This is a genomic window from Roseateles asaccharophilus (assembly GCF_031458115.1).
GTDB classification, from domain to species: domain Bacteria; phylum Pseudomonadota; class Gammaproteobacteria; order Burkholderiales; family Burkholderiaceae_C; genus Pelomonas; species Pelomonas asaccharophilus_A.
Genome location: NZ_JAVDXV010000004.1, coordinates 274,140 through 481,939, shown reverse-complemented (window position 1 = coordinate 481,939; position 207,800 = coordinate 274,140). Strand labels below are relative to the sequence as shown.

Sequence of the window (207,800 nt, the reverse complement as noted above, 5' to 3'; positions counted from 1 at the left end):
CCCCATAAGTGTTCACGTGTCCGCCTCCTTCTAAGCGGACAGATGTTCACTACCGAGGCACGGTCAGATCAACATGTGTTCCCTGGCTGCTTACGGACCTCATGCGCTGCAATGCAGTCCTTCCCACACCATCAGACCCGCGCCCGCCGCACCTCCTTCAGCTGCGACGCCATGCAGAACCACAGCGCCGCCCACCCCGCCCCAAACGCCCAGCCGGCCAGCACGTCGCTGGCCCAGTGCACGCCCAGCATCACGCGGGTGACGCCGATCAGCACGGCCATGAAGGCGGCGATGGCGACGACGAAGGCGCGCAGGTGCAGGCCGTCGTGGCGCTGCGCCACCAGCACGCCCACGGTCAGGTAGAACACCGCCGACATGCTGGCGTGGCCGCTGGGGAAGCTCAGACCCTCCTGCACCAGCGCCGCGAACTCGGGGTCGGGCCTGGCGCGTCCGAAGCCGGCCTTGAGCGCGGTGACGGCCAGCGCACCGGTGCTCATCGCGACGCTGACGGCCACGGCCCGCGCCGGCCGGCCCACGCAGGCCAGGTAGATGGCGGCCAGCACGGTGAACAGCGTCAGCACCGGCGTGCTGCCCAGGCTGCTGAACTCGCGCATGACGGCTTCCACCAGCGGGTGCGCGGCGCGCCACTGCTGGGCCTGGAGCAGCGCGGCCTGGTCCCAGTGGCGCGTGTCGTCCTCGCGCATCTCGCCGGCCAGCGCCGCAAACAGGCTCAGCGCCAGCATCGCAAACGCGAACACCAGCCAGCGGCGCAGCCGGGGTGAAGGGTTGCGCAGGTTCATGGCTCGCGGCCCAGCAAGGCCTTGGCCGCGTCAACGCGCAGCGCCAGCGGCGCGGTTTCGTCGTTCAGCACGCGTTGCAGGAACTGGCGCGGGTTCACGTCGGTGCCGGCGTCTGGGCGCGGCGCGGCCGCCGGGGCCAGGGCTTGCATCGCCGCCTCGAACGCCGCGGGCTTGATGGGTGCCAATCGCGCCAGCAGGTCGGCCTGGCCGTCGGCGCCGGGCGGGATGTCCAGCCAGGGCGTGTCGGCGAACACCGGTGCGAGGTCCGGCGCGACGAAGGCGGACCAGTTGCCCGTCGCGGCGTCCTGCGCGGGAATGGCCGGCACGGTGGCCAGCGCGCGCACACGCGCCGGCGCGATGCCGGGCAGATAGCGCGCTTGCAGCCGCGCGAGAAAGTCCGCCGCGCGCGCGGCGCTGACCGGCTGCTGCAGCGAGAACCACAGCTGCAGCCCGTCCGTGCCGGACACGGCGATGCCAGGCGCCGGCAGCTGCAGGTCCGCCTGCACGCCGCGCCAGAGCTGGCCCAGTGTGTCCCAGTCGGCCGGGCGGGCCAGCTCCAGCAGCAGCGCGCGCACGCGGTCGCCCTCCTGCGTGGTGGATGGCGGCGGGTACAGGCGCTGCAACTCGGCTTGAAGGCGGTTCATGGCGCGAATCTAACCGCTACGCCTGCCACACCCCATAGCCCTTCTCGCGCAACGCAATGCCCAGTTCGACTTCCATGTCGCGCGCGGCCTCGTAGGGCATGGGGTTGTAGACCTCATACAGCTCCGGCAGCAGCCGCTCGCCGTACTTCAGCACGAAGCGGTTGGCCTGCACGCCGGCCATGTGGCGGTCGAAGCGCAGGTCGGGGTCCAGCCCGGTCATGCCGACGTAGACGCAGGGCTTGGTGATGTCGTGATCGGGGTTGGCGTGGCGGAACGCCGGCTCGTTCCACACCTGCTGCGACAGCAGCACCACGTAGACGTGGTGGTGGTGCGGGCGCGGGCGACGCGGCATGGCGGGCTCGTCAGGGCTTCGCGTCGACGCGCAGCACCGGGTACAGGTTCAGCCGCTCATCCCAGCTGGGCGCGCGTCGGTAGAAGAACTCCAGCCGGGCCTTGGGGTCGGCCGCGAACTTGGCGTCGTCGCGCAGCCGGGCGGCGAAGGCCTCGCGCAGCGCCGAACTGGCGGCCAGCTGCTCGCGGGCGACCTGCTCGGCCACATAGGCCTCCATGTATTCCTTGGGCTCGAACGCGGTCGCGAAGCGGCCCCAGGTGGCCATGGAGTCGGGCGCGTCGGGCTCCAGCAGGTGCATGGCCACGGCGGCCAGCGGCTGCGCGATGGGCACGAACAGGCTGCCGGCCGGCAGCTCACGCGTCTCGGCGGCCCAGCGGCCGGTCAGCGTGACGCGCTGGCGGCCCTCGGTGGTGGCGGCGTCGCGCGTGACGCCGTCAGCCCGCCAGGCCTGCGCCGGCAGCGACGCGTGGCCCTGCTTCAGCCGCTCGAAGCGTACGCCGTGCTGGGCTAGTTTTTCGGCCACCCAGCCGGCGTGTTCCGTCGGCACCAGATAGCCGGCGCCTGGCGCGGCGCGGACGACGTCGGGCAGCACGCGGTCGCGCAGCGGCACGCGCCAGATCTCGGGCCGGGTTTCGTCGTAGCGCGTCATCAGCGCGCCGGAGATGTCGCTCGCCGTGCGGGTGTAGGCGTAGCCGCGGAATTCGATGGTGCGCGCCTCGTCGCTGGCGCGCCAGGTCAGCGCCAGCTCGGTCAGCGGGCGGGCATCGGCGGCTTGGGCGGCGCGCAGCCAGTCGCGGCCGTGGCGGGCCACCTGGTCCAGCACGGCGTCCACGGTCTGGCGGGTCAGGCGCACGCGGTGCGGGTAGGGGCGCCAGCTGTGCGTCTCCACCAGCATCGCGAAGCGGTTGCGCAGCCGGAAATAGCCCTGCGAGAAGCGCGGCGTCGACACGCTGTCCTTGAAGCCGCTGGCCGGGTTGTCTTCCTCGATGAAGGACGGGTAGAACGGCAGCGGCAGCGCGCCCTGGGCGGCCAGCGCGTCGATGACGCCGTCGCGCCAGGCGCGGCCGGCCGCGCGCAGCGGCGCGTCGCCCGAGTGCAGCGGCTCCACCATGATGGCGATGTCGTGCTCGAACTGCGCGCCGTTGGTGGCGTGCAGGTCCACGGTGACCAGCGGGTCCCAGTCGCGCACCAGGCCCAGCATGGCCTGCATCTCGGGCGCGTCGGCCTTCAGGTAGTCGCGGTTCAGGTTGAGGTTCTGCGCGGTGGTGCGCCAGCCCATCTGCTCCGGGCCGCGCTGGTTGGGGCGGTGCCAGGGGCCGAAGCGCTCGTGGCCGTCCACGTTGAACACGGGCACGAACACCAGCACCTGCTTCTGCAGCGCGCCCGTCTTGGCGAGCTGCTCGCGCAGCGCGAGGAAGCCGGCGTCCTTGCCGTCGATCTCGCCGGCATGGATGCCGCCCTGCACCAGCGTGACCGGCAGGCCCGCGCGGCGCGCGGCCGCGGGCGTCAGCGCGCCGGACTGGCTGGCCACCAGCGCCCACATCGGCCGGCCCTGCGGCGTGGTACCGAATCGCGTGCAGCGCACATGGCGCGGATGGGCGCGGGCAAAGTCGCGGCACAGCCGCCCCACCTCTTCGTAACGGCCCGTCTGCACGAAGCCGCTGCGTTCGGCGTGCGTGGTCAGCGGCGCGGCGGTGGCGGTGGTGAATGCCAGGGATGCCAGCAACGGGAAGAGCAGGGATCTGAGCATGCAGGGCGCGGGTTCGACGAGAGGCCGCGATTATTCAATCGCAATGCGGCCCGCCCCGGGGCCTCACCCAAACCTGGTATCGGGAAGCTGCAGCAGGCTGCGTGGATGCAAGCGCGTGGACGGCCAGCCGGTGGGCGGCGGGTGGACCGAGTCGAGATGCGCGCCGCGCGCGGCGGCCAGGCCGTCGCGGTGGGCCAGCTCGACGAAGGCCTGGGTTGCCTCGCGTGTCAGTGCGTGTGCATACAGAAAGCCCTGGCCGACGTCGCAACCCAGCTCGGTCAGCACCTGCTGCTGGGCCTCGGTCTCTATGCCCTCGGCCACCGTACGCAGGCCCAGCGCGCGGGCCAGATCGTGCACGGCGGACACGATGGCGCGTGCCGTCGGCCCGGCGCGCGGGTGGTCCAGGTCGGCGATGAAGGCGCGGTCGATCTTCAGCTGGTCCAGCGGCAGGCGGCGCAGATAGGCCAGCGACGAGAAGCCGGTGCCGAAGTCGTCCAGCGCGATGTGCACGCCCACGGTGCGCAGCCGCGCCAGCAGGTCGATGGCGTGCTGGCTGTCCTGCAGCAGCGCCGATTCGGTCAGCTCGATCTCGAGCCGGTCGGCGGCCAGGCCGCTGTGCTGCAGCGCCTCCAGCACATGCTGCTCCATGGGGCTGCGCTCGAACTGCAGCGCCGACACGTTGACCGCCACACGCAGCGTGCCGGGCCAGCGGGCGGCGTCGCGGCAGGCGGTCTGCAACGCCCAGGCACCCATCGCGACGATGAGGCCGCTGTGCTCGGCCAGCGGGATGAACACGGCCGGCGGCACGAGGCCGCGCGTCGGGTGGCGCCAGCGCATCAGCGCTTCGAAGCCCAGCACCCGCCCGCGGGCCAGGTCGATCTGCGGCTGGTAGTGCATCTCCAGCTGGCCGGCATCCAGCGCCAGGCGCAGGTCGGCCAGCAGCGCCACGCGGTCTTGCGCTTCGTGCTGCAGCGTCGGCTCGTACAGCACCAGCCGGTCGCGCCCGGCGGCCTTGGCAGCGAACAGCGCCAGGTCGGCCGCGCGCAGCAGCGGGTCGGGCGCCTGCGCATGGCGGGGCGCGAGGGCGGCGCCTATGCTGGCGCGCACGTCGACCTCGTGGTTGCCCAGCGTCACCGGCACGCGCAGCGCCGTGCGCAACTGTTTGCCCAGGCGCTGCAAGGCCTCGGGGCTGAGCTCGCCGCGCAGCAGCAGCGCGAACTCGTCGGCGCCCAGTCGCGCGACCAGGTCGCCATTGCCGCGCCGCGCGGCCAGGCTGTCGCGCAGGCGTTCGCCGACTGCGGCCAGCAGCTGGTCACCGGCCGCGTGGCCCAGGCTGTCGTTGACCTGCTTGAAGCAGTCCAGGTCCAGCAGCAGCACCGTGCACGGCGACGCCGCATCGCCTTGGAGGTGTGCCGCCAGCTGGCGGTGGAACTGGTGGCGGTTGGCCAGGCCGGTGACGGTGTCCTGGTTGCTGATGCGCTGCAGTTCGCGTTCGCGATCGCGCACGACCGTGACGTCGCTGCCCACACCGCGCCAGCCGGCCCGGCCCGCCAGCCGCCGTGCGCTCAGCGACCACCAGACGTCGGTGCCGTGCAGGCGCAGCCGCAGGTCGTGGTCGCGCAGCGGCGCGCTGCCCATCAGCGCGCTGCCCAGCCGCCCGAGGCGCTCGCGGGCATCTTCGTCATGCTCGGGCAGTAGCCGCGCCAGCAGGCCCAGCAGCGGCTGTCCGGCCAGTGCCTCGGCCGGCTGGCCGAGGTGGTCGGCCAGGCGCTGCGACACATGGCGCAGCCGGCCGCCGCGGTCGATCTCCCACAACCAGTCGCTGGCCTGGTGCTCGAAGTCGTGCAGAAGCAGCGACACGGTCATGCGGTCGCGCGCGGCGGCGTGATGCGCCAGCCGGCCTTGCAGGAACAGGCGTGCGTTGAACAGCGCCGTCAGGCACAGCAGCGCGCCATACGCAGGCAGCAGCGGCAGCAGCCCGTCCATCCAGGTCACCGGCAGCCAGGCGATGCCCAGCGCCAGCGTCGTGCAGACGCCCAGCACCCAGGCGATGGCGGCCACCGGCAGCAGCGCGAACATCCAGGCCGCGCAGGTGATGGCGCCGGCCATGCCGGCCACCAGCGGCGGCTGCAGGTGGGGCGGCACGTGCAGCGCGGCCAGCAGCACCAGCGCGGCGTCCAGCACGCCGCAGGCCAGCAACGCCAGCGCCAGCAGCAGGCTGGCCCGAGCCAGGCGTCGCGGTGCGCGCGGCCGGCGGCGCTCGCGCCGCCACAACAGGCAGGTGCTGCCGTTCAGTGCGATCAGGCCCAGCAGCGTGGCGGCGAGCCAGGCGGGATCGGCGCGCCAGCCGCCGGCGGCCAGCAGCAGCACGGCGGCAATGGCCGTCGCCACGGCCGCCGCGGGCAGCTGCCTGACGACGGCGCGCCACTGGTCGGCGCGCAGGCGCTCACGGGCATCGGCATCCTCGCCCGGCACGTGCCAGGCGATCGCGAGCAACTCACCCAGGCCCGCCAGTGGCGGCCGTATGGAAGGGGGCGAAGGCTCGACCATGGCGAGCCATCCTAGGGCCGCTCACGCCGCGCGCGGTGTGAGGCAATCCCGTAGTGTGAACAGGCCCGCGCCGATCAGCGCTCGGCGGTGTTCTCGCGCAGCATGCGCTGCATCAGCACGAAGAAGCGGTCATAGAACTCACCGGCGGGAATGGTCTCGGACGCGACCTTCACCAGCGAGTCCTCGGTGGACGACAGCGGCACGGAGATGGAGCCCAGCGCGCTGACGCCCAGGCTGGCAGCCTGCGCGTTCTTCTTCAGCACATAGCGGTCCTGCTGCGCGCTGACATAGGCGGTGGCGACCTGGTTCTTGGGGCCGTCGCCCACGCAGACGACGTTGAAGCCGATCTCCACATGCACCTCGCCCTCGGGTTGGAAGCGCTTGGCGCCCTGCACCAAGCCGTTGCCGGCCTTGCTGATGACGTAGCCTTGGCTCAGCAGCGCGCGGCGGGCGGCCTCGCAGGTGTCGTCCACCGGGGCGTCGAACAGGCGGGAGAAGGTTTCCTCGGCGGCGAAGCTCTCGCCCTGGTAGACCTTCTTGGACTTGTCGGACGCCTTGGGCAGGCCGCCGCAGCCGGCCAGCAGGGCGCCGAGCAGCAACGGCAGGAACAGCGAACAGAAACGTGGCATGGGCGGCATTATTCAGTGCCATGACAAAGCGGCCCGCCGGCAACGGTCATGCCTGCGTTGGCGATGACAGGGGCGACCCGGACAGAATGGCGCCATGAAGCGACGCCTGATGCTGAACCTTCCCCTGCTGGCCGCCGCGTCGGAGGCGGGTGCCGAGACTGCCATCGGCGGCCACGGCATGGCCGTGTTCGGCGGGCGCGAGGGCTTGTACGCCTCGCACCTGCCGATGTTCCACGCGCCGCATGACAGCCAGGTCGTGCTGCGGCTGCACCTGGCCGACGCCACCGCCGACCGCGCGCTGCGCGACGAGCTGGCCACCCGTCCGCGGCTGTGGACGCTGGACCCCGAGCCTTTTGACCTGCTGCGCCTCGCGCCCGGCCATGCGCAGCCGCTGCGCGAGTTCAAGGCGCGCTTCTTCGAGGGCCATTTCGAGCGCGGCGGCAAGCCACAGCCCGGCGAGCAGCGCGTGGTGGTGGACGAGGTGCTGCTGTTCCGCCGACTCAAGGCCGCGCCGCGCGAGGCGGGCAAAGGCCGCTACCGGCTGGTGGGCAAGGGCAGCGAGTGGTTTGCGTTCAAGACCATCGACCGCCGGCCGGACTTTGATCACATCGTGCGGCTGGACACGCCGCTGGTGCGCAGCGAGGTGGACGTGGCGTTGCAAGGTCTCACCCGCCCTGACGCGGCCGTGCAGCAGGCTTTCAAGGCCAGGGGCCTGACCGAGATCTATTTCGAAACCGAAGACCTGCGCTGACCGGGAGTTTGCACGCCGCTGGCAGTGATGCATCGCTCATTTGTCGATGCACGCTTGACAGGCGTGCTACTCTGTCCGACATAGATTCGCACAAGACCGTTTTCTCAAGGTCTTTTCTGCAGCCCCGCAGGCCACCCCCTGGCCTCTCTTGCGAGCGGCTCGCTTCAGCAACTCCCCCGGTGAGTGTTCTTGAGTGTTTCTGTCTCTGCACGGCGTGCGCCATGCGGAGGGTTTTCTCCATCTCTAATTTCCAAGGAAACATCATGACTACGCAATCCGGCACCGTGAAGTGGTTCGACGACGGCAAGGGCTTCGGGTTCATCACGCCTGACAACGGCGGCAAGGACCTGTTCGCCCATCACAGCGAAGTGCAGAACAGCGGCGGCTTCCGAACACTGGCTGAAGGCGCCAAGGTTGAATTCGAGGTCACGCAAGGTGCCAAGGGCCCCCAGGCGTCGAAGATCCGCACGCTTTGAGCGTGCAACTGCGGCGCTCGTCGAGCGCCATCGGGCCGGCACCCGCCGGCCCATTCAACAGAAGAAGAACAACATGCTCAACAACAAGAAACTCATCAAGCTCGGGAGATTCCTGATCTCCCCGATGGTTCAGGAAAGATGCGACGGCGGCTTTGACGCTCTCGTCTCCATCCGATCCGGCCGCGGTACAGCCAGCGTGGACCGCATCATGCGGTTCTCTCCCAAGTTCAGCCGTACGGACGCCGCGTTGCGCTACGCCACAACCCAAGGCGTGGCCTGGGTTCGTTGCCAGTGATGCCGCGAGGGTTACCCACCGCGCCGCAGGGCAGTCAAGTACATTGAGTTCATTCGGGGCACGCTGCAAGTGACACCGCCCCACGCTGATTTGCTTGAAGCGCCACCGGCGGAAGCGTCGCCCCTGACGGGACAAGTCCTTGAGAGGAGTTGCCCCTTGTCATTCCCATCCAACTCACCCGCCCCCGAAGAGGTCTCGCCGACTGAAGCGGGGTCGGCGCACGGCGATGTACCTCCCACGCCGGTTTCCGCCGAGCACGCTGAACTGCAGCGCCAGGGAGCCAAGGCGGCCGCGCGAGGCGAGGCGCAGGCGTCGAACCCGATGCTTGAAACGATCAACCAGCCTGTCGCCACGGGAGAGACCGAACGAGTCTGGTCGGATCGCCGCGATGCCTGGGACCGCGGTCACGACGCCCAGCAACGACCGGCGGTCTCGCGGGCGCGCCTGCCTGACGGCATCGCAGCCAACGAGCGCGATCAGGATGAGGCACTGTTCGGCGTCACCCGCGTGCTGACCTTCGCTGGCGCCAAGGGTCTGACATCGGCCAGTGGCTTTTTCTTCGAACGGGACAGCCGGCTCTTCCTCGTCACGAGCCGTCATGTACTGTTTGATGCGCCGACGGGGCACGCGCCCGACCGGATAGAAATCAAACTCCATACCGATGCGCGGAATCTGACCAAGTTGGCCACGCTGTCGATCTTGCTGCATCGTGGCGGCCTGACGGTGTGGAGCCAGGCGCGCGATAGCGTGGGAGAGGTCGATGTCGCGATTCTGGAGCTCGACCGGACCGCGTTGCCGGTGGATTGCGTCGTGCGACCCTTCGGGCCCCAGCACCTTCCGGTTGGATTCGACCTGTTCGTGGTGGGCGACCGACTGGCCATCCCAGGTTTTCCGCTCGGCTTCTTCGACACCGTGCATCACTTGCCCGTGGTGCGGCAAGCCAGTGTTGCCTCCTGGTATGGCGTGCGGTTCCAGGGCCAAGGCTACTTTCTCACCGATGCACGCATGCACCGCGGCAGCAGCGGCGCCCCGGTACTCGCGCGAGTCGAGCCCGCCTCTGCGGGTCGACCGCGCTGGTGCTTGCTGGGTGTGCATTCCAGCCGCATGGACATGGCCTCGCGCGATGCGGTGCTCGACGAATCCCTGGGTTTGAACTGTGCCTGGTATGCCGACGTGCTGCTCCTCCTGACCTCCGGCGCGAGCCAAAACCACCCATGACACAACCTCTACTCCAGGCCGCCGATCTGCGCGGTGCTGCGCGCCTCACCACCGATGCCGTGGCCGGCTTGGCCAGCCTCGTGGAGGCCATGCATGCGCGCATCGCCACGCTGCCCCGAATCCCTGGCCTGGGCGACGCGACGGACGTGGACGAACGCACACAGGGCGTCACGGGCCTTGTCTACAAAACCGTGCGCGGCGTGACCCACCTGACGGGCGGCACGCTCGACGCCTTGCTCGGCTGGCTGGCGCCGGCGCTGGCAGCCCCTGATCCGCACCAAGCGCCCCGCCCCGAGCGCGAGGCCATCCTTGCGGCGCTCAACGGCGTACTGGGCGACCACCTCGCGACGACAGGCAACCCGCTTGCGATTGCGATGCAGTTCCGGCGCGCAGGCCGGCCACTGCCGCTGGAGCGTCATGCGATTCGCTCGCGTCTCGGCGCCGCGACGCCCAAACTGCTGGTGCTGCTGCATGGGCTGTGCATGAACGACCTCCAGTGGCACCGAGAAGAGCATGACCACGGCGAGGCGCTCGCTCGGGAGTTGGGTTACACGCCGGTCTATCTGCACTACAACAGCGGTCTGAGCGTATCGACCAATGGTCGCATCCTGGGGCACCTGATGGAGGGGCTGTACAGCGTCTGGCCCGTGCCCATTGAGCGTCTGACGATGATCGGCCACAGCATGGGCGGGTTGGTGGCCCGCAGCGCCATCCACCATGGCGCGCAGATGCAGCGAGGCGGTCTTCGCTGGCCGGGTCGCGTGGACGACCTGATTTGCCTGGGCACGCCGCACCATGGCGCGCCGCTGGAACGCATGGGCCACGGACTGGACTTGTTGCTTGGCGCCGCGCCGTACGCCGCGCCGCTTGCTCGCCTGGGCAAGGTCCGCAGCGCGGGTATCAACGACCTTCGGCTGGGCAGCATCGTGAGAGGGTCTGCCGCGGCAGATGACACGCGTGGTGCAGACCACGTCGCCTTGCCGGGCGGCACCCGTTGCTTTGCCATTGCCGCCAGCCTCGGCCCCGCCTCTGGCAGCCTGAAAGCGCGAGCCTTCGGGGACGGCCTGGTACCTGTCGCCAGCGCGCTGGGCCAGCACGGCAACCCAGACCTCCGCCTGGGATTCGCACCGGAGCGCCAGGCGGTCGTGCACGAGACGGGCCACCTCGATTTGTTGTCGAGTACCGAGGTCGCGGCGCTGATGACGGGGTGGCTGAGGTGAGGATCTTGCTCCTGTGATGGCAATGAGCGGCGCAACGCGCTCCAGATGGCCAGGCGGGTGATTGGAGCAGCGCGATCATCTCGTGTGATCTGCGCGTGGAGAGGGTTCGATACATTCACTTCCAGCTCGACACTTCGTTATCAACCACCTTTCGCGCGAGGAGCCCCATGGACAAACCCAGCGTCACCCTGATCCAGCGTCAGGGCTACCAGTTCGAACATCACTACGCACCCAGCATCCCGGTGCTGTTGTCCGACGAACCCGCGCCCATGGGTACCGGCCAGGGCCCCGACCCGGTCGAGCTGCTGGCGTCGGCGGTGGGCAACTGCCTCAGCGCGTCGTTGTGGTTCGCCAGCCAGAAATACAAGGACGATCCGTCGCCGCTGCGCACCGAGGTCAAGGCGACCGTGGGCCGCAACGAGCGCAACCGCAACCGCGTGCAAGGCCTGGCGGTGGATCTGCACCTGGGCAAGCCCGCCGCTGAGCTGGGCCACATCCAGCGCGTGCTGGACACCTTCGAGGACTTCTGCACCGTCACGCAGAGCGTGGCGCCCGCCATTCCGGTGACGCTGCGGGTGCTGGACAGCACCGGCGCCGTGCTGAAAGGCTAAGCGGGCATTTCGAGGCCAAGCTCTTTCAGGATCGCCTCGCGCAGCTGATCCATCTCGGGGCTGATGAGCCGCCGCGGATGCGGCATGTCCAGCTCGAAGCGGGCCTGGATGCGCGTGGGTCGGGGCGACAGCACGAAGATGTGATCGGCCATGTAGAGGGCTTCGTCCACGTCGTGGGTGATGAGCAGCACCGTGTGCTTCTCCTCGGCCAGGATGCGCAGCAACTCATTGCGCATGCGCAGGTTCATCAGCGCGTCCAGCGCGGAGAAGGGCTCGTCCAGGTACAGGATCTCGGGCTTCACGATGAAGGCCCGCGCCAGCTCCACGCGCTTGAGCATGCCGCCCGACAGTTCGTGCGGGTAGGCGTTCTCGAAGCCCTTCAGGCCCACCATCGCGGCGTAGTGGTCGGCCAGCGCGGCGTCGCCGGCCTTCTCGCCGGTCAGGCCGAACATCAGGTTCTGCTGCACGGTCAGCCACGGGAACACCGAGCCGTACTGCGAGATGACGATGCCCTGCGGGCTGGGGCCCGGGTGCGGCCGGCCGTCGATGAGCAGCTGGCCACCGTCGGGCTTCTCGAAGCCCGCCAGGATGTTCATCAGCGTGGACTTGCCGCAGCCCGACGGGCCGACGATGGCGACGAACTGGCCTTCGCCGACTTCGAAGTCCACGCCGGCTATGACGGGAAGCAGCCCGCCCTTGGCGGCCCTGAAACCCTTGGTCAGGCCCTTGACGCAAATCTTGGGCTTCATTTCAGCGGACATAACGCCACCTGACAGTCTTCAGTTTTTCGAGCAGGCGCGTGATGCCGTCCAGCATCAGGCCGATCATGCCGATGAGGATCATGGCCGCGATGACGAGGTCGTAGCGGTTGCCGGCGTTGCGCGAGTCCATGATGAGATAGCCCAGGCCCGAGCGCAGCGCGATCATCTCCGCTGCGACGACCACCAGCCAGGCCACGCCGATGCCGATTCGCATGCCGATGATGATCTCGGGCAGCACGGCCGGGATGACGACGCGGCGGAACAGCGTGCCGCGCGACACGCCGAAGTTGGCGGCGGCGCGCAGGTAGCGGCGGTCGATGGTGTGCACGCCCGACGTGGTCTGCACGATGAGCGGGAACACCGAGGCCATGAAGATCAGAAAGATGGGCGAGGCCTCGCCCACGCCGAACCACAGGATGGCCAGCGGGATCCACGCGATGGGCGAGATGGGCCGCAGCATCTGGAAGATGGGGTTGAAGGTGCGGTAGGCGCCGCTCACCCAGCCCATCCACAGGCCCAGCGGGATGCCGATGAGCATCGCGGCGCCGAAGCCCATGCCTACGCGGTACAGCGACGCGGTGATGTGCTCCCACAGCGTGCCGTCCTCGGCCAACTCCAGCGTGCCGGTGACGACCTGCCACGGGGTCGGGAAGATGGGGCTTTCGGTGTGGTCGACGATCCACCACCAGACCGCGATGACGGCGGCGATGACGGCCAGGGGCGGCAGGATCTTGCCGATGCGGGAGTTCAAGAGGCGGTCTCCGTTTTGGGTTGTTTCTTCCAGTGCTGCCAGCGCCACTGCAGCCGTTGCCAACCCGGCTCGGGCGTCGGCGCGACGACGACGGCCATCTGGCCGCTGGCGTGGGCACTGCACGCGAAGCTGTAGGTCGACGCCACCTCGAACGGCAGCCTGAAGCTCTGACCCGGCATGATGAGCACGGGCCCGAACTGTTGCGGCACCTCGTCCTTGTTGCGCAGCAAGAGCTGGTCGTTGAGGCCCAGCGTCAGGTGGATGGTGTCGGGCAGGATCTCCTCCCTGCTGCCGGCCATGCGGCGCTTGAAGGTGCCGGGCGGGATCTCGAACAACTCGTCTCGCGTGGGAAGCTCCAGGGGGGCGAACGCGGCCCAGCCTGCGGGAGCCAGCAGCGCCACCGGCAGAAGCCAGAGCAGACGCTTCACTTCTGAGCCAGAAGCAAGCGGAGGTCGTGCACGAAGTCCTTGGCCTCGTGGCCGTAGGGCATCATGGCCTTGAGCCTGCCAGCGCGGTCGATGAGCCAGACCGAGGTGGAATGGTTCATGCCATACGCGTTGGGCTGCTTGGACGCGATCTTCTCGGCGACGACGCCATAGCGCTTGCGCATCGCCTCCAGCCGGGCCGGCGTGTCGGTGCCGCCCACGAAGGTCGTGTCGAAGGCGCGCAGGTAGGCGCTGATGCGGTTCAGGTCGTCACGCTCGGGGTCCACCGTCACGTAGATGACCTGCACGTCCGTGGCCGCCGCGCCGAGGTCCTTGCGCGCCTGGGCGAGCGTCGCCAGCGTCGTGGGGCAGACCTCGGGGCACAGCGTGAAGCCGAACACCAGCATGACGACCTTGCCCTTGAACCGGGCGAGGTTCAGCTCCGCGCCGTCGCTGCCCTTCAGCGAGAACTCCGGCGCCGCCTGGGCGGGTTCGAAGACGCCGGCCTTCAGGCGCGGCGCGTTGGCGAGTGCGGAGGCGGGCAGGGCCGCCAGCAACAAGTAGCGACGTTTCATATCCGTGATCCAGGCCGCTTGCTTCGGGCCGAGCGCCGGGCCGCTCCCAAGCCGGCCCGTCTGGCGATGTGCTTGCCGGTCAATCCGGCAGGCATCGCCGTCCCCTCGGGGGACCGACTGGAGCTGCCCGCGTTCAGCGGCGCAGGGCTGGGCGAGGGGCTCACAGTCATAGCGGCATGGGCGCGGCCTTGGCGGCCTTCACGAAACTCTCGTCCACATACTTCTCATAGGCCACCGGCGTCTTCAGCGTGCCGGCTTCCATGGAGAGCTTCATCAGCTCGTCGAACTCGGCGCGGATCATGCGCAGGTCGCCATAGGTCACGCGGTCCGTCGGGTTCTCCATCACGAAGCGCAGGATGTTGGGGTCCTGGTTGAAGTACTTGCGGCCCGCGGCGATCTGGATGGCCTTTTCGCGGTTGGCCTGCTGCTGGTCCAGCCAGTTGCCGGCGCCCTGGATGTGGTTGACCAGGTCCTGCACCAGCGGCCGGTTCTCCTTGATGAGTTCCTCGCGCACGGTCAGCACGCAGCAGATGTAGTTGCGCCATTCGTCGCGCGTCATGCGCAGCGGCCGGGCGTAGCCGGCGCGCTGGGCGGCGGCGCCGAAGGGCTCGCCGGTGCAGTAGCCGTCCACGGCCTTGGCGTAGAGTGCCGCCGGCATGTCGGGCGGCGGCATCTCGACGATCTGGATGTCCTTGGGCGTCATGCCCTCCTGCGTCAGCATCTTGCGCAGGAACAGGAAGTCCACCGCGAAGCGGCTGGGGATGGCGATGCGCTTGCCCGTCAGGTCCTTGAACTTCTTGTAGGGCGAGTCGGTGCGCACCATGATGACGGCGCCCGAGCGGTGACCCAGCGAGACGATCTTGACCGGGATCTTCTTGTCCGCCAGATCCATGACCAGCGGCGCCAGCATGTAGGCGGCCTGGATGCCGCCGGTCATCAGCGACTCCTTGATCTCCGGCCAGCCGTTGTACTTGCTGTACTCGAAGCGGAAGGCGTCGCTGCCGGCCGCCTTGTTGCTGTTGGCGCGGGCCATGCAGGCCACGGGCAGCGTCAGGTTGCAGGTGACCGGCAGGCCGCCGACGATGAGCGGCTTGGGCGCGGCCAGCGCCGCGGTGGCGGGCAGCAGCACCGCGGCCGCCAGACCTTGCAGGACGTGGCGGCGGTCGAGGCCGGCTGGCGAGGATGGGGGGAATTCGGGAGTCATGACGGGCTGATGCGCCAATTTGCCCGCTTCCCGCAGGCTGTCCATCCGGATTCACCGAATTGTGCCTATGTACCTACGCGTCACCGCCGGGCGCCCGGGCAAGAAAAAACGCCGGCTGGCGCCGGCGTTTGCGAGGGGGGCGCGAGGCCGATCTCAGGGGTACAGGCCACGCTCCTCGCGCGCCTGCAGCACCCGCGTGCAAGCCACCGTGAAGGCCGCGGTGCGCAGCGGGATCTTGTGCTGCTCGCCCGTTTCCCAGATGTGCTTGAACGCGCCGATCATGATTTTGTCCAGGCGCACATTGATCTCGTCCTCGGTCCAGAAGAACGAGCTGAAGTCCTGCACCCACTCGAAGTAGGAGACGGTCACGCCGCCGGCGTTGGCGATGACGTCCGGCACCACGGTGATGCCGCGGTCGGCCAGCACGGCCTCGCCGTCAGGCGTCGTCGGGCCATTGGCGCCTTCCAGCACCAGGCGGGTCTGCAGCGACTGGGCGCGCTCGGCGGTGATCTGGCCTTCCAGCGCGGCGGGGATCAGCACGTCGCTCTTGACGTTCCAGAAGTCCTCGTTGGCGATCATGTCGCCGCCCTTGAAGCCGGCCACGCCGCGCGTCTGCGCCACGTGGTCCAGCAGGTTGGTCATGTCGAAGCCGTTGCTGTTGACGAGGGTGCCCGTGTGGTCCTGCACGGCGACGATCTTGGCGCCGTTGGCGGCGAACAGCTTGGCGGCGATGGAGCCGACGTTGCCGAAGCCCTGCACGGCGATGCGGGCGCCGTCCATTTCCATGTTCAGGCGGCGCATGGCTTCGCGGCCGACGACGAACACGCCGCGGCCGGTGGCGGCCACGCGGCCCAGCGAGCCACCCAGCGGGATGGGCTTGCCGGTGACGACGCCGGTCGCCGTGGCGCCGGTGTTCATCGAGTAGGTGTCCATCATCCAGGCCATGATCTGGCCGTTGGTGTTGACGTCAGGCGCCGGGATGTCCTGGTTGGGGCCGATGATGATGCCGATCTCGCTGGTGTACCGGCGCGTAACTTTCTCCAGCTCCTTCAGCGACAGCATGGCCGGATCCAGCCGGATGCCGCCCTTGGCGCCGCCATAGGGCAGGTTGACCGCGGCGTTCTTGACCGTCATCCAGGCCGACAGCGCCATCACTTCTTCCAGCGTCACGTCCGGGTGGTAACGCACACCACCCTTGCCGGGGCCGCGCGTCAGGCTGTGCTGGACGCGATAGCCCTCGAAGTGGGCGATGGTGCCGTTGTCCATCTCGATGGGGATGTCCACGATCAGCGCCCGCTTGGGGCGGCGCAGCGTCTCGACCCAGCGGCGCAGGTGGCCCAGATAGGGTTCGACGGCGTCGATCTGCGACAGATAGGTGCCCCACGGACTGTTGCGCGTGGGCGAGACGAAGGACAGGTTGGGCATGAAACGCTCCGTAATTTTTTAGTGGGCGAACGGTAGCGCGAAGCCGGGGTTCGTCGCTACAACTTGTCTAGCCAAGTGGGTATGCGCTTATGCAAGCCGTGCATGGCTTTGAGGATTCGTGAGGGATTTCACTGCGGCCTGCTCGTTCGGGCAACAAAAAACCCGGCCTGGGCCGGGGTGGGTGTGGAGCGCTACTTCTTATGGGGTGGCCAGCGCCCGCTTGAAGTCCGCATCGTCGAACAGCTTGCCGGTCAGCGTCTTGTAGAGCGCGCCGTACTGGTTGATGGCAGCCGGCAGCGCGATGGCGCCGACGAAGGACGAATCCCAGGACGACTCGGCAACGATCTCCTTGTCGAACAGCGTGCTGCCGGCGCGCTTGACCTGGATGCGGGCGGCCAACCGGCCCTTGCCGGTGCCTATGGCGGCGTCCACCATGCTGTCGGTCAGCTGGCCTTCGATGACGAAGTTGGACTTCGCGTCCAGCAGGCCCGCGGCAGTCAGCTCGGTGGCGATCTCGTCGCGCAGCTGGCCCGCGAAGCTGCCCTCTCGGCCCCGATCGGCCCGTGGATCGCTTGTCCGCGGTTGCTGCGGAGGGCGACTCTGGCCGGCGCGGACTATAGGTACGTGCCCGGGCGTCGCTTGCCCGCACTATCCCGGGTTTGAGGGCGAACGTGACGAATACCATCGCCCGGTGACCTCCCTCGACCTCGCCCTCCTCTATCTCGTCGCTGCGGTGCTGGGCGTCGTCGCTTGCCGCTCGCTGAAGCTGCCGCCCATGCTGGGCTATCTGGTGGTGGGCGTGGTCATAGGTCCCAATGCGCTGGCGGTGGCGCAGGACTCGGCCAGCATCAGCTATCTGGCCGAGTTCGGCGTCGTGTTCCTGATGTTCTCCATCGGGCTGGACTTCAACCTGCCCAAGCTGCGCGCGCTGAAGACGGCCGTGTTCGGCATCGGCATGGCGCAGGTGGCCATCACGGTGGCCGGCGCCATCGTCGGCAACGCGCTGCTGATCTACGCCTTCGCGATGCTGGGCCGCGCCTGGGAGATGCAGTGGCAGGGCGCGCTGGTGCTGGGCGCCGCGATGGCCATGAGCTCCACCGCCATCGTCGTCAAGCTGATGGCCGAGCGGCTGGAGGTGGAGAGCCCGCACGGCAAGCTGGTCATGGGCGTGCTGCTGTTCCAGGATCTGGCCGTGGTGCCGTTGCTGGTGCTGATCCCGGCGCTGAACAGCGGCGCCGAGGAGATGGCCAATGCGCTGGCCATCGCGGCCGCGAAGGCGACTGTCGTGCTGGGGCTGTTGCTGTACGGTGGCCAGAAGGCCATGCGCTGGTGGCTGACGCTGGTGGCGCGGCGCAAGAGCGAGGAGCTGTTCATGCTGAACCTGCTGCTCGTCACGCTGGGCCTGGCCTGGCTGACCGAGCACGCGGGGCTGAGCCTGGCGCTGGGCGCGTTCGTGGCCGGCATGCTGATCTCGGAGACCGAGTACCGCCATCAGGTGGAGACCGACATCCGGCCCTTCCACGACGTGCTGCTGGGCCTGTTCTTCATCACCATCGGCATGAAGCTGGACTGGCGGCCGCTGGTGGACCACTGGTGGCTGGTCATCCTGCTGACGGCACTGCCGGTGGTGGCCAAGTTCGTGCTGACGGCGGGCCTGGTGCGGCTGTTCCGCCAGCCGCCCGGCGTGGCGCTGCGCACGGGCCTGTACTTGGCGCAGGCCGGCGAGTTTGGCTTCGTGCTGCTGACGCTGGGCGCGCAGCACAACCTGGTCGCCCCGCAATGGGTCAGCCCGGTGCTGGCGAGCATGGTGCTGTCCATGCTGGCCACGCCCATCCTCATCATGTACAGCAACCGCATCGTCATGAAGCTGTCCAGCAGCGACTGGCTGATGCAGTCGGTGCAGCTGACCACCATCGCGAAGAAGAGCATCAAGGCCGAGGCCCACGTCATCATCTGCGGCTACGGCCGCTCGGGCCAGAACCTGGCGCGGCTGCTGGAGGGCGAGCACATCCCCTACATGGCGCTGGACCTGGACCCCGACCGCGTGCGCCAGGCCGCCGCGGCCGGGCAGAGCGTCGTGTTCGGCGACGCGGCCAAGGTGCAGAGCCTGATGGCGGCCGGCCTCGCGCGCGCCAGCGCGGTGGTGGTCAGCTATCACGACACGCCGTCGGCGCTGAAGATCCTGGATCTCGTGCGCGCGCATGCGCCCAAGGTGCCGGTGATCGTGCGCACCATCGACGACAGCGATCTGGAGAGGCTCAAGACGGCCGGCGCCACCGAGGTCGTGCCCGAGGCCATCGAGGGCTCGCTGATGCTGGCCTCGCATGCGCTGGCGCTGGTGGGCGTGCCCATGCGCCGCGTCATCCGCATCACGCGCGATGCGCGGGACCAGCGCTACGGCCTGCTGCGCGGCTATTTCCACGGCGCGGACGACGACACCAGCGACGATGCCGAGCAGGAGCGGCTGCGCTCCGTCACGCTGCCCAGCGCTTCGGCGCTGGACGGGCAGGCGGTCAGCGAGCTGCTGCTGGCGCAACAGGGCCTGGGGCTGGTGTCGCTGCGCCGCGCCAACGGCGCCGTGCTGGTGCCCGACGACGCCACGCGCGTGGCGGCGGGCGACACGCTGGTGCTGTCCGGCACGCCGGAGGCGCTGGCGCTGGCCGAAGAGAGGTTGATGCGTTAGCCGGGCATGGCCGGCCGCTCCGCCCGCACGCGGTTGCGGCCCTCGCTCTTGGCGAGATAGAGGGCCTCGTCGGCCCGGCCCACCAGGCTGGACAGGCTGTCGCCCGGGCGGTACTCGGCGCAACCGCCGCTCAGCGTCACGCGCAGCGGGCCGGTCGCGGTGGGGAAGGGCGTGTCCGCGACGATGCCGCGCAGCCGCTCGGCGAACTCCAGCGCCGCCTGCGGCCCGCCGTGCAGCAGCGCGATGAACTCCTCGCCGCCCCAGCGCCCCCCCAGGTCGGACTTGCGCAGCACCGCGCGCAGCCGCCGCGCCAGCTCCACCAGCACCTCGTCGCCCACGTTGTGGCCGTGCTGGTCGTTGACGCGCTTGAAGTGGTCCACATCCACCAGCAGCAGCGTCAGCGCGCCGCCGTGCCGCTCGGCCGTGTCCATGGCGCGCTGCGCCTCGGCGCTGAAGCAGCGCCGGTTGGCGATGCCGGTCAGCGCGTCCTCCTGGGCCAGGCGGTTCAGCTCGCGCTCGGCCTGGCGCCATTCCGTGATGTAGTGCTGGATGGACACCACCACTGGCTGCCCGTCCACGTCGAAGCAGCGCCGCTTGAACACGACGCGGAAGCACTCCTCGCCGGTCACCGGGAGCACGCTCTGCTCCTCCTTGACGATCTCCTCGCCCCGCAGCACCTGCTGGTCTTCCAGCAGCGAGGTCTCGCCGACGCCGGCGCGCGGTGCCAGGTCCATCGCATTGAGCCCGATCAGCTCCTCGCGGCTCATGCCGCGCAGCCGCACCGCGGTGGCGTTGACCATCACGAGGCGGCTCTGCGCGTCCTTGATGTAGATGGCGTCGGGCAGCAGGTCGATGAGGTCCTGCACGAACTGTTCGGTGCGCAGACGCAGCTGCACCTCGCGCTCCAGCGCCTGCTTGTGGCCGCGCTCGGCCACGCGCCATTCGGTGATGTGGTGGTCGATGCCGACGACCACGGGCTTGCCGTCCAGGTAGACGCCGCGGCGTTTGCTGATGATGCGGAACACTTCCTCGCCGGTGTGGTGGCGCTGGGTGTGCTCCTCCTTGCGCAGCTCGGCGCCGGCCAGGATGCGCTCGTCTTCTTCCAGCGACAGCGCGCGGTTGGCGGTGTCCTCGGCCCGCCCCACCAGCTGGCCGGCCAGCACGTCGGCCTTGCTCATGCCGTGGTAGCGGGCGAAGGCCTCGTTGACCATCACGTAGCGGCCGCCCTGCTGCTTGACGTAGGTCGGGTCGGGGATGGCGTCGATGAGGACCTGGGCGAACTCCCGCGAGCGCTCCGCCGCGGCGGTGCGGCGCCGTTCGGTACGAGTCAGGCTGTTCAGCGTCGGCGCGAAGGCCGCCAGGCCCACGACCAGCGCCGTGGCGCCGGCGGGCGCATCCAGCAGCACGCAGGCGCCGGCCACCAGCATGGCGGGCAGGGCCAGCAGCAGCGAGCGCACGAGTGCGGCAGGCGTCACGTCAGGTCGGTCATGGCACGAAGAGATCGGCCAGCCTATCAGGCTCAACGCGCCAGGTCTGCAATGGATTGCCGGCTGGTCAATTGAGGCAGCAGGCGGCGTGAACCTTCCACGCTCAGGTGGCCGGCATCGCGGTAGAACGCCAGGCCGTCGGTGTCCACCGTGCGACAGATGCCGGCCTCGCACAACGACGCATCCAACCACAGCACCGGCACGCCGGCCTCGCGCTCGAAGCGTTTCAGCAGCTTCGCCACGCGCTGCGGCAGCGGCGGTGCGTCGGCCAGCACGATGCGGCAGTCGGCCGGTGCGCCCAGCGTGAACTGGCCCTGCTGGCGGCGTGCTAGGCAGGCGCCGGCGTCGAAGGGGCCCCTGGGCGGCGCCGACACCCACACCAGCCGACGGCCCTGCGCGCGCAGCGCCTGTGCCAGCCGCGTGGCCGCTGCCACCAGTTCGTCCTCGGCTTGCGCAGCCGGAACCTCCCGCTCCTGGTTGCCGTCCAGCCGCAGCAGGCGGCCGCCGGGAAGTCCCAGGTATTGCTCCAGCAGGCTGGACACCAGCACCACCTCCGGCGCCGTGGGCGTGGCCAGGCCCTCCAGTACCGAGCGGTTGAAGCGCTCGCACTGCCGCGCCCAGTCGCGCGTGAAGCTCGCGCCGGCCGGTGCGTCGGGATTCCACGGCACCAGGCCCGGCAGCGGGCCGCAGGACGACTCGGTGATCTGCACCAGGCCCGGCGCCATCGCGGCAAGACCCGGCACCAGGTGCATCGCGTACGAATCGCCCCACACGGCCCAGCGTGGCAGCGCCGCATTGCGGCATTCGGGCTTGTCGACCCAGCGCTCCCATTGGTCGCAGCTGACGGAGAAGCCGTGGTTGGGGCGGCGCGCATCCGTGCCGGCGGGCTGCGAGGGCGCCAGCAGCGGCAATGCGGCCAGCAGCGCCGTCATGGCCAGCACCGCACCCCAGCCACGCGCCCCTTGCGGCAGCGGCCAGCGCCGCGTCGGCTGCTCAACCCCGCGCCACAGCAGCCAGGCCAGCGGCAGCGCCAGCGCGCCGGCGATGAGCCGGGCCTGCGCCAAGCCCGGGGCGTGGGGCAGGCCCACCCAGGCGTTGTTGACGAAGGCGATCAGCGGCCAGTGCACCAGGTACAGCGAGTACGAGATGTCGCCCAGCCACACGACGGGTGCCAGCGCGCGCGGTGCCTGCGCGCGGCCGCGGCTGAGCAGCAGGGCCGCTGTCGCCAGCGCGACCAGCAGCGCATTGGCGCCCGGATGGCCCAGGCCGCCCCAGGCTGGCAGCGGTGCGGCAGGCAGCGTGACCAGCAGCAGCGCTGCAGGCAGCCGGGCCGCGGCCGGCGCGCTCCAGCCGGCCGCATGCGCCCAGGCCGCGAGCGAGCCTATGCCCAGCTCCCAGGCGCGGCTGGGCAGCAGGTAGAAGGCCGCGCTGGCGTCCACGCGTTGCAGCGCCAGGCCCAGCAGCAGGCTGGCCACTGTGAGCAGCGCCAGCACCCCAAGGCCGCGCCGGCCGGTACCGATGAGCATCAGCAGAGCCGGCAGCAGCAGGTAGTACTGCTCCTCCAGCGACAGCGACCAGAAATGCAGCAGCGGCTTCAGCTCGGCCGCCACGTCGAAGTAGCCGCTCTGCATCCACAGCACCGCGTTGCTGACGAAGCCCAACGCGCCCCAGTGCTGGCGGGCCAGGTCGGCGCGCTCCAGCGGCGCCAGCCACCACGGCGCGGCCAGCAGCGTCAGCGCCAGCACGACGTAGGCGGCCGGCAGCAGGCGGCGCGCACGCCGTGCATAGAACTGCGCCACGCTGAAGCGCCCTGCGCGCAGCCCGGCCAGCACCTGGCCCGTGATGAGGAATCCCGAGATGACGAAGAACAGGTCCACGCCCAGGTAGCCGCCGGGCAGCAGCCCCGGCGCGGCATGCTGCAGCAGCACGGCGGCAACGGCGAGGCCGCGCAGGGCCTGGATGTCCCAGCGGTAGGTGGGGTCGGCGGTCGTTGACATGGCCGGCATTGTTGCGGCCGCCCGCACCCCCGCAGTTCTGATGCCTGGGTGACAAGCGCGCGGCGTCGGCTGGGCCACACTGGCAGCCGTCCCACAGGAGCCGCGCATGAACTTCGACTACAGCCCCAAGGTCACGCAGATGCGTGAGCGCCTGCTTGCGTTCTTCGAGGCGCACATCTACCCGAACGAGCTGCGCTACCTGCAGGAGGTCGAGGCCAACCGCCGCGCCGGCAATCCCTGGCTGCCGACCAAGGTCATCGAGGAGCTGAAACCCAAGGCCCGCGCGGCCGGGCTGTGGAACCTGTTCCTGCCCAAGTCCAGCCGGGCACCGGAGGGGCTGAGCAACCTCGAGTACGCGCCGCTGTGCGAAATCATGGGCCGCGTGTTCTGGGCGCCCGAGGTCTTCAACTGCTCGGCGCCGGACACCGGCAACATGGAGACGCTGGAGCGTTATGCCAGCGAGGCGCTGAAGGACAAGTGGCTGGAGCCGCTGCTGGCCGGAGAGATCCGCTCGGCCTTCCTGATGACGGAGCCGGCCGTGGCCTCCAGCGACGCGACCAACATCGAGTGCCGCATCGAGCGTGATGGCGATGACTACGTCATCAATGGTCGCAAGTGGTGGAGCAGCGGCGCGGGCGACCCGCGCTGCGCCGTCTACATCGTCATGGGCAAGACCGACGCCGAAGCGGGCCGCCACGAGCAGCAGTCCATGATCGTCGTGCCGGCCGACGCGCCCGGCATCACCGTGCTGCGCCCGCTGACCGTGTTCGGCTACGACGACGCGCCGCACGGCCACATGGAGGTGGAGCTGAAGAACGTGCGCGTGCCGGCCGCCAACATCCTGCTGGGCGAGGGCCGCGGCTTCGAGATCGCGCAGGGCCGCCTCGGTCCGGGCCGCATCCACCACTGCATGCGCAGCATCGGCGCCGCCGAGCGCGCGCTGGAACTGATGTGCGAACGCGCGATCGCGCGCACCGCGTTCGGCAAGACGATTGCGCAGCAGACCGTCACGCAGGAGCGCATCGCCGAGGCGCGCTGCAGCATCGAGCAGGCGCGCCTGCTGACGCTGAAGGCCGCCTACATGATGGATACCGTAGGCAACAAGGTGGCCAAGGCCGAGATCGCGATGATCAAGATCGTCGCGCCCAACATGGCGCTGCGGGTCATCGACTGGGCCATCCAGGTGTTCGGCGGCATGGGCGTGTCCGGCGACACGCCGCTGGCCATGATGTGGGCCCACCAGCGCACGCTGCGCCTGGCCGACGGCCCGGACGAGGTGCACCGCAACTCGCTGGCCAAGCTGGAGCTGGCGCGGCACATGAAGCTGCCGGCCGACAAGGTGAGCATGCCGGTGACGCGCGGCGGCTGACGCCGGCGTGCGGGCGCGCCGCGAGAATGCGGCGATGCTCACGATCCCTCCCCTGCGCCGCCGCGCGGCCCTGGCGCTGCTGGCGGGGCTGTCGGCGTGCGGCGACCCGGCCTCGCGCAGCCCCGACCGCACCGATGCCGCCTGGCACCGCGCCGATCTGGACCGGCTGCTGTCGAGCTGGCTTGCGCACGCGCCGCGTCTCGACGGTGGCTTCCAGCTGCGGTTCAACCGCGCCTGGCAGGTCATGCCCGAGGCCGAACTGGAGCTGACCGGCCAGGCCCGCCTGGTGTTTGCTTTCGCGGCCGGCCATGAGATCACGCAGGATGCCCGCTATCTCGCCGCCGCCCGACGCGGCGCGGACTTCCTGCTGGCGCATTTCGTCGACCCGGTGCATGGCGGCTTCTTCCACACGGTCACGCCCGAGGGCCGCCCGCGCGCGACCTTCAAGATCGCCTACGGCCACGCCTTCGCGCTGCTGGCGCTGGCGCAGCTCTACCGCACCGGCAAGGACGCGCGCCACCGTGACGCCGCGCTGCGCGCCTGGAGCGCCATCCAGACCGGCTTCTTCGACGGCCAGGGCGGCCTGTTCAACGAATGTGCGGCCGATTTCAAGCCCACCCGCGGCGTGCGTACGCAGAACCCGGTCATGCACATGTTCGAGGCCTTGCTGGCCCTGCACCAGGCCACTGGCGACGCGGGCGTGCAGGCCGGCGCACGGCGGCTGGGCGACTTCGTGGTCTACAAGCTGCTGCAGGGCCAGCCGGAGTCCGCCGGCGGCGGCGCCTGCATCCCCGAGTGGTTCGACGATGCCTGGCGGCCGCTGCCCACCCGCGCCGCCGGCGGCTACATCGACCTGGGCCACCAGTTCGAATGGAGCCATCTGCTGAACACGGGCGCGGTCATCTCGCCCGTCTATGGCCAGGTGGCCGAGCGCGTGCTGGCCTATGCGCTGGCCGCCGGCTACGACGACAACGATGGCGGCTGTGGCAGGCGGGCCTTCCCCGACGGCGGGCGCGTCGACATGGGCAAGGGCTGGTGGCAGCAGGCCGAGTGCCTGCATGCGCTGGTGGTCACGGCGCGCGCCACGGGTCGCAACGACCTGTGGCGGCGCTACGAGCAGACGCTGGACCTTGTGCGGGACCAGCTCGTCGATGCCGAACGAGGCAGCTGGCAGGCCGCCGATGCGCTGCCGTGCAAGCGTGGCGGCTGCAAGGACGAGCAGCCCGACCCGTACCACATGGTGTCGCTGCACCGCACGGCGCTGCAGCCGCGCGGCGCGTGACACGCGTCAGGTCTTCGCGGCAGCCAGTACGAAGTCCGGGTGGATCTGCCGCAGCCCGTGGCTGGCGAAGCGGATGCTGACCGATTCGGCGCTGCAGTCCTGCACCTCGCCCCAGCCGAAGCGGCGCACGCGCACGCGCTGGCCCGGCTCGTAGGCCCGCTGAGCGGTGGGCTGCATGTCGCTGGCATCCTCGGCGGCCTGCTCGGCTTTCAGCAGCGCGTCGAAGCGCGCGCAGCTGTCGCAATGGCCGCAGCGCGTGGCGCCGCCGTCCAGTGACTCGCCGAAGTGGGCCAGCACGCTGGCCCAGCGGCAGCCGCCGGCCTTGGCGTAGAGCACCATCGCCGCGAGGCTGTCGCGCTCGCTTTGCTGGCGCTGCTGCACGGCGGTGGCGGCGGCGTCGATGACTGCCTCGGGCTCGCGCTTCGTTGAAGGCCTCAAGCCGGCGGCCTCGCTGCCACGCACGGCGCGCACGGTGCGCAGCGCCGCAAGCACCTGGTCCAGCCGCCGTTGTGGCAGCCGGGCCATCTCGGCCAGCGTGGCCGGCAGCCAGCCGCCCTGCGGCGTGTGGCTGACCAGCGCGCGCCAGACGGTACCCAGTTCCTCGCGGCTGGGCACGCTGCCGCCGGTGAAGAACTGCTGCAGCGCGCGGTCACCCTCGCGGAACAGCAGCACGCAGTCGGCCGGCTCGCCGTCGCGGCCCGCGCGGCCGCATTCCTGCACATAGGCCTCGATGGACGCCGGCATCTGCGCATGCAGCACCAGCCGGATGTCGGGCTTGTCTATGCCCATGCCGAAGGCGTTGGTCGCGACCATCACGCGGGTCTGGTCGCGCATGAAGGCTTCCTGCGCCGCTTCGCGTTCCGCCTTGTGCAGCTTGCCGTGGTACAGGCCGGCAGCGATGCCCGCCTCGACCAGCTGGCGTTGCAGTGCCGTGGCCTCGCGCACGGTGGCGCAGTAGACGATGGCGCTGCCGCCTTCCAGCGTCTGCAGGTGTTGAACGATCAGCTCGCGCCTTGCAGCTTCCGTCTGCGGCAGCTCCACGGCCAGGCGCAGGTTGTCGCGGTAGACGCCGTGGCACAGCACGCCGTCGCGCGGGATGTCCAGCGCGTCGCGGATCTCGCGCTGCACCGGGCCCGGCGCCGTGGCCGTCAGCGCCAGCACGGGCGGGCGGCCCAGCGCGCGGCGGGCGTCGCGCAGCGCGCTGAACGCGGGTCGGAAGTCGTGGCCCCACTGCGCGATGCAGTGCGCCTCGTCCACCACCAGCAGGCCCACGCGCTGCTCCTGCAGCAGGCCCAGCGTTCGTGCGTCGGCCAGGCGCTCGGGCGTCGTGAACACCACGCGCACCGCGCCGCGCTGCAGCAGCGCCTCGTTGGCCAGGCGCCGGTTGGCGTCCAGCGCGGAGTTCAGCGCCACGGCCGGGACGCCCAATGCGTTCAGCGCGTCGCACTGATCCTTCATCAGTGCAATCAGCGGCGAGATGACGACGGTCAGCGCATCGCTGAGCACGGCGGGCAGCTGGTAGCACAGCGACTTGCCGGCCCCGGTGGGCATGACGGCCAGCGTGTTCTCGCCCTGCAGCACGCGAGCGATGACCTCGGCCTGGCCCGGCCGCAATGAGCGCAGGCCGAACACGCGTTTCAGAGTCGTGCGCAGCTTGGCTGGCGTGACAGGCTCGCGCGGCGGCAGCTTCTCGGGCACGGGCTTAGGTGTGGGGCCGGGCGCGTCTTCGCGCGGGCCGGTCGCCACGCGCGCCGGCGCGGTCATCACGGCGGCGGTCATTCGGCCACCTTGCGGCGGCAGCCCAGCACGCGGGTCACGTGGTTCAGCACCTCGGGCGCCCAGCCCATGCCGATGTGGCTGGCGTTGACCTCGATGTCGCGCGCCAGCGGCCAGCAGCGGCCGTGCGTGCAGGCCTCCCACGACACGACGCCGTCGCGGCGGCTGTACAGCGAGATCGTCGGCACCGGCGGCGGCTCGGCCAGGCGCTCGCGCAGCGCGACCTCGGCGGGCGCCGGCTTGCCGTTGAGCAGGCGGAACAGCCAGCCCACATGCGTGTCGTCCACGCCGCCGTTGAACGGCGTGCCGATGGTGATGACGTGGTGCACGCGGTCATGCCAGCGCTTGGCCAGCTCGCGGGCGTAGAAGCCGCCCAGGCTCCAGCCCACGAGGCTGACGTCGCGCGCCGGCGCCACGCGGTCATGCAGCGAGTCGGCCAGGCGGTCCAGCCAGGCGTCCACGTCGCCGCGCGGGCCGATGTTCATTCCCTGGCCCCAGTCCAGTGCGCGAAAGCCCGAGCGCTCCAGATGGCGGCGCAGCGGCCATAGCGTCAGGCCGTCGGTGCCCAGGCCGGGGAACAGCACCACCGTGTGGCCGGCGCCGGTCTGCGTGGGTGCCTGACGCGCATGCTTCAGTGCGGCCCAGGCCTCCAGCGTGGCGCGAACCGGCTCGGAGGCCAGCAGCGACAGCGCCGGGCGGCGTCGGGGCGTGACGAGGGATTCGGCCGGCACAGAGGCCGGCAGGGCACCGGGCTTGGGCGACAGGGGCAACGAGGTTGTCGTCATGGTGGGAAGCGGCGGCGCCGGTGGATGGTTTGTGGCTCGATGCTGGCGTGGCCTGCGCAAACGCGGTGCCAGCGCGATGGCTGAGGCCTTGTAGGACAGCGGGTGAAGACGGCGGCTTCCTACGAGCTGGGCTGGCCCTTGGCGCCACACTGCGGCCACGATGGACGCGATGCTGAAGCCCTATCTCACGGCGCTGCTGGTGCTGGGCGTGCTCGACGGCTTGTGGCTGGGCTGGCTGATGCGCGGCTTCTACCGCCGACACATCGGGCAGCAGATGGCCGAGCGTCTGCGCTGGCGGCCGGCGCTGCTGTTCTATTTGAGCTATCCGGCGGCGCTGATCGTGCTGGCCTTGCTGCCCGCCGGCCAGCCGCCGGCGCTGCAGGTCGCGCGTGCGGCGCTGGTGGGCCTGGTGGCCTACGGCGTCTATGACTTGACCAACCGCGCGACGCTGCGCCACTGGCCGCCGAAGCTCGCGCTCGTCGATGTGGCTTGGGGTACGTTCGCGAGCACCGCCGCCGGCGCCGCGGCGGTGTGGGTGGCACAAGGCGTCGGTTGACAGCCGACAATGCGGCCATGGCCAAGACCGCACCCCGACTCAGCCCCGAAGAGACCAAGCGCGTCATCGCCACCGCCTGGGACGACAAGCCGCCGTTCCGCAAGGTGCTCATCGAGCATGGCATCGGCCATGGCGAGTTGGTGGCGCTGCTCAAACGCGAGCTGACGCCGGCGGCCTACAAGTTGTGGGTGTCGCGCACCAAGGCCGCCAAGGCGCCGGTGTCCAAGGGCACCTGGCCACACGGACGCTGATGGGAGGCGGTCACGCGCCGCCGCCCATGCCCGCATAGCGCCGCAGCGCGCCCGACACCGAGAGCAGCAGCACGCCGCCAGCGAAGCTGATGGCCGTCACCACCAGGTACAGCGACAGCCCGGTGGGTTCCAGCCAGCCGTAAAGCTGGCCGGCCAGCAAGCCGGCGGTGGCCTTGGCCAGCATCCAGGCGCCCATCAGCGTGGAGCCCCAGCCGGCGGGCCCGTAGCGCGACACCACGGCCAGGCCTATGGGCACGACCAGCAGTTCCGCCACCGTCTGCACGCCGATGACGCCCACCATCATCCAGGCCGGCACGACCTCGCCCTGGGCGGCCAGGCCCTGCAAGGCCTGCAGCAGCAGGAAGCTCACGCCGAGGATCAGCATGCCGAGGCCCTGCACGCGGAACTCCGGCCAGTCCAGCCGCGCCAGCAGCCGCGCCGACGGTGGCGCGAGCAGGATGACCAGCACCGGGTTCACGGCGAGGAACTGCGCGGCGGTCAGCTCCAGGCCGAGGAATTGCGGCGAGACGTGGTCGCGCACGAACAGCGTCATGACGCCTGCCGCCTGCTCGTAGCCCAGGTAGAAGCAGATGGCTACGACCGACATCAGCAGGATGACCTGGATGCGGCGTCGCGCCGACGCATCAGTCCATGCCGCACGCGCAGGCTCCGGCGCGGGCGGCGGCACCGGAGGCAGCCAGCGCCAGCCGGCCATGAACACCACCACGCCGATGGCCATGCCCACCGCGGCGGCCATGAAGCCATATCCCCAGCCGTGCCGCTGGGCCAGATATCCGCCGATCAATGCTGACAACGCCGCCCCTATATTGATTCCCATATAGAAGACCGTATAACCACTCTGGCGGCGGGCGTCGTTCGGGGTATAGAGCGCGCCCACCATGGCCGTCGTGGTGGGTTTGAAAAGGCCAGTGCCCACCGCCAACAAACCCAATGCCAAACCAATGGGCTGGTCCAGCCCCAGCGCGATATGCCCGGCCATCATCAGCGCCATGCCCAGCACGACGGCGCGGCGCTGCCCCAGGAACCGGTCGGCCAGCCAGCCACCGAAGATGGCGCAGAAAAACGCCGAGCCGGTATACATGCCATATACCGAAAGCGCATCGGCTCGCGAATATTGCAGGGCCTCCACGAGATACAGCACCAGCAGCGAGCGCACCCCGTAGAAGCTGAATCGCTCCCACATTTCAGAACCCGCCAAGACAAACAGGCCGGCCGGCTGGGATTGAGTTTTAGGTGGGTTGGGCAAGGCCTCGGCTGACATGGTTTGTAGTGCGTCGCGCTCAATTTACGACAGGGGGCGTGGGAGCAGCATCTGAACCTGCCGGAGGTCGTGTGACATCTCAGTGGATACCCGTGGTAACGATGCGAAAAGCAGCATCACCAATTCCAAAAATGTGATTAGTCCGGAATCAGTGAGCCCCCTAGCATCATTTCAAACCCCAGCTCCACCCGGCCCCTACGAGGCCGGGACGGCTGTCAGGTTGGCCGCTCCCCCTCATAACGATCCCGGAGACAACATGAACACACCAGCCCTGGTGCCGCAGCGTGCGGGCGCCAAAACCTCTCGTTTCGCCCTCAGCCTGACGGCCGCCGCCGCGCTTGCCGCCCTGTCCACCCCTGCCGTGGCGCAAGAAGCCGCCAAGGGTGAGGCGCAATTGGAAACCGTGGTGGTCACCGGCGTCAGGGCCTCGCTGACCAAGAGCCTGGCCAACAAGCGCACCAACGACCAGGTGGTCGAATCGGTGGTGGCCGAGGACATCGGCAAGCTGCCTGACAACAACGTCGTCGAGGCGCTGCAGCGCGTGACCGGCATTCAGGTCACCAACCGGGCCGGTGGCGAGGTCGGCACCATCTCCATCCGCGGCCTGCCCGACATCGCGACGACCTGGAACGGCCGCAACATCTTCACCGCGTCCGGCACGCAGGTGGCGCTGCAGGACATCCCGTCAACGCTGGTTCGCCAGATCGACGTTTACAAGACGCGTGACGCGAGCCAGCTGGAGAACGGCATTGCCGGCCAGATCGACGTCAAGTCGCTGCGCCCCTTCGACTTCAAGGGCGCGAAGCTGTCGCTGCTGGCCCGCGGCACCTATCTGGACCCCGCCGAGAAGTGGAACCCGCAGCTGAGCGCGCTTGCCAGCAACCGCTGGAAGACCGACCTCGGCGACATCGGCGCGTTGGTCAACCTGTCCATGGTCAAGACGGACTACCGCAACGAAAGCGTGACGCCGGGCGCCATGGTGCCGTTCACCAGCCCCAATGCTTCCGAGCAGCCGGCCGGCTACACCCCGCTGCAGCGCATCTTCGACAACAACGTCTGGACGCCTGGCACCTACACCGGCCTGCCGCAGAAGGCCGGCTCGACGCTGAACTTCAACGGTACGCAGCGCCCCTACTACCTGGCGCGCGATGCCGTGTTCCAGAGCGATGTGGCAGGCCAACGTGAGCGCCCCGCCGCCAATGTGGCCCTGCAGTGGCAGCCGAACGATGATGCCGTCTACACGTTCGAGGCGATGTACAACGGCTACCGCGACAAGTCGTTCAACCGGCTGCTGTTCACCTTCGTGGACTGGTGGGGCAATCTCGGCGCCAACCCCGCTGGGACGATCACGACATTCCCGGGCACCAACGTCATCAAGACGCGCACCGTGAATGACGTCTACAGCTTCAACAGCGGCGACTACACCACGTCGGCGACCGATTCCTACATCTACGCGCTGAACGGCAAGTGGAACATCGGCGACCGCCTGCGGCTGGACGGCGACATCTCGTACCAGACCAGCAAGTACCACTCGGAATTCACCGCCACCCGCATCGATCGCGTGTCGCCGTCGGTCACCGTCGACTTCCATTCGGGCGGCGGCAACATGGCGTTCAAGTTCAACAACAACGCCGACCTTGTGGACCCCACCAAGTGGAACGTGGCGCAGTTCTACGACAACGCCAACCGCAACGAAGGCAGCGCGGCCACCGCCACCCTGAACGGCACCTATGAAGCCGACTGGGGTCCGGTGAAGACGCTGAACTTCGGCTTGCGCTTCGACAGCCGCAAGGCCTCGGAGGCCAACCGCACGCAGTCGGCGTTCCTGGGGCGCAACCTGGCGTCGCTGGGCGCGGCCTACTACCACGTCAACTCGAACTTCGGCACCGACATCTCGGACGTGCCGCGCACCTGGATCGAGCCGAACGCCTACTACATCCGCGACAACATCGATGCGTGGCGCAAGCTCTACAACTCGGTCGACGCGAACTTCCTGACCACCGACAAACTGTTCCTGCAGAAGACCTTCGACGTCAAGGAAGACACCACCAACCTGTTCGTGATGGCGGACTCCGAGCACCAGCTGTTCGGCCGCCCTCTGCGCGCCAATTTCGGCGTGCGTTACGTGCAGGTCGACACCAGCATGACCGCCTACAGCGTCAACGCCACCACCAAGGTGGTGACGCCGACGAACGGTGAAAAGACGGCCAGGAAGTTCCTGCCCAGCCTGACGCTGCGCTACGAGCCGGTCAAGGATGTGCTGCTGCGCTTCAACTACGGTGAAACGCTGCGTCGCCCGGGCTTTGGCGACCTGAACCCGGTGCTGCAGCTCAGCGACGACGTGTCCCGCGTCGGCTACGGCGGCGGCAGCGGCGGCAATCCCGGCCTCGAGCCGACCCGCTCCAAGAACCTGGACCTGACGGGCGAGTGGTACTTCCAGAAGGACAGCGCGCTGTACGGCACCGTGTTCCAGCGCAAGATCGAGGGCCTGGTGGTGCCGCTGCGTCGCCGCATCCACGTCGACCCGGCCAACGATCCGTTCCGCAACTCGACTTCGGGCGGCGACCACACCAATGGCTATGACTACGTCATCAGCTCGCCGGTCAACGCGTCCAACGGCAAGATCAGCGGCCTCGAACTGGGCGCCATCTACTTTCCGAAGGGCCTGCCGGGTCTGCTGGACGGCCTGGGCTTCCAGGGCAGCGTCACGCGGCTGACCTCGTCGCAGAACGTACCGACCGCCGACAGCGCGGGCAACATCGTGTCCCAGCTGGAGTCGCCGTTCTTCGGCGTGTCCAAGCTGTCGTGGAACGCCACGCTGGCCTATGAGAAAGGCCCCGTCGGCGCACGCCTGTCCTACGTTCGTCGTGCTGCCTTCCTGGCAGCCAATGAAGCCGCGCTGTTCGCCAACCCGATCGGCATCTGGCGTCACCCGGAAAAGAGCGTGGACTTCCAGCTGACCTACAACCTGAACGACCGCATGGCCTTCGACATCAGCGGCGTCAACCTCACCAACGAGATGCAGCAGCAGTACTACAAGTTCGGCGACGCGGGCAGCCCCGAGCTGACCAACTTCGGGACGGTGCAGACCGGACGCTCCGTCTCGGTCGGCTTCCGCTGGAAGCTCTGATCCTGCGAGGCTGAAACTCTTCCTCGTTGCGGGCGTTGCACGGGCCTCCCGGGCAACGCCCTTTTTTTGTTCCCTGCTGTACTTCCATGTCCGATCTGCTTGAGCCGCTGATCCGCCAGCGCGCCGACCCCCACATCTCCGCCCAAGCCGACGCCTTGTACTACTTCACCGCGTCGGTGCCGCAGTACGACCGCATCGAGTTGCGCCGCGCGACCAGCATCGACGGCCTGGCCAACGCGCCGGCGTTCGTCGCCTGGCGCAAGCCCGACACAGGCCCTTGGTCCGAGTTGATCTGGGCGCCGGAGCTGCACTTCAACCAGGGCGCCTGGTATGTCTACTTCGCGGCAGCCCACACTCGCGCGCTCGACCATCTGGGCATGTTTCAGCACCGCATGTACGCCATCCGGAACACGTCGGTCGACCCGTTCACCGGCGATTGGGAGTTCCTCGGCCAGGTCGATTCCGGCATCGACAGCTTCTGCCTGGATGCCACCACCTTCACGCACCAGGGCCAGCTGTACTACCTGTGGGCGCAGAAGGACCCGGCCATTGCCGGCAACTCCAATCTCTACATCGCGCCGATGAGCACGCCCTGGCAGCTGGCCGGTGCGCCGGTCATGCTCAGCAAGCCGGAGTTCGACTGGGAGTGCCGCGGCTTCCTGGTCAACGAGGGGCCGTCGGTGCTGCAGCGCCACGGCAAGGTTTTCATCAGCTACTCCGCCAGCGCGACGGACGAGAACTACGCGATGGGCCTGCTGTGGGCGGATGAGAACGCCGACCTGCTGAACCCGGCCAGCTGGCACAAGTCGCCCGAGCCGGTGATGCGCAGTTGCGCCGAAGACAGCGTCTTCGGCCCCGGCCACAACAGCTTCACCGAAGGCCGCTCGCCCGACGAGGTGCTGCTGGTCTATCACGCGCGCACCTACACCGAGATCGAGGGTGACCCGCTGTGGAACCCTGACCGCCACACCTTCGTGAAGCCCATGCGCTGGAGCGCTGAGGGCATGCCGCTGTTCGGCCGGCCTTCACGGCTCGATTGATATCAATTTCTATATCGGTACACAGCGGAATTTGATTGGATTGCAATTCCCCCGCCGCCTAGCATCTTTGTAAAGCGGGCCTTCCTGCGCGCTGTCGAACGACTCCGAGACAAGACATGACGACTGAGGACAAGAAGAGCAAGGTCAAGCTGCGTTCCGCCGAGTGGTTCGGCACCCAGGACAAGAACGGTTTCATGTACCGCTCCTGGATGAAGAACCAAGGGATTCCGGACCATGAGTTCCAGGGCAAGCCCATCATCGGCATCTGCAACACCTGGAGCGAGCTGACGCCGTGCAACGCGCACTTTCGCAAGCTCGCCGAGCATGTGAAGAAGGGCATCCTGGAAGCGGGCGGCTGGCCTGTCGAGTTCCCGGTGTTCTCCAGCGGCGAGAGCAACCTGCGCCCCACCGCCATGCTGACGCGCAACCTCGCCAGCATGGACGTGGAAGAGTCCATCCGCGGCAATCCGGTCGATGCCGTCGTGCTGCTGGTCGGCTGCGACAAGACCACGCCCGCGCTGCTGATGGGCGCGGCCAGTGTGGACGTGCCGGCCATCGTCGTCACCGGCGGGCCGATGCTGAACGGCAAGCTCAACGGCAAGAACATCGGTTCGGGCACGGCCGTATGGCAGCTGCACGAGCAGGTCAAGGCCGGCGAGATCAAGATGCACGACTTCCTGGCCGCCGAGGCCGGCCACTCGCGCTCCGCCGGCACCTGCAACACCATGGGCACGGCAAGCACGATGGCCTGCATGGCCGAGTCGCTGGGCACGTCCCTGCCGCACAACGCCGCCATCCCCGCCGTCGACGCGCGCCGCTATGTGTTGGCCCACCTGTCCGGCATGCGCATCGTCGACATGGTGTGGGAAGACCTGCGCCTGTCCAAGGTGCTGACCAAGGAGGCGTTCGAGAACGCCATCCGCGTCAACGCGGCCATCGGCGGCTCCACCAACGCCGTCATCCACCTGAAGGCCATCGCCGGCCGCATGGGCGTTGACCTGGAGCTGGAAGACTGGACCCGCATCGGCCGCGGCACGCCCACCGTCGTGGACCTGCTGCCCTCGGGCCGCTTCCTGATGGAAGAGTTCTATTACGCCGGCGGCCTGCCGGGCGTCATCCGCCGCCTGGGCGAGGCCAACCTGCTGCCCAACCCGGCCGCGCTGACCGTCAACGGCAAGAGCCTGTGGGAGAACTGCAATGACGCGCCGATCTATGACGACGAAGTTATCCGCCCGCTGGACAAGCCGCTGATCGAGGATGGCGGCATCTGCATCCTGCGCGGCAACCTCGCGCCGCGCGGCGCCGTGCTGAAGCCCTCGGCCGCCACGCCCGAGCTGATGAAGCACCGCGGCCGCGCGGTCGTGTTCGAGAACTTCGACGACTACAAGGCCCGCATCGGCGACCCCGATCTGGACGTGGACGCCAGCTGCATCCTCGTCATGAAGAACTGCGGCCCCAAGGGCTACCCGGGCATGGCCGAGGTGGGCAACATGGGTCTGCCGCCCAAGATCCTGGCCACCGGCGTGAAGGACATGGTGCGTATATCGGATGCGCGCATGAGCGGCACCGCCTACGGCACCGTCGTGCTGCATGTGGCGCCCGAAGCGCGCGCCGGCGGCCCGCTGGCCGTTGTGCAGGAAGGCGACTTCATCGAGCTGGACTGTGCCGCCGGCCGTCTGCACCTGGACGTGTCGGAGGAGGAACTTCAGCGCCGCCTCGACGCCTGGGCCGCCGCGCAGACCGTGGACCCGGCCGACGCCACCGGCTACCGCAGCCTCTACGTGAAGCATGTGCTGCAGGCCGACGAGGGCTGCGACTTTGACTTCCTGCGCGGCTGCCGCGGCTCTGCCGTGCCGCGCCACTCGCATTGAGCTGAATACCAAAGGCAACCACAGAGGCACAGAGACACAGAGGAAAGCCTTCCTTTTGTTCTCTGTGTCTCTGTGCCTCTGTGGTTGCATTTCCTGCATTGGAAAACTGACATGAGCAACACTATCCAAGGAACAGCCCTCATCGGCGGCGAAGCCGTGCGCGGCAACGGCGCGGCCTTCCAGGGTTTCGACCCCGCCAAGAACGAAGCGCTGGGCCCCGACTTCCACTCGGTGGACGTCGCCCAGGTGAACCAGGCCTGCGAGCTGGCCAACGTCGCGTTCGACGCCTTCCGCTCGACGACCGACCACGAGCGAGCCGATTTCCTGGAGCAGATCGCCGCGCAGATCCTGGCGCTGGGCGACGACCTCATCGTCCGCGCCATGGCCGAGAGCGGCCTGCCGCGCGCCCGCCTGGAAGGCGAACGTGGCCGCACGATGAACCAGCTGAAGCTGTTCGCCGAGCTGCTGCGCGAAGGCAGCTGGCAGGACGCCCGCATCGACACCGCCCTGCCCGCGCGCACGCCGCCGCGGCCCGACCTGCGCCTGCGCTTCATCGGCGTCGGCCCCGTCGCCGTGTTCGGCGCCAGCAACTTCCCGCTGGCCTTCTCGGTCGCCGGTGGCGACACCGCCGCCGCGCTGGCCGCCGGCTGCCCCGTGGTCGTCAAGGGCCACCCCGCCCACCCCGGCACGTCCGAGCTGGTCGGCCGCGCCATCGTCGAAGCGGTCAAGCTGTCCAAGCTGCCGGCTGGTGTGTTCGCGCTGCTGCCGGGCAACGGCATCGATGTGGGCGTGGCCCTCGTGAAGCACCCTGCCATCCAGGCCGTGGGCTTCACCGGCTCGCGCGCCGGTGGCCTGGCGCTGATGGCTGTCGCCGCCGCGCGCCCGCAGCCCATCCCGGTCTATGCCGAGATGAGCAGCATCAACCCCACCATCCTGCTGCCCGGCGCGCTGGCCAAGCGCGGCGCCGACATCGCCACCGGTTTCGCCGGCTCGCTGACCATGGGCGTGGGCCAGTTCTGCACCAACCCCGGCCTGGTGCTGGGCATTGAAGGCGCCGACTTCGATCGCTTCGCGACGGCCGCCGCCGAGGCGCTGAAGCCCGTGCCCGCGGCGACCATGCTGACTCCCGGCATCGCCGGCGCCTACCAGCGCGGCGAGGCCTCTCTGGCTTCGCAGGCTGCTGTCGAGCCGTTGCTGCGCGGCGAATCCACCGCGTGCAAAGGCGCGCCCAGCCTGTTCAAGACCACCGGCGCGGCCTTCCTGGCCAACCATGCGATGTCCGCCGAGATCTTCGGCCCCACGTCGCTGCTGGTGGCCTGCAAGGACGAGGCCGAGCTGCTGGCCGTCATCGAGGGCCTGGAAGGCCAGCTGACCGCCACGCTGCAATTGCAGGACGACGACGAGGCCGACCTCGCCATCGCCCGTGCGCTGCTGCCTGCGCTGGAGCGCAAGGTGGGCCGCATCCTGGCCAACGGCTTCCCGACCGGCGTCGAGGTATCGACGGCCATGGTGCACGGCGGCCCATTCCCGGCCACCAGCGACGGCCGCAGCAGCTCCGTCGGCACGGCGGCCATCCAGCGCTTCCTGCGCCCGGTCAGCTATCAGAACCTGCCGCGTGCACTGCTGCCGGCCGTGCTTCGCGAGCCCAACGAGCGCGGCGTCTGGCGCCGCCGCGACGGCGCGCTGACGCGCAACTGATGAAGCCTCGTGCGCCTCGGCGCACGAGCACGGATCACAAAGGCCCGGCCACAGGGTCTGTCGGAAATTTCCCGAACCGCGACATACAGGAGACTAAGTACATGAAAAAGCAACTGCTGGCCCTTGTGGCCACGCTAGTGGTGGGCGCTGGCGTGCACGCTGCCGACATCAAGGTCGTCGTCAGCGCCGACCAGCCCGGCCCGGTCATCCACCGCAACATCTATGGCCAGTTCGCCGAACACCTGGGCACCGGCATCTACGAAGGCATGTGGGTGGGTCCCGAGTCCAAGATCCCCAACGTGCGTGGCTGGCGCAAGGACGTCGTCGCGGCACTGAAGGACCTGAAGGTGCCGCTGGTGCGCTGGCCCGGCGGCTGCTTCGCCGACGAGTATCACTGGCGCGACGGCATCGGCCCGCGCAACAAGCGACCGGTCAAGGTCAACACCCACTGGGGTGGCGTTCCCGAGAACAACGCCGTCGGCACGCACGAGTTCTTCGACCTGGTCGAGCAGCTCGGCGCCGAGGCCTACGTGAACGCCAACATGGGCACCGGCACGCCGCAGGAAGCGGCCGAATGGCTGGAATACATGACCGGCGAGGGCAATGCCACCATCGTCGAGCAGCGCCGCAAGAACGGCCGCGACAAGCCCTTCCGCGTCCACTACTACGCGCTGGGCAACGAGACCTGGGGCTGCGGCGGCAACATGCGCCCCGAGTACTACGCCGACCTGTACCGCCACTGGGCCACCTTCCTGAAGACGCCGGCGCACAATCGTCCCAAGTTCATCGCCAGCGGTGGCAACGACAAGGACACGACGTGGACCGACGTGCTGAGCAAGCAGGTCAAGCACAACATCGACGCCATCGCCCACCACGCCTACACCTTCCCCAGCGGCAAGTGGGAAGGCAAGGGCTCGGCTGCCGGCTTCCCGGAGAGCGAATGGGTGTCCATGCTGTCGCAGGTCAAGAAGATCGACGACGTGCTGGCCGCCAGCAAGGTCATCCTCGACAAGAACGACCCGCAGAAGAAGATCGCGCTGTACTTCGACGAGTGGGGCAGCTGGTACGACCCCGAGCCCGGCAGCAACCCCGGCTTCCTGGTCCAGCGCAACACACTGCGTGACGCGCTGCTGGCAGCACTGCACTTCAATGTGTTCCACAGCCATGCGGAACGCGTGCAGATGAGCAACGTGGCCCAGATGGTCAACGTGCTGCAAGCCATGATCCTCACCAGCAAGGACAAGCTGGTGCTGACGCCGACGTATCACGCGTTCAAGCTCTACATCCCTTTCCAGGACGCGACCTCGCTGCCCATCAAGGTCGAGAACAACCCGACCTACAAGGTCGACAAGTTCGAGATGCCGACCGTCAGCGTGACGGCCGGTCGCGGCAAGGACGGCAAGGTCTGGGTGGGCCTGGTGAACTCCAACGCCACCAAGCCCGCCGAGCTGGATCTGCAGCTGGGCGCCAACGCCCCCAAGGCCGTCAAGGGCCAGGTCCTGACTGCCTCCGCGATGGATGCGCAGAACGAGCTGGGCAAGGCACCGCAGGTGGTGCCGACCGCCTTCGAGGCCCAGGCCACGAACGGCAAGCTGACCCTCAAGCTGCCGGCCAAGTCCATCGTCGTCGTCGCCGTCGAGGGCTGATCCCCAACCCGCCATGCCCGGACCGTCCTCGCGGACGGCCCGGGCTTTGCCGTGGGCAAGTGCTACGGCGGCATATCGAAACCGGGATCGAGAACGCCCGGAATGTCATTGGTGTGACGGTGCGTGGCCTCCTAGGCTCTGCGCGCTCATAACGATGCCAACAGGAGACACATAGACCATGGCACTGCACAACCGCCGCGACATCCTCGCGGGCACGGCCGCGCTCGCCCTGACCGCCTGCGGCGGCGGTGGTGGCGGCAGCCCGGCGCCTGCGCCCAGCCCGATCACGCCCCCGCCTCCTCCGCCCCCACCGCCGCCGCCTCCGCCGCCGCCGCCGCCGCCGCCGGCACCCCCGCCGGCCGTCAGCTTCACGAACGCATCGGTGCACGACCCGTCGGTCATCCGCGCCGATGGCCAGTTCTACGTGTTCGGCTCGCACCTGGCCGCGGCCAAGACTCCCGATCTGCTGAACTGGACCAAGATCGGCGACGGCGTCAACAACGCCAATCCCATCTTCGGCGGCAAGGTGCTGACCGAGCTGAAGGACACGCTGGACTGGGCGCAGACCAACACGCTGTGGGCACCCGACGTCGCCAAGCTGGCCGACGGCAAGTTCTACATGTACTACTGCGCCTGCAAGGGCGACTCGCCGCGCTCGGCGCTCGGTATCGCGGTCGCCGACAAGGTGGACGGCCCCTACGTCAACAAGCAGATCCTGCTGAAGTCCGGGATGTGGGGCCTGCCCAGCGAGGACGGCACCGTCTACGACGCCACCAAGCATCCCAACGCCGTGGACCCGGCCGTCTTTGCAGACGCCACCGGCAAGCTGTGGATGGTCTATGGCTCGTACTCGGGCGGCATCTTCATCATGCAGCTCGACGCGACGACGGGCCTGACCCTGCCGGGCCAGGGATATGGCAAGCACCTCATGGGCGGCAACCATGCGCGCATCGAAGGGGCCTACATCCTCTACAGCCCGGAGAGCCAGTACTACTACATGTTCGTCTCGTTCGGCGGCCTGGACGCGGTGGGCGGGTACAACGTGCGCGTGGCACGCTCGCGCAATCCCGACGGACCGTATGTGGACGGCGCGGGCAAGGACATGGCCACAGTCAAGGGCGCGACCGGTACCGTCTTCGACGACGCCAGCATCACGCCCCACGGCATGAAGCTCATGGGCGGCCATCAGTTCGCCAACGCGGCCGGCGAGACGGGCACGGCCCTGGGCTACACCTCGCCCGGCCACAACTCGGCGTACTACGACGCGACGACCAAGCAGTACTTCATCATCTTCCACACGCGGTTCCCGGGCACCGGCGAGGCCCACGAGATCCGCACGCACGAGATGCACATCAACGAGGACGGCTGGCTGGTCATCGCGCCGCTGCGTTATGCGCCGCTGAGCCTGGCCAACCCGGCGCAGACCACCGACGTCAGCGCAGCCCAGGCCGCCGGCAGCTACAAGCTGGTCAACCATGCCAAGGACATCGCAGCCGCAGCGAAGCAGTCCGTCAATGTGGTGCTGAACGCGGACGGCACGGTCAGCGGCGGCATGACCGGCACGTGGACGCACAAGGGCGGCAACAAACTCAGTGTGGTGAGCGGTGGAACGACCTATGCCGGGGTACTGTCGCGGCAATGGAACACCAACGCGAATGCCTTCGTCGTGAGCTTCAGCGCACTGTCGTCGGGCGGCGTGTCACTCTGGGCCATCCGCACGGGAGCCTGACGTGAGGAAGCTGCTCGCCTCGCTGGCCCTCGCACTCGCGGCCCACGCCGCCGGCGCGGCGACGCAGCTGTTCCCGCTGGACCGCGTGCGCCTGCTGGACGGCCCCTTCAAGGCCGCGCAGGACACCGACCTCAACTACCTGATGGCGCTGGACGCCGACAAGCTGCTCGCGCCCTTTCTGCGCGAAGCTGGCCTGCCGGCCAAGTCGCCCACCTACGGCAATTGGGAGTCCACGGGCCTGGACGGCCACATGGGCGGCCACTACATCTCCGCGCTGGCGCTGATGGTGGCCTCCACGGGCGACGCGCAGGCGAAGCAGAAGCTCGACTACGTCATCACCGAGCTGAAGCGCTGCCAGGACGCGCTGGGCACGGGCTATATCGGCGGCATTCCCGACGGCGGCAAGGCCTGGGCCGAGATGAGCGCCGGCAAGCTCAAGGTCGACAGCTTCTCCGTCAACGGCCGCTGGGTGCCTTGGTACAACATCCACAAGGTCTTCGCCGGCCTGCGCGATGCGTGGGTCTACACCGGCAACGCCGACGCCAAGGCCATGCTGGTGAAGCTGTCGGACTGGGCACTGCGCCTCACCACACCGCTGACGGACGCGCAGATGCAGGACATGCTGCGCGCCGAGCACGGCGGCATGAACGAGGTGCTGGCCGACGTGTCGCAGATGACCGGCGACCTGCGCTACCTGGCGCTGGCGCGGCGCTTCTCGCATCAGGCCATCCTGCAGCCGCTGGCCCAGAGCCAGGACAAGCTGACCGGCCTGCACGCCAACACGCAGATCCCCAAGGTCATCGGCTTCGCGCGCATCGCGCAGATCACGGGTGAAGACGATGGCCGCCAGGCGGCCGAGTTCTTCTGGCGCACGGTGGTGGACAAGCGCTCTGTCGCCATCGGCGGCAACAGCGTGAAGGAGCACTTTCACCCCGACACCGACTTCAAGCCCATGCTGAACGAGGTGGAAGGCCCGGAGACCTGCAACAGCTACAACATGCTGAAGCTGACGGCGCTGCTGGCCCAGGCTTCGCCCGACAAGGCCGGCTACGCCGACTACTACGAGCGAACGCTCTACAACCACATCCTCGCGTCCCAGCATCCGCAGGGCGGCTTCGTCTATTTCACGCCCATGCGGCCGCAGCACTACCGCGTCTATTCGCAGGTGCATGACGGCATGTGGTGCTGCGTGGGCTCCGGCATCGAGAGTCATGCGCGGCATGGCGAGTTCGTCTACGCGCACGACGCCGACAGCCTCACCGTCAACCTCTTCGTCGCCTCCACGCTGGACTGGCGCGAGCGCGGCATCAAGCTGATGCAGAACACCCGCTTCCCCGACGAGTCGCGCACGAGGCTGACGGTGGACGGCGCCGGCACGTTTGCTCTGAAGGTTCGCTACCCCGGCTGGGTGGCGCCCGGTGCGTTGAAGGTGAAGCTCAACGGCAAGCCGGTCAAGGTGACCGCCAAGCCCGGCGGCTACGTCGAGCTGGATCGTGCCTGGAAGGCCGGCGACACCGTGGACGTGGAGCTGCCCATGCGCACGACGCTGGAGCCACTGCACGGCATGAAGAACTACGTGGCCGTGCTGCACGGCCCCATCGTGCTGGCCGCCAAGACGCCGCAGCCCGGTGAGTCGCTGAACTTCCGCGCCGACGCCTCGCGCATGGGCCACATCGCCCACGGCGCCGTCTGCCCGCAGGAGGCCGCGCCCGTCTTCGTCAGCGACAAGGACGATTTCATCCGCCGCTTCAAGCCCGTGCCCGGCCAGCCGCTGACCTTCACGGCGCCCGGCCTGATCCAGGGCGGCAAGGGCGCCGACAAGCTGCAGCTGATCCCGTTCTTCCGCCTGCACGACTCGCGCTACATGCTCTATTGGGGTCGCTCCACGCCGGCCCAGCAGAGCCTGATGCGCGCGGACCTGGCCAAGGCCGAGGAGGCGCGGCTGGCGCTGGACGCCATCACCATAGACCAGGTGGCCCCCGGCGAGCAGCAGCCCGAGTCCGACCACTTCTTCAAGGGCGAGGGCGCGGAGAACGGCATCGCCCCGGCCGGCCGCTGGCGGCATGCGAAAAAGTGGTTCAGCTATGTGCTGAACGACCCCAAGGCCGAGGCCCGTGTGCTGCGGCTGAGCTTCTCCACCCGCGATGCCGGCCGGCGTTTCGACCTGCTGGTCAATGGCCAGCCGGTGGCCGATATCGAGCTGGCATCGGACGCCAGCCGGGAAGAGATCTACGTGCGCGACTTCACGCTACCCGCTGAGCTGGTGAAAGCGGCTGGCGGCAAGCTGGAGGTCAAGTTCGTCGCCAAACCCGGCTCCATCGCCGGCGGGCTCTATGGCCTTCGCCTGGTTCGATAACGAAACTGATATCACCGTGGGCGGAAATGTCATTGCGCAGCATCGCCTCTGTTCCTAGCATCGGCCCACAACTCGGAGACAAGCCCATGAAACTCATCGCCCGCCGCACGCTGATCGCGGTCGCCCTGTCCCTGCCCGCCTTCGGCGCGCTGGCCGCACCGCTGACCATGGGCTTCTCCCAGGTTGGCGCCGAGAGCGAATGGCGCACCGCCAACACCGCGTCCATCAAGTCCGCGGCCAAGGAAGCCGGCGTCACGCTGAAGTTCGCCGACGCGCAGCAGAAGCAGGAAAACCAGGTCAAGGCCATCCGCAGCTTCATCGCGCAGAAGGTGGACGTCATCGCCTTCTCGCCCGTCGTGGAATCGGGCTGGGACACCGTGCTGAAGGAAGCCCAGAAGGCCGGCATCCCCGTCATCCTGACCGACCGCGCCGTCAAGGTGGCCGACCCGTCGCTCTACGTCACCTTCATCGGCTCCGACTTTGTCGAGGAAGGCCGCAAGGCCGCCAAGTGGCTGCTGGAGCGCGCGGCCAAGACGCCGAACGCCAGCCTGAACATCGTCGAGCTGCAAGGCACCGTGGGCTCGGCCCCGGCCATCGACCGCAAGAAGGGCTTCGAGGAAGTCATCAAGACCAACCCCAAGCTGCAGATCATCCGCTCGCAGTCCGGCGAGTTCACGCGCGCCAAGGGCAAGGAAGTGATGGAGTCCTTCCTGAAGCAGCGCGACAAGAAGATCGACGTGCTGTACGCGCACAACGACGACATGGCCATCGGCGCCATCCAGGCCATCGAGGAAGCCGGCCTGAAGCCGGGCAAGGACATCGTCATCATCTCCATCGACGGCGTGCGCGGCGCGTTCGAGGCGATGAAGGCCGGTAAGCTCAACGTGACCGTTGAATGCAACCCGCTGCTGGGCCCGCAGCTGATGCAGCTGGCCAAGGACGTGGTCGCCAAGAAGCCGGTGGAGAAGCGCATCACCGTCATCGAGGGCGTGTTCCCGGCCGAAGTGGCGGCCAAGGAATTGCCGAACCGCAAGTACTGATTTCTGGTTGATGGGGCTCGCTAGTCGTGGGAGCTGCTTGTCGCGTGAGGCCCAGCCGGGAGTTCGCCCCGGTGGGCGACCTACTTTCTGAGCGACCAGAAAGTAGGCAAAGAGTCGCCCCCGCTCCGTCGGCCCTCTTCGAGGGCTTCCCTGCGATGCTCGGAACCCAGGGCCCGCACGGAACTCGCGCCGCTACGCTTTGCTCAAACAGCCGTGCGGAGTCAGTTCTTGAAACGTGCTTCGCACGCGCCCTGGGCTCCTGCGCTTCTCGGCTCCTCCAAAGGGGTGTGAAGGAAACAGCCGAACAGCCAGCAGCCAAACCCGGAAGCCGTTCGCACCAAAGTACTTCTCTTCCCGCCTTTAGCACCGCCGGGAAACGCAAGTCCCGAAGCCCGCGAGCGCAGCTCGCCTCAAGCACTGACTCACGACGACTGTTCGAGCAGAGCGTAGCGACGCGAGTTCGGCGTGGGGCTTCGGGACTTGCGTTTCTCGGGAACCCCGAAGGGGCGGTGCGGTCGGGAGTCGTTTCTTTGCCTACTTTCTTGTCGACACAAGAAAGTAGGTCGCCCGCGGGGGCGAACTCCCCGCACCACTCTCGGCGCCAACCAAGCGGTGCGCAGACATGACAACAACAACCCAACCCGTGCTGGAACTCTCCGGCATCCACAAAGGCTTCCCCGGCGTCAAGGCGCTGAGCGACGTCTCACTGCGCCTGTTCCCTGGCGAAGTCCACGCACTGATGGGCCAGAACGGCGCCGGCAAGTCCACCCTCATCAAGGTGCTGACGGGCCTGTACCAGCCCGACGCCGGCATCATCACGCTGGACGGCAACACCATCGCCCCCAAGCGCACCGAAGACGCGCAAGACCTGGGCATCCGCACCGTCTACCAAGAGGTCAACCTCTGCCCCAACCTCAGCGTGGCCGAGAACATCTGCGCCGGCCGCTTCCCCCGCAAGTGGGGCCGCATCGACTGGGCGGCGGTGAACGCCGAAGCCGAGCGTGTGCTCAAGCAGATGGACCTGGACATCGACGTCACCGCGCCGCTGTCGCAGTACTCGCTGTCCGTGCAGCAGATGGTGGCCATCGCCCGCGCACTGCGCATCTCGGCCCGCGTGCTCATCCTCGACGAGCCCACGTCCAGCCTGGACGATGCCGCCGTGCAGCGCCTGTTCACCGTGCTGCGCCGCCTGCGCGACCAGGGGCTGGCCATCCTGTTCGTCACCCACTTCCTGGACCAGACTTACGCACTCGCCGACCGCATCACCGTGATGCGCAACGGCGAGACCGAAGGCGAGTACCTGGCCGCCGACCTGAGCCGTCTGGCCCTGGTCAACAAGATGATCGGCGCTCCGCCCGACCAGCAGCCCACCCGCCTGGACAGCCGCGCCAGCGCCGGCGGCGAGCAGATCATGAAGGCGGATGGCCTGGCCCGCAGCGGCGCCGTGCAGCCGCTGGACATCACCCTCAAGCGCGGAGAGGTGCTGGGCCTGGCTGGCCTGCTGGGCTCCGGCCGCACCGAGGCCGCCCGCCTGCTGTTCGGTGCCGACGCGGCCGACGCGGGTCACATCGACATGCATGGCAAGAGCCGACGCTGGCACTCGCCGCGCGACGCCATTGCCGCCGGCATCGCCTTCTGCTCCGAGGACCGCAAGCACGAGGGCGCCATCCTGGACCTGTCGGTGCGCGAGAACATCCTGCTGGCGCTTCAGGCCCGCACCGGCCTGCGGCTGTGCATGAGCCTGGAGCAGCAGCAGGCGCTGGCGGACGACTACATCAAGAAGCTGGGCATCAAGACGTCGAGTGCCGACACGCCCATTGGCCAACTTAGCGGCGGCAACCAGCAGAAGGCCTTGCTCGCGCGCTGGCTGGCTACCGAGCCGGCCGTGCTCATCCTCGATGAGCCCACGCGCGGCATCGACGTGCGCGCCAAGGAAGACCTGATGGATGCAGTGCGCGCGCTGGCGCACAAGGACGACGGCAGCGGCATGGCCGTGCTGTTCATCTCTTCCGAGCTCCCCGAAGTCCTGCACTGCAGCGACCGCGTCATCGTCATGCGCGACCGCCGCGCCGCCGGTGAATACCAGCGCGGCGAGCTGGACGAGCGCAGCGTGCTCGAAGTCATTGCCGCCGAACCGGCCGCCGCCACCGCATGAGTTCCCCGACCGTGAGCCTGACCCCATCCCCCGCCAGCGCCGCCGCTTCGCGCCGGCCCTGGCAGCACCCGCTGTTCCGCCCGCTGGCCGCGCTGGCGCTGCTGCTGGCCATCGCCGCCGTCAGCGTGCCGGGCTTCCTGCACCTGGAGATCAAGGATGGCCGCCTGTACGGCAACCTCGTCGACATCCTGCACCGCGCCGCGCCGCTGATGCTGGCGGCGCTGGGCATGACGCTGGTCATCGCCACGCGTGGCATCGACGTGTCGGTGGGCGCCATCGTCGCCATCTCGGGCACCGTGGCCTGCGTGCTGGTCTCCAGCCATGGCCTGGCCGTCGCCTTCGGTGCGGCGCTTGGCGCCGCGCTGCTGTGCGGCCTGTGGAACGGACTGCTCGTCGCCGGCCTGGGCCTGCAGCCCATCATCGCGACGCTGATCCTGATGGTGGCCGGCCGCGGCTTGGCGCAGCTGCTGACCGACGGCCAGATCATCACCGTCTACGAGCCCGCCAGCTTCTTCTGGCTGGGCGCTGGCTATGTGCTGGGCCTGCCAGTGTCGTTCTACGTCGTCGCCCTCGTGGCGGGCCTCACCGCGCTGCTGATGAAGCGCACGGCGCTGGGCCTGTTCATCCAGACGGTCGGCATCAACCCGGTCGCCGCGCGGCTGGCCGGCGTGCGCACGGCGGCCATCGTGTTCTTCGTCTACGTCTACTGCAGCCTGGGTTCGGGCCTCGCGGGCCTGCTGATCTCGTCCAACATCAAGAGCGCCGACGCCAACAACGCCGGCCTGCTGCTGGAGCTGGACGCCATCCTGGCCGTCACTCTCGGCGGCGGCCAACTCGCCGGCGGCAAGTTCAGCCTGCTCGGCAGCCTGATCGGCGCCCTCATCATCCAGACGCTCACCTCCGCCATCTATGCCCTGGGCGTGCCGCCGCAGGTGACCATGGTCGTGAAGGCCGTCGTCGTGTTCGCCGTCTGCATCTCTCAGTCGTCCATCTGGTCGTCGCGGAGGTCTGCATGAACGCACTTCGTTCAGCGATGGCCGCGCCGTCGTTCACCACCTGGGTCAGCGTTGCGCTGATGGTGCTGCTGTTCGCCTTCGGCGCCACCAGCTACACCGGCTTCGGCTCCACGCAGGTGGTGCTCAACCTGTTCATCGACAACGCCTTCCTGCTGGTCATCGCGGTGGGCATGGGCTTCGTCATCCTGTCCGGCGGCATCGACCTGTCGGTGGGCTCCGTGCTGGCGCTCACGACGATGGTGGCCGCTTGGTTGCTGCAGGTTGCGCAATGGCCGGCCGAGCTGGTCATCGTTGTCGTGCTGCTGGGCGGCGCGGCGTTCGGCGCGCTGCAAGGGCTGGTCATCCACGTGTTCAAGTTGCAGGCCTTCATCGTCACGCTGGCCGGCATGTTCCTGGCGCGCGGCCTGTGCTTCCTGATCAGCGTGGACAGCATCACCATCGACGCGCCGCTGTTCGTCACGCTGTCGCAGACGCAGATCCCGCTGTGGGGCGACGCCTTCCTGTCGCCCGGCGCCGTCATCGCGCTGGTGGTGCTGGGCCTGGGCCTGTGGCTGGCGCACTGGACCGCCTTCGGCCGCACCGTCTACGCGCTGGGCGGCAACGAGGCCTCGGCGCTGATGATGGGTCTGGCCGTGGGCCGCACCAAGGTGGCGGTGTACGGCCTCAGCGGCTTCTGCGCCTCGCTGGCCGGTCTGCTGTTCGCGTTCTACATGCTCAGCGGCTACGGCCAGCATGGCCAGGGCGTGGAGCTGGATGCGATTGCCGCCGTCGTCATCGGCGGCACCGTGCTGACGGGTGGCTATGGCTATGTGGCCGGCGCGCTGTCGGGCGTGCTGGTGCTGGGCCTGATCCAGACGCTGATCGCCTTCGACGGCACCTTGAGTTCCTGGTGGACCAAGATCGTCATCGGTGCGCTGCTGTTCGTGTTCTGCGCCGTGCAGCGGCTGCTCTCCCTGAAGAAGAAGGTTCAAGCCTCATGAAGAAGATACTGACGATGGCCGCCCTCGTGTGCGGCCTGGGGATGGCTCACGCCGCCAATCCGCTGTTCGCGCCTCTGTACACGGCCGACCCGGCCGTGCTGGTGGATGGTGGCCGCGTCTACCTCTTCACCGGCCGCGACGAGGCCGAGCCCGAGGGCAAGGACTACGTCATGCACGAGTGGCGCGTGTTCTCCAGTTGCGACATGGTGAACTGGAAGGACGAGGGCATCCCGCTGAAGGCGACGACCTTCGCCTGGGCCAAGGGCCGCGCGTGGGCGTCTGACATCGTCAAGCGCAACGGCAAGTACTGGTTCTACTCGACGGTGGAGCACGCCACGGTGCCCGGCTTCTCGGTCGGCGTCGCGGTGTCGGACTCGCCCACGGGCCCGTTCGTCGATGCGCGCGGCTCGGCGCTCATCACCAACGACATGACCAAGCAGACCGACATCGCCTGGGACGACATCGACCCCGGCGTGTTCGTTGATGACGACGGTCAGGCGTATCTGTACTGGGGCAACACGGTGCTGAAGTACGCGAAGTTGAAGGCCAACATGACGGAGCTGGACGGACCGATCCAGGCCGTGCCGGTGGCCAACTTCGTCGAGGCGCCGTATCTGCACAAGCGCAAGGTGGGCGGCAAGGGCTTGTATTACCTCAGCTACTCGCAGCACTTCCCCGAAGAGACGGCCTACATGACGGGGCCGTCACCGGTGGGCCCGTGGTCGCCGCAGGGTGTGGTCATGGAGCGCAACACGAAGACGAAGACCATCCATCAGGCCTTCTTCGACTTCAACGGGCGCAGCTATGTGGCGTATCACAACGCCGAGTTGCCTGGGGGCGGGGAGTTCCGGCGGTCGGTCGCCGTGGAAGAGTTTTCGTACCGGGCGGACGGGACGATTCCGTTCATCCATCAGACCAAGGCGGGGCCCAGGGCGAATCCTTCTGCTGCTTGCAAAAAGTGACGGTTTTTGTGGGGCGCTCTCGGGATGAGAGCTGCCCATCGAGAGATTGCCGGGATGCGCGCCCGGCAGCGCGGTAACTTTCTTCTGCGGGGCCAGAAGAAAGTCACCAAAGAAGAGGCCCTGAACCGCACTCGGCCTTCACGGCGCCATGAGCGGCGCGCGAAAACTCTCTGCGTCATTCCGCGCAGACGCGACCCGCATCGCTCTCGCTGCTGTCCCTGTGACGAGCACCACCCCTCGCCCCTTCACGCCCGTTAACGCCGGCTGCACGCCGGGCTCACCAGGGTTCTGAAGTCAGCGTCGCTCGGGCGACGCGACGGCTTGTGTAGGCTGGGGTGAGCATCGCGAACCCCAGCGCCGCCGTCGAGAAACCGTTGGGGTTCACTTTGTTCACCCCAACCTACGAGCTTGCAAGAAGTGAACGTGCTGGTGGGTTGCTGTCGGGACGAGAGCTGCCCATCGAGAGATTGCCGGGACGGACTCCCGGCAATCTCTCGATGAGCAACCCTCTTCGCAAGAGCAAGCGGCGCATGTCCGCCGCGCTCAAGCCGGCCTGAGGACGCGGCGGTAGTTCACCTCCACCGCGAGCGCTTCATCCCCCGTGGGCGTGATGTTGAACATGCGGATATCCAGGTGCTCGGCATCGGGTTGCGACACCTCCGTTCGCCAGCCCCAGCGCTCGCCGCCAGCGCCGTCACCGTAGCTGCCGAGCGCGCCAAAGCGTCCGTCCTCAACCTTGCCGGTGCTGAACATGATCGACGTGCCGGTGCCGAAGCTCTCGCCCCAGGCGCACTCGAATGCTTCGTCGTCGAGGTGGTAAGCCCACAGCGCGACGCCATGGACAGGATCGCCGCCGCAGGTGCCTTCGTACTCATGCAGCAGGAACCGTCCGCCACCCACCAGCCGGATGCTCCCGCGCTGCATTGAGTCTTCAGCGGGCTTGCCGGGCTCGAACCACAGCCGGAACCGACCTTCCCAGTCGCCGGCCATCGCGGCCAGCCGATGATGGACGCCGCCAGGCGCGGCGGATCGCAGGAACGCTTCTTTGCTCATGAGGCCTCCACAGGGCGGCCAGGCGCGCAAATGCGCGCACAGCCAATCCGGATTCGCCATCCTAGCGACGGCGTCGCCGCTTGCCCTGACACTCCCCGCATGCGCCACCTCACCTTCGACCTCACCGACAGCTCCGACGACATCCTCACGCTGGAAGCCATGGCCTCCACGCGCGAGGCGGAACACGCGGCCGTGATGGCCGAGGTGGAGCAGGTGAGGGCGTGGGCGCAGGCCCAGTTCGGCGGTCGCCAGGGGCCGGTGGAGGACGGCAACGCCTGGGACCACGAGCTGCTGATCCAGCACGAGGAAGGCGGGTGGATCACCGTCACGCTGACGTTCAGCGCATCACCGGAGTTCGCCGACGCCTTCCAGGCGGTCTTCGTCAGCCCTGAGGACGACTGACGCGAGCGGTTCACGCCGAGCCGTCACACTGCGCCCATGCACTTCGACCAAACCACCCCCATCCTGCGCAGCTTCGACGAAGCCAAGGCGCGCGAGTTCTATGTGGACTTCCTGGGCTTCACCATCGACTGGGAGCACCGCTTCGCGCCGGGCATGCCGCTGTACATGCAGGTGTCGCGCGGCGACTGCGTGCTGCACCTGAGCGAGCACCATGGCGACGGCTGCCCCGGTGCCGGCATGCGCATCCGCGTCAGCGACATCGAAGCCTTCCACAAGGAACTGAGCGCCAAGCATTACGGCAATGCCCGCCCCGGCCTGCAGGACACGCCCTGGGGTTCGCGCGATGTGTCGGTGACCGACCCCTTCGGCAACCGCTTGACCTTCACCAACGCGGTGAGCACCTGAACCTGGCCAAGCCGAGCCGCCGGAGCGGCGCCGCGTGGGGCGGAAGGCGCGGTGGTTTGGGCTTTGATGAGCGGCTCTCTTCCCAAGAGCAAACGAACCCCAACCGAATCCAGCAACGGTCAGTACAAATCCCGCGCCGCCAACCTCACCTCATGCAGCAACTGCCTCGCCCCCGGCGACATCAGATGCCCCTCACGCGTGATGATCCCGAAAGCATCCATGTGGCAAGGCAGCTCGATGGGCAGGATCGCCAGCACATTCAGCGACGCGTAGTACCGCGCCACCTCCACCGGCATCACATGCAGCGAATCCGTCTGCTGCAACAACGCCGTGATCAGCAGCAACGCCGTCGTGTCCACGCAGTTGCTTGGCGGTTCCAGAGCGGCGCGCCGGAACATCAGCTCCCAGCGATGCCGCAATACGCTGCCGGGCGGCGGGAGGATCCACGGCTGGTCGGCGAGGTCCGCCAGCTTCAGGTTGTCTTCCTTCAGCAGCGGGTGGCCCACGCGCGCGACGGCGCATGCGGGCTCCACCGTCAGCTCCTCGTAGTGCAGGCCGGCAGCCGCGTCCTCTTCGAGGATGCGGCCGATCATGAAGTCCAGCGATCCGCGCTGCAGCATGTCCAGCAGCACCTTGCTGCTCTCCATGTGCACGCCGATGCGCAGCTTGGGCGCCTGCAGCTTGATGCGCGAGATGGCGCGTGGCAACAGGCCCATGGCGGGGGTCATGATGACGCCCACTTCCACCTGGCCCGACAAGCCGTTCTTCAACGACACGATGTCTTCGTGCGCGGCCGACAGCGAGGTCAGCGCCATGCGCGCGTGGCGGATCATGGTCTCGCCGTACAGCGTGGGCTCCATGCCGCGCGGATGGCGCTCGAAGAGCTTCACGTCCAGCATGTCCTCCAGGTCCTTCAGCTGTTTGGAGGCGGCCGGCTGGGTCATGCAGAGGACGTCGGCGGCGCGGTGGATGTTGCGCTCGTCGTCCAGCGCGATCAGCAGCAGCAGCTGGCGCGTCTTCAGCCGCGCGCGCAGGAACCAGTTGGGGTTGGGGCTGGCGTCGGTCAGCGAACCGTCGTCATCGTCGTCGTCGCGCGCCATGGTGGCTTTCTTAAGCAAGGTTCACCCGTCCGTCTTCGGCCAGGACCGTGGACAGGTCGTCGCCGGTCTCTTCCAGTTGCACCAGCGTCGCCTGGCGGGCGCCCAGCGAGTCGCGGGCCTGCAGCGCCGTCAGGATGGCCTTGTGGCGTGGCAGCGAGAGTTCGTGCGTGTTGGGCAGCTGGCTGCTCAGGATGATGGATTCGCGCAGCGCCAGCGACAGCATGTTGCCGATGTAGGCCAGCAGGTCGTTGCCGGTGGCCTCGGCGATGCGGCGGTGGAAGGCCAGGTCGGGCTCCAGCAGCTCGGCGGTCGTCGTGGCGGCGGCCATGCCGTCGTAGGCGGCGGCGATGGCCGTCAGCTGCTCGTCGGTCGCGGCCTTTGCGGCCAGCGCGGCGGCGGCGGGCTCGAAGATGCGGCGCACTTCCAGCAGCGTGCCCACGAAGTCGCGCTGCGGCTGGGCCTGGATGAGCCAGTACAGCACGTCGGGGTCCAGCATGTGCCACTCGTTGCGCGGGCGCACGCTCGCGCCGGCGCGCTGGCGCGACACCACCAGGCCTTTGGCCACCAGCACGCGCACGGCCTCGCGCAGCACGGGCCGGCTGATCTCATAGCGTTCCAGCAGATGAGCTTCGGGCGGCAACTTGTCGCCGGGTTTCAGCTCGCCGCCGACGATGGACAGGCCCAGGTCGCGCACGATGCGGGCGTGCTGGCTCTTGCCCTCGGGTTCGGCGGAGTAGGTGGAGTGGTCGGCACGCGTTCTCATCGGCGGCAGGCTACCAAATGCTCGCATTGCGTCCTATCAGCGAAAGCGCGCCACGAAGCCGCCGCGGGGCGCCAACGTCAGCTTGGCCGACGTGGCGGAGAGCTTGCCCTCGCTGAACTCGCGCGGGCCGTCGCCGTCGGTGATGAACTGGCCTTCCTTGGCGCCCAGCCAGGCCAGGTCCAGCGTCAGTTCACGGGGCTGCTCTTCGCCGTTCATGCCGGCGATGAACCACTGCTTGCCGGCGCGGCGCGCCAGCACGACGTACTTGCCGGGCTCGCCGGCCAGGAAGCGCACCTCGTCCCATGCCCGCGGCAGCTCACGCAGGAATCCCTTCACGTACGCCGGCACGGTGGCCATGCCTTCGGGCGTCTCGGCGTAGTGCTGGATGCCGGACAGGAACACGACGCTCTCGGCCAGCTCGAAGCCGTTTCGCGTGGCGCGCTTGATGTTGGGGATGTCATGGAACACCATGGGTGTGAAGTCCATGGGGTCGAACAGGTTGCGCGTGAAGGGCAGCATCACCGAGTGGGTGACGACCTTGTCCTGGTCTTCCTGCGTGAAGGTGGCGAACTCGAAGCCCTTCACGGCCTCCACGGTCATCAGCTGAGGGTAGGTGCGGCTCCAGCCGCGCGGCAGCGTGGCGCCGTGGAAGTTCAGCAGCAGACCGGTGGCCGCCGTCTCCTTCAGGATGTCCACGTAGTAGGCGATGGACGAGGCACCGTCGCCGCCGAAGAAGTCCACCTTCAGGCCCTTGATGCCGATGGCCTTCACGCGGGCGAATTCCTTGGCGCGGTCGGCCTTGGTGAGCAGCGCGTTCTTGGGGCTGTACTCGGTGTCGTTCCAGGCGCCCGAGGAGTTGTACCAAGCCAGCAGGCCAACGTTTTTGGCCTTGGCTTGCTGGGCCAGTTCCTTCATCTTGGCGTCGCCGATCTTGCGGTCCCAGTCGGCGTCCACCAGCGTGTAGTTCCAGCCCATGTCGCCGGCGTAATCGATGAAGCGCTTCTGCACGTCGTAGACCGTGCCGTCATCCTTCAGGATGGCCCAGCTCCAGGACGCATGGCCGGGCTTGAGCTTGGCCTTGTCGAACGCGATGGCGGGTGCGGCCAGGTCGGTGCCCAGCGTGGACTCCATGACCGTCTTCAGCGGGCCGATGGCCAGCACGCGCCACGGCGTCGTCAGCGGGCCGTTCACATCGGCCAGCAGGTGGCCGTTGGTGTTGACTTCGCTGGCCTCGGGCAGGCCTATGCGGTAGGTGCCACCCGTGGAGTCGCTGGCCAGACGGGAGGCGTGGAAGCGGCCGTCCATGCCGGCCTCGGTCAGCGCGACCCAGTTGGCGCCCGAGCGGAACAGCGCCGGGAACACCCAGCCGGCGTGGCTGGGTGCCTTGCTGCCCACCGGCACGTCCATCTGGTAGTGCTCTTCGTAGGACGGGTTGGTGCGCTTCCAGCCCGTCTTGGCAACGGACATGGGTTGCAACCATGCGCGGGCTTCCGGCGAGAAGGCGAAGCTGGTCAGCTCGTCCTTGAACTGTTTGCGACCGGGGCCATCCACCGTGTAGCGCAACGCCAGGCCGTCGTCGGAAGCGCGCAGCGTGACGGTGAGCTTCTGGCCGGAGGCGTTGGCCACGGTGAAGGCCTGCTCGTTGGCGCGGTAGTCCACGCGGCTCTTCTTGCCGGCGGCCAGTGTGTACTGCTCATGGTGGGCCTTGACCTGGGACGTGGCGACGAGCTTGAGGCCATTGGCGTAGTCGCCCTGCTCCAGCACCAGGCCCAGGCGCGACGGCAGCAGCACTTTCTCGCCGGCGCGCTGCACCGTGTAGACCAGTTGCTGCTGGTCGTTGACCGAAACATCCACCTGCAGCTGCCCGTCGGGGCTGCTGAGGGCTTGGGCGAAGGCGGGTACAGCGAGCAGAAACGAGGCGATCAGGCGCATGGTCGATCTCACAGTGAACAGGAACCGTCGGCGACGGGGGTGCCGAAGTCAGGGAAGCCGTCGTTGCGCCAGCCAAAGGCCTGCACGCGGGTGTGGCGGTTGGGGTCGTTCAGCGGGTCGCCCACGATGTCGCGGTAGTTGCGGGCGTGATAGACCAGCAGGTCGGTCTGGCCGTCGGGCGTCGTTGTGAAGCTGTTGTGGCCCGGGCCGAACTGGCTCACCGATTCGTCGGTGGTGAACACCGGCGTGGGGGACTTGCTCCAGCTCTTGGCATCGAGCAGGTCCGCGCTCTGGTCCGCCCACAGCAGGCCCATGCAGTAGTTCGCGTCGGTGGCGGCGGCGGAGTAGGCGATGAAGACGCGGCCATTGCGCTTGAGCACGGCGGGACCCTCGTTGACGCAGAAGCCGATGCGCTCCCAGGCCAGGTCGGGGCGCGTGATGACAACGGGTTCGGTTGCCAGCGTCCACGGGTTGGTCAGTTCGGCGATGTAGAGGTTGCTCTCGGTCGGCGGGCTCTTCTGCGCCCAGCACAGGAAGCGCCTGCCGCCATGCTCGAAGGGCGTCGCGTCCAGCGAGAAACCTTCCTCGGGCGTGGCGATCCGGCCGCGTTCGACCCAGTTGTCTTGCAACGGATCGGCGCCCTCGCACTCAAGGACGTACATGCGCAGCTTCCAGATGTCATCGCGCTCGGAGGCTGCGAAGTAGACATACCAGCGGCCATCGATGCGGTGCAGCTCCGGCGCCCAGACGTGGAAGCTCATGGGGCCGCTGTCGTGCCTGCGCCAAATCACCTTCGTCGGCGCGGTTGACAGGCCGGCAATGCTGTCAGCGCTGCGGATCTCGATCGCGTCGTAGCTGGGCACCGATGCGGTGAACCAGTAGCGGCCGTCGACGAGCGTGATCTGCGGGTCGGCGCGTTGTTCGATGAGGGGATTGTTCCAGGCGGTCATGCGCGGGCGGCTTTCGTGACGATGACGTTCCACGAGGCGGGCTTGAGCTTCACGCTCAGACGGTCGCCAGCGATGGCAATGCCGTCGAGAGCTTGGGGCGCGACGCGGTCGGGCGCGTCGGCGGTGTTGGTGGCGTTCAGGTCTGCCGAATGCAACTGCTCGGCGCTGATCAGTTGGCGGTCCACGCCGAGGCCACGCAGCGTGACGGACAAGTCCATCTCGTCGGTGAGGCTGCGGTTGAGCAGGAACACCGCTGTCTGGCCTGTCGCCGCGTCGTCCACGACGCTGGCGCACAGATAGGGCAGTTCGCCGTGCTTCGCGTTCGCGTAGCCGGGCGACTTCACCACCGCGCGCAGCACATCTCCATGCGCCCAGCGCGCCGCTTGAGCAAACGGATGGAAGATGGTCTGCCGCCAGGCCGCGCCGCCCGGCTCGGTCATGATGGGCGCGATGACATTGCACAGCTGGGCCATGCAGGCGACCTTGAGCCGGTCCGCATGGTTCATGAACATGGTCAGCATGCCGCCGATGAGCAGAGCGTCCTCGGCCGTGTAGATCTCTTCCAGAAGGCGTGGCGCTTCGGGCCAGCCCGCTTGCTTCAAGTGCTCGCCGTGCCGCGCGCGGTACCAGACGTTCCACTCGTCGAAGGACAGCTTCAGGCGCTTTGTCGAGCGCTTGCGCGTCGCGACCGAATCCGCAATCGCGACCGTGTCCTCGATGTAGCGCGCATTCGTCTCGATCTGAGCGAAGAAGCTCTCGGTGGACGTGTCCGCCGGCGGCTTCACGAAGTAGCTGTGCAGCGACAGGTAGTCCACCTGCTCGAAGCAGTGCTCCAGCACGCGGTCTTCCCAGACGCCGTAGGTCGGCATGTCGTAGGCTGACGAACCACACGCGGCCAGCTCGATGCTCGGGTCCACCCAGCGCATCAGCTTGGCGGTCTCCTTGGCGATGCGGCCGTACTCGTCCGGCGTCTTCTGGCAGATCTGCCAGGGGCCGTCCATCTCGTTGCCCAGGCACCAGAACTTGATGCCCAGCGGCTCTTCCGCGCCGTGCTCGCGCCGCAGGTCCGACAGCGCCGTGCCGCCGGGGTGGTTGCAATACTCGAGGTAGTGCCGCGCCTCGTCCGGCCCGCGCGTGCCGAGGTTGACGCCGAACATCGGTTCAATGCCGACCTTCTTGCACCAGGCCATGAACTCGTGCGTGCCGACCTGGTTGGTCTCGGTAGAGAACCAGGCCAGGTCCAGCCGGCGCGGGCGCTGGTCTTTCGGGCCAACGCCGTCTTCCCAGTTGTATCCGGACATGAAATTGCCGCCGGGATAGCGAACGATGGTCGCGCCCAGCTCCTTCGTCAGCTCGGCCACGTCACCGCGAAAGCCATGCTCGTCGGCGGTGGGATGGCCCGGTTCGTGGATACCGTTGTAGACGCAGCGGCCCAGGTGTTCGACGAAAACGCCGAACAGGCGGCGGTCCAGTGGGGCGATGTCGAAGTCGCGGTCGACGGTGAGGGAGGCTTTGAACATGTCAGGTCCGGGGAAATGCAACCACAGAGTCACAGAGGCACGGAGAAGGGCTCTCGCTGCATTCGCTCTGTGTCTCTGTGCCTCTGTGGTTGCCTTTGGTTTTCATGTCAGCGGCGAGCCTTGGACAGAGCCTTGTTGACGCGCTTCTCCACGCTGGCCTGCACCTCGGCCACGGGCTTGCCCGACAGCAGCAGGTTGGCCACGTCCTCGCCGATCAGCAGTTCGATGTTGCGTTGCGTGGGCACGTTGCCCGGCATGGACGCGCCGGTGGTGGTGATCTCGGCCAGCGACTCGCGTTGCGGCAGCGCGCGGAAGGCCTCGCTCTGCGCTACCGTCTTGCTGACGGGCAGGTGACCGGTGCGCGACCATTCGGCGGTGCGCTCCCAGACGAACTTCAGGAAGGTGAGCGCCGCTTCGTGGCCCTTGGCATCCGTCGTGCCGCCCTTGAAGAGCGCCCACGAGTGGCCGTCTGCGAACACGGCCGGCTTGGCGTACAGCTGCGCGAAGGGGCGCACGGCGTATCCGCCCTGCAGCGGTGAGTCGGCCTTCTGCGATTCGCGCAGGAACTGGTCAATCGTCCACGTGCCCACGACGACAACGCCGGCCTGGCCGTTCAGGAAGGCCTGATTGGCGGCTGCGTAGTCCAGGTTGGGCCGCACATGGCCTTCCTTGTAGAGCGCCTGCATCAGCGCCAGCGCGTTGACGACGGCCGGCTGCTGCATGTTGATGCTCTTGCCGTCTTCGGCGAACAGGGCGGTGCCTTGCTGGGCCAGCAGCGTCTGGAAGGTGCGGTTGTTGGCGGCGGTCTCATTGGCCACGGCCCAGGCGAAAAAGGGCTTGCCGGTCTTCTGCTTGAACTGCCGCGCCTGCGCCAGCAGCTCCTCGGGCGAGCGCGGCAGCACCGGCTGGCCGTCGGCGCCCAACAGCCCGGCCTGCTTCATCAACTTCGTGTTGATGTGCCACAGCCAGGCCCAGGTATCGAAGGGCAGCGCGTAGGTCTGGCCGTTGAACGTGGTGCCCTTGCGAGCATGTTCGGTGAAGTCGTCCACCGGCACGCCCACGCGGGCGAAATCGGCGTCCAGCGGCAGAACCAGCTTGCGGCGCACATAGTCGCCCAGCGCCGATTCGTGCATGACGGCCACGGTCGGGATGTCCTTGGACACCAGGCGGGCGGTGAGCTGGTCGTAGTACGGACCCCACTCGCCGATCTGCGTGCGCACGACGATGTCGGGGTGCGTGGCGTTGAACTCGTTGACCAGCGTGGTCACGATGCCGCATTCGCCGACGCCTTCGGACGCCTTGTCCACCTGGCCGAACTGAGATTCGCAGCTGCCGAAGAAGCGCATCAGCGTGATCTCGGTCTTGGCCGGATCCTTCGCGGCCGGGCCGCAGGCCGCGAGCAGCGCGGCGCACAGTAGAAGGGCAGCGCGCTTCATCATGACTTGCCCGTCCCGGCGACGGCCGTCACCAGATGGCGTTGGAAGAACAGATACAGCATCAGTGCCGGCACGCCCGCGAACACGGCTTGCGCCATCAGGAAGCCCAGACCTTCCGACTGCGCGAAATTGGTCTGCGTGGACGCCAGGCCGCGGGTCAGCGTGTACATGTCGGGCTGCGTCGCGATGACCAGCGGCCACAGGTAGTCGTTCCAGCAGGCCAGGAAGGTGAAGATGCCAAGCGTCGCCTGGGCCGGCAGCGTCAGCGGCAGGATGATGGTCAGGAAGGTCTTGAAGCGCGAGGCGTTGTCCAGCATCGCGGCCTCTTCCAGCTCCGCCGGGATGGCCTTGAAGTACTGCGTCATCAGGTAGACGCCGAAGGGCGCGGCCAGGCCAGGTAGTGCCAGGCCGGCAATCGTGTTCTGCAGGTTCCACTCCGAGAACAGCCGGTGCAGCGGAATGAACACCGACTGCGCCGGCACGGCCAGGCCGAACATGACCAGTGCGAACAAGACCTTTCGGCCCGGGAACTCGCAGCGCGCGAAGCCGTAGCCGGCCAGCGACGACAGCACCAGCACGCCCACCGTCTGCAGCAGCGCGACGAGGGCGCTGTTGCCCAGCCAGCGGAACACCTGCGAGGTCTGCAGGATGTCCAGGTAGTTCTGCAGCGTGTACGGCGGCGACAGGAACACGTCGGTGTGCCGCAGCAGGAACTCGTTGGGCTTGAAGGACAGCGCCAGCACCCACAGCAGCGGGGCCATCCAGGCCAGTGCCAGCAAGGTCAGGCTGATCATGACCGCGCGGTCGAACCAGCCCTTTCTGAGCATGGGGTTCATCGCGCACCTCCCTTGCGATCACGTTCCAGCCAGAGCTGGGCGGAGACGCCGATCAGCATGATGGCCAGCAGGATCTGCGAGGCCGCCGTCGCGTAGCCCAGCGACAGCTGCATGAAGGCCTGCTCGTAGGTGAACTGCACGATGGACCGCGTGGTGTTGTTGGGCCCACCGTTGGTCATCAGCATGATCTGCGGAAAGACCTGGAACTGGCGGATCACCTCGATCAGCGTGACGAGGATGACGGCACGCTTGAGGCTGGGCAGCGTGATGTGCGTCAGCACGCGCCAGCGCGGCGTGTTGTCGAGGGCTGCGGCCTCGTAGATATCGCCCGGAATCTGCTGCAGCGCCGACAGGAACATGATCATCGGCAAGCCGATGATCCACCACACCGTGACGAGAGCGATAGTGAGCAGCGCGAGGTTGTCGCTGGTCAGCAGCGGCAGCTCGGGAATGCCGAGGGCCGCGAACATCTGCGCGATGAGGCCGCGCTCGGGCATCAGCGCGAGCTTCCACACCAGCGTGATCAGCGTGACGGAGAACACCGACGCGCAGAAGAAGGTCGCGCGCAGGAAGGTGGCGAGCTTGCCGGGGCGGTTCAGCGCCAGCGCCAGCATCAGCGACAGAATCACGAAGATGGGCGTGCTGATCGCGACGAAGCGGATGGTGTTCCACACGACCTGGTGGAAGACCTCGTCGGCGAACAGCTCCTTGTAATTGGCCAGGCCCACCCAGAAGCTGTCGTCAGAGAGCAGGTCGTGGTCGTGGAAACTGATCCAGATGCCTTTGGCGAGGGGCCAGAGGAGGAGGAGGACGTACAGCGTTACGAAGGGCAGTACGAAGAGGGCGTATGCCGGGCGTGAGGCGCGAATGCCGACGGTTTGTGCACTCATTGGGATTGCTCCGGCTGGGGTGGGTTGCCGCCTACGCCCATGCCGGGATGCGCGCCCGGCAGCGCGGTAACTTTCTTCTGCGGGGCCAGAAGAAAGTCACCAAAGAAGAGGCCCTGAACCGCACACGACCGCGACGCCGCCGTCAGCGGCGCGCGAAAACGTCCGCTCGTCATGACGCGCAGATGCGAGCCGCTGCGCTCTCGCCTACCACTTGTGCCGAGCACCAGGGATCGCCCCTTCACGCCGGTTGACGCCGGCTGCACGCCGGGCTTATCCGTTGAATACGACGCCGCTTGGGCGGCGTGGCGCAGTTCGTAGGTTGGGGTGAGCGCAGCGAACCCCAACATCGAGCGTCGTAGGTGCGCGGCCGCCTTCACGACAAGGCCTCCGCGTGATGAGCGCGCCCGCTCTCGTCGAACAGATGCGCGTCCGCCAGGTCCACCGTGACATGCACATGCGCGCCCAGCTTGGGCGACTGGCCCGCAGCGACGGTGACGATGAGAGGCGTCTCGCCTTCGAGTTTCAGGTGCGCCAGCGTCCGCTCGCCGAGGAACTCGACCAGCTCGACGCGGCCGCGCAGCGGGCCTTCCTCAGCTACGCGCAGGTTCTCCGGCCGCACGCCCATCACCAGGCCCTGCGATGGCACGCCGTCGGTCGATACGTGCGTCGTCACCACTTGCCCGCCCGGCACCGTCACGGCAACGCGGCCACGCGCATTCGCCGTGCGCTCGACGGGCACAAAGCCCATGCCCGGTGTACCAATGAAGCTGGCGACGAACTTCGTCGCCGGCCGGCGGTACAGCTCGGCCGGCGTCGCCACCTGTTCGATGGCGCCGCCCTTCATGACGACGATGCGCGTCGCCAGCGTCATCGCTTCGATCTGGTCATGCGTGACGAACACCATCGTTGCGCCCAGCCGCTGGTGCAGCTGCGCCAGCTCCAGCCGCGTGCGGCCGCGCAAGGCGGCGTCCAGGTTGGACAGCGGCTCGTCGAACAGGAAGATGCCCGGCTCCTTCACCACCGCGCGCCCAATCGCCACGCGTTGACGCTGGCCGCCCGACAACTGCCCCGGCTTGCGGTCCAGCAGCGTGTCCAGCTCCAGCATGCGCGCCGACTCGGTGATGCGCTTGGCGATCTCGTCGGCCGGAATGCCTATGTTCTTCAACCCGAAAGCCAGGTTGTCCCGCACCGTCATGTGCGGGTACAGCGCGTAATGCTGGAACACCATGGCCACATTGCGCTGGCCCGGCGCCGCATGCGTCACGTCGCGGTCGCCGATGGCAATGCGCCCGCCAGTCACTTCCTCCAGCCCCGCGATCATGCGCAGCAGGCTGGTCTTGCCGCAGCCCGAGGGCCCGAGGAAGACAACGAACTCGCCCTGCGCCACGTCCAGCGACAGGTTCTCGATGACCTGCACCGCGCCGTAGCGCTTGCAGATGTTCTCCAGCTTCAGGCCAGCCACGTTGGGTGTCTCCGGGTCATTCTTCTTTGATCTGCGGCCAGCCGTCTGCGGACCAGCTCAGTTGCGCGATGCGCAGGTGCGGCCTGCCGCCGCGTTCGGTGTCGTAGGCGTGGTGCACCATCAGGTCGCCCACCACGTCCTGGTGCCCCGGGCCCTTCCAGCGCGTGCCGGTGGCGGCCAGCAGCTGGGTGCCGCCCGCGTCCATCAGGTCCTTGCCGTCGCGGTCCAGGTAAGGGCCGGTCACGCTGCGCGAGCGGCCCACGCGGACGTTGTAGGTGCTCTCGGCACCCTTGCAGCACAGGTCGTAGGAGGCGAACAAATAGACCCAGTCGCCACGCCGCACGATGGTGGGCGCCTCGATGGCCGGGCTGCGGGCGATAAAGCGCGTGGGGCCGGTGGGCTTCAGCGTCTTCGCGTCCAGCTGCGTCACGCGCAGCCCGCCCCAGAAGGAACCGAAGCTCATCCACAACTTGCCGTCGCGGTCGACGAACAGGTCGGGGTCGATGGCGTTGAAGTTGTCGGTCGCCACGCTCTGCACCACCAGGCCGTCGTCGCGCCAGTCGCTGCCATCGGGCGTGGCGCTGCTGGCCAGGCCGATGGCCGAGCGGTTCTTGCCGAAGGTGGAGATGGAGTACAGCACCCAGGTGCGGCCGGCATGCTGGAAGACCTTGGGCGCCCAGATGTCCAGTGCCTTCTGCTCCGGCACAGCCTCGGCCCACCAGGCAGGGGCTTCCTTGAAGATGGGCGCCAGGCGACGCCAGGTCTTGCCCTGGTCGGTGGACTCCAGCCGCTGCAGGCCCTTCCCCGTGGTGAAGACGAACCAGCGGTCGCCCTGGATCAGCAGCGTCGGGTCGTGCGCGCCGGTGTCGCCTTGCGGCTCCACTGCGGCGACGGGCGCGGCCAGACACAGCGCCAGCAGCGCTGCGAATGCCGCACGCATCACTTGCCCCAGCGCAGGACCAGGGGATCGAGTCGCTTGGCCGCGTCCAGCAGGCCGGCGCGCACTTCGGGGCTCATCTCGGGGAAGGGGTGGCGGGGGGCGTCGCTCTTGATGACGCCGCCTTCCTTCATCAGCGCCTTGGCGGTCAGGATGCCGCCCTGACGGTTCTCGTAGTTGATCAGCGGCAGCCATCGGCCGTACTCGACGACGGCGGTCTCGCGGTCACCGGCGTGGAAGGCGTCGAAGATCTTGCGGATGCCGTCGGGGAAGCCGCCGCCCGTCATCGCGCCGGTGGCGCCGGCGTCCAGGTCGGCCAGCAGCGTGATGGCTTCCTCGCCGTCCCACGGGCCCTCGATGGCGGCGCCGCCCACGCGGATCAGCTCGCGCATCTTGCTGGCGGCCTGCGGCATCTCCAGCTTGAAGTACTTCACGTTGGCGATGTGGGTCGCCATGCGCGCCAGCAGCGGCACCGACAACGGCGTGCCGGCCACCGGCGCGTCCTGGATCATGATGGGGATGTTGATCCCATCCGACAGGCGCTGGTAGAAGCCTTCGATCTGGCCTTCGGACACGCGGAAGGTGGCGCCGTGGTACGGCGGCATGACCATCACCATCGCGGCGCCCAGCGATTCAGCCAGCTGGCTGCGTTCGATGCAGATCTGCGTGGAGTAGTGCGTCGTCGTGACGATGACCGGCACGCGGCCTGCGACATGCTCAAGGATGGCGCGCGTCAGCGTCTCGCGCTCGGCGTCCGACAGCACGAACTGCTCGGAGAAGTTGGCCAGGATGCACAGACCCGTGGAGCCGGCGTCGATCATGAAGTCGACGCAGCGCAACTGGCCGGGAAGGTCCAGCGTGCCGTCGGCGTTGAAGATGGTCGGAACGACGGGGAAGACGCCGCGGTAGGGGCGGGTGGCGGAGGCGCTCATGGTGCGGTCCCTTGTCTCTGGGGAAGTTGGATCAAGCGCCGACGGGCGGCGCACGGCCGGCTGTCATCGCTGGCATGTCGCCATTAAAGTATGACTATTTATGCAAGTTCATTGGGGTTAACCCGAAATTTGCCGTCTTTGCAAACAAAAAAGTATGACTAATAATTCGATCCATCGTCCGGTCGCAGAAGCCGGAGAGCATTTCCCGGAGACATTCCCATGAGTTCCTACGCCCGCTATCCCAGCCTTCAGGACCGGGGCGTCCTGATCACCGGCGGGGCCACCGGCATCGGTGGAACGCTGGTCGAAGCCTTTGCCGAGCAGGGGGCCAGGGTCGCCTTCATCGACCTCGCCGCCCAGGAAGGCGAAGCGCTCGCGGCCCGCCTGGCCGGTTCGCGGCACGCGCCTCAATTCATCGCAGCTGACCTGAGCAACGTCGAGGCGCTGCGCTCAGCCGTCGCCACGCTGCGCGAGCGCGCCGGCCCGTTCACCGTGCTGCTGAACAACGCCGCCAACGACAAGCGCCATGACGTCGAGGAGACGACGCCCGAGTTCTGGGACGCCAGCACTGCGGTCAACCTGAAACACCAGTTCTTCACCGCCCAGGCCGTGTTGCCCGACATGAAGGCGGCCGGTGGCGGCAGCATCGTCAACTTCGGCTCCATCAGCTGGATGCTCAAGCAGGGCGGCATGCCGGCGTACACGGCCAGCAAGGCCGCGGCCCAAGGCCTGACGCGCTGTCTGGCGCGCGACTTCGGTCCTCACAAGATCCGCGTGAACACGCTGGTTCCGGGCTGGGTCATGACCGAGAAGCAGCTCAAGCTCTGGGTCACCGAGGAGACCAAGCAGGAGATCGCCAAGGGCCAGTGCATCAATGGGCCGCTGATGCCGCAGCACATCGCCAGCATGGCGCTGTTCCTGGCCGCCGACGATTCGGCCATGTGCACCGCGCAGGACTTCATCGTCGATGGAGGCTGGGTCTGATGCAGCGCCGCGACTACGGCCAGCTGCCCGACGGCCGCGTGGTGCACGAGTACACGCTGGACAACGGCCTCGGCCTGAAGCTGACCGCCATCACGCTGGGCGGCATCGTCACCGGCCTGTGGGTGCCGGATGCGCAGGGCCACAGCGGCAATGTCGTGCTGGGCTTCGACAACCTGGACGACTATGTCCACCGCAATCCGTCCTTCGGCATCATCGTGGGCCGCTTTGGCAACCGCATTGCTGGGGGCAGCTTCGAGCTGGACGGCCAGATCCATACGCTGGCCCGCAACGATGGCCCCAATTGCCTGCATGGCGGTATCGAGGGCTTCGGTCATCGCCTGTGGTCTGCCGAGCCCGTCGACCCTCGCCCCGGCGAGGCCGAAGCGCTGCTGTTCAGCCTGACCAGCCCGCATGGCGACCAGGGCTTCCCCGGCGAGCTGAAGGTGAATGTGCGCTATTCGGTCAGCGCGACCGACAACAGCTGGCGCATCGATTACGAGGCGACGACCGACCGCGCCACTGTCGTCAACCTCACGCGCCACGATTACTTCAACCTTGCCGGCCACGGCAGCGTGCTGCACCATCGCCTCACGCTCCCGGCTTCGCGCTACAGCGAGGTGGACAAGCATCTGATCCCGCAGCGCCACGCCGCCGTCGAGAACACGCCGTTCGACTTCCGCGCGGCCACGCCCATCGTCGCCCGCATCCGCCAGACCCATCCCCAGTTGCTGCTGGCCAAGGGCTACGACCACAACTGGCTGCTGGATGGCGCACTGGATTCGCAAGGCCTGCGTGCCGCCGCCACGCTGGAAGACCCCGCCTCCGGCCGCCGCATGGACATCCTGACCAGCGAGCCGGCCATCCAGTTCTATTCCGGCAACTTCCTGGACGGCAGCCTGGCTGGGCCCGAGGGCCGCATCTACCGCCAGGGTGATGGCCTGTGCCTGGAGACCCAGCACAACCCGGACTCGCCGCACCACGAAGCCAGTGCCGACTGGCCCACCACGGTGCTGAGGCCCGGCGAGGCAAGGCGCAGCACGACAATCCATCGCTTCTCGTGAACCGCTGAGACCGTCGCATGGACCTGCCCGCCCACCAACTGACGATGACCGTGCTGATGACGCCGGACACCGCCAATTTCTCCGGCAATGTCCACGGCGGCAACATCCTCAAGCTGCTGGACCAGGTCGCCTATGCCTGCGCCAGCCGCTATGCCGGCCGCTACGTCGTCACGCTGTCGGTGGACCGGGTCATCTTCCGCCAGCCCATCCACGTGGGCGAACTGGTGACCTTCCTGGCCAGCGTCAACCACACCGGCACCTCGTCGATGGAAGTGGGCATCAAGGTGGTCGCCGAGAACATCCGCACGCAGGAGTCGCGTCACGTGAACAGCTGTTACTTCACGATGGTGGCCGTGGGCGACGACAACAAGCCCGTGCCCGTGCCGCCGCTGCGCCCCTTCACCCCCGAAGAGCGCCAGCGCCATGCCAACGCCATCCGGCGCAAGCAGGCCCGCGCCGCCCTGGAATCCAGCTCCCAAGCCCGTCCCGATGAGCAAGCCTGAACATCCCTTCGCCCTCGTTCTCGCCCAGGCCAACAGCCTCGGTGAAGGCCTGCAATGGCACGCCGCCAGCGGCCGCTGGTGGTGGACCGACATCGTCGGCTCCTGCATCTACGGCTGGACGCCCGGTGCCGCCACAACGCTGCAGGTGCGCCTGCCCGAGCGCGTGGGCTGCTTCGTTCACACCCGTTCCGGTGCCATCCTGCTGGCCATGGCCAAGCGCCTCGCGCGGCTGAAGCTGCCCGACCTGCAGGCCACCGGCGTCATCGACGCCCAGCCCGAAGAGATCGCGCTGATCGAGTCGCACCTGCCCAGCACCCGCAGCAACGACGGCCGCTGCGACCGCAGCGGTGCCTTCGTGTTCGGCACGCTGGATGAGGCTGAGCCGCGCCAGACCATCGGCGGCTTCTACCAGTACAGCCTGGCCAAGGGCCTGCGCCGCCTGCCGCTGGACGGCGTGGCCATTGCCAACAGCATCTGCTTCAGCCCCGACGGCAAGCGCATGTACTACTGCGACTCGCCCACGCGCCGCATCATGGTGTGCGACTACGACTCGGCCAGCGCCCGTGTCAGCGAGCCGCGCCTGTTCGTGAAGAAGGACGTCGAGGCCGCGGAGCCCGACGGCTCCACCATCGACGCCCAGGGTTGCCTGTGGAACGCCGAATGGGGCAACGCGAGCGTGACCCGCTACGCGCCGGACGGCCGCCTGCTGGCCCGCTACAGCGTGCCGGTGCGTGACGTGACCTGTCCTGCATTCGGTGGTCCCAACGGCGATCAGATCACCGTGACCACCGCCCGGGTGGGGCTCAGCAGCGCGGACCTGATGTCCATGCCGCAGTCGGGCAGCCTGTTCGGCATGAGCATCGCGGCGGGGCTCTACCTGCCCGAGCCGCTGTTCAACGACGACTGAGCCGGTTGCCTCAACCGCTCAACGGCTTGAGCGAAGCGCCGTTGAGACGGCCCCGGAATTGAGCGAAATTGCGGCACCCCAGCTTGCCTGCCGTGCCGCCATGTGTGCTCAGTTGCCGTCCCTGCCCGCGCTGCGCCGCTCGATCGGTCGGGTGCTGCTGGGCGGGCTGATGCTGACCGGCCTGCAGCTGGCCGCCGCGCAAGCCATCTCCGGCCCGCAGCAGACGCGCATCAACCTCGAAGGCCAGACCGCCCAGCCGCTGCGCTACACGCCTGACGGTGAAGACTTCGTCATCCACAACGGCGCCGAGTTCTTCAACCGCCCGCTGTACGGCGGCCGCACTGGTTTTCGCGTCGATGGTGGCGACAAGCCCGAATTCATCCTCTACCTGCCTGGCCGCGGCGGCAACCTGCGCCTGGCCGTGCGCACGCCCGCCGGTGCCCGCTGGCTGCACGAGGCCACGTCCATCACCACGCGCTACCGCCCCGGCGAACTGCACCATGACATCCGCGATCCGCTGCTGGGCGACAAGGGCAGCCTTGCGCTCGTGGCCGTGGCCACGTCCGGCACCGAAGGCCTGCTGATCCGCGCCGAAGGCCGTGCGCTGCCCGCCGGTACCGAGCTGGTGTGGGCCTATGGCGGCGTCACCGGCCAGCGCGGCCGGCGCGATGGCGACATCGGCACCGAGAGCGTGCCCATCAGCCGCTACTTCCAGTTCCAGCCGCAGTTCGCCAACGGCAACCGCTTGGTGATCGGCGGTGACGGCTTTGTGCTCGCCGCACCCGCAGCTCTCATCGCCGGCACGGTGCCCGCTGGCGCGCAGAAGCACCTGGCCGCGGCGAGCGACTGGGACTCTCTGCCCGCGCTGTTGGCGCCATCCGGCGCAACACCCGACACCGCCATTGTGGTGGGCCGCGCGCCGCTGCAGAACAGCCAGCCCGCCTGGCTCGCGCTGCAACGGCTGGCCGATGCCGCCCGCTCGCAGGCCAGCGCCGCCGCGCAGACCTACGCGGAGGTGGGCGCCCCTCGCCCCGCCACGCGCGGCACGCCGCTGGCGCCGCGCTTCAAACCAGACGAACTGCCCGCGCTGTTCGCCAAGGAACAAGCCCACTTCAAGGCGCTGCGCCACCAGATCCGCATCAACACGCCCGACCCGTACTTGAACGCCGCCGTCGGCGCGATCAACGTCGTCAGCGATGCGCTGTGGGACGACGACGCCAAGGCCATCCTGCACGGCGCCGTCGCCTGGCGCGTGCCGCTGCTGGGCTGGCGCGGTGCCTATGCGCTGGACGCGCTGGGCTGGCATGACCGCGCCAAACAAAACATCGAGACCTGGATCGCGCGGCAGAACGTCTCGCCCATTCCCGCGCAGCTGCCGCCTCCCGAAGCCGAGACCAACCTCGCGCGCAGCCGGACGGCGCTGCACTCCAACGGCAACCTGACCGCCTCGCACTACGACATGAACATGGTGTTCTTCGACGCCCTGTTCCGTCACCTGCTGTGGACCGGCGACCTGAACCTCGCCCGCCGCGCCTGGCCGGTCATCCAGCGCCACCTCGCCTGGGAGCAACGCCTGTTCCGCCGCGATTTCGACGGCCTGCCGCTGTACGAGGGCTATGCCAACTTCTGGGCCAGCGACGACGTGTTCTACGGCGGTGGCGGCACTACGCATGCGTCGGCCTACAACTACTACGCGTTCCGCAGTGCGGCGCGGTTGGCGAAGCTGCTGGGCGAGGACGGCAGCGCCTACCACCGCGAGGCCGACCTCATCGCGCAGGCCATGCGCAAGCACCTGTGGATGCCCGACCGCGGCGCCTTTGGCGAATACCGCGACAGCCTGGGTCTGCAGCGCCTGCACACCAGCTACGGGCTGTGGAGCTTCTACACCACCGTCGACTCCGAAGTGCCCACGCCGCAGGAGGCCATGCAGATGACGAGGGACGTGTTCTGCGCCTTCAAGCCCATTCCCGTGCACGGCGCCGGTGTGCCGAAGGACGTGGGCTACCGCGTACTGCCCAGCACGGACTGGATGCCCTATGCCTGGTCGGTCAACAACGTCGTCATGGGCGAGAACCTGCACACGGCCTTGGCGATGTGGCAGGCCAACTATCCCGAGTACGCCTTCACGCTGGCGAAGAGCGCGCTGATGGCCAGCATGAACATGGGCATCACGCCGGGCAACGTGGGCTCCATGAACTACCTGGACCACTACCGCCGCGAGTCGCAACGCGACTTCGCCGACGGCACCGGCGTGACGGCGCGTGCGCTGGTGGAGGGGCTGTTCGGCGTGAAGCCCGATGCGCTGGCCGGTGTGATGACGGTGCAGCCGGGGTTTCCCTCTGCATGGAACGACGCCGAACTGCAGCACCCCGGCGTGGGCCTGGTCTTCAAGCGTGAGGGTATGCGCGAGCGCTGGCAGATCACGCAGCCGGCGGCGCGCTTCAAGCAGTTGCGAATCAGGTTCCCTGCCTGGGGCCGTGAGGTCGAATCGGTCACGTGGAACGGCCGGCCCGTTGCATGGAAGTCCAACCCTGCAACTCACATGGTGCTTCTCGAGCAGCCGTGGGCAGGGCAAGCGACCGTCGTGGTTCAGTGGCGCAAGGGGCAGTGGCCCAACTATCGTGTGCCCAACTACACGCAGGGTGTGACCCGGATCCCGAATTGGACCGTGGCGACGGACGCCGTGTTTGAGTCCATCTCGCTCGGAACCCACTTCAACGACCGCGTCACCGACCTCTTCAAGCCCGGCAAGTACCTCACGCCACGACCGAGCGGCGTGTCGCTGACGCTGCCCTCCCAAGGCGCTGGCGCCTGGGCCGGGCACGTGAACGAGCTGCCCGCCATCGACGACAGCGGCCTGCGCCGCGTGGCGGCCGAGCAGGGCGGTGCGATCAAGCTGCCCAATGGTCTGCCGTTCGCCACACCCGCCGCACCCGAAGCCCGCAACATCGCCTTCACCTCCCGCTGGGACAACTATCCCAGGGAGATCAGCATCCCGCTGACTGGCCAGGCGCGCCACGCCTACCTGCTGATGGCTGGCACCACCAACTTCATGCAAAGCCGTATCGACAACGGCGAAGTCATCGTGGAGTACGCCGACGGCAGCCAGGCGCGGCTGGCCCTGCACAATCCCACCACCTGGTGGCCCATCGAGCAGGACTATTTCATCGATGACTACCAGTTCCAGCGCCCCGGCCCCACGCCACCGCGCGTGGATTTGAAAACCGGCCTGGTGCGCCTGCAGCCCACCGGCCGTGCAGTCCCCGGTGGCGCCGCCACCGTGCTGGACCTGCCGCTGGACCCCGCCAAGTCCCTCGCACGCCTGACGTTGCGCACGCTGAGCAACGACGTGGTGATCGGCCTGATGAGCCTGACGCTCGACCGCCGCTTGCCCTGACATCCTCCCCAACCGAGGTCGCCGTTTTGAAGCTGTTCACTCTCCTGCTGGCTGCGCTTGTCGTGCTGCCCGCGTCTGCCCAACCCATTGATCGCGCCGCCGTCGTCGCCCGCCATGCGGTGCGCAACACCGGCCTCAACCCCGAGTCCGCGCTGACCGTCGGCAACGGCGACTTTGCCGTCACCGTGGACGTGACCGGCCTGCAGAGCCTGGAGCGCATCTACTACGACAACGGTCTGCCGCTGGAGACGCGCAACACCTGGAGCTGGCACAGCTTCCCGAATCCCGACAAGCTGCGCTTCGAGGACACGCTGGCGCCCGTGCCCTTCCACGGCCGGCAGATCCTCTACCCCATCCACCAGAACACGCCCGCCGGCCGCTACTACCGCGAGAACCCTCAGCCCATGCCGCTGGGCCAGTTCCAGTTCATGCTGTTTGGTGAGGTGATGCGCAGCGAGGACATAGCCACCGTCAACCAGACGCTGGACCTGTGGACCGGCATCGTCACCAGCAAGCTCACCGTGCGCGGCCAGCCGCTGGAGGTGACCACCGCCGCCCACGGCAGCGCCGCCGTGCTGGCCGTGCAGGCCCGCTCGCCGCTGATCGCCAGCGGCGACCTGCAGGTGCGCGTGCGCTTCCCTTACGCCTACCGCACGTCCATCGCGCACAAGCCGCCCTTCATCTGGGAGAAGCCGGAAGCGCACCGCAGCACGCTGACGCAGGTGGCCGCCGGCCACGCCCGCATTGCCCGCGAGTCTGACGGCACGCGCTACGACACCGAGCTGCGCTGGAGCACGCCGGCCGAGTTCACCAGCGCCTCCACGCCGCAGCTGGCCGCGCCGCACGACTACCGGCTGCGTGCCACGTCGGGCGACAGCATCGCCTTCACGGCAGCCTTCGCCGATACCGAGCATCCGGCCGCTAACGAAACGGTCGCCAGCACGATCGCGTCCTCCAAGCAAGCCTGGGCCGATTACTGGACCAAGGGCGGCATGGTCGATTTGAGCCAGGCCACCGACCCGCGCGCCAAGGAGGTCGAGCGCCGCACCATCCAGTCGCTGTACCTGATGCGCGTGAACTACGGCGGCAGCTTCCCGCCCGCCGAGACGGGGCTGCAGCACCTGAGCTGGTTCGGCAAGCACAACTCCGAGGTCTACGTCTTCCACGCCGCGCAGTTCTACCAATGGGGCCATGTGGACCTGCTGGAGAAGGGACTGGCCTGGTACTTAAGCCACCTGCCCAAGGGCATCGCGCAGGCCAAGACCGAGGGCTTTGACGGCGTGCGCTGGCCCAAGATGTCGGGCCTGGACGGCCGCCCCACGCCGGGCGGCATCAACCCCTACATCATCTGGAACCAGCCCAACCCCATCTACCTGGCCGAGCTGGTCTGGCGCGCCAAGCCGACGAAGGAAACGCTGCAGCGCTACGGCGAGCTGGTGGCCGAATCCGCCAAGTTCCTCGCCAGCTTCGCGCACCGCGACCCGGTCACCGGCGTTTACCACCTGGGCCCGCCGTTGAAGAACGTCAGCGAAAGCACGTCGGTGGAGCTGGTGCGCAACCCGACGTTCGAGGTGGCCTTCTGGTACTACGGCCTGCAGCTCGCCCAGCAATGGCGCCAGCGGCAAGGCCTGGACCCCGACCCGCTGTGGGCCGACGTCATCATGAACCTCCCGCCGCTGCCGCAGCAGGACGGGCGCTACCTTGAGATCGAAGGCATCCGCGACCTGTTCGGGCCGGGCAAGCGCGGCGCGCCGTCGTCCATGCTGCTGGCGCTGGGCTATCTGCCGGCCACGCCCAAGATCGACATGGAGACCACGCGCCGCACCTTCCACGCCGTGCATGCGCAGCGTGGCGACGACGGCGGCTGGGTCAGCTGGCAGATGGGCCAGGGCGCGCTGACCGCGGCGCGGCTTGGCGAGCCTGAGCGCGCCGTCAGCATCCTTGCCAACACCGGCGCCGCCGCGCGCTTCATGCCCAGCGGCTACAGCCGCCGCCCGCGCGACCCCGAGGGGGCGGTGGCCTACCTGCCCACCAACGCCGCCTACCTGATGGCGATGGGCCTGATGGCCGGCGGTTGGGACGCCGCACCGAAAGTGCCCGCCCCGGGCTTCCCGAAAGACGGCGCCTGGACCGTGCGCGCCGAAGGCCTGCTGCCGCTGCCATGAGGCGACTTCTCGTCCTCGCGCTGCTGCCCGGCGCCGCGTTCGCCGCCGTCATCGGCCACAACACGCCCGCGCCCAAGATGAGCGTCGCACGCCTGGCCGAACTGCCTGCCGCGCAGCGCCCCGCCTGGCAGGCCTATCTGGAGCGTTCCGACCGCCAGGCCGCCTTCGACCGCGCCACGCTGGCCCGCGAGCTGAAGCCCGGCGACACCGTGCCGCCCCCGCCCGTGGCCGGCAAGACGAACGCGCCGCTGGACCGCGAGCCGGCCTGGTATGCGTCCGCCGAAGCGCAAGCCATCGCCACCACCATCCTCAGCTTCCAGACCCCCAGTGGCGGCTGGAGCAAGAACCAGAACCGCGCCGGCCCGCCCCGCCTGCCCGGCCAGCGCTACGCCAACAACGCCGAGACGATGACCGTCGGCAGCGGCAGCTTCGACGAACCGCGGGACCGCTTCTGGACCTTCGTCGGCACGCTGGACAACGACGCCACGCACACCGAGATCCGGTTTCTCGCGCGCGTGAACCAGCAGCGCCCCAAAGACGAGTACCGCGCTGCCATCCAGAAGGGCGTGCTCTACATGCTGACCGCCCAGTACCCCAATGGCGGTTGGCCGCAGAACTACCCGCTGGAAGGCGGCTTTCACGACGGCATCACGTTCAACGACGAGGCCGTCTCCGAGGCCGCCGCACTGCTACAGGACGTAGCGGAGGCCAAGCCCGAGTTCGCCTTCGTGCCCGCGCCGCTGCGCCACCGCGCCGCTGCCGCCGCAGCCAAGGCCGTGGACCTCATCCTCGCCGCGCAGGTAAAGGTGGACGGCCGCCTGACCGTCTGGCCGCAGCAGATCGACGCGCTGACGCTGGCGCCCATCTCCGCCCGCAACTACGAGCCGCGCGGCCTGGCCAGCGCCGAGAGCGCGGGTGTGCTGCTGTTCCTGATGCATCAGCCTCGCCCCACGCCGGCGATGAAGGCGGCCGTCGAGGCTGGCATCGCCTGGCTGAAAGCCCACGCGCTGTACGACCATGCGTTCGCGATGACGCCCGACGGCCGCAAGCTCGTGTCGCAGCCGGGTGCCGGTCCGCTGTGGTCGCGGGTCTATGACGTCTCCACTGGCCGCCCCATCTTTGGCGACTGGGGCAAGACCATCCACGACGACGTCAACGAGATCTCCAAGGGACGCCGCAACGGCTACACGTGGTGGGGCACCTGGCCGCAGAAGGCGCTGGACGCCTACCCGCGCTGGAAGGCGTCCAACCCCTGATCGGGTTAACGCCTGCCGGGATCTGACCTGCGCAGGCGCCTTGGTCCTACATGGCGGGCGACCCGCTGGGCCTAAATTTGATTCCGGGCGCAGGCCTCAGCAAATTCCAGGAAAAGCATCGACGCGCCAGCGCGCTTGATGTCCGCATCGACCCAGTGCGTCGTAGCTCCTGGACCCCGCATGAGACCTGCGCCTTCTTTCGTTGCGTGCCCGGCTACTTCCCGATGCAGAAGCTGCTGAAGATGACGCCCAGCAGTTCATCCGCCGAGAACGCGCCGGTGATCTCGCCCAGCGCGTCGTGAGCCAGGCGCAGCTCCTCGGCCAGCAGGTCCAACGCCGCATCTCGTTGCTCGGCGATGGCGCGTGCGAGTTCGAGATGCTCAGCTGTCCGTGCCAGAGCCTGCACATGGCGCTCGCGGGCGATGAACAAGCCCTCGGGCACGGCCTGCCAGCCGGCGGTCTTGAGCAGGCGCTGACGCAGCGCCTCGAGGCCCTCGCCCGTCTTCAGGCTCAGTGCGATCTCGCCTTGAGGCGCCGCTGCGAGATCAGCCTTGTTGAAGACCTGCACGATGCGGCCAGCATCGACACCCGACAGCCGCGCGCGAATGCGCTCATCCTCGGCCTCGTAGTCGGGCTGTCCCACGCGGCCCAGGTCGTGCAGGAACAGCACGACGTCGGCGTCGGCGATGGCATCCCAGGAGCGCGACACACCGATGCGCTCGACCTCGTCGGCCGTGTCGTCGCGCAGGCCGGCCGTGTCGGTGATGTGCAGCGGCACGCCTTCGATCTGAATGGTCTGGCTGACCTTGTCGCGCGTCGTGCCGGGGATGGGCGTGACGATAGCCAGTTCGGCGCCGGCCAGCGCGTTCAGCAGCGAGCTCTTGCCGACGTTGGGCTGGCCCGCGAGCACGACCTTCAGGCCGTCGCGCAGCAGCGCGCCTTGGCGCGTGCGGGCCTGGACTGCGTTCAGCTGTGAGGTCAGACGGTCCAGGCGTCCGAAGGCGTCTGCCTTCTCGAGGAAGTCGATCTCCTCCTCGGGGAAGTCCAGCGTCGCCTCCACCAGCATACGCAGCTGAATCAGCTGGTCGCGCAGCAGTCCCACTTCGTTGGAGAGCGCGCCGCCGAGAGCCCGGCTCGCGCTGCGCGCGGCGGCCTCGGTGCTGGCATCGATGAGATCGGCCACGGCTTCGGCCTGGGCAAGGTCCAGCTTGCCGTTCAGGAAGGCGCGCTGCGTGAACTCGCCGGGCTCAGCGAGGCGGACGTTGGCGCCGGCCGCGATGACACGCGCCAGCAGCAACTGCATGACGACGGCGCCGCCGTGGGCCTGCAACTCAAGCACGTGCTCGCCCGTGTAGGAGTGAGGTGCGGGGAAGTGGATGGCCAGGCCCTGGTCGATGGCCTGGCCGTTCGTGTCGCGGAACGGCAGGTAGGTCGCTTCGCGCGCCTTGAGCGTCCGGCCGCAGACGGCGGCGATGAGCGGGGCCAGGTCTTGCGGCGATGACACGCGCACGATGCCCACAGCACCGCGGCCCGGTGCGGTGGCGATGGCGGCGATGGGGTCGGCGTGTCGGGCGAGCATGGGCGCGATTGTGGCGGCCCCCAAAAAGAAACAGCCGCTCGGATGAGCGGCTGCATCAGGTGTTGGCGCGGGGGAGGCCGGGTTCGAGTGCTCTCGTGAGCCTCGTCCGGGCCGGTGTTCTCTGCCCCGCGTCGCCATTGAACTGCCGACGCTCGGCAACCGGAAGCCCCTGGCTGGGGGGCTCGTGCAGATTCACGTGATTCAGTTCACGCCCATCTGCTTGTTGATCATCCATTGCTGAGCGATGGACAGGATGTTGTTCGTCAACCAGTACAGCACCAGGCCGGCCGGGAACACGAAGAACATCACGCCGAAGGCGATGGGCATGAACCACATCATCTTCTGCTGCATCGGATCGGCGGCCGGCGGATTCAGCCAGACCTGGAACAGGCTGGTGGCCATCATCAGCAGCGGCAGGATGAAGTAGGGGTCGCGCACCGACAGGTCGGTGATCCACCAGATCCACGGTGCCTGGCGCATTTCCACGGTGGACAGCAGCACCCAGTAAAGCGCCATGAAGATGGGCATCTGCAGGAAGATGGGCAGGCAGCCGCCGATGGGGTTGACCTTCTCCTCGCGGTAGATCTTCATCATTTCCTGCTGCATCTCTTGCGGCTTGTCCTTCAGGCGCTCCTTCATCTCATTGATGCGGGGCGCCACGGCCTTCATCTTGGCCATGGACTTGTAGGCGCTGGCGTTCAGCCAGTACAGCGCGATCTTCAGCAGCACGACCAGCGCGACGATGGTCCAGCCCCAATTGCCGATCAGGTTGTGCAGCTTGTCCAGCAGCCAGAACAGCGGTTCGGCCAGGATGGTCAGCATGCCGTAGTCCTTGACGCGCTCCAGGCCGGGGGCCAGGGTCTTCAGGTGGTTCTCCTCCTGAGGACCGGCGAACAGCGTCGCGTTCTGCGTGGCGGTGGCGCCCGGCGCCACGGTGGGCAGCGTGAAGACCATGCCGGTGGCGTAGGTGTCACCCTGCACGCCCAGCTGACCCGGCAGCTTGCGCACGAAGAACTCGCGCTTGCCCGGCTCGTTGACCAGCCAGGCGCTGGCGAAGTAGTGCTGGATCATCGAGACCCAGCCGTCGTCGGCCTGCTTCTGGATGTCGACCTTGTTCTTGTCGATGTCCTCGAAGGTGATGGTCTTGAACTTGGCCGTGTCGTTGTAGACCGCCGGGCCCGTGAAGCTGGGCGTGAACGCCGCACCGCCGGTGACGGTGGAGCCGTCGCGCACCAGCTGCAGGTAGACCTGCGGCGTCACGGGCGCGGTGCCGGCGTTGACGATTTCATGCGAGACGCCCACCGTGTAGGCGCCGCGCTTGAACGTGAAGGTCTTGACCAGCTTGACGCCGCCGACCTCGGCCGACTCCAGGCGCAACTTGACCTCGTCCTGGCCGGCGGCCAGCTCGCGGGCGCCTTCCACGGCCGTCATCGGCGTGTGGTGCGTGGGCAGCACACCCTGCGCGCTGACCAGGCCGGTCTGCGCGCGGTAGTGCTGGGCAGCGTTGAACAGCACGACTGGTTCGGGCGTGAACGGGTCCGGTTTCTTCCAGCGCACCATCTGCAGCAGCTGGTCCGTGACCGTGGGGTCCGGTGCCGTCAGGTACTTGGGCAGCTCGGCGCGAACGATGTCGCCGCCCAGCGTGTCGACGGTGACCGTCAGCACGTCGGTGCGGATCGTGATCTTCTCGGACGGCGCTGCCGCGGGAGCGACGGCGGTCGGGGCCTGCACCGTGCCGCCGGCCGTGGCGGCCGGCACGCCGTTGCCGGCGGGGCCGCTCGCGGCGGTCACGGCCGGCTTCGGGGCGGCGGGGCTGAACATCGAAGGATGCCCGTTGTGCTTCTGCCAACCGTCCCAGAGCAGGACGAGAGACATGGTGAACACCACCCACAGCACGGTGCGGCGAATATCAGTCATGAGGAGACTCGGACGAGGAAGACGACGACGCGCAGGCGCGCGTCATGGAGGAAGACGGGATGAGCCGGGAAAACAGCCGCGGCGCATTGTCAGGCACGGGATCGTGCCCACCGTCGCACCAGGGCTGGCAACGCAGGATGCGGTGCACCGTCAGGTAGCTGCCGGCCAGCGCGCCATGTTTTTCCAGCACGGCCAGCGAGTAGCACGAGCAGGTCGGCTCGAAGCGGCAGGCATTACCCAGCCAGGGGCTCAGCATCAGGCGATAGCCACGCACGATGGCCATCAGCAAGCGGGCAGGCCAGCTCGGCGTCATGCGGCGGCCTCGGGGCTGGGCGCGGGCGCTGGTTTGCGGGCCTGCGGCTTCATCGCCCGGTCCAGCAGCTGCGCCAGTTCCGCGCGCACGGCGCTGCGCAGCGCGTCGGATGCGGCGCTGGGGAACTTCTGGCGGTCAACAGGTGAGCGCAAGCGGACGACCCACAACCCCGGCGGCATGCCGGGCCGCTCCGCAAATGCGGCGCGGATCTGGCGCTTCAAGAGCTGGCGCGTCACGGAGCGCTTCGCGTGCCGCTTGGGAACGACCATGCCCACCCAGCAGCCGTCAGGCACGCAGGGCAGGTTGGGATCCACAGCGTTGTGGGTAACTGGTGCGCCACCTGTTGATAACTCGGCTTGAGCTGTGCGCAACTTCGCGGCGACCCAGGGGCTGGGTGCCGGGTTGGCAGACAGGTGGTGCAGCGCGAAGTGAGCGCTGCGGTCGCGGCTCGGGCGGGCGAGAACCCGCTCGAAATCCACCGGGCGCTGGATTCGACCGATCATCGGAGGCCCGGCAGGCGGACGGCGCCTTGGGGCGCCGCCTTTTGCGACAAGACCTTAGACGGCCAGGCGCTTGCGGCCCTTGGCGCGGCGCGCGGCGATGACGGCGCGGCCGCCGCGCGTCTTCATGCGCACGAGGAAGCCGTGGGTGCGGGCGCGGCGGGTCTTGGAGGCTTGGTAGGTACGCTTCATGGGGAACCTCTTTAAAAGGCTTGTTTGCTCCGGACGCAGCGGTTGGCGACCGGCCAAGAACTTGCAAGCGGACTTGCAAAACGATGCGCAGGGCAAACACTCGCCGATGCGCGAAAACCCGCGATTACATCAGAAGCCGAGCGGCCGGTCAATAACTCGGCGCTCTCAAGCCGGGTTTGCCAGGGATTGACCCCCTTCGAAATTCTGTGGATAACCCACGCTTCGGTGGGCGCCGCATCCGTACAATCCGGCCGCTCGAAAACAAGTTTTCCACATGAGCCTAGAAGAACACAACGGGGCGGATGGGGCGCAAGAGCGGGCAATGGGCGTAGCGGGCATCAACACGGCGGATTGGGCATCGGACCTTTGGCGGCGCGGCTGTGAGCGCCTGGCCACCGAGCTGCCCGAGCAGCAGTTCAACACCTGGATCCGTCCGCTGCCGCCGGCCACGGTGGTTGGCGAAGGCGCGGGCGCGGATGCCGCCAGCGCGCTCGTCGCCACGCTGAAGGTGCCCAACCATTTCAAGCGCGACTGGATCCGTCGCCAGTACGCCGCCCGCATCGAGGCCATCCTGACCGAGCTGGCCGGTCGACCCACAAGGCTGGAGTTGGCGCTGTCCGCCCGCGAGCCGCAAGGCATTGCCGTGCCCGGCGTCCTGCCGCCTGCGGTGACCGCCGCTGCCGTGGCGACGCCGGCGGCCTCCGCCGAACCCAGCGCTGCGCTGCGGCCGGTCGTCCAGTCCGTGGCTTCCCCGATCGTGCTGCCGTCCCAGGCGCCCGCCTCGGCCAAGCACCGCATCAACCCGCAGCTGACTTTCGACACGCTGGTGCCCGGCCGCGCCAACCAGATGGCCCGCACGGCGGCGCTGCACGTGGCCGGCGCGCCCGGCGTCACCTACAACCCGCTGTTCATCTACGGCGGCGTGGGCCTGGGCAAGACCCACCTGATCCACTCCGTCGGCAACGCGCTGCTGAAGGACCGCCCAGACGCCCGCGTGCTGTACCTGCACGCCGAGCAGTTCATCTCCGACGTGGTCAAGAACTACCAGCGCAAGACCTTCGACGAGCTGAAGGCCAAGTACCACTCGCTGGACCTGCTGCTCATCGACGATGTGCAGTTCTTCGCCGGCAAGGACCGCACGCAGGAAGAGTTCTTCAACGCCTTCGAGGCGCTGCTGGCCAAGAAGGCGCACATCATCATGACGTCGGACACCTACCCCAAGGGGCTGGTGGACATCGACGAGCGCCTGACCAGCCGCTTCGACGCCGGCCTGACGGTGGCCATCGAGCCGCCCGAGCTGGAGATGCGCGTCGCCATCCTGATCAAGAAGGCCGAGGCCGAAGGGCAGCCCATGCCCGAGGACGTCGCCTTCTTCGTCGCCAAGAACGTGCGCGCCAACGTGCGCGAACTGGAAGGCGCGCTGCGCAAGGTGCTGGCCTACGCCAAGTTCTCGCACAAGGAGATCAGCATCACGCTGGCCCGCGAGGCGCTGAAAGACCTGCTTTCCATCCAGAACCGCCAGATCGGTGTGGAGAACATCCAGAAGACGGTGGCCGACTTCTACAAGATCAAGGTCGCCGACATGTACTCCAAGAAGCGCCCGGCCAGCATCGCGCGGCCGCGCCAGATCGCGATGTACCTGGCCAAGGAGCTGACGCAGAAGAGCCTGCCCGAGATCGGCGAGCTGTTCGGCGGGCGGGACCACACGACCGTGCTGCACGCGGTGCGCAAGATCGGCGGCGAGCGCCAGAAGAACACCGAGCTGAACCAGCAGCTCCACGTGCTGGAGCAGACGCTCAAGGGATGACAGGCAGGGGTTGACCAAGGGTTGACCCGCATCGCCCTGGCAACCCTGCCAGCCCGGACGGGCACCGTTTCCGGGCGACAATCACAGCTTCACGCGCGCGCGCGTTTCAAGGCGTGATCCCGCCTGAAATCTGTCCCCCAAAGATCCCTCCAAAGAGGCCCTCATGATCGTTTTGAAAGCTCCCCAGGATCAGGTGCTCGGCGCGCTGCAGGCGGTGTCCGGCATCGTCGAGCGGCGGCACACGCTGCCCATCCTGGCCAACGTGCTGATCCGCAAGACCGGCAACCAGGTGGAGCTGACGACGAGCGACCTCGAGATCCAGGTCCGCACGACGGTGCAGTTCGACGGCGACGCCGCCAACCTGTCCACCACCGTCGGCGCGCGCAAGCTGATCGACATCCTGCGCGCGCTGCCCAGCGACCAGACCGTCAGCCTGACCAGCAACCAGAACAAGATGACGCTGCAGGGCGGCAAGAGCCGCTTCACGCTGCAGACGCTGCCGGCCGACGACTTCCCGCTGGTGCAGGAAGCCGCCGACTTCGGCCCCGCGTTCAGCGTGCCGCAGAAGGCGCTGAAGGGCCTGATCAACCAGGTGCACTTCGCGATGGCGGTGCACGACATCCGCTACTACCTGAACGGCATCCTGTTCGTCGCCGAAGGCAAGAACCTGACGCTGGTGGCCACCGACGGCCACCGCCTGGCGCTGGCCCAGGCCGAGCTGGACACCGACATCCCCAAGCAGGAAGTCATCCTGCCGCGCAAGACTGTGCTGGAACTGCAGCGCCTCTTGAAGGACGGCAAGGACGACGACGCCATCGAGATGCGCTTTGCCGGCAACCAGGCCAAGTTCAGCTTCAGCGGTATGGAGTTCGTGACCAAGCTTGTCGAGGGCAAGTTCCCCGACTACAACCGCGTCATCCCCAAGAACCACAAGTTCCGCCTGACGCTGGGCCGCGCCCCGCTGCTGGCCAGCCTGCAGCGTGCCGCCATCCTGACCAGCGAGAAGTTCAAGGCCGTGCGCCTGACCTTCGAGCCGGGCCTGCTGAGCATCGCGTCCAGCAACGCCGAGCAGGAAGAGGCCAAGGAAGAGATCGAGATCGACTACGGCGGCGACAAGATCGAGACCGGCTTCAACGTGACCTACCTGATGGACGCGCTGTCCAACATGAGCCAGGACATGGTCTGCATCGACCTCAACGACAGCGCATCGAGCGCGCTGCTCACCATCCCCGACACGACCGGCTTCAAGTACGTCGTCATGCCGATGCGGATCTGACGCCACCCAGACGACCGCATGCCTAGCAGGCGGGCCCACGCGGCCCGCCTTGCCGTTTCAAGAGTTTCCTGAAAGTCCCCGATGAGCGACAACGCCACCCCCGAAAACACCCCGGCACCGGCTCCCGCGCCGGCACCCGCCGCCTACGACGCCAGCTCCATCCAGATCCTGGAAGGCCTGGAAGCCGTGCGCAAGCGCCCGGGCATGTACATCGGCGACACCTCGGACGGCACCGGCCTGCATCACCTCGTCTTCGAAGTCGTCGACAACTCCATCGACGAAGCGCTGGCCGGCCACTGCGACGACATCGTCGTCACCATCCACACCGACAACTCCATCTCCGTCATCGACAACGGCCGAGGCATCCCCACCGGCGTCAAGATGGACGACAAGCACGAGCCCAAGCGCTCGGCCGCCGAGATCGCGCTGACCGAACTGCACGCCGGCGGCAAGTTCAACCAGAACTCCTACAAGGTGTCGGGCGGCCTGCACGGCGTGGGCGTGTCCTGCGTGAACGGCCTGTCCAAGTTCCTGCGCCTGACCGTGCGCCAGGGCGGCAAGGTGCACTTCCTCGAGTTCGCCAAGGGCATCCCGCAGGACCGCGAGATCGTCATGGTCGACGGCGTCGAGACCAGCCCCATGAAGGTCATCGGCGAGACCGACAAGCGCGGCACTGAAGTCCACTTCCTGCCGGACACGGAAATCTTCCAGCAGAACAACGACTACCACTACGACATCCTCGCCAAGCGCCTGCGCGAGCTCTCGTTCCTGAACAACGGGGTCAAGATCCGCCTGGTCGACGAGCGCAACAACAAGGAAGACAACTTCGCCTACGCCGGCGGCGTGAAGGGCTTCGTCGAGTTCATCAACAAGGGCAAGACGACGCTGCACCCCAACATCTTCCACGCCGTGGGCGAGAAGGTCAGCGAGCAGGGCACGACGGTCGGCGTCGAAGTGGCCATGCAGTGGAACGACGGCTTCAACGAAAACGTCCTCTGCTTCACCAACAACATCCCGCAGCGCGACGGCGGCACCCACCTGACCGGCCTGCGCGCCGCGATGACCCGCGTCATCAACAAGTACATCGAAGACAACGAGCTGGCCAAGAAGGCCAAGGTCGAAGTCGCCGGTGACGACATGCGCGAAGGCCTGGCCTGCGTCGTGTCCGTGAAGGTGCCGGAACCCAAGTTCAGCTCGCAGACCAAGGACAAGCTCGTTTCGTCGGAAGTGCGTGCCCCGGTGGAAGACATCGTCTCCCGCCTGCTGACCGACTACCTGCTCGAGAACCCGCTCGACGCCAAGACCATCTGCGGCAAGATTTTGGACGCCGCCCGCGCCCGCGAAGCCGCCCGCAAGGCCCGCGAGATGACCCGCCGCAAGGGCGTTCTCGACGGCCTGGGCCTGCCCGGCAAGCTGGCCGACTGCCAGGAAAAAGACCCCGCCCAGTGCGAGATCTACATCGTCGAGGGTGACTCCGCCGGCGGCTCCGCCAAGCAAGGCCGCGACCGGAAGTTCCAGGCCATCCTGCCCCTGCGCGGCAAGATCCTGAACGTCGAGAAGGCCCGCTACGAAAAGCTGCTCACGTCCAACGAAATCATCACGCTCATCACCGCGTTAGGCACCGGCATCGGCCGCGGCGCGGGCACCGATGACTTCAACCCCGACAAGCTCCGTTACCACCGCATCATCATCATGACCGACGCGGACGTGGACGGCGCCCACATCCGCACGCTGCTGCTCACCTTCTTCTACCGCCAGATGCCCGAGCTCTGCGAGCGCGGCCACATCTACATCGCGCAGCCGCCTCTCTACAAGGTCAAGGTCGGCAAGCACGAGCAATACCTGAAGGACGCGCCCGAGCTCGACGGCTTCCTGCTCAAGGTCGCGCTGCAAGACGCCGCGCTCGACACCGGCACTGGCGACACGCTGAAGGGCGACACGCTTGACACGCTGGCCCGCAAGTACGTTGCCGCGCAAAGCGTCATCGAACGCCTGTCCAACTGGATGGACGGCGAAGCCCTGCACACGCTGGCCAACGGCCTGGTGCTGAAGGTCGACACCCGCGAAGACGCCGAAGCCAGCGCCGCCGCGCTCAAGGCCGCGCTGCACAACGCCGAAGTCACGGTGGAAACCGACCCGCGCACCGACAAGCTTTTCCTGAAGATCGCCCGCATCCACCACGGCAACGTGCGCGCCAGCGTCATCCACGCCGACTTCGTGCACGGCGCCGACTACGAAGTGCTGGCCGACGCCGGCCAGAGCTTCCAAGGCCTCATCAAGCCCGGCGCCGTCGTGCGCAAGGGCGAGGGCGAGAAAGCCAAGGAAAGCAAGGTCGACGACTTCCGCGCCGCCATGGCCTGGCTCATGAGCCAGGCCGAAAACGCCGTCGGCCGCCAGCGCTACAAGGGCCTGGGCGAGATGAACCCCGAGCAGCTGTGGGAAACGACGATGGACCCCACCGTGCGCCGCCTGCTGCGCGTGCAGATCGAAGACGCCATCGAGGCGGACAAGGTGTTCACGATGCTGATGGGGGACGAAGTTGAACCGCGTCGTGACTTCATCGAAACGAACGCGCTGCGCGCGGGCAACATCGACGTTTGATAGTGCATGGCGCCGCGACTCTCTGATTTGACGAGTGTCGCGGCCGTGCGGGCCGCGCTCGACGAATACGAGCAACTCGGCAAAGAGGCTTTCTTGCGGAAGTACGGCTTCCGCGAGGCCGCCAGTTACCTTGTCAGGAATCCGCGGACCCAAGCGTTGGCGGATTCCAAGGCCATTGCGGGCGCTGCGCTGGCCTACCAGTACCCGGAGAGCGGCGGCCTCGGCCCCAAGGATTTTTCGGGTGGAGCTGCCACCGTGCAGCCTGTGCTGGCGCAGCTGGGCTTTGAGGTCGTCCATCAAGTGGCGCCATCAAGCGGTGGCAGCACGGATTGGTCGTCGGAAGAGGTCGCTGCGACGGTGGCGGACTACCTGTCCATGCTGCTGGCGGAGTTGAGTGGTCAGGCGGTCAATAAGAGCGCGCATCGCCGCGCGCTGCTCAGCAAACTCGATGGCCGCACGGAAGCGGCCATTGAGTTCAAGCATGGCAACATCAGTGCGGCCATGCTTGAGCTGGGCTTGCCTTACATCAAGGGCTATCAGCCCAGGGCCAACTTCCAGCGCGACGCCTTGTTGCGAGAGATCGAGGCGCAGGTGATTGGCCATCAACGTCTGGACGCCGTGGTCATGGAATCGGCGCGCCGCGAAGCCGTAGAGCTTGAACGCGACGACTTCATCTCGGTCAAGGAAGCTCCGCCGGAGACAAGCCTCGAAGCGCGCGAGCCGATGCCCTGGCAGCCGCGGCGCGCTTTTCGCCGTGATTACCTGGAACAAGAGGCTGCCAACCGATCGCTTGGGCGTGCAGGCGAGGACTTCGTCGTGCGGTTCGAGCGATGGCGCCTGCAGCAACTCGGCCTTGGGTTACTCGCCGAGCACGTTGAGCATGTGGCCAAGACTCGCGGCGATGGTCTGGGCTATGACGTGCTGTCCTTTGCTTCAGACGGTGCCGAGCGCTTCATTGAAGTGAAAACCACGGCCTTTGGCAAACGGACGCCCTTCTTCGTGTCGTCCAACGAAGTGGAATTCGCGCGAGCCAGATCAAAGCAATTCAGTCTCTACCGGGTGTTCGACTTCAGAGCAGAACCGCGCTTGTTTGAACTGCATGGCCAGATCGAATCGCATTGCATGCTGGACCCTCATACGTTCAAGGCGAGCTTCGCTTGACCTGACGGGCGCTGTCCGCTCACTTGAATGCCGCTTGATGCTCGCGGCAGTACTGGGTGCCACCAAAGCGCTGTGGGTTGTTCCAGCAGAACTTGCCCTCCGGGAAGCTGATCTTGCAGCCGCACCGGGCACAGATCAGTCGCTTCTCCGATGGGGCTTCCGTGGTGGTCGCCGCGGCTGGAGCAGACGCTTGCTCTGAACGGGCCGATCGTGCTGCGCCAACGGGCATCTCGCGAGGCTTCATGAAGTCCGGCAACGTCAGCAGGTCGGCTGGCCTGTGCTGGCGCACCAACATCTCTGCCCATTCCTTGACGGTATCTCGGCCTCGCATGTTGATGGCGCCGGCCAGTACCGTCAGTGCCGAAGCGTCCTCCACCCATCGCCCACGCCACTGCGCGAACTGGTCAGCCTTGATGACGTTGCTGGTGTCCAGCTTCTTGGCGTCCGGCCGCATGATGATGGCCTTGGGATGGAACATGACAAGGTGATGGAACTTGGGCTGTGATCCCAGCCTGCCCGTGATGCCCAACTTGTCCAGCAGCTTGGACAGCACTCTGGCATGTCGTTCGCTTTGCGCCAGCGGAGAAGGGACGCCGAACTGCTTGCCGCTCCCGTAGCGCACCGTGAACTCACCGACCTCATTGATGTCGACGTGACCGGCGTAGCACTTGGTCTCCACAAGGATGAAATCCATCAGGCGGTTCATCACGAGGTGATCGATCTGTGCGACATCACCGTCCACGACGAAGCGCAGGTCGTGCAGCACGGCCGTGTTCTGCCCGTCCCGCATCACGCTGTCGATATGAAAGGCCGCATCGCGCTCGCCGTCGATGCCCTGCTTGACGCTCCAGTACTCATCCTTGAGCCAGGACTTCTGGCGCACGTCCAGAAGCGGTGAGGCCTGAAGGCTCTCCAGCAACTGCAGTCGCTTGGTCTTGTCGTCAGCCTGCTTGATGAGCATGGCCCCTCCTTGTTGCTAACGCACTCTACAGGCTGACTGCGAGAGGGCGTCGTGACTGGCGAGCAGAAACACACGCCTGAGCTACTGTCGCGCTTCGAGTTCCCGTCTCAGCCAACCAGTGATCCAGCCGCCGTTCATTCAGATCCATGCCCCGTTCTTCTGCAATGCCGGGCCGAACAGGTGACCCTTTGCAAACCCGTGCGGCCAGTTCAACGCTCGGTTCGCGCAAAGCCGCTGGCGACCTAGCCCGGCCAGGTCTGGATGACGATGTAGCTCATCCCGCCCATGGTCGCCATAGGCTTCTCGCGAAGGCGCACACAATGCAGCCTCTTGCGAATCAACATCGCGCAACACTTGCCAGAACGCGACGAAGTACCCTACGGCTGGTCCACCGGATCAACACAGCCCACGTGCTTCGCGCACGCACAGCGCGCCCCTCATCTTGGCGATCAGCGCAATTGATCGCAACTCACCTCCAGGCTTCTCAATGAAGCCCCTCTCCATGACCCGCACACCGCGCATTTCCCCCCTCCTCCCCTCCCTCCTCGCCACCGCCCTCCTGGTCGGCCCCGTCGTGGCCGCTGAAGCCGCTACCCACAAGACCAAGGCCCAAGCCGCCGCGGCGCGCAAGGCCAAGTCGGCCGCACCCGCCGAACAGGCCATGACCACCGATGCCAACGGCCGGTCGATCCCGTTGCTGCAGAACAAGGCCTGGGTGCTGATGGACTACAGCACGGGCCAGATCCTGGCGTCGTCCAACCCGGACGAACCGCTGCCGCCCGCGTCGCTGACGAAGATGATGACCAGCTACCTGGTCGAGCAGGCGCTGAAGACCGGCAAGGTCAAGCCCGACGACAAGGTCACCATGAGCGAGAACGCCTGGTGCCGCGGGGGCAAGAACGGCGACAGCTGCATGTTCGTGCCGCTGAACGCGCAAGCCTCGTTGATGGACATGCTGCGTGGCGTGGTGATCGCCAGCGGCAATGACGCTTCCAAGGCGCTGGCCGAACACGTGGGCGGCTCGGAGGCGGGCTTCGTCGCGATGATGAATGCCGAAGCCGCCAAGCTCGGCATGACGAAGACGCATTTCGAGAACTCGGATGGCCTGCCGGGCGCCAACCACAAGGCCTCGGCGCGTGACCTGGCCGTGCTGGCCGCGGCCATCATCCGCAACAGCCCCGAGTTCTATCCGATCTACGCCGAGCGCGAGTTCACCTACAACAACATCAAGCAGGGCAACCGCAACGCGCTGCTGTACACCGACCCGACCGTGGACGGCCTCAAGACTGGGCACACGCAGGAAGCGGGCTATTGCCTGACCGCCTCGTCCACGCGCAATGGCATGCGCCTGATCTCGGTCATCCTGAACGCGAACAGCATGCAGGCCCGGGCCGACCAGACCCGCGTGCTGTTCAACTGGGGCTACGCCAACTTCGAGCAGGCGACGCCGGCCCAGGCGGGCGCGGCGCTGACTACGCCCAAGGTGCTGTACGGCGTGGTGCCCGAGGTGGCGGCCGGCGTGCCCACGGCGTGGTCGCTGGTGGTGCCGAAGGGGCAGGCGGCCGCGGTCAAGACCGAGGTGATGCTGAACCCGGGCCTGGAGGCCCCCATCGCCAAGGGCGCGGTGATCGGCAAGGCCGTTGCGGTGGCCGACGGCAAGGTGCTCGGCGAGGCGCCGGTCGTCGCGCTGGCCGATGTGGAGCGGGCCGGCTTTTTCCTGCGCATCAAGCAGCGCGTCGCCGGCTGGTTCTCGAAGTAGCCAGGCTGTGGGCCGTCAACGCCCGATGGCGGCCCACCAGATGCCGCCCCACAGGTGGTCCAGGTAGCGCTCGTCGCGGTACATCACCCCGTTATGCCCCAGCGCCGTGACGAACACGCGGCCCTTTTCGAACTGATGCCACCAGCTCACCGGGTGGTCGGCGCCCATGCCCTTGGCGACCTGGCCGGGCCAGATCTTGGTGGGGTCGTAGGTGCGCTCGTCCACGTTCAGAACAGGGTTCACCTTCACGCCGTGCGGGTTGCTGAACTCGTACCACTCGTCTGACCAGACCCACTTGTCCGGCAGGCCGAAGGTGGCCGGGTGGCTGGCATCGGCCTTGGTGACGACGGCCGTCTGCAGCATCGGGTGGATCACGAACGACCTGCCAACCAGCTTCTCGTACCAGGGCCACAGGCCGGGCTTGCTGATGATGGCGCGGTGCACGACGACGGCGTTGCCGCCGGCCTTCATATAGCGCTCGAAGCCGGCGCGCTGGGCCTCGTTGAATTCCTCGCCCGAGCTGTTCAGCAGCACCACCGCCGCGTACTTGCTCAGGTCACCTTCGAAGGCCCAGGGCTGGGCCGCCCAGGTCAGCTCGAAGGCGTGCAGCTTGGCCAGCTTCTCGAAGCTCTCGCGCGCCACCGGGATGTACTCGTAGTGGTACTTCGTCGGCATGGCCAGCACGAGGATGGCGAACTGGGTGTCGGCCGCCAGTGTGGGCGTGGCGGCGGTGCCCAGCGCGATGGCGGCTGCGGCGAGAGTCTTCTTCAAGGGCATCACGGGGCCTTTGCTGCAGAAGGAGGCAGGGGTGTGGGGTCCAGGTCGAGGTCCACGCGCTGGCGCACCAGCTCGAAGCCGCCGGCCCGCTCGCGCACGTCGTAGAGCTTGCCGCGCGCGTTCTTGAAGGGGCGGTGCACGACGAGCATCCATTGCCCGTCCAGCGTGCGGAACAGCATGCCGTGGCCGCTGCCCTTGGCCAGCCAGACGGGCAGGTGCTCCCACTGGCCGAACAGGTCGCCGGACTTGGAGCGCGACAGCGTCTGGAAGTAGCCGTCGTCGCCCCAGCTGGACCACAGCATGTGCAGGCTGCCGTCGGCCGTGCGGTAGAGCTGCGGGCCGTCGGTGACGATGATGCCCTGCCCTTGCTGCGGCCTGGCGGCGGGTGAGGCATTGCCGCGGAACAGCTCGCGCGGCGGGGCGATGGCGCGCAGTTCGTCGTCCAGCCGCACGGCGGCGAAGGCGCCCACGCGCAGTTGCAGCCATTCGTGGGCGTAGACCATCCAGGGCTTGCCTTTCGGGTCCACGTAGAGCGTGCCGTCCAGCGTCATCAGCTCCTTGGACACGACGGGCTCGCCGTCGCGCACGAGCTTGAACGGGCCGTTAGGCTGGTCCGCCACCGCGAGCACAGTGCTGCGGCGGTAGGTGCGCTGGCCCGGCACGGGGCTGGGTTCGGTGAGCGGCAGGCTGTCGTTGTGTACGGTGACGAAGAGATACCACTTGCCGCGCCAGTGATGCACCTCGGGCGCCCAGCAACCCTCGGTGGCCCAGACGCCTTCGGGCAGCTGGAACACCAGCTCGGGCTGGTTCCAGTGCTTGAGGTCGCGGCTGCTGTAGGCCATCACGCCGATGGCCTTCCTGCCGGTGAACGCCGGGTGGTTCTTCGTGAACAGCCAGTACGTCTTGCTGGCCGTGTCGGTCACGATGAAGGGATCGTGCAGGTCCATGTCGGGCAGCGTCATCGTGGACGTACCCCAGGCGGGCAGCGCACCGGCCATGGCCGCACCGGCGAGCAGGTCGCGCCGTTTCATCGTGCGGCCTCCTTGTTCAGCAGGCCACGCTGGCGCAGCCAGTCCTCTGCGCGGCGCGGCCAGGCGGACGCGGTGCCCAGGCCATCGACCATGCCGATGCCGTGGCCGCCTTGCTCGAAGACATACAGCTCGGCCGGCACGCCGGCGCGGGTCAGCGCCTGGAAGTACAGCAGGCTGTTGTCGGCCGGCACGGCCGGATCGCGCTGCGTGTGCAGCAGCAGCGTGGGCGGCGTGGCGGCCGTCACCTGCTTCTCCACGGACATCAGCGTCAGCAGCTCCGCACTGGGGCTGCCACCCAGCAGCGCCTTGCGCGAGCCGGCGTGGGCGGTGGGGTCCGTCATCGTGATGACGGGGTAGACCAGCACGGCGAAGTCGGGCCGCGCGTTCACGGCATCCAGCGCCGCGCCGGTGCGGCCGTCGGCGTGGTCGAACAGCGTGCTGGCGCTGGCCGCCAGGTGGCCGCCGGCCGAGCTGCCCATGACGCCGATGCGCTTGGGGTCCACGCCGAACTCGGCGGCGCGCGAGCGCACGAGCCGGATGGCGCGCAGCACATCCTGCAGCGGCGCGGGGTGGCCCCACTCCTGCAGCCGGCTCTTCAGGATGAAGGTGGTGACGCCCAACGTGCTGAGCCAGGCCGCGTACTGCTGGCCCTCGCGGGCGTTGGACAGGAAGGTGTAGCCGCCGCCCGGGCACAGGATGACGGCGGTGCCGTTGGGCCGGTCCACGGCGGGCGGCACGATGGTCAGCGTGGGCAGCGACACGTTGGCGATGCGCCCGCCTTCGTCCACCCGCTCGGGGCCGAGGTCGCCGCGTGCAGCGGGGGCGTCGGCGCGCCGGGCGGCGGGTGTGCCTTCGGGCCAGAGGGTCAGCGTGGTGGGCGGTGCGGCAAGGGTCAGCATGGGCAGCAGGGTAGCCAACAGCAGGAGGCGGCGTTTCATGCGGCCAGTTTGCCCGGGCGGCTGCCCGGGAACGCTCAGCGTTGTGACGAGATCAGGCCGCGTTGCTCAGCCAGCTGCCCACCCGCTGCATCGCCGCCGGCGTGCGCGCCAGGCTGCGGTGGTCGGTGCCGGCCAAGCGATCCACCGTGACGTCCGCGCCTGCGTGGCGCAGCGCGTCCACCAGCGCCAGCGAGTGCACATGCGGCACCTGGCAGTCGTGCTCGGCCAGCAGTACCAGCACATCACAGGTCAGCGCGCGCGCGGCGGCGCCGCTGTCCAGCGGTGAGCGCAGCCACGGCGTCAGTGGCGCGATCAGCGGGTTGCGCCGCAGCACCGCGCGCAGGCTGTTGAACGGCGTGATGAGTGCGACGCCGGCCGCTGGCCGACTCGCCGCAGCGCGACGCGCCGCCAGCTGCATGGCCACGCCGGTGCCCAGGCTGCGGCCGGCCAGGTGCAGTGCATCGTTCGGTAGCCCCAGTCGCGCCAGGCCCCAGGCGGCGATGGCTTCGGCGTCGGCCACGCAGGCGGTCTCGCCGGGCCAGCCGCCGCTGTCGCCCAGGCTGCGGTAGTTGAAGGCCAGCAGCGCGCAGTCGTCGGGCAGCCAGCCGGCGAGGTCGGGTGTCCAGGCCACGTGCTCGTTGCGCCCGCCAAACCACAGCAGCAACCGCCGCGGCACGGCGTCCAGCGGCGTGGTCAGCCAGCCCTGCAGCCGCACGTCGCCGGGGCGGTCCAGCCAGACCGCTTCGGCGCGGCGACGCGCGGCCGCCGGGCCGGGGTCGGTGCGGCGGATGCGCCAGGTGCGGCCGAACAGCAGCTTGCCCTGCAGCAGGATGATGGCGGTCATCAGCAGGCACCAGGCAAGCAGCGCCCAGGCCCAGGCGGGAGCGGTCATGCGTGCAGCCTACGCGGCGTGCATGACAACAGGGTGAGGCGGCAGCGCCGCCGTCACGCCCCGGTTGAACGCGTGCCGCCGTCGCCGAAGCTGAAGAAGAAGCAGGCGCCCTGGCCCGGCGTGCTCTCGGCCCAGACCTTGCCGCCGTGGCACTCGCAGATGCGCTTGACGATGGACAGGCCGACGCCCGAGCCCTCGAAGCGGTGGTCATGCAGACGGTGGAAGGGCTTGAACAGCTGCTGTCCCTTGTGCGCATCGAAGCCTACGCCGTTGTCCTTGACGCAGAACACCGGCGCGCCGGGCCCCGGTGAGACCCCCACGTGCACCTGTGGACGCTGCACGCTCCCGGTGAACTTCAACGCGTTGCCGATCAGGTTCACCAGCACCTGCCGCGCCAGCTTGCGGTCCACGTGGATGGTGGGCAACCGGTCGACTGCGACCGGCAGCGGCGGTTGCGAGGGCGGCTGCAGCGAGGCCAGCACGTCGTTCACCAGGCCGTTCATGTCGACGGCCTCCAGGTTCAGGCTCGCGTCGCTGGCCCGGGCCAGGGCCAGCAGCGAATCCACCAGCTGCCCGGTGACGTCGGCCTGCGTCGCAATGACTTGAAGGAAGTGGGTCGCCTTGGCCGGCTCGTGCGCGGCGACGAACTCCTGTGCCAGCCGCGCGGCATTGGCGATGCCGCCCAGCGGCCCGCGCAGGTCGTGCGACACACTGCGGTTGAAGCTCTCCAGGCCTTCGATCACGTCATGCAGCTCGGACGTGCGCTGCGCCACACGCTGCTCCAGCGTCTCGTTGGCCACGGACAGTTCCCGCGCGGCGCGCTTGCGTTCCTCGACCTCGATGGCCAACTGGTCGGCCGTCTGCTTGATCTTCTTGTAGAGACTGCCGTTCTCGTAGATGCGCCCGGCCTGGGCGGCGTAGGTTGACAGCATGCGCTCATCCTGGCTCGTGAACGCCGGTGCCCCCAGCTTGTCACCCAGCAGCACCCATCCATGGGTGCGCTGCAGCGACGCGATGGGCGCGATCAGGCCGCTGCCCAGCGGTGGCAGCTGTGCCGGCAGCTCCGCGCCGTCCCGCGTCGTGAAGCGCCGGGGCCGGCCGTTTCCGGCCATCTGGCTGAACCAGCTGGCGTCGGCGGCCAGGGCCTGCATCGCCTTGGCCTGTGCAGGCGCCAGGCCGTGCGTGCTGATGTAGGCCAGCTCCTCGTCGGCCTGCTCGCGCACGGCCAGCACCGCGTAGCGCGCACCCAGCAGCTCGCGGGCGCCGCGGCAGACCTTGTCGAGCATGACGTGCGGGTCGTGTTCCGAAGCCAGTTGCAGGTTGAGTTCGGTCAGTGCCGACAGCCGGCGGTTGGCAGACTCGAGCTCGCTGACCTTGAGCGCGAGCTTGTCGGTGAGCAACCGCAGGTGCTCGCGGTCGAACTGCTGAGCATTCGCCACCGGCTCGGCGGGAGAAGTTCCGGTCAGGGAGCGTTCGATGGTGCGCAGGATCTCGTCCGGCTCGGAGGGCTTCATCATCACCGTCGACACGCCGCAGGACCGCGCCAGGCTGCGGGCCTCCCGTTCCATGAAGGTGGCGGTGTAGAACACTACTTCGGTGTGCGCGATGGCCGGATCGGCGCGCAGCTGCCTGACGAACTCGTAGCCGTCCATCGTGGGCATCAGGATGTCGCAGATGACGAGATCCGGATGCTGCTCGCGGACCTGCGCCAATGCCAGGTGGCCGTCCGCGGCTTCCAGCGGCTCATGGCCGGCGTACTTGAGCAGCGTGACGATCAGCTCCCGGTTGGAGACCTGGTCGTCGACGACAAGAACTTTGGACATGGGTGGTCGCCTCAGGCGGCTTCAGGCTTCGGTGTCCGGCCGAGGCAGGCGGAGGTCAGCCGGGAGATAGGCCTCGATCTGCGCCACGAACTTCTCGGGCTCGATGGGCTTGGACAGGTAACCGTCGAATCCGGCATCGATGACCTTCTGCCGGTCGTTGGGCATGGAGAAGGCCGTCACCGCCACGATGACCGTGCCTTCGCTGCCCGGGGTCTGGCGCAGCCGGTCCAGCACCTGGTAGCCATCCAGCAGCGGCATCTGCAGGTCGCAGACGATCAGGTCGGGCCGTTCGCGCAGCGCCATCTCCACGCCCTGCGCGCCGTCCCGCGCTTCCAGGACGACATAGCCGCTGTACGACAGGAGGTAGCGCACCAGCTCCAGATTCGCCGCGTTGTCTTCGATGACGAGGATGCGTGCTGCCACGGTTCACCCCTGGGTAAGAAACAGCGAGAAGCTGCTGCCCTTGCCTGCCTCGCTGCTGAACACGATCTTGCCACCCAGCAGCTCCGCCAGCTTCTGGCTCAGGTGCAGGCCCAGCCCGGTGCCCTCCGGCGCGTTGGGGCGGGCGGTGTTGACGCGGCTGAACGCGGTGAACAGCTTGGCATGATCGGCCAGGGGGATGCCGACGCCGGTGTCGTCGACGCGGATCTCCGTGCGCTGCGGGCCCGCTGCAGAGGCCGGGACGACCCGCAGCGTCAGGCGCACGCCGCCCTGCTCGGTGAACTTGATGGCGTTGCCGGCGAGGTTGAAGACGATCTGGCTCAATGCCCGTCGGTCGGTCCGCAGGATGACAGGGTGGTCGGGCGCGCGCACGCTGAACTCCAGCCCCTTCTCCTGGGCCTGCGGGCGCAGCGTGGCCGCCACTTCGTCGAGGACGGTCTTGCAGTCGACGGCCTCGACCGCCAGCTCCACCTTGCCAGCCTCGATCTTGGAGACGTCCAGCAGGTCGTTGATCAGCGCCAGCAGGTGGCGGGCGCTGGTCTGCACGGTGCGCAGCTGCTTCTGCTGCTCGTCGTTCAGCGGCCCGGGCAGCTTCATCAGCAGCGTGCCGGTGAAGCCGATGATGGCGTTCAGCGGCGTGCGCAGCTCATGGCTCATGCCGGCGAGGAAGTGGTCCTTGGCCCGGTTGGCGCTGGCCAGTTCCTGGTTCTTCTCCTGCAGCGCCTTCTCGAAGCGCTTTCGCTCGCTGGCGTCGCGGATCGCGCTCATGACGAAGGAGCTCTCCTCCGTGCGCAGCGGGCTCAGGCTGATCTCGATGGGGAACTCGCTGCGATCCTTGCGCAGGCCGGCCAGGTCCAGCCCGGAGCCCATCGCACGCTTGCGGGGCTGCAGGAAATAGTTGGAGCGGTGTCCCACGTGGGCGTGGCGGTAGCGCTCGGGCAGCAGCGTCTCGACCGAGCGGCCGCGCAGCTCGCCGGACTCATAGCCGAACAGTCGTTCGGCCTGGCTGTTGGCGATGACGATGTGCCCGGTGGAGTTGGCCATCACGATGCCGTCGGGCATGGACTCCAGCAGATCCCGAAAGCGCGCCTCCATCAGCTTGGCGTCGCGCAGCACCTTGATGTGGGTCACGTCCTTCTCGGCGGTCAGCACCATGGCGGTGCCGTCGGAGGCATGCACGCGTCGAGTCGACACATCCACGTAGAGGAGTGAGCCGTCCTTGCGACGGCGCACCGATTCGTAGGTGCCGCCGCCCTGGGTCAGCGCCTCGGCCAGCCGCTGGCGCTGTTCGTCGACGCGGTCTTCCGGGATGACCAGGTCGTTCAGCGAGCGGTCACGCACCTCGGCCAGGCCGTAGCCAAAGATCGCGTCGGCACCGCTGCTCCAGTGCACGACATGACCCTGGTCGTTGAGCAGGATGAGTGCGTCCGGCGACTGGTTGGCCATCAGCGCGAGAGCTTCGTCTTGCATGGGCGCAATCCTCCCTGGATCCGCTGGTTTGGGCCATTACAGCAGTTGCGGCCCAGCTTGGCTATCCGCCACTCCGCCGGTGTTGTGAGGGCGCTAGAACTCGCTCCGCAGCCCCGCTTGCGGCCGCCCCTAGCTGCGGCTGCCCCGAATTGCGGACGGCCGCATCTGGCGCCGCCTCGCGCTTGCGAATGCAATGGCTGCGCGACCGAAAACCACCTATCTCCTGGAGCATCGCATGACCACGATTCAAGCCACGAGCACCACGTCGTTCAACGCGACGTCGGCCGTGAACTCGTCCAACCCCACCAACGCCAGCACGAGCGTCATCGGCGGGAAGGCGGTGTTCGAGAACGACAACTACCGCATCACCGCGGGCGACAACAACGAAGTCCACATCCTCAACAAGAACAATGGCGAGACCACGCGCATCTGGGGCGACCCGCACGTGGACATCAACGGCAAGCACGAGTTCGACTTCTGGGGCACCACCACCTTCGCGCTGGAGGACGGCACCAAGGTCACCATCGAGACCGTGGACGCCGGCAACGGCATGACGCTGGCCAGCAAGGTCAACATCACCAATGGCGACTACGGCGTGCAGATCAGCGGCGTGGACACCACCAAGGTCGGCGACCTGAAGGTCAACGAAGCCGCCGGCTGGGGCGAGGTGCTGGACTGGACGCACGCTGACGGCAACGTGCTGCAGGAGAACCCGGCCGGCAAGGGCTACCTGGCCGTGGACTCCAACGGCCAGATCCAGAAGGTCGACCAGGCGTACATCAACAAGACCGACCTGCAGCTGAACCCGGGCCTGGACCCGGCCACGCAGCAGCGCGCCAGCGAGTTCGCGCAGAACCTGCTCAGCGCATTCAGCGGCCTGCTGTCGATGACGTTCAGCGGCGCCTTCCTGGGTGCGCTGGCGGCGTCGCTGGATGGCGATGCGCAGCGCGCGCCGGACACCGCCACGCGAGACGCCAACCGCTTCTCGCTGACCGTGATCCGCCTGGAGTTTTGAAACCCCTCGCCCAGTCTTGCCTCGCTGAACGCGGGCAAGCCTGGTCGGTCTTGCAGACCGCGCAGCCGACAGAGCGGCTGCTCTTCGGCAGGCACAGCAAGTCCACAGGACTTGCCGTGTCCGGCCTCAGCCCCCGACGGGATGGCGATGCTTGCGGCCGCGGGCCGCAAGCATCGCCTGACGGGCCGGCTCACTGAAAGGAGATTTCCATGAGCGCACTTGCAGTTGATGCCGGTTCCGGCACCAGGTCGTCACCGGTCACCGCCCGTGACCCCGCCGCCGACGTGGTGGCGCGCGCCACCGATCCGCGCAGCGGACAACTGGACACAGAACGCCTGGCTGGTTGGGTCGTGGACGCGCGCCGGAGCGACCCGCAGCAGGCCGAGGCGGCGCATGCCGCCATCGAGCAGCAGCTGCTGGCCTCGGGCCGTCTCACCGAGCTGGGCCACTATCACCAGGACGTGCAACAGGCCGCGGCCCGCGACGGCATGCTGCCGGACGCGGTGCCGAACGGTCTGTGGGCCGCCGGCCAGACCTGGGTGAACCAGGGCGGCCAGGTGCTGCGTGACAACCCCATCCTCGTCAAGCGCTGGGAATCGACCACCAGCGCCTGGACGGGCAAGGGCGGTTTCACGCGCGGCCTGACCGACCTGCTCACCTCCAACGGCATTCAAGTCGGCCAGACGGTGCACGCACCGCCGCCCGGCTCGCTGAACGCGTCGTCGGGCGTGCCCTCCTCGGTGGCCAACAACACCAACGGCGCGCTGGCGCGCGACGCCATCGCCGACCGCTGGCGTGCGGCCGGCGCGCAGGTGCAGATCGAGGTGCCGGTGCAGGGTGGCGCACGCCGCATCGACGTGGTGGCTCAGCCACCCGCGGCCGACCCGCGCTATGCGCAGCGCATCGAGATCGAGTCCAAGGCCTACCGCGCCGGGCTGGACCCCGACATCCGGGGCCAGGTCGCGCGCGACGCCGAGGCGCTGGCCGCCAACCGCGGCATGCGCGGCGCCGGCCAGGTGCTGGAAGGCATCGGCAAGGTGGCCCGCCCGGTGGGCGTGGTGCTGGACGCGGTCTCGCTGACCCAGGCCTACCAGGCCGACGGCAACCGCATCGGCGAGAACACCGGCCGCACCGCGTCCGGCGTGGCCGACGGCGCGCTGGGTGCCTGGGGCGGTGCGGCGGCCGGTGCGGCCATAGGCACGGCGCTGTTCCCCGGCGTGGGCACGGTGGTGGGCGGCGTCATCGGCGGCATCGCTGGAGCCGTTGCAGGGGACGCCGGCGGGCGCGGCATCTTCGATACGGTAAAAGGCTGGTTCTGACCCCGACCGGCCCCTGACGGGCGGCCCAAAAGGTCGCCCGTCACCGCTTCAACGCTGCCAACGATGCTGAACCTGATCCAACGCTGGCTGGGCGGCGCCCGGCCCGGCTGGGACCTGAGCGACTACCCCCCTTTCGAGCTGCCGCACGCCGGCAGCGGCGCCGCGCTGAGCGACGCGCAGGCGCAGCAGAACCTCGCCTACTTCCAGGCCACGCTGGCGCCACGCCAGCGCGCGCTGCGCGACTGGCTGCTGGCCCACGGCGGTCCCGACGCGCAGGCGCTCGCCGGCGTGGAATACGCCAAGGCCCTGCAGGCCTGGGCGCGGGCGCACTGGCCGCAGCTGCCGGCATTTGCACGCCTGCCGGCACACAGGCCCTGGCCCGATGCCCCGCGCAGCGGTGACTTCATCGTCAACAGCCTGCTGGGCGACCTGGGCACCAGCCTCGGCGAAGCCATACGCCGCGCCAACGCACGCTGGCGCTGGGGCCTCGACATGGACATCCAGGATCTGGCCGACGACATGGCCACGTCGCGCCGCGTCGTGCTGCTCGCCGAGCTGACGCGCCCGGCCGAGCAGACGACGGAAGCCGTGCTGGACCCCGAGGCCTCGGTGTTCGGCGCGCACCGCTTCCCGGACTCGCCGGACTTCGTCTACCTGGACTCGTGGGCCACGATGGTGGGCGACGCGGTCGCCGGGCGGCACTACGACTTCTGATTGCGGCCAGCCGCAGCGGTCGCTCGCGCGAATTGCGGGCAGCAGCTGGCACGCTAGGCGCCGCGCGCATGCAATGGACCTCGACTCCCATTCGTCGAGGAACGACCCGTGCCCCAAGCCCTGGAATCCACCAGCTGGCGACCCGCCGCGTCACGACCACCCACACCGGGAGCCGTCTTCGCGCAGCGCGGCGACCGCCCCGCTGATGTCGCCCAGCGCTACGGCGTCGACGAGCACGCGCTGCTGCAGGCCAACCCCGGCCTGCAAGAAGACCAGCACCTGCTGCCAGGGCAGGGCATCCGGCTGCCCGAGGTCGAGGAATCGGGCCTCTCGCCGGCTGTGGCGGGCATAGCAGGCGCCGTAGGGCGCGAGGGCCTCGTAGGCGTGCTGCAGGGCAAGGCGTACGAGGCCGGCAGGCGTGCTCCGCAGCAGGCCTTCAGCGGCACGGTGTTGCGTTCCGTGCCAACTGCCCACGAGGGCGGCGTGCTGGACCACAACTTCGGATCACCTGGCCGCTACAACGCGCCCGGCCAGGGCATGCTGTACACCGCGCCGGATGCGGCCAGCGTGCTTCACGAGGGTGCCGCCATCACGCCGCTGAGCCTGACCCGTTACGACGCGAACGGCCATGTGGCCTCGACCGGCAAGGCGGCCGGTCTGGTGCGAGCCATGCCTGCCGACCCTCGTGCCTACGCGGATGGGCCGCTGGCCAAGACGGCGGGCGACCGCAGCACGCCGGCTGCAGGCCATGAGAACCCGCAGAAGAAGGCGGACGGCCCTATCGATCGCCTGCGTCAGGGCGCCAACGGCGCGCAGCAGGGCTACACGCGCGCCTCGTCCGCGCGCTATGGCGCGGCCGGAGGTGCGGCCGCGACGCTGATCGACGCGAGCCTGCGGGCGGGGCGTGGCGAGCAGGTGGCCGCCGCGGAGGTGGCGGGTGCCGTGGCCCAGAACACCGCACTGGGTGCGGCGGGCGCCAAGGGCGTGGATGCGCTCGCACCGAAACTTGGGCGCTTCGGGATGGTCAAGGCCGGCGGCGCGGTGGGCGCGCTCGTTCAGGCCGGCGTGAGTGGCATCGACAACGCCCAGGCCTACCGTGCCGGCCAGACCAGCGGCGCGCGCGCCGTGGCCAACACGGTGGTGGACACCGGCACTGCGGCGGCTGCGGGCGCCACCGGTGCCGCGGTCGGCGCGGCGGTGGGATCCATCGCGCCGGTTGCCGGCACGCTCGTGGGCGCGGTGATGGGCTTCGGTGTGGGCGTGGGCGCGCACTACGCCATCGGTGCCATCGACAAGGCCACCGGCATCACCAGCGCGGCCAAGGACGCGCTTGCGTCCGGCCTGCAGTCGGCGGGCGAGCGCGCGTCGAAGGCGTGGAACGCGATCAAGCTTTGGTAAGGTCTGCGGTCCTGCCGCTGACCGCCACCATGCCCGACCTGGACTTGCGAGCCCTGCCCGCCGAGCTGCAAGCCGCCTTGCACCAGGCCTGGCCCGACTGCCCCGAGGCACAGCGGCGAGCGCTGCTGGCGCCGCGCTGCTGGTCGGGCTGGCAGCCCACCTGGCCGGGCCGGGTGTGGGCGTGGGAACCCCGCAGGCGGTGGTTGCGGCCGTTCCGGGCGCGCGAGTACCGGGAGATCGCCGAGGCCTTGTTCGTCGACCATGTCGGCGACGTGCTGCGCAAGCACGAGCCGCGGCTGTTCGACCCCGCGCAGCCGTTCTTCGACACGCCGTGGACGCAGGCCCGCGTGCTGCTGCGCAGCCCGGAGCCGGCCGTGTTCAGCGACGCGGAGTTCTGGGCGATCGCGCAGCAGCTGTGTGGCGGCGACGTGGCCCACGCCACGGCCACCGCGGGGGACTGGGCGCAGGGCATGCGCGCGGACGGCGCCGTGCGCGGCTGGCGCCGCGAGGGCTGGCTGCTCAATGCCGTGGCCGTGCTGGAGTCGTCCGCGGCGGGCACTTTTCTCTGAGCGCGCCCCGTCGAAACGTCAGCGCAGGATCAAGCCCTGCGGGCCGATCTGCATGCGTTCGATGGACATGCCGAGTCCGGCTTCCAGGTTGGCCTTGGCCGCGTCGCGGAAGTGCTGCTCCTCGTTGGGGCTGGGCTTCTGCTTCAGGTGCTCGCGGTAGACGGCCATGAAGGTGCCCACCATGGCCAGTTGCTCGAACATCGAGCGCTTGGCCGCGGCCGTGCTCTGCGTGAACGCAGCGTTCTGCGCCAGCATGCCTTGCATCTGGATGACCAACGCCTTGAAGTCCGCATCGGGCACTTGCTGCTGCGTGTAGGCCGCGAAGTTGCCGGCAATGAACGCCGCCACGCCGGCGGCCACGTCGTTGGGCGTCAGGCCCAGCTGTGTCTCCAGCTTCTGCCAGAACAGGAAGGACTCCTGATAGGCCTTGTTCATCGCGGCCCGCTTGTCGGCGGGAAATCTCTGGGCCAGTTCGGCGGCGGACTGCGGCACCTGTGAAGGGCCGTTGACGACGATGGGCGTGCCGCCTCCGCCGAGAGCGACGGCTGGTGCCGCGGCAGCCGCGGGCTTGAGCGCGGCGGGAGCGATAGGTGCAGCGGTGGCGCCGCCGGCGGCCGGCTTGCCCAGCATGCCGCGCATCTGTTCGGCCAGGCTGAGCGACGGCGCGAGCTGTGCTGTCGCGGCGCCCGCTGCGAAGGCCAGGCCGACCGCCGCAAGGCGAAGGAGGGACAAGCGTGACATGGAATCTCCCATGCGGTGAAAGGTGAAGAGGAAGACGGGCTGCTTCAACGCGTGCTCACTTGTTCAGCCTGAGGCTGCCGCTGCCGACGTACACACTGGTGCGGTCGGCATTCACGGGAAAGCTCAGCAGCCGCTCCTGGCGACCGTCGTCGTAGTGCAGCGTCAGCACATAGCCGCTGAGCTGGTAGCGGCCGCGCCGGCTGGCGCCGTCGTCGGTCTTGCTGGAGCTGAAGGCGCCGCTGGTGCCCATGGGACCGGCCACCGTGCCGCCGCCGGTGCTGCTGCTGCCGCTGCCATCGCCGTGTGAGGATGCGGAGATGTTGGCTCCGTTGATGCCCGCCAGACTGCCCGAGGTGCCCAGCGAGCTGTAGCTGCGCTCGAAGCGGCCGTCCTTGGTGAACCGGATGCTGCGCTTGGATGAAATGCCACCAGCGAAGTAGCTGCCGGCAAACGAACTGCTGCTGAAGCTGCCCTCCAACCGCATGTTCTGTGGCCAGGGCTTGACGGCGTGATGCTGCTTGCGATCCCAGCCGCCGTCGGGGCGGCCGTCATCGTTCTGGTCCTGCACCTCGTAGGCGCCACTGCTGCCACGCCAGCGGCCCCACTGCTGCGGCTCCAGCTGCCGCGATGCGGCCACGTCCAGCTGATCGGGCGGCATGTCGGTGCGCCGGTAGGCGGTGCCGTCGCGCAGCAGGAACAACACGTCCTCTTCCCAGCTGCTGCCATTGACGTAGTTGCCCTTGCCGTGGATGACGATGGCGGCGATGTCTTTGTCCGCCAGGCCCTTGCCCGGCGGGCTCATCACGCGTTTCAGCACGACGGGCTTGCGCACCATCGGGGTCTGGGGCAGCGTCGAGGGTGTCAGGCCCGAGGCGTCGCTGACGAGCGCGGCCCTGGCCAGCGTGGATGAGTAGGTGTCCAGCGACGTCAGCAGGCCGCGCAGCACGATTTCGCGCCCCACCCAGGCCTCGGCGTTGAACCTCAGCATGACAGTGTGCGGGATGCGCCGGTCGACACTCTCCTGCACGAGCTGGAAATCGTCGCCGTCATCGCCCCAGCGCTGCACGCGGCCCTTCACGTAGACCTGCCCCAGGCGGCGTATCGCTTCCTCGTCGGAGATCGCGGTCCAGGTGCGGTCCTGCTGACCGGCCAGTGTGGGCAGCTGGCTCACGAGCAAGACCTGGCCTCTGGGGGTGCCCGGTGCGATGTCCGGCAGGCTGGGCTTGTGCGCCACCTCGGCCTGCACCAGTGCCTTGGCGGCCGCGTGGGCCTGGGGATACATGGCGCTGACATCCATGCCGGCGCCTTGCAGGTCCTGGCCCAGGCCGGCGCAGACCTTGTCGGGCGCGGCCTCGGCCAGGATGCGATCGCGCATGGGGTCGGTGATGGTGTCCCACGAAGGGATGCTGCTCCGGCGCCGCTTCACCGACAGCACGACGCTGCGCAGTGCCGCGAGCTGGTGGCGTTCGCGCCAGGCCACCCAGGCGGCCCTCGCCTGCGGCGTCGACGGCGCGCCAGCGTCCTCACAGGCCTCGATCGAGGCCTCGGTCATCACGTCCAGGCTGACAGCGCTGATCAGCTGGGAGATGGTGGCGGGGTCTGGCGCTCCCGGTGCGGCGGCTGCGCAAGCGGCCGCGAAGACCAGGGCCGGCAGGGTGCTCGCTGCCGGCGAGAGAGAGCCGCAATGCGGCCTCATGGCAGCCAGGATGCGGCGCCGCAGCTGGACAGCCAGGCCGTCTGGTTGTTGGCGGCCTTGACGCGCACGCCGTGCTGGACGTCCAGTGTGGGCCAGGTGATGGCCTCGCGCTCGGCATCGGCGGAGTACACGAGGATCTGGCTACTGCGGCAGCCTGTGGTGCCGCTGACCGTCTGCGGTGGCGGGATGTCGTCGTAGGGTGATGGCGGGAAGATCGGCGCGGTCTGCGTGGCCGACATGTCCAGGTGCACGACGACCCAGCGGCCGTCCGGTGACCAGCTGGGCGTCATGAACCAGAAGGTCAGCGGCGAGGTTTCGTCGGCGCGGGTGAGTCGGTGCAGCCGGGTGCCGTCGATGTCGGCCACCCACACGTGCCGGTCCAGGCCGCTGCCGCGCCGCTCCGTCCAGCTGAAGGCGACGCGGCGGCCATCGGGGCTGGCGACCAGCGTCGTCATGCCCGACACGAAGCCCTGCCAGTCGGAGGCCTTGTTGCTGGGCAGCGCCAGGCGTGCCACTTCCGTTTCGGTGCCGCTGGCGGGCGACGACACGATGAGGCGGTTCTCGACGAGGTAGGCGTAGCGGCCGTCCGGCAGCCAGGTGACCGGGTTCTCGATCAGCGAGGCGCCGGTCAGCAGCGAGCCTCGCTTGACGACGGCGCCAGTCTCGACGTTCATGACGGTGAGCTGAGCGTCCTCGGCCGCGTTGCGGTGGAAGGCCAGCGCCATCTTGCCGTCGGGCGATAGCAGCGGCGGGCTTTCCAGGCTTCCGGCGATCCGCCATTCATGGCGGGGCGCCGTGCTGGCGGCGTTGTCGAAGACGGCGATGCGCGCGTTGGGCCCCGCGTCGGTGGCGAGCTGGATGTCATTGACACGCATCAGCCGCGGCGACATCGCCGTCGAATGCCATTCGTCGCCATCGGTGGAGCCGGGCGCCTTCAGGCCCGAGGCGGGCAGCGCGCGCATTTCTCCGGTCCGCATGTCCACGACCGCAGCGCCCGGCCATGCCGAGTTCACCAGCAACTGCCCGGGCAGCGTCGTGTTCTGGAAGGTCTTGAAGGCCGAAGGCGGCGCGGGAGCGGGAGCCGGTGCAGGTGCAGGTGCAGGTGCAGGTGCAGGTGCAGGTGCAGGTGCAGGTGCAGGTGCAGGTGCAGGTGCAGGTGCAGGTGCAGGTGCAGGTGCAGACACGGGCGGGGGTACCGGCGCTCCACCGCCATCGCCGCCACCGCCACCACAGCCGGCCAGCGCGATGGTGCAGGCGAGCAGGGGCAGCAGCCGGTCGACGGCACAAGGGGAAAAGACAGCGGGTCGGGGGGCGCGGAGCAGTGTCATGGAGTGATCGGTAGGTAGGGGCCGGCCTGGCGGGGAGCGAGTGCCGTCTAGCGTGTGGCCGAGGCTTGCGAGATCAGGCCCTGGGGGCCGATGGCGACCTGGTCGGGCGGCACCTGAAGCATGCGGGTCAGCGTCTCGCCACCTTGCGTGCGCATGCGCTCGCGCAGCGCGTCGGCGCCGGGTGCGCGCGGGTTGCGTTGCCAGGTGATCTGGCTGCTCGCCAGCATCATGCCGGTGACGGCCAGGCTTTCGTAGGTGGTGGTGCGGTCGCCGTCGGACAGCGACTGCAGTGCCGCGCTGCTGGCCAGGCGCTCGCGCATCTGCGTCACCAGCGGCACGAAGTACTGGTCGGGGAAGGGCTGGTTGTTGTAGGCCATCCAGGCGCCGGCGATGCTGCTCGCGAGAGCCACGCCGAGGTCGCCGGATGGCAGGCCGAACTTGCGGATGACCTGTTCGTGAAAGCCCAGCGCCTGCCGGTACGCCGCGCCGCCGGCGGCGGCCTGCTCACGCGGCAGGCCCTGCGTCATCACGGCAATGCCCTGGCCGTTGCTCTGCGCCAGCGGCAGGCTGCCGGGGCGCTTGTAGCGGTCCTTCAGCGGCTGGTTGTCCCAGTGGTGCAGCGTCTTGTTGATGTTCTCGTGATACCGCTGGTTGGCGATGACGTTGATCGAGACGTTGTGCGGGATCTCGTAGACGTTGACGAAACCCTGTGCCAGGCCATGGACCCCACAAGTGCCAACGGCAACCGCCAGGGTTGCCTGCTTGAAACGCGTCATGTGCTTCTCCGGTGGTTTGTATATCGACATCAGCTCACGACCGCTCCTCGTCCGGGCCTGCGAAAAATGGGGCGGGCCCACGCCCGCCCCATCACTTGCTTAGCCCTTGCGAGCGGCTTGAGACAGGCCTTCACCGATGGCCTTGATGGCGCCTGCGAAGGCGTTCTGCATCAGGCTGAACATCTGGCTCGTGCCTTGCATTTCCATCGTGGCTTCGGCGTTGGCCTTGGCGGCCTCCTTGCCTTCGCCGCCGGCGGTGCTGGCGATCTTGTCGCTCAGCTCGACCATCTTGGACGCCTTCTGGCCCAGCGCGCTGCCCATGGCCTTGGCCAGGGCCTCCAGCCAGCTGCCGCCCTTGGTGGTCTTGCCACCGCCGACGCTGCCGCCCTGGCCGTCGTCCTGGTTCTCCAGGTTCTGCTTGACCAGCTTGACCAGCGCCTGGGCGAGGTCGTTCTGGAAGTCCTTGAAGTTGTCGCCGACGAGCTGGCTGGCCTGCTGCGAAGCCTCGGCGCTGACCGGCTGCTGCAGGCCGCCGATGATGCTGTCGATCTTGGACTTGACCTCGTCGGCCAGGAACTTGGGCATGCCGTGCTCTTGCTGCAGCGTGTCGACGGCCTGCTTGGTTGCGTCGCCGATGGCCTGCTGCAGCATGTTGCCGATGGCCTGGCCGATCATGGCGCCGATGGGGCCGCCGAAGATGCCACCGACGATGCCGCCCACGGCGCCCAGGATGCCGCCCGAGCCACCGCCGCCCAGAACGCTGCTAACTGCTGATCCCATGTTGATCTCCAAAAGTTTGAATCGCGGCACCGGGCCGCTGGGGTTGCTTGAAAGAGTGGGAGCATCTGAAGGCGGTGGCGACTGAAGAAAACACCGGCTTCGCTGCGTGTCTTGTCGGCAAGGTCTGAATCAAACTCTGCGGCGTTGACGGGTTGGATTACAGGGCGTCGGGTCCGGCCTGCCTATATGCGGCTGCTCCTAATTCGTCGGGCGCGGCGCTAGGGCTGGCCGCAGTCGGCATCTCCTGACGGCCCAACGCAGCTGACAGCGCGGGCAGGTCCAGGCCGAGCTGGCCGCGCAGGCTGTTGCGCGCCATCCAGACGGCCGAGGCCTGCTGCGCCTTTCCCTGGCGGCTGGCCTGCACGGTCCACTCGCCCAGCGCCACGGCCAGCATCGCGAAGCGCTCGAACGCGTCCTGGCGCTGCGCGAGAGGCGCGTCGTCCCACGGCATCTCGTCGACGACCCAGGCCTCCAGCCAGCGCGTGGTCGCCTGCCAGCGGGTCGCGTCGAAGGGCTGTTCGTCCAGCGCCTGGCGGCAAGCGCCCAGATAGGCGGCCAGCGCGCGGCCCAGGTCGTCCTCCGTGTCGTCGCTCGCGAGGTGGCTGCGGTAGTGGTCCAGACACCGCTTGATGAGTCCGTCATGCTGACCCGGCTGGCCCACGCCCAGCAGCTCGGTCATCGCGCCGCCCAGCTGGGCGGTGTGCAGCGGGCGCGCAGGCAGCCGCCAGCGCGAGCCGGGGCCCACCATCGCGGTGTGCACCGTGTCGGCGAAGGGCGCGTGCGCCAGGCGCGACTTGGCGACGGCGCGGGCCAGGGTCAGGCCCAGGGCCTGCTGCCACGGCAGCGGAGAGGTCTTGTGGTTCATGGCGGTGGTGAGGTTGGAGAAGCCGTTCCGCCACGTTGCAGGCGCAGTCGCTGGCGGGGTGTGAGGGAGGCGACGCGCGCCCATGTCGGCGCGTCGAGCGCATGGAAATCGGAGGGCTGGCCTTCGTAGCGCGCGCGGCCGCGCGGCGTGAAGCCCAACGCGCGCAGGCAGGCCGCGGCGCTGTGGTTGTCGGGGTGGCAGATGCCCCAGACCGTGCGCCGGTCCAGGCTGCCGAACGCATGGCGCAGCAGCACCTCGCCGCCGCTGAGGCTCAGGCCGCTGCCCCAGTGCGCGGGCGTCAGCCGGCTGCCCAGTTCCACGTCGCCGGGCTGGATGGCCAGGGCTTCGGTGCCGGGGCTGGCCTGCAGCGGCATCAGGCTGAACCAGCCGGCAAAGCGTTCGAGCCCGCCGCTGCGCGCCGCGCAGCGCCAGATGCCCAGGCCGGGGTGGCGCCGGTAGAAGCCACCGAGGCAGGCCGCGAAGTGCTCGGCCCAGGCCGGTTCGTGCAGGGGCTGCGCATCGGGCAGCAGCGCACGCACGCGGGCATCCGCATGCAAGGCCTGGATGTCGGCCGCGTCGGTGGCGGTGAACTCGCGCAGCGACAGCTTGCCGCAGCGATGGGCAAAGGCGCTCATCGGTCGTCCCCGGGCTTGGTCCCAGGCAGCGGCCAGCGCGCCAGCAGGTTGATGCCGCCGGCGGTGACGCCCAGCATCCAGCGCTCGCCGGCGTGGTCCATCAGCACGACGCGTTCGCGCGTGCCCACCGGCAGCGCGCGCACGAACAGCAGGGCATCCGTACTGCGCGCCGGACCCATGCCGCGGTCCTGCAACCGCCGCCAGCCGCGCAGCAGCAGATAGGCCAGCATCAGCACGAAAGCCAGCGCGACGACCGTGCTGGCGAGGTTGAGCATCAGTTCCGTCATGGGTCAGGCCGGCGCCGCGCGGGCGTCGATGTCGGGGTGGCGGGTCAGGTCCTCGCCCGGCGCGGGCCGCGAGCGCGGCGGCTCGGGCGGCACGTCGGCACGGCGGTGCGGGTCGGCCTGCGCGGCCTCCCACTTCAGCTGCTCGCGCACGCCGTCGGCCCAGATGATCACTTCGGCCAGCACGTCGAACAGGTCGGGCGGCACGACCGCTCCCTCCTCGCAGCGCGCCAGCAGCTCGCGGGCCAGCGGCACGTTGCGCACGATGGGCACGCCGGCTTCCTCGGCGGCCTCGCGCATCGCCCGGGCCACGTGGTCCTCGCCCTTCGCGCTGACGGTGGGCACCGGGCAGCGGCCGGGCTCGAAGTCGATCGCGATGGCCACGTGCGTGGGGTTCACGACCAGCGCGTTGGCGCCGCGTGCCGCGCTCGTCTGGTTGCGCTGGCTCCATTCGGCGTGCGCCTGCTTGCGCTGCTGCTTCAGATGCGGATCGCCTTCGCTCTCCTTCATCTCCTGCTTGATGTCGCGCATGCTCATGCGCAGCTTCTTCGTGAAGCGGTGCTTGGTCCACACGGTGTCCAGGAAGGCCACGCCCATGAAAACGCCCACGGTCCAGGCCAGCGTCGTGACGGTGGCCTCCCACACCAGCGCGCCGAAGTGCTGCACCGGCCGGTCGCCGCCGGCCGCCAGCCGCATCGCGTCGGGCAGCAGCACGAGCGCGACCACCCAGCCTATGCCCAGCAGCAGCGTGGTCTTCAGGATGCCCTTCAGCAGCTCGACCAGGTTGTCCAGCGAGAACATGCGCTTGATGCCCTCGGCCGGGTTCAGGTGCTCCATCTTGGGCGCCACCTTCTCGAACGCGAGCACCGGCCCCGCCTGCAGGTACTCCACCAGCGTGCCCAGCGCCGCCACAGGGATCATCAGCAGCGCCACCAGCAGCACCGCCAGCTCCACGCTCTGCCAGCCCAGCAACGCCGCGACATGGCCGAAGCCTTCCGCGCGCCAGCCCGCCGCGATGCGCGTGAACATCGCCTCGCACAGCGCCGCCGCGCGCTCGGTGCCCAGCTGCAGGCAAAGCGCGCCCATGACCAGCCAGGCCAGCAGCGTGGCCGTGCTCGTCAGTTCCTTGCCCTTGGCGATGTCGCCCTTCTTGCGGGCGTCCTGCAAACGCTTGTCGGTGGGCTTCTCGGTTTTGTCGCCGCTGTCGTCGGCCATGGCTCCCTAACACCTATTACTAGGGGGTGCGAAAGTTGATTGTGAAAACTTGTTGACGGCTTCGTGGCCATACCTATATCTAGGGAGGCCATTCACCATGCAGTTAGCAGGGTTGCGACACGTCGTGGGACCGAACGATGCCCGGTCCGGAAACCCCCGCGGTGCGTCAGTTGTGACGACGCGTAAACGTGGGGGGAGGCCGCTTGCATTAAAGGAGCAATGTCTACGGACCAGTCAGTTACGTTTGCTTTCAACGGTCAACCTGTCTGAAGACCTTCACCGCATAGTCCGGCCCGTTTCGAGAACTGGGACACGGAATTGCTGCAACACCAAAGCCTTTGCAAGCTCATGGCGACCACCGCGTTGGCGGCCGTCGCCGTGGCCGCACAGGCGCGGCCCGACTGCCGGTCGGCTGCGGCCGAGGACTTGCTGGACGCAGCGCCGTCGGCAGGGGCCGAGGGCTTCGCGCTGACGCGGCGGCTGTGCGCCGCCAAGCTGGTGCGCCGTTCGTCGACCGCTGCATTGCCGGCGCGTGAGCCGGTGGTGGTGCGCGCCGAGCCTGTCACCGCCCAAGCGCGCCCATCCGTCCCGGCGCCTGCTCCGCGCCCGTTGCAGGTGGTCACCACCAGGGACGCGTCCGGCCAGGCCCGCATTCGCACGCTGGCGCCGCTGATGGCCGACGTCGCGCAGCGTCACGACATCGACCCGCTGCTGCTGCACGCGGTGGCGCACATCGAATCGCGCCACCAGAGCCAGGCCGTGTCCCATGCGGGGGCGCGGGGGCTGATGCAGGTGATGCCGGCCACCGGCCGTGGGCTGGGCGTGGCCGATGCGCGCGACCTGCTGACGCCAGAGGCCAACCTGGAGGCGTCGGCCAAATACCTGAAGCAGTTGCAGGCGCGCTTCGGCAACGACCTCGCGCTGGTGCTGGCCGCCTACAACGCCGGCGAGGGCGCGGTGGAGCGCCATGGCCGGCGCGTGCCGCCCTTCGCCGAGACGCAGGCCTATGTGCGCAACGTGCTGGCGGTGTACGCCGAGCTGCGCCGCTGGTTCGGCGGGGGCCGCGCATGAGCAGCCTCAAGCGCGACGGACTGTCGGGCTATTTCGCCGCGGCCGATGTGCCGCGCGAGGGCCTGATCGCGCGCTTCAGCGACCTGTTCCTGGTCACGGGCATCGTGGCCATCGTCGCGCTGATGGTGCTGCCGCTGCCGCTGTGGCTCATCGACCTGCTGGTGGCCGTCAACATCGCATCGGGCCTGGTGCTGCTGCTGATCGCGGTCTACGTGACCGGTCCGCTGGAGTTCTCGGTCTTCCCCAGCGTGCTGCTGATGACCACGCTGTTCCGGCTCGCCTTGTCCATCGCGACGACGCGCATGATCCTGCTGCACGCCGATGGCGGCCACATCATCGCGACCTTCGGCAAGATGGTGGCGGGCGGCAATATCGTCGTGGGCCTGGTGGTGTTCCTCATCATCACCGTTGTGCAGTTCATCGTCATCGCCAAGGGTGCCGAGCGCGTGGCCGAGGTGGCGGCGCGCTTCTCGCTGGACGCGATGCCCGGCAAGCAGCTGTCCATCGACTCCGACCTGCGCTCCGGCCTCGTCGACAAGGACGAGGCCAAGCGCCGCCGCCGCACGCTGGAGCTGGAAAGCAAGCTGCACGGCAGCCTGGACGGCGCGATGAAGTTCGTGAAGGGCGACGCCATCGCCGGCATCGTCATCATCCTCATCAACCTGCTGGGCGGTCTGGCCATCGGCGTGCTGCAGAAGGACTTGTCGATGGCGGACGCGGTGCACCGCTACTCCATCCTGACCATCGGCGAAGGCATGGTGGCGCAGATCCCGGCGCTGCTCGGCGCGATGGCGGCCGGCCTGCTGGTCACGCGCACCAACGACGACGAGCACGACCGCCACCTGGGCGACGCCATCCGCAAGCAGCTGGGCGCCAAGCCGCGCGTGCACCTGATGGCCGCCGGCATCTGCCTGCTGCTGGCCACGGTGCCGGGCTTCCCGCCGCTGGTGTTCGTGCTGCTGGCGCTGGTGTTCGGCGCGGCCGGCGTGATGCTGTCGGGCTGGGGCAAGGACTGGCTGGCCCAGCACCTGCCGCAGCGCAAGCGTGCCCGCCCCGAGCCCGCCGCACTGAAGACCGCGCAGCCGCGCGTGCGGCCGTCCGTGCCGCTGCTGCTGGAACTGCCGCAGCCGCTGCTGGCCGACGGCGGCATGGCGGTCACGCGCGCCGTCGAGTCCATGCTGGACGAGCTGCAGCTGGACCAGGGCCTGCCGCTGCCGCGCGTGGCGTTGCACGGCCGCGTGGGCCGCGACGGCTGGCGCCTGCTTGCGCACGAAGTGCCGCTGTCCGAAGGTGCCCACACGCCGGACGCCTTCGCACTGGCCGAGCAGGTGCGCCAGGCGCTGCGCCGCAACGCCGCGCTGTTCATCGGCATCCAGGAGACCAGCGAGCTGCTGAACCGCGCGCAGGCCGAGCTGGCCGACGTGGTCAAGGAAGTGCTGCGCGCGCTGCCGGTGCAGAAGGTCACGGAGGTGCTGCGCCGCCTGGCCGCCGAGGAAGTCTCCATCCGCAACCTGCGCGACATCCTCGAGGCGCTAGCCGAGGCGGCGCAGCGCGAGAAGGACGTGCAGGCGCTGACCGAGATGACGCGCATCGCGCTGCGCCGCCAGACCCACCACCGCGTCTGCCCGGACGGCGAGCTGAAGGCGCTGCTGCTGTCGCCCGAGCTGGAGTCGCTGCTGCGCGGCGCGCTGCACGTCAGCGGCGGCGTCGCGCAGCTGGCCGTGGCACCCGAGCAGGCGCGCCAGTTCGCCGCCGAGGTGCAGGCCCAGGTCGACGCGCTGCGCCCGCAGGCCATCGTCTGCGCCATCGACCTGCGCGCGCACCTGCGCAAGCTGCTGGAGGTCGAGTGCTTCGACACGCCGGTGCTGTCCTTCCACGAGCTGCTGCCCACGCTGAGGCTGACGCCGCTGCTCCACCTGCCCCCGCCGGGGCAGCCACCTCTCGACGCGCCGCCCCCCGCCGCGCTGCTCGCCGCATGATGTCCACACCCAAGATCGCGGCAGCCGTCACGCTGCTGCTGGCCCAAGCTCTGCCCCTGTCGGCCGCACCGCTGCCCGACGGACTGCGTCCGGTGAAGCTGGAGGCGCGCGACCAGCCCATCGAGCAGTTCCTGCAAAGCCTGTTCTCGGGCAGCGACATCCCGGTCGTCGTCAGCGGCGTGCAGGGCCAGGTCAACGGCCGCTTCGAGGGCCCGCCGGCCAGGCTGGTGCGCGATGTCAGCCGCGCGTACAACCTGCTGAGCTACTACGACGGTGGCGTGCTCTACATCTCGCCGGCCGGCGACACGCAGACGCGCAGCTGGCTGCTCGCGCCGGTCGCCAGCGCCCAGGTGCAGCGCGCGGCGCAGGCACTGCAGCTGCCCGATGCACGCAACACGCTGAAGTCCGGCGACGACGGCGCGCTGCTGGCCGTGGGCGCCAAGCGCTTCGTGCAGCAGGTGGATGAGCTGGTGCGCCAGGTGCGCCCCGCCTCCGCCGCGATGGCCGTCAACGCGTGGGCGCCGCCCGCGCAGGCGCAGCCGCTGCCCGACTACCGCATCTACTACCTGCGCTATGCCTGGGCGCAGGACGTGCCGATGAGCTTCGGCGGTCAGCAGACCACGCTGCCCGGCGTCGCCAGCATCTTGCGCTCGCTGGCCGGCCAGCCCACGCGGCCGCGCCTCGCGCAAGCCAGCGACCCGACGCGTGCGCAAGGCAGCCAGCGGCTGCGCGGTGGTGCCATGCGAGGCACCACCACGCTGGGCCTGGTGGACGAGGCCGCGCCGCGCGGCACCGACGTGCTGGTGGCCGGGCTGAGCCAGGCCGGCTACGCGACGCCGGTGGCCGACCACCCCGAGCCGCCGCCCGCGCCCAACGACTTCAGCCCCCGCATCGAGGCCGACCCGCGCCTGAACGCCGTCATCGTGCGCGACCTGCCCGAGCGGCTGGAGCGCTACGGCGCGCTGATCAAGTCGCTGGACGTGGAGCCGCAGGCGCTGGAGATCGAGGCCACCATCATCGACATCAACACCGACCGCATGCGCGAGCTGGGCATCAACTGGCGCTACAACCGCGGCCTGTCCAGCCTGATGGTGGGCAACGGCACGGCCAGCGACCTGCGCCTGAACGGCCAGCAGGACGTCACGCCCAGCAACCTGGGCGGCACCATCTCCGCCGTCATCGGCGACCGCTACCCCTTCGTGGCCCGCATCACCGCGCTGCAGCGCGACGGCGCGGCCAAGGTCGTCAGCAGCCCGCAGGTCGTCACGCTGTCCAATGTGGAAGCGGTGTTCGACAACAGCTCGACGTATTACGTGCGCGTGGCCGGCCGGGAGGAAGTGGACCTGTTCAACGTGACGGCCGGCACGCGGCTGCGGGTGACGCCGCATGTGTTCAAGGACGACCGGGACGCCGACGGCGTGCCCCGCATCAAGCTGCTGGTGCAGATCGAGGACGGCGGCCTCACGGGCCAGACCGTGGACCAGCTGCCCATCGTCGAGCGCTCCGGCATCAACACGCAAGCGCTGATCTCCGAGGGCGAGAGCCTGCTGATCGGCGGCATGGTGCGCGACAGCTCCAACGCCGGCGTCGACAAGGTGCCGGTGCTGGGCGACATCCCGCTGCTGGGCAACCTGTTCAAGACGCAGCGCAAGGGTGGCCAGCGCGTGGAGCGCATGTTCCTCATCACGCCGCGACTGGCCAGCAGCAAGGCGGCGACCGACGTGATGCAGAAGGCCCGCGAGCCGCTGCCGCAGACCGGCGCCACGGACCTTTCGGCAGCGCCCCCCGAGCCCGTGGCCGTTGCCACGCCCGTCGCCGTGGCCGACCCGGGCCAGCCGCAGTAGGAGCGCATCGCCATGGCCAACAAGTCCAGGACTCTTGTCGACGCGCTGGAGCTGCGCGTGCTGGCCGGTCGCCAGGCCGGTGCCCGCGCGCGGCTGGACCCGCAGCAATCGCTGCTGGTCTGCGGCCTGAATGCGGCCAACCAGGGCGACACGCAGTTCGCCGACATCCTGTTGTCCAGCCAGGTCGACTTCCAGGCGCGCCTGGTGCCCGCCGGGCAAGGCCGCGTGGGCCTGCAGCTGATCTCCGGCGAGGCGCAGCTGGCGGGGCGCGCGCTGCCGGCCGGCAACGAGGTGCGGCCCTGGGCGCCGGGCCAGCCGCTGCAGCTGGGCGATGCCCGTGTGGCCTATGGCCCGGCCGAGGTGGAGCACTGGCCCGAGCCGGTCATGCACGACGGCCCCGAGCTGCTGGCCGGCCCGCGCACGCTGCAGCGCAAGGCCGCCGCGCCGGCAGCCCGCCACCATCCGGTCGTCGAGGGGCTGCTGACGGTGCTGGGCCTGGTCATGGTCATCGGCGGCGCCGCGGTGGCGATGCACGGCGGCACGCTGCGCGAAGCCGGCCGGGCCATCGCCGGCGTCATGCCGGCCACACCGGCGGCCGCGCCCGCCGCACCGCCCGATGCGATGGCGGCGGCGGTCGACGTGTTCCGCCTGCACGGCATTGCCGCGCAGGGCAGCTGGTCGCCCGAAGGCGAGCTGGTGCTGCGCACGCAGGAGCGTGACGGCGCCCGCGTGCAGGCTGCCGCCGCTGCCGCGCGCCGCGACGTGGCGCGCCTGCCCACGCTGCGCGTCGACAACCAGCCGCCCGCCCCCACCGGCACGGCCACCGCGGGCGCGCCGGCGCCGGACGACCCGGCCAAGCGCCTGGTCGCCGTCGTCGACAACGCCGACAGCCCCTACTTCGTCACCGCCGACGGCAGCCGCTACTTCAGTGGCGCGCTGCTGCCCAGCGGCCATCGCGTTGTGCAGATCGCCGAGCGCGCCGTCATCGTCGAGCGCGACGGACTGCGCACGCGGCTGGTGCTCTGAACCCCGGCTTCCCCCACCCCTCCCACCAGGAGTCCACCATGTCCAACACGCTACTCAACGCTCTCGCCTCCACGCCTGCCACCAGCACCAAGTCCAGCAGCGGCGGCTCGTGGTTCGAAGCCATGGCCGATGCCTGGGGCCAGGCGCTGGACAAGCAGGCCGCCAACATCGAAACCAAGTCCGCCGCAATGAACACCGGTGGGGACAAGCCTGCCGACGTGACCGAGCTGACCGCGATGTCGCTGAAGATGAGCTTCCTGGCGAGCAGCTCGCACACCGCGATCTCGACGGTGGGCTCCGCCCTCGAAACCATGGCCCGCAAGCAGTGATGACGTCCGGCCTCGCCATTGCGCCGGCCGCGCTGCAGGACGTGCAGCTGGGCGCGGGCGCGTCGTTGTCCCGGCTGGCGCAGCTGGCACCCGGCGGCGACGCCGCCGGCTTCGAGCGCGCGCTGGCGAGCGTCCAGCAGCGCATGGACGTGCGCGCCACCGAGTCAAGCGCGCAGGCCATGCAGCGCCTGGTGCAGCCGCTGGACCACATCAACGCCGAAGCCGCTTCGCTCGGGCGCGACGCCCGCGCGGCCGCGGCCTCGGGCCAGGAGCTGACGCCCGGCGAGCTGGTCAACCTGACCGTGCGCTGCCAGGAGTTCATGTTCCATTGCCAGTTGACCTCGAACATCGCGAACCGCACGTCCGAAGGTCTTCAACAGCTGTTCCGGCAGCAGTCCTGAAATGAACACCGAAGACCACCACGGAGACACGGAGACACAGAGGCGAGCACAGAGAAGCAATGCCCTTCTCTGTGTCTCTGTGCCTCTGTGGTTGCATCTTCCAAGGAAGGTGTCGCGCAGCCTGGCCGTGCTTGCCCTGGCCAGTCAGCTCGCCGCCTGCGGCGACCAGACGCTCTACGCCAAGCTCGACGAGCGCCAGGCCAACGACATGGTCTCCACGCTGCGCCTGGCCGGCGTGCAGGCCAACAAGCGTGCCAAGGAGGACGGCTTCGAGGTGCTGACCGCCGAGGCCGACTTCGCCCGTGCAGTGCAGATCCTGAAGGCGCAAGGCCTGCCGCGCGAGGATTTCGACAGCCTGGGCAAGGTGTTCAAGCGCGAGGGCTTCGTGTCCACGCCGGTGGAGGAGCGCGCGCGGCTGATGCATGCGCTGTCGCAGGAGCTGTCGCACACGCTGACCAGCATCGATGGCGTGCTGCAGGCGCGCGTCACGCTGGTGGTGCCCGAGCGCCATCCGCTGTCCGACAAGGTCCAGCCCTCGTCGGCCTCCGTGATGATCAAGCACCGTCCCGGCTTCAATGTCGAGGCGCTGCTGCCCAAGGTGCGCGCGCTGGTGGTCAACAGCGTGGAGGGCCTGCCCTACGAGAGCGTGTCGGTGGTGGCCTTCGCGGCGGAGCCCGGCCCGGCGCTGCCGCCCACGCCCGACAACCGGCCCGAACCCGCGCTGGCGATGGCCATCACGCTGGGCGGCGTCAGCCTCGGTGCGGCCGGCTGGCTCGCATGGCGCCGCCGCCGCGCGGGCGAGCAGGATCAGCCGGCGCTGCAGGGAGCCACCCATGACTGAGCGCCGCCTGCGCGCGCGCATCGCGCGCCACCTGCTGGACGACGCGCCTGCGGAGGCGCGCACCTTGAGCTGGTCGCAGCTGGATGCCGCGCCCGCGTGGCTGGCATTGGAGCGAGCGGAGCTGCAGGCGCTGGCGCTGCGCTGCGGCTCCGTGCTGGCCGCGCCGGCGCTGCGCCTGTGGATCGCCGGGCCGCTGCGTGAGCTGGCGCGCTCGGCGCTGGGCCCCACCTGGTGGCGCGCGTTGCGCAGCACGCCGGACTGGCCGCCGTTGCCGGCTGGCCTGCCCGCCCCGCTGGCCGACTGGCCCCAGGTCGGCACGCCCGAGGAGCTGGCCCAGCAGTTCTCCGAGGCCGGCTGCGCCGTGTTGCTGGCCGGCGTGCCGCATGGCGCACTGCGGCATGCGGCCAGCCGCCGGCTGGGACCGATGGCCGCCTGGGTCATGCCGCAGGCAACGGCACTGGCCGTGCTGGGCGAGACGCTGGCCTTGCAGCAGCGGGTGGCCGCATGAGGAGCTTCATGCTGTGGCAGCGCGATGCGCAGTCCCGCGTGGGCATTGCATCCGACCGCCGCGTGCTGCGTGCGGCCGAGGTGCCGGCGCTGCTGCGCGCGCAGGAGCTGCTGGACGAACTGCACCACCTGGCGGCCGACGAGCAGCGACGCGTGAGCGCGGCATGCGATGAAGCCCGTGCCGAGGGGCTGGCGCAAGGCCTGGCCGACGCCCAGGCGCAGTCGCGTGCTGAGGTCGACGACGAGATCGCACGGCTGGCGCGCGCGCACGAGCACCTGCGCCAACGCCTGCAGCACGATGTGGCGGCGCTGGCGCTGGATGTGTTCCAGAAGCTGCTCGGCCAGTTGCCGGCCGACGAACGCCTGGCCCGCCTGGCCTTGCAGGCCGCGCGCGAACTGCTGCCGGCGCGCACCTGGCGCCTGCACGTGCATCCGTCGCAGCTGGGCAGCCTGCGCGCCGCGCTGCAGGCGGTGGATCCGGGCGACCAGGCAGGTCTGGCCGGCGCCGAGATCCTGGCCGACACCGAGCTGGCTGATGGTGATTGCCGCCTGACCACCGAGTTCGGCACCGCCGACGCAGGCCTCGCTACCCAGGTGCAGCGCCTGGCTCGTCACTGGACATCGCAGCCGTGAGCCCCGCCCTGAGCGCCATCGCCACCGACGGCCTGCGCCGCAACCTGCAGCGCGTGCGCACCGTCGCTACGCTGGGCCGCGTCGTGCAGGCCGGCGGCACGCTGATGCGCGCCACGGGTGTGCAGGCGCGCGTGGGCCAGAGCTGCCGCGTGTTCGACGCGCTGCATCCGCACGAGCCGGGCCTGCTGGCCGAGGTCATCGGCTTCCAGGGCCATGAGGCGGTGCTGGCACCGCTGGGATCGCTGCAAGGCCTGCCCGTGGGGGCGGCGGTGGAGGTGCTTCAGGAGGTGGCGCAGTTGCCCAGCGGCAAGGGCCTGCTGGGCCGCGTCATTGATGCCTTCGGTCAGCCGCTGGATGGCGGCCCGACGCTGGATGACTTGCCGCGCGTGCCGCTGTACCGCGATGCGCCGTCGCCGCTGCAGCGCCGCCCGGTGCACGAGCCGCTGGTGTGCGGCGTGCGCGCCATCGACGCGCTGCTGACCGTGGGCGAGGGCCAGCGCCTGGGCATCTTCGCGATGGCCGGCGGTGGCAAGTCCACGCTGCTGGGCATGCTGGCGCGCAGCACGCGCGCCGAGGTCAATGTCATCGGCCTCATCGGCGAGCGTGGCCGCGAGGTGCGCGAGTTCCTGGAGGACAGCCTGGGCGCCGATGGCCTGGCGCGCTCGGTGGTGGTGGTGTCCACCTCCGACCGGCCGGCGCTGGAGCGCGTGCGCGCGGCGCATGCGGCCACGGCCATTGCCGAGGGTTTCCGTGCGCAGGGTGCGCGCGTGGTGCTGATGATGGATTCGGTGACCCGCTTCGCGCGCGGCCTGCGCGAGCTGGGCCTGGCGGCGCACGAACCCGCCGTGCGGCGCGGCTATCCGCCGTCTGTCTTTGCCGAACTGCCGCGGCTGTTCGAGCGCGCCGGCAACGACGCGCACGGCTCCATCACCGCGTTCTACACGGTGCTGGCCGAGGACGAGGAGGGCAGCGATCCGGTCGCCGAGGAGGTGCGCTCCATCCTGGACGGCCACCTGGTGCTGTCGCGCGCGCTGGCCCAGGCCCAGCACTACCCCGCCATCGACGTGCTGGCCAGCGCCAGCCGCGTGTTCACGCGCGTCACCACGCCAGAGCAGCAGCGAGATGCGGCCCATCTGCGCGCGTTGATGGCGAGGCACAAGGAGGTGGAGTTCCTGCTGCGCGTGGGCGAGTACCAGGCCGGCAGCGACCCGCTGGCCGATCAGGCCATCGAGCGGCTGCCGCAGATCAAGGCCTTGCTGCAGCAGGGCTCGCACGAGATCAGCGACTGGGACGGCTGCCTGCAGCACCTGCGGGAGATCGTGTCGTGAGCCTCTCGAGAGAAGACGGTCGCCAGTGGCTGCGCCTGCGCCAGCTGCGCGTGCTGCGCGCCCGCACGGCGCTGGCGGCGGCCCAGGATCAGGAATGCCAGGCGCTGGCGGTGGTGGCCGAGCGTGAGGAGCGCATCGCGCAGGGCCGGATGCGCTTGTCCGCGCTGGCGCTGCACTGGGGTGGCGAAGGCAGCGTGGACATGCCGCGCTGGGGCCGGCAACTGCAGGTCCATCGCGACGCCGTGGCCGAACGCCTGGAGCGCGACGAGTACGCGCTGCTGGACGAGCAGGAGACGCTGGAGCAGGCGCGCGCGCTGGTCGCGCAGCGCCGCGCCGAGCTGGCACGTGCCCAGGCCCGCGAGTCGGCGGTCGACGCGACGCTGAAGGACCAGCGCCGCGTGCTGCTGCTGACCCGCGAGCAGCAAGCCGAACTGGAGGCGGAAGACGCCTGCCGCCCCTTGCATTGACGACATCGTGATCGCACTGAATCTCTTCTCATCACAGGCCAGCGCAGGGACCGACGTCGCGCCGCTCGAGTCCGGGGAGCTGGACTGGCGTGGCGCCTATCTGCGTGTGCAGGCACAGGAGCCGGCGCCGCTGGCTGCGGTGTCGTGCGATGCACGTGTGCCAGACCAAGCCCCGCAACCGCGCCAGTGGCCGGACACCTCGGAAGTGATGTTGCAGCCCGAGCTGCAGCAGAGCCCCTGGCCCGTTCTGCCGCAGTTCGTGCAAGCCAGGCCATCGCAGCCCGACGCGCGGCCTGCAGTGTCGGCGGTGTCGCGCGCGGAGGCCCCGGAGCCCCAGTCGCCGGCCGTGCCGCAGCCATCACTGCTGCCCCGGGTTCCTCAACTGCCGCCCGAGCCGTCACTCGCGCCGACGCCGCAGGGGCCCACGGTCACGGTGCAGCGCATCGAGGCGCTGCTGTCGCAGCAACCGCTGCCGCCGTCGCGCGTCTGGCAGGTCGAGCTGTCGGCGGCTCAGCCCGGCTGGCAGCTACGCGTGGAGCAGCTGCAACCCCAGGCGCCGTTGCGGCTGGACCTCAGCGTGCCGGCCGCGCTGCAGCCGCAGGCGCGCCGCCAGCTGGCCGAGCTGGACAAGCGATTGCGCGAGGCCGGCCACGATGTGCTCGGCGTCCGCCTGCACGACAGCCCGCGTGTGCGACGCCAGCGTGTGGATGAGGTGCCCTCATGACCAGCATCACATCCATCCAGGCGCTGAACCCGGCCGAGACCTGGCAGGCCTGGCTGCAGCAGGCCGCCAACGAGACCGAAGCTGCGCCCGCCGGCGAAGCGCATGCGCCGGAGCAGCCCGCAGCGGCCGCACCGGCGCCGGCCGCTGCCGTCGCACCCCAGGCCCTGGGACCGCTGGCCGCGCCAGCCGAAGCCCATGCTGCAGTGCTACCGATGGCCCCGGTGCTGCTGACGCCGCTGAGCCTGCAGCAAGGGCCCGAGTTGCGCTGGCGCGTGCAGGACGGTTCGGCCTGGCGCCACCTGTTCGACATGGCCGGTGACGATGACGAGGTCGCCACCGACTCCGAGCTTCCGGACGAGGTGCCCGAGCCGGCCGCTGACGCCATGCCGGCCTGGGCCGTGGCGCTGATGGACCGACTGCGCGAAGCCGCCGTGGCGCCGGATTCAGCCTTGCGCATGCGCGCCGCGCTGCAGTCCTGGCGCGTGGGCCTGCCGGTGCTGCTGGCCAGCCCGGCCGGCCTGGCCAGCCTGCAGCCGGGCCGCGATGCGGCCAGCTGGTGCTGGCGCCGCTGGCCCGCGCGCTGGCGCACGGCACGGCCTGTCACCGGCGAGCGCTGGTGGGCCGTTCGCGTGGGCCTGGCGGCGCAAGGGCGGCCGCGCACGCTGCGTGAGTTGGATGCCGGCTTGCGCCTGGCACCCGGCCAGGTCAGTTGCGAGCTGCGGTTGGATGGCATCGCACCCGGCATTGCGCAATGGGCCGAGGTGCTGGTGCAGGCCCCGGCCAGCCCGGCGCTGCGCACGCTGCTGGGGGCGCGGCCGTCGCTGACCTGGCTGTTGTGCAGCCAGCCGCTGTGGCCGAAGGAGGACGTTGCATGAACCGCATGGATGCCGACCTGCTGCATGCGCTGGGTGACCTGGACGAGGCGCTGGCCATCCTGGATGGCGACTTCCTTGTTGCGCTCAACGCGCCGATGGAAGCGCTGCTGCCGGGCGAGCCTGGCGGCCTGGCGGCGGACTGGGCCGAGCCCTTGCATGGCCTCGCCAGCGCGCTGGCCGCGCCGCTGGGCCAGCGCTGCCGCTGCGGCGTCAGCGGCGAGTACGTGGCGCAGCGTGTCGCGCTGGATGCGCGCCATGTGCTGCTGCGCCTGCAGGATGAGCGCGCGCGGCTGCACCACCTGCAGCGCCAGCTGGATGATCGCGAGGGCTTGCTGTTCACGTCGCGCTCGTTGACCGTCAGCGAGATGGGCAGCGTGCTGGCGCACGAGCTGAACCAGCCCATAGGCGCGACGGCCAACCTGCTGCGCGGCCTGAAGCTGCGGCTGGCGCGCCGCCATCCCGACGACGTCGACGAACTGGCCGCGCTGGACAAGGCCGTGGCGCAGGTCAGCTATGCGAGCCAGATCATTGGCCGGGTGCGTGAGTACACGCAGTCGCGCCAGCCCAAGGTCGAATCGCTGGACCTGGTGGCGCTGGTGCACCAGAGCCTGGCGCTGCTGGACTGGGATCTGCAGCGCGAGGCCGTGAGGCTGGAGCTGGACCTGCCGCGTGACGGCGTGCCGGTGCAGGGCGACGCGGTGATGCTGCAGCAGGTGCTGATCAACCTGCTGCGCAACGCGCTGGATGCGTTGCGGCTGGACCGGCCGGACGACCCGCTGATCGATATCTCGCTGCAGGTGGCCGGCGGCCGCGCCGAGCTGCGCGTGGGCGACAACGGACCCGGCATCACGCCGCAGACCGAGGCCCGCCTGTTCCTGCCCTTCAGCTCCACCAAGCCCAACGGCATGGGACTGGGGCTGTCGATCTGCCGCTCGCTGATGGAGATGCACCAGGGCCGCCTCTGGTTCACGCGGCGTGAGGCCGGCGGCTGCTGCTTCCACTTCGCGCTGCCCGTGCTGGCGGCCGCGACGAATCAACCTGTTCTGGAGAACACCGCATGACACCCCGACAGATCTACGTGGTGGACGACAACAACGAGTTCCGCGACTCGCTGCGCTTCTGGCTGGAAGGCTTCGGCTGCCAGGTGCGCGACTGGGGCGACCCGCGCGATGCGCTGCAGTCGCTGGCCCGCGTGGCTGTGGGCACGACCTGGCCCGAGTCCACCTGCCTGATGCTGGACGTGCGCATGCCCGAGCTGTCGGGGCTGGACCTGCACGACGCGCTGCGCGAGCGCGGCATCCACCTGCCCGTCATCTACATGAGCGGCCACGCCGACGTGCCGCTGGCCGTCGCCGCGATGCAAAAGCGCGGTGCCGTGTCGCTGCTGGAGAAGCCGCTGGACGACACGGCGCTGTCGGCCGCGCTGGATCGCGCGTTCGCGCCGGCCGATGTGGACACCGCCATCGACACCGACGTGGAAGGCTCGCGCGAGGAGTTCGAGCGCCGCGCTCAGACGCTGTCGCCGCGCGAGCGCCAGGTGCTGGCGCTGGTGGTCAAGGGCATGATGAACAAGAACATCGCGGACGAGATCAAGCTGTCGCTGAAGAGCGTCGAGCTGTACCGCTCGCGCGGCATGCGCAAGATGAAGTGCCGTTCGATCACGGAGCTGACCCGCATGATGGTCAGCCGTCGCGCATGAGTTCGCTGCCGCAAGCCGCCAGCCAGGCGCTGGGCTGGCATTTCCTGTCGGGGGCGGCGTCCTTGAGCATCAGTGCCGACGACTTTGCGCCGCGTGAGCTGCCGCCCTGCGCGGCCGAGGCGGCCGTGGTGCTGGACCTGGCCGGCGAGCTGCTGGACGGGCTGGCGGCCGCCGGCCTGGCGCCCGATGCGCGCTGGCAGTGGGTGGCGCAGGGCGGTGGGTTGTCTGGGGCGCAGGCTCAGGCCCTGTGGCGCGGCACCGAGGCGCAGGCGCGGCTGACGCTGCCGTGGGCGGCGCTGCGTGCGCTGGCGGAGGCGCCCGACGTGCCGGGCCTGCTGTGGCAGGCCACGCCCGCCGAGCATCTGCTGGCGCAGTGGCAGCTGGACGACGACGAGGTCGCCGCGCTGGAGTCCGGCGGCCTGCTGCTGCTGGAGGCGCCGGTGTGCGGCCGGATGCGCGCGCGTGGCGAGGCACCCGAGGGCTTGACCTGGCAACTGGTGTCGCGCTGGGAGCAGCCACTGCCGGCCGCCCTCGTCATGGGCTGGCAAGGGCCGGCTCCGTTGCCGCCCGCGCCCTGCCAGCTCATCGAGGCGGCGCGGCCCGATGCCGTGCGCGCCCGTGGCCGGCTGCTGCCCTGGGGCAGTGGTCATGCCTTTCGTATCGACACGATCTAGGCCCAGATCCGGCAGTTGACCGCTCGCTACTTCTCCAAAGTCTCGATGCCTGATTCCCTTGGTCGTTTTGCAATGTTCGGCGCGCCGGTGAATACCGCTGCCTGCCCGCTGGCCTGGCGCTTCGGCCCGCCGGCAGCGTTGCTCCTCCTCGCGGGCACCAGCCCGCTTCGTCGTCGCGCCTTGCCCGCAGGCCGCCTCGCCAGTCCCTCGGGCGCGCCCAACTGCCGGATCTAGGCCATGGACCTCAGCAGCTTCACGCCGGCCTCGGCCCTCATCACCGTCGTCCTGCTCGCGCTGGCGCCGTTTGTGGCGGTCATGGTCACGTCCTTCACCAAGCTGGTGGTCGTGCTCAGCCTGCTGCGCAACGCGATGGGCCTGCAGCAGGTGCCGCCCAACGTGGTCATGAACGGCCTCGCGCTCATCCTCAGCATCTATGTGATGTACCCGGTGGGCGTGCAGATGCAGGAGCGGTTGACCGCCATGCCCACGGTCGCGGCCAAGTCGTCCACCAGCGACCTGCTGGCCGCGGCGGACCTGGCCAAGGAACCGCTGCGCGAGTTCCTCATCAAGCACAGCCGCCCCCTGGAGCGCGCCTTCTTCCTGAAGACCGCGCAGCGCAGCTTGTCCGAGGAACAGGCCAAGGCGCTCACCGAGCGCGACTTCCTCGTCATCGTGCCGGCGTTCACGGTGAGTGAACTGACGGTGGCGTTCGAGATCGGCTTCCTGATCTTCCTGCCCTTCCTCGTCATCGACCTGGTCATCTCCAACATCCTGATGGCCATGGGCATGCAGATGCTGTCGCCCACCACCGTGTCGCTGCCGTTCAAGCTGCTGCTGTTCGTGCTGATCGACGGTTGGGTGAAGCTGACCCACGGCCTCGTGCTCACCTACCAGACCTGACATGAACAGCGAAGTCATCCAACTCACGCAGCAGGCCCTGTGGCTGGTGCTGTTGCTGTCCGCGCCGCCCATCATCGTGGCGGCCGTCGTGGGGCTGCTGATCGCCTTCGTGCAGGCGGCCACGCAGCTGCAGGAGCAGACGGTGCAGTACGTGGCCAAGTTCTTCGCCATCGTCATCACCATCTTCATCACGGCCTCGCTTCTGGGCGGCAGCCTGTACCGGCTGGGGGACAAGGTGTTCAGCGAGTTCCCCGGCCTGGTCAAGATCAAGCATTGATGTACGAGATCTGGGTCAGCTCGCCCGCAGATGCGGCGCTGCTGCTGGGCCTGTCCACGATGCGCGTGGCGGTGGCCTTCCTGCTGATCCCGCTGTTCACGCAGGACCTGATCCCGGCGCTGATACGCAACGCGCTGTTCATCGCGCTGGCGCTGCTGGGCCTGCTGGTGCAGGACATCAAGCCCATGCAGCTGAGCGCGTTGCAATGGGCACAGCTGTTCGGTCGCGAGGCCATGCTGGGCGCGGCGCTCGGCTTCCTGTACGCGGGGCTGATGTGGTCGTTCGAGATGGCGGGCCAGCTCATCGACACCAAGGTGGGGTCGTCGCAGGCCCAGGTGCTGGACCCGCTGTCCGGCCACCAGACCTCGCTGACCGGCGCCTTCCTCGCGCGGCTGGCGAGCTGGGTGTTCATGGCCTCCGGCGGCTTCATGCTGTTCGCGGCACTGCTGCTGGACAGCTACGCGCTGTGGCCGCTGCACGGTGATTGGCAATTGCTGCCGCGCGGCATGCTCGCATTCGAGGCGGAGTTCGGCCGCATGCTGCGGCTGGCGCTGATGGTGGCGGCGCCGTCGCTGGTGCTGCTGTACCTCGTGGACGGCGTGCTGGGCCTGATCAACCGCTATGCGCAGCAGCTCAACGTGTTCAGCCTGTCCATGTCGCTGAAGGCCGTCGTGGGGCATCTGGTGCTGCTGCTGCAGCTGGGCAGCCTCGTCACGCTGATGAACGACGAGCTGCTGGCGCGGCCGGGCATCGTGCGCGATGCGTTGCGGCATCTGTTTGGTTAGGGTCTGCGAACGCCACGGTGCGTGCCGTTCACTGACCCTTGCGGCCGACCCTAGCGGCGACACGTTCTGAAACAGCGGCACCCGCAATTGCCGCGCCGGCGCGGCTGGCCTGAAATGGAGGCCACTACCGCACAGGGGTTGCCATGATCTCGTTGAACCGCGCCGACACGGCCCGCAGCACCACGCACGATGCACCACCGGGCGACGGCCCCGGCGTCGTCGTACAGCCGGGCGACACGCTGCAGCGCATTGCCGCCGAGCAAGGCGTGCCGCTGCAAGCCCTGATCGCCGCCAACCCGCAGCTGCGCAACCCCGATGTGATCTACCCCGGCACGCGGCTGGCGCTGCCCGAGGCGGGCCGCCACACGGTGAAGCCGGGCGACACGCTGCACGCGATCGCGCAGCAGCACGGCGTGGGCCTGCAGGCGCTGATCGCCGCCAACCCGCAACTGCGTGACCCGGACCGCATCCACCCGGGCGACACCCTGCGCCTGCCGCCGCGGCAGGCGGACGAAGTGCGCAGCACCGGCCAGGCGCTGAAGGCGCTGGTGGACACGCTGCTGCCGCTGTACGTGATGAACCCCGCCTACCAGAAGGCCACCTACAACACGGCGGTGGCCATCGGCAACATCGTCATGACCTCGCGCACGCACACCCACGACGTGGCCGTGCCCGACGGCCACCTGCTGCGCGGCACCGCCAGCGAGCTGCTGGCAGACCAGCAGCGTGGCGCGCCGCTGGATCTTCGCCGCTTCACCGACCCAGCGCTGGGCTCCGACGCGCTGGCCGCCATCGTCATCGGCAGCGCCGAGGGCACGCGCCGCCCGGACGGCGGCTTCACGCGCGCCTTTGGCGGCCACACCGACCCCGGCAACGCGGTGCACAACCGGGGCTCGTTCTCCTACCAGCATGCCGCGAGCAGCCCCGCCGATGCCGACCGCCGCCAGCTGCAGACGCTGCAGGGGCGCCTGCCCGCCTATGAGGCGGCCGCGCGCGCGGCCGGGCTCAACGCCAATGATCCGCGCCTGGCGTCGGCCTACCTGGACCTCTACAACCAGTCGCCCACCGCCGCGGCGCGCTTCCTGAACCAGATGGGCACCTTGGCCGGCCAGCCCATCACGGCCGGCAGCATCACCGACCTGCGCGTGAACAGCTTCGTCGACGCCAGCACGGGCGAGCGCTTCCGCCTCGCCAATGGCGGCCAGGCCGGCAGCGGCTTCGTCAACATCGCGCGCAACCAGCTGGGCCGGGAGCCCACCGAGGCGCAGGTTCAAGCCGTCATCCGGGCCGACCAGCAGCGCCGCACGACGGCGGTCGAATCGGCGTTGAACGCGCAAGGCCTGCTGGCTGCCGCTCCCGCTGCAGCGGCGCCGGCGGCCGGCGGCGCGCCGCGCTGGCTGCAGATCGCGCGTGGTGAACTGGGCACGAACGAGGTCCGCGGTGCGCGCGACAACGCCCGTGTCGTCGAGTACCACCAGACCACGACGCTGCGCGCCAACGATGACGAGACCTCCTGGTGCTCTTCCTTCGTCAACTGGACGATGGAACAGGCCGGCGTGCGTGGCACCGACAGCGCCGCCGCGCGCAGCTGGCTGAACTGGGGCCGGGCGGTGCCCATCGATGCGGCGAGCGTGCGGCCCGGTGACGTCATCGTGTTCCCGCGCGGCAACAACCCGGCGCAAGGCCATGTGGCCATCGTCGACGAGGTGCTGGCCAACGGTCGCGTGCGCGTGGTGGGCGGCAACCAGTCCAATGGCGAAGGGCAGCCGGATGGTGTGACGGAATCGGTGCGATCTCTCGCCAGTGCGATCGGCGTGCGCCGCGCGCCGTGACGACAGGCGTCGCCCATTTCATGGACGAGAGGCGTTGCGTGCGCAGCCTATGCTGGCGCGCATGAGAACCGCCGTTGTGCTGACCTTGCTGGCTGCGGGCGCCGCGAGCGCGCAGGTGGGCACCCCCCCGCCGACGCTGCTGGTCTGCAGCTCCGGCGAAAGCCTCACCGCCAGCGTCAGCCACGACGCGACCGGTGCCCCGCTACGAGCCGGCGTCAGCGTCACGTCCGGCACGCGCGAATGCGATCTGCAGACGCAGGGTGCCGCTGCTGCAGCCGATGGGAGCTGGCGCTTCGAGTGGACCGATGCCGTTGTCGGCAACATCCGCTATCGCGCGACGCTGCGTCGGGCCGGCACGGGTGGGTTCACGCTGGCGTTGCAGCCGGCGCGATGCGGTGGGCTGGCCTTGCCGGCGTCGGTGACGCTGGCGCCAGCCGCACCCGGCTGCGAGGCTCGCGAGGATCGCGACGGCGCCTTCCTGCTGTTCTGGCGCCAGCTGCGCGACGCGCTGACCCGCCGCGATGGCGAGCTGCTGCAGCGCCTGGCGCTGCAGCAGCCCTCGTTCATCGAGGGGCCGGACCTGATGAAGGCGCCCGCGTCACTGCTGCGCCACTCGGCGGCCTGCCTGGCCACCGTGACGACCACCGACGGCCGCAGCGACCTCGGTCAGTTGCTGAAGGCCACCGACAGCCCGCGCTTGGACATGCCGCCGCTGTCGCGCCGCGGCGCCGCGCGTGTCAGCGTGGGTGGTGCGATGACGGCGGCTTGGACACCGCAGGGCTGGCGCATCGAGTCGCTGAACGCCGACCGCGCCAGCTTCGCGGGCTGCAAGCCGACGAATTAGGGGCAGCCGTAGTCGCCAGCGCATGGCGTCGTCGTTAAGCTGACCCCATTCCTCACCTTCCAACTACCCAGCCATGATCGGCGCTCCGCTGCCACCGACCTCCGCCTCGCTGTACGCGACCGCATCGCGGCCGCTGAGCGCACCGGCCGGCTCGCAGCCGACCTCCTGGCTGGACGGCCTGGGTGCAGGCGGCGCCGCCAGTCTGCGCGCCGACGTCACGCCGGAGCAGCGCGGCCTGTCCGTGCAGCAGCACGCCGAACGCGTGCTGTCGGCCCTCGTTGGTTGAATTGCTGGCCCAGCCGCGCTGGGCCGACGCCGCCCAGGCGCTCATCAGCGGCTGCGTGGACCTGGGGCCGCGACAGGAGGGCGCCGTCGCGCTGATGGAAGCCGTCTGCGTGGGACTGGGCGACCAGCTCTACCCGGCCTTCCTGCGCGTGCTGACCGAGGTCAACCAGCGCGGCGAGTACGCCGCACGGGCCGCGGTCGCGCAGACCCTCATGCAGTCGCTGAGCCAGGGCCGGCTGCCCAGCGGCTCACGCGCCGCCTGGGGCGCGGTGCCGTCGGGCGCGCTGCGGCGCAGCCTGGGGCCCATCGAGTACCTGTGCCTGGCCGCCTGGCCGCAGCGCGGCAGCGCGGAGCTGTCGCCCGCGCAGTTCCAGACGCTGGCCGGCGCTGTGCTGGAGCTGATGGACTGTGACCCGGACGCGCGCAGCCGGTATGCCGACCACCTGTGTGCCGTCGCCGACGACCCGCTGGATGGCACGCTGCCGCGCGAAGTCCGGGCGGCGCTGCGCGCTCTGGCAGAACGTTGGCGTGAGCATCCCGATGCCAGCCAGGCCTGTGCGGCCTTCGTGAACGGACTGCTTCGCGCCCGGCCGGCCTGAGTTGCAGGCCAGCCGGGACAAGGCTCAGGGCGTCGCAGTCAGTTTCGCCGCGAACGCCTTGTGCACCGCCAGCAGCGCCGCGGCACGGTTGGTCTGCACCTGGATCAGCGCATCCGCCGCGGCCAGGCGTTCCTGCTCGGTGGTCAGCAGTGCGTAGAAGTCGGTCACGCCGGCGTCGTAGCGCTTGAAGGCCAAGTCACGTGCACGCACGGTGGCGTCGGCGGCCGTGGCCTGGGCCTGGGCCTGCAGCTCGGTCTCGCGCAGCGTGGACAGGCTGCCCTGGGCATCCTGCAGCGCGACGAGCTGGGCCTGCTCGGCCCCCGCCACGGCCGCATCGAAGCCGGCGCGGGCGGCGCGTTCGTCGGCCGCGCGGGCACCGAAGTCCAGGAAGTTCCAGTTCAGCGCGCCGGCGATGCTGCCGACCCGCGTGGCGCTCTTGAACAGGTCGGACGTAGCGCCGGCGCTCCAGCCGATGGAGCCGGTCAGGCCGATGCTGGGCCAGCGCGCGGCCCAGGCGACCTGCGCCCGCGACGCGGCGGCTTGCGCGCGCGTGGCGGCGGCCCGCACGTCCGGGCGTGCGGCCAGCAGGCCGGCCGGGTCGGGCAGCGTGCCGAGGCTGATGAGGCGCGGCTCGGGCATGGCGGGCAGCGGGTCGCTGTCGGCCTTGTCGCAATCGGCCGGTGGCTGGCCACGCAGCACGTCCAGCTGCAGGCGGGTCAGGCAGGCGGCGTTGCGCAGCGCGGGCACGCTGGCGGAGGTCTGCGCGACCAGCGCCTCAGCACGCGCCTGGTCCAGCGCGGTATTGCGGCCGGCACCCACGCGGGCCTTCACGAGGTCCAGCAGCTGGTTCTGCACGGTCAGCGTTTCCTTGGCCAGCTTCAGGCGGTGGCCCAGGCCGATCAGCTGGGTCTGCAGGTTCAGCGCGGTGCCGGCCAGGCTGAGCTGGGCGGCGTCGCGGTCCAGTGCGGCGCTCTGCGCGTCATAGCCGGCCGCCTGCGCATTGGCGGCGGCGCGGCCCCACAGGTCGATTTCCCAGGCCGCATTGGCGTTGACGCCGTAGGCGTTGAAGGTGCTGTAGTTGCCGTTGGCGTCCGGAGCCCGCTGGCGGGCTGCACTGGCGCCCACGCCGACGGTGGGCAGGCGCTGCGCGCCGGCCGAGTCAGCCAGCGCCTCGGCCTGCCTGAGCCGTGCGGCGGCCGCGCGCAGGTCGCGGTTGTTGGCCAGCACGTCGTCGACGACGCGCTGCAGCTGGGCGCTGTCGGCGAAGGCGGCGGTCATCTGAGCGGCGCCGTTGGTGCTCGGCGGCAACTGCGAGAACTTTTCAGGAGCCAGGTTGGCCGGGCCCTGCGACAGGCCGGGCGCGGCGCAGCCGGCCAGCACGGCGGCGGCTGCGAGGAGGGTGAGTCGGGCTTTCATTTCAGTGGCCCTTCGTGTGCGTGGGTTCATCGTCGATGCCCGGATGGAAGGCATGGGCGGAAGCGTCGATCTGCTCCTTCAGCGCGCGGGCGCGGGCGCGGCGCTTCTCGGTGCCCTTGCGCAGCAGCGCGTAGAACACCGGCGTCAGGAAGATGCCGAAGAAGGTCACGCCCAGCATGCCGGCGAACACGGCGATGCCCATCGCGCGGCGCATCTCGCTGCCGGCGCCGGAGCCCAGGATCAGCGGGATGACGCCGGCGCAGAAGGCGATGGACGTCATCAGGATGGGGCGCAGCCGCAGGCGGCAGGCCTCGATGACGGCGTCGGCGACCGACTTGCCCTGCTCCTCCAGCTCCTTGGCGAACTCGACGATCAGGATGGCGTTCTTGCAGGCCAGGCCCACGAGCACCACCAACGCCACCTGCGTGAAGATGTTCAGGTCCCCTGCCTGCGCGAACGGCGGGAAGTGCGAGATCCACACGCCGAACAGCGCCGACAGGATGCACATCGGTACGATCAGGATGATGGCCAGCGGCAGGCTCCAGCTCTCGTACTGCGCGGCCAGCACGAGCACCACGAGCACGACAGAGAACAGCAGCACGGCCGCCAGCGTCGGGATTTTGACGGTCGTGCCGGGCACCGCCACGTCGCGGGTCAGGCGGTCCTGGTAGCTCAGGTCGGTGAACTCGTAGCTCATGCCGCGAGGCAGGCCCTTGAGCAGCTGCTCGATCTCGGCCTCGGCCTGGCCCGACGAGAAGCCGGGGTTGGGCGCGCCGTTGATGTCGGCGGCCGGGAAGCCGTTGTAGCGCGTGACGCGCGTCGGGCCGAAGGTCGGCTCCACGCTCATCAGCGAGCCCAGCGGCACCATCTCGCCGGCCTCGTTGCGGGTCTTGAGCTTGGTGATGTCGTCGGCGTTGGCGCGGAAGGGCGCATCGGCCTGCACGATGACCTGGTAGGTCTTGCCGAACTTGCTGAAGTCGTTGACGTACAGCGAGCCCAGGTTGATCTGCAGCGTGTCGTAGATGGAGGCCAGCGGCACGCCCATCTGCTTGGCCTTGGTGCGGTCCACGTTGGCGAACAGCTGCGGCACGTTGATGTCGTAGTTCGAGTACGGCGTGCCGATGCTGGTCTTGGGGTTGCCGTAGACCTGGCCCAGCGTGCCCCACACCGCGCCGTACAGGGCCTGCTCGCCCTGGCTGCTGCGGTCCTGCACCTGGATCTTGAAGCCGCCCGCAATGCCCAGGCCGTCCACCGGCGGCGGCGGCACGACGAACATGCGCGCGCCCTGGATCTGTTGGATGGCGCCGTTGACCTGGCCCAGGATGGCTTCCTTGCTGAGGTCGCGCGAGGTGCGCTTCTCGAAGTCGGCCAGACCGAAGAACACGATGCCCTCGTTGGGCGCGGCCGAGAAGCCGGCGCCCGACAGGCCGGGGAAGGCCACCGAGTCGACGATGCCGGGCACCTTCAGCGCGATCTCGCTCATCTTGCGGATCACTTCCTCGGTGCGGTCCAGGCTGGCGCCCGCGGGCAGCTGCGCGATGCCGATCAGGTACTGCTTGTCCGGCGCGGGCACGAAGCCGCTGGGCAGGCGCGCGAACAGCAGCGCGGTGGCGCCCAGCAGCAGCGCATAGATGATCAGCGCCACGGACTTGCGCTTCAGGATGCCGGTCACGCCACGGCCGTAGTCCTCCGAGCGGCGGTGGAAGAAGACGTTGAACCAGTGGAAGAAGCGGCCGAAGACCTTGTCCATGCCGCGCATCAGCGCGTCCTTGGGCGCGTCATGCGGGCGCAGCAGGATGGCGGCCAGGGCCGGCGACAGCGTCAGCGAGTTGAAGGCCGAGATCAGCGTGGAGATCACGATGGTGACGGCGAACTGCTTGTAGAACTGGCCCGAAAGGCCCGGCACCAGCGTCAGCGGGATGAACACGGCGCACAGCACCAGCGCGATCGCGATGATGGGGCCCGAGACCTCCTGCATCGCCTTGATGGTCGCGGCGCGCGGCGTCAGCCCGTCCTGGATGTTGCGCTCGACGTTCTCGACCACCACGATGGCGTCGTCCACGACGATGCCGATGGCCAGCACGAGGCCGAACAGCGTCAGCGTGTTGATGGAGAAGCCCAGCAGCAGCAGCACCGAGAACGTGCCCACGATGGACACCGGCACGGCGACCAGCGGGATGATGGACGCGCGCCAGGTCTGCAGGAAGATGATGACGACGAGCACCACCAGGGCGACGGCCTCGAACAGCGTGCTGACGACCTTGTTGATGGAGGTCTGCACGAAGCGCGTGGGGTCGTAGACGATGTCGTAGCTGACACCCGGCGGGAAGCCGGGCTTCAGGCGCTCCATCGTGGCGCGCACGTTCTCCGAGATGGCCAGCGCATTGGAGCCGGGCGCCTGGAAGATGGCGATGGCCGCGGCTTCCTTGTTGTTCAGCAGGCTGCGCAGCGCGTAGGTGTTGGCGCTGATCTCCACGCGGCCCACGTCACGCAGGCGCACCATGGCGCCGGTGCGGGGTTCGGCGCGCACGATGACGTTGGCGAACTCTTCCTCGCTGGTCAGGCGGCCCTGCGTGTTGATGGCCAGCTCGAACTCCGTGCCCTTTGGGGCAGGCGAGGCGCCCACGACGCCGGCGGCGACCTGCGAGTTCTGTTCGCGGATGGCGCCCACGACATCGGCGGCGGTCAGGTTGCGAGCGGTGAGCTTCTGCGGGTCCAGCCAGATGCGCATCGCGTAGTCGCCGGCGCCGAAGGTCTGCACCGAGCCCATGCCGGGCACGCGCAGCAGGTCGTCGCGCACGTTGAGCGAGCCGTAGTTGCGCAGGTACAGCGCATCACGCGAGTTGTCCGGGCTGACCAGGTGGACCACCATGGTCAGGTTGGGGCTGCTCTTCTCGGTCGTCACACCGATGGTGCGCACGATGTCGGGCAGCCGCGGCAGCGCGCGGTTGATGCGGTTCTGCACCGCCGTCTCGGCGGCCTCGGGGTTGGTGCCGATCTTGAACGTGACCGTCAGGCTCATGCCGCCGTCGCCGGTGGCCTGGCTCTCGAAGTAGAGAACGTTCTCGAGGCCGTTGATCTGCTCTTCCAGCGGCGAGGCCACCGTTTCGGAGATCACCCGGGGGTTGGCGCCGGGATATTGGGCGCGCACGACCACCTGCGGCGGCGCGACCTCGGGGTACTCGGAGATCGGCAGCAGCGGGATGGCCAGTGCGCCGATCAGGAAGATGAACAACGACAACACGGTCGCGAAACGCGGCCGGTCGATGAAGAAGCGTGAGATGTCCATGGGCTACCGCCTTGGGATTACTTCGAGGCGGCCGAAGCGGGAGCAGGCGCCGGGGCGGGCGCGGCACCGGGCTGGCCGGGTTGTGCGGCCGGGACGGGCATGCCGTTGGCGTCCACCTTCAGCACCTGCGGCGTGACCGGCGCGCCGGGCATCGCGCGCAGCACGCCGTCGACGATGACCTGCTCGCCGGCCTTGATGCCTTCCACGACGCGCATGCCGTTGATCAGCGCACCGGGCTTGACCGGGCGCGGCTGCACGATGTTGTTGGCGCCGACGACCAGCACGACCTTGCGGGTCTGGTCGGTCGTGATCGCGCGCTCCGGCACGACGACGCCGGTGTAGCTGCCACCGCCGCCGATCTTCAGCCGTGCGTACAGGCCGGGCGTGAATTGACCCTGCTTGTTGTCGAACACCGCGCGTGCGCGGATGGACGCGGTGGCCGGGTTCAGACGGTTGTCGACGAAGTCCAGCTTGCCCGCGTGCGGGTGGCCCTGCTCGTCGGACAAGCCCATGGACACCGACACGCTCGCCGGCTTGGCCGCGCGCATGTAGCGCAGGTAGGCCGCCTCGCTGGCGTCGAAGTAGGCGTAGACCTTGTCGTTGGAGACCAGCGTGGTCAGCACCGGCTCGCCCACGTTGACCAGGTTGCCCGGCGTCACATTGGCGCGCGAGGTGCGGCCGCTGACCGGCGCGACGACGCTGGCGTACTCGACGTTGAGCCTGGCCTGCACCAACGTCGCCTCGGCGGCCTTTTGGTTGGCTTCGGCGCTGCGCAGCGCCGAGCGCAACTGGTCGATCTCCTGCTGGCTGACCGCGTTGACGCTGACCAGCTTCTCGGAGCGCGCCAGGTCGGTCTTGGCGAGTTCGGCCTGCGTTTTTGCTGCCGCAATCTGCGCCTCGGCGCGGGCCACCTCGGCCCGGTAGGCGCGGGCGTCGATGGTGAACAGCGGCTCGCCCTTGCGGACGAACTGGCCTTCCTTGAAGCGCACCGCCTGCACGGTGCCGGACACCTGGGCGCGCACCTCGACGGTGTCAGGAGCCTCCAGCCGCGCGGTGAATTCCTCGAATTCCTGGATCTCGCGCTGCGTGGCCGGCGCGACGGACACCGGCGGCGGGCCGCCCGCGTGGCCTGGGCCGCCCTGCTGCTGGCCGCAGGCGGCGAGGAGAAGGAGGGCGGCGAGAGGGGGCAGGGACAGCGCCAGATTTTTCTTGGACATGAAGTGCTCCGAGTGCAAGCGCGGGACTCTAGCCATAACACCTTGTCCGTGACTTAGTCCCGTCCTAATCCCGGGGGCTCTGCTGACATTACTTGTCAACAGCCGGAAACCGTGCACAAAAAAGCCGCCAGGGCTCTCGCGCTGGCGGCTGGTGGGTTGCGCACGGGTTTCATGACCCGGCGGCAGCGGTCAATGGACGCCGTGCATCCACTTGCGCATCAGCGGTGTCATGGCCATCAGCACCAGGCCGGCGGCGATGGGGATGACCGTGAAGATCAGGAAGAACACCGACATCGAGTACGTGGACGAGATGTGGTCGATGTAGGAACCGGTGGAGCCGGCGATCTTGTTGGCGATGGCCGAGTTCAGGAACCAGACGCCGAACATCAGGCCCAGCAGGCGCGCCGGCGCCAGCTTGGAGATGTAGCTCAGGCCCACCGGCGACAGGCACAGCTCGCCCATCGTGTGGAACAGGTAGGCCAGCGTCAGGAACATCATGCTGACCTGGGCGGTCTTGGCGCCCTGCGGGATGCCGGCCGAGCCGTAGGACAGCACGGCGAAGCCCAGGCCCAGCAGCACCAGGCCCACGCCGAACTTGACCGGGCCGGACGGATTCCACTTCTCCTCCCACATCTTGGAGAACATCGGCGCCAGCACGACGATGAAGAAGCTGTTGAGCACGCCGAACCAGGTGGCAGGCACCTCGCTCTGCTCCATCGCGAACTCGCGGCCCAGCATCCACAGGCACAGACCCCAGATGATGGCGAAGGCCAGCGCCAGCGAGGCGTTGGCCATCGCGTACTTGCCGCCCGTGGAGCGGTAGAGCTTGAACAGCAGCCAGGACAGGATGGCGGCCGGCACCAGCGTCATCGCGGTGTTGATGATCTTGAAGATCAGGCCGCTGCTGCCGCTGAGCGTGCGGTCGGTGTAGTCGGCCGCGAAGATGGTCATGGAGCCGCCGGCCTGCTCGAACGCGAACCAGAAGAAGATCGTGAAGAACGAGAAGACGAAGATGGCCTTCAGGCGGTCGGCGACGATGTGCTGGGGCGTGTCGTCCTTGGCTTCGGCGGCGGCCGCGCGGGCGGCGGCCTCGGCATCGACCTTGTCGCCGATGGTGCCGAACAGGCCCTGGCTGAGCCAGAACTGCAGCGCGCCCAGGATCATGAAGATGCCGGCCAGTCCGAAGCCCAGGTTCCAGGAGATCTTCTCGCCGATGTAGCCGCACAGCGAGATGCCGAAGAAGGCGCCGGCGTTCACGCCCATGTAGAACAGCGTGTAGCCGCCGTCACGGGCGCCTTCGTTGTCCTTGGTGTAGAGCTGGCCGACGATGGCCGAGATGTTGGGCTTGAACAGGCCCGTGCCGAACACGATCAGCCCGAGGCCCGCGTAGAACGTCGGCACCGTCTCCATGAACAGCGCGATGTGGCCGGCTGCGATGATGAAGCCGCCCAGCAGCACGGAGCGCCGTGTGCCCAGGATGCGGTCGGCGACATAGCCGCCCAGGATGGGCGTCAGGTAGACGAACAGCGTGTACCAGCCATACAGGTCCAGCGCCTGTTCACGCGTCCAGCCCCAGCCGCCCTTGCTGGCCTCGGCGATGAGGAACAGCACCAGCAGCGCGCGCATGCCGTAGTAGGAGAAGCGCTCCCACATCTCCGTGAAGAACAGCACGAAGAGCTGATGGGGCTGGCCAATGATGGTGGCGCGCTCCGATGCGGGCAGGCCGTGCGCGGCCGGATTGGCCGCGGGGGAAGTGGTAGTCACGTCGTTCGTTCCAGGTGAACCCGATAGGGCGGCGACGCGGGCGGTAGCCCGCAGGACAGGTCGGCGATTGTCCCCGTCTGTCGACGCGTTTCCGCGGGGGGCTACCTCGGGATTCCCCTGGGGTCAGGGCGCCGCGGCGTGCGAGCGCCCCGGGACGGCGGCGACCGCCGGATCACGTTCCGGCAGGATGTAGACCAGGCTGGAACCCTGACCCAGCACCGGCAGCACGACGTTGTCAAAGAAGGCCGGGTCCACGACCACGCAGCCCAGCGTGATGCGGGCCTGGTCAGGGCTGCCGGAGGCCAGCCGCTCGGGGCGGCGTTCGCCGGCCGGCGCCGGGCGCAGCCGGTGGATGGCCAGGTTGGATTCGTAGTCGAACCAGACGACGCGCTCGCCGCTGAGGTTGCGGCCCGGCTGGGCTTCGAAACGACCCGCGGGCGTCACGCGCTCATGGGTTCGGAGGGCGGAAGGCGCCTTGCCCCGCGCGCTGGCGGGTTCCTGGTCGCCGGGCGTCATGCCCAGCAGCGCGGCGGTGCGGCCGACCAGCGTGCCGTCGGCGGCGTAGATGGACAGCGTGGCCTGGCGCTTGTCGACGATGGCGAACGGACGGCTGTCGGCGACGTCATGCGCGACCGGCCGCAGCGTGGCCGCCGCGGCGGCCATGCCCATGGCGACCCCTGTCGCGCTCAATCCCAAGATGCCGGCCCTGACCCGGCGTGCCCAACTGCTGCCCACTCGATGCCCCGCTGTGCTGCGGCGGCGCGACCTCGCGCCTGCCTGGCGGGCAGTCTAGGAATCCGGGCTTGTAACCGACAGGCGACAAAGTCACGGCCGGGCGTTGTTACCTCGTCCGAGAGCGGCCTGGGCGTACTGGCGCGGCGGCTGGCTGGGGGCGGCGTCGGGGAAATAGGCCGTCAGCGCGCTGCGTTCGGGCAGCACGTAGACGACGCCGCGGCCCTTGCCGATGCGGGGCCAGACGGTCTCGTCGAAGAACGCCACCGGCACGTTGATGCAGCCCCAGCTGATGCGATTGTCGGCCGCGGTCTTGCTGGCCAGGCGCTCCAGGCGGCGCTCCTTGGGGTTGGTGGCGCGCACGCGATGCATGGACACGGCGGCGTCGTAGTCTACCCACACGACGTCCTCGTTCAGCGCGTTGCGCCCGGGCGCGGACTGGAAGCGGCCGGCGGGCGTCGTGCGCTCGTGCGGCTTGACCTGGTCGATGGGCCGGTCGCCGATGCCAGCGACGGTGTGGTCGCCTGAGGCAAAGCCCAGCAGCACGGGGCTGTCGCCGACAAGGCGTCCGTCCGGCGCGAACACGTAGATGCGGGCGCGGCGCTTGTCCACGATGACGAAGGAGCGGTCACCGTTGTCGGCTTTGCGCACGGCCCAGGTGGCCACGCGCATCACGTCGGCCGGCGCAGGGACAGTGCCGAAGTCGACCTGGCGGGCGACGACGGGCGGCAGCGAGGGGATATCCGGAGCCTGGGCAGTCATCGCCGGCCGTGCCGGCGGCAAAGGGGCCGGACTGCGCTTGAGGCGAGCGCCAAAGGCGATGTAGAGGACGACCAGTGCAGCAGCGGCGATCAGGCCGCCCTGCACCAGGCCGGAAATGACGTCGCGCCGCCGCGAGGTGGCGGCGTCGACATCGGCGGGCGGCCCGAATCGCATGGCTAAGCGGACTTGCCCGTCAGCGCGGGTCAGTTACGGTCGGCGCGCGGAGCGGGCTCGGTGTAGCTGGTGTCGCTGGTGGTCGTCGCGGCGGGGATGCTGGGATCCGTGGCCGTCGTCGTGGTCGTGTCGGCAGGCTGGGCCGGCATCGGCTGGTCGACCGGCGGCTGCTGCTGTTGCAGCTGCTGGTCTTGCTGCGCCGTGGTATCCACCGGTGCGGCATTCGGGTCGGCCGGGGTCTGCTCGCTGGGCAGCGCGGTCGTGCTCATCGGCTCGGTCTGTGGCTGGTCTTCCGACTGGGCGACGGCAAAGCCGATGCCGGAGACGAGGAAGGCGGCGGTCAGAGCCGAGGTAACGGTCTTGATGCGGGACATGAGGGACTCCTTTCAGTCAGTGCGGTGGCCGACTAGGGAATGCCGACCGGCGGGTGCCGGGCATTTCCACCGCGGCTGAGTCCACTCTAAGACTCGCCGTTAGGCGATGGCGTCGGTCCCTGGCACGGAGTTTTGTAGGAGCTGTCCCGCAGTCGAATCAACCACTTACGAGCGGGAACAAAAGCCCGCTGCAGTTGTTCGACTTGCAATCAAACGTCATTGGTGCGCCCGTTCATGGTGCGCTTTGAAGGCGTCAGAGCTTGAAGTCGTAGTCGATCGTCAGCGGCGCGTGGTCGCTGAACAGCTGCCCGGTGTAGATCGCCTCGGTCCGGGCCAGCGCGGCGATGCCTGGCGTGGCCAGGTGGTAGTCAAGCCGCCACCCGACGTTGTTGGCGCGGGCGTTGCCGCGGTTGCTCCACCAGGTGTATTGCTCGGCCTTGCTATTCAGTGTGCGGAACACGTCCACCAGCCCGCCTCCCGCGTCGGCATCGAACAGCCGGGTCAGCCAGGCACGCTCTTCGGGCAGGAAGCCGCTGTTCTTCTGGTTGCCGCGCCAGTTCTTCAGGTCGATCTCCTTGTGGGCGATGTTCACATCGGCCACCAGGATGAACTCGCGCTCGGTCTTCAGCGCCTGCAGGTGCGGGTACAGGGCGGCGAGGAAGCGATACTTGACCTGCTGGCGCTCCTCGCCGCTGGTGCCGCTGGGGAAGTAGACGCTGATGAGGCTGAGCTTGCGACCCGGCTTGTCGAAGCGCTTCTCGACCCAACGGCCTTCCAGGTCGAATTCGCCGATGCCCAGCCCCGTGACGACGTCGCTGGGCTCTTCCTTCGTGTACAGGCCCACGCCCGAGTAGCCCTTCTTCTCGGCGTAGTGGAAGTGGCCATTGAGCTTGTCGCAGCTGCGGAACTTGTCCTCGACGACGTCCGCCTGCGCCTTCAGCTCCTGCACGCCGACCGCGTCCGCCTGCTGGCGGTCCAGCCAGTCGAAGAAGCCCTTGCTGGCGGCGGAGCGGACGCCGTTGAGGTTGGCGGTGATGAAGCGCATGAGGAGAAATGGGAATGGAATCTGTCTGTCCCAGTATCGCAGTGCAGCAAAAGCACAACACCGGTCACGCCGTCATCACCAAACGGTCACGCAATATTTACTATCCCGTCGCATTCCAGAGGCACCACAAGTGTCCGGCCTGACTTTTCTCCCGTCTGCTCATCGTCAAACCGAGGATTTCACATGCCCACCCACCGCATTCCTCCGACCCTGATCGCGCTGGCGCTCACCGCGGCCTTCCCGATGCAGGCCGCTGTTGCCCAGACCGTCCCGGCACCCGAGGCCAAGAAGGACGTCAACCAGCTGGAGGCCGTCATCGTGACCGGCAGCCGGCGCGCCGAGAACCTGAAGGACGTGGCGCTGTCCATCTCGGCCATCAAGTCGGAAGAGCTGGATACCTACAACGCCAGCGGCCAGGACATCCGCGCGCTGTCGGGCAAGGTGCCCAGCCTGAACATCGAGTCGGACTACGGCCGCACCTTCCCGCGCTTCTACATCCGCGGTCTGGGCAATACCGACTTCGACATGAACGCGTCGCAGCCGGTCGGCCTGGTTTATGACGACGTGGTGCAGGAAAGCATCGCGCTGAAAGGTTTCCCGGTGTTCGACATGGCCCAGGTCGAGCTGCTGCGCGGCCCGCAGGGCACGCTGTTCGGCCGCAACTCGCCGGCCGGCGTCATGAAGTTCGACTCCGCCCGGCCCACCAAGCGCCTGGAAGGCTACGCCAACGTCGGCTTCGGCCGCTGGAGCGCGGCCAATCTGGAAGCCGCCGTCAACGTGCCGGTGAACAGCGACCTGCAACTGCGCGTCGCCGGCCTGGTGCAGCGCCAGGACGACCGCGTGCACAACCCGATGGCTGCCAGCCTCGGTGCGACGGCCGATCTCGAGGGCTACAGCGACAAGGCCATCCGCGTGCAGGCGCTGTACAAGAGCGGTGGCTTCGAGGGTCTTTTCAAGGTTCAGGCGCGTGACTTCGACGGCACGGCCACGACCTTCCGCGCCAACATCATCAAGAAGGGTACCAACGACTTCGTCGACGGCTACGACGATGCCTTCTACCCCACCGACGGCTACAACTCGCAGTCGCTGAAGTCCAGCGAGGTCAGCGCCCGCCTGCGCTGGGATTTCGACGGCCTGTCGCTGTACTCCATCACGTCGCACGCGCGCGCCAAGTTCTACAGCCGTGGCGATGTGGACGGCGGCTTCGGCGCGCCCTATGCGCCGCCGTCGGGCCCGAACTACGGCGGCCAGCCCGCCAACATCCCGTTCGACGCACAGACCGCCGACGGCATCCCCTATCTGCGCCAGACCACTCAGGAGTTCCGCCTGCAGTCCAACACCGCGGACGCGATGCAGTGGATCCTGGGCCTGTACTACTTCAACGAGAAGCTGCAGGTGGACAGCTTCAACTTCGACAGCTTCAACGCCGGCGACACGCAGAACGGCTATGCCGTGCAGAACCAGGAGGCCAAATCCTGGGCCGCCTTCGGTAACGTGAAGTACGCGCTGACGCCTGACCTCAAGCTCACCGCCGGCCTGCGCTACACCAACGACAAGAAGGACTTCGACGCGGCCCGCACGCAGACGCCGTTCGGCGGCGCGAACGTCGGCCCGCTGCGCGCCAACCCGAGCTCTACGAACTGGAGCTGGGACCTGGGCGCCAACTACGCGTTGAGCAAGACCACCAGCCTGTTCGCCCGCGTCGCCACCGGCTACCGCGCGCCCAGCATTCAGGGCCGCGTGCTGTTCGGCGACACGATCTCGGTCGCGAACTCGGAGAAGGTGTTGTCCGTGGAGGCCGGCTTCAAGGCCGACCTGCTGGACAACACGGCCCGCATCACCGGCACTGTGTTCAAGTACCGCGTGAAGGACATGCAGCTGACGGCCGGTTCGGGCGCCACCAACCAGAACCGCCTGGTCAACGCCGCCAAGGCCGAGGGCCAGGGCTTCGAGATCGACGCCCAGGCCATCATCGCGCGCGACTGGCGCACGACGCTGGGCTTCTCGTACAACGACACGCAGATCAAGGACCCGGGCCTGTTCGTCGCGCCTTGCGGCGCACCGTGCACGATCCGCGATCCGGCCGGCCCTCTGCCGGGCACGGTCAGCATCAACGGCAACGACCTGCCGCGCGCACCCAAGCTGGTGTGGAACTGGACGCTGAAGTACAGCACCGAGCTGGCCGGGGGCGAGCTGACCGTGCTGACCGACTGGGCGTACAAGGACAAATACAACATGTTCCTGTACGAGGCCGTCGAGTACCGCGCCAAGTCGGCGCTGGAGGGTGGCCTGCGCGTGGGCTACGGCTGGGCCAACGGCAAGTACGAGGTGGCGGCCTATGGTCGTAACATCACCGACCACCGCCAGGTCGTCGCTGCGATCGACTTCAACAACCTGACCGGTATCGTCAACGAGCCTCGCAGCTACGGCGTTCAGTTCAAGGCGAATTTCTAGTCATTGAGGGATGGACCTGACCGTGTAATCGCGGGCAGCTCCGTCCCCAACTGATTCAGCGGGTTCGTCGGAACGACCTGCAGGACGACAAGCGGGCCTGACCTGCGACTCGGTGAAAACCACGCTCGGCCCGGCCCCTTCTAGGGGTCGGGCCTTATTTATTGACCCCTAGAATCTTTGCCACATGTTTCCCGCCGCCGACCCTCTCGCCCAGTCCTTTGTCGCCTTTGCCGTGGAGGCGGGCGTGTTGCGCTTCGGCGAGTTCAAGACCAAGGCCGGCCGGCTGAGCCCGTATTTCTTCAACGCCGGCCTGTTCGACGACGGCGCCAAGCTCGGCAAGCTCGCCGGCTTCTACGCCGAGCGCCTGATCGCGTCGGGCCTGGCCTTCGACATGATCTTCGGCCCGGCCTACAAGGGCATCACGCTCGCTGCGGCTGTTTCGATGGAACTGGCCCGGCGCGGTCGCAACGTGCCGTTCGCCTACAACCGCAAGGAAGCCAAGGACCACGGCGAGGGCGGCACGCTGGTCGGCGCGCCGGTCAAGGGTCGCGTGCTCATCATCGACGATGTCATCTCCGCCGGCACGTCGGTGCGCGAGTCCATCCAGATGATCGAGGCCGCCGGCGCCACGCCTTGCGGCGTCAGCATCGCGCTGGACCGCCAGGAGAAGGCGGCCGAGGGCGGCGTCGACAGCCCGCAGTCCGCCGTGCAGCAGGTGCAGCAGCGCTACGGTTTGCCCGTCGTTGCCGTCGCCGGACTGGCCGATCTGCTGGCCTATCTGGACGGCGAGCCGGAACTGGCCGCCTACCGTCCGGCCGTACTGGCCTATCGCGAACGCTACGGCGTTTGAGAGGGTGATGCGCGCGCTGCTCGTCGTCGGCCTGCTGCTTGCGTCGTCCGCCTGGGCCGCGGAGACGACGCCGGGCAAGGGCATCTACACCTGCACGACGAGCGACGGCCGCAAGCTGACCAGCGACCGCCCCATTGCCGAATGCACATCGCGCGAGCAGCGCGTGCTCAATCCCGACGGTTCACAGCGCACCACGCTGCCGCCCTACCTCAGCCCCGAGGAGCGCGCGGTCAAGGAGGCGGCCGACCGCCGCGCGGCCGCAGAACGTGTGGCAGCGCAGGACGCCATCCGGCGCGACCGCACGCTGATGCAGCGCTACCCCACCGAGGCGGCCCACCAGCGTGCGCGCAACACCGCGCTGGACGACGCCAACAAGGCCACGCGCATCTCCGAGCGTCGCATCAAGGACCTCGGCGTGGAGCGCAAGCCGCTGCTGGACGAGGCCGAGTTCTACAAAGGCAAGCCGCTGCCGGGCAAGCTCAAGCAGGCGCTGGACGCCAACGACGCGGCCGTCGAAGCGCAGGAGGTGCTGGTCGAGAACCAGAAGGCGGAGATCGTGCGCATCAACGCGCGCTTCGACGCCGAACTCGCCCGGCTGAAGAAGCTGTGGGCCGGCGCCGCGCCCGGCTCCATGCCGCCGCTCAGCGAGCTGCCCAAGACGACGCCGCCCACGACGCCCAAGCGTTGAGTCCCTCGTCCAGCCGCACTCCGCTGGACGCGGTGCGTCTGGCCGGTCCCCCGAGCGGGCGGCGATGCTCACGGCATTGAGCCGCGAGCACATCGCCAGCTGGGCCGGCTCGGGAGCGGCCCGGCGCTCGGCCCGAATACCGCCCTCGAAAGTTCAGCCGAGCTTCTTCTTCAGCAGCTCGTTCACCAGCGCCGGGTTGGCCTTGCCCTTGGTCGCCTTCATCGCCTGGCCGACCAGCGCGTTGAACGCCTTGTCCTTGCCCGAGCGGTACTCGTCGACCGACTTCTGGTTGGCGGCCAGCACCTCGTCGAGGATGGCCTCGATGGCGCCGGTGTCGCTGACCTGCTTCAGGCCCTTGGCCTCGATGACGGCATCCACGTCGTTCGCCTCACCGGTCCACAGCGACTCGAACACCTGCTTGGCGGCGTTGTTGGAGATGGTGCCGTCCGAGATGCGGCCGATCAGCCTGGCCAGCAACTCAGGACCGACCGGTGCGGCGACGATCTCGCCGCCGTCGGCGTTCAGCCGCTTGCTGACCTCGCCCATGACCCAGTTCGCCACCAGTTTCGGCGTCGCACCCGCGGCCTTGGCCGCCTCGTAGTAGCGCGCCGTCGCCAGGCTCTGCGTCATCATCGTCGCGTCGTAGGCCGGCAGGCCGTCGGCGCTCTCGAAGCGGGCGGCCATGACGGCCGGCAGCTCGGGCATCTCGCCCCGCACGCGTTCCACCCATTCCGGTGCGATGACCAGAGGCGGCAGGTCGGGGTCGGGGAAGTAGCGGTAGTCGGCCGAGTCTTCCTTGCTGCGCATCGCGCGCGTCTCGCCGGTGTCCGGGTTGTAGAGCACCGTGGCCTGCTGGATCTTGCGGCCGTCCTCGATCTCGTCGATCTGCCAGTTCACCTCGTAGTTCACCGCGTCGACGAGGAAGCGGAAGCTGTTGAGGTTCTTGATCTCGCGGCGCGTGCCGAAGGGCTCGCCGGGCTTGCGCACCGACACGTTGACGTCGCAGCGGAACGAGCCTTCCTGCATGTTGCCGTCGCAGATGCCCAGCCACATCACCAGCGCGTGCAGCGTCTTGGCGTACTCGGCGGCCTCGGCGCCCGAGCGCATGTCAGGCTCGGACACGATCTCCAGCAGCGGCGTGCCGGCACGGTTCAGGTCGATGCCGCTCTGCCCGTGGTAGTCCTCGTGCAGGCTCTTGCCGGCGTCTTCTTCCAGGTGGGCGCGGGTCAGGTTGACGACGTGCTTCTTGTCGCCGACGAAAAACTCCACCTTGCCGCCTTGCACGACCGGGATCTCGAACTGGCTGATCTGGTAGCCCTTGGGCAGATCCGGGTAGAAGTAGTTCTTGCGCGCGAAGATGGACAGCGGCGCGACCTTGGCGCCGACCGCCAGGCCGAAACGGATGGCCCGCTCGACGGCCGCGCGGTTCAGCACCGGCAGCGTGCCGGGCAGCGCCAGGTCCACGGGCGAGGCCTGCGTGTTGGGCTCGGCGCCGAATGCGGTGGAGCTGCCGCTGAAGATCTTGCTCTGCGTGGAGAGCTGGACGTGGTTTTCGAGGCCGATGACGACCTCATAACCGCGGATGAGTTGGGAAGTAGGCATGTTCAGAGTCCCGAGGGCGCGGCGCGGTGCCAGTCGGTGGCTTGCTGGAGGGCGTGTGCGGTGTGCAGCAGCTGGCCTTCCTTGAAGTAGTTGCCGATCAGCTGCAGGCCGACCGGCATGCCGCCGGCGCCAGTGCCCACGGGCACGCTCATGCCGGGAAGGCCAGCCAGCGAGCCGGGCAGCGTGAAGATGTCGGCGAGGTAGGCCTGGGTCGGGTCGTCCTTGCCCTCGCCCTGCTTCCAGGCGACGGTAGGCGCCACCGGGCCGGCGATGACGTCGCACTGCGTGAAGCACTGCTGGAAGTCGTCCGCGATCATGCGGCGCAGCTTCTGGGCCTGCAGGTAGTAGGCGTCGTAGTAGCCGTGCGACAGCACATAGGTGCCGATCATGATCCGGCGCTTGACCTCGGGGCCGAAGCCCTCGGCGCGCGTCTTCTTGTACATATCGAGCAGATCGTCGTAGTTCGATGCGCGATGGCCGAACTTGACCCCATCGAAGCGGCTCAGATTGGAGCTCGCCTCGGCCGGGGCAATGATGTAGTAGACGGGGATGGCCAGCTCCGTGCGGGGCAGGCTGACGTCCACCAGCGTGGCGCCAAGCTTCTCCAGCTCGGCCAGACCGGCGCGTACGGCGGCGTTCACGTCCGAGGACAGGCCGGCCGGGAAGAACTCGCGCGGCAGGCCGATGCGCAGGCCGGCCAGCGGCTTGCCGGCGCTGGCGCCTTCGCGAGCGGCGACCATCTGCGCGTGGAAGTCCTGCGGGGGCTGCTCCACGCTGGTCGCGTCGCGCTCGTCGAAGCCGCTCATGGCCGACAGCAGCAGCGCGCAGTCCTCGGCCGAGCGGGCCATGGGGCCGGCCTGGTCCAGGCTGGAGGCGAACGCGATCATCCCGTAGCGCGAGCACACGCCGTAGGTGGGCTTGATGCCGGTGATGCCGGTGAAGCTGGCCGGCTGGCGGATGGAGCCGCCGGTGTCGGTGCCGGTGGAGCCGGGCACCAGCCGGGCTGCGACGGCCACGGCCGAGCCGCCCGACGAGCCGCCGGGCACGCGGCCCAGGTCCCAGGGGTTGTGGGCCGGGAAGTAGGCGCTGTTCTCGTTGGCCGAGCCCATCGCGAACTCGTCGCAGTTCAGCTTGCCCAGGGAAACCGTGCCGGCCGCGTTCAGGCGGGCGACGACCGTGGCGTCGAACGGGCTGCGGTAGCCGTCCAGCATCTTGGAGCCCGCCGTGGTGGGCATGTCGGCCGTGACGTAGATGTCCTTGTGCGCCAGCGGCACGCCCGTCAGCGCGCCGCCGTTGCCGGCGGCCAGCAGCGCGTCGGCCGCGGCCGCGCGGGCCAGCGCGCCATCGGCGTCAACGTGCAGGAAGGCGCCCAGCTGCTTGTCGTGGGCGGCAATGCGGTCCAGCAGGCCTTGCGTGACCTCACGGCTGGACAGGGCGCGGCTCTTCAAGGCGGCGGCCAGCTCGGCCACGCCCATGTCGTGAACGGACTTCATTCGATGACCTTGGGAACGAGGAAGAGGCCGTCCTCGACGGCCGGGGCGCTTTGCTGGTTCAGCTCGCGCTGGTTGCTCTCGGTGACGGCGTCCTCGCGCAGGCGCAGTTGGACCTGCTGGATGGCCGACAGCGGCGTGTACAGCGGCTCGACGCCGGCAGTGTCCACGGCACTCATCTGGTCCACGATCTTGAAGAAATCGTTCAGGTTGCCGAGCAGGGCCTCGGACTCGGCCGGTTGCAGTTGCAGGCGAGCCAGGTTGGCGATGCGGCTCACGTCGTCTTGGGTGAGGCTCATGGGGGCGTTTTTAGGTGTAAGGATTGAGCCGAAAAGCGCATGGCAACAGGCTCAAAACAAGGGTGTTCGGTTATTATCGCCGCCCATCTTCATGGCCTTCGAGGCTGCCCACTCAGCGACGTTTTCGAGTCGCAGGCGGGGCGGCCTCGTTGCTTATCCAGCCTCCCGTTTTTCGAGCCGCGCCTCATCGGCGAGGCTCCCCGTGCCACACCATGCTCGCCTCCCTGCGCCGCTACTTCTCGACCGACCTCGCCATCGACCTCGGCACCGCCAACACCCTGATCTACGTGCGCGGCAAGGGCATCGTCCTCGACGAGCCGTCGGTGGTGTCCATCCGCCACGAGGGCGGCCCCAACGGCAAGAAGACCATCCAGGCCGTCGGCCGCGAGGCCAAGGCCATGCTGGGCAAGGTGCCCGGCAACATCGAGGCGATCCGCCCGATGAAGGACGGCGTGATCGCCGATTTCGTCGTGACCGAACAGATGATCAAGCAGTTCATCAAGATGGTCCACGACAGCAAGACCTTCAAGCCCAGCCCGCGCATCATCATCTGCGTGCCCTGCGGCTCCACGCAGGTCGAGAAGCGCGCCATCCGCGATGCGGCCCTGGGCGCCGGTGCCAGCGAGGTCTACCTGATCGAGGAACCGATGGCTGCCGCGATCGGCGCGGGCCTGCCGGTGGCCGAGGCTTCGGGCTCCATGGTCGTCGACATCGGCGGCGGCACGACGGAGGTCGGCGTCATCTCGCTGGGCGGCATGGTCTACAAGGGCTCGGTCCGCGTGGGCGGCGACAAGTTCGACGAGTCCATCATCAACTACATCCGCCGCAACTACGGCATGCTGATCGGCGAGCAGACCGCCGAAGCCATCAAGAAGAACATCGGCAGCGCCTTCCCGGGCTCCGAGGTCAAGGAGATGGAGGTCAAGGGCCGCAATCTGGCCGAAGGCGTGCCGCGCAGCTTCACGATCTCGTCCAACGAGATCCTGGAAGCCCTGACCGACCCGCTGAACCAGATCGTCTCCGCCGTGAAGAACGCGCTGGAACAGACGCCGCCCGAACTGGGCGCCGACATCGCCGAGCGCGGCATGATGCTGACCGGCGGCGGCGCGCTGCTGCGCGACCTGGACCGCCTGCTGAGTGAAGAGACCGGCCTGCCGGTGCTGGTGGCCGAAGACCCGCTGACCTGCGTCGTGCGCGGCTGCGGCATGGCCCTGGAGCGCATGGAGCGCCTGGGCTCGATCTTCACCTCCGACTAATCCCAGCTGAGCGCCCGGCGCGCAATGCCCCTCGGCACCTTAGATCGCAATCCCCCGCCGCTGTTCCGCCAGGGTCTGTCGGCGCTGACCAAGCTCGCGCTGTGCTCGGCGCTGGCGCTGCTGCTGATGGTGGCCGACGGCCGCTTCAAGCTGATGCAGCCGGCCCGCGCCGCGCTGGCGCTGGTGCTGCAGCCGGTGCAGCGCCTGCTGCTGACGCCCGTGGATGCCTGGGAGACGGGCGGTGACTACCTGCGTGGCACCCAGCGCGCGATGGCCGCCGAGGACCTGGCCCGCCGTCAGCTGGCGCAGCAGGCCGAGCGGCTGTCGCGCGTCGCGGCCCTGCAGGCCGAGAACGACAGCCTGCGTAAGCTGCTGACGCTGCAGCCGGCGCTGACCGTGCCGTCGCTGGCCGCCGAGGTGTTGTTCGAGGCGTCGGACCCGTTCTCGCGTCGCGTCGTCATCGACCGTGGCGCGACGCAGGGCGTGGCGGCGGGCTCGCCGGTCATCAACGAGGCCGGCGTGCTGGGCCAGGTGACGCGTGTCTACCCGCTGTCCGCCGAGGTCACGCTGCTGACCGACAAGGACGCGGCCATCCCACTGCTGAACGCCCGCACGCAGATGCGCAACGCCGCGTCCGGCCGCGCGGACGGCGCGGGCATGGAGCTGCGCTTCCTGGCCGCCAACGCGGACATCAAGGTCGGCGATTCGATGATCACGTCGGGCCTGGACGGCATCTACCCGCCGGGCCTGCCAGTGGCGCGCGTGTCCGCCGTCGAGCGGCGCGGCGACTCCAGCTTCGCGCAGGTGCAGCTGGCCCCCATCGCCCAGCCCGACAGCGCACGCCACGTGCTGGTGCTGCTGCCGCTGGACCGCCACCTCGCGGCCAAGAAGGAGGCCGAGGTCGCCTCGGCGGCCGAAGCCGCCTCCGCCGCCGAGGCCAAGGCCCACGCGCGCGCGGTCAAGAAGGCCGAGCGTGCCGAGAAGGCCGCAGCGAAAGCCTCGGGAGCCGCACCATGATCATGCCGCGCGCAGCCGAGAAGCTGCTGCTCCCCGCCAACCCCTGGTTCATTGCGCTGTCGCTGCTGGTCGCGCTGATGCTGGACATGATCCCGATGGGGCGCCTTGCAGCCATGCCGGACGTGCTGGCCGTCGTGCTGGCGTTCTGGGGCGTGCACCAGCCGCGCCGCGTGGGTGTGCTGTGGGCGTTCGCGTTCGGGCTGCTCATCGACGTGCATGACGGCGCCGTGCTGGGCCAGCATGCGCTGGCCTACAGCGTGTTGAGCTTCGGCGCGATCACGCTGCACCGCCGTCTGGCCTGGTTCAGCCTGCTGGGGCAGGCGCTGCAGATCCTGCCGCTGTTCGTCGTCGCGCATGTGCTGACGCTGATCGTGCGCATGGCCGTGGGTGGCATGTGGCCCGGCTGGCCGGTGCTGCTGGCGCCGTTCTTCGAGGCCGCGCTGTGGCCCATCGCCAGCGCGCTGCTGCTGGCGCCGCAGCGACGCGCGCCGGACCGCGACGCGCATCGCCCGCTTTGATCCCCGGCTAGGTCGTCGAAGTGGTCGTCCTCAAGAACCTCCACCAGGAGCTGGCCCGCTTCCGGCTGCGCGTGCTGGCCGCGGTCGCCTTCGTGCTGTTCTGCTTCGGGCTGCTGGTGGCGCGGCTGGTGTGGCTGCAGATCGTGCAGCACGACGACCTGGCCGAGCGCGCCGAATCCAACCGCATCGCCGTCGTGCCCATCGTGCCCAACCGGGGCCTCATCAAGGACCGCAACGGTGTCGTGCTGGCCAGCAACTACTCGGCCTACACGCTGGAGATCAACCCCGAGAAGGTCGTGGACCTGGACGCCACCATCGAGGCGCTGGGGCAGATCGTCGACATCCAGCCGCGCGACAAGCGCCGCTTCAAGCGCCTGCTCGACGAGGCCAAGCACACCGATTCGCTGCCCATCCGCACCAAGCTCACCGACGAGGAGGTGGCCCGCTTCACCGCGCAGCGCTTCCGCTTCCCCGGCGTGGAGATCAAGGCGCGGCTGTTCCGCTCCTACCCGCTGGGCGAGATCGGCTCCCACCTGATCGGCTACATCGGCCGCATCAACCAGGCCGAGAAGAAGGCCATGGACGACTGGGAGGAGGAGGACCTCGCCAATTACCGGGGCACCGAGTACATCGGCAAGCTGGGGCTGGAGCAGGCCTACGAGCGCGAACTGCACGGCACGACCGGCTTCGAGCAGGTCGAGACCAGCGCCGGCGGCCGCGCCGTGCGCCGGCTCGACCACCGCCCGCCCACGCCCGGCAACACGCTGAACCTGTCCATCGACATCAAGCTGCAGGCGCTGGTGGAGCAGCTGTTCGGCGAGCGTCGCGGCGCGCTGGTGGCCATCGATCCGCGCAACGGCGAGGTGCTGGCCTTCGTGTCCAAGCCCACCTTCGACCCCAACCTGTTCGTCGACGGCATCGACGCGGACAGTTGGCGCGAGCTGAACGAGGACATCGACAAGCCGCTGCTGAACCGCGCGCTGCGCGGCACCTACCCGCCCGGCTCCACGTTCAAGCCGTTGATGGCCATGGCCGCGCTGACCAGCGGCAAGCGCGGGCCGCACGTCGTCATCCAGGACAACCTGATCTACAGCTTCGGCGGCCGCAACTTCGGCAGCCCCGAGGCCGACCGGCCCGGCCCCAAGGACATGCGCGCGGCCATCGTGTCGTCCTCCAACGTCTATTTCTACGACCTCGCCAACCAAATGGGCGTGGATCTGATCCACGACGAGCTGTCTCCCTTCGGCTTGGGCCGCAAGACCGACATCGACCTGCTGGGCGAGGTCACCGGCGTGCTGCCCTCGCAGGAATGGAAGCGCAATTACTTCCGCAGGAGCCCGGCGAACCAGAAGTGGTTCCCCGGCGAGACCATCTCACTGGGCATCGGCCAGGGCTACAACAGCTTCACGATGCTGCAGATGGCCAGCGCCTACGCCACCGTCGCGTCCGGCGGCCAGCGGTTCAAGCCGCGCCTGGTGCGCGAGGTGGAGGACGTGACCCGCCACGAGCAGCGCCGCATCGCCAGCGACGCGCTGACGCCGCTGCCGCTGAAGCAGGCCGATGTGGACGTCATCCGCAACGCGATGAACGGCGTGACGCTGGAGGGCACGTCGCGCCAGGTCTTCATGGGTGCCGCCTACCAGAGCGGCGGCAAGACCGGCACGGCCCAGGCCGTGGGCCTGCGGGCCGGCGAGCGCTACAGTGCGATCAAGGCCGACGAGCGCAAGCGCGACCATTCGCTGTACGTGGCCTTCGCACCGGTGGCCCAGCCCACCGTGGCGCTGGCGGTCATCGTCGAGAACGCCGGTTGGGGCTCCGGTGCCGCCGCGCCCATCGCGCGCCGCGTGTTCGACTACCTGCTTGCCGGCACCTACCCCAGCGAGGAAGACATCGCCAAGACAAAGCTGGGGCAGACCTTCGCGCCCATCGGCGCGCCGCGTCGCGCGGCCGAAGTGCCCCTGGTGGGCCCGGCCGCGTCGGCGCCGGCGGCTGCGGCATCGGCGGCGTCGGCGCCCGCATCAGCATCTGCCCCCAGTTCCGGAGCCTCGCGATGACCGTCATCGAGCGCCCGCCGCTGCTGAGCCGGCTCAAGCCCTGGCTCAGCGGCTTCGACATCCCGCTGTTGCTGGCCATCTTCTGGCTGTGCGCCTGGGGCCTGCTGTGCATGTACTCGGCCGGCTACGACCATGGCACCCGCTTCGTGGACCACGCCCGCAACATGGCGCTGGGCCTGGGGCTGATGTTCATCGTCGCGCAGGTGCCGCCGCAGCGGCTGGCCGCGCTGGCGGTGCCGCTGTACACGCTGGGCATCGCGCTGCTGATCGCGACGGCGCTGTTCGGCATCTCCAAGAAGGGCGCGACACGCTGGCTCAACGTCGGCATCACGCAGATCCAGCCGTCGGAGCTGCTGAAGATCGCGACGCCGCTGATGCTGGCCTGGTGGTTCCAGCGCCGCGAGAGCGTGCTGCGCTGGCCCGACTTCATCGCCGCCTTCGCGCTGCTGCTGCTGCCCTTCCTGATGGTGGCCAAACAGCCCGACCTGGGCACCGGCATCCTGGTGCTGGCCGCGGGCCTGTACGTGATCTTCTTCGCCGGCCTGCCGTGGAAGCTCATCCTGCCCGCCGTCGTGCTGGCCGGCGCTGGCATCCTGGCGCTGGTGGTCAGTGAGGACAAGATTTGCCAGCCCGACGTGACCTGGCCGGTGCTGAAGGAGTACCAGCGCCACCGCGTCTGCACGCTGCTGGACCCGAGCAAGGATCCGCTGGGCAAGGGCTTCCACATCATCCAGGGCGAGATCGCCATCGGTTCCGGTGGCATGACCGGCAAGGGCTTCATGAAGGGCACGCAGACGCACCTGGAGTTCATCCCCGAACGCACCACAGACTTCATCTTCGCGGCCTTCGGCGAGGAGTTCGGCTTCATGGGCGCGCTGGCGCTGCTGGCCGGCTTCACGGCGCTGATCCTGCGCGGGCTGATCATCGCCTCGGACGCGCCCACGCTGTTCGGCCGGCTGCTGGCCGGCGCGGTAACGCTGTCCTTCTTCACCTATGTCTTCGTCAACATGGGCATGGTCAGCGGCATCCTGCCCGTGGTGGGCGTGCCGCTGCCCTTCATCAGCTATGGCGGCACGGCGATGGTGACGCTGGGGCTGTCGCTGGGTATGCTGATGTCCATCGCGAGAGCGCGCAAGCTGGTCAAGACCTGAGACTCAGGCTGCCGGGCCCGCGGGAAAGCGGATGGTGAACCGCGCCCCCGGCCCTTGCCCATCCGGCGATTCCCCGCCCGCCGCGCGGCGCACGCGGGTGTCGTCCAGCGTCAGCTCGGCCTCGTGCTGCTGCACGATCTCCTTGACGATGGCCAGGCCCAGGCCCGACCCCTCCACGCCGCTGCCCAGCGCGCGGTAGAAGGGCTGGAACACCTTCTCGCGCTCGCCCGGCGCGATGCCCGGCCCGGTGTCTTCCACCTGCAGCACGACCACCTGGCCGAACGGGTCCTCCACGACGCGCACCGTCACCAGACCGCCCGCCGGCGTGTACAGCAGCGCGTTGTCGACCAGGTTGCGGATCAGTTCGCCGATCAGCACAGGCTGGGCGTGCACGCGCAGCCGGCTGTCGTCCGGCAGCACGCCGTCGTAGCCCAGGTCGATTCGGCGCTCCAGCGCGCGCGGCACGAAGTCGCGCACGGTGTCGATCGCGACCTCGGCGAGGTTGACCGGCTCGCGCCGCATGGCCTGCTCGGCGTCCTCGGCGCGCGCCATGGCCAGCAGCTGGTTGACCATGTGGGCCGCGCGCTCGCTGGCGCGGGCGATCTGGGCCAGCGAACGCTTCAACTCCTCGGGGTTGGAGCGGCCCGCATCGATCTCGCGCTGCACCAGCTCGGCCTGTGTGCGCAGTCCCGCCAGCGGCGTCTTCAGCTGATGCGCCGCATCGGCCAGGAAGTGCTTCTGCCGGCTCATGGACGAGTCCAGCCGCGCCAGCAGGTCGTTGATGGCCTGCACCAGCGGCGCCACCTCGTCGGGCACGCGCTGCTCATCGATGGGTGACAGGTCTGAACTCTCGCGCGAGCGGATGCGCCGCTGCAGCTCGTTCAGCGGCGAGATGCCGCGCGCCAGCGCCAGCCACACCAGCAGCACGGCCAGCGGCAGGATGACGAACTGCGGCAGGATGACGCCCTTGATGATCTCGTTGGTCAGCCGCGAGCGCTTGCCCAGCGTCTCGGCCACCTGAACCAGCAGGGTCTTGCCGGGCGCGGCCTGACCCTCGGGCTGCACCCACAGGTAGGCCACGCGCACGGCGTCCGTGCCCACTTCGTCGTCGCGAAAGCGGAGTTCGCCCGGTGGCACCGGGGCTTCCTCGGTGGGCACCGGCAGCGTCGCGTCGCCGCTGAGCAGCTCGCCGCGCAGTCCCAGCACCTGATAGAAAACCGTGTCCGACGCGTCCGCGCGCAGCAGCGCCGCGGCTTCGGGCGCCAGCGCGTTGCGGTCACGACCTCGCGACGGTGCCTCCGCCGCGGCCACCTGCTGGCCCAGGCTGCGGGCGACCTCGCCCAGTTCACGGTCATAGGGGCGGTTGGCGATGCCCTGCGCCACCAGCCAGGTCAACGCGACACTGATCGGCCAGATCAGCAGCAGCGGCGCGAGCATCCAGTCCAGGATCTCGCCGAACAGCGAGCCCTGCTGCGGGCTGGCGCCGTCTTTTCCGGCCATGGATTACGAGGCGATCTTCTCGAGGCAGTAGCCCAACCCGCGCACCGTCGCGATGCGGATGGGGCCCTGCTCTATCTTCTTGCGCAGCCGGTGGATGTAGACCTCGATCGCGTTGTTCGAGACCTCCTCGCCCCATTCGCACAAGCGCTCGACGAGCTGGTCCTTGCTGACGAGACGACCCGCGCGCTGCAGCAGCACCTCCAGCAGCGACAGCTCGCGCGCCGACAGCTCCAGCATCTGGTCGTTGATGTAGGCCACGCGGCCGGTGGCGTCGAACGTCAGCGGCCCGTGCTTGATGACGCTGCTGGCCGTGCCCAGGCCGCGGCGGGTCAGTGCTCGCACACGAGCCTCCAGCTCTTGCAGCGAGAACGGCTTGGCCATGTAGTCGTCGGCGCCCAGGTCCAGCCCCTTGACGCGCTGCTCCACGCTGTCAGCCGCCGTCAGGATCAGCACCGGCATCGTGGAGCCGCGTGCGCGCAGCTTGCGCAGCACCTCCAGCCCGTGCAGCCGCGGCAGGCCCAGGTCGAGGATGACCAGGTCGAACTCGTGCGTTGCCAGCGCCGTGTCGGCCTCGGTGCCGCTGGACACGCGGTCCACCGCATAGCCCGAGGCGCGCAGGGCCCGCAACAGGCCGTCGGCCAGCACTTGGTCGTCTTCCGCGATGAGGATGCGCATGCTCTTGTCTCCAGCGCCGATGTTAGGCGCTGCGTCGGTGGCTCATCTCATGAGCCACTTCAGGCCTAGGATGCTCATCAAGCCTGAGGTCATCGCTGCCCGGGATCGGGGATTCAAACTACTGTACAAACATACAGATTGCCCCATAATTGCCGCATTCACCTGGAGATTCGAATGGACGCCCCCGTCAAAGCCCTGAACACCGAAAAAGCCAAGGCCCTGCAGGCCGCTCTCTCGCAGATCGAGAAGCAGTTCGGCAAGGGCTCCATCATGCGGCTGGGCGAGGGCGAGGTGCTGGAAGACATTCAGTCGGTCTCCACCGGCTCGCTGGGGCTGGACATCGCCCTGGGCATCGGCGGCCTGCCGCGCGGCCGCGTCATCGAGATCTACGGCCCTGAATCCTCCGGCAAGACCACGCTGACGCTGCAGGTCATCGCCGAGATGCAGAAGATCCAGGGCACCTGCGCCTTCATCGACGCCGAGCACGCGCTGGATATCCAGTACGCGCAGAAGCTGGGCGTCAACCTGACCGACCTGCTGATCAGCCAGCCCGATACCGGCGAACAAGCCCTGGAGATCGTCGACGCACTGGTGCGCTCTGGCTCCGTGGACCTGATCGTCATCGACTCGGTCGCCGCGCTGACGCCCAAGGCCGAAATCGAAGGCGAGATGGGCGACCAGCTCCCCGGCCTGCAGGCCCGCCTGATGAGCCAGGCGCTGCGCAAGCTGACCGCCACGATCAAGAAGACCAACTGCACGGTCATCTTCATCAACCAGATCCGCATGAAGATCGGCGTCATGTTCGGCTCGCCCGAAACCACCACCGGCGGCAACGCGCTGAAGTTCTATGCCTCCGTGCGCCTGGACATCCGCCGCATCGGCTCGATCAAGAAGGGCGAGGAAGTCATCGGCTCCGAGACCAAGGTCAAGGTCGTCAAGAACAAGGTCTCGCCTCCGTTCAAGACCGCCGAGTTCGACATCCTCTACGGCGAGGGCATCAGCCGCGAGGGTGAGATCGTCGACATGGGCGTCGTGCACAAGATCGTCGACAAGTCCGGCGCCTGGTACGCCTACAGCGGCGAGAAGATCGGCCAGGGCAAGGACAACGCCCGCGAGTTCCTGCGCGAGAACCCCGACATTGCCCGCGAGATCGAGAACAAGATCCGCGAAGCGGTTGGCGTCGCCCCGCTGGGCGCCGTCGAGGCCGACGAGGCCTGAGCCGGCGCTCCCGGCCAGCTGGCCGCATGGCGATCCGCGCACCGCTGTCGCTGAAGGCGCGCGCTATCGGGTTGCTCGCCCAGCGCGAGCACAGCCGCGCCGAGCTGCGGCGCAAGCTGCTGCGCATCGAGCAGCAGCAACGACAGAAGCAGCGAGCACAGCAGTTGGCGGCGCTGGCGGATGCCGACGCCGGTGACGTTGCCGAACTGACCGACGACGTGGATGCAGTTGCCGAGCCGGAGTCCAGCGTCGACGCGTTGCTGGATGCGTTGGCGGCCGACGGGTACCTCGATGAAACCCGCTTCGTCGAGTCCCGGCTGCACCTGCGCGCCGGGCGTTTCGGCGCCCAGCGCATCCAACAGGAGCTGGCCCAGCACGGCCTGAAGCTGGATGCGGAGCAGCAGGCCGCGCTGCGGGCCTCGGAGCTGGAGCGTGCCCGCGAGGTCTGGCACAAGCGCTTTGGCAGCGAGCCCTCCCGCGAGCCGACCGAACAGGCGCGCCAGACGCGTTTCCTGCTGGCCCGAGGGTTTGCCCCCGATTTGGTGCGCCGCTTGCTGCGGGCCTAAGGGGTGCTTGACCGAGCGCGCAGGGGTTGTTTTTACCCTCCGTGCTACATTGCCGCCTGCCGCCAGAACGGCGGTTCATCCGGTTACGGGCCCACGGCTCGTCGGCAAAGCAGCCAAACCACCGGTCAAACCGCCCTCCCGGCCTGGCCCGGGTTGTTCCGCCTGCGCTCTCCATGCCCGTCGTCCAATCGTCCATCCAGCGTCGTCCGCTGCACCGCCGCGCCCTCGATGTGCAGGTGTTCGCGCGCGATGACGGCTTGTTCGATGTCGAAGCAAGCCTGATCGACACCAAGACGCATGACGTGCCGTTGGCCGGCCAGACCCGCAATGCGGGCGATCCCATCCACGAGATGCACCTGCAGCTGACGGTGGACGCGCAGCTGACCATCACCGCTGCCACGTCGGACACGCGCTGGATGCCTTATTCGGGCGCCTGCGACGAGCACGGCGACGCCTATTCGCAGCTGGTGGGCCTGAATCTTCTGAAGGGCTTCCGCCAAGCCGTCACCGAGCGCCTCGGCGGCACCCGTGGCTGCACCCACCTGACCGAGTTGTGCAACATCCTGCCGACGGCGGTGATCCAGGCCATGGCCGGCTCCGTCATTGACACGCGCGAGGGCGACCTCGCCGCCGGCACGCCCCCGTTCCAGCTCGACCGTTGCCACGCGCTGCGCCGCGATGGCGCGACGGTCGCCACGTTCTATCCTCGCTGGCATCTGGTGACCCCAGAGCCGGCTTCGACCGCTTCCTGACTTCCCCGACCCGAAAGACCCAGCCATGAAAATCCACGAATACCAGGGCAAAGAAATCCTGCGCCAGTTCGGCGTGCCCGTGCCGCGCGGCATCCCGGCCTTCACCGTGCAGGAAGCCGTTGAAGCCGCACAGAAGCTGGGTGGCCCGGTCTGGGTCGTGAAGGCCCAGATCCACGCTGGCGGTCGCGGCAAGGGCGGTGGCGTCAAGGTCGCCAAGACCATTGACGATGTGAAGGAAAAGGCCGAAGGCATCCTGGGCATGCAGCTGGTGACGCACCAGACCGGCCCGGAAGGCCAGAAGGTCCGCCGCCTGTACATCGAAGACGGCGCCGACATCAAGAATGAGCTGTACGTCTCGCTGGTCACCGACCGCGGCACGCAGAAGGTCGCCTTCATCGCATCGAGCGAAGGTGGCATGGACATCGAAGAGGTGGCCCACAGCACGCCCGAGAAGATCATCACCGAGATGATCGACCCGCTGACCGGCCTGACCGAAGCCCAATCGCGCAAGATCGCCGGCGCCATCGGCCTGACCGGCGGCTCCGTCGACCAGGCCGTCGACATCTTCGCCAAGCTCTACAAGTGCTACATGGACACGGACGCGTCGCTGGTTGAAATCAACCCGCTGAACTGCGACTCGAAGGGCAACCTGATGGCCCTGGACGCGAAGTTCAACTTCGACGCCAACGCGCTGTTCCGTCACCCCGAGATCGTCGCCTACCGCGACCTCGACGAAGAAGACGCGGCCGAAGTCGAAGCCTCGAAGTTCGACCTGGCCTACATCTCGCTGGACGGCAACATCGGCTGCTTGGTGAACGGCGCCGGCCTGGCGATGGCCACGATGGACACCATCAAGCTGTTCGGCGGCGAGCCGGCCAACTTCCTGGACGTCGGCGGCGGTGCCACGGCCGAGAAGGTCACCGAGGCCTTCAAGATCATGCTGAAGAACCCGGAAGTGAAGGGCATCCTGGTCAACATCTTCGGCGGCATCATGAAGTGCGACACCATCGCCGAAGGCGTCATCACCGCCTGCAAGGCCGTGAACCTTTCCGTGCCGCTGGTCGTGCGCATGAAGGGAACCAACGAAGAACTGGGCAAGAAGATGCTGGCCGAATCCGGCCTGCCCATCATCGCCGCCGACACGATGGCCGAAGCGGCCACCAAGATCGTCGCCGCCGTCAAGTAAGCCCAGGAGTTCCACACCATGTCGATCTACATCAACAAAGACACCAAGGTCATCACCCAGGGCATCACCGGCAAGACCGGCCAGTTCCACACGCTGGGCTGCCAGGCCTATGCCAACGGCAAGAACGCCTTCGTTGCGGGCGTGAACCCCAAGAAGGCCGGCGAGAAGTTCTCCGAAATTCCCATCTACGCGACGGTCAAGGAAGCCGCTGGCCAGACCGGCGCGACCGTGTCCGTCATCTACGTGCCGCCCGCCGGCGCTGCTGCCGCCATCTGGGAAGCCGTTGAGGCCGACCTGGACCTGGCGATCTGCATCACGGAAGGCATCCCCGTCCGTGACATGCTGGAAGTGCGCAACAAGATGAAGGCCAAGGAAGCCGCCGGCGGCAAGCGCACGCTGCTGCTGGGCCCCAACTGCCCGGGCCTCATCACGCCGGAAGAAATCAAGATCGGCATCATGCCCGGCCACATCCACCGCAAGGGTCGTGTCGGCGTGGTCTCGCGCTCTGGCACGCTGACCTATGAAGCCGTGGCGCAGCTGACCGAACTGGGCATTGGCCAGTCGTCGGCTGTCGGCATCGGTGGCGACCCGATCAACGGCCTGAAGCACATCGACGTCATGAAGGCCTTCAATGACGACCCGGACACCGACGCCGTCATCATGATCGGCGAGATCGGCGGCCCCGACGAGGCGGAAGCCGCGCGCTGGTGCAAGGCCAACATGAAGAAGCCCATCGTCGGCTTCATCGCCGGTGTCACCGCGCCTCCGGGCAAGCGCATGGGCCACGCCGGCGCGCTGATCTCGGGCGGCGCCGACACGGCCGATGCCAAGCTCGCCATCATGGAAGAGTGCGGCTTCACGGTCACGCGCAACCCGTCCGAGATGGGCAAGCTGCTCAAGGGCCTGCTGTAATCCGGGCCTAGTCCCGAATCAAAGGCCGTCGGGTTCCCGACGGCCTTTTTTCATTTCCGGCCATGGAGCACCTCGACGCTGCCTTCTTCTTCGCGCTGCTGAAGATCGTCTGGGCCGACATCCTGCTGTCCGGCGACAACGCGGTGGTCATCGCGCTCGCGACCCGCAAGCTGCCGCCCCGGCGTCAGCGCCAGGCCATCGTCGGCGGCGCCGCTGCGGCCATCCTGATGCGAGTGACGCTGGCGCTGTTCGCCGTCAGGTTGCTGGAGTTGCCCTGGCTCAAGCTGGTGGGGGCCGCGCTGCTCGTGTGGATAGGCACGAAGCTGATGAACCAGGCGGACGAGGAGGCGGAGGTGGGCGAGGCCGATGGGCTGTGGGCCGCCGTGCGCACCATCCTGCTGGCCGACCTGGCGATGAGCCTGGACAACGTCGTCGCCATCGCCGCGGCCGCCAGCGCGGCGGCGGCGCCGATGAGACCCATCCTGCTGCTCATCGGGCTGGGCCTGTCCATCCCGCTCATCATCTTCGGCAGCACGCTGCTGCTGAGGCTGATGCAGCGCTTCCCGGCCATCATCACGCTGGGCGCGGCGCTGCTGGGCTTTGTGGCCGGCGAGATGGCCGTCACCGATGCTGCGCTGAGAGGCTGGTTCGACACCAACCTCCACGACCTGGCCTTCACGGTCGGCATCGCCGGCGCCATCCTGGTGGTTGCGCTGGGCCTGATCCGGTCGCGGCGCGGCTCCGCCTAAGATCGCCGCATGGCTAGCGGCAAACCCGGCTTCTGGAAACGCCTCGTCGGCCGCGGTGCGGACGCCCCTCCCAGCGAGCTGTCCACGCTGCCCGCCGTGCAGCAGACCCACGCCCCCGGCGCCTCGTCGGTGCAGGACAAGCAGGCCGCCGCGGCGCCCGACCTGCGCGACTTCGAGATCGGCGCCGAGATCGGCCGTGGCGCGATGGCCATCGTCTACAAGGCCACTCAGCGCTCCACCGGCCGCCAGGTCGCCATCAAGCGGCTGGCGCTGAGCCGCGAGTTCTCCTCCGAAGACCTGGCCGATGTGCGCGACCGCTTCATGCGCGAGGCCCGTGCCGCGCGCGCGCTGGAGCACCCGGACATCCTGCAGGTCGTCGATGCCGGCCAGGACGGCGGCGACGCCTGGATCGCACTCGAGTACGTGCTGGGCCGCGACCTCAGCCTGTTCACCAAGGGCGGCCAACTGCTGCCCGCGCGCGAGGTGGTGCAGCTGGGCGCTCGGCTGGCACGCGCGCTGCACTACGCGCACAGCCAGGGCGTCATCCACCGCGACATCAAGCCGGCCAACGTGATGGTGGACCGCGTCAACGGCAGCCTGAAGCTGATGGACTTCGGCATCGCCCGCGTCGGCGATGGCAGCCGCACCCGCACGGGCCTGGTGCTCGGCACGCCGTCCTTCATGTCGCCCGAGCAACTGGCAGGCTTGACGGTCGATGGGCGTAGCGACCTCTACTCGCTGGGCGTGCTGCTTTACCAGCTGCTGACGGGCGTGCTGCCGCACCAGAGCGACTCGATGGCGCGGCTGATGCAGCAGATCGCCACCGAGCCGGCGCCTGACGTGAGGATTCACCGCCCCAGCCTGCCCGAGCCGCTGGCGCTGGTGCTGGCGGTGGCGCTGGAGAAGCGCCCCGAGCTGCGCTATCCGTCGGGAGAGCAGATGGCGCGCGACCTCGAGGCCGTGCTGGTCATGGGCCTGCAGGCCGATCCGCCCGTGCCGGAAGCCTCGCCCCCCCAGGATCCGGCCTTCGCGCAAACACTGCGCTTGACGCCCGAGGAAGCAGGGCAGAATCGCCGCTCCGCCGCCCCCGCCGGCGAGTCCCACGAGCCCCCACAAGCCTCATGACCCTGGAGTTCTTCAGCGCCACCGACGTGGGCCGTGCGCGCGACAACAACGAGGATTCGGTCGCGCTCGACGAGGCGGCCGGCCTGGCCGTGCTGGCCGACGGCATGGGCGGCTACAACGCAGGCGAGGTTGCCAGCCAGATGCTGACCAGCTTCGTCAGCACCGAGCTGGGCCGCTGGCTCAAGGATGCCGGCCGCGAGGCCCGCGCCGGCGAGGTCCGCCGCGCGATGGACATCTGCGTGGACAACGCCAACCGCGCCATCTTCAACGCCGCCAACACCAACCCGCGCTATGCCGGCATGGGCACGACGCTGGTGCTGGGCGTGTTCCGCCCCGAAGGCCTGCTGCTGGGCCATGTCGGCGACTCGCGCGGCTACCGCATGCGGGCCGGGCGGCTGATGCAGATCACGCGCGACCATTCGCTGCTGCAGGAGCAGATCGACGCCGGCCTGCTGACCGTCGAAGAGGCCGCCTTTTCCAGCAACAAGAACCTGGTCACGCGTGCCGTGGGCGTCGAGGACACGGTGCTGATGGAGATGCACCTGCACGAGGTCCAGCCCGGCGACACCTACCTGTTCTGCTCGGACGGGCTGTCCGACATGCTGGACGACGACAGCATCGCCGGCCTGCTCAACAGCCATACGGCTTTGCCCGAAGCTGCCCAATCCCTGATCAACGCGGCCAATGACAGCGGCGGCCGCGATAACATCGCGCTCATCCTGGCCCGCGCAGAGGGCCGTCAACGTACCGAAGGGCGGGGCTGGTGGCCCTTCGGCCGACGTGGCGGCGGCAACTGACTCCACGCCTGAAGAGTCATGGCGCGCACAACAGAACATTGAGGTCATTCATGGGCAAACTGGTGGTTTCGCTCGACGGCGTCGTGATCAAAGAGGTACAGATCACCAAAGACAAGACCACGCTGGGTCGGCGGCCGTACAACGACATCGTCATCGACAACCTTGCGGTGTCGGGCGAGCATGCCGTGCTGCAGATGGTCGGCAACGACGTCTTCATTGAAGACCTCAACTCCACCAACGGCACCTACATCAACGGCAAGGCCATCAAGAAACAGTTGCTGGCCGACAACGACACCGTTGAGATCGGCAAGTACAAGATCAAGTTCCTGCTGAACGACGGCGGTGACTACGAGAAGACCATGATCCTCAAGCCGGGCGCCTTCCCGCCGGCGACCGGGACCAGCCCTAGCTCCTCGTTCGGCTCGCTGGGCAATGCAGCGCCTATCGGCCCGGCCTCCATCAAGGTGCTGACCGGCGCCGCCGCCGGCCGCGAGGTCGCGCTGAGCAAGGTCGTCACGACGCTGGGCAAGCCTGGCGTGCAGGTGGCTTCCATCACCAAGCGGCCCACGGGCTATGTGTTCGCCCATGTCGAGGGTAGCCAGCGCCCCAGCGTCAACGGCATCCCTTTGACCGGCGAATCGATTGCACTGCGCAGCGGCGACCTCATCGAGCTGGCCGGCACGCAGATGCAGTTCGTGCAGACTTAGACCACCCCCTACGGCCTTCGGCCGCCCCCTCAAGGGGGCACTCCCAGCCGCCCGGCAAAGCCGGATCGGCGGGAGTCGCTGGAGGGAGCAGCCGGCTTCGCGGCTGCGTGTGATTTCCTACCGGCGGGTGCGCTCCCAAGTCGGTATTCCGACCGGCCAGTCCCCCCTTCGGGTGCTTACATTCTTGGCTCTGCCTCGCCCGATGCGAGGTTCCGATTCCAGCCAAGCACCCGATGAAAATCCGCGTCCTGGGTTGTTCCGGCGCCATTGCGGCCGGCTACAAGACCACCGCCTTCCTGCTCGACGACGATGTGCTCATCGACGCCGGCACGGGCGTGGGCGACCTGCCGCTGGATGTGCTGGCGGCCATCGACCACATCCTGCTCAGCCACTCGCACCTGGATCACGTGCTGGGCATCCCACTGCTGGCCGATGCCGTGCTGCGCCTGCGCGCCGCCGCCGGCAAGCCGCCCATCCAGGTCCACGCATTGCCTGAGACGCTGGAGGCGCTGCGCCGCCACATCTTCAACGGCGCGATCTGGCCCGACTTCACGAGGCTGCCCAGCCGGGACGCCCCGGTGCTGAGCCTGCATCCCTTCCAGATCGGCGACCGCCTGGACTTGGGCGGCCGTGCCATCGAGGTGCTGTCGGCCGCGCACACCGTGCCGGCGGTCGGCTTCGCCGTCGATGCCGGTGCGGCCAGCGACCACGCCCACTGGGTCTACACCGGAGACACCGGTCCCAACCCGGCGCTGTGGCAGCGCCTGTCCCAGTTGCGCCTGTCCCACCTGGTCATCGAAACCGCCTTCAGCGACGACGAGTGCGAACTGGCCCATATCAGCCAGCACCTGTGCCCGGCCGACCTGGGCCAGGAGCTGAAGCAACTGGCCGGCAGCGTTGACGTGCGCATCACGCACATCAAGCCGGGCGAGGTCGAGGCCGTCATGCAGGGCGTGCAGGCGCTGGACAGCGCGCATCGCATCACAGCGCTTCAGGCCGGGCAGGAGATGGATCTCTGAGGACTGATAGCTTTCATTGAGAACGGCGCCCTTGGGCGCCGTTTTTGTTGGCTGACGTTTCTTGTTCCGGACTGCTTGAGTGACACAACACGTCGGCCTGAAGTGACGGTTTTTGTCAGAACCGGCTCGGGCGGCCAGTAAATCGTGCGGTTTCGCACGTCAGAGGTGGGTGCCAGACCTGGCACGCCCCCTGCATTCAAGGGGTCTGCCCACCCACCCACTCTTGCTGGAGTACAGACATGCAAATGAAGCAAATCGCCCAAAAGGGCTTCACCCTGATCGAACTGATGATCGTCGTGGCGATCATCGGCATCCTGGCCGCCGTGGCCATTCCCCAATACAAGGACTACACCGCCAAGGCCAAGGTCGGCAACGCGCTGTCGTCCGTCGACTCCTTCAAGAACGCCGTGGCCCTGTGCGGCCAGGAAGAAGGCGCGCTGACCAACTGCAACCAGACCGGCATCCTGTCCGCTGCCACCTTCACCAAGACCAATGAAGTGACCAGTGCCACCATCACCGGCGCCGGCGTGATCACGCTGACCTTCGAGGCCGCCAGCAAGGTTGGCAACGACCTGGGTGGCAAGACCATCGTCTTCACGCCCACGCTGGGCAACTCGGCCGTGACCTGGAAGATCGTGGCGGACTCCACCATCACGAACGCCACGCTGAAGACCGCCATCGAGAAGAACAGCACCGGCACCTGATCCTCGGATTGGTACGCGAAAAGGGGCTTCGGCCCCTTTTTCTTTGGCCTCATCATGCGTGGGCGACCAGGCCGCCTTCACGAAGGCGAGGCCGAGTCAAGCCCCTCATGTCCTTGCCCTCTCATCGCCATCAACGCGCCGAGCCCCTGGTTCTGGCATCGGTGCCCCTTCTGCTGGCCACGGTGCCGCTTTTGCGTTCCGGTGCCTGGGCACCCATTGACGTCCAGCGCCTGCTGCAGGTGCTGGGCCTGTTGATCGCCGGGTTCTGCTGGGCCCTGTCCATCCGCAGATCCGGCCTGGCGATGCCTCGCGTCGCCAGGCACGCATTGGTGCTTTGGCTGCTACTGGCCCTGGCCTCGGCGGCCAGCGCCGCGCAGACCCCGGCCGCTCTGCAGGAGATTGCCCTACTGGTGGGCTGCCTGATTTTCATGGACCTGATGCGCCGCTGCGACGTGCGCCGGAGTGCGCTGTGGGTCTCGCGCAGCGTTGCACTCGGCGCAGGCATGTATGCCTCGGTGGTGTTGCTGGTTTTCGCTGCGGCCACCGCAAGCGGGGACTCGCTCTACATCAGCTCCTTCGTGTTTGGATTCGACAACTACCGTTTCCTGAGTCACTCGCAGACCGTGATTCTTCCGCTTCTGGCTGTAGCGGCTGCATCCGACCCCCAGCAGCGCTGGCGCCGCTCCGCGTTCGTCGTGCTGGTGCTGCAGATCGCACTTCTGGTGCTGACGCGGGGGCGGGCGACGATGCTGGGCGTCGCCATGGCCGCGCTAGCTGCGGTCTGGCTTTTTCGCAAGCCGGACGCCGCCAGGCTCGCACGCACCTTGGCGTGGGCTGCGCTGGGTGGCACGCTGGTCTACTGGGTGGTCCTGCAAGGTCTGCCGGCCTTGCTGGGTTTGCCCTGGCTTGAAAGAGCCGATCCGGCGGCCAGTCTGGGCAGCGGGCAGGAGCGCCTGCTGCTGTGGGCTCATGCACTCCAATCTGCATGGCGATCGCCCTGGCTGGGCATTGGGCCCATGCACTACGCCGCCTTGCACCTGGACCCGGGAGCGCACCCCCACAACATCTACCTACAGTGGCTGGCCGAGTACGGTGTGATGGCCGGGGCGCTGATGGTGGTCGCGTTGCTGCGTGTGATCTATGTCGGCGCACAGCGCCTGCGTGCCGAACGCCAGCCTACGGTGTTCGCCCTGGGTGTCTGGATCGCCTGCACGGGCGCCGTCCTCGACGGGCTGCTCTCGGGCAACTTCGTCATGCCGCTGTCGCAGTGCTGGATTGCCTTCGCCTTCGGCCTGCTGCTGCACTTGACGCAGTCACCCACTGTAGGCTTGGCCAACGGCGGTCAATCGGCGGTTGTGACGGCCGTCGGACTGATGTTCGTTCTGGGGCTCTCGGCCAAGGTCGCCGCGGATCTCGGCAAAGACCCTCCCTATGCCGGCGAAGCGCTCCAGTACACCGCGCCTGACAAGTCTCTCGACCCTCGTTTCTGGCTGCACGGTCGCATTTAAAGGTATGGGGCATCAGCCGTGCCATCATGCGCGCCCATGTTCGCGCAGACCCCTACGTCGCCCTTCGTCCTGATGCTGGCGGCTGCCGCCGCCCTGCCGCCGCTGCTGGCCTACAACCAGACCCCGGCCGCCACGCTCTACAACCAGCTGCTGGCCCTGGCCGGCTGGGGCGTTGCGCTGATGTTGTGGGCGCGCAGCGCGCCGTCCTGGCGTGACGGGCTGAAGAGCCCCGCCGCACTGGCGCTGGCGCTGCTGCTGGTCGCGCCCATGACCTCGGTGGTCTGGCGTGCACTGCCGTTGTCGCTGGGCCTGGGGGCCACGGCCATCATCGGTGCCGGCCTGGCCGTGCTGTTGCTGGCGCAAGGCCTGTCCGCGCCAGCGCGCCGGCAGGCGGCCGAGGCGCTGTGCTGGGGCCTGCTGGCGACCGGCCTGCTCAGCGTGTCCGTGAGCCTCATCCAGGTGTTCGTGCCGGCAGGCGCCGATGGCGTGCTCATCGCCCGTTCGGGCATCGTGGGCCGCGCGGTCGGCAACCTGCGGCAGCCCAACCACCTGGCCAGCCTGATGATGTGGGCCGCCGTGGCCGCCGTCTTCATCACCGAGCGGCGCGGCATGCGCCGCGCGTTGCCGCCGCTGCTGTTCGCTTTCGTCTTCACGGTGGTGCTGAGCGCGTCGCGCACCGGCTTCGTCGGCATCGCGATGCTGGCCATCTGGGGCCTGGTGGACCGCAGCCTGTCGCGCAGCGCGCGGCTGAGCCTGCTGGCCACGCCCGTGATGCTGGCGTTCAGCTGGTGGCTGATGGCGCAATGGGCGGACAGCGGCCATGCCTTCGGCGCCGCGTCCCGGCTGTCGGAGGGCGCCGGTTCGCCGTCGCGCCTGGCCATCCTGCGCGATGCCTGGGCGCTGACGCTGGCCCATCCGCTGCTGGGCGTGGGTTGGGGCGAGTTCAACTTCGCGTGGAGCTTGACGCCGTTCCCGAACCGGCCCGTGGCCTTCTTCGACCACACGCACAACCTGCCCTCGCAATTGGCCGTTGAGTTGGGCCTGCCCTGGGCGGGCCTCGTGCTGGCGCTGCTGTGCTGGGCGCTGTGGCAGGCCTCGCGCGGGGCGTGGCGGGCCAGCGGCGACGACGCCGCACTGCGCCGCGCGGCGCTGATGATCGTGCTGACCATCGGCTTGCACAGCCTGCTGGAGTACCCGCTGTGGTACGCCTACTTCCTGCTGCCGGCCTGCTTTGCGCTGGGACTGGCGCTGCCGACGCAGGGCAGCACGGGCGACAGGGTCTCGGCCGGCCCTTGGGCCTGGATCGGCGGCCTGCTGGTCGTGGGCAGTGCTTTTGCGCTGTGGGACTACAGCCGCATCGTCGCGATCTACAAGCCCAGCGAGGATGCCGTGCCGCTGACTGAGCGCATCGCCACCGGCCAGCGCTCGCTGTTCTTCAGCCACCAGGCCGACTACGCCGCGGCCACCAGTCTCGTGAACGGCCCGCTCGCGCTCGCGGCGACGCGGCGCACGGCCTTCAGTCTTGTGGACGCGCGGCTGCTGATGCACTGGTCCCAGTCGCTGCAGGCCACCGGTGACATTGAGGGCGCGCGCTACGTGGCGGATCGTCTGCGCGAGTTCCGCAACCCGACGGGAGACAGCTGGTTCAAGGCGTGCGAGAACCCGGTGGAGGCGCGGGCCATGCCGCAGTGCCACCCGGCCTCCACGGTCATCGACTGGCGCACGCTACGCTGATTCGAGCGCCCGCCACTCGCCGCTCTTGCCGCCCTGCTTCTCCAGCACGCGCACGCGGTCGATGACCATGCCGCGGTCGGCGGCCTTGCACATGTCGTAGATGGTCAGCAGGCCCACCTGAACGGCGCACAGCGCCTCCATCTCGACGCCGGTGCGGCCCAGCGTCTCGACCTGCGCGCGGCACAGCACGCGGCTGCCGGCCTCGTCCAGCTCGAACTCGACCTTCACGCGCGTGATGGGCAGCGGGTGGCACAACGGCACGAGGTCGCTGCAGCGCTTGGCGCCCTGGATGGCGGCGATGCGCGCCACGCCCAGCACGTCGCCTTTCTTGGCCGTGCCGCTGGCGATCAGCGCGAAGGTCTCGGGCTGCATGCGGATCTCGCCCGCAGCGACCGCCACGCGATGCGTCTCGGCCTTGGCGGACACGTCCACCATGTGGGCTTCGCCCTGGGCGTCGAAGTGGGTCAAGGGGCTGGTCATTTCAGGCGCTTCATCTTCACGAAACATACAGGTTTCGAGTTGAAGGCATCATAGACAGCCGGCTGCTGCCGACCGGAGCCCCTTGTTCGATGAAGAAGTTTGCCGTCTCCCGCCCCCTGCTGAGCTTGCTCGCGGCCGCCACGCTGGCCTTGCCCGGCGCGCCGCTGAACGCGCAGGTGAACCTGCCGGCGCTGGGCGACTCGGTTTCGCAGGACCTGGACGTCAATGCCGAGCGGCAATTGGGTGATCGCTACATGCGCATGATCCGCATCGATCCTGCCTATGTGCAGGACCCGCTGCTGCGCGAGTACGTCGACAGCATCTGGAATCCGCTGGTGGCGGCGGCGCGCAAGCTCGGCCACATCAGCGACGACACGCAGAGCCGCTTCGCGTGGGAGAACTTCCTCGTCGAGGACAAGAGCGTCAACGCGTTCGCGCTGCCCGGCGGCTTTGTCGGCACGCACCTGGGCCTGATCGCGATGACGGTGTCGCGCGACGAACTGGCCTCGGTCATCGGCCACGAGATCTCGCACGTCACGCAGCGCCACATCGCTCGCCGCATCGCGGGCGACTCCAAGAACAGCATGCTCGCCATCGCGGGCCTGCTGCTCGGCGTGCTGGCCGCATCGCGTGGCAATGTGGACCTCGCCAACGCGGGCATCGTGGGCGGCCAGGCGGCGGCTCAGCAGATGTCGCTGAACTTTTCACGCGACATGGAGCGGGAGGCCGACCGCGTGGGTTTCAACGTGCTGGTGGAGGCGGGCTTTGCCGGCAGCGGCATGGTCAGCATGTTCGAGCGCATGGAGCAGGCCTACCACCTGATGGACTCCGGCGCCTACCCGTACCTGCGCAGCCATCCGCTGACCAGTGAGCGCATCGGCGACGCCCGCACCCGTCTCGCGCTGGAGCCCTTCGCGCGTCCGCGGGGCCTGGCCGAGCATGCGCTGATGGCCGCGCGCGCCCGCGTGCTGATGGATCAGCGCGTGGATGCGTGGCAGGTGCTGGAGAACTACGACGCCGGCGCGCGCAACATCAAGGAAAGCGGCGGCTACGAGCAGCTGGGCGCGCGCTACGCGGCCGCGCTGTCGTCCATCAAGCTGCGCAACTTCGACCGTGCCGACGCGACGCTGCGCAGCGCCGAGCTGACGCTGCAGCTGCTCAACCCCAGCCCCAGCGAGACTGTCGCGGCCAGCCGGCTGCTGACCTATCTGCGCGCCGAGCTGGCGCAGGCGCGCGAACGTCCCGCCGACGGTGTCGCCGCGCTGGCCAAGCTGGGCGGCGAACGCTCCCGGCCGCTGCTGTTGCAGCGCGTGGGTCTGGCCCTGGCCTCGGGCCCGGCCACCAGCGCCGGCCCGGCGCTGCGTGAAGCGGCTGACGCGCTGCAGACGCATGTCAGCCTGAGCCCCAACGATGCGTATGCCTGGGCGCAGCTCGCGCTGGTCTGGGAAAAGCTGGGCCACCCGCTGCGCGCCATCCGCGCGCGCGCCGAGACGCATGCGGCCGCGGGTGACCTCAACGGCGCCATCGACCGCCTGCGCTCCGGCCTGCGCCAGTCGCGCGGCCCCGATGCCGACCAGGTGGAGGCCTCGGTCATCGACGCGCGGCTGCGCACGCTGGTCTACGAGCGCCAGTCCATCCTGGGCGAGATGTACCGCGGCCGCTACATCCCTCCCGACGTGGAACTTCCGAACTAGGCGTTCAGTCGGACGGAAACAGGCGTTCGACGACCACCTCGATGATCATGCCGCACAGGCTGTAGATCAGCGAGCCGATCAATGCGGCCCAGAAGCCTGTCACGGCCAGGCCGTCCAGCACCGAGGCGGCGGCCCAGAACATCAGCGCGTTGATGACGAACAGGAACAGCCCCAGCGTGAGCAGCGTGGCGGGCAGCGTCAACAGCACGAGGATGGGCCGCACGATGGTGTTGAGCAGGCCCAGCACCAGCGCCGCGATCAGCGCCGATGTGAAGCTCGTCACCACGACGCCGGGGTAGAGATGGGCGACCAGCAGCAGCGCGCCGGCCAGCAGCAACCAACGGATGAGCATCTTCATGTTGCCCAGCATACAAAAGCCAGGCAGCAACAATCGGCTGTTAATGGGAATAATTCGCATTCAGTGATAGCATCGTGGGCTTGATCCACCTGACTGTCTGGCGTGACCTCAGCCACCCCCGTCATCGTTGAATCCGATTCGCCCGCGCCGCAGCGCGTGGTAATGGCGTCTGGCCTGCCGCCCGCGCGGGGTGACGAGCTGGGGCCGAACGGCCGGCGCGCTTTGATCGGCGGTGTCGTGGCCCTGCACCTGGTGGGCGGCTGGGGCCTGCTGCAGGTGCAGGCCGTGCGGGATGCCGTGCGCGAGGTGGCGCCGGTGCTGATGGTCAACATGATCGCGCCGCCGGAGCCGCCCAAGGCCGCGCCGCCACCGCCGCCGCCCGCACAGCCCAAGCGGATGGCGCCGGCCCCGGCGCCCATCATTGCCGCCGCCCCGTCGCCCACGCCGGCCCCCGCTGCCTTCGTCACGCCGCCGCCCGATCCGGTGCCGCCCGCGCCGGTCGAAGTGGCCGCCGCGCCGCCCGCTCCTGTGCCCGCACCCCCGGCGCCGGTGTCCCTGCCCAAGCAGGTGCCGCCCAGCGCCGTGCGCTACGTGAAGCTGCCGGACCTGAACTTCCCGGCGCTGGCCAAGCGGGCCCGCGAGCAGGGCACGGTCGTGCTGCGCATCACCGTCGACGTCAATGGCCGCCTGAAGCACGCCACCGTGCACCGCTCGTCCGGTTTCGAGCGCATCGACCAGGCCGCACTTCGAGACATCCAGAGCGCGCGCTTTGCGCCGCAGACCGAAGACGGCAAGGCCGTCGAATGGCAGACCCTGGCCCCGCTGGCCTACGAACTTTGAACGCTAACTGAGAAACAACATGGACGCCACCGCCATCGCTGCTGCCGCAGCGCCTGCCCCGGGCTTCGGCCACTTCATCGCCCAGTCCGACGCTGTCGGCAAGTTCCTGCTCGGCGTGCTGGTCGTCATGTCCATCGCGTCGTGGGGTCTCATCCTGGCCAAGGGCGTCACGCAGTTTTTGCGCGGCAAGCGATCGATGACCTTCCTGGACTTCTTCTGGAACGCCCGCTCGCTGGATGCGGTGCAGGCCGAGCTGAACACGCATGGCGCTCGCGACCCGTTCTCGCACCTCAGCGCCCATGCGCTGCACGCCCAGGCCCACCACGCCCGCTATGGCGCCGCCAAGTTGTCGGAAGCCGGCACGGCCAATGACTTCATCACGCGGACCATCAAGAAGGTGCTGGACGAGGAGACCACGCAGCTGGAGTCGGGCCTGACGACGCTGGCCACCATCGGCGCGACGGCGCCGTTCGTGGGCCTGTTCGGCACGGTCTGGGGCGTCTATCACGCACTGCTGGCCATCGGCATGAGCGGCGCCGGCACGCTGGACAAGGTCGCCGGCCCGGTGGGCGAGGCGCTGATCATGACCGGCATCGGCCTGGCCGTCGCCATCCCCGCCGTCATCGCCTACAACGCCTTCACGCGCAGCAACCGCGTGTTGTCTGCGCGGCTGGACGCGTTCGCCTACGAACTGCACAGCTTCCTGACGCTGGGCGAGGCGCCCGGCGCCGGCGTGCAGACCGCCACCGTGCGCCCGCTGAAGCCGGCGACGGCCAACTGAGGCGCGCACCATGGCCTTCGCCTCCTTCGACAGCAAGCGCAGCAACGCGCCCGTTGCCGAGATCAACATGGTGCCGTTGATCGACGTCATGCTGGTGCTGCTGGTCATCTTCATCGTGACGGCGCCGCTGCTGACGCACGCGGTCAAGCTGGACCTGCCCAAGGTCAGCTCGCAGGTCAACGAGGTCAAGCCGGACAAGATCGAGTTCGCCATCGACGCCCAGGGCCAGCGCTACTGGAACGGCGAGGTGGTCACGCGCGAGGAGGCCGCACAGCGCTTCCTGGCCGAGGGCAAGAAGCCCACGCAGCCCGAGGTTCATCTGCGCGCCGATCAGGAATCGGCCTACAAGGCGGTCGCGCAGACGCTGGCCGACGCCTCCAAGGCCGGCCTGACCAAGGTCGGCTTCATCAGCGAACCCGAACGCTGACCGCGCCGTTCCGGCGTGGCACGTCGCTTGGATGCCACGTGCCATCACCCCTGCGCCAAAAAGTCTTTTCACCTATTAATGAGAATCATTATCATTAATGTTTCTGCGAGCGGCCACGCCGCCCGCGAATAGCAAGCCAGGCGTTCCCGGCCCGTTGCGACCCTCGGTCGGCACGGGCGGGCACGGCAAGCCAGCGCCTAGAAATCGAACCCCTGGAGCCCCCCCATGTCCATGATCAAGAGCCGCAAGCACAAGCTTGCCCCCCACGCCCTGGCCGCGCTGGCCGCCAGCCTGAGCCTGCCCGTCGCCGCCCAGCAGGCGTCCGCCGACGCCAAGAAGGATGAGGCCGCGCTGCCCACCGTGAAGGTGCAGGCTGCCAAGGACGTCCCGTTCAAGGCCGACGTCAGCGCCTCCTCCAAGATCACGCAGACGCTGCTGGAGACGCCCAAGACCATCCAGGTCGTCAAGAAGGAAACGCTGCAGGAGCAGGGCGCCGTGTCGCTGATGGAAGCGCTGCAGAACACGCCCGGCATCACGATGCAGCTGGGCGAGAACGGCAACACCTCGGCCGGCGACACCTTCCAGATGCGCGGCTTCTCGCTGCAGACCTCGACCTTCGTCGACGGTGTCCGCGACCTGGGCGCCGTCACGCGCGACGTGTTCAACCTGGAACAGATCGAGATCGTGAAAGGCCCGGCAGGTGCCGACACGGGCCGCGGCGCGAGCGCCGGCTACATCAACCTGATCAGCAAGCTGCCCCAGCTGGACACCATCACCGACGCCACCGTCACGCTGGGCGACGCCAGCCGCAAGCGCGCCACGCTGGACACCAATTTGCGCCTGGGTGAAAGCATCGCCGCCCGCGTCAACGTGATGGCCCAGGACAACGGCGTCCCCGGCCGCGACTTCGTGAAGAAGAAGGGCTGGGCGATCGCGCCGTCCGTGGCCTTCGGCCTGGGCACGCCGACGCGCTTCTACCTGTTCTCGCAGCACGTGCGCCAGGACAACAAGCCCGACGGCGGCATGTCCACGATCGGTTTCGAGGGCTTCTACAACGCCACGGCCGAGGTGCGCAACGCGACGCGACGCGCCACCAGTCAGTACTACGGCAGCAGCAGCGACTACGAGAAGATCGACGCCGACATGGTGACGGCCAAGCTGGAGATGGATCTGGGCGGCGGCACGACCATCCGCAACATCTCGCGCTACGGCCGCACCCACATGGACCGCGTGCTGACCGGCATCAACGCGATCACGGCCGTCACGCCGGCCGATCCGAGCACCTGGACCATCAGCCGCTCGCGCCAACGCGTCAACCAGACCAACGAGATCCTGGCCAACCAGACCAGCCTGAACACCTCGTTCACGCTGGCCGGCATGAAGCACGACCTGGCCACCGGCATCGAGCTGATGCACGAGCAGCAGCTGACGCTGGGCGTGGGCACGACCGCGCAGACCATCAACGGCGTGACCTACGCCGCCGTGGCAGCGCCCGCCGCCAACCTGTACAACCCGAACCGCGCCGACGCGATGGGCACGCCCTACCTGACGGGCGCAGACTCCGAAGGCAAGACGACCACACAGGCCCTCTACGCGTTCGACACCGTCAGCGTCACCGACGCGCTGAAGCTCAACGCCGGCCTGCGCTACGAGCACTTCAACATCTCGACGCTGTCGTCCGCCATCGCCAACAACACCATCAACCGCACCTCGCTGCGCCATGGCGACTGGATCACGAGCTGGAACGTCGGCGCCACCTACAAGCTGGCGGACAACGGCACGGTCTACGCCGCCGCCGCCAACTCCGTGACGCCCCCGGGCAGCGCCAACTTCACGCTGTCGGCCTCCGGCCAGGCCGCGGCCACGGCCGAGCCGCAGGAGACCAGCAACTACGAGATCGGCACGAAGTGGGAGCTGCTGGACAAGCGCCTGAACGTCAGCGCCGCGCTGTACCGCACCGAGAACGACAAGCAGGTCACGCAAGACCCGGTCACGCAGGCCAGCATCCAGAACGGCAAGACCCGCGTGGAAGGCATCGAGCTGGCCGCCGTCGGCCAGATCACGAACTTCTGGCAGATCACCGCCGGCCTGCAGACGATGAAGATCAAGCAGCTCAACCAGCAGAGCGTCAACAGCACCACCGGCGTCGTCACCGTCACCGACGGCGTGCGCTGGTCGCCGGACTTCTCGGCCACGCTGTGGACGTCCTACCAGTGGGGCGACCTGACCGTCGGCGGTGGTGCGCGCCACATGGCCGAGCAGAAGCGTGTCGTCACCGTCGCCGCCGCCGGCGCTACTCCGGCCAACACGCCCAACCTTCCGGCCTACACGGTGTTCGATCTGATGGCTGCCTATCGCGTTTCCAAGCTGGTCAACCTGCAGCTCAACGTCGCCAACATCACCGACAAGGTCTACATGCAGGCCCTGAACAACGGCGGCTCGCGCCTGTTCCTGGGCGCACCGCGCTCGGCGACGGTCACGGCCCGCTTCTCGTTCTAATGGGTCTTTCGAGCTAGCCAACCCCAAGCCCGCGCCGGCTCCGCACCGGGGCGGGCTTGGTCATTCCAGCCATGCTGCTTCATATCCCCGCCGTACTGAGCAAGGACGATGTGCGCGAAATGCGCCGCGGCCTCGACGCCGCCGACTGGACCGATGGCCGCCAGACCGTCGGCGAGCAGGGCGCGCAGGTCAAGCGCAACCTGCAGCTGCCGGTGGACCATCCCGTCGGCAAGCAGATCGGCGACCACATCCGCCAGGTGCTCGCCCGCCACCCGCTGTTCATCTCCGCCGCGCTGCCGCTGCGCACGCTGGCGCCGTTGTTCAACCGCTACGAAGGCGGCGGGCACTACGGCATGCACGTGGACGGCGCCGTCATGCGCCAGTCCGGCACCGAGCAGCCGCTGCGCAGCGACGTGTCCACCACTGTGTTCCTCAGCGAACCCGACGAATACGACGGCGGCGAACTCATCGTCTCCGACACCTACGGCGAGCACGAGGTCAAGCTGCCGGCGGGCGACATGGTCGTCTACGCCAGCAGCAGCCTGCACCGCGTCGAGCCCGTCACGCGCGGCGCGCGCGTGGCCTCCTTCTTCTGGACCCAGAGCATGGTGCGCGACGACGCCCGCCGCAGCATGCTGTACGAGCTGGACCAGACCATCCAGCGCCTGCGCGCACGCCTCGGCGACGACGACGAGACCAAGGCCTTGACCCACCACTATCACAACCTGCTGCGGCAATGGGCAGACCTGTGACCTCATCCAAGCCCCGCGCCTCCGATGCCGCGCGCCGCGCCGGCTGGCTCAAGCAGCTGCACAGCTGGCACTGGATCAGCTCGGCCATGTGCCTGGTCGGCATGATGCTGTTCGCCATCACCGGCATCACGCTGAACCACGCCAGCAGCATCGAGGCCAAGCCAGCGATCGTCCAGAAGCAGCTGCAGCTGCCCGCCGAGCTGGTGGCCCAGCTGCGTGCGCCCGACGCCGCCAAGGACGAGAAGAAGCCCGTGCCCGCCCCGCTGCGCGAGTGGATGGGCAAGCACCTGGACCGCAGCTTCGACGCCGCCACCGACGCCGAATGGACGCCTGACGAGATCTACGTCGCCCAGCCGCGCCCGGGTGGCGATGCGTGGCTGCGCATCGATCGCCAGAGCGGCGCCGCGGAGTACGAATCCACCGACCGTGGCTGGATCTCCTATCTGAACGACTTGCACAAAGGCCGCCACACCGGCACGGTCTGGAGCTGGTTCCTCGACATCTTCGCCGTGGCCTGCCTGGTGTTCTGCATCACCGGCCTGCTCATCCTCAAGTACCACGCCACCCACCGACCCAGCACCTGGCCGCTCGTCGGCATCGGCTTCGTGCTGCCGGCGCTGCTGGCGCTGCTGCTCATCCACTGAATCTTCCCTCCCGCGAGAACCACCATGACCCGTCGTTCCCTCACTCCCACCGCACTCAGCGCCATCGGCGCGCTCGGCGCCCTGAGCGTCGGCAGCTCCGCCTGGGCCGCCACTGTGCAGCTCAAGATCGAGGTGCCGCGCCTGAACGTGGCCGAGTACCACCGCCCCTACATCGGCGTGTGGCTGGAGAAGGCCGGCGAGCCCGCGGCCGCCGCGCAGCTGGCCGTGTGGTACGACCTGAAGAAGCCCAACAACGGTGGCACCAAGTGGCTGAAGGACATGCGCCAGTGGTGGCGCCAGGGCGGCCGCAACCTGACCATGCCGGTCGACGGCGTCAGCGGCGCCACGCGCGCGCCGGGCGAGCACGTCATCTCATTCGACAAGCACCCCAACCTGGACAAGCTGCCAGCCGGTCAGTACGAGATGGTCATCGAGTCCAGCCGCGAAGCCGGTGGCCGCGAAGTGCAGCGCATCCCCTTCACCTGGCCCATCAAGGCCGCCGGCGAAGTGAAGGCGCAAGGCGAGCACGAGTTGGGCGCCGTGCAGCTGACCGTCAAACCTTAAGGAGACCTGCCATGAGCTTCATTCACCGCCTCGCGCCCCTCGCCCTGGCCGCTGCCCTGCTGCCGCTGAGCGCCCATGCCCACCTGAGCTGGCTGCTGCCCAACCAGACGCAATTCGGCGCCGGTGGCCGCGAAGCCCCGGCCGCGGCCTTCGATGCCGCCGTCTCCGAAGACCTGTTCATCTTCGAGCGCGGCCTGAAGCTGGACACGCTGCGCATCACCGGCCCGGACGGCAAGCCGCTGGAAGCCGAGAACCGCACCAGCTCGCGCCACCGCGAGAGCTTCGAGGTCAAGCTGGCGCAGGACGGCACCTACCGCGTCAGCAACGTCAGCCAGGCCATCATGGGTGCCTACAAGCAGGGCGGCGAGACCAAGCGCTTCCGCACCACGCAGGCCAACCTGGCCAAGGACGTGCCGGCCGATGCCGAGATCACCAGCTTCGCCGTCACGACGACGCGCCAGCAGACCTTCGTCACGCGTGAGGACTCCAGCAAGTTCGCGTTCGCGCCCGAAGGCCAGGGCCTGGAGCTGCTGCCGCTGAGCCCCGTCACCGACCTGAGCCATGGCGACACCACGCGCTTCCGCCTCGTGCTGGACGGCAAGCCGCTGCCCAACGCCACGCTGCGCCTGCTGCGCGACGGCAACCGCTACCGCTACAAGATCGGCGAAGAAGCGCTGAAGAGCGACGACAAGGGCGAGTTCACCGTGAATTGGAGCGAGCCCGGCCGCTACCTGATCGGCGCCAACTTCGGCGAGCGCCCGGCGCAAGGCCAGCCGCAAGGCACGCGCGAGGCGCCGCTGCAGCGCGCGTCCTTGAGCGCGACCTTCGAGGTCCTGCCCAAGTAAGTCTCGCGTGACCGCTGTCGCCGCGCTCGAACCCCGCGTGCTGGTGCCGCTCGCCATCCGTGGCGAGCCGCCGGCCTGGGGCCAGGTCACCCATGAGCTGCAGGGGCAGAGCATGGGCACGACCTGGTCGGTGCGCTGCGTCGGCCCGCGCGAGTTGCGGCTGGAGGCCATCGCGCGCGCCATCGACACGGCGCTGGCCGGCGTCGTCGCGCAGATGAGCCACTGGGAGCCTGGTTCCGCGCTGAGCCGCTTCAACGCCGCGCCAGCCGGCCACGAGCAACTGCTGCCACCGGCCTTCGCGACCGTGATGGACGCGGCGCTGCGCGTCGCGGCCGCCAGCGATGGCGCCTACGACCCGGGCGCCGGCGAGTTGGTCGCGCTGTGGGGCTTCGGCCCTGCGGGCCTGCGGCCGCGCCATGACGAGCCGGGCTTCACGCTGCCCGGCGATGCCGCCATCGAGGCTGCCCGCCGCTCCTCACGCGCGCTGCGCTGGGACGCCGCCACGCGCCGCCTGACCCAGCCCGGCGGCGTGCGCCTGGACCTGTCCGCCATTGCCAAGGGCTATGCGGTGGACCGCGTGTCCGACGTGCTGGCCGACTGTGGCCTGCCCGACCATCTGGTTGAGATCGGCGGCGAACTGCGCGGCGCCGGACTCAAGCCCGACGGCCAGCCCTGGTGGGTGGAGCTGGAGCCACCGGCACCCGACTGCGGCCTCGCGCCCACGCGCGTCGCGCTGCACGGCCTGGCCATTGCCACGTCCGGTGACTACCGCCGCTGCTTCATCGACGCCGACGGCCGGCGCCGCCCGCACACGCTGGACCCTCGTACCGGCCGGCCGATCGAGCATGGCATCGCGTCGGTCAGCGTCGTGCACGACAGCGCGATGTGGGCCGACGCCTGGTCCACGGCGCTGACCGTGCTGGGGCCGCAGGCCGGTCTCGCGCTCGCGGTGGAGCAGGGCCTGGCCGCCCAGATCGTCTGGCGCGACGACGACGGCAGCTTCCGCGAAGCCTGGACGCCTGCGCTGCAGGAACTGTCGCTGTGATCACCGACCGCCTGCCTTTGGCGATCGCGCTGATCGCCCTCTACCTGCTGCTGTGTGCCTTCGTCACCTGGCGGTTCCGGCGCAAGCTGCGCCTGCAGGCCGAGGCCGCCGCGCAGCTGCTGCCGGCGATGGCCGGCGCCGGCGCGCCGCCCATGTGGGTGCTGCACGCCAGCCAGACCGGCCAGGCCGAAGACCTCGCGCTGCAGACCGCCCGCGCGCTGCACGTGGCCGGCCAGCCCGTGCGGCTGGCGGCGCTGGGCAGCATCCGCCCTGACGAGCTGCGCGGCGCCACGCATGCGCTGTTCGTCGTCAGCACCTACGGCGAGGGCGACCCGCCCGACGCCGCCACGCCTTTCTGGCGTGCCGCGCTGGAGGCTGCGCCCGACCTGAAAGGTCTGAACTTCGGCGTGCTTGCGCTGGGTGACCGCACGTACGACCACTTCTGCGGCTTCGGTCGCGAACTGGATGCGTGGTTGCAGCAGGCCGGCGCCAACGCGCTGTTCGAGCGCATCGACGTGGACCGCTGCGACGCCGCCGCGCTGGAGCACTGGCGCCACCAACTGGGCCATATCGCCGGCACCGCCGACATGCCCGCGTGGGAAGAGGCTCACTTCGACCCCTGGCAGCTGGCCGCGCGCGAGCACCTGAACCCCGGCAGCGCCGGTGGCGGCGTCTTCCACATCGAGCTGTTGCCGCCCGCGGGCCAGGCCCTGCCCGACTGGCAGGCCGGCGACCTCGTGCAGGTGCAGCACGCGAGCGAGCCCGGGCGGCCACGCGAATACACCGTCGCATCGCTGCCGGCCGACGGCCGCGTGCACTTGATGGTGCGCCAGACGCAGCGCGACGACGGCAGCCTGGGCCTGGCGTCCGGCTGGCTGACTGCGCAGTCGCAGGTCGGCGACACCATCGCGCTACGCGTGCGCAGCCATGCCGCTTTTCGCATCGGCGAAAACGCCGCGCGGCCGCTGATCCTCATTGGCAATGGCACGGGCCTGGCCGGCCTGCGCGCCCATCTGAAGGCGCGTGCCGTTGCCGGCGCTCCGCCGGCCTGGCTGGTCTATGGCGAGCGCCAGGCCGCGCATGACGCGCATTACGACGGCGAGCTGCAAGCCTGGGCCGCGCAAGGCCTGCTCGCGCGGCTGGACCGCGTCTACTCGCGCGACCAGGCGCAGCAGCGCTATGTGCAGCATCTGCTCGCCGAACAGGCCCACACGCTGCGCGAATGGCTTGCGAAAGACGCCGCCATCTACGTCTGCGGCAGCCTGCAAGGCATGGCCACGGCGGTCGATGAGGTGCTGCGCGAGACCCTTGGCGAAGCGCAGATCGACCACCTCATCGAGCAGGGCCGCTACCGCCGCGACGTGTACTGAACGTGCATCGACCGGGGGCGCAGTGATGCAGGCCCGCTACAACCCCGATGTTTCCTGGGCGGATACGCGTTTCCTCCTGGGAGAAAGCCTTCTCTTTCCCTAGAGAAGCGCAGTACCATCGCCGCCGCAGGGTGCTAGAGAGTATTGAAGGCTTACGCGGCCTTCACCCGGACCCGGCACATCAACAACCTTTGATGGAGTGAATCGACATGGCAACTGCGAAGAAGGCCGCGCCCGCGAAGAAGGCGGCTCCGGCCAAGAAGGCCGCCCCGGCGAAGAAGGCGGCTGCGCCCGCGAAGAAGGCAGCTCCGGCCAAGAAGGCCGCTGCTCCTGCGAAGAAGGCAGCCCCGGCCAAGAAGGCCGCTGCGCCCGCCAAGAAGCGCACGCCCAACGCCGCCTTCATGAAGGCCCTGACCCCCAGCGCGGCTCTGGCCGCCATCGTCGGCTCGGCACCCCTGCCGCGCACCGACGTGACCAAGAAGGTCTGGGAATACATCAAGAAGAACAAGCTGCAGGACGAGCTGCAGAAGCGCGTCATCAACGCCGACGCCAAGCTGAAGGAAATCTTCGGCAAGGCCAAGGCCGACATGTTCGAGATGACCAAGCTGATCAACAGCCACCTGAAGTGAAGCGGCGCCGCGCTCGCCGCGGCCTCGCCTCCGACAAACCCGGCTTCGGCCGGGTTTTTTCTTGCCTTGTGGCTTAACAGGCCCTAGTCCAGCAAGCCCTGCAGCGCGCGCTGCAGTTGCGGCACGTCAATGGGCTTGAGCCAGTAGTCGGCAAAGCCGGCCTCGCGAGCCGCACGGACGATGGCGCTGGGGTCGTCGGCCGACAAGGCCACCCAGCGCGAATGCTGGATCGCATCCGCCAGGCTGGGGTCGGCCACGGCCTGGCGGCGCAGCTCCAGCCCCGTCATGTCGGGCAGGTTCATGTCCACCAGCACCAGGTCGGGCCGCTGCTCGGCGAGTGCCTGCAGGGCCTCCGCGCCGGTCTCGGCGCAGCGCAGCTGCCAGCCCGGCAACTGCCGGAGCACCTCTTCCATCAGGATCAGGTGGATGCGGTCGTCTTCGACGTAGAGCACCTGCGGGGAGGCGTGAGCGGACATGGAGCGATCGGGGACTGCAAGGAAGCGGTCGGCACGATAGCAGCAATGGCCGGCGGTGCACCCTGGCTGCTTTTCCAGGTTTTGCGTGATTTATCTCACCCCCGGCACACCCCGCCTTCGGGGGGATTCAACGGGTACAAACCCTAGCCATCCCTAATACTTGGGCCATGCGCCCTGGTTCGGGCGTGCCGCCGTCGTCTGGCCCCTCATGTCCCTGATCGCCACCCTCGCCCTTGCCGTTTCGGCCGGGTCCACGCTGCCCCAGTGCAGCTGGGACCGCCCCGGTGCGAACCCCTTCATGGGTGATGTGGTCGCGGCCGTCGACCGCTACCGGGACATCCCGGCCGCCACGCGCGACAAGCTGAAGGCGCGCATGCAGGCCCGCCAGTACGACGACATGGTCGTCATCGAGCGCGACGCGATCAAGGGCCAGGCCACCTACGCGCCGGAGATCCGCGACATGCATTTCGGCCCCGGCGCCGTCTGCACGACCGTCACGCGCACGAAGTGGACGGCCAAGACGCAGGAGCGCGGCCTGGTCTATTGCGAGGACGGCCAGTGCATCCTGGTGCCCACGGTCTGCCGCAACGTCAGCCGCATCCGCCGCCTGGAGAAGCCGGCCGCGATCGCGCCCAGCCAGGCCACCAACGTCGCCTCGTCGGCCCGCGCCGAAGAGACGGCGCCGCTGGAATTCGAGGCCCCTGGCGCTGGTCCCATGGCCGCCGCGCCGGCCGACAGCTTTGCCGGCCAGTCCGGCGCTGCCTCACTGGGCGGCCCGGGCGAGGCCGCGCCCAGCGCCAGCTTTGCCAGCCTGGGCGGCACGCCGGCGACGGGCCCCAGCGGTTCGGGCGGCCCCCAGCTGGTGGGCATCGGCATCCCGTCGCTGCCACCCGGCACCGTGCGCCCCACCGAATCGCTGCCGGGCGTGACGCCGGCCGTGCCCGAACCGGGCACCTGGGCCATGATCGCCGCCGGCCTGATGGTCATCGGCTTCCGCGCCAGGCGCGGCCGTCGGGACTGATCAGCGCTTCCTGAGCAGGGGTGCCAGATAGCGCCCCGTGTGGCTGGCCTCGCAGGCCGCCACGTCTTCCGGCGTGCCGGCCACCAGCAGCGTGCCGCCGCCCGCGCCGCCCTCCGGGCCCATGTCGATGAGCCAGTCGGCCGTCTTGATGACGTCCAGGTTGTGCTCGATGACGACGATGGTGTTGCCCGCGTCGCGCAGCTGGTGCAGCACCTTCAGCAGCAGTGCGATGTCGGCGAAGTGCAGGCCGGTGGTGGGCTCGTCCAGGATGTAGAGCGTGCGGCCGGTGTCGCGCTTGCTCAGCTCCAGCGCCAGCTTCACGCGCTGCGCCTCGCCGCCGGACAGCGTCGTCGCGCTCTGGCCCAGCTTCACATAGCCCAGGCCCACGTCCAGCAGCGTCTGCAGCTTGCGCGCCAGCGTGGGCACGGCGTTGAACAGGTTGAAGGCGTCCTCCACCGTCATGTTCAGCACGTCGGTGATGTTCTTGCCTTTGTAGAGCACCTCCAGCGTCTCGCGGTTGTAGCGCCGGCCCTGGCAGACGTCGCAGGGCACGTAGACGTCGGGCAGGAAGTGCATCTCCACCTTCAGCACGCCGTCGCCCTGGCAGGCCTCGCAGCGGCCGCCGGCGACGTTGAAGCTGAAGCGCCCCGGTCCGTAGCCGCGCTCGCGCGCCGTGGGCATCTCGGCGAACAGCTCGCGGATGGGCGTGAACAGGCCCGTGTAGGTGGCCGGGTTGGAGCGCGGCGTGCGGCCGATGGGCGACTGGTCGACGTTGATGACCTTGTCGAACGCGTCCAGCCCCTCGATCTCGTCGTGCGTCGCCGGGTCGGCATGGCTTTGGTAGAGCTTCTTCGCGACGGCGGCGTACAGCGTGTCGTTGACCAGCGTGCTCTTGCCGGAGCCTGAGACGCCGGTCACGCAGGTCAGCAGGCCGACGGGCACCTCGACGCTGACGCCCTTCAGGTTGTTGCCGCGGGCGTTGACGATGCGCAGCTTCTGGTCCTCGAACGCCTTGTGGCGCTGGGCCGGCACCTCGATGCGCGCCGCGCCGCTGAGGTATTGGCCGGTCAGCGAGTTGGGGTCGGCCGCCACCTGCTCCGGCGTGCCCTGCGACATGATCTTGCCGCCATGCACGCCGGCGCCCGGGCCGAGGTCCAGCACCCAGTCGGCGGCGCGGATGGCGTCCTCGTCGTGCTCCACGACCAGCACCGAGTTGCCCAGGTCGCGCAGCCGCCGCAGCGTGGCGATCAGGCGGTCGTTGTCGCGCTGGTGCAGGCCGATGCTGGGCTCGTCCAGCACATACATGACGCCTGTCAGGCCGGAGCCGATCTGCGAGGCCAGCCGGATGCGCTGCGCCTCGCCACCCGACAGCGTGTCGGCGCTGCGGTCCAGGCTCAGGTAGTTCAGGCCCACGTCGTTCAGGAAGCGCAGGCGCGACGAGATCTCGCGGATGACCTTGTCGCCGATCTCGGCCTTGTTGCCCTTGAGCTTGAGCCCTTCGAAGTAGTCCAGGCACTCGCGCAGCGTCGAATGCTCCACCTCGTAGATGGGGCGGCCCTTGAAGCCGGCTGCGGCGTCGGCCGGTTGCAGCACCACATGCCGGGCCTCGCGGCGCAGGCGTGAGCCTTCGCAGCTGGGGCAGGGCTTGGCGGCCATGTAGCGCGCCAGGTCTTCGCGCACGGCGGCCGAGTCGGTCTCCTTGAAGCGGCGCTGCAGGTTGGGCAGGATGCCCTCGAACGGGTGCTGGCGCTTCACCGAGCGCTTCTTGCCGCTGGTCGTCTCGGCCTGATAGACGAAGCTGATGTCCTGCTCGCCCGAGCCGTGCAGCAGCACCTGCTGCGCGTCCGCGGGCAGGCTCTCCCATGGCGCCTCGACGTCGAAGCCGTAGTGCGCCGCGACCGATTCCAGCAGCGAGAAGGTGTAGGGATTGCGGCGGTCCCAGCCCTTCACGGCGCCGCTGGCCAGGCTCAACGTCGGGAACGCGACGACGCGGTCGGCGTCGAACACGGTGGTCTGGCCCAGGCCTTCGCAGCTGGGGCAGGCGCCCACCGGCGAGTTGAACGAGAACAGCCGCGGCTCCAGCTCAGGCAGCGAGTAGGAGCAGACCGGGCAGGCGAACTTGCTGGAGAACAGGGTCGTGGCGCCCGAGTCCATGTCCAGCACCAGCGCACGGCCCTCGGCCAGGCGCAGCGCGGCCTCGAAGCTCTCGGCCAGGCGCTGGCGCAGCTGGTCGTGCGAGTCGGCGCGCAGCTTCACGCGGTCGATGACCACGTCGATGTCGTGCTTCTCGGTCTTCTTCAGCGCCGGGATGGCGGGCGCCTCGACGGTGGCGCCGTCCACGCGGAAGCGGATGTAGCCCTGGGCCTGCAGGTCCTGGAACAGCTCGACGAACTCGCCCTTGCGGTCGCGCACCACCGGCGCCAGCAGCATCAGCTTGCTCTCGTCGGGCAGGGCCAGCACGGCGTCCACCATCTGGCTGACCGACTGCGCCTCCAGCGGCAGGTGGTGGTCGGGGCAGAACGGCGTGCCGGCACGGGCGTACAGCAGGCGCAGGTAGTCGTGGATCTCGGTGACCGTGCCGACCGTGGAGCGCGGGTTGTGCGAGGTCGCCTTCTGCTCGATGGAGATCGCGGGCGACAGGCCCTCGATGACGTCCACATCCGGCTTGTCCATCAGCTGCAGGAATTGCCGCGCGTAGCTGGACAGGCTTTCCACATAACGCCGCTGGCCCTCGGCGTAGAGCGTGTCGAAGGCCAGCGAGGATTTGCCCGAGCCCGACAGCCCCGTGATGACCACCAGCGCGTGGCGCGGCAGGTCGACGTCGATGTTCTTCAGGTTGTGGGTGCGCGCGCCGCGCACGCGGATGAATTTCGACTCAGGGAGCGACATGGGAGTTTTCACAAGCGAACCGGCCATGATAGGCCGCCAGAATGCGACGCTCAAAACCGACAGGGAGGTCCCGTTGAGGACGATATTCGGTACCGCAGTCATCGCATGGGCAACGCTGGTCGGGCATGGGGCCGTTATGGCCGCCGAACCGCCGCCCGTCAGCGCGTTCTTCAAGCGGCCCTCCGTGCGCGCGCCCAAGCTCAGCCCCAGCGGCCGCTACCTCGCCATCCAGGCGGCGGGCCGCAACGACCGCATGTGGCTGGCCGTGCTGGACCTGCAGGACATGAAGTCGCCCAAGTTCGTGGCCGGCTTCAACGATGCCGACATCGCCCACCACCATTGGGTCAACGAAGACCGGCTGGTGTTCGACGTGTCCGACTCGCCGGACGGCACGACCCGTGTCGTCGCCCAGGGGCTGTGGGCGGTGGACCGCGACGGCAGCAAGCAGCGCCAGCTCATCAACAGCGACAAGCACTTCATCGGCACCGCGACGCTGATCAACGACCGCCGGCTGGACATCAACTGGACCCTGCGCGGCGTGCCGCCGGGCCTGGACGGCAACGAGGTCATCGTGCTGCGGCGGCCCTGGTCGGACGACAGCGAGGCCATGGGCGTGCAGCTGGCGCGGCTGGACACGCGCACCGGCCTCATGCGCACGATCAGCCAGGGCATTCCCGACTACACGCGGCGCTGGCTGCTGGACTGGCGCGGCGAGCCCTATCTCGTCGAGACCGAGCACCAGGGGCGCGTGCGCAGCTACCGGCGCGATGCGGAAGGTCGCTGGCAACCCTGGGTGGAGGACGACCCCCAAGCCCGCAAGAACCCGCTGCCCACCTGGGTGGGGCCCGACGACCTGATGCTGGGCGAGCAGGGCTCACGCGGCTACGCCGCCGTGTTCAAGCTGGACCCCAAGACCGGCCGCAGCGACGGCGAGCCGCTGGTCTCCACACCCGGCTATGACTTCGAGGGCAGCTTCATCACCGAACCCGGCAGCGGCCGCCTGCTGGGCGTGCGCTACGAGACCGATGCGCCGGGCACCGCCTGGCTGGACGCCGGCATGAAGGCCGTGCAGGCCGACATCGACGCCCGCCTGCCCGGCAGCATCAACCTCATCGAGTGCCTGCGCTGCGTCGGCGCCAGCCATCTGGTCGTCACGTCGCTGTCGGACCTGCGGCCGCCGCTCTACTACCTGTACAAGACGGCCGACAAGTCGCTGCAGCCGCTGGCGGGCACGCGACCCGACCTGCCGCCGGCCGCGATGGGCCAGCGCGACTACCACCGCGTCAAGATGCGCGACGGGCTGGAGATCCCGGTGCTGGTCACGCAGCCGGCCGGCGGCGTGAAGCGCGCGACGCCCACCGTCGTGCTGGTGCATGGCGGGCCGTATCTGCGGGGCACGAACTGGGCCTGGGAGCGTGATGCGCAGTTCCTCGCCAGTCGCGGCTACCTGGTGCTGGAACCGGAGTTCCGCGGCAGCACCGGCTACGGGTGGCGCCACTTCCGTGCCGGCTGGAAGCAATGGGGGCTGGCCATGCAGGACGACATCGGCGACACGCTGGCCTGGGCCGTCAAGCAGGGCTGGGCCGACCCCAAGCGCGCCTGCATCGCCGGCGCCAGCTACGGCGGCTACGCGGCGCTGATGGGCGCGGTCACACAGGCCGATCTGTTCAAGTGCGCGGTCAGCTGGGTGGGCGTCACCGACATCGGGCTGCTGTCCAGCATCTCCTGGAGCGACGCGTCCGACGAGTGGCGCAAGTACGGCATGAGGCGCCTGATCGCCGATCCGGCCACCGACGCCGAGCAGATCAGGAAGACCTCGCCGCTGCAGCGCGCCGCCGAGGTGCGCCTGCCGCTGCTGGTGGCCTACGGCGCGGAGGACCGGCGCGTGCCGCTCAAGCACGGCACCGACTTCAAGTCCGCGCTGCGCGCCGACCAGCCGATGGAATGGGTGGTCTACGGCGACGAAGGCCATGGCTGGTTCAACCTGAAGACCAACGAGGACTTCTGGGGGCGCGTGGAGCGTTTCCTGGGGCGTCACATCGGCAACGCGAGCACACCATGAAGTTCACCGCGCGCCAGGCATCTCGGGCCTGCGAACCGACCATTCATCCCGGCCGCCTGCAACTCACCACCCGCGCCTGACGCTTCATCGCAGCGGCGTGGCGGCGTGGCGGCGGGCGGTGCCTTTGCAGAAACTGCTTCCATCGACACAGCAATCCCGCTGTGAAAACACCGAAAGGAAGCATCATGAAAGCCACCGTCCTGATCCAAGCCGCTGCCGTCGCCGCGTTCGCGTTCACCGCCTTTGCCGCCCATGCCGCGCCGCAGGACGTGAAGACGCTGCCACGCGTCGTCATCACCGGCAAGGCCACGCCCGAAGTCGCCCAGCTGCCGCGCGTCGTCGTCGTCGGTGCCAGCGAAGCCACGCTGCTGCGCCAACAGACGCTGGCCGCTGCCAAGAGCAACACGCGCCGCGCCTGAGCCTCGCATGACGATGACCGACATGCACGACGTTCGAGCCGAGTCGCCGGCGCAGCGGGCCGGTGGCCGCGGCTGCGCCGACGACTCGGCTTGAACTCCAGGTTCCAGCGCTTGCCACGACCTCATTCGGGGGGTTTTGCCGGACCACCTGCCGTTACATCTCTGAAAGACAATCGGGCCTCTTATCGGAGCCCGTTGTGAAAGAAGAGCTGCGCAAACGCCGGTCCTGGCTGGATGGCTTCATGGCCTATCCCGCCCCGGCCGGCCTGACCGAAACCCAGCTGCGCGAGAACATCATCCTGCTGGACCAGGCTCTGTACGGGCTCTGGAACCTGGGCCACAACCTCATCTTTGCGTGGACGCCCGAGGCCAAGGGCCTGCGCGTGCTGGTGGCGCCGCATCCCATGCTGACCGAGTTCGCGCTCGGCGACGGCACGCTGCCGCAGCCGGAGCTGACGCGCCGCGCGCGCCTGCTCGACAAGCTGCTGTCCAACCAGGAGCACCTGGACGCCCATGCCTTCGACGCCGTCAGCGCCGCTTTGGGCATCAAGCCGCAGTTCATCGAGCTGCCGTTCTCGCCCGAGCGCAAGCTGGGCCTGCCGTTGATCGCGGCCATCGCCGCGCGCTACGGCGTGCGCATGGTGGAGGACCGCGCCGTCATCCTGTTCGACGCAGTGGGCTTCTCGCTGCTGACGCCGCTGCAGCAGGTCGTGCAGCTGAACAGCCTGTCCTGCTCGGTCAACGCGGCCTACGCCAAGCTGCTGGACCGCGAGATCAACATCAATTTCGCGCGCACCACCACGGGCGACGGCTTCTACATCTGGAACCGCATGCGCGGCGTGGAGGCCAACGTCGAGCTGTACCAGCTGATGCAGTTCATCCTGGCCGACAACGCGCTGGCCCAGGAGCGCGCCACTCGGCCCGAATCGGTGCCGCGGCTGCGTGCCTGCTTCCACGTCGGCTCGCACTACGAGTTCTATCAATCCGAAGGGCTGAACCCGACCTCGTTCAGCTACTTGGTGGGCCAGGTGACGATCGAGCTGGCGCGCATGATCGACCATGCGATGCCGGGCCAGATCCTGGTGGGCAAGTTCAACACGCTGATGCACGACGAGGCCACTGGCGAGGACGTGCGCATCGACAGCCTGGACTTCGTCGAGCGCACGCGGGCCCCGCTGCGCAGCCTGAACGGCCTGAAGCTGGCCGGCTCCGAGGTCGACGAGATCGCCTGCTACCTGACCGGCCGCCGCGACGGCACGGGCCTGTGGGGCATCAGCGAGTACCAGATGGCCGACAAGCACGGCTTCATCCACCGTGTCTACAACGCCAAGATCAACATCCACCGCCGCAACGGCGAGCCCATCTACCTGGGCCTGCGCGAGGAAGACCTGCCGATGGACGTGCCGCGTACCGTGGCCGACACGGATTTCACGCCGATGCAAGCTTGATGAAGGTCTGACGCCGCCCCAGGTTAGGGCGGCGCGTCAAGAACGTCATTTCTACTGATCCGCCCCAGGGCACTGGCGCTAGGATGACCGTCGCTGTGACCGAGTCCCCCGCCCCCCTCACGGCCCCGACGGCTGGCAGCCCCGCCAGCGTCGGCCAGCGCCGCCTGCTGACGCTGCTGTTCGTCGACCTCAGCGGTTCCACCGCCATGGCCGAATGGATGGAAGCGGAGCACTACGCCGCCATGCTGGCCGGCCTGCGTGAGCTGTACGAGCGCATCGTGCCCCACCACGGCGGCGTCATCGCGCGCATCCAGGGCGACGGCATGCTGGCCGTGTTCGGCCATCCCGAGGTGCGCGAGGACGATGGCCGCCGCGCCACCGAGGCCGCGCTGGAGCTGCATACCGCCGTGCGTGGCCTGGTGCCTCCCGGCCCCAAGCCCGCCGACTTCCCCGGCCTGACGCTGCACAGCGGCATCCACGCCGGCATCGTGCTCGTCAACGACGGCGACCAGATGCGCGGCCGTTTCGAGCTGCTGGGCAACGCGCCCAACATCGCCGCGCGGCTGTCCGAGGCCGCCAAGCGCGACGAGATCATCGCCAGCGAAGAGAGCCTGGGCCTGCAAAGCCAGTTCTTCGAGACCGGCCCGCGCTTCACGCTGCAACTGCGCGGCCGCGCGACGCCGCTGGCCGCCTACCGCGTGCACGGTCGCGCCGCCGTGGGCAGGCGCTTCGAGGCCAGCGTGCGCCGTGGCCTGGCCCCCTTCGTGGGCCGTGGCGGCGAGCTGGCCGCGCTGGACGCGGCCCTGGCCCGCACGCTGGCCGGCAACAGCCACTGGCTGGGCCTGCGCGCCGGCGCCGGCGTGGGCAAGACCCGGCTCACCGAGGAATTCCTGCGCCGCGCGGCCGACCAGGCCTGCCAGATCCACCGTGGCTACTGCGAGAGCTACCTCAGCGCCGAGCCGCTGCAGCCCTTCCTGCAGATGCTGCGCGCGATGGGCGGGCTGGCCGACCGTCCGCAGGACGCGCCGCCCGAGCTGTTCGCCGCGCAGCAAAGCGAGCCGGCGCAGCGCGCCGACGCGCTGCTGGCGCTGCTGCTGGCGTTGGCACGCCGCACGCCGCAGGTGGTTTGCATCGACGACCTGCAATGGGCCGACGATGCATCGCTGCGCCTGCTGCACCGGCTGCGCGCCGCCGCCCACCGCGAGCGCCTGCCGCTGCTGTTGCTGACCGCCAGCCGGCCCCAGCCCGACCAGGCCGGCAGCGCGCCGCCCGACGCCAACGACGCGCATGCCGACGTCATTGAGTTGCCGCCGCTGACCGAGACGGAGGCGGCCCGCGCCGTGCAGCTGCTGCTGCCGCAGATCGACCCGTTCATCGCGTCCGAAGTGCAGCGCCACGCCGGCGGCAATCCGTTGTTCATCGAGGAGCTGTGCCACGCCGCGGCCGATGCGCGGGGCGGGCTGACCGAGGGACAGAGCAGCGCCGCCTGGCTGGCCGCGCTGGTCGAGTCGCGCGTGGGCCGGCTGCCGCCCGAGCAGGCCAGCCTGGTGAGGCTGGCCGCCGTCATCGGCAACGTCATCCCGGTGTGGCTGCTGGAAGCGCTGACCGGCTGCGGCGAGCGGCACCCGGCCGTGCAGGCGCTGGCCGCGCAGGACTTCATCTTCCCGGACCAGCGCCCCGGCCATCTGCGCTTCAAGCATGGCATCACGCGCGACGTCGTCTACGAGGCCACCGGCCTGCACGAGCGCCAGGCCTTGCACCGCCGCATCAGCGCCGAGCTGGCCGCGCGCGGTGCCGCCGCCGCGGGCCAGTTCCACGAGCAGCTGGCCTATCACGACGCCGCCGCCAACGACTGGCCCTCCGCCGCCCGCCACGCCGAGGCCGCCGGCGACCAGGCGCTGGCCGCGTCGGCGCTGGACCGCGCCAAGAAACAGTTCCGCGCCGCGCTGGCCGCGCTGGAGTTCCTGCCCGACGACGAGCATCGGCGCCGCCGCTGGGTGGGCATCGCGCAGCGCCTGGGCATGGCCTGTGTGTTCGACGCCTCGCAGGACGACCTGCGCGTGCTGCGCCACGCCGCCGGGCTGGCACAGGCCGACGGCGACGCCGGCCTCATCGCGCGCACCGAGTACTGGCTGGCCTACGTGGGCTATGCGCTGGGCGAAACGCGCGACAGCCTGCGCCATGCGCGCGCCGCCGTCGAGACCGCCCAGGCCTGTGGCGACAACGCGCTGCTGGCCCAGCTGCCCGGCACCGTGGGCCAGCTGCAGGCCGCCGCGGCCAACTACGCCGAGGCCTTGCCCATGCTGGACCTGGCCATCGCCCGCCAGCGCCAGCGCGCCAGCAAGAGCGCCATCAACCAGATCGGCCTGTCGTTCTCGCTGTGCTGCCGCGCCTATGTGCTGGGCGACCAGGGCCGCTTCGAGCAGGCGCACGAGATCTTTGCCGAGGCGCTGGCGCCGTTCGACGGCAGCGGCCATGCGGTTGAAGCCAGCATGCAGGGCTGGCGCGCCGCCGTGCTGCTGTGGCAGGGCCGTTGGGCGGAAGCTCGCCAGGCGGCGGCCGTCGCGCACCGCGTGGGCGCGCAGGTGCGCAGCATGTTCACCTGCGCGATGGGGCATGCCGCCGGCGCTTACGGGGCCTGGATGCAGGACGCCGACCCCGCGGCGCGCCAGCACATCCTGGATGCCACGGCCTGGCTGGCGCCGCGCGGCGGTGGCCTGTACAGCAGCTTCCAGCACGGCTGGCTGGCCGACCTGCTGTCCACGCAGGGCGATGCCGGCGCGGCGCGCCACCACGTGGCGCTGGCGCTGAGGCGCGGCCGCCAGCACGACTGGATTGGCGGCGCGATGGCCTACCGCGCGGCCGCGCGCCTGGCCGCCCGCATGGGCGACGCGCCGCGGGCGCGCCGCTACCTGGCGCTGGCGCGCGGCGCCGGCGAGCAGCGCAACTCCGACCACGAGGCCGCCGTCACGGCGCTGCTGGAGGCCGAACTGGAGCTGGACGACGGCTGGCGCGCGGCGCTGGAGCGGGCGCGGATCGAGTTCGAGCGCATGGGCATGACCGGCTTCCTGGAGCGCGCCCGGCAACTGGGCGGCGGCTGAGCCCTCTACGAGTCGGCAACGAAGTTACGACTTGCTCGTCGTTGTCGCGAGCTTCGTGAAACTCCGTATCCATAAAAACAGAACGATGTTTCATGATTGCATCGCGATGCGCGGCGGCAAGGCCGCGCCGACCTGACGTCGCCGCGCCCCTCGCGCGCGGATCGGCCGGTTGCGACCTGACGTCGGCACTGGTTCCTCCCACCACACCGCGACCGTGCCGGCGCCCCCTGGGCAGCCGGGCGGCGCAGGCTGCGCGTGCCTGGACGGATACCGCGCCGCCACAACGACAGGAGACAAACCATGAAGAAGATCACCCCGCCGCCGCTGCCCACGGTCCGCACCGCCGGCACCGTGATGGGCCTGCTGCTGGCTGCCACGGCTGCCCACGCGGTGGACTGGCCGTCCGGCTACTCCAAGTGCGCCGACGAAGGCGAGACCTGCAAGGCCGGCACGGCCACGCGCCCCGTGTCCTTCGGTATCAAGGACAAGTGGGTCATCAAGAACCTCAGCGGCAACATCGCCTGTACGACGGCCACCTTCGGCTCCGACCCCAACCCCGGCCTGACGAAGAAGTGCGCCGTCGGCCCGGTGGGCACGCCGGCCCCGACGCCCGCACCCACACCAGCTCCCACGCCAGCGCCTACCCCGGCGCCGACACCCGCCCCCACGCCGGCTCCGACGCCTGCCCCCACGCCCGCGCCCGCTCCGGCCGGCCACAGCGGCGGCTATGCCGGCACGGTGACCGGCGGCGGCAACGCCACGGTGCAGACGGTCAGCACCGCCGCGGCCATGCAGGCCGCCATCAACGCGTACACCGGCACCGGCGGCCTGGTGCTGCGCTACACCGGCACCTTCGACTTCAACTCCATCACCGACTCCTGCGCGCAATGGCAGAAGCCGGCCGGCACCATCGTCGAGATCAAGAACAAGAGCAACATCACCATCGAAGGTGCCAACGGCTCGTCGGCCAACTTCGGGCTGGCGATCAAGGCCAATGCGCAGAACATCATCATCCGCAACATGACCATCGGCCTGCTGCCTGGCTCCATCGACGCCATCGGCATCGAGGGCCAGAGCGGCGGCACGCCGGGCTACATCTGGATCGACCACAACACGCTGTTCAGCAGCACCAAGGAGTGCAGCGGCGCGGGTGACCTGGAGTTCGACGGCCTCATCGACAGCAAGGCCGGTGCCCACCACATCACCTACTCGTACAACTACATCCACGACCACCAGAAGGTCGGCCTGATCGGCTCCAGCGACAGCGACGCCAGCGACCGCTACATCACCTTCCACCACAACTACTACCAGAACGTCACGTCGCGGCTGCCGCTACAGCGCGGCGGCTACACCCACCTGTACAACAACCTGTACAGCGGCGTGAAGACCTCCGGCGCCAACATCCGCATGGGTGGCTACTCGCTGATCGAGGGCAACTGGTTCGAGAACGCGCAGAACCCGGTCACGTCGCGCGACTCGTCGTCCATCGGCTACTGGCAGCTGCGCAACAACAACATCAGCAGCCCGGCCGACTTCTCGACCTACGGCATCACCTGGGTGGCCAGCGGCTCGTCGCCGTCGCGCGACGCGACCGACTGGACCACCACGGCCAACTTCCCGCTGGGCATTCCGTACAGCTACTCGCTGCAGGCGCCGTCCTGCGTGAAGCAGAAGCTGCCGGCGGCGGCGGGCGCGGGGACCAACTACGCCAAGGTCAGCTGCTGACCCTCCGACGAGCCGGTGCCAGAGGGCGCCGGCTTCCTCGGAAACCGCTCGTGCATCGATGAAATGGTGCTGAGCGCCTCGCAGGCCGCGACCCTAGGATCCGCGGCCTGCCATGACGACCCCGCTGCACGACCGCTACTTCATCACCCTGTACGCCGGCCTGGACGAGGCCACCTGCCGAGCGGTCATCGAACGCTTTGACAGTGACGAGGGCAAGCGGCAGGGCCGCATTGGCGGCCCGGGCCAGGCGGCCCAGGCCGAGCAGGTCAAGCGCTCATGGGACCTGGAGATCCGGCACGACGGCGACTGGCAGGAGATCTTCCAGCGCATCCATCCGCGCATCCAGGCTTTCATCCTGCAGTCTTTCGACCTGCAGGCCACCGGCTACAAGATCCAGATGTACCTGCGTGGCGACGGCCACTTCCGCTGGCATGCGCATTCGGTCGGCGGCAACACCGGCGACCGCGTCGTCGCGATGGTGCTGTACTTGAATGATGTGGCCCGCGGCGGCGAGACAGAGTTTTTCCACCAGGGGCTGAAGATCCAACCGCGCGCCGGGCAGCTGGTGCTGTTCCCGGCGGGGTGGAACTACATGCATTGCGGGCATGTGCCGGAGTCGGGGGACAAGTACGTCATTTCGACGTTCATCAGGATCAAGGGCTGATCGACAACGGCGCTGTCGCTCGCGGCCTTCAAGGCGGACGGTTCATCTGGACAAGATCACTGCCAGCAGTGCCGCCCAGCTCAAGCCTTCAGCGACACGGGCCGCCGCAACTTCATCCGCTGACAACGGCTCGAGCGATACGCGATGCCAGTGCCACAGATAGAACCCCAAGGCCGAAGCCACCCCCAGCAGCAGCGGCCAGCTAGACCCGGCGGCCACGGCGGCGAAGCCGCAGGCCGTGATGACCAAGGCGGCCACCACGACTCCCAGGCCGCCCGAGCGACGTTGGGCAGACGAGTAGCTGTGGCAAGCGCTGCAGCGAGCCGGCAACGTTGGGTAGGACAGCCACTTGCGGAAGTAGCTGATCGTCAGGCCGCGACAGGTCGGACAGGGGTACATGGGACCGCTGGTCACTCGATTGGCGAAGCCTATACCCCCATCGCCACCACCGTCTGCGCCCCCGTAGACCGCAGCACCCCCGCATCCAGCACCGCCGCGATGACGCCCAGCATGACGCCCATGCCCATGCCGTAGCCTGAACAAGCGTGCGGCGGCGGTCCCTTGGGGTCGGCGCGGTCGCCGCCGAAGGCGACATGATGGCGCAGTGGGTCCTGCTGTGTGGCGGAACCCAGGCCCACCACCAGCACGCGGCCGGGTTCCACGTCCACCTGGCCCAGCTTGTGCGCCACGCGGGCCTTGCGCCAGATCTGGAACGGCGTTGGGCGTTGGTTCAGCGTCGCGACCATCGTGGGCCTCAGCCGCGCCACGGCCTCGGCGTAGGGACGCAGGCCGCTCGCGTCGGCCGCCACCTCGTTCCACAGCGGCTGCAGCTCCCACAGCTTGCGCGTCTGCGTCCACGCCACCAGCACGGTCAGCAGATTGGCGTGCGTGGTGGGCGGGAAGCCCAGCATGATGCCGGCCAGCGTGCGCGCGGGCAGGTCGGGCGTGGCGCCCGGCACGGCCTTGGCGGCGGCGATGATCTTTGCGGCAAGCGGCGGCAGCTGGGTGCCCGGCTCGGCCAGCCAGGCTTCCGTCGCGGCCAGGAAGCGCTTGCCGGCGGCGCGGCCCTCGGCCTTCACGGCATCGGTCGGGTAGGGGCCGAACACATGGCGCGACACCTTGAACAGGTCGCGCGGGCAGCGCGGCGCGACGCTGCCGACCTCGGGCGCGCCGGCATAGGCCTCGGCGTGAAACTCGGTGCCCCAGATGTGGCGGCCGTCGGGCTGGCCGAACCAGGCCTTGCACAGCGCGGCCAGCACGCCCTCGCTGAGGCGCTCGAAGTCCAGCGGCGTGTCGGTGGGCAGGTCCTTGGGCTTCTGCGACTCGGGGAAGGCGGCCAGCAGCGCGCGGGCTTCGCCCTTCAAGCTCTCCAGGCCCTTCTTGGCGATGGCGTAGGCGGTGCGGTAGCACTGCTCTTCGCTGTAGGCCTCGATGGCGGCGTTGATGGCGGGCGCCTGCTCGCGGTGGCCGGTGTCGTCGTCCAGGCCCAGATAACCCACGCCGATGGAGTCGTGCATGCGCTCGCCGTATCCGCTGTTGGAGTAGCGGTCGGGCACGTTCCGCAGCACCTCGCAGACGCGCTCGGCCGCACCCACGAGCACGCCGTAGGCCGTGTCGACCACGCCGCCGGGCTGGGCGCGCACCCAGGCCCAGGCCTGGTCGCGGGTGGTGGTGTCTTCCAGCCACAGCTGCATCGCGGCCTTGTCCTGCAGGTCGGGCGTCTTCAGCGGCACCGGCGTGGGGGCGGGCAGGGGCAGGGGCAGCTCGACCAGGCCCGGCAGGCCCTTCAGCGCGGCGATGGACGGCACGAAGAAGTAGGCGCCCCACTGCAGCGTGACGAAGGGCTCGGGGCCCAGGTCGATCTCGTAGGCCTTGCCCGCATGCTCGAACGGGTACAGGCGCGGGCCCGCGCTGCCGTCGACGACGCCCAGCAGCGGGTCGGGCTGGCCGGAGTAGCCACCGCTGGCGTTACCGCCGGCGATCCAGCGCTGCACCACCTCGAACTGCTCGGCCAGGTGGGCGTTGTAGGCCATGAAGACCAGGCCGCGGTCCTCGTCGTCGGGGGCGTCGGCATGCACCGGCGCGCCGTAGCTCATGCCGCGGCGCAGGATGCGTGGCATGCGGTTCTTCGCGAAGGCCTCGTCGGCCTCCAGGTCGCGCGGGTTGGCGCGGCGGATGTGCGAATGGAAGGGGCAGGCCGAGCCCAGCGCATCCTTGGCGTAGTTGAAGTCGTTGCCGGTCACCGTGGGCACGGCCATCGAGCGGCCGTCCTGCCAGCGGCCCATCAGCTTGGCCAGCACGAGGTCATGGTCCAGGCCTATCTTCTCGGCCTGCTTGTAGGTCTGGCGCGCGAAGCGGCCGGTGTACTGGCGCAGCTTGCGCACGACCAGGAAGGTGCCGCGGTCCAGCAGCGCGTCGGGCTGCTCGGGCACGGCATAGCCCTTGTCGCGCTCGGTCGGGAAGCCCTGCAGGATTTCGCCGGTCTTGACCTGGTCGCTCCAGGCCTCGCCCGGCGCGCTGCCGTCCAGCGTGGGCTGGCTGATGCCGTCCTTGAAGCCGAAGTGCTCCTTGTCGGCCGCATTGCTGCGCATGGGCTCCATGGCCATCAGCGCCAGGCCCGTGCCCACGGTCAGGGCCTGGGCCAGTTCGCGCAGGCGCTGGTCGTCGGCATCGGTGAAGAACTCGCCCGGCTCGGCGGCCGGGAAGCGCAGCTGCACCAGCACGTGGGCGTCAGCGGGGGCGATGCGGTCCACCTGGTTGACGTGGGGTGCCAGCGCCCAGTGCGTGGGGTGGTTGTGGCGCACGTCGCCCAGCAGGCCGGCGCGTGCGGCCATGCCTTCCTTGAAGGCCTGCGGGAAGCGATCCAGCCGCGCGGCGGGCACGCCCAGCGCCTTCAGGCCCGACAGCGTCAGCGCCACCTGGCGCCAGACGCCCGGCTGCGCGGGGTCGTCGTTGTCCTTGTTGACCGGCGCGGTGCTGAGCCAGGCCACGGCCTGCGCCGGCTGGGCCACGCGCAGCAGCACCAAGCCGCCGCGGTTGCCGGGCGGCTTGGTCAGGATGCAGCACTGCAGGTCGCCGGGCTTCAGCGACAGCGCGCGCGCCTGTACCGGCGGCTCCGGCACGACCTGCTCGAACCAGGCCAGCATCTCGTGGTGGCGCTGGCGCAGCTGGCCGCCGGGCGTAGCTCCGCCGTTGTTGGGGAACTGCTCGGCGGTGTTCAGCTCGCGCAGCTCGAACAGCACGTCGTGCGTGGCGCGCAGCAGGCAGTCGCGGTCGGGCGACGTCGCGCCGAAGAAGCGCTGCAGCGTGAACAGCCCCGCCAACGGCACCAGCCCGCGCGCGGCCATCGCGAAGCGGTCCTTGTCGCCGTTGGGCAGCGGCTGCACATCGCCGGAGGCCGGCGCGCGCAGGCGGTTGAACTCCAGCTCGCTGGCGCGGCCACGCTGGGCGGCCTCCAGCTTGGCGAGGTACTCGGCATCGCTGACGGTGCGGCCGGACTCGATGAACAGGAAGTCGGCCGACACCTCGTGCTCGCGCACCCAGCGCGCATAGGTCTCGAAGCTGCAGTTGCGCGACAGCTGGTAGTTCTCGGTGTGGCACAGCATCAGGTCCAGCGTGGTGCCCAGCTGGTCCCAGATGACCCGCATGTACGGTTCCCAGCCGCCGTCGAAGTTGACGCTGAGCAGCAGCCGGTCGGGCGCGCCGTCCTTGCCGTCCACGATGCTCCAGCGGAAGGAATGGACGATGCGCCAGCGCGCGACGATGTCGGTGTAGGGCGAGGCCGGTGTGCTGGACTCGCGCGAGCCCAGCCGCAGGCCGTTGAGCGTCTTCAGCACCTTGCGCAGCCGGTCGACGTAGGTGACGACCTCCAGCGCGTCGACGAAGCCGCGCTTGATGTCGGCCAGCAGGTTGAGATCGGTGATGCCGCCCAGTTGGACGTCGTTGCCGCGTGCCATGTTGTTCTCCCTTTGAGGGCGCCGAGTATGAGCGCGCTCGGCGGGCCGTGGCGTGCACGCAATCGGCAAGATTGACCACGGCGTTCATCCGCGCCAGCCGCAGCTCGTCGGCGGAAACCGGCAACCTATCGCAAACCCCAGGACGGGCAAACCCTTGGCGGGCACATTCACGCTCACCAAACCGGGAGAGCCACATGAACCGCATCAGCACCACCACCCACCGCATGGCCCGCCTTCAGGCCGCCAGCGCCTTCGTCCTCGTCGCGATGACCGCGCTGACCGGCGCGGCGTGGATGAGCATCGCGGCGCCGGAGCAAGGCCCCACCGTGGTGAAGCTGGAGCGCGTCGTCATCGAAGGCACGCGCACGGCCGAGGTGCAGCAACTGCCGCGCGTGGTGGTCACCGGCCGCCGCGACCCGGCCGCCGACGCTGTGCGGGTCGCCAGCGCCAACTAGGGCCTGTTAACACTACGGCAGTGGGTCGCGTTGAGGTCCTAAACCCTGTCTGGCGGCGCGCCCTGATCGCACTTGCGACAGGCGAGCCGCTGGCCCAGGACGCCGGCCCGCCCCTCGGCGGTCTGCGTCCACGGCCGGTTCTGCAAGGGCGGATCGTGGCGCGTGTGCTGGTTGTGGCCACAGGCCAGCTCCGCGACCCAATGGCCCTCGTCATCCAGATGGAAGCCGGTGATCGGCTGTTCCATCAGCGACCCAAGACTCTCAGGATCTCCCGCCCGTAGGCCTCGAGCTTTTTGGCCCCCACGCCGCTGATGTCGCCCAGCTCCGTCAAGTCACCCGGCATCACGCGGGCCATCTCGGCCAGCGTCGTGTTCTGGAAGATCACATAGGCCGGCAGGCCATGCTCCTTGGCCACCTCCGAGCGCCAGGCCTTCAGCGCCTCGAAGCGCTCCTGGGCCTCGGCGTCCAGGCCCAGTGACGGATCGGCCTTGGGCTTGGCCGTGCGGCCGGCCTTGCTGGCCTTGCCGCGCGACTTCTTCTCTTCCGCTTCGCGCAGCCGCACCTCCACCTCGCCCTTCAGCACCGCCCGGGCGCTGTCCTGCAGGGCCAGCGTGTTGAACTCGCCTTCGGCCGCCACATGGCCCAGCGCGATCAGCTGGCGCAGCACGGCGCGCCATTGCTGCTCCGACAGGTCGGCGCCGCAGCCCCAGGTGGACAGGCTTTCGTGGTGGTACTGCTTCGTCTTGTCGGTCGCCTTGCCGCGCAGCACATCGATCAGGTGGCCCGCGCCGAAGCGCTCGCCGCGCTGGTGGAAGCGGTAGATGCAGGAGAGCAGCTTGCGCGCCGCCTCGGTGCCGTCCCACGTCGCCGGCGGGCTCAGGCAGTTGTCGCAATTGCCGCAGGGCGTGCTCTCTTCGCCGAAGTACGCCAGCAGCCGCACGCGCCGGCAGTCCGTCGCCTCCGCCAGCGCCAGCAGCGCGTCCAGCTTGCCGCGCTGGCCCTGCTTGAAGACCTCGTCCGCCGGGCTCTCGTCGATCATGCGGCGCTGGTTGACGACATCGGCCAGGCCATACGTCATCCACGCCTGGGCCGGCGCGCCGTCGCGGCCCGCCCGGCCCGTCTCCTGGTAGTAGGCCTCGATGTTCTTGGGCAGGTCCAGGTGGGCGACGAAGCGCACGTCGGGCTTGTCGATGCCCATGCCGAAGGCGATGGTGGCGACGATGGTGAGCCCTTCCTCGCGCAGGAAGCGGTCCTGGTGGCGGCGGCGCACGTCGGCGTCCAGGCCCGCGTGATAGGGCAGCGCGTTGATGCCCTCGCTCTTCAGCCACTCGGCCGTTTCCTCGACCTTCTTGCGGCTCTGGCAGTAGATGACGCCGGCTTCGCCCTCGTGCTCGTCGGTGATGAAGCGCAACAGCTGTTCGCGCGGCGAGCCGTTCTTCTCGACGATGAGGTAGCGGATGTTGGGCCGGTCGAAACTGCTGATGAAGACGCGCGCGTCCTGCAGCTGCAGCCGCTCGATGATGTCGGCGCGCGTCAGGTCGTCGGCCGTCGCGGTCAGCGCGATGCGCGGCACTTCGGGGAAGCGCTCGTGCAGCAGGCTGAGCTGCAGGTACTCCGAGCGGAAGTCGTGGCCCCACTGGCTGACACAGTGCGCCTCGTCGATGGCGAACATCGACAGCAGGCCGCGCTCGCGCAGGCTTTCCAGCTGCGCCAAAAAGCGCGGCGTCGTCAGCCGCTCGGGCGCGGCATACAGCAGCGTGAGGCGCCCGCTCATCATCTCGCGCTCGATGCGGCTGGCCTCCTCGCCGGTCAGGCTGCTGTTCAGGAAGGCCGCGTGCACGCCGGCCTCCTCCAGCGCGCCGACCTGGTCGTGCATCAGCGCGATCAGCGGGCTGACGACGATAGCCACGCCCTGGCCGCGCGTGTGGCGCAGGATGGCCGGCACCTGGTAGCACAGGCTCTTGCCGCCGCCGGTGGGCATCAGCACCAGCGCATCGCCGCCGGCAGCCACCTGCTCGACGATCTCGGCCTGCTGGCCGCGGAAGGCGGTGTAACCGAAGACTGCTGACAGGACCTGGTGCGCAGCGGATTGCAGGTCGTCGGTGGGGCTTGGAAGATGCACGGGCGGATTCATTCAGCCGCCATTGTCCCCGGAGACCTTCCATGCCCACACCCGCCGAATTGCGCGACCAACTGATCCGCAATTTCCACGACGCCCCTCGCGAGCGTTTCGTGCGCCCACCGCTGTACGACACCGAAAGCGCCCCGCTGTCCAACGGCACTGCCGCCAGGAAGCTTGGCGCCGGATTCGACATCCTGGCGCCCGGCCAGATCGGCTGCCCCTACCACTTCCACCATGCGCAGGAGGAGATGTTCGTCATCCTGCAGGGCGAGGGCACGCTGCGCGTGGCGGGCGAGCGGGTGCCCATCCGCGCGGGCGACACCATCTTCATCCCGCCGGGGCCGGCGTACGCCCACCACATCATCAACACGTCCGACGCGCCGCTGCACTACCTCAGCATCAGCACCCAGGAGAGGCCCGAGGTCTGCGAGTACCCGGACTCAGGCAACGTGGGCATCTTTACGCCGGGGCTGCGCTTGGTGCAAAAGCGCGATGCGGGGCTGGACTATTGGGACGGCGAGGCCTGAAGGCGCCTCACCACTTGCGCTGCCCCCGCAGCGACCCGGCGGGATCACCGGCGCTGCCGGCGGCCGTCTTGTCGATCAACCGCAGCGTGCGGGGCTGGCGGCCCGCCAGCACTTCCGTCGTGACGTCGCGCAGCACCATCACGCGGTGCTGCCGCTGCCACGCCGCCCACAGGCGCGCGGCGTGCTCGTCGACGCCCGGCGGGCCCGACAGGGCGTAGACGCTGCCGGTCTTGGACCGGGCTTCATCGCCTCCGGGGCTGACCTGCGCGAGCGCCGACGACACCTTGGCGCAGTTGTCCGCGCTCAGGAAACCCACGAGGTGCCAGGACGGTGCGTCGTAGTTCGGCACCTGGACCTCCCACGCGCGCCACCGCACCAGGACGAGCCTGGCCGTGCTTTCGGCTTCGAGCGGCAGGACGATCATCGGGTGCGCGGCTGTGGAGGCGGGTGCTGGCAGTCTGCCGCGCACCGCTGTGCCGCCGCCTAGGACCGGACACCGTCGCAGTTGTAGGACGGCGCGCCGTTCGGCGCATCCTCAGTAGTGCGGTGGCAGCTCGTCGCGCAGCGTGCGCGGCGCACCGGGCTCTGCGGAAGCGCGGTCGCGCAGTTCCACCAGCTCGCGCACCAGCCGGTCGATCTGGTCCTGCTGGCGCACGACGACCTGGTTCAACTGCTCGATGGTGTCGTCGGCGAAGCTGGCCTTGATCTCCAGCTCGGTGATGCGCTGCTCCAGCGTCTGCAGGGTGGTGTCCATGCCCGTATTGGGCCAGATCAGCGCTTGTCGCCCGGCTTTTCGCCCTTGGCCGAGATCGAACCCATGCCCGACACGGAGCGTTGCACCGAGGGCTGGCCGTAGTAGTCCACCGAGCCGACGCCGGAGATGTGGGCGGCCAGATCGTCGGTCACCCACAGCAGCACGTTGCCCAGGCCGCTGACATTGACGCGCGCCTTCTGCGCCTGCAGCCGGTCGGCGATGACCTTGCCCTTGCCGGAGATCTGCAGCGCCAGGTCGTCGACGCGGCCGCCCAGCTGGCCGTCGCCGGCGCCGCTGATGCCGAAGGTGAGCTGGCGCGCGTCCAGCTGGTCCAGCCGCACGTTGGCGGCGCCGCTGATCGTCAGCCGCAGCTGGTCCGTGCGCAGCGGGCCGGGCGCATGCACGTCGCTGGCACCGGACACCGACAGCTGGCGCAGCTGGCGCATCTCGACCTGCACGAAGAGCTTGTCGGTGTGCCAGAACTTCCAGCCGCCTGCTGGGCGGATGACCAGCTGGCGGCCGTGCAGCTCAACCGCGACGCCCTTCTGCACGTCGGCGTCGCCGGCGATGAAGGCCTGGTCGCGCTCGCCCTGCACGATGACGACGCGCGCCGCACCGCCCAGTTCCACCCGGTCGAAGGCGCCGGGCATGTAGACCTTGCCCGGCCCGGCCGGCAGCGCGGGGGCGGCCGGCAGCGGCGGCAACGCGGGTTGGGCCGGCTGCGCGGGCAGCGCCGGCACCGCGTGGGGCGCCACGTGGGGTGCGGGGGTGGGATGCGGTGCAGGCGCCGGGGGCGGCGTCTGGGCCTGGACCAGCCCCGCGGCGAACAACAGCAGCATCAGCGCGGACGTTTTCACAACGATTGCTCCCTCAGCATCTTGGACACCTCGCGGTTGGCCGTGATGCGCGTGCCGTCGCGCAGCTGCACGACCAGCTGCGAGTTCTCGTCCGGCGTCAGGCTGTCGACGAAGTCCAGGTTGACGATGCAGCCGCGCTGCACGCGCAGGAACCTGGCCGGGTCCAGCTTGGTCTCGAATTCGGCGATGGGCAGGCGCACCAGGAAGCTGCGGCCCTTGCTGGTGATGGCGGTGTACTTGTTGTCCGAGCGCAGGCACTCGATGGCGTCCACCTGCAGCGGGAAGATCTTGCCCTGGTCGCGCACCAAGAGGCGCGTCAGCGGCGCGTCGTGCGGCGCTCCCAGCGCCTGCACCATCTCGGCCGCCGGATTGACGGCCAGGGGCGCGGCGTCGCGCAGCGCATGGGCCACGGCCTCGTCAAAGCGCTCGCGCGAAAAGGGCTTGAGCAGGTAGTCCACCGCGTGCAGCTCGAAGGCGGTCAGCGCGTGCTGGTCGTAGGCCGTCGTGAAGATGATGCGCGGCTGGTACTCGTCGCCCTGCAGTGCCTGCACCACCTGCAGACCGGTCAGGCCCGGCATCTGGATGTCGGTCAGCACCAGCGCGGGCTTCAGCGCGCGGATCTTGTGCAGCGCGTCCTCGCCGTCCTCGCAGACGGCCACCAGCTGCAGGCCCGGCGTGGCCTTCACCCAGTCGGCCAGCGCATCGGCGGCCAGGGGTTCGTCTTCGGCGATCAGGACGGTCGTCATGTCTGCCCCTCGGTCGGTGAATACACCGCCCGATCCCCCGAGGGGATGGCGGTACGGCTTGGGGCGGCCCGGCGCTCGGCCCGCCGCCACGTTGTTGAAGATCGGTTCATGTCTGGGGGATGAAGAGGTCGACGCGGAAGCCGGCGCCGGGGGCGGTGTGGATGCGCAGGCGGGCCTGGCCCTCGTAGTCCAGCGCGAAACGCTTGCGCAGCGCCGCCAGGCCCACGCCGCGGCGCTGGCCCGGCTTGGGCTCCAGCGCCTCGGGCTCGCAGCCGGGGCCGTCGTCGGCCACGGCCAGGTCCAGGCCGTGGTTCAGCGCATTGCGCCGCGCGGTGATCGTCACGCAGCCGCCGGCCTTGCGCGGCGCCACGGCATGCAGGATGGAGTTCTCGACCAGCGGCTGCAGCGTCAGCGGCGGCAGCTCGTCGGCCATCACGCGCTCCTCCAGCTGCCAGTCCACGCGCAGCCGGGTGCCCAGGCGCAGCGCCTCCAGCGCCAGGTAGTCGCGCAGGAAGTCGATCTCGTCGGACAGCATCACGCGGTCGTCGGCGCCGCGCTTGGTGTCCAGCACATAGCGCAGCATGGACGCGAACTTCAGCAGCGCGGCCTCGGCACCGGCCGGGTCCTTTCGGGTCAGCGCGATCAGCGAGTTCAGCGTGTTGAACAGGAAATGCGGGTTCAGCTTGCCGCTGATGGCCGACAGCTCGGCCTTGGCCAGCGCGCTCTCGGCCTGGGCCGCGGCCACGGCCGCCGAGCGCGCCGAGCGCGCCTGCAGCACGGCCGTGAAGGCGGTGGCGATGGTGGCGTAGACCACCAGGCCCCAGACCGAGCGCCACAGCAGCCCGGCCACCAGCACGGCGCCGGCGTGGTCGCTGCCGAACAGCGCCGCGTTGACGCCGAACTCGCCGGCCTGCCACAGCGCCGAGAACGTCACCGCCGCCAGGATGTGGGCCATGGCCGTGGCGGCCGAGCCGGCGTCGCTGCCCTGCAGCCGCCGCACGACCGGCCAGACGGCGATGCCCAGCAGCATGGGGGCCCACAGCATCGTCGTGGCCTGGTAGACGGCCAGCCAGAACGGGTCCAGCCCGCGGTCGAACTCGCTGCCGGCCAGCACATACAGGCACCAGGCCAGCGCGCAGCCGCCGGCGTAGGCCAGCCAGAGGCGTCGGTTGGAGCTGGGGGCGAGCGTGGTCATGGCTTTCATCTTAGGGAGGGCGGGTGCCGGGCCGGCCGGCGGGGAGACGAAGTGCGGGCCCCGGGGTGCGGGATGCGGTCTCCGGGGTGTTGCTGACGGGCCCTGGCGGGGCCCGCCGGCATAATTCGCCCCCTTCCCCATCGAATTTCAGGCGAGCGTCATGGCCAGCGTCAACAAAGTCATCATCATCGGCAACGTCGGCAAAGACCCCGAGGTCCGCTACAACCCCAGCGGCGGCGCCTGGGTCACGCTGAGCCTGGCCACCACCCGCAACTGGAAGAACCGCGAGACCGGCGAGCGCCAGGAAGAGACCGAATGGCACCGTGTCGTCTTCAACGACCGCCTGGCCGAGATCGTCGGCGAATACGTCCGCAAGGGCCGCCCCCTGTACGTTGAGGGCCGCCTGAAGACCCGCAAATGGCAGGACAAGGAAGGCCGCGACACCTACACCACCGAGATCATTGCCCAGGAAATGCAGCTGCTGGGCGGCCGTGAAGGCATGGGCGGCGGCGACGAAGGCGGCGGTGGCGGCTACAGCCGTGGCGCTGGCGGCGGTGGTGGCGGCGGCTACAGCCGCGGTGGCGACGGTGGCGGCGACGACTTCGGCGGCGGTGGCCGCCCGGCGGCGCGCCCGGCCGCGACCCGCCCCCCGGCCCCGCGTGCGCCCGCCCCGGCGCCCAAGGCGTCGACCGGCTTCGACGACATGGACGACGACATCCCGTTCTGACGCCACCCGATCCAGACGGACGACATCAGGCCCGCGGCAATGCCGCGGGCCTTTTTCATGCGCCCGCCTAACTGCACCATCCCCGGCTCTGGCAGCCCCAGCCCGGGGCGGAATGCGCCGGCGCAGAACTGCGCGGTGCGTGGCAGCAACGTGAGGTGAGTCGCGTCAATCCCCGTCTCGGCCCGAGATAGCACCTGCTCGCGGGGGAGTGTGACGAAGTTGGCACGGAAACAGCTTGTTGCAGCGCACAAACCAATGAAGGTTTGAGGAGGGAACCCATGCGCGCCAAGTATTCGAAGTTCATATTGGCGGCCGCCGCGCTGGTGGGCTCGGTCTCTGCATTCGCCGCCGTGCCGCCGGTCAAGCCGGAGGCTTCGACCGTGTCGGAGGCGACCGCCGCGGGCGCGCCGACCGTCAGCCCGGTCACGACCTGGACCGGCTCCGGCTATATCACCCCGGGGTCCTCGACGCTGACGAGCGCTGAGAAGGACGTGGTCATCGCGCCTACGGTCACGACGCCCGAGACCTACGCGCTCTTCGCCGCCGGCCTGCTGTTCGTGGGCCTGCGGCTGCGCAACCTCAGGGGCTGACGCGATCAGCGTTTGGGCTGCGCGGGCCTGGAGGCCGCCGCGTCGCGCTCGCAGGCCGCCTTCTCGCTGCCGCTGCTGGCCAGGCAGCGCGCCGCGGCGTCATTGACGACGCCCGACGCCCGGCCGGCTGGCACGGAGGCGGCGGCTGCGGCAAGGATGGTGCTTTGCCTGGACCTGAGCGGCACCGAGATCTGCGGGATCACGCGCTCGTCCGGGCGCTGCACGCCGGGTTCCTTGGCGTTTTCGGCGGCCGTCAGCACCGGGTTGCGGGCCGGAACGGTCTTGGAGGCGGCGGTCGCCGGTGCGCTCGCCGCGGCGGCCTGCGCGCAGGCCGCGCCACTGGCCGCTGCCAGCCAACCGCCAACAAGAAGGGTCAGGGCGAGTTTCATGGGGCACCGCGCGATTCCGTTGCGATGCACGGAGTCTGGAATCGCGGCGCCGTCGCGCTTGTAGGAGGCTGGCTTGCGATCTGCGGCGTGGCTTCCGATCTTCTACGGCAGCTTGGGCGCTGACGGGCGGTGGTCGAAGCTCAACACCCGGGCCAGCCGCCAGCCCGTGGCCTCACGCTTCCACAGGTGCACGAACTTCGCCTCCTCTGAGCCAGGTTCGCCCTTCTTCGCAAAGACGTGTCGGCCGATCTGCACGGCGCCATAGCCCTGCATCGGGTAGACCTCCAGGCTGCCCGGCACCAGCGTGCGCGTGACGCCGTTGTCGCGCGGGCA

General features: G+C 68.8%; 190 protein-coding genes (1 of these 190 only partly in view). 109 read left to right on the top strand and 81 right to left on the bottom strand.

Going from position 1 to position 207,800, the window contains the following annotated elements:
- Positions 1 to 131 precede the first annotated feature (131 nt).
- The 6 genes from J2X21_RS13155 to J2X21_RS13130 form a co-directional block, all read right to left on the bottom strand.
- Positions 132 to 800, bottom strand: coding sequence for a phosphatase PAP2 family protein (locus J2X21_RS13155; RefSeq protein ID WP_310329172.1), 669 nt, complete (start codon positions 798 to 800; stop codon positions 132 to 134).
- A complete protein-coding gene (locus J2X21_RS13150) occupies positions 797 to 1,444 on the bottom strand; it encodes a hypothetical protein (protein ID WP_310329168.1) in 648 nt (215 codons plus the stop codon). Before J2X21_RS13150 ends, J2X21_RS13155 begins: the two co-directional genes overlap by 4 nt.
- 16 nt (positions 1,445 to 1,460) lie before the next feature.
- On the bottom strand, positions 1,461 to 1,796 hold the full coding sequence (locus J2X21_RS13145) for a hypothetical protein (RefSeq protein ID WP_310329165.1): 336 nt from the start codon (positions 1,794 to 1,796) through the stop codon (positions 1,461 to 1,463).
- A 10-nt stretch (positions 1,797 to 1,806) separates the two neighbouring features.
- The gene (locus tag J2X21_RS13140; RefSeq protein WP_310329162.1) at positions 1,807 to 3,546 is read right to left on the bottom strand and encodes a M14 family metallopeptidase; all 1,740 of its coding nucleotides are present in this window, start codon (positions 3,544 to 3,546) and stop codon (positions 1,807 to 1,809) included.
- Between the two features lie 63 nt (positions 3,547 to 3,609).
- Positions 3,610 to 6,096, bottom strand: coding sequence for a putative bifunctional diguanylate cyclase/phosphodiesterase (locus J2X21_RS13135; protein WP_310329159.1), 2,487 nt, complete (start codon positions 6,094 to 6,096; stop codon positions 3,610 to 3,612).
- Between the two features lie 74 nt (positions 6,097 to 6,170).
- Positions 6,171 to 6,725: a DUF2242 domain-containing protein gene (locus J2X21_RS13130; RefSeq protein ID WP_310329156.1), complete on the bottom strand. Its 555-nt coding sequence runs from the start codon at positions 6,723 to 6,725 to the stop codon at positions 6,171 to 6,173.
- A 94-nt stretch (positions 6,726 to 6,819) separates the two neighbouring features.
- Here J2X21_RS13130 and J2X21_RS13125 point away from each other — a divergent pair, with 94 nt between their 5' ends.
- The 6 genes from J2X21_RS13125 (at position 6,820) to J2X21_RS13100 (ending at position 11,296) form a co-directional block, all read left to right on the top strand.
- A complete protein-coding gene (locus J2X21_RS13125; RefSeq protein ID WP_310329153.1) occupies positions 6,820 to 7,476 on the top strand; it encodes a hypothetical protein in 657 nt (218 codons plus the stop codon).
- 263 nt (positions 7,477 to 7,739) lie between these two features.
- Positions 7,740 to 7,952: a cold-shock protein gene (locus J2X21_RS13120; RefSeq protein WP_310329150.1), complete on the top strand. Its 213-nt coding sequence runs from the start codon at positions 7,740 to 7,742 to the stop codon at positions 7,950 to 7,952.
- Positions 7,953 to 8,025: 73 nt separating this feature from the next.
- The gene (locus J2X21_RS13115) at positions 8,026 to 8,247 is read left to right on the top strand and encodes a hypothetical protein (protein ID WP_310329146.1); all 222 of its coding nucleotides are present in this window, start codon (positions 8,026 to 8,028) and stop codon (positions 8,245 to 8,247) included.
- Between the two features lie 156 nt (positions 8,248 to 8,403).
- Positions 8,404 to 9,465 (top strand): trypsin-like serine peptidase, encoded by a 1,062-nt coding sequence (locus tag J2X21_RS13110; RefSeq protein ID WP_310329144.1) that lies wholly within the window; start codon positions 8,404 to 8,406, stop codon positions 9,463 to 9,465.
- Positions 9,462 to 10,685 carry an esterase/lipase family protein gene (locus tag J2X21_RS13105; protein WP_310329141.1) on the top strand — a complete coding sequence of 408 codons (1,224 nt, stop codon included), beginning with the start codon at positions 9,462 to 9,464 and terminating at the stop codon, positions 10,683 to 10,685. The genes J2X21_RS13110 and J2X21_RS13105 overlap by 4 nt, the downstream gene beginning before the upstream one ends.
- Positions 10,686 to 10,852: 167 nt before the next feature.
- A complete protein-coding gene (locus J2X21_RS13100; RefSeq protein ID WP_310329139.1) occupies positions 10,853 to 11,296 on the top strand; it encodes an OsmC family protein in 444 nt (147 codons plus the stop codon).
- Here J2X21_RS13100 and J2X21_RS13095 read toward each other — a convergent pair.
- From J2X21_RS13095 to J2X21_RS13065, 7 genes are all read right to left on the bottom strand, one after another.
- Complete coding sequence (locus J2X21_RS13095; protein WP_310329137.1) at positions 11,293 to 12,045, bottom strand: ABC transporter ATP-binding protein; 753 nt, start codon at positions 12,043 to 12,045, stop codon at positions 11,293 to 11,295. The genes J2X21_RS13100 and J2X21_RS13095 overlap by 4 nt on opposite strands.
- A gap of 1 nt (position 12,046) precedes the next feature.
- Entirely contained in the window at positions 12,047 to 12,808 is a 762-nt protein-coding gene (locus tag J2X21_RS13090; RefSeq protein WP_310329133.1) for an ABC transporter permease, read from the bottom strand.
- Positions 12,805 to 13,236 carry a cupredoxin domain-containing protein gene (locus tag J2X21_RS13085; RefSeq protein WP_310329131.1) on the bottom strand — a complete coding sequence of 144 codons (432 nt, stop codon included), beginning with the start codon at positions 13,234 to 13,236 and terminating at the stop codon, positions 12,805 to 12,807. Before J2X21_RS13085 ends, J2X21_RS13090 begins: the two co-directional genes overlap by 4 nt.
- Entirely contained in the window at positions 13,233 to 13,808 is a 576-nt protein-coding gene (locus J2X21_RS13080) for an SCO family protein (RefSeq protein ID WP_310329128.1), read from the bottom strand. Before J2X21_RS13080 ends, J2X21_RS13085 begins: the two co-directional genes overlap by 4 nt.
- Before the next feature lie 166 nt (positions 13,809 to 13,974).
- Positions 13,975 to 15,012: an ABC transporter substrate-binding protein gene (locus tag J2X21_RS13075; RefSeq protein ID WP_310329125.1), complete on the bottom strand. Its 1,038-nt coding sequence runs from the start codon at positions 15,010 to 15,012 to the stop codon at positions 13,975 to 13,977.
- 153 nt (positions 15,013 to 15,165) lie between these two features.
- Positions 15,166 to 16,437: a Glu/Leu/Phe/Val family dehydrogenase gene (locus J2X21_RS13070; RefSeq protein WP_310329123.1), complete on the bottom strand. Its 1,272-nt coding sequence runs from the start codon at positions 16,435 to 16,437 to the stop codon at positions 15,166 to 15,168.
- A gap of 198 nt (positions 16,438 to 16,635) precedes the next feature.
- The gene (locus J2X21_RS13065) at positions 16,636 to 16,872 is read right to left on the bottom strand and encodes a hypothetical protein (protein WP_310329120.1); all 237 of its coding nucleotides are present in this window, start codon (positions 16,870 to 16,872) and stop codon (positions 16,636 to 16,638) included.
- Positions 16,873 to 17,128: 256 nt separating this feature from the next.
- On the opposite strand from J2X21_RS13065, the gene J2X21_RS13060 reads away from it, so the two are divergent.
- Entirely contained in the window at positions 17,129 to 19,120 is a 1,992-nt protein-coding gene (locus J2X21_RS13060) for a monovalent cation:proton antiporter family protein (protein WP_310329119.1), read from the top strand.
- On the opposite strand, the gene J2X21_RS13055 is transcribed toward J2X21_RS13060, so the two are convergent.
- Positions 19,117 to 20,595 (bottom strand): sensor domain-containing diguanylate cyclase, encoded by a 1,479-nt coding sequence (locus J2X21_RS13055; protein WP_310329116.1) that lies wholly within the window; start codon positions 20,593 to 20,595, stop codon positions 19,117 to 19,119. The genes J2X21_RS13060 and J2X21_RS13055 overlap by 4 nt on opposite strands.
- 44 nt (positions 20,596 to 20,639) lie before the next feature.
- The gene (locus tag J2X21_RS13050) at positions 20,640 to 22,604 is read right to left on the bottom strand and encodes an acyltransferase family protein (RefSeq protein ID WP_310329115.1); all 1,965 of its coding nucleotides are present in this window, start codon (positions 22,602 to 22,604) and stop codon (positions 20,640 to 20,642) included.
- Between the two features lie 106 nt (positions 22,605 to 22,710).
- Between J2X21_RS13050 and J2X21_RS13045 the strand changes: the two genes are divergently transcribed.
- Together J2X21_RS13045 and J2X21_RS13040 are read left to right on the top strand one after the other, a co-directional pair.
- A complete protein-coding gene (locus J2X21_RS13045) occupies positions 22,711 to 23,973 on the top strand; it encodes an acyl-CoA dehydrogenase family protein (RefSeq protein WP_310329114.1) in 1,263 nt (420 codons plus the stop codon).
- Between the two features lie 34 nt (positions 23,974 to 24,007).
- Entirely contained in the window at positions 24,008 to 25,255 is a 1,248-nt protein-coding gene (locus tag J2X21_RS13040; RefSeq protein WP_310329111.1) for an AGE family epimerase/isomerase, read from the top strand.
- 6 nt (positions 25,256 to 25,261) lie between these two features.
- On the opposite strand, the gene J2X21_RS13035 is transcribed toward J2X21_RS13040, so the two are convergent.
- Positions 25,262 to 27,034 (bottom strand): RecQ family ATP-dependent DNA helicase, encoded by a 1,773-nt coding sequence (locus J2X21_RS13035; protein WP_310329108.1) that lies wholly within the window; start codon positions 27,032 to 27,034, stop codon positions 25,262 to 25,264.
- Complete coding sequence (locus tag J2X21_RS13030; protein ID WP_310329105.1) at positions 27,031 to 27,816, bottom strand: alpha/beta hydrolase; 786 nt, start codon at positions 27,814 to 27,816, stop codon at positions 27,031 to 27,033. The genes J2X21_RS13035 and J2X21_RS13030 overlap by 4 nt, the downstream gene beginning before the upstream one ends.
- Before the next feature lie 169 nt (positions 27,817 to 27,985).
- Here J2X21_RS13030 and J2X21_RS13025 point away from each other — a divergent pair, with 169 nt between their 5' ends.
- Positions 27,986 to 28,372: a DUF2177 family protein gene (locus J2X21_RS13025; RefSeq protein WP_310329104.1), complete on the top strand. Its 387-nt coding sequence runs from the start codon at positions 27,986 to 27,988 to the stop codon at positions 28,370 to 28,372.
- A 17-nt stretch (positions 28,373 to 28,389) separates the two neighbouring features.
- Positions 28,390 to 28,623, top strand: coding sequence for a DUF2805 domain-containing protein (locus tag J2X21_RS13020; RefSeq protein ID WP_310329102.1), 234 nt, complete (start codon positions 28,390 to 28,392; stop codon positions 28,621 to 28,623).
- 10 nt (positions 28,624 to 28,633) lie between these two features.
- Here J2X21_RS13020 and J2X21_RS13015 read toward each other — a convergent pair whose 3' ends face one another.
- Positions 28,634 to 29,905: a peptide MFS transporter gene (locus tag J2X21_RS13015; protein WP_310329099.1), complete on the bottom strand. Its 1,272-nt coding sequence runs from the start codon at positions 29,903 to 29,905 to the stop codon at positions 28,634 to 28,636.
- Between the two features lie 256 nt (positions 29,906 to 30,161).
- Between J2X21_RS13015 and J2X21_RS13010 the strand changes: the two genes are divergently transcribed.
- From J2X21_RS13010 to J2X21_RS12955, 12 genes are all read left to right on the top strand, one after another.
- On the top strand, positions 30,162 to 33,035 hold the full coding sequence (locus J2X21_RS13010) for a TonB-dependent receptor (RefSeq protein WP_310329097.1): 2,874 nt from the start codon (positions 30,162 to 30,164) through the stop codon (positions 33,033 to 33,035).
- An 86-nt stretch (positions 33,036 to 33,121) separates the two neighbouring features.
- The gene (locus tag J2X21_RS13005; RefSeq protein WP_310329095.1) at positions 33,122 to 34,075 is read left to right on the top strand and encodes a glycoside hydrolase family 43 protein; all 954 of its coding nucleotides are present in this window, start codon (positions 33,122 to 33,124) and stop codon (positions 34,073 to 34,075) included.
- Positions 34,076 to 34,191: 116 nt separating this feature from the next.
- A complete protein-coding gene (locus tag J2X21_RS13000) occupies positions 34,192 to 35,946 on the top strand; it encodes an IlvD/Edd family dehydratase (protein WP_310329093.1) in 1,755 nt (584 codons plus the stop codon).
- Between the two features lie 111 nt (positions 35,947 to 36,057).
- Positions 36,058 to 37,644: an aldehyde dehydrogenase (NADP(+)) gene (locus J2X21_RS12995; RefSeq protein WP_310329089.1), complete on the top strand. Its 1,587-nt coding sequence runs from the start codon at positions 36,058 to 36,060 to the stop codon at positions 37,642 to 37,644.
- A 101-nt stretch (positions 37,645 to 37,745) separates the two neighbouring features.
- Positions 37,746 to 39,290: an alpha-N-arabinofuranosidase gene (locus J2X21_RS12990; RefSeq protein ID WP_310329087.1), complete on the top strand. Its 1,545-nt coding sequence runs from the start codon at positions 37,746 to 37,748 to the stop codon at positions 39,288 to 39,290.
- Between the two features lie 178 nt (positions 39,291 to 39,468).
- On the top strand, positions 39,469 to 41,019 hold the full coding sequence (locus tag J2X21_RS12985) for a glycoside hydrolase family 43 protein (protein ID WP_310329084.1): 1,551 nt from the start codon (positions 39,469 to 39,471) through the stop codon (positions 41,017 to 41,019).
- 1 nt (position 41,020) lies between these two features.
- A complete protein-coding gene (locus J2X21_RS12980) occupies positions 41,021 to 43,375 on the top strand; it encodes a beta-L-arabinofuranosidase domain-containing protein (RefSeq protein ID WP_310329082.1) in 2,355 nt (784 codons plus the stop codon).
- An 86-nt stretch (positions 43,376 to 43,461) separates the two neighbouring features.
- Complete coding sequence (locus J2X21_RS12975; RefSeq protein ID WP_310329079.1) at positions 43,462 to 44,415, top strand: ABC transporter substrate-binding protein; 954 nt, start codon at positions 43,462 to 43,464, stop codon at positions 44,413 to 44,415.
- A 622-nt stretch (positions 44,416 to 45,037) separates the two neighbouring features.
- Positions 45,038 to 46,570 (top strand): sugar ABC transporter ATP-binding protein, encoded by a 1,533-nt coding sequence (locus J2X21_RS12970; protein ID WP_310329076.1) that lies wholly within the window; start codon positions 45,038 to 45,040, stop codon positions 46,568 to 46,570.
- Positions 46,567 to 47,586 (top strand): ABC transporter permease, encoded by a 1,020-nt coding sequence (locus tag J2X21_RS12965; RefSeq protein ID WP_310329075.1) that lies wholly within the window; start codon positions 46,567 to 46,569, stop codon positions 47,584 to 47,586. Before J2X21_RS12970 ends, J2X21_RS12965 begins: the two co-directional genes overlap by 4 nt.
- Positions 47,583 to 48,566, top strand: coding sequence for a galactofuranose ABC transporter, permease protein YjfF (gene yjfF / locus J2X21_RS12960; protein ID WP_310329073.1), 984 nt, complete (start codon positions 47,583 to 47,585; stop codon positions 48,564 to 48,566). The genes J2X21_RS12965 and yjfF overlap by 4 nt, the downstream gene beginning before the upstream one ends.
- Entirely contained in the window at positions 48,563 to 49,528 is a 966-nt protein-coding gene (locus J2X21_RS12955; protein ID WP_310329070.1) for a glycoside hydrolase family 43 protein, read from the top strand. Before yjfF ends, J2X21_RS12955 begins: the two co-directional genes overlap by 4 nt.
- Positions 49,529 to 50,071: 543 nt before the next feature.
- Here J2X21_RS12955 and J2X21_RS12950 read toward each other — a convergent pair.
- On the bottom strand, positions 50,072 to 50,581 hold the full coding sequence (locus J2X21_RS12950) for a DUF1579 domain-containing protein (RefSeq protein WP_310329067.1): 510 nt from the start codon (positions 50,579 to 50,581) through the stop codon (positions 50,072 to 50,074).
- 99 nt (positions 50,582 to 50,680) lie between these two features.
- On the opposite strand from J2X21_RS12950, the gene J2X21_RS12945 reads away from it, so the two are divergent.
- Positions 50,681 to 50,983 carry a hypothetical protein gene (locus J2X21_RS12945; protein ID WP_310329065.1) on the top strand — a complete coding sequence of 101 codons (303 nt, stop codon included), beginning with the start codon at positions 50,681 to 50,683 and terminating at the stop codon, positions 50,981 to 50,983.
- Between the two features lie 36 nt (positions 50,984 to 51,019).
- Positions 51,020 to 51,388 (top strand): glyoxalase superfamily protein, encoded by a 369-nt coding sequence (locus tag J2X21_RS12940; protein ID WP_310329063.1) that lies wholly within the window; start codon positions 51,020 to 51,022, stop codon positions 51,386 to 51,388.
- Positions 51,389 to 51,507: 119 nt separating this feature from the next.
- Here J2X21_RS12940 and J2X21_RS12935 read toward each other — a convergent pair whose 3' ends face one another.
- The 12 genes from J2X21_RS12935 to J2X21_RS12880 all read right to left on the bottom strand — a co-directional run bounded on the left by J2X21_RS12935 (position 51,508) and on the right by J2X21_RS12880 (position 64,146).
- Positions 51,508 to 52,488 carry a LysR family transcriptional regulator gene (locus tag J2X21_RS12935; RefSeq protein ID WP_310329061.1) on the bottom strand — a complete coding sequence of 327 codons (981 nt, stop codon included), beginning with the start codon at positions 52,486 to 52,488 and terminating at the stop codon, positions 51,508 to 51,510.
- Positions 52,489 to 52,498: 10 nt separating this feature from the next.
- A complete protein-coding gene (locus J2X21_RS12930; protein ID WP_310329059.1) occupies positions 52,499 to 53,251 on the bottom strand; it encodes a FadR/GntR family transcriptional regulator in 753 nt (250 codons plus the stop codon).
- A gap of 36 nt (positions 53,252 to 53,287) precedes the next feature.
- Entirely contained in the window at positions 53,288 to 55,183 is a 1,896-nt protein-coding gene (locus J2X21_RS12925; protein WP_310329057.1) for a glycoside hydrolase family 97 protein, read from the bottom strand.
- Positions 55,184 to 55,191: 8 nt separating this feature from the next.
- Positions 55,192 to 56,133 carry a glycoside hydrolase family 43 protein gene (locus J2X21_RS12920; RefSeq protein WP_310329055.1) on the bottom strand — a complete coding sequence of 314 codons (942 nt, stop codon included), beginning with the start codon at positions 56,131 to 56,133 and terminating at the stop codon, positions 55,192 to 55,194.
- Entirely contained in the window at positions 56,130 to 57,653 is a 1,524-nt protein-coding gene (arfA, locus tag J2X21_RS12915; protein ID WP_310329053.1) for an arabinosylfuranosidase ArfA, read from the bottom strand. The genes J2X21_RS12920 and arfA overlap by 4 nt, the downstream gene beginning before the upstream one ends.
- A 107-nt stretch (positions 57,654 to 57,760) precedes the next feature.
- Entirely contained in the window at positions 57,761 to 59,089 is a 1,329-nt protein-coding gene (locus J2X21_RS12910) for an extracellular solute-binding protein (RefSeq protein ID WP_310329051.1), read from the bottom strand.
- Positions 59,089 to 59,925: a carbohydrate ABC transporter permease gene (locus J2X21_RS12905; protein ID WP_310329049.1), complete on the bottom strand. Its 837-nt coding sequence runs from the start codon at positions 59,923 to 59,925 to the stop codon at positions 59,089 to 59,091. The genes J2X21_RS12910 and J2X21_RS12905 overlap by 1 nt, the downstream gene beginning before the upstream one ends.
- The gene (locus tag J2X21_RS12900; RefSeq protein ID WP_310329046.1) at positions 59,922 to 60,815 is read right to left on the bottom strand and encodes a carbohydrate ABC transporter permease; all 894 of its coding nucleotides are present in this window, start codon (positions 60,813 to 60,815) and stop codon (positions 59,922 to 59,924) included. The genes J2X21_RS12905 and J2X21_RS12900 overlap by 4 nt, the downstream gene beginning before the upstream one ends.
- Positions 60,812 to 61,192 (bottom strand): hypothetical protein, encoded by a 381-nt coding sequence (locus J2X21_RS12895; protein WP_310329043.1) that lies wholly within the window; start codon positions 61,190 to 61,192, stop codon positions 60,812 to 60,814. Before J2X21_RS12895 ends, J2X21_RS12900 begins: the two co-directional genes overlap by 4 nt.
- Positions 61,189 to 62,277 (bottom strand): ABC transporter ATP-binding protein, encoded by a 1,089-nt coding sequence (locus tag J2X21_RS12890; RefSeq protein WP_310329041.1) that lies wholly within the window; start codon positions 62,275 to 62,277, stop codon positions 61,189 to 61,191. The genes J2X21_RS12895 and J2X21_RS12890 overlap by 4 nt, the downstream gene beginning before the upstream one ends.
- Positions 62,278 to 62,293: 16 nt before the next feature.
- Entirely contained in the window at positions 62,294 to 63,217 is a 924-nt protein-coding gene (locus J2X21_RS12885; protein ID WP_310329040.1) for an arabinan endo-1,5-alpha-L-arabinosidase, read from the bottom strand.
- Positions 63,217 to 64,146 carry a dihydrodipicolinate synthase family protein gene (locus J2X21_RS12880; RefSeq protein WP_310329039.1) on the bottom strand — a complete coding sequence of 310 codons (930 nt, stop codon included), beginning with the start codon at positions 64,144 to 64,146 and terminating at the stop codon, positions 63,217 to 63,219. The genes J2X21_RS12885 and J2X21_RS12880 overlap by 1 nt, the downstream gene beginning before the upstream one ends.
- Before the next feature lie 219 nt (positions 64,147 to 64,365).
- Between J2X21_RS12880 and J2X21_RS12875 the strand changes: the two genes are divergently transcribed.
- The 7 genes from J2X21_RS12875 to pelA all read left to right on the top strand — a co-directional run bounded on the left by J2X21_RS12875 (position 64,366) and on the right by pelA (position 74,419).
- Positions 64,366 to 65,130 (top strand): SDR family NAD(P)-dependent oxidoreductase, encoded by a 765-nt coding sequence (locus tag J2X21_RS12875; RefSeq protein ID WP_310329037.1) that lies wholly within the window; start codon positions 64,366 to 64,368, stop codon positions 65,128 to 65,130.
- A complete protein-coding gene (locus J2X21_RS12870; protein ID WP_310329033.1) occupies positions 65,130 to 66,191 on the top strand; it encodes an aldose epimerase family protein in 1,062 nt (353 codons plus the stop codon). The genes J2X21_RS12875 and J2X21_RS12870 overlap by 1 nt, the downstream gene beginning before the upstream one ends.
- 17 nt (positions 66,192 to 66,208) lie before the next feature.
- Positions 66,209 to 66,694, top strand: a complete 486-nt coding sequence (locus tag J2X21_RS12865) for an acyl-CoA thioesterase (protein WP_310329030.1) — start codon at positions 66,209 to 66,211, stop codon at positions 66,692 to 66,694.
- Positions 66,681 to 67,601 (top strand): SMP-30/gluconolactonase/LRE family protein, encoded by a 921-nt coding sequence (locus J2X21_RS12860; RefSeq protein ID WP_310329028.1) that lies wholly within the window; start codon positions 66,681 to 66,683, stop codon positions 67,599 to 67,601. The genes J2X21_RS12865 and J2X21_RS12860 overlap by 14 nt, the downstream gene beginning before the upstream one ends.
- A 100-nt stretch (positions 67,602 to 67,701) precedes the next feature.
- Positions 67,702 to 70,998, top strand: coding sequence for a DUF4450 domain-containing protein (locus tag J2X21_RS12855; protein ID WP_310329026.1), 3,297 nt, complete (start codon positions 67,702 to 67,704; stop codon positions 70,996 to 70,998).
- A gap of 26 nt (positions 70,999 to 71,024) precedes the next feature.
- The gene (locus J2X21_RS12850) at positions 71,025 to 73,163 is read left to right on the top strand and encodes a hypothetical protein (protein ID WP_310329023.1); all 2,139 of its coding nucleotides are present in this window, start codon (positions 71,025 to 71,027) and stop codon (positions 73,161 to 73,163) included.
- Complete coding sequence (gene pelA / locus J2X21_RS12845) at positions 73,160 to 74,419, top strand: pectate lyase (RefSeq protein WP_310329021.1); 1,260 nt, start codon at positions 73,160 to 73,162, stop codon at positions 74,417 to 74,419. Before J2X21_RS12850 ends, pelA begins: the two co-directional genes overlap by 4 nt.
- A gap of 214 nt (positions 74,420 to 74,633) precedes the next feature.
- Here the strand turns inward: pelA and mnmE are convergent, their stop codons facing one another.
- The 5 genes from mnmE to rpmH all read right to left on the bottom strand — a co-directional run bounded on the left by mnmE (position 74,634) and on the right by rpmH (position 78,920).
- Positions 74,634 to 75,998 carry a tRNA uridine-5-carboxymethylaminomethyl(34) synthesis GTPase MnmE gene (gene mnmE, locus J2X21_RS12840; protein ID WP_310329018.1) on the bottom strand — a complete coding sequence of 455 codons (1,365 nt, stop codon included), beginning with the start codon at positions 75,996 to 75,998 and terminating at the stop codon, positions 74,634 to 74,636.
- A gap of 201 nt (positions 75,999 to 76,199) precedes the next feature.
- Positions 76,200 to 77,915, bottom strand: a complete 1,716-nt coding sequence (gene yidC / locus J2X21_RS12835; RefSeq protein WP_310329015.1) for a membrane protein insertase YidC — start codon at positions 77,913 to 77,915, stop codon at positions 76,200 to 76,202.
- Complete coding sequence (gene yidD / locus J2X21_RS12830) at positions 77,908 to 78,228, bottom strand: membrane protein insertion efficiency factor YidD (RefSeq protein WP_310329013.1); 321 nt, start codon at positions 78,226 to 78,228, stop codon at positions 77,908 to 77,910. Before yidD ends, yidC begins: the two co-directional genes overlap by 8 nt.
- Entirely contained in the window at positions 78,225 to 78,731 is a 507-nt protein-coding gene (locus tag J2X21_RS12825; protein WP_310329010.1) for a ribonuclease P protein component, read from the bottom strand. The genes yidD and J2X21_RS12825 overlap by 4 nt, the downstream gene beginning before the upstream one ends.
- A 54-nt stretch (positions 78,732 to 78,785) precedes the next feature.
- Complete coding sequence (rpmH, locus tag J2X21_RS12820) at positions 78,786 to 78,920, bottom strand: 50S ribosomal protein L34 (RefSeq protein WP_054021782.1); 135 nt, start codon at positions 78,918 to 78,920, stop codon at positions 78,786 to 78,788.
- Between the two features lie 322 nt (positions 78,921 to 79,242).
- Between rpmH and dnaA the strand changes: the two genes are divergently transcribed.
- The 4 genes from dnaA (at position 79,243) to J2X21_RS12800 (ending at position 85,765) form a co-directional block, all read left to right on the top strand.
- On the top strand, positions 79,243 to 80,727 hold the full coding sequence (gene dnaA / locus J2X21_RS12815) for a chromosomal replication initiator protein DnaA (protein WP_310329191.1): 1,485 nt from the start codon (positions 79,243 to 79,245) through the stop codon (positions 80,725 to 80,727).
- Positions 80,728 to 80,890: 163 nt separating this feature from the next.
- Positions 80,891 to 82,003 (top strand): DNA polymerase III subunit beta, encoded by a 1,113-nt coding sequence (gene dnaN, locus J2X21_RS12810; protein ID WP_310329007.1) that lies wholly within the window; start codon positions 80,891 to 80,893, stop codon positions 82,001 to 82,003.
- Positions 82,004 to 82,084: 81 nt separating this feature from the next.
- A complete protein-coding gene (gyrB, locus tag J2X21_RS12805) occupies positions 82,085 to 84,604 on the top strand; it encodes a DNA topoisomerase (ATP-hydrolyzing) subunit B (protein ID WP_310329006.1) in 2,520 nt (839 codons plus the stop codon).
- Between the two features lie 6 nt (positions 84,605 to 84,610).
- Complete coding sequence (locus J2X21_RS12800) at positions 84,611 to 85,765, top strand: protein NO VEIN domain-containing protein (protein ID WP_310329005.1); 1,155 nt, start codon at positions 84,611 to 84,613, stop codon at positions 85,763 to 85,765.
- Between the two features lie 19 nt (positions 85,766 to 85,784).
- Here J2X21_RS12800 and J2X21_RS12795 read toward each other — a convergent pair whose 3' ends face one another.
- Positions 85,785 to 86,726, bottom strand: coding sequence for a nuclease-related domain-containing protein (locus tag J2X21_RS12795; protein WP_310329002.1), 942 nt, complete (start codon positions 86,724 to 86,726; stop codon positions 85,785 to 85,787).
- 487 nt (positions 86,727 to 87,213) lie between these two features.
- Between J2X21_RS12795 and J2X21_RS12790 the strand changes: the two genes are divergently transcribed.
- Positions 87,214 to 88,485, top strand: coding sequence for a D-alanyl-D-alanine carboxypeptidase family protein (locus tag J2X21_RS12790; protein ID WP_310329000.1), 1,272 nt, complete (start codon positions 87,214 to 87,216; stop codon positions 88,483 to 88,485).
- 15 nt (positions 88,486 to 88,500) lie between these two features.
- On the opposite strand, the gene J2X21_RS12785 is transcribed toward J2X21_RS12790, so the two are convergent.
- Genes J2X21_RS12785 through J2X21_RS12755 form a run of 7 tightly spaced genes read right to left on the bottom strand, consistent with a single transcriptional unit; the run spans position 88,501 to position 95,857 of the window.
- Positions 88,501 to 89,262 carry a ThuA domain-containing protein gene (locus J2X21_RS12785; RefSeq protein WP_310328997.1) on the bottom strand — a complete coding sequence of 254 codons (762 nt, stop codon included), beginning with the start codon at positions 89,260 to 89,262 and terminating at the stop codon, positions 88,501 to 88,503.
- Positions 89,262 to 90,293, bottom strand: a complete 1,032-nt coding sequence (locus J2X21_RS12780; RefSeq protein ID WP_310328994.1) for a glycoside hydrolase family 43 protein — start codon at positions 90,291 to 90,293, stop codon at positions 89,262 to 89,264. Before J2X21_RS12780 ends, J2X21_RS12785 begins: the two co-directional genes overlap by 1 nt.
- On the bottom strand, positions 90,290 to 91,231 hold the full coding sequence (locus J2X21_RS12775; protein WP_310328991.1) for an alpha/beta hydrolase: 942 nt from the start codon (positions 91,229 to 91,231) through the stop codon (positions 90,290 to 90,292). Before J2X21_RS12775 ends, J2X21_RS12780 begins: the two co-directional genes overlap by 4 nt.
- Before the next feature lie 52 nt (positions 91,232 to 91,283).
- A complete protein-coding gene (locus tag J2X21_RS12770) occupies positions 91,284 to 92,123 on the bottom strand; it encodes an alpha/beta hydrolase family protein (protein WP_310328988.1) in 840 nt (279 codons plus the stop codon).
- Between the two features lie 53 nt (positions 92,124 to 92,176).
- Positions 92,177 to 93,946: an ATP-binding protein gene (locus J2X21_RS12765; protein ID WP_310328986.1), complete on the bottom strand. Its 1,770-nt coding sequence runs from the start codon at positions 93,944 to 93,946 to the stop codon at positions 92,177 to 92,179.
- A 21-nt stretch (positions 93,947 to 93,967) separates the two neighbouring features.
- Positions 93,968 to 94,369 (bottom strand): response regulator, encoded by a 402-nt coding sequence (locus J2X21_RS12760; RefSeq protein ID WP_310328984.1) that lies wholly within the window; start codon positions 94,367 to 94,369, stop codon positions 93,968 to 93,970.
- Between the two features lie 3 nt (positions 94,370 to 94,372).
- Positions 94,373 to 95,857 (bottom strand): PAS domain-containing sensor histidine kinase, encoded by a 1,485-nt coding sequence (locus tag J2X21_RS12755; protein ID WP_310328982.1) that lies wholly within the window; start codon positions 95,855 to 95,857, stop codon positions 94,373 to 94,375.
- Positions 95,858 to 96,092: 235 nt separating this feature from the next.
- Here J2X21_RS12755 and J2X21_RS12750 point away from each other — a divergent pair, with 235 nt between their 5' ends.
- The 5 genes from J2X21_RS12750 (at position 96,093) to J2X21_RS12730 (ending at position 100,872) form a co-directional block, all read left to right on the top strand.
- Positions 96,093 to 96,872, top strand: coding sequence for a DUF1521 domain-containing protein (locus J2X21_RS12750; protein ID WP_310328980.1), 780 nt, complete (start codon positions 96,093 to 96,095; stop codon positions 96,870 to 96,872).
- A gap of 209 nt (positions 96,873 to 97,081) precedes the next feature.
- Positions 97,082 to 98,191: a hypothetical protein gene (locus J2X21_RS12745; RefSeq protein ID WP_310328978.1), complete on the top strand. Its 1,110-nt coding sequence runs from the start codon at positions 97,082 to 97,084 to the stop codon at positions 98,189 to 98,191.
- A 63-nt stretch (positions 98,192 to 98,254) separates the two neighbouring features.
- Positions 98,255 to 98,905 carry a hypothetical protein gene (locus tag J2X21_RS12740; RefSeq protein WP_310328976.1) on the top strand — a complete coding sequence of 217 codons (651 nt, stop codon included), beginning with the start codon at positions 98,255 to 98,257 and terminating at the stop codon, positions 98,903 to 98,905.
- A 108-nt stretch (positions 98,906 to 99,013) separates the two neighbouring features.
- Positions 99,014 to 100,303, top strand: coding sequence for a LysM peptidoglycan-binding domain-containing protein (locus J2X21_RS12735; protein ID WP_310328972.1), 1,290 nt, complete (start codon positions 99,014 to 99,016; stop codon positions 100,301 to 100,303).
- A gap of 29 nt (positions 100,304 to 100,332) precedes the next feature.
- Positions 100,333 to 100,872 (top strand): hypothetical protein, encoded by a 540-nt coding sequence (locus J2X21_RS12730; RefSeq protein WP_310328970.1) that lies wholly within the window; start codon positions 100,333 to 100,335, stop codon positions 100,870 to 100,872.
- An 18-nt stretch (positions 100,873 to 100,890) separates the two neighbouring features.
- Here the strand turns inward: J2X21_RS12730 and J2X21_RS12725 are convergent, their stop codons facing one another.
- The 9 genes from J2X21_RS12725 to J2X21_RS12685 form a co-directional block, all read right to left on the bottom strand.
- Positions 100,891 to 101,613: a DUF6683 family protein gene (locus J2X21_RS12725; RefSeq protein WP_310328968.1), complete on the bottom strand. Its 723-nt coding sequence runs from the start codon at positions 101,611 to 101,613 to the stop codon at positions 100,891 to 100,893.
- A 55-nt stretch (positions 101,614 to 101,668) separates the two neighbouring features.
- Positions 101,669 to 103,165: a hypothetical protein gene (locus J2X21_RS12720; RefSeq protein ID WP_310328965.1), complete on the bottom strand. Its 1,497-nt coding sequence runs from the start codon at positions 103,163 to 103,165 to the stop codon at positions 101,669 to 101,671.
- A gap of 140 nt (positions 103,166 to 103,305) precedes the next feature.
- Positions 103,306 to 104,271, bottom strand: coding sequence for a TolB family protein (locus J2X21_RS12715; RefSeq protein ID WP_310328962.1), 966 nt, complete (start codon positions 104,269 to 104,271; stop codon positions 103,306 to 103,308).
- A 413-nt stretch (positions 104,272 to 104,684) separates the two neighbouring features.
- Positions 104,685 to 105,413 carry a DUF6683 family protein gene (locus J2X21_RS12710; protein WP_310328960.1) on the bottom strand — a complete coding sequence of 243 codons (729 nt, stop codon included), beginning with the start codon at positions 105,411 to 105,413 and terminating at the stop codon, positions 104,685 to 104,687.
- Positions 105,414 to 105,512: 99 nt separating this feature from the next.
- Positions 105,513 to 106,193, bottom strand: coding sequence for a hypothetical protein (locus tag J2X21_RS12705; protein ID WP_310328959.1), 681 nt, complete (start codon positions 106,191 to 106,193; stop codon positions 105,513 to 105,515).
- Between the two features lie 157 nt (positions 106,194 to 106,350).
- Entirely contained in the window at positions 106,351 to 107,058 is a 708-nt protein-coding gene (locus J2X21_RS12700; protein WP_310328958.1) for a DUF6683 family protein, read from the bottom strand.
- Positions 107,055 to 107,693 carry a GNAT family N-acetyltransferase gene (locus J2X21_RS12695; RefSeq protein ID WP_310328956.1) on the bottom strand — a complete coding sequence of 213 codons (639 nt, stop codon included), beginning with the start codon at positions 107,691 to 107,693 and terminating at the stop codon, positions 107,055 to 107,057. Before J2X21_RS12695 ends, J2X21_RS12700 begins: the two co-directional genes overlap by 4 nt.
- Complete coding sequence (locus tag J2X21_RS12690; protein ID WP_310328952.1) at positions 107,690 to 107,980, bottom strand: FliO/MopB family protein; 291 nt, start codon at positions 107,978 to 107,980, stop codon at positions 107,690 to 107,692. The genes J2X21_RS12695 and J2X21_RS12690 overlap by 4 nt, the downstream gene beginning before the upstream one ends.
- A gap of 3 nt (positions 107,981 to 107,983) precedes the next feature.
- The gene (locus J2X21_RS12685; protein WP_310328949.1) at positions 107,984 to 109,192 is read right to left on the bottom strand and encodes an EscU/YscU/HrcU family type III secretion system export apparatus switch protein; all 1,209 of its coding nucleotides are present in this window, start codon (positions 109,190 to 109,192) and stop codon (positions 107,984 to 107,986) included.
- Positions 109,193 to 109,540: 348 nt separating this feature from the next.
- On the opposite strand from J2X21_RS12685, the gene J2X21_RS12680 reads away from it, so the two are divergent.
- From J2X21_RS12680 to J2X21_RS12570, 23 genes are all read left to right on the top strand, one after another.
- Positions 109,541 to 110,263, top strand: coding sequence for a lytic transglycosylase domain-containing protein (locus J2X21_RS12680; RefSeq protein ID WP_310328946.1), 723 nt, complete (start codon positions 109,541 to 109,543; stop codon positions 110,261 to 110,263).
- Complete coding sequence (locus J2X21_RS12675; protein WP_310328944.1) at positions 110,260 to 112,242, top strand: FHIPEP family type III secretion protein; 1,983 nt, start codon at positions 110,260 to 110,262, stop codon at positions 112,240 to 112,242. The genes J2X21_RS12680 and J2X21_RS12675 overlap by 4 nt, the downstream gene beginning before the upstream one ends.
- A complete protein-coding gene (gene sctC / locus J2X21_RS12670) occupies positions 112,242 to 114,086 on the top strand; it encodes a type III secretion system outer membrane ring subunit SctC (protein WP_310328942.1) in 1,845 nt (614 codons plus the stop codon). Before J2X21_RS12675 ends, sctC begins: the two co-directional genes overlap by 1 nt.
- A gap of 12 nt (positions 114,087 to 114,098) precedes the next feature.
- A complete protein-coding gene (locus J2X21_RS12665) occupies positions 114,099 to 115,112 on the top strand; it encodes a SctD/MshK family protein (RefSeq protein ID WP_310328940.1) in 1,014 nt (337 codons plus the stop codon).
- 38 nt (positions 115,113 to 115,150) lie between these two features.
- On the top strand, positions 115,151 to 115,441 hold the full coding sequence (locus J2X21_RS12660) for a hypothetical protein (protein WP_310328937.1): 291 nt from the start codon (positions 115,151 to 115,153) through the stop codon (positions 115,439 to 115,441).
- A complete protein-coding gene (locus J2X21_RS12655; RefSeq protein ID WP_310328934.1) occupies positions 115,441 to 115,842 on the top strand; it encodes a hypothetical protein in 402 nt (133 codons plus the stop codon). Before J2X21_RS12660 ends, J2X21_RS12655 begins: the two co-directional genes overlap by 1 nt.
- A 127-nt stretch (positions 115,843 to 115,969) precedes the next feature.
- On the top strand, positions 115,970 to 116,683 hold the full coding sequence (sctJ, locus tag J2X21_RS12650) for a type III secretion system inner membrane ring lipoprotein SctJ (RefSeq protein WP_310328932.1): 714 nt from the start codon (positions 115,970 to 115,972) through the stop codon (positions 116,681 to 116,683).
- A complete protein-coding gene (locus J2X21_RS12645) occupies positions 116,676 to 117,191 on the top strand; it encodes a hypothetical protein (RefSeq protein ID WP_310328931.1) in 516 nt (171 codons plus the stop codon). Before sctJ ends, J2X21_RS12645 begins: the two co-directional genes overlap by 8 nt.
- Entirely contained in the window at positions 117,188 to 117,823 is a 636-nt protein-coding gene (locus tag J2X21_RS12640) for a FliH/SctL family protein (protein WP_310328928.1), read from the top strand. The genes J2X21_RS12645 and J2X21_RS12640 overlap by 4 nt, the downstream gene beginning before the upstream one ends.
- Positions 117,820 to 119,151, top strand: coding sequence for a FliI/YscN family ATPase (locus J2X21_RS12635; RefSeq protein WP_310328925.1), 1,332 nt, complete (start codon positions 117,820 to 117,822; stop codon positions 119,149 to 119,151). Before J2X21_RS12640 ends, J2X21_RS12635 begins: the two co-directional genes overlap by 4 nt.
- Complete coding sequence (locus J2X21_RS12630) at positions 119,148 to 119,618, top strand: hypothetical protein (protein WP_310328923.1); 471 nt, start codon at positions 119,148 to 119,150, stop codon at positions 119,616 to 119,618. Before J2X21_RS12635 ends, J2X21_RS12630 begins: the two co-directional genes overlap by 4 nt.
- A gap of 7 nt (positions 119,619 to 119,625) precedes the next feature.
- Positions 119,626 to 120,342, top strand: a complete 717-nt coding sequence (locus J2X21_RS12625) for a hypothetical protein (protein WP_310328921.1) — start codon at positions 119,626 to 119,628, stop codon at positions 120,340 to 120,342.
- On the top strand, positions 120,339 to 121,217 hold the full coding sequence (locus tag J2X21_RS12620) for a hypothetical protein (protein ID WP_310328919.1): 879 nt from the start codon (positions 120,339 to 120,341) through the stop codon (positions 121,215 to 121,217). Before J2X21_RS12625 ends, J2X21_RS12620 begins: the two co-directional genes overlap by 4 nt.
- On the top strand, positions 121,214 to 122,278 hold the full coding sequence (locus J2X21_RS12615) for a sensor histidine kinase (RefSeq protein WP_310328916.1): 1,065 nt from the start codon (positions 121,214 to 121,216) through the stop codon (positions 122,276 to 122,278). The genes J2X21_RS12620 and J2X21_RS12615 overlap by 4 nt, the downstream gene beginning before the upstream one ends.
- The gene (locus tag J2X21_RS12610; RefSeq protein WP_310328914.1) at positions 122,275 to 122,916 is read left to right on the top strand and encodes a response regulator transcription factor; all 642 of its coding nucleotides are present in this window, start codon (positions 122,275 to 122,277) and stop codon (positions 122,914 to 122,916) included. The genes J2X21_RS12615 and J2X21_RS12610 overlap by 4 nt, the downstream gene beginning before the upstream one ends.
- Complete coding sequence (locus tag J2X21_RS12605; protein WP_310328913.1) at positions 122,913 to 123,590, top strand: hypothetical protein; 678 nt, start codon at positions 122,913 to 122,915, stop codon at positions 123,588 to 123,590. Before J2X21_RS12610 ends, J2X21_RS12605 begins: the two co-directional genes overlap by 4 nt.
- A 237-nt stretch (positions 123,591 to 123,827) precedes the next feature.
- Positions 123,828 to 124,490: a type III secretion system export apparatus subunit SctR gene (gene sctR, locus J2X21_RS12600; protein WP_310328911.1), complete on the top strand. Its 663-nt coding sequence runs from the start codon at positions 123,828 to 123,830 to the stop codon at positions 124,488 to 124,490.
- 1 nt (position 124,491) lies between these two features.
- Positions 124,492 to 124,767 (top strand): type III secretion system export apparatus subunit SctS, encoded by a 276-nt coding sequence (gene sctS / locus J2X21_RS12595; RefSeq protein ID WP_310328909.1) that lies wholly within the window; start codon positions 124,492 to 124,494, stop codon positions 124,765 to 124,767.
- A complete protein-coding gene (sctT, locus tag J2X21_RS12590; RefSeq protein ID WP_310328908.1) occupies positions 124,767 to 125,552 on the top strand; it encodes a type III secretion system export apparatus subunit SctT in 786 nt (261 codons plus the stop codon). Before sctS ends, sctT begins: the two co-directional genes overlap by 1 nt.
- Before the next feature lie 143 nt (positions 125,553 to 125,695).
- The gene (locus J2X21_RS12585) at positions 125,696 to 127,384 is read left to right on the top strand and encodes a TIGR02594 family protein (RefSeq protein WP_310328907.1); all 1,689 of its coding nucleotides are present in this window, start codon (positions 125,696 to 125,698) and stop codon (positions 127,382 to 127,384) included.
- A 61-nt stretch (positions 127,385 to 127,445) separates the two neighbouring features.
- Positions 127,446 to 128,228, top strand: coding sequence for a hypothetical protein (locus J2X21_RS12580; protein WP_310328905.1), 783 nt, complete (start codon positions 127,446 to 127,448; stop codon positions 128,226 to 128,228).
- A 73-nt stretch (positions 128,229 to 128,301) separates the two neighbouring features.
- Positions 128,302 to 128,514, top strand: coding sequence for a hypothetical protein (locus tag J2X21_RS12575; protein ID WP_310328903.1), 213 nt, complete (start codon positions 128,302 to 128,304; stop codon positions 128,512 to 128,514).
- Positions 128,507 to 129,112, top strand: coding sequence for a hypothetical protein (locus J2X21_RS12570; RefSeq protein WP_310328901.1), 606 nt, complete (start codon positions 128,507 to 128,509; stop codon positions 129,110 to 129,112). Before J2X21_RS12575 ends, J2X21_RS12570 begins: the two co-directional genes overlap by 8 nt.
- Before the next feature lie 24 nt (positions 129,113 to 129,136).
- On the opposite strand, the gene J2X21_RS12565 is transcribed toward J2X21_RS12570, so the two are convergent.
- The 8 genes from J2X21_RS12565 to J2X21_RS12530 form a co-directional block, all read right to left on the bottom strand.
- Complete coding sequence (locus tag J2X21_RS12565; protein WP_310328900.1) at positions 129,137 to 130,528, bottom strand: efflux transporter outer membrane subunit; 1,392 nt, start codon at positions 130,526 to 130,528, stop codon at positions 129,137 to 129,139.
- Between the two features lies 1 nt (position 130,529).
- Positions 130,530 to 133,817, bottom strand: coding sequence for an efflux RND transporter permease subunit (locus tag J2X21_RS12560; protein ID WP_310328897.1), 3,288 nt, complete (start codon positions 133,815 to 133,817; stop codon positions 130,530 to 130,532).
- Between the two features lie 17 nt (positions 133,818 to 133,834).
- Positions 133,835 to 135,034, bottom strand: coding sequence for an efflux RND transporter periplasmic adaptor subunit (locus tag J2X21_RS12555; protein WP_310328895.1), 1,200 nt, complete (start codon positions 135,032 to 135,034; stop codon positions 133,835 to 133,837).
- Between the two features lie 189 nt (positions 135,035 to 135,223).
- Positions 135,224 to 136,798, bottom strand: coding sequence for a peptide MFS transporter (locus J2X21_RS12550; RefSeq protein ID WP_310328894.1), 1,575 nt, complete (start codon positions 136,796 to 136,798; stop codon positions 135,224 to 135,226).
- 123 nt (positions 136,799 to 136,921) lie between these two features.
- Positions 136,922 to 137,467, bottom strand: coding sequence for a L,D-transpeptidase (locus tag J2X21_RS12545; RefSeq protein ID WP_310328893.1), 546 nt, complete (start codon positions 137,465 to 137,467; stop codon positions 136,922 to 136,924).
- Between the two features lie 156 nt (positions 137,468 to 137,623).
- Complete coding sequence (locus J2X21_RS12540; protein ID WP_310328891.1) at positions 137,624 to 138,466, bottom strand: hypothetical protein; 843 nt, start codon at positions 138,464 to 138,466, stop codon at positions 137,624 to 137,626.
- 29 nt (positions 138,467 to 138,495) lie between these two features.
- Entirely contained in the window at positions 138,496 to 138,840 is a 345-nt protein-coding gene (locus J2X21_RS12535) for a hypothetical protein (RefSeq protein ID WP_310328889.1), read from the bottom strand.
- A gap of 253 nt (positions 138,841 to 139,093) precedes the next feature.
- Positions 139,094 to 139,885, bottom strand: a complete 792-nt coding sequence (locus J2X21_RS12530; RefSeq protein ID WP_310328887.1) for an exodeoxyribonuclease III — start codon at positions 139,883 to 139,885, stop codon at positions 139,094 to 139,096.
- 183 nt (positions 139,886 to 140,068) lie between these two features.
- On the opposite strand from J2X21_RS12530, the gene J2X21_RS12525 reads away from it, so the two are divergent.
- The 3 genes from J2X21_RS12525 (at position 140,069) to J2X21_RS12515 (ending at position 143,877) form a co-directional block, all read left to right on the top strand.
- A complete protein-coding gene (locus J2X21_RS12525) occupies positions 140,069 to 142,339 on the top strand; it encodes a TonB-dependent receptor (protein WP_310328886.1) in 2,271 nt (756 codons plus the stop codon).
- Between the two features lie 184 nt (positions 142,340 to 142,523).
- The gene (gene pyrE, locus J2X21_RS12520; RefSeq protein WP_310328885.1) at positions 142,524 to 143,189 is read left to right on the top strand and encodes an orotate phosphoribosyltransferase; all 666 of its coding nucleotides are present in this window, start codon (positions 142,524 to 142,526) and stop codon (positions 143,187 to 143,189) included.
- 7 nt (positions 143,190 to 143,196) lie between these two features.
- Complete coding sequence (locus J2X21_RS12515) at positions 143,197 to 143,877, top strand: hypothetical protein (protein ID WP_310328884.1); 681 nt, start codon at positions 143,197 to 143,199, stop codon at positions 143,875 to 143,877.
- Between the two features lie 153 nt (positions 143,878 to 144,030).
- Here the strand turns inward: J2X21_RS12515 and gatB are convergent, their stop codons facing one another.
- Genes gatB through gatC form a run of 3 tightly spaced genes read right to left on the bottom strand, consistent with a single transcriptional unit; the run spans position 144,031 to position 147,268 of the window.
- On the bottom strand, positions 144,031 to 145,479 hold the full coding sequence (gene gatB, locus J2X21_RS12510; protein ID WP_310328883.1) for an Asp-tRNA(Asn)/Glu-tRNA(Gln) amidotransferase subunit GatB: 1,449 nt from the start codon (positions 145,477 to 145,479) through the stop codon (positions 144,031 to 144,033).
- A gap of 2 nt (positions 145,480 to 145,481) precedes the next feature.
- Complete coding sequence (gatA, locus tag J2X21_RS12505; RefSeq protein WP_310328882.1) at positions 145,482 to 146,972, bottom strand: Asp-tRNA(Asn)/Glu-tRNA(Gln) amidotransferase subunit GatA; 1,491 nt, start codon at positions 146,970 to 146,972, stop codon at positions 145,482 to 145,484.
- On the bottom strand, positions 146,969 to 147,268 hold the full coding sequence (gatC, locus tag J2X21_RS12500) for an Asp-tRNA(Asn)/Glu-tRNA(Gln) amidotransferase subunit GatC (protein ID WP_310328881.1): 300 nt from the start codon (positions 147,266 to 147,268) through the stop codon (positions 146,969 to 146,971). The genes gatA and gatC overlap by 4 nt, the downstream gene beginning before the upstream one ends.
- A 212-nt stretch (positions 147,269 to 147,480) precedes the next feature.
- Between gatC and J2X21_RS12495 the strand changes: the two genes are divergently transcribed.
- From J2X21_RS12495 to rodA, 5 genes are read left to right on the top strand one after another with little or no spacing between them, the layout of a single operon-like run.
- On the top strand, positions 147,481 to 148,524 hold the full coding sequence (locus J2X21_RS12495) for a rod shape-determining protein (protein WP_310328879.1): 1,044 nt from the start codon (positions 147,481 to 147,483) through the stop codon (positions 148,522 to 148,524).
- 24 nt (positions 148,525 to 148,548) lie between these two features.
- Complete coding sequence (gene mreC / locus J2X21_RS12490) at positions 148,549 to 149,541, top strand: rod shape-determining protein MreC (protein ID WP_310328877.1); 993 nt, start codon at positions 148,549 to 148,551, stop codon at positions 149,539 to 149,541.
- Positions 149,538 to 150,059, top strand: coding sequence for a rod shape-determining protein MreD (gene mreD, locus J2X21_RS12485; RefSeq protein WP_310328876.1), 522 nt, complete (start codon positions 149,538 to 149,540; stop codon positions 150,057 to 150,059). The genes mreC and mreD overlap by 4 nt, the downstream gene beginning before the upstream one ends.
- 20 nt (positions 150,060 to 150,079) lie before the next feature.
- Entirely contained in the window at positions 150,080 to 152,113 is a 2,034-nt protein-coding gene (gene mrdA, locus J2X21_RS12480) for a penicillin-binding protein 2 (protein ID WP_310328874.1), read from the top strand.
- Positions 152,110 to 153,264, top strand: coding sequence for a rod shape-determining protein RodA (gene rodA / locus J2X21_RS12475; RefSeq protein ID WP_310328872.1), 1,155 nt, complete (start codon positions 152,110 to 152,112; stop codon positions 153,262 to 153,264). The genes mrdA and rodA overlap by 4 nt, the downstream gene beginning before the upstream one ends.
- Positions 153,265 to 153,267: 3 nt before the next feature.
- Here rodA and J2X21_RS12470 read toward each other — a convergent pair whose 3' ends face one another.
- A complete protein-coding gene (locus J2X21_RS12470; protein ID WP_310328871.1) occupies positions 153,268 to 154,764 on the bottom strand; it encodes a sensor histidine kinase in 1,497 nt (498 codons plus the stop codon).
- 3 nt (positions 154,765 to 154,767) lie between these two features.
- Positions 154,768 to 155,439 (bottom strand): response regulator, encoded by a 672-nt coding sequence (locus J2X21_RS12465; protein WP_310328869.1) that lies wholly within the window; start codon positions 155,437 to 155,439, stop codon positions 154,768 to 154,770.
- A gap of 174 nt (positions 155,440 to 155,613) precedes the next feature.
- Here J2X21_RS12465 and recA point away from each other — a divergent pair, with 174 nt between their 5' ends.
- The 13 genes from recA (at position 155,614) to J2X21_RS12400 (ending at position 168,416) form a co-directional block, all read left to right on the top strand.
- Positions 155,614 to 156,657, top strand: coding sequence for a recombinase RecA (recA, locus tag J2X21_RS12460; RefSeq protein WP_310328867.1), 1,044 nt, complete (start codon positions 155,614 to 155,616; stop codon positions 156,655 to 156,657).
- Between the two features lie 26 nt (positions 156,658 to 156,683).
- Positions 156,684 to 157,223, top strand: coding sequence for a regulatory protein RecX (locus J2X21_RS12455; RefSeq protein ID WP_310328866.1), 540 nt, complete (start codon positions 156,684 to 156,686; stop codon positions 157,221 to 157,223).
- Positions 157,224 to 157,396: 173 nt separating this feature from the next.
- Entirely contained in the window at positions 157,397 to 157,975 is a 579-nt protein-coding gene (locus J2X21_RS12450) for a DUF2889 domain-containing protein (RefSeq protein WP_310328865.1), read from the top strand.
- Positions 157,976 to 158,000: 25 nt separating this feature from the next.
- Positions 158,001 to 159,161: an ADP-forming succinate--CoA ligase subunit beta gene (sucC, locus tag J2X21_RS12445; protein WP_310328864.1), complete on the top strand. Its 1,161-nt coding sequence runs from the start codon at positions 158,001 to 158,003 to the stop codon at positions 159,159 to 159,161.
- Positions 159,162 to 159,179: 18 nt separating this feature from the next.
- Positions 159,180 to 160,073 (top strand): succinate--CoA ligase subunit alpha, encoded by an 894-nt coding sequence (gene sucD / locus J2X21_RS12440; protein ID WP_310328862.1) that lies wholly within the window; start codon positions 159,180 to 159,182, stop codon positions 160,071 to 160,073.
- 62 nt (positions 160,074 to 160,135) lie between these two features.
- Entirely contained in the window at positions 160,136 to 160,822 is a 687-nt protein-coding gene (locus J2X21_RS12435; protein ID WP_310328861.1) for a TerC family protein, read from the top strand.
- A 9-nt stretch (positions 160,823 to 160,831) separates the two neighbouring features.
- Positions 160,832 to 161,947: a serine/threonine-protein kinase gene (locus tag J2X21_RS12430; RefSeq protein WP_310328859.1), complete on the top strand. Its 1,116-nt coding sequence runs from the start codon at positions 160,832 to 160,834 to the stop codon at positions 161,945 to 161,947.
- A complete protein-coding gene (locus J2X21_RS12425; protein WP_310328857.1) occupies positions 161,944 to 162,744 on the top strand; it encodes a Stp1/IreP family PP2C-type Ser/Thr phosphatase in 801 nt (266 codons plus the stop codon). Before J2X21_RS12430 ends, J2X21_RS12425 begins: the two co-directional genes overlap by 4 nt.
- Positions 162,745 to 162,794: 50 nt before the next feature.
- The gene (locus J2X21_RS12420) at positions 162,795 to 163,451 is read left to right on the top strand and encodes an FHA domain-containing protein (RefSeq protein ID WP_310328855.1); all 657 of its coding nucleotides are present in this window, start codon (positions 162,795 to 162,797) and stop codon (positions 163,449 to 163,451) included.
- 233 nt (positions 163,452 to 163,684) lie between these two features.
- Complete coding sequence (locus tag J2X21_RS12415; protein ID WP_310328853.1) at positions 163,685 to 164,470, top strand: MBL fold metallo-hydrolase; 786 nt, start codon at positions 163,685 to 163,687, stop codon at positions 164,468 to 164,470.
- Between the two features lie 245 nt (positions 164,471 to 164,715).
- Complete coding sequence (locus J2X21_RS12410) at positions 164,716 to 165,174, top strand: pilin (protein ID WP_405048808.1); 459 nt, start codon at positions 164,716 to 164,718, stop codon at positions 165,172 to 165,174.
- 107 nt (positions 165,175 to 165,281) lie between these two features.
- Positions 165,282 to 166,682, top strand: coding sequence for an O-antigen ligase family protein (locus tag J2X21_RS12405; protein ID WP_310328850.1), 1,401 nt, complete (start codon positions 165,282 to 165,284; stop codon positions 166,680 to 166,682).
- A gap of 36 nt (positions 166,683 to 166,718) precedes the next feature.
- Complete coding sequence (locus J2X21_RS12400; RefSeq protein ID WP_310328848.1) at positions 166,719 to 168,416, top strand: PglL family O-oligosaccharyltransferase; 1,698 nt, start codon at positions 166,719 to 166,721, stop codon at positions 168,414 to 168,416.
- Here J2X21_RS12400 and moaC read toward each other — a convergent pair.
- Entirely contained in the window at positions 168,408 to 168,896 is a 489-nt protein-coding gene (gene moaC, locus J2X21_RS12395; RefSeq protein WP_310328847.1) for a cyclic pyranopterin monophosphate synthase MoaC, read from the bottom strand. The genes J2X21_RS12400 and moaC overlap by 9 nt on opposite strands.
- Positions 168,897 to 168,985: 89 nt before the next feature.
- On the opposite strand from moaC, the gene J2X21_RS12390 reads away from it, so the two are divergent.
- On the top strand, positions 168,986 to 170,590 hold the full coding sequence (locus tag J2X21_RS12390; RefSeq protein ID WP_310328846.1) for a M48 family metalloprotease: 1,605 nt from the start codon (positions 168,986 to 168,988) through the stop codon (positions 170,588 to 170,590).
- A 4-nt stretch (positions 170,591 to 170,594) separates the two neighbouring features.
- Here the strand turns inward: J2X21_RS12390 and J2X21_RS12385 are convergent, their stop codons facing one another.
- The gene (locus J2X21_RS12385) at positions 170,595 to 170,948 is read right to left on the bottom strand and encodes a phage holin family protein (protein WP_310328844.1); all 354 of its coding nucleotides are present in this window, start codon (positions 170,946 to 170,948) and stop codon (positions 170,595 to 170,597) included.
- A gap of 102 nt (positions 170,949 to 171,050) precedes the next feature.
- Here J2X21_RS12385 and J2X21_RS12380 point away from each other — a divergent pair, with 102 nt between their 5' ends.
- The 11 genes from J2X21_RS12380 to J2X21_RS12330 all read left to right on the top strand — a co-directional run bounded on the left by J2X21_RS12380 (position 171,051) and on the right by J2X21_RS12330 (position 181,344).
- The gene (locus tag J2X21_RS12380) at positions 171,051 to 171,788 is read left to right on the top strand and encodes an energy transducer TonB (protein WP_310328842.1); all 738 of its coding nucleotides are present in this window, start codon (positions 171,051 to 171,053) and stop codon (positions 171,786 to 171,788) included.
- Between the two features lie 19 nt (positions 171,789 to 171,807).
- Positions 171,808 to 172,569: a MotA/TolQ/ExbB proton channel family protein gene (locus tag J2X21_RS12375; protein ID WP_310328841.1), complete on the top strand. Its 762-nt coding sequence runs from the start codon at positions 171,808 to 171,810 to the stop codon at positions 172,567 to 172,569.
- Positions 172,570 to 172,579: 10 nt separating this feature from the next.
- Positions 172,580 to 172,996 carry an ExbD/TolR family protein gene (locus tag J2X21_RS12370; protein ID WP_310328840.1) on the top strand — a complete coding sequence of 139 codons (417 nt, stop codon included), beginning with the start codon at positions 172,580 to 172,582 and terminating at the stop codon, positions 172,994 to 172,996.
- Between the two features lie 225 nt (positions 172,997 to 173,221).
- The gene (locus tag J2X21_RS12365; RefSeq protein WP_310328838.1) at positions 173,222 to 175,495 is read left to right on the top strand and encodes a TonB-dependent siderophore receptor; all 2,274 of its coding nucleotides are present in this window, start codon (positions 173,222 to 173,224) and stop codon (positions 175,493 to 175,495) included.
- Positions 175,496 to 175,566: 71 nt separating this feature from the next.
- Entirely contained in the window at positions 175,567 to 176,247 is a 681-nt protein-coding gene (locus tag J2X21_RS12360; protein WP_310328836.1) for a Fe2+-dependent dioxygenase, read from the top strand.
- Positions 176,232 to 176,891 (top strand): PepSY-associated TM helix domain-containing protein, encoded by a 660-nt coding sequence (locus J2X21_RS12355; RefSeq protein WP_310328834.1) that lies wholly within the window; start codon positions 176,232 to 176,234, stop codon positions 176,889 to 176,891. The genes J2X21_RS12360 and J2X21_RS12355 overlap by 16 nt, the downstream gene beginning before the upstream one ends.
- Before the next feature lie 24 nt (positions 176,892 to 176,915).
- Positions 176,916 to 177,455, top strand: a complete 540-nt coding sequence (locus J2X21_RS12350; protein WP_310328832.1) for a DUF2271 domain-containing protein — start codon at positions 176,916 to 176,918, stop codon at positions 177,453 to 177,455.
- A gap of 11 nt (positions 177,456 to 177,466) precedes the next feature.
- Positions 177,467 to 178,300: a DUF4198 domain-containing protein gene (locus J2X21_RS12345; RefSeq protein WP_310328831.1), complete on the top strand. Its 834-nt coding sequence runs from the start codon at positions 177,467 to 177,469 to the stop codon at positions 178,298 to 178,300.
- A 7-nt stretch (positions 178,301 to 178,307) separates the two neighbouring features.
- The gene (locus tag J2X21_RS12340; protein ID WP_310328830.1) at positions 178,308 to 179,345 is read left to right on the top strand and encodes an FAD:protein FMN transferase; all 1,038 of its coding nucleotides are present in this window, start codon (positions 178,308 to 178,310) and stop codon (positions 179,343 to 179,345) included.
- Entirely contained in the window at positions 179,342 to 180,715 is a 1,374-nt protein-coding gene (locus J2X21_RS12335) for a sulfite reductase subunit alpha (RefSeq protein WP_310328829.1), read from the top strand. Before J2X21_RS12340 ends, J2X21_RS12335 begins: the two co-directional genes overlap by 4 nt.
- Positions 180,716 to 180,924: 209 nt before the next feature.
- Complete coding sequence (locus J2X21_RS12330) at positions 180,925 to 181,344, top strand: SWIB/MDM2 domain-containing protein (RefSeq protein WP_310328827.1); 420 nt, start codon at positions 180,925 to 180,927, stop codon at positions 181,342 to 181,344.
- Between the two features lie 83 nt (positions 181,345 to 181,427).
- Here J2X21_RS12330 and J2X21_RS12325 read toward each other — a convergent pair whose 3' ends face one another.
- A complete protein-coding gene (locus tag J2X21_RS12325) occupies positions 181,428 to 181,820 on the bottom strand; it encodes a response regulator (protein ID WP_310328825.1) in 393 nt (130 codons plus the stop codon).
- Between the two features lie 208 nt (positions 181,821 to 182,028).
- Between J2X21_RS12325 and J2X21_RS12320 the strand changes: the two genes are divergently transcribed.
- On the top strand, positions 182,029 to 182,841 hold the full coding sequence (locus tag J2X21_RS12320; RefSeq protein ID WP_310328824.1) for an MHFG family PEP-CTERM protein: 813 nt from the start codon (positions 182,029 to 182,031) through the stop codon (positions 182,839 to 182,841).
- Here the strand turns inward: J2X21_RS12320 and uvrA are convergent, their stop codons facing one another.
- Positions 182,842 to 185,730, bottom strand: a complete 2,889-nt coding sequence (gene uvrA, locus J2X21_RS12315) for an excinuclease ABC subunit UvrA (protein WP_310328823.1) — start codon at positions 185,728 to 185,730, stop codon at positions 182,842 to 182,844.
- A 136-nt stretch (positions 185,731 to 185,866) separates the two neighbouring features.
- Here uvrA and J2X21_RS12310 point away from each other — a divergent pair, with 136 nt between their 5' ends.
- The 6 genes from J2X21_RS12310 (at position 185,867) to J2X21_RS12285 (ending at position 195,149) form a co-directional block, all read left to right on the top strand.
- Positions 185,867 to 187,792, top strand: a complete 1,926-nt coding sequence (locus tag J2X21_RS12310) for an alpha/beta hydrolase family protein (RefSeq protein WP_310328821.1) — start codon at positions 185,867 to 185,869, stop codon at positions 187,790 to 187,792.
- A gap of 185 nt (positions 187,793 to 187,977) precedes the next feature.
- Positions 187,978 to 188,211, top strand: a complete 234-nt coding sequence (locus J2X21_RS12305) for a hypothetical protein (protein WP_310328820.1) — start codon at positions 187,978 to 187,980, stop codon at positions 188,209 to 188,211.
- A 197-nt stretch (positions 188,212 to 188,408) separates the two neighbouring features.
- On the top strand, positions 188,409 to 189,659 hold the full coding sequence (locus tag J2X21_RS12300; RefSeq protein WP_310328818.1) for a hypothetical protein: 1,251 nt from the start codon (positions 188,409 to 188,411) through the stop codon (positions 189,657 to 189,659).
- A gap of 83 nt (positions 189,660 to 189,742) precedes the next feature.
- Positions 189,743 to 192,760, top strand: a complete 3,018-nt coding sequence (locus tag J2X21_RS12295; protein WP_310328817.1) for an ATP-binding protein — start codon at positions 189,743 to 189,745, stop codon at positions 192,758 to 192,760.
- A gap of 300 nt (positions 192,761 to 193,060) precedes the next feature.
- The gene (locus J2X21_RS12290) at positions 193,061 to 194,485 is read left to right on the top strand and encodes a pectate lyase family protein (RefSeq protein WP_310328816.1); all 1,425 of its coding nucleotides are present in this window, start codon (positions 193,061 to 193,063) and stop codon (positions 194,483 to 194,485) included.
- A 112-nt stretch (positions 194,486 to 194,597) separates the two neighbouring features.
- Complete coding sequence (locus J2X21_RS12285) at positions 194,598 to 195,149, top strand: 2OG-Fe(II) oxygenase (protein ID WP_310328814.1); 552 nt, start codon at positions 194,598 to 194,600, stop codon at positions 195,147 to 195,149.
- A gap of 42 nt (positions 195,150 to 195,191) precedes the next feature.
- Here J2X21_RS12285 and J2X21_RS12280 read toward each other — a convergent pair whose 3' ends face one another.
- On the bottom strand, positions 195,192 to 195,407 hold the full coding sequence (locus J2X21_RS12280) for a hypothetical protein (protein ID WP_310328813.1): 216 nt from the start codon (positions 195,405 to 195,407) through the stop codon (positions 195,192 to 195,194).
- A gap of 170 nt (positions 195,408 to 195,577) precedes the next feature.
- Positions 195,578 to 199,105, bottom strand: a complete 3,528-nt coding sequence (locus J2X21_RS12275) for a Dyp-type peroxidase (RefSeq protein ID WP_310328812.1) — start codon at positions 199,103 to 199,105, stop codon at positions 195,578 to 195,580.
- Positions 199,106 to 199,299: 194 nt separating this feature from the next.
- Here J2X21_RS12275 and J2X21_RS12270 point away from each other — a divergent pair, with 194 nt between their 5' ends.
- On the top strand, positions 199,300 to 199,560 hold the full coding sequence (locus J2X21_RS12270) for a hypothetical protein (protein ID WP_310328810.1): 261 nt from the start codon (positions 199,300 to 199,302) through the stop codon (positions 199,558 to 199,560).
- A gap of 38 nt (positions 199,561 to 199,598) precedes the next feature.
- Here the strand turns inward: J2X21_RS12270 and J2X21_RS12265 are convergent, their stop codons facing one another.
- Positions 199,599 to 199,805 carry a DUF3565 domain-containing protein gene (locus J2X21_RS12265; protein ID WP_310328809.1) on the bottom strand — a complete coding sequence of 69 codons (207 nt, stop codon included), beginning with the start codon at positions 199,803 to 199,805 and terminating at the stop codon, positions 199,599 to 199,601.
- Positions 199,805 to 201,694, bottom strand: a complete 1,890-nt coding sequence (recQ, locus tag J2X21_RS12260) for a DNA helicase RecQ (protein WP_310328806.1) — start codon at positions 201,692 to 201,694, stop codon at positions 199,805 to 199,807. Before recQ ends, J2X21_RS12265 begins: the two co-directional genes overlap by 1 nt.
- Positions 201,695 to 201,723: 29 nt before the next feature.
- Here recQ and J2X21_RS12255 point away from each other — a divergent pair, with 29 nt between their 5' ends.
- The gene (locus J2X21_RS12255) at positions 201,724 to 202,209 is read left to right on the top strand and encodes a cupin domain-containing protein (protein WP_310328805.1); all 486 of its coding nucleotides are present in this window, start codon (positions 201,724 to 201,726) and stop codon (positions 202,207 to 202,209) included.
- 7 nt (positions 202,210 to 202,216) lie between these two features.
- Here the strand turns inward: J2X21_RS12255 and J2X21_RS12250 are convergent, their stop codons facing one another.
- The 5 genes from J2X21_RS12250 to J2X21_RS12230 form a co-directional block, all read right to left on the bottom strand.
- The gene (locus J2X21_RS12250) at positions 202,217 to 202,633 is read right to left on the bottom strand and encodes a hypothetical protein (protein WP_310328804.1); all 417 of its coding nucleotides are present in this window, start codon (positions 202,631 to 202,633) and stop codon (positions 202,217 to 202,219) included.
- 111 nt (positions 202,634 to 202,744) lie between these two features.
- The gene (locus J2X21_RS12245) at positions 202,745 to 202,963 is read right to left on the bottom strand and encodes a SlyX family protein (RefSeq protein WP_310328803.1); all 219 of its coding nucleotides are present in this window, start codon (positions 202,961 to 202,963) and stop codon (positions 202,745 to 202,747) included.
- A 17-nt stretch (positions 202,964 to 202,980) separates the two neighbouring features.
- Positions 202,981 to 203,820: a head GIN domain-containing protein gene (locus J2X21_RS12240; RefSeq protein WP_310328801.1), complete on the bottom strand. Its 840-nt coding sequence runs from the start codon at positions 203,818 to 203,820 to the stop codon at positions 202,981 to 202,983.
- Positions 203,817 to 204,566, bottom strand: a complete 750-nt coding sequence (locus J2X21_RS12235) for a LytR/AlgR family response regulator transcription factor (protein WP_310328800.1) — start codon at positions 204,564 to 204,566, stop codon at positions 203,817 to 203,819. Before J2X21_RS12235 ends, J2X21_RS12240 begins: the two co-directional genes overlap by 4 nt.
- A 106-nt stretch (positions 204,567 to 204,672) precedes the next feature.
- Complete coding sequence (locus tag J2X21_RS12230) at positions 204,673 to 205,761, bottom strand: sensor histidine kinase (RefSeq protein WP_310328799.1); 1,089 nt, start codon at positions 205,759 to 205,761, stop codon at positions 204,673 to 204,675.
- 160 nt (positions 205,762 to 205,921) lie between these two features.
- On the opposite strand from J2X21_RS12230, the gene ssb reads away from it, so the two are divergent.
- Together ssb and J2X21_RS12220 are read left to right on the top strand one after the other, a co-directional pair.
- The gene (gene ssb / locus J2X21_RS12225) at positions 205,922 to 206,488 is read left to right on the top strand and encodes a single-stranded DNA-binding protein (protein ID WP_310328797.1); all 567 of its coding nucleotides are present in this window, start codon (positions 205,922 to 205,924) and stop codon (positions 206,486 to 206,488) included.
- Between the two features lie 278 nt (positions 206,489 to 206,766).
- Positions 206,767 to 207,078, top strand: a complete 312-nt coding sequence (locus J2X21_RS12220; protein ID WP_310328795.1) for a hypothetical protein — start codon at positions 206,767 to 206,769, stop codon at positions 207,076 to 207,078.
- Between the two features lie 5 nt (positions 207,079 to 207,083).
- Here the strand turns inward: J2X21_RS12220 and J2X21_RS12215 are convergent, their stop codons facing one another.
- Together J2X21_RS12215 and J2X21_RS12210 are read right to left on the bottom strand one after the other, a co-directional pair.
- On the bottom strand, positions 207,084 to 207,467 hold the full coding sequence (locus J2X21_RS12215; RefSeq protein WP_310328794.1) for a hypothetical protein: 384 nt from the start codon (positions 207,465 to 207,467) through the stop codon (positions 207,084 to 207,086).
- 102 nt (positions 207,468 to 207,569) lie between these two features.
- Positions 207,570 to 207,800, bottom strand: the 3' end of a protein-coding gene (locus J2X21_RS12210) for a nuclear transport factor 2 family protein (RefSeq protein ID WP_310328792.1). Its footprint extends 288 nt past the window's final position; only the last 231 of its 519 coding nucleotides appear in the window; the start codon falls outside the window, past its right edge — the gene reads right to left on this strand; it ends in the stop codon at positions 207,570 to 207,572.

What these genes read in the sequence shown, in the direction of transcription:
- J2X21_RS13155 (WP_310329172.1), bottom strand. Translation starts at nt 800, where the DNA reads ATGAACCTGCGCAACCCTTCACCCCGGCTGCGCCGCTGGCTGGTGTTC.
- J2X21_RS13150 (WP_310329168.1), bottom strand. Translation starts at nt 1,444, where the DNA reads ATGAACCGCCTTCAAGCCGAGTTGCAGCGCCTGTACCCGCCGCCATCC.
- J2X21_RS13145 (WP_310329165.1), bottom strand. Translation starts at nt 1,796, where the DNA reads ATGCCGCGTCGCCCGCGCCCGCACCACCACCACGTCTACGTGGTGCTG.
- J2X21_RS13140 (WP_310329162.1), bottom strand. Translation starts at nt 3,546, where the DNA reads ATGCTCAGATCCCTGCTCTTCCCGTTGCTGGCATCCCTGGCATTCACC.
- J2X21_RS13135 (WP_310329159.1), bottom strand. Translation starts at nt 6,096, where the DNA reads ATGGTCGAGCCTTCGCCCCCTTCCATACGGCCGCCACTGGCGGGCCTG.
- J2X21_RS13130 (WP_310329156.1), bottom strand. Translation starts at nt 6,725, where the DNA reads ATGCCACGTTTCTGTTCGCTGTTCCTGCCGTTGCTGCTCGGCGCCCTG.
- J2X21_RS13125 (WP_310329153.1), top strand. Translation starts at nt 6,820, where the DNA reads ATGAAGCGACGCCTGATGCTGAACCTTCCCCTGCTGGCCGCCGCGTCG.
- J2X21_RS13120 (WP_310329150.1), top strand. Translation starts at nt 7,740, where the DNA reads ATGACTACGCAATCCGGCACCGTGAAGTGGTTCGACGACGGCAAGGGC.
- J2X21_RS13115 (WP_310329146.1), top strand. Translation starts at nt 8,026, where the DNA reads ATGCTCAACAACAAGAAACTCATCAAGCTCGGGAGATTCCTGATCTCC.
- J2X21_RS13105 (WP_310329141.1), top strand. Translation starts at nt 9,462, where the DNA reads ATGACACAACCTCTACTCCAGGCCGCCGATCTGCGCGGTGCTGCGCGC.
- J2X21_RS13100 (WP_310329139.1), top strand. Translation starts at nt 10,853, where the DNA reads ATGGACAAACCCAGCGTCACCCTGATCCAGCGTCAGGGCTACCAGTTC.
- J2X21_RS13095 (WP_310329137.1), bottom strand. Translation starts at nt 12,045, where the DNA reads ATGAAGCCCAAGATTTGCGTCAAGGGCCTGACCAAGGGTTTCAGGGCC.
- J2X21_RS13080 (WP_310329128.1), bottom strand. Translation starts at nt 13,808, where the DNA reads ATGAAACGTCGCTACTTGTTGCTGGCGGCCCTGCCCGCCTCCGCACTC.
- J2X21_RS13075 (WP_310329125.1), bottom strand. Translation starts at nt 15,012, where the DNA reads ATGACTCCCGAATTCCCCCCATCCTCGCCAGCCGGCCTCGACCGCCGC.
- J2X21_RS13070 (WP_310329123.1), bottom strand. Translation starts at nt 16,437, where the DNA reads ATGCCCAACCTGTCCTTCGTCTCGCCCACGCGCAACAGTCCGTGGGGC.
- J2X21_RS13065 (WP_310329120.1), bottom strand. Translation starts at nt 16,872, where the DNA reads ATGGTGGACGCCGCCATAGGCACCGGCAAGGGCCGGTTGGCCGCCCGC.
- J2X21_RS13050 (WP_310329115.1), bottom strand. Translation starts at nt 22,604, where the DNA reads ATGTCAACGACCGCCGACCCCACCTACCGCTGGGACATCCAGGCCCTG.
- J2X21_RS13045 (WP_310329114.1), top strand. Translation starts at nt 22,711, where the DNA reads ATGAACTTCGACTACAGCCCCAAGGTCACGCAGATGCGTGAGCGCCTG.
- J2X21_RS13040 (WP_310329111.1), top strand. Translation starts at nt 24,008, where the DNA reads ATGCTCACGATCCCTCCCCTGCGCCGCCGCGCGGCCCTGGCGCTGCTG.
- J2X21_RS13035 (WP_310329108.1), bottom strand. Translation starts at nt 27,034, where the DNA reads ATGACCGCCGCCGTGATGACCGCGCCGGCGCGCGTGGCGACCGGCCCG.
- J2X21_RS13030 (WP_310329105.1), bottom strand. Translation starts at nt 27,816, where the DNA reads ATGACGACAACCTCGTTGCCCCTGTCGCCCAAGCCCGGTGCCCTGCCG.
- J2X21_RS13025 (WP_310329104.1), top strand. Translation starts at nt 27,986, where the DNA reads ATGCTGAAGCCCTATCTCACGGCGCTGCTGGTGCTGGGCGTGCTCGAC.
- J2X21_RS13020 (WP_310329102.1), top strand. Translation starts at nt 28,390, where the DNA reads ATGGCCAAGACCGCACCCCGACTCAGCCCCGAAGAGACCAAGCGCGTC.
- J2X21_RS13015 (WP_310329099.1), bottom strand. Translation starts at nt 29,905, where the DNA reads ATGTCAGCCGAGGCCTTGCCCAACCCACCTAAAACTCAATCCCAGCCG.
- J2X21_RS13010 (WP_310329097.1), top strand. Translation starts at nt 30,162, where the DNA reads ATGAACACACCAGCCCTGGTGCCGCAGCGTGCGGGCGCCAAAACCTCT.
- J2X21_RS13005 (WP_310329095.1), top strand. Translation starts at nt 33,122, where the DNA reads ATGTCCGATCTGCTTGAGCCGCTGATCCGCCAGCGCGCCGACCCCCAC.
- J2X21_RS13000 (WP_310329093.1), top strand. Translation starts at nt 34,192, where the DNA reads ATGACGACTGAGGACAAGAAGAGCAAGGTCAAGCTGCGTTCCGCCGAG.
- J2X21_RS12995 (WP_310329089.1), top strand. Translation starts at nt 36,058, where the DNA reads ATGAGCAACACTATCCAAGGAACAGCCCTCATCGGCGGCGAAGCCGTG.
- J2X21_RS12990 (WP_310329087.1), top strand. Translation starts at nt 37,746, where the DNA reads ATGAAAAAGCAACTGCTGGCCCTTGTGGCCACGCTAGTGGTGGGCGCT.
- J2X21_RS12985 (WP_310329084.1), top strand. Translation starts at nt 39,469, where the DNA reads ATGGCACTGCACAACCGCCGCGACATCCTCGCGGGCACGGCCGCGCTC.
- J2X21_RS12975 (WP_310329079.1), top strand. Translation starts at nt 43,462, where the DNA reads ATGAAACTCATCGCCCGCCGCACGCTGATCGCGGTCGCCCTGTCCCTG.
- J2X21_RS12970 (WP_310329076.1), top strand. Translation starts at nt 45,038, where the DNA reads ATGACAACAACAACCCAACCCGTGCTGGAACTCTCCGGCATCCACAAA.
- J2X21_RS12965 (WP_310329075.1), top strand. Translation starts at nt 46,567, where the DNA reads ATGAGTTCCCCGACCGTGAGCCTGACCCCATCCCCCGCCAGCGCCGCC.
- yjfF (WP_310329073.1), top strand. Translation starts at nt 47,583, where the DNA reads ATGAACGCACTTCGTTCAGCGATGGCCGCGCCGTCGTTCACCACCTGG.
- J2X21_RS12955 (WP_310329070.1), top strand. Translation starts at nt 48,563, where the DNA reads ATGAAGAAGATACTGACGATGGCCGCCCTCGTGTGCGGCCTGGGGATG.
- J2X21_RS12950 (WP_310329067.1), bottom strand. Translation starts at nt 50,581, where the DNA reads ATGAGCAAAGAAGCGTTCCTGCGATCCGCCGCGCCTGGCGGCGTCCAT.
- J2X21_RS12945 (WP_310329065.1), top strand. Translation starts at nt 50,681, where the DNA reads ATGCGCCACCTCACCTTCGACCTCACCGACAGCTCCGACGACATCCTC.
- J2X21_RS12940 (WP_310329063.1), top strand. Translation starts at nt 51,020, where the DNA reads ATGCACTTCGACCAAACCACCCCCATCCTGCGCAGCTTCGACGAAGCC.
- J2X21_RS12935 (WP_310329061.1), bottom strand. Translation starts at nt 52,488, where the DNA reads ATGGCGCGCGACGACGACGATGACGACGGTTCGCTGACCGACGCCAGC.
- J2X21_RS12930 (WP_310329059.1), bottom strand. Translation starts at nt 53,251, where the DNA reads ATGAGAACGCGTGCCGACCACTCCACCTACTCCGCCGAACCCGAGGGC.
- J2X21_RS12925 (WP_310329057.1), bottom strand. Translation starts at nt 55,183, where the DNA reads ATGCGCCTGATCGCCTCGTTTCTGCTCGCTGTACCCGCCTTCGCCCAA.
- J2X21_RS12920 (WP_310329055.1), bottom strand. Translation starts at nt 56,133, where the DNA reads ATGACCGCCTGGAACAATCCCCTCATCGAACAACGCGCCGACCCGCAG.
- arfA (WP_310329053.1), bottom strand. Translation starts at nt 57,653, where the DNA reads ATGTTCAAAGCCTCCCTCACCGTCGACCGCGACTTCGACATCGCCCCA.
- J2X21_RS12910 (WP_310329051.1), bottom strand. Translation starts at nt 59,089, where the DNA reads ATGAAGCGCGCTGCCCTTCTACTGTGCGCCGCGCTGCTCGCGGCCTGC.
- J2X21_RS12905 (WP_310329049.1), bottom strand. Translation starts at nt 59,925, where the DNA reads ATGAACCCCATGCTCAGAAAGGGCTGGTTCGACCGCGCGGTCATGATC.
- J2X21_RS12900 (WP_310329046.1), bottom strand. Translation starts at nt 60,815, where the DNA reads ATGAGTGCACAAACCGTCGGCATTCGCGCCTCACGCCCGGCATACGCC.
- J2X21_RS12885 (WP_310329040.1), bottom strand. Translation starts at nt 63,217, where the DNA reads ATGCGTGCGGCATTCGCAGCGCTGCTGGCGCTGTGTCTGGCCGCGCCC.
- J2X21_RS12880 (WP_310329039.1), bottom strand. Translation starts at nt 64,146, where the DNA reads ATGAGCGCCTCCGCCACCCGCCCCTACCGCGGCGTCTTCCCCGTCGTT.
- J2X21_RS12875 (WP_310329037.1), top strand. Translation starts at nt 64,366, where the DNA reads ATGAGTTCCTACGCCCGCTATCCCAGCCTTCAGGACCGGGGCGTCCTG.
- J2X21_RS12870 (WP_310329033.1), top strand. Translation starts at nt 65,130, where the DNA reads ATGCAGCGCCGCGACTACGGCCAGCTGCCCGACGGCCGCGTGGTGCAC.
- J2X21_RS12865 (WP_310329030.1), top strand. Translation starts at nt 66,209, where the DNA reads ATGGACCTGCCCGCCCACCAACTGACGATGACCGTGCTGATGACGCCG.
- J2X21_RS12860 (WP_310329028.1), top strand. Translation starts at nt 66,681, where the DNA reads ATGAGCAAGCCTGAACATCCCTTCGCCCTCGTTCTCGCCCAGGCCAAC.
- J2X21_RS12855 (WP_310329026.1), top strand. Translation starts at nt 67,702, where the DNA reads ATGTGTGCTCAGTTGCCGTCCCTGCCCGCGCTGCGCCGCTCGATCGGT.
- pelA (WP_310329021.1), top strand. Translation starts at nt 73,160, where the DNA reads ATGAGGCGACTTCTCGTCCTCGCGCTGCTGCCCGGCGCCGCGTTCGCC.
- mnmE (WP_310329018.1), bottom strand. Translation starts at nt 75,998, where the DNA reads ATGCTCGCCCGACACGCCGACCCCATCGCCGCCATCGCCACCGCACCG.
- yidC (WP_310329015.1), bottom strand. Translation starts at nt 77,915, where the DNA reads ATGACTGATATTCGCCGCACCGTGCTGTGGGTGGTGTTCACCATGTCT.
- yidD (WP_310329013.1), bottom strand. Translation starts at nt 78,228, where the DNA reads ATGACGCCGAGCTGGCCTGCCCGCTTGCTGATGGCCATCGTGCGTGGC.
- J2X21_RS12825 (WP_310329010.1), bottom strand. Translation starts at nt 78,731, where the DNA reads ATGATCGGTCGAATCCAGCGCCCGGTGGATTTCGAGCGGGTTCTCGCC.
- rpmH (WP_054021782.1), bottom strand. Translation starts at nt 78,920, where the DNA reads ATGAAGCGTACCTACCAAGCCTCCAAGACCCGCCGCGCCCGCACCCAC.
- dnaA (WP_310329191.1), top strand. Translation starts at nt 79,243, where the DNA reads ATGGGCGTAGCGGGCATCAACACGGCGGATTGGGCATCGGACCTTTGG.
- dnaN (WP_310329007.1), top strand. Translation starts at nt 80,891, where the DNA reads ATGATCGTTTTGAAAGCTCCCCAGGATCAGGTGCTCGGCGCGCTGCAG.
- gyrB (WP_310329006.1), top strand. Translation starts at nt 82,085, where the DNA reads ATGAGCGACAACGCCACCCCCGAAAACACCCCGGCACCGGCTCCCGCG.
- J2X21_RS12800 (WP_310329005.1), top strand. Translation starts at nt 84,611, where the DNA reads ATGGCGCCGCGACTCTCTGATTTGACGAGTGTCGCGGCCGTGCGGGCC.
- J2X21_RS12795 (WP_310329002.1), bottom strand. Translation starts at nt 86,726, where the DNA reads ATGCTCATCAAGCAGGCTGACGACAAGACCAAGCGACTGCAGTTGCTG.
- J2X21_RS12790 (WP_310329000.1), top strand. Translation starts at nt 87,214, where the DNA reads ATGAAGCCCCTCTCCATGACCCGCACACCGCGCATTTCCCCCCTCCTC.
- J2X21_RS12785 (WP_310328997.1), bottom strand. Translation starts at nt 89,262, where the DNA reads ATGCCCTTGAAGAAGACTCTCGCCGCAGCCGCCATCGCGCTGGGCACC.
- J2X21_RS12780 (WP_310328994.1), bottom strand. Translation starts at nt 90,293, where the DNA reads ATGAAACGGCGCGACCTGCTCGCCGGTGCGGCCATGGCCGGTGCGCTG.
- J2X21_RS12775 (WP_310328991.1), bottom strand. Translation starts at nt 91,231, where the DNA reads ATGAAACGCCGCCTCCTGCTGTTGGCTACCCTGCTGCCCATGCTGACC.
- J2X21_RS12770 (WP_310328988.1), bottom strand. Translation starts at nt 92,123, where the DNA reads ATGACCGCTCCCGCCTGGGCCTGGGCGCTGCTTGCCTGGTGCCTGCTG.
- J2X21_RS12765 (WP_310328986.1), bottom strand. Translation starts at nt 93,946, where the DNA reads ATGTCCAAAGTTCTTGTCGTCGACGACCAGGTCTCCAACCGGGAGCTG.
- J2X21_RS12755 (WP_310328982.1), bottom strand. Translation starts at nt 95,857, where the DNA reads ATGCAAGACGAAGCTCTCGCGCTGATGGCCAACCAGTCGCCGGACGCA.
- J2X21_RS12750 (WP_310328980.1), top strand. Translation starts at nt 96,093, where the DNA reads ATGACCACGATTCAAGCCACGAGCACCACGTCGTTCAACGCGACGTCG.
- J2X21_RS12745 (WP_310328978.1), top strand. Translation starts at nt 97,082, where the DNA reads ATGAGCGCACTTGCAGTTGATGCCGGTTCCGGCACCAGGTCGTCACCG.
- J2X21_RS12740 (WP_310328976.1), top strand. Translation starts at nt 98,255, where the DNA reads ATGCTGAACCTGATCCAACGCTGGCTGGGCGGCGCCCGGCCCGGCTGG.
- J2X21_RS12730 (WP_310328970.1), top strand. Translation starts at nt 100,333, where the DNA reads ATGCCCGACCTGGACTTGCGAGCCCTGCCCGCCGAGCTGCAAGCCGCC.
- J2X21_RS12725 (WP_310328968.1), bottom strand. Translation starts at nt 101,613, where the DNA reads ATGTCACGCTTGTCCCTCCTTCGCCTTGCGGCGGTCGGCCTGGCCTTC.
- J2X21_RS12720 (WP_310328965.1), bottom strand. Translation starts at nt 103,165, where the DNA reads ATGACCGAGGCCTCGATCGAGGCCTGTGAGGACGCTGGCGCGCCGTCG.
- J2X21_RS12715 (WP_310328962.1), bottom strand. Translation starts at nt 104,271, where the DNA reads ATGCGCGCGCTGCCCGCCTCGGGCCTGAAGGCGCCCGGCTCCACCGAT.
- J2X21_RS12710 (WP_310328960.1), bottom strand. Translation starts at nt 105,413, where the DNA reads ATGACGCGTTTCAAGCAGGCAACCCTGGCGGTTGCCGTTGGCACTTGT.
- J2X21_RS12705 (WP_310328959.1), bottom strand. Translation starts at nt 106,193, where the DNA reads ATGGGATCAGCAGTTAGCAGCGTTCTGGGCGGCGGTGGCTCGGGCGGC.
- J2X21_RS12700 (WP_310328958.1), bottom strand. Translation starts at nt 107,058, where the DNA reads ATGAACCACAAGACCTCTCCGCTGCCGTGGCAGCAGGCCCTGGGCCTG.
- J2X21_RS12695 (WP_310328956.1), bottom strand. Translation starts at nt 107,693, where the DNA reads ATGAGCGCCTTTGCCCATCGCTGCGGCAAGCTGTCGCTGCGCGAGTTC.
- J2X21_RS12690 (WP_310328952.1), bottom strand. Translation starts at nt 107,980, where the DNA reads ATGACGGAACTGATGCTCAACCTCGCCAGCACGGTCGTCGCGCTGGCT.
- J2X21_RS12685 (WP_310328949.1), bottom strand. Translation starts at nt 109,192, where the DNA reads ATGGCCGACGACAGCGGCGACAAAACCGAGAAGCCCACCGACAAGCGT.
- J2X21_RS12680 (WP_310328946.1), top strand. Translation starts at nt 109,541, where the DNA reads ATGGCGACCACCGCGTTGGCGGCCGTCGCCGTGGCCGCACAGGCGCGG.
- J2X21_RS12675 (WP_310328944.1), top strand. Translation starts at nt 110,260, where the DNA reads ATGAGCAGCCTCAAGCGCGACGGACTGTCGGGCTATTTCGCCGCGGCC.
- sctC (WP_310328942.1), top strand. Translation starts at nt 112,242, where the DNA reads ATGTCCACACCCAAGATCGCGGCAGCCGTCACGCTGCTGCTGGCCCAA.
- J2X21_RS12665 (WP_310328940.1), top strand. Translation starts at nt 114,099, where the DNA reads ATGGCCAACAAGTCCAGGACTCTTGTCGACGCGCTGGAGCTGCGCGTG.
- J2X21_RS12660 (WP_310328937.1), top strand. Translation starts at nt 115,151, where the DNA reads ATGTCCAACACGCTACTCAACGCTCTCGCCTCCACGCCTGCCACCAGC.
- J2X21_RS12655 (WP_310328934.1), top strand. Translation starts at nt 115,441, where the DNA reads ATGACGTCCGGCCTCGCCATTGCGCCGGCCGCGCTGCAGGACGTGCAG.
- J2X21_RS12645 (WP_310328931.1), top strand. Translation starts at nt 116,676, where the DNA reads ATGACTGAGCGCCGCCTGCGCGCGCGCATCGCGCGCCACCTGCTGGAC.
- J2X21_RS12640 (WP_310328928.1), top strand. Translation starts at nt 117,188, where the DNA reads ATGAGGAGCTTCATGCTGTGGCAGCGCGATGCGCAGTCCCGCGTGGGC.
- J2X21_RS12620 (WP_310328919.1), top strand. Translation starts at nt 120,339, where the DNA reads ATGACCAGCATCACATCCATCCAGGCGCTGAACCCGGCCGAGACCTGG.
- J2X21_RS12615 (WP_310328916.1), top strand. Translation starts at nt 121,214, where the DNA reads ATGAACCGCATGGATGCCGACCTGCTGCATGCGCTGGGTGACCTGGAC.
- J2X21_RS12610 (WP_310328914.1), top strand. Translation starts at nt 122,275, where the DNA reads ATGACACCCCGACAGATCTACGTGGTGGACGACAACAACGAGTTCCGC.
- J2X21_RS12605 (WP_310328913.1), top strand. Translation starts at nt 122,913, where the DNA reads ATGAGTTCGCTGCCGCAAGCCGCCAGCCAGGCGCTGGGCTGGCATTTC.
- sctR (WP_310328911.1), top strand. Translation starts at nt 123,828, where the DNA reads ATGGACCTCAGCAGCTTCACGCCGGCCTCGGCCCTCATCACCGTCGTC.
- sctS (WP_310328909.1), top strand. Translation starts at nt 124,492, where the DNA reads ATGAACAGCGAAGTCATCCAACTCACGCAGCAGGCCCTGTGGCTGGTG.
- sctT (WP_310328908.1), top strand. Translation starts at nt 124,767, where the DNA reads ATGTACGAGATCTGGGTCAGCTCGCCCGCAGATGCGGCGCTGCTGCTG.
- J2X21_RS12585 (WP_310328907.1), top strand. Translation starts at nt 125,696, where the DNA reads ATGATCTCGTTGAACCGCGCCGACACGGCCCGCAGCACCACGCACGAT.
- J2X21_RS12580 (WP_310328905.1), top strand. Translation starts at nt 127,446, where the DNA reads ATGAGAACCGCCGTTGTGCTGACCTTGCTGGCTGCGGGCGCCGCGAGC.
- J2X21_RS12575 (WP_310328903.1), top strand. Translation starts at nt 128,302, where the DNA reads ATGATCGGCGCTCCGCTGCCACCGACCTCCGCCTCGCTGTACGCGACC.
- J2X21_RS12565 (WP_310328900.1), bottom strand. Translation starts at nt 130,528, where the DNA reads ATGAAAGCCCGACTCACCCTCCTCGCAGCCGCCGCCGTGCTGGCCGGC.
- J2X21_RS12560 (WP_310328897.1), bottom strand. Translation starts at nt 133,817, where the DNA reads ATGGACATCTCACGCTTCTTCATCGACCGGCCGCGTTTCGCGACCGTG.
- J2X21_RS12555 (WP_310328895.1), bottom strand. Translation starts at nt 135,034, where the DNA reads ATGTCCAAGAAAAATCTGGCGCTGTCCCTGCCCCCTCTCGCCGCCCTC.
- J2X21_RS12545 (WP_310328893.1), bottom strand. Translation starts at nt 137,467, where the DNA reads ATGGGCATGGCCGCCGCGGCGGCCACGCTGCGGCCGGTCGCGCATGAC.
- J2X21_RS12540 (WP_310328891.1), bottom strand. Translation starts at nt 138,466, where the DNA reads ATGCGATTCGGGCCGCCCGCCGATGTCGACGCCGCCACCTCGCGGCGG.
- J2X21_RS12535 (WP_310328889.1), bottom strand. Translation starts at nt 138,840, where the DNA reads ATGTCCCGCATCAAGACCGTTACCTCGGCTCTGACCGCCGCCTTCCTC.
- J2X21_RS12530 (WP_310328887.1), bottom strand. Translation starts at nt 139,885, where the DNA reads ATGCGCTTCATCACCGCCAACCTCAACGGCGTCCGCTCCGCCGCCAGC.
- J2X21_RS12525 (WP_310328886.1), top strand. Translation starts at nt 140,069, where the DNA reads ATGCCCACCCACCGCATTCCTCCGACCCTGATCGCGCTGGCGCTCACC.
- pyrE (WP_310328885.1), top strand. Translation starts at nt 142,524, where the DNA reads ATGTTTCCCGCCGCCGACCCTCTCGCCCAGTCCTTTGTCGCCTTTGCC.
- J2X21_RS12515 (WP_310328884.1), top strand. Translation starts at nt 143,197, where the DNA reads ATGCGCGCGCTGCTCGTCGTCGGCCTGCTGCTTGCGTCGTCCGCCTGG.
- gatB (WP_310328883.1), bottom strand. Translation starts at nt 145,479, where the DNA reads ATGCCTACTTCCCAACTCATCCGCGGTTATGAGGTCGTCATCGGCCTC.
- gatA (WP_310328882.1), bottom strand. Translation starts at nt 146,972, where the DNA reads ATGAAGTCCGTTCACGACATGGGCGTGGCCGAGCTGGCCGCCGCCTTG.
- gatC (WP_310328881.1), bottom strand. Translation starts at nt 147,268, where the DNA reads ATGAGCCTCACCCAAGACGACGTGAGCCGCATCGCCAACCTGGCTCGC.
- J2X21_RS12495 (WP_310328879.1), top strand. Translation starts at nt 147,481, where the DNA reads ATGCTCGCCTCCCTGCGCCGCTACTTCTCGACCGACCTCGCCATCGAC.
- mreC (WP_310328877.1), top strand. Translation starts at nt 148,549, where the DNA reads ATGCCCCTCGGCACCTTAGATCGCAATCCCCCGCCGCTGTTCCGCCAG.
- mreD (WP_310328876.1), top strand. Translation starts at nt 149,538, where the DNA reads ATGATCATGCCGCGCGCAGCCGAGAAGCTGCTGCTCCCCGCCAACCCC.
- rodA (WP_310328872.1), top strand. Translation starts at nt 152,110, where the DNA reads ATGACCGTCATCGAGCGCCCGCCGCTGCTGAGCCGGCTCAAGCCCTGG.
- J2X21_RS12470 (WP_310328871.1), bottom strand. Translation starts at nt 154,764, where the DNA reads ATGGCCGGAAAAGACGGCGCCAGCCCGCAGCAGGGCTCGCTGTTCGGC.
- J2X21_RS12465 (WP_310328869.1), bottom strand. Translation starts at nt 155,439, where the DNA reads ATGCGCATCCTCATCGCGGAAGACGACCAAGTGCTGGCCGACGGCCTG.
- recA (WP_310328867.1), top strand. Translation starts at nt 155,614, where the DNA reads ATGGACGCCCCCGTCAAAGCCCTGAACACCGAAAAAGCCAAGGCCCTG.
- J2X21_RS12455 (WP_310328866.1), top strand. Translation starts at nt 156,684, where the DNA reads ATGGCGATCCGCGCACCGCTGTCGCTGAAGGCGCGCGCTATCGGGTTG.
- J2X21_RS12450 (WP_310328865.1), top strand. Translation starts at nt 157,397, where the DNA reads ATGCCCGTCGTCCAATCGTCCATCCAGCGTCGTCCGCTGCACCGCCGC.
- sucC (WP_310328864.1), top strand. Translation starts at nt 158,001, where the DNA reads ATGAAAATCCACGAATACCAGGGCAAAGAAATCCTGCGCCAGTTCGGC.
- sucD (WP_310328862.1), top strand. Translation starts at nt 159,180, where the DNA reads ATGTCGATCTACATCAACAAAGACACCAAGGTCATCACCCAGGGCATC.
- J2X21_RS12435 (WP_310328861.1), top strand. Translation starts at nt 160,136, where the DNA reads ATGGAGCACCTCGACGCTGCCTTCTTCTTCGCGCTGCTGAAGATCGTC.
- J2X21_RS12430 (WP_310328859.1), top strand. Translation starts at nt 160,832, where the DNA reads ATGGCTAGCGGCAAACCCGGCTTCTGGAAACGCCTCGTCGGCCGCGGT.
- J2X21_RS12425 (WP_310328857.1), top strand. Translation starts at nt 161,944, where the DNA reads ATGACCCTGGAGTTCTTCAGCGCCACCGACGTGGGCCGTGCGCGCGAC.
- J2X21_RS12420 (WP_310328855.1), top strand. Translation starts at nt 162,795, where the DNA reads ATGGGCAAACTGGTGGTTTCGCTCGACGGCGTCGTGATCAAAGAGGTA.
- J2X21_RS12415 (WP_310328853.1), top strand. Translation starts at nt 163,685, where the DNA reads ATGAAAATCCGCGTCCTGGGTTGTTCCGGCGCCATTGCGGCCGGCTAC.
- J2X21_RS12410 (WP_405048808.1), top strand. Translation starts at nt 164,716, where the DNA reads ATGAAGCAAATCGCCCAAAAGGGCTTCACCCTGATCGAACTGATGATC.
- J2X21_RS12405 (WP_310328850.1), top strand. Translation starts at nt 165,282, where the DNA reads ATGTCCTTGCCCTCTCATCGCCATCAACGCGCCGAGCCCCTGGTTCTG.
- J2X21_RS12400 (WP_310328848.1), top strand. Translation starts at nt 166,719, where the DNA reads ATGTTCGCGCAGACCCCTACGTCGCCCTTCGTCCTGATGCTGGCGGCT.
- moaC (WP_310328847.1), bottom strand. Translation starts at nt 168,896, where the DNA reads ATGACCAGCCCCTTGACCCACTTCGACGCCCAGGGCGAAGCCCACATG.
- J2X21_RS12390 (WP_310328846.1), top strand. Translation starts at nt 168,986, where the DNA reads ATGAAGAAGTTTGCCGTCTCCCGCCCCCTGCTGAGCTTGCTCGCGGCC.
- J2X21_RS12385 (WP_310328844.1), bottom strand. Translation starts at nt 170,948, where the DNA reads ATGAAGATGCTCATCCGTTGGTTGCTGCTGGCCGGCGCGCTGCTGCTG.
- J2X21_RS12375 (WP_310328841.1), top strand. Translation starts at nt 171,808, where the DNA reads ATGGACGCCACCGCCATCGCTGCTGCCGCAGCGCCTGCCCCGGGCTTC.
- J2X21_RS12370 (WP_310328840.1), top strand. Translation starts at nt 172,580, where the DNA reads ATGGCCTTCGCCTCCTTCGACAGCAAGCGCAGCAACGCGCCCGTTGCC.
- J2X21_RS12365 (WP_310328838.1), top strand. Translation starts at nt 173,222, where the DNA reads ATGTCCATGATCAAGAGCCGCAAGCACAAGCTTGCCCCCCACGCCCTG.
- J2X21_RS12360 (WP_310328836.1), top strand. Translation starts at nt 175,567, where the DNA reads ATGCTGCTTCATATCCCCGCCGTACTGAGCAAGGACGATGTGCGCGAA.
- J2X21_RS12355 (WP_310328834.1), top strand. Translation starts at nt 176,232, where the DNA reads ATGGGCAGACCTGTGACCTCATCCAAGCCCCGCGCCTCCGATGCCGCG.
- J2X21_RS12350 (WP_310328832.1), top strand. Translation starts at nt 176,916, where the DNA reads ATGACCCGTCGTTCCCTCACTCCCACCGCACTCAGCGCCATCGGCGCG.
- J2X21_RS12345 (WP_310328831.1), top strand. Translation starts at nt 177,467, where the DNA reads ATGAGCTTCATTCACCGCCTCGCGCCCCTCGCCCTGGCCGCTGCCCTG.
- J2X21_RS12330 (WP_310328827.1), top strand. Translation starts at nt 180,925, where the DNA reads ATGGCAACTGCGAAGAAGGCCGCGCCCGCGAAGAAGGCGGCTCCGGCC.
- J2X21_RS12325 (WP_310328825.1), bottom strand. Translation starts at nt 181,820, where the DNA reads ATGTCCGCTCACGCCTCCCCGCAGGTGCTCTACGTCGAAGACGACCGC.
- J2X21_RS12320 (WP_310328824.1), top strand. Translation starts at nt 182,029, where the DNA reads ATGTCCCTGATCGCCACCCTCGCCCTTGCCGTTTCGGCCGGGTCCACG.
- uvrA (WP_310328823.1), bottom strand. Translation starts at nt 185,730, where the DNA reads ATGTCGCTCCCTGAGTCGAAATTCATCCGCGTGCGCGGCGCGCGCACC.
- J2X21_RS12310 (WP_310328821.1), top strand. Translation starts at nt 185,867, where the DNA reads ATGGCCGCCGAACCGCCGCCCGTCAGCGCGTTCTTCAAGCGGCCCTCC.
- J2X21_RS12305 (WP_310328820.1), top strand. Translation starts at nt 187,978, where the DNA reads ATGAAAGCCACCGTCCTGATCCAAGCCGCTGCCGTCGCCGCGTTCGCG.
- J2X21_RS12295 (WP_310328817.1), top strand. Translation starts at nt 189,743, where the DNA reads ATGACCGTCGCTGTGACCGAGTCCCCCGCCCCCCTCACGGCCCCGACG.
- J2X21_RS12290 (WP_310328816.1), top strand. Translation starts at nt 193,061, where the DNA reads ATGAAGAAGATCACCCCGCCGCCGCTGCCCACGGTCCGCACCGCCGGC.
- J2X21_RS12285 (WP_310328814.1), top strand. Translation starts at nt 194,598, where the DNA reads ATGACGACCCCGCTGCACGACCGCTACTTCATCACCCTGTACGCCGGC.
- J2X21_RS12275 (WP_310328812.1), bottom strand. Translation starts at nt 199,105, where the DNA reads ATGGCACGCGGCAACGACGTCCAACTGGGCGGCATCACCGATCTCAAC.
- J2X21_RS12270 (WP_310328810.1), top strand. Translation starts at nt 199,300, where the DNA reads ATGAACCGCATCAGCACCACCACCCACCGCATGGCCCGCCTTCAGGCC.
- J2X21_RS12265 (WP_310328809.1), bottom strand. Translation starts at nt 199,805, where the DNA reads ATGGAACAGCCGATCACCGGCTTCCATCTGGATGACGAGGGCCATTGG.
- recQ (WP_310328806.1), bottom strand. Translation starts at nt 201,694, where the DNA reads ATGAATCCGCCCGTGCATCTTCCAAGCCCCACCGACGACCTGCAATCC.
- J2X21_RS12255 (WP_310328805.1), top strand. Translation starts at nt 201,724, where the DNA reads ATGCCCACACCCGCCGAATTGCGCGACCAACTGATCCGCAATTTCCAC.
- J2X21_RS12250 (WP_310328804.1), bottom strand. Translation starts at nt 202,633, where the DNA reads ATGATCGTCCTGCCGCTCGAAGCCGAAAGCACGGCCAGGCTCGTCCTG.
- J2X21_RS12245 (WP_310328803.1), bottom strand. Translation starts at nt 202,963, where the DNA reads ATGGACACCACCCTGCAGACGCTGGAGCAGCGCATCACCGAGCTGGAG.
- J2X21_RS12235 (WP_310328800.1), bottom strand. Translation starts at nt 204,566, where the DNA reads ATGACGACCGTCCTGATCGCCGAAGACGAACCCCTGGCCGCCGATGCG.
- J2X21_RS12230 (WP_310328799.1), bottom strand. Translation starts at nt 205,761, where the DNA reads ATGACCACGCTCGCCCCCAGCTCCAACCGACGCCTCTGGCTGGCCTAC.
- ssb (WP_310328797.1), top strand. Translation starts at nt 205,922, where the DNA reads ATGGCCAGCGTCAACAAAGTCATCATCATCGGCAACGTCGGCAAAGAC.
- J2X21_RS12220 (WP_310328795.1), top strand. Translation starts at nt 206,767, where the DNA reads ATGCGCGCCAAGTATTCGAAGTTCATATTGGCGGCCGCCGCGCTGGTG.
- J2X21_RS12215 (WP_310328794.1), bottom strand. Translation starts at nt 207,467, where the DNA reads ATGAAACTCGCCCTGACCCTTCTTGTTGGCGGTTGGCTGGCAGCGGCC.